Genomic DNA, 225,095 nt, shown 5'->3' with positions numbered 1-225,095 from the left:
TCACCGCCGCCCTTACCGTCCCGTGTCTCCTTGTCCGCCTTGGCATCCTGGTGGCCCGCTTGCTTTTTCTGCGGTGGGGCCCCCTTTCGGGAGGGCGCTGACCGGCCATCCTTCGATGCCCAGACCGATGGTTTAGCGGTTGCGGGATCATCCATTTCAGCGGCGCCAACGACTGTCGACGATAGAGCCAGGACCATACCCATGATGGGTATGATTGGACGCACGCAACTCCCAGTCATCAGGCAAGATCCTGCTTCGTCCCCCGACATGATGACTGGCGGACCCTCGTTATGACCTTAGACACGCCCGCGTTGATCCTGCCTGCTGCGAATGAGACACAGATCCAAGAAATGACGATACTGATGGATTAAGAACGCAGTTTCTTACGCGCAGGACGCCCGGAGGAGATCGCATCGGGAATTTAACGGATCCGCGTCTTCCGATCGGAACGGGCGCGGTGTGGGACGGTTTCCTCGACGCATCAGCCGGGAGATTGAACATGCGGATCATTGCGACAGCGTCGGCCCTCGCCCTCCTCACCTTCGGCAGCGTCGGAGCGGCCGAAGCCAAGGGCTGCATCAAGGGCGCGATCATCGGCGGAATCGCCGGCCACTACCTCGCCGAACGTGGGGTCGTCGGGGCGGTCGCGGGCTGCCTCGGCGGCCGATATCTGGCGAACCGTCAGGCGAAGCGGCAACGCGACATCGATTACGGTTCGCGCGTGGAGCCCCGCGGCGCGGGTTATGGGCCGTCCCAGGGACCGGCGCGCCGCAACTACAGCTACTGACACGAGGCCGGGGCCATCGAGCTCAGGGCCTGCTTCCCAGCGACGCGAACCGCAGCGGGGCAACGGGGCGCGTCGCCATCCAGAGAACGTGGCGCGGTCCGTCAGCCCCGCCGTTCGCGCGGATGCGGAATTCATCGACGGCAAAGCCATGCAGGCGTAGGCGCGCCTTGAAACGTCGGTCGGGTTTACCGGACCAGACCGCGAGGATGCCGTCGCTCCGCAGGGCGTAGTGTGCCCGCTTCAAACCCCAGGCATCGTACAGGCGGTCGTTCTCCCGTCGAGTCATGCCGGACGGACCGTTATCGACATCCAGCAGAATTGCATCGAAGCGCTCGGGTCCCGATTGGATCAGGCGATTGACGTCGGTCTCGACGATCTCGACTCGTGGGTCGTCGAGACTGTCACCGAAGAGATGGGCGAGGGGACCTCGTGCCCAGGCGACGACAGCCGGGATCAGTTCGGCGACCACGATCTTCGCGTCCGGTCCGAGGGCACTCAGGGCAGCGCGCAGGGTGAAGCCCATGCCGAGTCCGCCGATCAGGATGCGTGGCGCCGCGCGACCAGCGAGTCGTTCACAGGGGATGGTCGCGAGGGCCTGCTCCGAGCCGCGATCGAGGTTCGTCATGAGTTCCGCTTTCCCGACCTGGATCGAGTAGGCGTCTCCCTGGCGCAGGAGATTCAGCGGAGCGGAACTACCGGGAATGATGCTGGTGTCACAGAGGACCCAGGGGGGTGACGACATCGACGCTGGACTCCCTCCGCGACATCGTACGGACGCGGCTGCCACCGCCTCATCCGAAATCTCGCGAAGGTCAACCTCGGTAGCGACCCCGCGTTTCTCCATCGGAGACGGTTCGTACACCCCGAAGCGTTCGCTCAAGGGGACGGATCCAGCACGATCCTGAAACCCGGCTCGCGGATAGGTCTCCCCGGCGGCAGGATTCAGATCAGGGCGCCGGACTGCGCCGGTGCAGCGGCGCGGGTGGCCTCCGTGCCAGCATTCGGGGCCTCCGCAGCCTTGGCCGGGGAGAGCACGACACCGGCCCGTCGCTCCAAGGTGGCGACGGTGCGGAAGGCAAGGGCGATCCCGGCGAGACCGAACAGGACGGAGCCGAGGCCGACTCCGGCGATGACGCCTTTGGGACCGTAGAAATGCGCGCCGATGAGGGCTGGCGGTACGGTGCCCAGGGTGGCGCGTCCCCAGTTCAGAGCGGTGGAATAGAATGGGAACCCAAGATTGTTGAAGGAGGCGTTGGCCAGGAACAGCAGCCCGGTGAAGAACCAGACGCCACCACTAACGAGACAGAAGAACCCGAACAGGTCGGCCGCAACGCCCTCAAGCGCAAAGAGGCGTGTCAGAGGGTCGGCTCCCAGGATCAGGGCTGTCCAGACCACCAGAACGTAGACGGCGGTGACCAGCGTGCCATCGCGCAGAACGCCGCGCATGCGATCGAACCGGGCCGCACCCCAGTTCTGACCCAGGATCGGTCCAATCGAGCCAGACATGGCGAAGAGGCCGCCGAACGCCACCGGAGTCAGGCGGTCGACCACCACGTTGCCAGCCACCGCGACTGCGCCGAATTGCGCGAGCGCGTGGGCGATGAAGGCGCTCGCCACCGAGGGCGCGAGATTCGTCAATACCGCCGGCAGGGCGATCCGCATCACGACGGGCGCGTCCGCGATGACGTCGGCGAGCTTCGGTCGCGCGAGCATCCGGTGCTGACGCACACCCCACAGGCCGATGATCGCAAAGGTGGCGCGGGCAAAGCAGGTCGTGATGGCCGCCCCGTCGACGCCGAGGCCAGCACCGAAGATCAGCAGTGGGTCGAGTCCGGCAGTGACGATGGCGCCGCCAAGGGTCACGTACATGGCCTGACGCGCAGCCCCGACCGCTCGCAGCAGGCCGGAGAACATCATGCCAGGCCCCATCAGCAGGTTGGAGGGCAGCGTGATCCAGAGAAAGCGTGTCGCCACCGGAAGAGTCTCGGCGTCGGCACCGATCCAACCCAGGAGGGTAGGCAGGCATGGCAGCATCGCCACGACGAGGACGCCGGAGACGACAATTCCCTGGAGGGTCCCGGAGGTGGCGAGGCGCCGCGCGCCCTCCTCATCACCGGCCCCAATGGCTCGCGAAACGAGAGCACCAGCTGCAATCATCAGGCCGATATTGATGGCGATGGCGAAGAACTGGACGATGGTGGCAAAGCCCACCGCCGCCGTCAGCGTCGGCTCTCCGAGCTTGGAGACGTAGAGCAAGGACAGGAAGTCGACGACGAAGATCGCCATCAGCCCGATTGAACCAGTGGCGCTCATGGTCACCACGTGGCGCAGAATCGATCCCTCGACGAACCGCGCCGATCCGGATGTCACCTCAGGCATCCGTCCGGGATTCCTGCTGCCGACTTTGGAAGGCTTCATCGGTCTCGAGGGTGCGGGTCGCCGCCTCTCGCCTCTGGGATCCAATGATGTCGCGCGTCTCCGCATTGAGTGCACGGGAAGGCCGCTTCGGCTCCGTCAGCGGCTCCGGCTTGATCTCATTGAGGCCGCGGGCCCAGCTCATGGTGTCCGGCAGCGCGCCCGCCTGCTGAAGTACGAGGCGTGCGACGTCGCGCTTGCGCACGTCCTCGGCGGTGGCGGCGGCCGCCTCCGTGCTGAGACCGAGACCTTCCAGGGTCGCCCGACCGAAGGCGAGGGCGGAGTCGACCGTTTCGCGGAGCTGGAAGTCGACGTCCCGGTTCATCAGCTCGACGGCATGCATGCGATCGAAGGCCCGCACATAGGTTCGCACGCTCGCGAATTCCTCGTGGACGATATCGACGATCTTCAGGGCGGCCTCGCTGTCGTCGACGCAGATGCAGACGAGTTCGGCCCGGCCGATGCCGGCGGCGCGCAGCACATCGAGGCGGGTCCCGTCTCCGTAATAGATGCGGAATCCAAAACGGGCGGCACTGCGGATCTGCTCCACATCCTTGTCGATCACCGTGACGCTGATGCCCTCGGCGAGCAGCACCTGTGTGAGAATCTGTCCGAAGCGGCCGAAGCCGATGACGAGGACGCGGGCCTCGGTGCTCTCGATGGCTTCCGGCAACGCCTCGGGCCCTTCGGGACGTCGGGCAAGCAGGGCGTCCAGAGCCTTCGCCGCCACTGGACCGACCAGCATGGTCAGTGCCGCGAGTGCCACCGCAAAGCGTGTGCTCGCAGAATCCACGAGGCCGAGTTCGCCGCCCGCCGGCAACAGCACGAAGGCGAATTCTCCCGCCGGCGCCAGGATGGCTCCACCGCGCACCGCATCGAGCCAGGGCGAGCCGAACAGGCGGAACAGGCCCGCCACCACAGCGACCTTGAGCAGGATCGCACCGGCTGTTGCCCCCAGCAGGGTCGGCCATTCGGCCTTGAGCAAGCCGCCATCGATCGACATGCCCACGCTCATGAAGAACAGGCCGAGCAGCATGCCCCGGAACGGCTCGATGTCGGCCTCAAGCTGATGGCGGAAGTTGGACTCGGCCAGAAGCACGCCTGCCAGAAACGCGCCCATCGCCATCGACAGGCCGACATGCTCCATCAGCATTGCGGTGCCGAGCACCACGAGAAGGGCCGCGGCCGTCATGACCTCGCGGGCGCCACTGGCCGCCAAGAGGCCGAAGAACGGATTGAGGCCGTAGCGCCCGACCAGCACCACGGCAAGGATCGCCGCGCCCACCGTACCGGTGGATTGCAGGGCTGAAAGGAGCCATCCGTCGCCGCCGCCCGTGCCGGATGAGGCGACCAGCGGCATCAGCGCCAGGATGGCGACCACGGAGATGTCCTGAAACAGCAGCACCGCGAAGGCCCGCCCGCCATAGGGCGTCCCCATATCGCCGCGCTCTTCCAGCAGTTGAAGCGCGACGGCTGTGGCCGAGAGGGCGAGCGCGATGCCGATCACGAGGCTCGCCGAGGGCTTGGCCCCCATCAGGATTCCGACGCCTGCCAGAGCTGCCGAGCAGACGACGAGCTGGGCAGTGCCGAGGCCGAAGATGTCCCGTCGCATCGAGACGAGTCGCGAGATCTGGAGTTCGAGCCCGACGATGAAGAGCAGCAGCACAACGCCGAGTTCGGCGACGCTCGCCGCCGTCTCGGGCTCCGCGATCAGCGAGAAACCGAAGGGCCCGATGACCACACCGGCAACGAGGTAGCCGAGCACGGCGCTCTGGCCGATGAGGCGGAAGATCGGCACGCCGATCACCGCCGCCGACAGGAACGTCAGTACGGGAGGCAGGAAGCTGACGTGCGTCGTGGCGCTTGCCATGAAAATCCGAGGTTGGATGCGAATCCAAGACGGCGATGGCCGACCCCGTTCGGAACGATCCAAGCGTGCCAGGCGGCTCCGTCTTAACCAGCGGGAGCCCAGCCGTCACGTCAGGGGAAGGAGGAAGCTCCTCGCAAACAATCAGATGAGCATCCCACAGTGCGAATCGGCACCTTCCTGGATCCGGCGTCAGTCGCATCGCGTCGGCCATTGTCCGCGCGGAACGCGCCGGCCCGCCCGGCGCTCGTTTCGGCGGCCGATCAGGAAACTCGACGCATCGCCTTCAAGCGGCAGGATCTCGGAATCCAGTACGTCCTGGCGGCTGAGCCCGATGTCCCGGAGTTCGCGATCCGACATCACCGATAGCTGTCGGACGACCCGCCGATTGATCGCAGAGCGGGAAATTCCGGAAGCCGCAGCGGCGAATATGGCGCCCAACCGCGCCGTAGCCACCGCCATGACGGTCCGGGTCCTGCCAGCGGTGACAAGCCCAGCGATGGTCGTACGGAAGCCGTCCATGATGCGCGTCCTTTCTTCGAAGCGCGTGGCGATGCCGCGACTCTGCGTGGAAGAGGATGGGCACGACAGGGACAGTACAGTACGGTTGGGGTGAATTGTCCGGGACAAGGATCAGGACAGATGAAGACGCTCCCCTCGTCGAATCGCTCTTTGGTCGAGACGGTGGCGGGGGCGATCACGGATCGGATCGACAGCCGCCAGCTCATGCCCGGCGCACGCCTCCCCTCAGTCCGCGCCTTCGCTGAAGCCATGGGAGTCTCGAAGTCCACTGTCGTCGAGGCCTACGACCGGCTCGGGGCCGAGGGCGCGATCGTGGCGCGGCGCGGTTCGGGGTTCTACGTGGCGGGCAAGACCCGCCCGCTCTGCCTCAAGGCGGTGGGACCGCAACTCGACCGAGCGGTAGATCCGCTCTGGATCACCCGGCAATCCATGCAGGCCGGCCCGGACCTCGTGATGCCGGGCTCCGGCTGGCTGCCGTCGTCCTGGATGCCCGATGAGGCGATTCGGCGCGGCCTTCGTCAGCTCGCACGCGGTCCAGCAACCAACCTGGTCTCACACGATCAGCCCCTCGGCTTTCCACCCTTACGCGCTCAGATCGCCCGGCGGCTGGCGGAGAAGGGGGTCGAGGCCGGCGCCGATCAGGTGGTGCTGGTCGACTCGGCGACGCAGGCTCTCGACCTGCTCTGCCGATTCCTGCTCGAACCCGGCGATACCGTGCTGGTCGACGATCCTTGCTACTTCAACTATCACGGCCTCCTCCGGGCGCAGCGTGCCCGGGTCGTCGGCGTTTCGATGACCCCGAACGGTCCTGATCTCGCTGCCCTCGCCGCGCACCTCGCCGAGCATCGGCCGCGCTTCTACGTCATCAATTCTGCGCTTCAGAACCCGACCGGCTCCACCCTGGCGCCGACCATCACCCATCGCATCCTGAAGCTCGCCGAGGCGCACGATACGCTCATCATTGAGGATGATATCTTCGGGGATTTCGAGGGAAAGCCGTCTCTACGCCTCGCCGGTTTCGACGGGTTGGAGCGCGTCATTCAGATCGGCAGCTTCTCGAAGACGCTGTCGGCTGCCATCCGTTGCGGTTTCATCGCGCTGCGCGAGGACTGGGTGGAGCCTCTGATCGACCTCAAGCTGGCCATGAGTCTGGGGAACAGCCACCTGTCCGCGAGCCTGATGCACGCGCTCCTTACGGACGGCACGTACCGCCGGCACCTCGCCGAGGTCCGCGAGAAATTGGGACGGGCGATGGCGCCGGCTCTTCGGCGCCTCGAAGGATGCGGACTGACGGCGTGGCTGGAGCCGTCCGGGGGGTTCTTTCTGTGGATGCGTCTGCCGGATGGAATCGATTCGGCAGACGTTGCCCGGCGTGCCCTGGCACTCGGACTCGTGCTCGCACCGGGAGGCGCTTTCAGCCCCTCGTCGCTCGGCAACAGTTTCCTGCGCTTCAACGTCGCCCAGTGCACCGACCCACGTCTGATCCCCATGCTCGAGGCCGCCCTGAACGAGTGCGTGGCGGCGCGATCCGAGCCGGTGGGTTGACGAAAGTCTCGCGGAGAATTTTCCGGGTCCTGTGCGCCACGCGTACCCGCTTTCGCCGTACCGGAGGTGCCCGCAGGGGAGTTTTCCGTTATGACAGGTTGACAGGGGCGTCCCCGCCTCGCCACATCCCGGCTATCATGAGCGACGCGAATCTGACGACCTCCTCCGCCTCCGGTGACACGGGCAAGCCACCTCTGGAGATCCTGCTCTGTGCGCCGCGCGGTTTCTGCGCCGGTGTCGTGCGGGCGATAGACGTGGTGGAACGGGCACTCGCCATCTACGGACCTCCGGTCTACGTCCGTCATGAAATCGTCCACAACAAGTACGTGGTCGAGAGCCTGAAGCGGAAGGGCGCGGTGTTCGTCCGCGAGCTCGACGAGGTTCCCGACGGCTCTGCTCCGGTAATCTTCTCGGCTCACGGCGTCGCCAAGACGGTGCCGCACAACGCAGATTCCCGCGGCCTCACCACCATTGATGCCACTTGCCCGCTGGTGACCAAGGTCCATCGCGAGGCGGAGATCCATCACAAGCGCGGTCGCCACGTGCTACTCGTCGGCCATTCCGGTCATCCCGAGGTGGTCGGCACCATGGGCCAGTTACCCAAAGGCTCGATCACGCTGGTTGAGGACCTCGATCAGATCGCCGCCCTGGAGCCGGAAAACCGCGATAACCTCGCTTGGGTGACGCAGACGACCCTGTCGGTGGACGACACGCACCACATCGTCGAGGCGCTGAAGAAGAAGTTTCCGACGATCACCGGCCCGCACAAGGACGATATTTGCTACGCCACCACCAACCGCCAGGAGGCGGTGAAGCAGGTAGCGCCGCTCGTCGATGCGGTCATCGTGGTCGGTTCCTCAAACTCTTCGAACTCGCAGCGTCTGCGCGAGGTCGCCGAACGCGTCGGCTGCCCGATCACCCGCTTGGTGCTGCGGGCCGAGGAAATCGATTGGCCGGCCTTTGAGGGCATCCGAAAGCTCGGACTCACGGCTGGTGCCTCGGCACCGGAGGTGCTGGTGGAGGAGATCATCGACGCCTTCGCAGCGCGCTACACCGTGACGGTGGATACGGTTTCCACGGTGGTCGAGGACATGTCCTTCCCGTTGCCGCGCGAACTGCGCAGCGAAGCTGCCGAATAGGCAGACAGCGCTCCCAATAGACCTGGCTTCAGCAGGGGCGCCGTTCGGCGCCCCTGTCCATTTCGTCCCCGAAATTATCAAGCGAACGTGCCGTGGCAGTCTACACCGAGGTCTCCGACGCGGCGCTTACCGCCTTTCTCGCGGCCTACGACATCGGTACGCTGCTTTCCTACAAGGGCATCGCCGAGGGCGTGGAGAATACGAATTTCTATCTCCACACCACTGGCGGCTCGTTCATCCTGACTCTCTACGAGAAGCGCGTCCGAGCGGACGACCTGCCGTTCTTCCTCAACCTGATGGAGCACCTCGCCGCTCGCGGCCTCGCGTGCCCACAGCCGATCCGCGATCGCACCGGAGTTGCACTGGGTGAGCTCTGCGGTCGACCCGCAGTGATCGTGACCTTCCTCGACGGTGTCTCGGTGAAGCGACCCGGCGTCGATCACTGCCATGCCCTCGGTCGGGCGCTCGCCGGGTTGCACGCGGCAGGTGCCGATTTCGGGATGCGGCGCGTCAACAATCTCTCGGTCGATGCATGGGAACCGCTCTTCCGTCTTTCGGAGCCTCAAGCGGATACCGTTTCACACGGCTTGACCGAACGGGTTCTCGGCGACCTCGCCGTGCTCCAGGCGTCCTGGCCCTTGGGTCTTCCGTCCGGCGTGATCCACGCCGACCTCTTCACCGACAACGTGTTCTTCATCGGCGATGAACTGTCGGGGCTGATCGACTTCTATTTCGCCTGTACCGACGCCTTCGCTTACGATCTGGCCATCTGCCTCAACGCCTGGTGCTTCGAGGCGGACGGCAGCTTCCACCGCGACATGGGCGCGGCTCTGATCGCGGGCTACGAGGCGGTGCGCCCCTTGGTTTCGGCCGAGGTCACGGCCTTGCCGATCCTGTGCCGGGGCGCGGCCCTACGCTTCTTGCTGACCCGACTCGTCGACTGGCTCAATGTGCCGACCGGCGCCCTGGTCCAGCCGAAGGATCCCCTGGAATACGACCGCCGGCTGACCTTCCATCGCACTGCGACGGATGCGCGGGATTACGGTTGGGCCGGCCCGGGACCGTTAGCCTAAGGGCCTCCCCGGACGTCTCATCTTGCCGGCGGATCCATGGCATCCGCCGGCGCATGGGTCAGATCACTTTGAGAAGAGCCTCGGCACCCGACAACTCGGTCTTGGCCGGGGAGTCCTCGACGTTGAGAACACGTACGACACCGTCCTCGACGAGCATGGCGTAGCGCTTCGAACGGGTGCCGAGGCCGAACCCGGCACCGTCCATATCGAGCCCCATCGCCTTCGCGAACTCGGCATTGCCGTCAGCGAGAAACTCGAGGCCTTCGGCCCCACTCGCCTTCTGCCAGGCATCGAGCACGAACACGTCGTTGACCGAGGTGATCGCGATGGTGTCGATGCCCCGAGCCTTGATCTCGGCCTGCTTCTCCACGAAGCCGGGCAGGTGATTGCGGTGACAGCTCGGCGTGAAGGCACCGGGGACCCCGACGAGGACGACGCGGCGGCCCTTGAAGAGGTCGTCGGTGGTCTTGGCTTCCGGGCCGTCCGCCCCACTCACGCGGAACGTGACCTGGGGGAGGTGGTCGCCAACCTGAATGGTCATCCGTCGTCTCCTGAAGATCGCCGGGGCATCCGAACCTTCGGATCCCTGATCACTGTCGCAGCGTCGTACCCGGTCGACACACTGGGCCCGCCCGTGAAAAATCGTCTAGCTCGCAGGGGTTAGCCTGTCGAGTTTCCACTGCCGCCGATGTGGCGGATATCCATCGGCGGAACGTGCCGTGCCCTGGACAAAGGCGCCTGCCCGCGTAGCATGCGCCAATGCAGCGTTCACAGGCCCGCAAGGGCGATCCCGCCTATCTTGATGGTCAGTTTCTCGTCGCCATGCCGGGTCTGACGGATTCACGCTTCGCCCGGTCGGTCATTTATCTCTGCGCCCATTCGGCGGACGGAGCCATGGGGATCATTCTCAACAAGGCCGTCACTGACCTCAGTATGCCCGATCTGCTGATCCAGCTCGATATCGCGAGCGAGACCGATGCGATCCGGCTCCGCGAGCGCGTCGGGCACATGCCCGTGCTGATGGGCGGCCCGGTCGATGCCAAGCGCGGCTTCGTTCTCCACACTGACGATTTCCATATCGATCAGTCCACGCTGATCATCGATGATGGAATCTGCCTCACGGCGACAGTGGACATCCTACGGGCGATCGTGGCCGGAGACGGTCCGGCCAGTGCCGTCTTGGCCCTTGGCTATGCGGGATGGCAGGCGGGACAACTCGAGAACGAGATCCTGGCCAATGGCTGGCTGGTCTGCCCGGCCGACCCAGACATGATCTTCCACACGGCTCTCGAAGCCAAGTACGAGCGCACGTTGCGCAACAACGGCATCGATCTCGCGATGCTGTCGGTGAGCGCCGGCCATAGCTGAGGCTTCGCGCTACTGATCGGCGAACGGAGCGCCACCCGTATCCGGATTCATGCCCTCCACCGGCGGCTTGCGGCGCGGGCGTGGCGGGGATACCGAGGCGCTTGGTGACGCGGTGTTGGTGTTGACCCCGAGGCGGGTAGCGAGTGCCAAGGCCCGCGCTTCGGTGAAACGCAGGTTGCAGAAGCCATGCGCCCCTTCGCGAGCATAGGTTCGGCACATCTGCTCACGATCCGATGAGAAGGCCGCCTGTTCGGTGACCACGGGGCGAAGCTCGGGGCCGCGCAAGCGCTGGCTGATCAGCTTGTAATTCTCACGCACGGCCCGGTCGGCACCGCCGCGTGCTGCCTCGAACTCGCTCGCTCGTGCAACGAGCGTCGCGGCAGCCGGTCCCCACAGACCCGTTGGGGTCGTGGCGCAATCGGCCGCTGCGAAGGTGCAGACAGGACCGGACATCGATTGCACCAGGATGGCGCCATCGAGGACATCGAACCGAAGGGGACACTCGCCGCCGGTGACCTCGAAGCGGCCGACGCCTTCCGGGCGGCCCTCCGACGAGACCGCCAACGGCGCCCCCCCGTTCAACGGCACCTTGCAGGCTTCGACCGGCTGCGAAATCTTATTGCCCGGCAGGACGATGCGGGCCGTGGTGCCCGCTCCGGCCCGTTCCAGCTTCAGGCTGCCCGTGAGCCCGTTCAGCATCAACTCCTGGCCCATCAAGTTGTCCTCGGAGGGCGCTTTCAGGACGATGGGCTGACGGGGAACCGGGGGCGCCTTCGGCGCCTCGGTGGCGGATGGCGGAATTCCCTCGCCGGGGGCACCCGGCATCGGAGCCTGCGGAGCCGAGGGCACCCCCCGTGGAGGTACTGGCGGCTTGGCCGCCCGCCCAATCCCGAACAACTCCTCGAAGAACGACTGCGCACAGGCCGGGTGAGGAACCGATGCCAGCACCGGGAGAAGAAGAAGCACGCGGGTCAGACGCATCGAAACTTTCAGGCCTATATCCGTGGAAACGGCGTGATGCGCAGGCAAGCACGTTCAAGCCCCACTTACCATGCAACGATTTTCTTGCCACAGCAGCGATGCCGCTCCTTGCCGACGAGACATCGGGGACCGCGCTGGCGCCGTCGTTGCGAAGACCGCGGCTGGCGGTTCGTGAAGCTGTCGGTATTCCAAGTCGGTGAAGGGGGTAACGCGGTTCCGCGCAATCGGATGCACCTCCTCGCCGGGCTCTGCCTTGCGGCCTCGCGACACCCTTCTTATATCGGCCGAGACGCGGGATTAAGACCCGGCTCTGCACCGTTCCGGGGCGCGAACCGGTGTCCAAGCCCGTTCTCACACAGTCAGTTTTGCAAAGCCATGGGCCGAGCTGCTTCGGGGCTCGGCGGTCTGCTTGACCAAACGACAACAGAGGGATCCCACCATGGGTAAGGTAATCGGTATCGATCTCGGCACCACGAATTCCTGCGTGGCCGTCATGGAAGGCACGCAACCCAAGGTCGTCGAGAATTCGGAAGGTGCTCGCACCACGCCGTCTATCGTCGCATTCACCGACGAGGGCGAGCGGCTCGTGGGCCAGCCCGCCAAGCGTCAGGCGGTCACGAACCCAGAGCGCACCTTCTTCGCCATCAAGCGTCTCGTGGGTCGGACCTACGACGATCCGATGACGCAGAAGGACAAGGGCCTTGTCCCCTACAAGATCGTTCGCGGCGACAATGGCGATGCCTGGGTCGAGGCGGACGGCAAGAAGTACTCGCCCTCGCAGATTTCCGCCTTCACCCTGCAGAAGATGAAGGAGACGGCCGAGGCGCATCTCGGTCAACCGGTGACGCAGGCCGTCATCACGGTACCCGCCTACTTCAACGATGCCCAGCGTCAGGCCACCAAGGATGCTGGCAAGATCGCCGGTCTCGAGGTCTTGCGAATCATCAACGAGCCGACCGCGGCGGCCCTCGCCTACGGCCTCGACAAGAAGAAGGCCGGCACCATCGCAGTTTACGACCTCGGCGGTGGTACCTTCGACGTGTCGATCCTTGAGATTGGTGATGGCGTATTCGAGGTGAAGTCCACCAACGGCGACACCTTCCTGGGTGGCGAGGACTTCGACAACCGTGTGGTCGAGTATCTGACGAGCGAGTTCAAGCGCGAGCAGGGCATCGACCTCACGAAGGACAAGCTCGCCCTCCAGCGCCTGAAGGAAGCCGCTGAGAAGGCCAAGATCGAGCTGTCGTCAGCGACACAGACCGAGATCAACCTGCCCTACATCACGGCCGATGCTACGGGTCCAAAGCACCTCGCGCTCAAGCTCAGCCGAGCGAAATTCGAATCCCTCGTGGACGATCTCGTCCAGCGCACCATCGAACCCTGCCGCAAGGCGCTCAAGGATGCCGGTGTTTCGGCCTCCGAAATCGACGAGGTGGTGCTGGTCGGCGGCATGATCCGCATGCCGAAGATCCAGGAAGTCGTGAAGTCCTTCTTCGGCAAGGAGCCCCACAAGGGCGTCAACCCGGATGAAGTCGTGGCCATCGGCGCGGCGGTTCAGGCCGGTGTGCTCCAAGGCGACGTCAAGGACGTGCTGCTCCTCGACGTGACCCCGCTGTCGCTGGGCATCGAGACCCTGGGCGGCGTGTTCACTCGCCTGATCGACCGCAACACCACGATCCCGACGAAGAAGTCCCAGACCTTCTCGACGGCCGAGGACAACCAGAACGCGGTGACCATCCGGGTCTTCCAGGGCGAGCGCGAGATGGCGGCCGACAACAAGCTGCTCGGCCAGTTCGATCTGATGGGCATTCCTCCGGCCCCGCGCGGCATGCCGCAGATCGAGGTGACCTTCGACATCGACGCGAATGGCATCGTGAATGTCACGGCCAAGGACAAGGCGACGAACAAGGAACACCAGATCCGCATCCAGGCGTCGGGTGGCCTGTCGGACGCCGATATCGAGCGGATGGTTAAGGACGCCGAGGCGAATGCCGAGGCGGACAAGAAGCGCCGCGAACTCGTCGAGGTGAAGAACCAGGGCGAGAGCCTGATCCATGCCACCGAGAAGTCGGTGAAGGAGTACGGCGACAAGGTCACTGCGGACGACAAGGGCGCCATCGAGACGGCCATCACCGCGCTCCGCACCGCCCTCGAGGGGGACGATGTGGAGGTCATCAAGGCCCGCACCACCGACGTGATGCAGGCTTCGATGAAGCTCGGCGAGGCGATGTACGCCGCCAACCAAGCCGGTGAGGCGGGGGCCGAAGCCGGCACCGGTGAGGCGAAAAAGGACGACGTCATCGACGCCGACTTCCAGGAAGTCGATGACAAGGACCAGAAGAAGCGGGCATAACGCCTACATCTGAAGACGGGGCCGGAGCGATCCGGCCCCGAGCCATGTTCGGCTTGTCCCGATGAGCGGAACCAGCCGCGTTTCAGGCGCACCGGCGTTTAATGGGGACGGTGCGGTCCAGTCGGATCGAAGCGCCGGGGACTTTGAGGACGGGAATGTCGAAGCGGGACTATTACGAGATTCTGGGCGTCTCCAAGACCGCGACTGACGGCGAGATGAAGGTCGCCTTCCGTAAGCTCGCCATGAGCTATCACCCGGATCGCAATCCGGGGAATGCAGAGGCCGAGCTCAAGTTCAAGGAAATCAACGAGGCTTATCAGTGCCTGTCTGACGGTCAAAAGCGTGCCGCGTACGACCGCTTCGGCCACGCCGCATTCCAGCAGGGTGGCGGCGGCGGTCCCGGATTCGGAAACGAGTTCGGCGACTTCATGTCGGATATCTTCGACAACTTCTTCGGTGATGGCCGGGCCGGCGCTGGCGGCGGGCGTGGCGGCGCGCGCGGCGGCCCGGCACGCGAGCGTGGCGCCGATCTCCGCTACAATCTCGAGATCTCCCTCGAAGAGGCGTTCAGCGGAAAGGCCGAGACCATCAAGATGGCGACCTCGGTCACCTGCGAGGTCTGCTCCGGCTCCGGTGCCAAGGCCGGCTCGAAGCCGCGTCCCTGTCAGACCTGCGGTGGCTATGGCCGCGTGCGTGCGGCCCAGGGCTTCTTCGCCATCGAGCGCACCTGCCCGAACTGCCACGGCCGCGGCGAGGTGATCGACGATCCCTGTAGCGCCTGCAGCGGTGCAGGCCGCGTGACGCGCGAACGGACCCTCGCCATCAACGTACCGGCCGGCGTTGACGACGGCCTGCGGATCCGTTTGGCCGGCGAAGGCGAGACGGGCCTGCGCGGCGGACCGGCGGGTGACCTCTACGTCTTCCTCTCGATCAAGCCGCACGAGTTCTTCCAACGTGACGGCGCCGACCTGTTCTGCCGCGTGCCGATCTCCATGGTGACCGCGGCGCTCTCGGGCGAAATCACCGTGCCGGTGATCGATGGCTCGCAAACCCAGGTCCGTATCCCAGCTGGCACCCAGACGGCGAAGCAATTTCGTATCAAGGGCAAGGGCATGCCGGTGCTGCGATCGCGCGACGTCGGCGACCTCTACATCCAGGTTTTCGTCGAGACGCCGCAGAACCTGTCGAAGCGCCAGCGCGAATTGCTCCAAGAGTTCGATCAGTCGGCCTCTGACGAGAACCATCCGGAGAGCGCGGGCTTCTTCTCCAAGGTGAAGGATTTCTTCGATGGGCTCGGTGGGGTAGCCAGGACATAGACTTGCAATATCCTTCGGATCAAAACCGTTCGGCCATGGTTATCGCATGTGGCGGTCGAGCACCGCCTGCACGATCCTTGTGTGCGCCCCGGCGGGTTCGATGTTTGCAAGCTTGACTGCCGGAGAGCTTCGTCGTCTAGCCTTTCCCTCCCAACCCGTGATCTGAGGACATAGGGTCTTGCCGCCGCTACGCCGCTCCAGCGCAAAAGCCGACCTCGCTTCCGGTGCCAACCGTACACGGCGGGATCCGCTGGAGGACGAGGCGCGATTCCTGCGTTCCTGGTTCGAGCGTCCCCTCGTCACTGGCGCTGTGACGCCGTCTGGCAAGATGCTCGCCCGCACGATGGCCTCCTACGTCGATCCGCGCATCACCGGCCCTGTAATTGAACTCGGACCTGGGACGGGACCCGTCACCGAGGCCTTGATCCGGCGTGGCGTCGAGCAGGAGCGCCTGATCCTGGTCGAGTATAATCCGGATTTCTGCAAGCTGCTGCAGAAGCGCTTTCCCCGCGCGACGATCTTGCGCGGCGACGCCTACAACATTCGCGAAACATTCGGCACGATGCTGGCGGAGAAGGCGGCGGCGATGGTTTCAAGCCTTCCGCTCTTCACGAAGCCCTTGGAGCAACGTCTCGATCTCTTGAACGCCGCCCACGAAATGATGCATCCGAGTGCGCCGTTCGTGCAGTTCACGTACGCGGTGGTCCCGCCGATCCCGGCCCGGTGCGATGCCGGCACCTACACGGCCAGTCGTTCGAACCGAGTCTGGCTCAATCTTCCGCCGGCGCGTGTCTGGGTCTATCGCCGACCCTGAGGGCGATCGTTGGATTTCCGAACGCAGGCTGAAGAGCGGTCTCAGTTCGCGTTCAGTGCCAGAGCACTATCCCGGATGCCGAGGGCGAGACCCGCCTTGGCAATCGAGACAGGAGCTTCACGATGATCACCTTGCGCGCAGTTTCTTTGCGGGGAATGAGAACTCTGTTCGCCGTGATGAGCTTCGCCGGCGGCCTCGCACTCGCGACGAATGCGCAGGCTTTGCCCCTCGTGGCGCCGGTCTACGGCAATCCGCAAACCGCAATCACCCCGGTGCAGTACTGGGGCGGGCATGGTGATTGGGGCCATCATCGCCGCCATCACGAGGACCGCGGCTATGGTCACCAGCGCCGGCATTTTGGCTGGCGGCATCGCGATCACGGCTGGGATCATTACCGCGGTTGGGAAGGGCGTCGTCACCATCACCACGGTCGCGGACGTTACGACTACTGACCGCTCCGGCTTCCGGTGCTTCAACGCAGAGCCGGCGCCTGCCTATCCCGCGATCCGCTCCAGGACCGCAGGCGTTCGCTCCACGGGTGTCGGGTCGATGCGGTAGGCCGCCAGCAAAGCGGCTTCGGCTCGCTCGGCGGAGGCTGCATCGGCTGCATGGACCATCGCAAGCGGCTGGCCTTGCTCGATCCGAGCTCCGATACGGGGCAGCCCGGTGAAGCCGACACGTGGATCGATGTCGTCCTGCGGGCGGGTTCGACCACCACCGAGACCGATCACCGCAATGCCCAGATCTCGCGTCGCGATCGAGGCGACGTAGCCGTCCGTCTTCGCAGCGATCGCACGCGTGATCGGCGCCTTTGGCAGGTAGCGCCCGGTCCGCTCGACGAGGTCGACGGGCCCTCCGAGCGCAGTGACCATCCGGGCGAAGACTTCGAGCGCGCGGCCTGACGCTCTCGCGTTCTCCAGGCGGGCAGAGGCGTCCGCGACGTCAGAACTGAGGCCGCCGACCACCAGCATCTCGGCGGCAAGCGCCAGCGTCACGGCGTGGAAGGCCGGCTCGCACCAGCGCCCGGTGAGATAGTCGAGGGTATAGGCAACCTCCAGGGCGTTTCCGGCCGCCGAGGCGAGGGGCGAGTCCATGTCGGTGATCAGCGCCACCGAACGCAGGCCCGCACCACCCGCCACATCGACGATACTCCGCGCAAGACCCTCGGCTTCCGGGCGCTCGGCCATGAAGGCGCCCGAGCCCACCTTGACGTCCATCACCAAGCCGTCGAGACCGGCAGCGAGTTTCTTGGACAGGATGGAGGCGGTGATCAGGTCGAGGGACTCGACAGTGCCCGTCACGTCCCGAATCGCGTAGAGGCGCCGATCCGCGGGCGCGAGGTCTGCGGTCTGTCCGATGATGGCGCAGCCCACGTCGGCGGTCACACTCCGGAAGCGGTCGAGGCCCGGCATCGCGTCGTAGCCCGGGATGCTCGCGAGTTTATCGAGGGTGCCGCCGGTATGCCCGAGGCCGCGTCCCGAGATCATCGGGACGTAGCCGCCGCAGGCCGCGACCATCGGTGCGAGCGCGAGGCTGACCGCGTCCCCCACTCCGCCGGACGAATGCTTGTCCAGGACGGGTCCAGGTAGGTCCCACCGCAGGACGGTGCCGGACTGGGTCATCGCCCGGGTCAGCGCCACGCGCTCCGACCGCGACAGGCCGCGGAAAAACACCGCCATGGCGAAGGCAGCGGCCTGCCCCTCGGTCACCCGCCCGTCCGTCAGGCCCGCGACGAAGTCCGCGATGTCCTCGGCCGGGATCGCGCCGCCGTCCCGCTTGGTGCGGATGAGTTCCTGGGGCAGCCTCACCGGCCGGTCTCGGCGGAGGCCGCGACCAAGGCCGTGCGCAGGCTGCTGGCGCCGAGGCGAAATGTGCGGGGAGAAACCCAGGCCGGCCCCATGACGCGATCGGCGAGGGCGAGGTAAGTGCCCGCATCCCCGACGGTTTTCAGGCCCCCCGAGACCTTGAGACCGACGGGATGCCCCCCTGCGTAGTCCCGGATTGCGTGAAGCATCGCCTCAGCGGCCTCCGGGGTCGCCGAGACCGCGCTCTTGCCCGTGGAGGTCTTGAGGAAATCCGCCCTGGCCTCGATGGCGAGGCGGCTCGCGGCCGTGATGGCGTCCGGGGTCGCCAGGACGCCGCTCTCCAGGATGACCTTCAGCAGACGACCGCCGTCGCAGACGTCGCGGATCGCGGCGAGCATGGTGCGCGCCGTGCCGGTCTCGCCGGCGAGGACGCTGCGGTAGGGCAGGACGAGATCGATCTCGTGGGCGCCATCGGCCAGCGCTTCGGTCGTATCCTCCACCGCCCGCTCGATGTCGTCGCCGCCGGCGGGAAAGTTGATGACGGTGGCGACGCGCACCGGCGTGCCGGCGAGCAGCCGGGCGGCGCGGCTCACGTAGTGCGGCCAGACGCAGACGGCGGCGACGGCGCTCGCCCGGGCGTCGCGGCAGAGCGCGTCGATGGCGGTCTCCGAGCAGGTTTCGCTCAGATCGGTGAGGTCGAGGAGGGGCAGGGCCCGCCGGGCGATGGAGGCGTCGTCGGTCATCAGGGGGCACTCGCGGGCAGGCGGGCGACGAAGGCGGCGACCAGGCGGGCGAGGGCGTCGCCGGCCCGGGCGGCGACGGCCTTGGTCTCCGCGTGGTGGGGATCGCTGCCGTCGATCCCGGCGCCGAGGTTGGTTACGACGGACAGGGCGGCGACGGGCAGGCCGTAGAAACGAGCGAGGATGACCTCCGGCACCGTCGACATGCCGACGAGGTCGGCGCCGAGGAGGCCGGCCATGCGGACTTCCGCCGGGGTCTCGAAGCTCGGTCCGGCGAACCAGGCATAGACGCCCTGGTGCAGGGCGACGCCGGATTCTCGTGCCGCGGCAAGGAGATGGGCGCGCAGGGCCGCGTCGTAGGCGCCCACCATGGGCACGAAGCGGGCGTCGCTGGCCTCGCCGATCAGCGGGTTGAGGCCCGAGAGGTTGAGGTGGTCGGTGAGCGCCACGAGGCTGCCGGGGCCGACCTCCGGCCGCAGGGAGCCGGCGGCATTGGTGAGGAGAAGCGCTTGTGCTCCAAGGACTTGCGCGACGCCGAGCGGCACCCGCATCACGGCGGCGTCGCCGGTCTCGTAGGCGTGGGCGCGGCCCTCGAAGACGAGGACCCGGCGTCCGGCGAGGGTCCCGGCATGGAGGCGGCCGCCATGGCCGCTCACGCCCGGGGCCGGAAACCCCGGAATCTGCCCGTAGGATACCGAGAGGGTCGTGTCGAGGTCACGCACGATTCCGCCGAGTCCGGTGCCGGTGACGATCGCGCAGGCGAAGGGTCCGCCGAACCCCTGCGCACGCAGCAGACCGGCGGCGGCCTGGACCCCCGGCTCCGGTTCACGCAAGGATTCATCCCCCATCGGTCCCCCCGGGTGCGGCGCCCAGGTTGTCCGGGCCGAAGGAGTCGGGCAGCAGGGCCCCGACGGTGAAGGCGGCGCGGATCGCGACGGGGTCGGCGACGTGGACCCGGACCGCGGGACCGGCGAATTCGCGGATGCGCTGCCGGCAGGCGCCGCAGGGGGTGACGAGGCCGGGCCCCGGGCCGAGGACCAGCAGGGCGGCGATGCGCCGGCCGCCCGCGGCCACCATGGCGGCGATGGCGCCGGCCTCGGCGCAGGTCCCCACCGGATAGGCGGCGTTCTCGACGTTGCAGCCGGCATGGAGGGCGCCCGACTCGTCGAGGAGCGCCGCCCCGACGGGAAAGCGCGAGTAGGGGGCGTAGGCGCGCCCCTGCGCGGCCAGGGCGGCCGCGAACAGGCGGGACAGGTCCGGACTCATGACGTCCGAAATCTTGGCGTCCAAAGTCGTGGATTCCGGGGTCATCGGGGCGGGACACGGCACGGCATCGCGCGACTTAGGCACCAAGGGGCGGGGCTGTCGAGGGCGGGCGCGACGGATGCATCGACAGCGCGCCCCCGGGCTCCTAAGACGGGGCGAATGGGAGACGAGCCGGGAGGCGGGGGACCATGTTGGGACGTTTCGAGCGCGGCGCCTCCGGCGAGGCGGTGGTGGAGTACGGCGACGGCACCATGCGGGTGATCAAGCCCGGCAGCTTCGTGCGCTGCGCGGTGACCGGCGAGGCGATCCCCCTCGATGCCCTGCGCTACTGGAGCGCGACCCGGCAGGAGGCCTATGCCAGCCCCGAGGCGGCGATGCAGCGCCTCGCCGAGACGGGACGTCCGGATTAGGGGATTTTAGCGCAATTAGTAGGTCAGAGACCGGGTAGGTTCTGCACATACAAATCTGATGAAGGCTACGGCGGGTGCAGCCCTAACATCGGATTGCCTCGTACGACCGGCTTGGGCGGATTTTCGCTGGTCCGCTTACCGGCGGTTCAGGCATTAAAGTGGTCGTAGACGCCAAACAGATGGGTGATCCGTTGCAGAGGCCCTTCTTGGCAACGGTAGAGATCAAAAGCGTGCTGCGACACCGCCCATGATCGTGCGCGGCGTACCCGGTGTAGCGTAGCGGTTCTGGAAGGCGCGGTCGTAATAGTTCGTGTCGAGTAGGTTTTCGACATTGAGATAGACCCGCACCTGCGGAGTGAGCCAATAGTACGAGATCAGGCTTAAGATCGTGTAGTCCGGCAGGCGAAAGGTCGAGAGGGCGGTGCCAGCCTTGCGCTGACTGACATAAGTCACGCCACCACCAAGACCAAGCCCCCGTAATTCTGCCCCTTGGAACTCGTAGACGCTCTGCAGGGCGAGGGTGTCGGCAGGGATGTTGGCGATCCGCGTGCCCACGGGCAGCGTGTTGTCGCGGCTCACGGAGGCATCCGCATGGGTATAGGTGCCGATCACCCGCCAGCCGGGTGCCAGATATCCAGCAACGGTCAGGTCGAAGCCCCGGCTGCGCACCTCGCCCGCCGCCACGCTGAAGTTTGGATCGACGGCATCGGCCGTGAGGACGTTGGTGCGCCGGATGTCGAACAGAGCTGCCGTGGCGCTCAGTTGCCCGTCGAGCAGGCTGAGCTTGGCGCCGACCTCGTAGCCTTCGCCTTGCTGGAAAGCAAAGGGGCGTCCCGAGCGATCCGTGCCGGTATTCGGCAGGAAGGAACGGCCGTAGCTGCCGTAGACCGAGACCTCATCGGTAAGATCGTAGGTGAGGCCGAAGCGCGGGGTCGCGACCGTATCCTGCAGGCTCGTGGTGCGGCCGGTGCGGTAGTCGGTGGAAACGAGGCCTAGGTTCTCCACGCGCACGCCCAGAAGGGCATGAAGGCGTGGAGTGAGGTCTATCTGATCCTGAACGTAACCACCGAAGCTCTCGGTGTTCTGCAGGAAGTTGGTGATCGAAGTGAGTGGAGGGCGGGTGGATTGCCCGTAGCGGGGCGAGAGGAGGTCGAGGATGAAGGGGAAGAGGTTTGCGTTCGAGCGGTCGAAGATCTCGCGATAGCGGTACGTGTCGTACTCCAAGCCCATCAGCAGGGTATGGCGGAATGGGCCGGTCTCGAACTTGCCCGCGAGGTTGAGTTGCAAGTCGAGATCCGACCAACTCAAGTCGCGATGCTCGAAGGTTCGGCGTAGGGTACGCCCATCACTGAGGACATTCATGGCGCCTACGCCGTCGCCAAAGAGCTTCCCACCCAGCGCCTGGACGCCGGCAGTGACCACCCAGTCCTGATCGAGCTTGTGCTCGATGCGCAGCTGGCCAAGGGCGTTATCGTTGCGCACCGGCGGGATGCCGGGCTCGCCAATGAAGCGGTTGCGCGGCAGGGCGCGGATGTTACCGTTGATCGGCACGACGCCCCGGTCGAAGGTCGCCGTCGTGCTGGCGAACTCGCCCTCCAAAGTGATCGTGGTGTCAGCGGTGGGCTTCCAGGCGATGACGGGAGCGAGGTAGAAGCGGTCGCCGTGTACGAAGTCGCGGAAACTTCCGTTGTCCTCAACGGCGCCCGTAATGCGAGCGAGCACCCGGCCTTGCTCGTCGAGGGCGCCAGTCGCATCGAAGGTACTGCGCTTCTGGTTGAAGCTTCCGAACTGCGTGCCGATCGCAAGGGCTCGCTCGGCCAATGGCTGCTTAGTGACGATGTTGAAGGTCCCGCCGGGATCGCCGCGTCCGTATAGGAAGGCAGACGGACCCTTCAGCACCTCGATTCGCTCAATGGAGACCACGTCCGGCGAGGGCGGGTAGCCCCGATTGATTGGGAAGCCGTTGCGGTAGTACTCGCCCGTATTAAAGCCACGGATGGTGAACTCCGTCAGGCCAAGGCCCGCGAAATTGTTGGCCCGGCCGACGCCGGCAAGATCGAGGGCGGTGTCGACCCGCGTCGCGGCGGCGTCCTGCAGAACCCGATCCGGCACGACGACGACCGTCTGGGGCACCTCGCGTATCGGCGTGTCGGTGCGGGTTGCGCTGACACTGTCCCGTGCAAGGTAGCCATCGACCTTGCGTGCTGTTCCGCCCGCAGACGCTCCGGAGCCGGCCACCGAAAGTTCGTCGAGCTGAACCTCTTGCGAAGCATCTGCGGCGAGCTGAGCTACGGCCAAACTGGGCCCAAAGCTAACTAACGAACCCGATTGCGCCAGAAGCACGAAAGCAGCGGACGAGGCCAGCGTAGTGGTTCTCTTGGGCATTTTGCTCGACACGTCCACGCACGCAAACCAACTTGAATCAATTCGGTCCGTTACGGTCCAGAAACACTTGCGGTCAAGCTTGCGGGTTTCCGAGCACACACGTCTAGTTTCGAGGTATTCTTATATACCTTAGCCTTGGTCTAGAAGCGTTATAATCTGTCGCGTCTCGCAGGAGATGTGTTGCATACGCGTGACAGCGATCAAGGTCGTTCGGCGGGCCAGCAGTTCCATTTGTGTTGCATCCGGTTTGAGGCGGCATCCCGCCTGCGTACTTCTGACGAACAGCGCAACCGCTGGACGCCCTGACGGATTGCTGCTTTCAAGAAGTGCTCATAGTTGGCCGTATAATCGCCGGGGGTCGTCAGTGACCTGTCCGCTTCGAACTGCAGAACAAATTGGGCGTCAGGCGAGAAACTCTTTTAAAGATCCGACTTAATCTTTGCTATCGCCCAATCCCCACAACCAACCCCCGCAACTGCCCTAACAAACCCCCCTCATCGGCAAACGCCAAAGTAACAGGCAGCACCGCGACGCGGGCGGCGAAGGGGGCGGTGAGGCGGACGTGGTCCTTCTCGGTGGTGACGAGGTCGGCGCCGAGGCGGGTGGCTTCGGCCGCGAGGGTGGCTTCGTCGGCGGGGCCGTATGGGTGGTGGTCCGGGTAGGCGCGGGTCGCGACCAGGGTGGCGCCGGCCTCTTCGCAGGTTGCGAAGAACTTTTGGGGGCGGCCGATGCCCGCGAAGGCGAGGACGCGGCGGCCTGTCAGGTCGGCGCCGGGGACCAGGCGGGCGCGGTGGACCGGGAGGCCCCGGGCTTGCGCCGCCGCCGCCACGGCCTCGCCCCGGTCTCCGGTCCCGATCAGCACGAGGCCGTGGATGTGGGGCCATTGCCGGGCCAGGGGCACCCGCAGGGGGCCGGCCGGGAAGGGCCGCCCATTGCCGAGGCCGGCGCCGGCATCGACCACGGCGAGCGCCAGCGTCTTGGCCAGACTCGGGTTCTGCAGGCCGTCATCCATGACGATGACGTCGGCGCCGGCTCGGACGCAGAGGGCGGCCCCGGCCGGGCGGTCCCGCGACAGAATCGTCGGCGCGGCCCGGGCCAGGAGCCGGGGCTCGTCGCCGGTCTCTTCGGCCGTCTGGCTCGACGGATCGACCCGCACCGGCCCGGCGAGGCGCCCGCCATAGCCGCGGGTCAGGAAGGCCGGGTTCGCCCCGAGGGCGCGCAGGTGGGCGGCGAGCGCCAGGGCGGTGGGGGTCTTGCCGGCCCCGCCCAGGGTGAAGTTGCCGACGCAGAGGACGGGGCAGGGGGCTTTCGCGCCGGGCCGGTCCATGCGCGCGGCGGTGTGCCGGCCGTAGAGGGCGCTCAACGGCGCGAGCCACCGGGCGGCGGGATGGCCGGGGCCTGCGTCCCAGAAGGCGGGGGCGCGCATCAGCCGGCGCTCACGGGGCCGCCATCGCCCGGAGCGTCATCTGGGCGATGAAGGGATCGAGCACCGCCAGGGTGCGGGCGACGGCGCCCTCGAAGGGCTGGAGCGCGGCTTCCCCCGCCCGGCTCATCGCCGCGATGCGGGGGCCGTCGGCCAGGAGGGCGTCCAGGGTTTTCGCGAGGGCGTCGGCGTCGGTCACCGTCAGGGCGCCGCCGGCTTCGTCCAGGGCGGCATAGACCTGGGTGAAGTTGTGGATGTGCGGCCCGTGCAGCACGGCGGCCCGCAGGCGGGTCGGCTCGATCGGGTTCTGGCCGCCATGGGGCACCAGGGAGCCGCCGAGATAGACGATGCGGCCGAGGCGGTAGAACAGGCCGAGCTCGCCCAAGGTGTCGGCGACGTAGAGATCGACCCCGCCATGGGGGCGCCCGCCCTGCGAACGCCGGGCGCTGGTCAGGCCCTCGGCCCCCGCGCAGGCGGCGACGTCGCCGCCACGATGGGGATGGCGCGGCACCACGATGGTGAGGAGGCGCGGCCAGCGTTCCTTGAGGCGGGCATGGGCCCGGGCCGCCATGGCGTCCTCGCCCGGATGGGTGCTCGCCGCGACCCAGACCGGCCGGTCGCCGACGAGGTCGCGCAGGTGGGCGAGTTGCTGGCCGTCCGCCGGGGGCACCTCGGAATCGTATTTCAGGTTGCCGGCGATGCTGACCCGGGGGGCGCCGAGGCGGCGGAAGCGGTCGGCATCCGCGTCGGTCTGGGCAAGGCAGATCGCGATGCGGGCCAGCAGCGCCTCGGCGGTCCGGGGGGTGCGGGCCCAGCCCCGATACGAGCGCTCGGACATCCGTCCGTTGACCACGAGGAGGGGGATGCCGTGCCGGTGCAGGCCCAGCACCGTGTTCGGCCAGATCTCGGATTCGGCGACGAGGGCGAGGTCGGGCCGCCAATGGGCGAGGAATCGGTCCACCCAGCGCGGCGCGTCGAGGGGCATGTACTGGTGCACGGCCCCGGCGGGCAGGCGCCGCCCGATCAGGTCGGCGGCGCTGCGGGTGCCCGTCGTCACCAGCACCGAGAAGCCGCGGGCGATCATGCCGTCCACGAGGCCGACCAGGGACAGAGCCTCCCCGACGCTGGCCCCGTGCATCCAGACGAGGCGGCCCGTCGGCCGGGCCCGGCCCGGCAGGCCGCGCCGCTCGGCCAGGCGTCCGGCATCCTCCTTGCCCCGGCGGGCGCGCCAGCCGAGCAGCCCCACCAGCGCCGGCTCGCCGAGATAGAGACCGGTGCGGTAGGCCCGCAGGAGCGCCGTGAGGGGCGGGGCCTTCGCCATCGCCTTCACGCCGGTTCCCCGACCCGGCCGTCCGCCCCGACGCGGTCGGGATGGCCGACGCGGTCGTGGGGCCCGACCCGGTCGGGCCGGCCGACCAGGGTGTAGGCGCGGTCGTGGACGCGGTTCATCTCGGCCTCGAGCTGCCGGCGCAGGGCCTCCAGGGCCTCGGGCTCCACGTCCCGCGGCACGAAGACGGGCTCGCCGAACACCATCGCGCCCCGGCCGAAGGGCAGGCCGAGGCAGGCCCGGTCCCAGCTGTCGAAGCGCCAGTGCCGGCTCGTCACCACCGCCACGGGGATGATCGGCCGGCCGGAGAAGCGCGCCAGGGTGAGGATGCCGGCATCGGCCCGGCGCGAGACCTTCGGCACGTCGGCGCTGAAGGCCACGCTCTCGCCGTCCTTCAGGGCCCGCAGCATGGCGCGCAGGCCCTCGGCGCCGCCCTTGGCCCGGGCGTCCCGCAGGACGCGGCCGCGGGCGCCCGAGGCCCGGATCACCCGGACGCCCATGCGGGTGAGCGCGATGGTGTTGATGTTGCCGTCTGCCGACCGGGAGATGATCGTGGCGATCCGGTCGTGCGGCCGGCGCATGAACGAGATCATCGTGTGCTGGCCGTGCCACATGCCGGCGATGAAGGGGCTGTGCCCGTCGAGCCAGGCATCCGGCGCGGCCGGCTCCACCGTGAAGCGGTTGGTGCGCCGCACGAGGCGGAGGTAGCCGCCCGCGAGGATGCCGAGGACCTGCTGGACCGCCGGGGCGCGGCCGATGCGTTTGACGAGGCTCATCACGTCGCTTTCGCGTCGCCGACGGACCGGCGATGCCGTCGAGGAGGGGATGTCCGCGGAGCCGTCCCGCGCGGCGCGCCGGACGGGCAGGCGGCTGTCTAGCTCCGATCGCGCGGCCGGCGCAACGGCGCTGTGGCGGCCGAATCCGCCGTTTCGGGGGCGAAACCCGGCGCAGGGCGCTTGTTTGGAGTCGTTCCAAGCTATAGATTGGAATGAGTCCAAAGAGGAACGCGCTCCGAAGGGAGCCCATCAGGACAGGACGCGCGATGATGATGATCTCCCCCGCCCAGGGCGCCCCGGAGCCGATGGCCGCGATCGATGCCGCCGCGGCCGAGGCGCACCGCGCCTTCGTCCTGCGCTACGTCCAGCCGGGGCTCGCCGGGCTGATCGACGGCTCGGTCTCGACCCTGGCGCCGATCTTCGCCGCCGCCTTCGCCACCCACAGCAACGGCGCCACCTTCCTGGTGGGGCTCGCCGCCTCCATCGGCGCCGGGATCAGCATGGGCTTCACCGAGGCGCTCTCGGATGACGGGCAGATCACCGGGCGCGGAACACCCTGGATGCGCGGCCTCGTCTGCGGGGTGGTGACCACGGTGGGCGGCCTCGGCCACACGCTGCCCTACGCGATCCCCTCCACCTGGCCGAACGCCTTCGGCGTCGCGACGGCCCTGGCCATCCTGGTGGTGGTGGTGGAGCTGCTGGCGATCGCGGCGATCCGCACGCGCTACATGGCGACGCCGTTCTGGCGCGCGGCCCTGCAGGTCGTGCTCGGGGGCGCCCTGGTGCTCCTCGCCGGCATCGCCATCGGGAGCGCCTGAGGGACGGCGGGCGGATTCGGAAGGCGAGGGTTGACCCCCGGCCCCGGATGGGGCGATGCGGGGCGCGAAATCCCGATCATCGACCGCGCATTGGGGGATGATGTTCCGCCTCGCCCACCTGACCGACCCCCATGTGGGGCCGCTGACACGCCCGCGCCTGCGCCAGCTTCTGAGCAAGCGGGCCACCGGCTACGTGAACTGGCAGCGCGGCCGCAAGGACGCCCACGACATGGAGGTGCTGGCCGCCTTGGTGGCCGACCTCCAGGCGCAGGGGCACGACCACGTCGCCTGCACCGGCGACCTCTGCAACATCGGCCTGCCGAGCGAGTGGTCGACCGCGAAGGTCTTTCTGGAAGCCCTGGGGACGCCCGAGACCGTGAGCTTCGTGCCGGGCAACCACGACGCCTACGTGCGCGGCTCCCTCGAGGGCCTGCTCCTCGCCTGCGGCGCCTGGACGGCGGGCGACGACGGCACGCACGGGCATTTCCCGTACCTGCGCCGGCGCGGGCCGGTGGCCCTGATCGGCCTGTCCTCGGCGGTGCCGACGAAGCCCCTGATGGCGAGCGGCCGCCTCGGGCCGCAGCAGATCGCCGCCACCGAGGCCCTGCTGCGGACGCTGGGGGCCGAACCCGAGCCGCCCTTCCGCGTGGTGATGATCCACCACCCGTCGCATCCCGGCGGCACGTCGTCCGGGCGTGAACTGAAGGATTCGGGGGCGTTCACCGCCATGGTGGCTCATGCCGGGGCGGAGCTGATCCTGCACGGGCACAACCACGTCCGCAGCGTCGCGTTCGTGCCCGGGCCGGGGGGGACGTCGATTCCGGTGGTGGGGGCCGCCTCGGCCTCGGCCCGGGGCGATGCCCGGCATCACCGCGCGAGCTACCACCTTTACACGATCACGCGCCGCGCGACGGGCTACGCCGTCGCGGGCATCGAGCGGGGCCTGACCGAGTTCGGAACCATCGCGGATCTTGGCGCCCTTCCGCTGGCCCGCTCCTGAGGCGTCGCCGCCTCGGGATCTCAGGGCTCAGGCGTCCTCCAGCACCTTCGCCTGGGCGGCGAGGCTGGCCTCGTAGCGCTCCGCCTGCAGGCGGGTCAGGCCGCTGACGAGCACGGCCTCGCCCCGGTAGACCGTATAGGTGCCGTCATGCGTCGGCTTCACGCGAATCACGTTGGACATGGCTGTCACCCCGTCAAAAAAGGTTAGACGCGATATGATTTCGGCGGAGGGGAAACATTAACGGTCGGTTCAGACTACGCAAGTCCTCGGCGGCGCTAGACGCGACAAATCGATCCCGCGATGCAGCAAACATCTTGGTATATCAGTTCAGCGGACGAAATCCCCGAACCTTCTCAACGAATGGCTACGCTTGCGCCGCACCATGGTCTCCGGGGGAAGGCGGGGGCCCGCCGGGCTCGTTCCGGCCATCCTGGGCCGCCTCGGCCCCCACCGCGGGCGGACTCGACGCCGGACCTGATTCTTTTGAGGCGCGACGCCGCCGCCCGACCCTCAGGCGTCGCGCGACGGCCGGCCCGGGACTCGTCCGAGATTGGCCTGCAGGTAGTCGCTGATCTTGCGCAGGTAGGCTTCCAGGTCCTGGACCTCGCCCTCGGCGGAGCGGGCCCGCTCCCGCGCATCAAGGGCGGCCTGATCCGCATCTCGCCGCGCCATCTCGGCCTCGCGGACGCGCAGCTGGGCCTCGCGCATCCGGATCTCCAGTTCCATCGCCTGACGCCGCCAGGCGGACGCCTCGGCGCGGGCCCGATCCAGCTCGGCCTGCTGCTCGACCCGCTCCCGGTGGGTGAGGCGGATCAGGTCCCGCGCCTGGGCCGAGATCGTATCGACCCGCTCCTGCAGAGCCTGGATCGTCTCCATGCTGTGCTCGACCAGGCGCAGGGTCGTGGCGCCGAGTTCCGAGGTGGGCGTGATCGCCGGCACGGGCAACAGGGCAAGCGCCTGGCTGCCGCTCCGCACGGGGCTTTCCGTCTCGCGCGGGTCCGAGGCCTTGCCCCCGTGACGGACGGGCAGCCGGGCGATCGCGAGATCGATCACGGGCGACAGGACGGGGGAGGCGGCAGCGGACATAGGAGCGGCTGGGATGGGAGCGGCGGAGATGGGTGCAGCGGACATGGGGGCGGAGACCCGGACGGGAAAACGATCATGGTGACGGTCGTTGAACAGGGTCCCGGGCGGGCGGCGTGACCACGCGGGATGGATCCGCCACCGGCGCCCCGGCCCCTCACGGCGTTCCGACCTTGGCCGGGTTCGCCTCGTCCGCCGGCGCACGGCGGGTGAAGCCCTCCACCACGGCGTCGTGCAGGCGGGCCAGCCACTCCTCCGCCTCGTCCGCCCGGCGCTCGGCGAGGTCGGCGCGGGTCTGCGCGGCGGCGACCTGCGCCTCCAGGGCGGTGGCCCGCTCCAGGGCCCGCGCGACCGTGCGTTCCAGCTCCTGCTCCAGCTCCGCGGCCCGCTCCTCGCTGATGCGAATCGCGGCCGTGGCCTCGTGGATCAGATCGAGGGAGGCGGACCAGTCCCGCGTCCGGCCGGCATTGGCCGGAGCCGGAAGGGTCTCGTCCAGATGGGCCTGCTGAGCCGGCTCGGGCGCCCCCGGTCCGCGATGGGGGCTGGGCAGGCTGCGCATCAGCCAGGCTCCGGCGGAGGAGGTTTCTCGGTCGCGAAGCGCGGTCTCGGACATCTGGGCATCCCTGCGCGGGGTCTCCGCCGCGCCGTCTCTTGAAGGGGTGGAGGGGTCGGGTCGGCGAGGCTGGATCGGTCGGGTCGGGCGCTACTTCTCGGGCGGGGGCGAGAAGGGACGGACGTTGCTCGGCTCCGGCGGTGGCGCGGCCGGGGCCGGGGCCGGCTCGCTCCGCGCCCCCTCGTCCCCCGCGAAGCTGCGGGCCGAGCGACGCAGGGCCTCGTGCTGCTTCTGCAGGGCGACGCGGCTCTCGCGGGCGATGTCCAGGGCACCCTGCGCGAGCTTGCGCTCGGAACGCTCGTGCTGGAGCTCCTCGATCAGGCGGTGGTTCACGGTCTCGAAATCCGCACGCTCCACCTCCTGGCGGTGGACGAGGTGGTCGATGCGGTCGGACAGGCTGGAGACCCGGCCGAGGGCCTGTTCCAGGGCCGCATCCTTGGCCGCCATCGCCTTGGTCAGCATCTCGCAGCGGTGCTCGAATTCCGAGCGGGCCCGCTGCATCTCGAGGAAGCGCTCGTTCTGCCGGGCGAGGTCGACCTGGGCGCTCTCCAGCCGACGCTCCAGGGTGACGCGCTCGATGGAGGCCTCCTTGAGGCCGCGCTCGGCCGAGCGGCCGGCCTCGTCGCGCTCGCGGAGCTGCGTGCGGAGCTGGGCCAGCATCTGCTCGGTGTTGGCGAGCCGGCTCGTGGCGGCTTCCACCCGCATGGCGAGGCTCGCGCGCTCGGTGCGATGGTTCGCGACCTCGGCCTCGTACTGGGCCTCCGCCTTCTGGGCGGCGGCGATCTCCGCCGCCAGCTGCTGTTCGACGTTGTGCAGGGCGACGCGGCCGGACTCGGCCTGGCCCTCGAACTCCTGGGCGCGGGCGCTCAGTTCCGCGAGCTGGGCCGCCTGGGCCTCGCTCAGGTTCTGGAGCCGGAGGTTGTCACGGTCGAGGGCGTGCCGGCTCTCGCGCAGGTCCTGCAGCTCGCTGTCGGACCGGGCCAGCGCCTGGTCGAGGGCCTTGGCCTCCACCCGCAGCGCCTTGCTCTCGCCCTGCAGGGCCCGGCTCTGCTCGGTCTCGGCGAAGAGGCGCCGCTCCAGGTTCTCGGCCTGCAGGGTCTTGTCGCGCAGGGCGATCCGCACCTCCTCGGCCGCCGCGTCGCGGGCCTGGAGGCTGGTCTCGAGGTGGTGCAGCTGGATCTTGGCAGCCGCCACGTCGTTGGTCGCCGCGGCGAGGCGTCCGGTGGCGTCGGCGAGATCGCGCCGGAGGGTGGCCGCGTTGCCCTGCTCCATCGCCAGAAGGGTCTCGAGCTCCGCCGTCCGGACCTTGGCCCGCGGAAGCTCCTCGGTGATCGCCACGATCGGCACCAGGAGGGCGGAGAAATCCGCCTGGAGCGACTTCAGGTCGTCGAGGCGCTCGGACATTTCCGCCACGCGGAACCGCAGGCTCTCGTTGTGCTGCCCGAGGGAATCCAGCGAAAGGTCTTCACTGTCCAGTAGCGGCTCCGTCGTCTCCGCCTCATCGGCAATACGGATAAAAGGCACATCCTGTATTGGAGAACGAAGCAATGCATCGGTCTGCTGTGAAGACGGCGCCTTGCTTTCACTTGCGGTCAATTTGCGGAGCGAAAGCCAGCTCATTTCTGCGATCCAATCTCGTGGCGGACAACCCACGACCAGGATTCAACAAGGTTGCAATTTCCTGCCCCTGTCAATCACGCCAAACGCGTCCTGTTAGCAAATTCTTAACGTATGGCTTTTGTAGCGCAGCGGCGCCTGATCCGTCGCGTTGCTGGGCTCAGCTTGACAAGCGTGGCGGTCGACTTGCGGTTCGGACGGCCGATTGCAGCATTGCGGCGTGCAATCTCGTCCGTCATCCCTCCCGCAAGCGTGAAAACGCGCTGGGGATGGCGCTCCCCACCCGCGACGCGTCAATCCGGCCCGGCGTCGCGTGCCGTCCCGACATGATCGGGCGGCGTCCCGTCCCCGGCCTGGCGAAAGTCGCCCCAGGCGTCCCGGGCGCCGCGCCATGCCATCAGGTGGAGGAGCGGAAGCCGCACCTCGACGACGAGGTCATCGTCGAGCAGGCCGGGGACGATCTCCGAGGTGGCGTCCGGAAACCGGGCGAGGACCGCCGCCTGAATCCGTCGCAGGCGCGGCAGCTGGTCCGCCGTGGGCTCGACGAGGATGTGCTTGATGATCCGGATCATGCCCGCTCATCGCATGGCGCGGGCGCGGCCGTCAGCCGGACAGCTTGTCCTATCGCGGCCGGGCAAGGGCCCTGTCTCGTCCGACGCCCGGCGGCAGCGGAATGGCGCGCTCGATCCTCCGACGCTCCCGTTACTCCGAAGCTCCTGGCCGCGGTCCCCCCGGGATTCGCACCGCGTCCAGGCCGCGCCGGCGACGAGGACGGTTCGCAATGCCGCGGGATCGATCCGGAATTTCGCAGTGCTCGGGGGTGCCCAGTGTTTGCCCGTAGCCTTTTCACGCCGGACGAAATGTCCGGTTTTCGACATTTCCCAATACCCGATTGAAGACTTCACATTCGACCGCTAACATTTACAAAATTAAGATCTACGTAAGTGCTGTCATCGGCCGGAACGCGTGGGTGAAAACTGCATGACCCGGACGGACAATTCGCCCCCACGTTTGCCCAATCCCTTCACGCGAAAGCTCGAAAGCTTCGTGGAATTATCGGAGGCAGACCGGGCGATTCTGGAGCGGATCAGCGCGGAGCGGCGCAGCCTCGAAGCGCACACGCCCCTGGTGCGCGAGGGTGACAAGCCGGACGGTCTCTGGCTGATCCTGGACGGGATGGCGTGCCGCCAGAAGGCGCGGGCGAGCGGCCGCCGTCAGATCCTGGCGTTCCTGCTGCCCGGTGACCTCTGCGCGCTGGATGTCTCCCTCCTGGAGCGGATGGACCACAGCATCGTCACCCTGTCGCCCTGCAAGGCGGTTCACCTCGCAGCCGAGACCGTCGCGGAGATCCTGGACACCGTCCCGGCCTTGGCCTGCGCCCTGAGCCTCAGCACGCTCGTGGACGAGGCGACCCTGCGTGAGTGGATGGTCAATCTCGGCTGCCAGCCGGGCGTGAAGCGGATCGCCCACCTCTTCTGCGAACTCTATGTCCGCCAGCAGCGGGTGGGGCGGACGACCGGGACCAGCTGCGCGCTGCCCGTGACCCAGGCCGATCTCGCGGACGCGACCGGCCTCTCGAACGTCCACGTCAACCGGGTGCTGCAGGATCTGCGCGGCAACGGGCGCATCGGACTCCGGGACCGGCGCCTCACCATTCCCGACCTCGCCGCCCTGTCCGCCTTCGCCGAGTTCGACGCCGCCTACCTGCGCATGGACGCGGAGGCGGAGACGCGCGCCATCCGGCGGATTCCGGCCCATTGCCTCAACGCCATGGCCGCCCATGGCCTCGGCGCGCAGGCCCCGCATTCGAATTGACGGGAACCGACCGCGCGCGAAGGCTTGGGACAGCCGGCGTGTTTCGGAATGTCGAGGGGGAGTGCTTGGCGCGCCCACGGGGAATCGAACCCCGGTCTGATCCGTGAGAGGGATAGGACACAGTCTTTCTAAGAAATATGAGAACGCTATCCCGCTGTGGCACTGGCGTTATCTCGTCACCTCTCTCATAGTTCGTTCTGACCTCAGTGTGAGACGATCTGTGAGACGCGGTATGGCTCAGCCTTCGACGATCGACAGCGCCGCCAAGCGTGCGAAGCTGCTGCCGAACAAGAACCCCTATTGGCAGGGTGTGTCCGGTGGGCGCGGAGGCGTTTCCCTGGGATACCGACGGTCCGCGCGCGGGCCCGGATCCTGGGTCGCGAAGATCGTTCTGGACGGCAAGCGGGTAGAAGAACGTCTCGGAGCAGCCGACGATGCCGGTGCCGAAAGTGAATCAATCAGCTTCCCGGCTGCCGTTACGGCGTCCTTGGCTTGGGCCAGAGCACAGATCGCTCGAATCGGGAGCGAGGGCCAGGAGGCGGGAGCCGCCACCGCGCCGACGGTACGGACTGCGGTCGAAGCCTACATCGCAGATCGAGCGAAGCGGCAGTCGAAGGGCGACATCGGAACGGCTGGGCGTCTGCGAAAGCACGTGCTCGCCGATGAGCGATTCGCCGCCCTTGAGATGTCCAAGCTGACGGCCCGCGCGATCCAGGCTTGGCGGGAGCGTTTCACGAAGGACTATGCGCAGACGAGCGTGAACCGGCTGCTCAATGATCTGCGGGCAGCCCTGAACGCCGCGATCGATGCGAACCGGCAAGCGATCCCAGCCACTGTCGCGGCCGAGGTCAGATCCGGGACGAAGGCACTCTCGGCCGATGCAAACGCTCGCAAGCAGGTTCTACCGGACGCAGCGATTCGCAAGCTCATCGAAGCCGCCTTCGATATCGATTCGACCGGTGATTTCGGGCGGCTGATCCTGGTCATGGCTGCCACGGGGGCTCGGTTCTCGCAGGTCGAGCGCCTGACTGTATCGGACGTTCAGGCCGCTCGCTGCCGCATCATGGTCCCCCCGTCCCGGAAGGGTCGCGCTGCCAAGAAGCCGACGCCGATCGCGGTGCCGGTCGGCGCCGACGTCATCGATCGACTTCAACCCGTGATCTCAAACCGCCGCGGAGATGAGCCGCTGCTGCTGCGCTGGATCAGCAAGCAGGTCGGCCCCGTCGAATGGGAGCGCGTCGAGCGTCGGCCCTGGGGCTCATCGTTCGTGCCCGCCCGCCAATGGGCCAAGGCTCGCGATGTTGCGGGCCTGCCAGCTGACACGGTCATGCTGTGCCTGCGGCATAGCTCGATCGTCCGGGCGTTGAGCGTCAACGTTCCGGTGCGGCTGGTCGCGGCGCTGCATGATACCAGCGTGGGAATGATCGAGCAGCACTACTCGGCCTACATCGTCGACGCGACGGAAGAGCTCGCGCGCCGGGCCGTGACACCACTAGCACCGATCGAGGCGACCCCGCTGCGCCCGGTTTCCGGAGTTGCAGCATGACCTCGTCACCTCAATCGCCTGGCCCTCGAGAAAGGCGGCCGAAGCGAGTTATCAAACGCGAGCAGTTCGAGGGGTGGGTACTGCCAAAGATGGTTCAGCATCCGCAGACCGGTGAATGGATGCGTCCGTTCGGCCCCAAACGGCTGATCGTAAAGCCTAAGAAGGGGCGCCCAACACTACCTACAAATATAGCCATCTCGCGTCTCATCGGCGCGGAAGTCGCCAAACGAAAAATGGATCCCATGGCGAGATGCCCGAAAAGCGAGTTGGCTGCTCGTCTGGCGACGGAGCACGTTGCGAAACCGAAGCTCCGTCACGTCGAGAAGATTGCTCGATGGCTGCGTGCACCTACTCGCGGCCCTGAGCCCTGGTCATAAGTCGCGGATACGGAAAGCTTTTTTGGCCTGCATTTCCTGCCGCTTCATTTGCTGGCTGTTGTGTCTGTCGTGTCTGACAATGCCATCAGACAAATCAGACGGATGCCAGACATGCCTCGCCAGCAAGCAGCCAAAATTGAACGCCCATCCAAGCGCGCCGAGACGCTCGCATGGGACCGTCGACCGCACATGCAGATGGCTTTGGCCTCGGAGGTCAGCGGCGTATCCCCGGCGACGCTCTACAGCCTGGCCGCGGAGGGCAGGCTGCAACTGTTCAAGCTGGCGGGTCGGACGCTGGTCGACACCGAGAGCCTCAAGGCCCTCATCGCCAGCCGGCAGGTCTGGACGCCAGAGACCCATCGGGGCGCCGCTGCTCGAGCCAAGCGTTCCGAGGCTGCCCGCGCCGCGTTACGATGAGGGCGAGGTCAATGAACAAGCTCTGGCCCTACGCCCGCCCGGTCAACGGCCGACTGGAGAGAGGGTGGCATCCGGCCCCTGATCTCGCGGCCGGCAACGCACAATTCTTCGACCCCGACCCCGCCTGCGTGATCCAGCTTCGGCCGTTAATACGAGCCGAGGTGCCGGCCTTGAACTTGAGCAATCCGCCGAACGGGTTGCTCTACGCCCGGACCCAAGACGGCTCGGAGTTCGCTGCCTTCATCAGGCTACCGCAAGGGCAGCTCAAGAACGACCGCGCCAGCATCATGAACGCGATCGAGTGCGTTGGCCGGGTCGACCTAGCCTGTGCCATCTACCTGCGCGAGCTCGCGGCCCGGACGCGCTGGCCGCGGCCGGCAACACAATCGTGGACAGGCTGAACCCTCCACCACACCCGCCAAGATCGCCCCTGCCAGAGACCCGTCACAAAACGCGAAACGGCGGCTCGCCCGCACCACCGGGGAACCGCCGCTCTCGCAATTCGGAAACTCAAATCGAGCGCTTGTTCAGGGCCGCTCGGCAGGACAACGTCATGGACAGCCAGAATATAGATCCCCAGGGTCAGCCTGTACAGTTAGGCAATACGCCTCAACTGGATACGTCCGGTCTCATCGGCGCTCCGGCCGAACCCAAGCCTGCCATCAACCCGTTCGCGAGGCTGTGGGCCCTCGGCTATCGCCGCCTCGTCCCCATCGTCCCGCCTCTGGCCGAGCTCTCACCTACCTCATCTCTCGCCAAGCACCCAAAGTGCCGCGGTAAAGCCGTCGGCATCTGCAGTCCCGCGGGCAAATGGTTTGGATTTAATTGGCATCAGAACGAGACTGTCGAGGCCGACTGCGAGCGCTGGTGCGCCATGGGCGCCGGCGTCGGCATGAAGACGGGCCAGGGCCTCGTCGCCCTGGATATCGACACCCTGGATGAGACCTGGTCGTCTCGTGTCGAGGCCTTTGCGATCGAGATGCTCGGCGCAGGCCCGCGGCGCGTGGGCCGGGCCCCGAAGGTTCTCTTGCCACTCCGGATCGTCGAAGCCGATATCCAGAAGGTGGCCTACCGGGCCGTCCTGTTCAACGACAGCACCGACTTTCCGCCTGGTAAGGATCCGCGCGTCGAGCTTCTCTGCGCCGGTCGGCAGTTCGTCATGGGCGGCATCCACCCGGATACGATGGAGCCCTATCGCTGGCCGCTCGGCGTTCCGCACTACGATGCGCTCCCGGTCGTTACGGCTCAGCAAGTCGACGCGTTCTTCAAGGCCTTGGCGGCCATGCTGCCGGCGGCCAAGGCGCCGCGTTCTGGCAAGGTGGTAGATCGCACGGGCATCGACCAGTCGGCCCTGCGGAGCACGGAGGACGAGGTCGCGCGTCTCGTTGCTATGATCCCCAACCAGGAGCCGGACTACGAGAGCTACCGCAACATGGCGGCTGCGATCCGCGGAGCGCTCCAGGACGACATCGAAGCCGGCCTCGACATCTATCAGGACTGGTGCGGCCGCTGGACGCTCGGGCGTCCAAACCCTGACTTCGACGAGCGCGTGTTCCGCAGCCTGACGCCGCCGTTCGCGCTCGGGATCGATACACTTCGAGGTCTCGCAGCTTCGGCCACGGGGGAGAACCAGATGCCGGCCGAGCGCTTCTTCGAACCTGTGCCGGAGGGGTCTGTAGACACCTCAGCGTTCTCGGATCCTGGTGCTGCGCCAGAGAAGGAGCGAGCCGCCACCAACGACACCTTCGACCTGCTTGGCATCGATGGCCTCCTGCTGATGTCGGACCCGAAATACCTGATCGGCCGGCACCTGCCCGAGAACGCTCTTGGCTTCCTCTACGGCGACCCAGGCACCGGCAAGAGCTTCATCGCCCTGGATTGGGCGCTCCACATCGCGTTCGGATTAGAGACCTGGCACGGCGACTCGATCAACGCGCCACCCGATGCGCACGTCGTCTACATAGCGGGCGAAGGCGTGGCAGGCCTCAAGTCTCGTGTTCAGGCCTGGATGCACCGGCACGCTGTGGGGAATGCACGCGGGCGGTTCTCGCTGCTCGCCCACAGCGTCGACCTGATGAACCAAGATCAGCTTCAGAAGCTGGCGCGCACGATCCGTGCTGGGGCCCCGGGTACCGTCCTCGTCGTGGTCGACACGGTCTCGCGCTCGATGCCGGGAGCGGACGAGAACCAGCAGAAAGAGATGACGCGCTTCGTCCAGGCCTGCGACGTGATCCGTAGTGAGTTTCAGTGTGTCGTGCTCGGCGTCCACCACGCCGCGAGGCAGGGCGGCAACATGCGAGGCTCGACGGTCCTGGGCGCGGCCGGCGACTTCACCTTCAAGCTTGAACGGAAGCCCTCCGCGGTCGCTGGCAAGCTGACATGCGAGAAGCAGAAGGACGCTCCCGACGGCTGGAACGAGCCCTATCGCTTCGACACCGTGGCATATCCAGGCGGGACCAGCCTCGTTCCGACAAGATGTCTGACCGCCGACGGCGACGGCGCTCCCGTGCCGGCGGCGCAGGAGAAGCAGATCCTAGAAGCCATCGATGAGGCGTGGCGATCAGGCGAGCCGTGGGGCCAGGGCCCCCAATCTCGGGACCGATATGCTGCCACTCAGCTCGTGAAGGGCTTCGGCTTCGAGACGGGGCGTGCGCAGGAGCTGATCCGGACCCTGGAGGATCAAGGGCTGATCGCTGTCGAGATGGTCGACAAGAGGTACAAGAAAACCGGGTATCGGCGGCTCGCCTCAAGCTCCGCACCCGTTGCCAGCGGCAATGTCTTTGACTGAAATCTTGCGGAGCAGGATTTTCATTCCGCGGAGCAGTCCCGCTAAGTAATTGATATCATTGGGCGGAGCATGTTCTGCGGAGCTATTGCGGAGCTGCGGCGGAACTGCGGAGCAGTGCTTGTAAGTCATTGAAATTGTTGGCGGAGGTTGGCGGAGCAGAAACTGCGGAACTGCGGAGCAAGCCTTACTACGTATTCGGTGGCGTCGGCCGCTCCGCTCCGGCCTTCGGGCCGCCCGCCACCTCTCGTTCGTTTGTAGTTGGCGTTGCATGGTTACGAGTCAACAAGAAGATTTAATGACAAGTTGTCGGAGGGAACGCCGACGAACGGAGACGCCTGATACTTGCGAAAATGGGCCGGTCTATTAAGATACCTCACGATGTTTACGCTTTCTGAGGGGCCATGCCGCGCCACGCTTGCTCACACCCTGGCTGGAGTAAATCGCCTGAGTGGCGTGCCATCGCCCGGGAGGCGATCCTGAAGCACCATGAGACCCGGCATTTGCTGCCTCGGTGTGGTGCCAAGCGTAAATCGACGGGCGAGCCCTGTCAGTGCCTGCCCATGCGCGGTCGGACCCGTTGCCGACTGCACGGTGGGGCAACCCCAAAAGGGGCAGGCCCGACTGGCTGGCACACACCAGCCTTTCCAGGCGGAATGGCCACCGGCAAGCCGCGCAGCGACGCCTACAAGCAGCGTCGGCGCTGGAAGGCGATCGCCCGGATCGAGGACATGATGCCCGAGCAGCGCGCCCGCTACGACGCCTGGCAGGCCTCACACGCCCCCGGCAGCCCCGGAAAGCGCCAGCGCCGCCGCCAGGACCGCGACGCTGCCCAGTGGCTCCAGGCGCTCCTGCAGGAGCCAGCCGCGCCACCCGCGCCACCCGCGCCACCAAAGATCCGCAAGCCCAAGCCCCTCACTGCCGAGCGGGCGATCCGCGACCGCATCGGCGTCTTCGCGTAGGAGAACGACCATGGCGAGACCTAGACCCGCAGCAGTGAACTCGGACGTCCTGAAGCAGGTCCGCGGCCGGGCACGCACTGAAGGCCTCCCTGCGGCCTTAGAGGCGGTCCTACATACCTGCAGGAACGAGAAGGCTCGTCCTTCCGAGCGCATCGACGCCGCGAACCTGATCTGCCGCATGAGCGGCATCTTCGAGGGCGCTGGCGAGGACGATCGAGACGAGAAGCCGCTGTCGACCATGACGCGAGCGGAGCTCGTCGCCAGGGCCGAGCAGGCGCGGCGAGTGCTGGCCGACCTAGACGACGAGGTCGAGCAGGCCGATGGTGTTTTCGACTGAGGTGTTCCCCATTACCGACTGCTGAGCCGAATGCGTCAGGCGCATATCGTCAAGATGTCGGTGAAACGGTCGTTTTTCCTACAGGTTCGGTGCCCGTCCAAGCGCGGCTCAAATCCAGGCGCAATGCGTCGGGAAACCGTGTCGGGTTTTCATGTGGCCGGTAAACGGTCTTCCGAACCCTGACATGATCGGACATCTCGGCACGCTGGGAGCCGCCCAGTGAGGCGCTGTTCGGGCTTGAGATGATGCTAGCGCCAGCGCGAGGGCATCACGAGGTTCCCTAGCGCGTCGGCTTGGCCAAGTGGCGCAAAACTGCGGGCCCTCGATGCTTCAGCCACATGAGGCGGACACGTCGACGTTCTGGCGCATCTAGATCCTCGTTCGGGTTCGGCGGCTTGGTGCCCCGCTTCTTGCGCTTTCGCTTCTCCCACCGCGCGTAGGCGATCTCCGCCTCCTCGCGCTGCAGCTTGACGAAGTCGCGGTCCAGGATCAGCACGGGGCGCCCTGGGATGAAGGCGAGGCGGCCGGCGGCGCGCAGCTTCCGGATCTTGGCCACGGAGCATTTGAGCTCGGCAGCGACCTCTGCCTCTGTCCGGAGGTTTTCGCTGACGCTCATTTCGCCTCCAGCACCTTCTGAGGCTGCCGGGGTGCCTTCGCAAAGCGTTTCGGCGAGGCCAGCAGGTCGACGTTGAGCTTGAGCCAGTCGGCGTAGAACAAGACCGCGCCGCGCACATCGCTGCGCCCGGTGCTGGCGCGGGCGGATCGACGGTCTTTCACCCAATGGACATAGTAATTACCGTTGTCGTGACGTCTGAGTTTGGGGAGGATCATGGCGCACCTCAAAATGGGCGCACAAAAATCGAGCCAAAGCACAATAGATGTCAATATACTTATTTGTCTGATCTTTGTCTGATTTAAAAATGTCTATCAGACAAAAACGGGCGCCCTTCCGGGCGCCCTGATTAATAACGGAGCCTTGTATTGGCTCCAGTTGTACGGTTCGTTAGGCGGAAGCAGCCTGTTGGCCTGTTCCTGAGGTCCGAGGCTTGAAGGCGACGATATCAGCACCGCCGGCATTGAGATTGAGACGTAAGACAGGTTCCGGTCTCGGGTGTCGACGCTCACGGATGCGGGCGATACGTTCCGCCCGATCAGCAGCTAAGATCTTGTCACAGCGGGCTAGTACCGGCTCCGGAGCAATGCGGGCGTAGGCAGGGCCCTCTAGTTCCGACCGAGCCCAGCGGCGCTCCTGGACAGACGCCGAAACGGTCGGCTGGTGTGCCTGGTGGTATTCTGTGGCAGCCCTGAAGAACATGTGGAGAGCCTGCAACTCGTCGGGCAAAGCCCGATAGTAAGCCATGAACGCGGCTTTGCTGGTGCGTGCCATTGGTGAGGTTTCCTGGTGAGCCGTTTTCGAGGCGGCATGCGGTCCAGGGTTCGAAAACCGCACCAGACGGCCCTCACGTCTTTGGGCTTGCGCCTTGGACATGCACGTGAGGACCCTGGACCGTTGGTCGTTCTACAGCCTAACCGGGCGCTGCAGGAACGGCTGGTGATGCGGGCTTTCGAGACCCGACATCAAAGTAAGGTACAAGTTGTCGGAAGGTCAACCGGGCAAGCGCACTTGGGCCGCTTTTTCCGCAACCAGGGAATTTCCGGGGCTCATGTGGCTGGTTCGGATGGCCGTTTTGGGCAGTTGCGCCCACCGTGCGCCCAACCTTCGGCCTAAGTGTATGTGTTTGTTATCGTTAGATAGTCGTAAGAGGACTGTCCGGCCAGCTCGGGCACGATCGCACCCCCTCAGGCTCTGGAGAGGTGGCCCACCCCCGGGGTACGGGGCGGCGCCGCGCGCGGGAACGCCGACACCCTCGCGTAGGAAAATTCTGTCTTGAAATTCTTTGGTACAAGTTGTCGGAACGCCCTGCCTGCCAACAAGACTTGCCACGCCTCCAGGCAGGCGGGCGAAAAAGTCGTGTTTTTCTTCCTCCGAAAGTAGAAAGCCGTTGGCGATCGCATAAATTTGCGCTACAACCAGGCCTGCTCGATCGACGCGGCATTCGGGCTGCCGCATCCGTTCTCCGAGGCGAAGCCGCCTAGGAGTGTGAAGCTCAAACACTGAACCAGGCCCGCTTTACGCGGCCTGCGCGCCTGATGCGGCGCCAAGGTTCATGAGCCGCGGGATACCGATCGTGAGCACCAGCGCCAAACCTCTGATCCCGAACGGCCATGTGTTGTGGCACTTCCGGCACGCTGCCGCGTCCGGGGTATCGGCTGAGCAGCACGTCTGGCACCTCGAGCTCGGGATGAGCGGCCTGCTCGACCTGCCGCGCACTGAAGTAATCCCAGCGGATCAGCGCACCGCCTTCGATGCCGCCCTCGGCGATGCGCGCCGGTTCAGTGAACGCCTTCTCCCGTGCCGATATCCGGCCGAGCAGATCGCCACCGGCTACCGAGCTGCGCACGGCGTCGTCGCTCTTGCTGCCGCGCCGGCCCACGATCGACACCGGATGGACCCTGTTGGCGCATGCAGGAACGCTCTGACCTGCTTCCGCGCCGACCTCGGCAACATGCGCCGCTGGAACACCCTGGCCGAGCGGGCCCCCGGCGTGGCCCTCGACGTGCTGCTGCCCCCGCTGTCCGAGCCTTCGCCGAACGAGGCGTGCCAAGTCCTCCCCTTTCCGTATTCCAAGCTCTGAGGGGTCATCCATGCCTCACGACCCGCCCATTGCCGCCAGGATCCTCCGCGCATTCGAGCGCGCCGCCTCCGAGCCGGATCCGATTTTCCCGTTCTGCGAAGGCTTTGCTTTGATCCACCGCCACTACGGCGCTGGGGTACTCACGCCGGAGATGCGGCGCGAGATCACCGATGCCTTGTGGCAGGCCGAGATAGCCCTTCGACCGGAGCTTCCGGCGCTGTTCACAGAGGACCGGCTGCGAAAAGGGGTCGAGGCCTTCTACGTCCTCGCCTGCGCTTGGGCTGAGCCTATCGGTGCGCCCATGCGAGAGAGCGCCGAAGTCGAGCTCACCCGCCTGAGCGTACGCATCGTGGCGAACGACCTCGACAGCATCTGCGCAAGCATCGAGCTCATGCGCGGCAGCGCAACGCGCCCGCCAGTGCCCATGGCGGCGCAACCGTCAGCCAGCACCTTGTTGAACTGAGAGGCGACCGACATGAGCAAGAAGGACGGCGGCGCCAGCAAGGCGGCCAACCAGGCCAAGGCCGACGAGGCCGCGCGTCAGGCGACCGTTCGCCAGGGCACGCAAGCCGTCAACGACACCTTCAGCCAGTTCAACGATCCCTACTTCGAGAAGCAGCGGACGAACTACCTGAACTTCGCGCTGCCGCAGCTCGACGATCAGTACGGCAAGGCGCAGAAGACCCTGACCTACGCCCTCGCGCGGGACGGCAACCTCAACTCGTCGGCGCAGGCCTACCAGAACGCCGAGCTGCAGAAGACCTACGACACGCAGCGCCTGTCGATCGCCGACCAGGGCCAGAACTTCGCCAATCAGGCCCGGTCCAGCGTCGAGGATGCCCGCGGCAACCTGATCTCGACGCTGAACGCCACGGGCGATGCTACGCAGGCAGCGCAGTCTGCCGCGGCGCGCGCCGGCGCTCTCTCGGCCCCGCAGGGCTACAGCCCGATCGGCGACGCCTTCGGTGCGATCCTCAACGGTGTTGCGGTCAGCGCGCAGAACAGCCGGGCCCAAGCCCTACTGTCGGGCAAGCCGATCTCGAACGCCGGCCTCTTCGGCTCAACTGCCAACGCAGTAAAGACGACAGCATGACCACTTCTCATCCCGTTCTCAACATCAGCGCGATGGACGCGTACCGGTGCGCGGTCGACTTTTTTGGCGCCGTACCTGCCTCCCAGGAAGCTATCCTGCCGTTCGTGTCCGGCATGCGCGCGGTCTGCTTCGGTGTCGAAGCCGGAGCGCTGCCGGAAGACGAGGGAGCGTACCTTGCCGCCCTGATTGATGCCGCTCGGCCCGTCCTGATGCGCATCGCTAACGAACATGCCTCCGATGAGGCTCGGCAGGCCAGCCCGTACTTCTGGACCCTCTACCCTCGCGCTGTGCTCGCACATACGCAGCAGACTTTGGCCCTCGTGAAGGCCTGGGCCACTCCGCTCGACGCCCGTGGCACCTGGCACCCGGGATACCTTGATGGGCACTGCGCCTTCATGCGCCTCCAAGCCAATATGCTCGAAAACGTCGTGTGGTCGGAGCGCGCCTACTGCGGCGTCTTCAATCAACCCGAGCCGATCCGAGAGCAGGCCGAAGGCCTCGTAATCGACAACTGGAGCACGCCCGATGCCGCTGTACCGCACGCGCGCACCTGTCATTAATCTTGACGACGGTCTCTCGGCGATCGGCAAGGCCTTCGCGCCGCCGACGCCGCAAGAAGTCGCCGTCATGCAGCGGGGCCAGGAGGCGGCGCGCAAGGCGACGTCGATCGAGGCCATCCGCAACGGGTCTCGGAATATGGGAGACTTCTTCGGTTCGGATGTCGCTGACCCGGTCAGACAGTATGCGATCGCCGACCTGTATGGCCGGTCTCAAGCACCGGGTGCACGGCCGCAGGATCTGGACACGTCCAACTTTGCGATCCACGGCAATGCCGGCAACACCTTCGCCGGTTTGGACGTCAACAACCGAGCGTCGATGGCTCGGACGCAGGTCGAGCAGCAGGGCCAGACGATCCGAGAGCTCCTTAAGCCGGTTGGGAAGGGTGACAGCCGTTTCGTCCCGCCTACAGTCGCCAGCGCCTTCGGTACGGCGCCGATCCAGACGGGTGTCGTGCAACTCTCGCCAGGTGAGCAGGCGAACCTGCCGGACGGACGAGTGCTGTCCGGTGTGGAGAAGCCGATGACCAAGGCAGAGGTCGAAGGCGGCATCTTACAGCGCCAGCCTTCGGACGTTCAGGACGCAGCGGTGCTCAGCGGCATCCCTGTCGAGACCGTCATGACTTCGGAGGGAGCGAAGATCCTGTACCGGAACAACGCAGTCGGTAAGGCGCCAGCGCCCGACGCCGCGGCCAAGCCCGAGCTGCGTAACTACAAGGCCGGCGACCGCACCGGCACCGCCCGCTATGACGCGAGCCAGGGGTGGGTCGACGCGCAGACGGGCGAGAAGCTGCCGGCGAACATCACCACGTTCACGTCGCAGCTTTCCGGCACCGCCGACGAGACCGGGCTCGGCTCGACCGCCAAGAACAACGTCGAGCAGAGCCTGGTCGACGCCGCCAACGTCGAGAGCACCGCCAAGGCGCTCGGGGGGCTGATCGACGCGAACCCAGCGTCTCAGGGCATCATGGGGCTGGTGCGGGGTGCCGGGCAGGACATCGCTGCGGTCGCGCGCGAAGGCGGCAAGCTGTTCAGCCCGGCCTTCCAACAGATGCAGAAAGACATCGCTCAGGGCGTTGTCGATCCGGAGATCGCGGCGCAGATGCAGACCTACGACCCCAGCATTCCGCAGATCAGGCTCTACGAGATGCTCCTGGCGGGTCAGGTCGCGAAGATGATCGACCCCAATGGGCGGATCTCGAACGACCGCATGAAGCAGGTCACGGAGAGCCTCGGCGGCGCCGGCTGGCTTTCGAACGCGGATCGCACCAAGGCCTCGCTCGCCGCAGTCCAGAATATGGTCAAGAACCGTCGGGACATGCTGCGGGGCACCGCGCCGGAGGCCGCCGCCATCGGTCAGACTTCTCCGTCGCTGCCGCCCGCGGCAGCCGCAACGCCTCCTCCTCCTCCGTCCGGATCGGGCGAGGGCACGATCATCGAGAACGACGCCGGGCAGCGCATGGTCAAGCGTGGCGGCAAGTGGGAGCCCCTGTAATGGACGATCTGCCGCCCGGCTTCCGTGTCGTCCAGCAGTCCGGATCCGATGATCTGCCGCCTGGCTTTCGGGTGGTGCAGCCGGCCGCTCCGGCCGGGCCGTCGCTGATGGAGCGTGCTGGCGCGGCTGTGCAGGCCGTCGAGAACCGCCTGCTGCCGACGGCACAGCCGGAAACGCGTACGCCAGCATCAACGGCGTCAACCGAAGCCCCAGGCCTGATGAGCCGCATTATGGGCGGCGCACGCACGGCCATCGACACCAGCAACCAGGCGCTACGAGGGCTGGCCCGCGGAACCGCGAGCGTTGCCGGCCTGCCGGTCGATGCCATGACCTTCGCGCTGAACAACGATAGCGACGTCCAGAACATCCTCGGGCTGATCGGGCTCGGCGGTCGCAAAATCGAGAACCCGGTCTTCGGCTCGGACTACAACAAGCGCGCCGTCGACAGCGCCATGGACGCCGGCACCGCCACCGCCAACCTGACGGGCGCCGGCCTGCGTCCGCCGAGCGCCGGGCCGCAGAACCTGTTCGAGCGCGGGATCTCGCGCGTCGGCGAGGAAGTCGGCGCCATGGCGCTGCCCGTGGGCGGCGCGATCCGGGCCGGAGCCACCATGGCGCCCGAGGCCATCCAGGGCCTGCCGCGCATCGCCCGGGCCTTCGTCGAGCCGGCGTCGATCGACGCGGCCAAGTTTGCGCAACGCGAGGTCGGCACGGCCGTCGGCGCGGGCCTCGGCGCCTCGGGTGTGAACGAGGTGACGCGGGCCGGCGGCGTGAAGGAGGACAGCATCGGGCATGCCGTCGGCGACATCGCGGGCGCCCTCGGCGGGGCCGGCGCGGTCGGCGTCGCGCGCCACATCGGGCCGAAGATCGCCGACGTCTTCAACGCCCTGCGCGGCGACCCGAACTTCGCCAACCAGGTCTCGAAGGACGCCGCGGTCGAGCGGATCTCGGAGGCCTACGGCCTGCCGACGGCCCGGCTCGGTGAGAGCGGCCCGACCAACACCGCCCCCATCGTCGACGCGATCGAGAACGGTACGCGCATCAGCGACACCGTCCCGGGCTTCCGGGAGAGCCTCGCCGACCGCACGGGCAACTCCGGCATCGCCGGGCTCGAGTACAGCCGGCAGGCTTCGGGCAGCGGCGCTTTCGCCGAGCGCACCCGCACTAACATCAAGGCGGTCGACGACGCCATGCAGCGGGTCGCACCACAGGGTACGCCGGGCGCGTTCCGGGGCGCCCTGGAGGAGCGGCGCGCGGGCGTGCTGCAGGGCGCAGACGACGCCGCCACGACAGCACAGCAGCAATTCGAGGAGGCCGCCGGGCGCCTGCGCTCGAGCATGCACGCCGACGCCCGGGGTGCCGACATCCGCGCGCCGCTCGAAGATGCACTCGGAGCCGCCCGGAACGTCGAGCGTGAGGCCTGGCAGGGCATCGACGGGCAGCTCCCGGCTGCGCCCCTCGCGCAGCGCTTCGCCCGCGTCACCGATGGCATGACCGAGAGCGAGCGCCGGGTGGTCGGCGATCTCACGGGCGCCCTCGGCACCCCGGGCCGGCTCGCGCCGCGCGCCCCCGTGCCCGACGCCATGAGCGCCATCACGGGCCGGGCCCCGCCGGCCGCGGCCGCGGACGCCGCCGACCTGCGCGAGATCACCAGCTTGCGGAGCGAGCTGACCACGGCGCAGCGCCAGGCCGCGACGCAGGGCGACGGCAACAAGGCGCGCCTCGTCGGCAACTACATCGACCAGATCGACGCCCACCTCGTGGAGCACGCCCCCGGACAGCAGGCGGCAATCGACGCGGCCCGCACTGTCTCGCGCGACCTCAACGACCGGTTCACCCGGCCGCAGACCGCCATCGCGCAGACGCTGGACCGCCAGCAGGGCCTGCCGCGCGTGCCGGACAGCGGCGTGCCCGGCCGGTTCGTCCAGCCCGACAGCGGCCGCGTCGCCGACTTCGACGCGTTGATGCGCGAGGCCGGCACCGACCCGCGGGCGCAGGGCGCCATTCGCGACGAGATCCTGGCGCGCGTGGAGCGCCAGCGCACGCCCGAGCAGCTCGACCGCTTCGTGACGGAGCACAGCCGCGTCCTCGACCGGTTCCCGGACCTGCGCGAGGAGATCAACGGCATGCGCGACCTGCGCGCCGGGGCCGACACGGCGGCGAGCACGCAGAGCGAGCTGCGCTCCAGCCTCGGCGACGCCAGCACTCCAGGCACGTCGAGCGTCGGACGCTACCTGCGCTACGGCGACGAGCAGTCGACGACGGCGATGCGCGGCGTGATGAACGCCCCGAAGCCCGCCAAGGCTGCCGACGAGCTCCTCAACTTCGCTGGCAACGGCAAGGAGGCGGTCGAGGGCGCACGCCGCACCTTCTGGGACATCCTCGAGAGCCAGGGTCGGAGCAAGGGTGAGACCACCGCCAACATCGACGGCGTGCAGCCGTGGATGCCGCGGCGCGTCGCCCGCTTTCTGGAGGATCCTCGGAACAAGGCGGTGGCAGAGCGGCTCTACCGGGACGACCCGGAGCACCTACGCAACATCGGGAAGATCACCGACGCGCTCCAGAACGTCGACACGCGCCTCCGCGCCCGCGCCACGGGCTCGTCCGGCACGGCGCAGGGCGTCAGCCAGGTCTTATCGCCGGAGACCCTGCAGAGCCGGCTCTACGCCTACAAGCGCGGGCAGGTCTCGGGCACCTTCCTCATCACCAGCATCGCCGCCGTCGCCGGCCGGCGCGGCGTGGCGCGGGCGCAGACAGAGGCCATCGGCCGATTGGTCGACGAGGCCCTGACCAACCCTGACGCCGCGGCGACGCTCCTGCGCGAGAACAACCCGGCCAACCGGGCAATCCTGGCGCGCAAGGCCAAGGGCTGGATCGGCAACGAAGCCGGCACCGCCATCGACGCCCTCAACGACGCCGACGAGGATCCGACCATGTCGGCGGTCAAACGGAAGGCAGCCGCCCGATGAGCTACACGCTTCACCGCCTTGCGCCTGGCAGTTACGATCTTATCCTCTCTGGCGAGATCGTCGGCAGTGTGGTTCGCGAGCTCGGTAACGGCAACGACGCCCCCATCTGGCACGCCGAACTGCTCGGTGATCCGCCATCGGAGAGGCGCCCGCCTCCGTTCAGCAGAATTGACCACGTGTTTGGTACTCTCGATGCCGTTGTGCTGTGGCTGGACGGTGCATCGGTTTTGGACACCGTTGAGCAGCGCTAGGTCCCGCTCTAAGTTTAAAGCTCGGGACGTGTGAGAGCGTCCGGTTTCGACCCAACCAAGTCGTTCATCACAAGCACCGGGGTCCTTATAAGCGGACATTCGGCATATCGCTGAACAGAAGTCTGGTCGCGCTCTTGATCGAGCGTCTGTTTAAGATCGGATGCGTCTCGGGGAGGCGTCGTGAAGGCTAATGTCTTTGACGTGTCGGGACTCAAACCCGTCCTGTGGCTTCCGCGATCATCTCGACGATGCGATCGGGCTGTGAGATCAGGGCGAGATGACTGGCCTTCACCTCGATGGTCCTCGCGCTCATGCGTTTGGCCATGAAGCGCTGCAAGTCGGGGTTGATCGTCCGGTCCTCGGTCGAGATGGCGTAGTAGCTGGGCTTCGTCCGCCAAGCCGCGACGGTCGTCTTGCCAGCGAGCAAAGCCTTCTGGAAAGGCTGCTGAACAGCATACAGAACCCTGGCCCGAGCTTCCGGCAGGTCGCCGGCGAAGTCGCGCAGGAAGGCTTCCTCGCCAAGCCGTCCCTCGTCGCCATCATAGACGAGGCCGGCACTGGCCGGGGGCGTGGGATAGGTCCTGGCCAACGCGGCGTAGTCCTCACCGGCGTCGGGCGCCCGTGCGGCGACATAGACCAAGGCAGAGACTTTCGGATCGACGCCGAGCTCGGTGACGATCATGCCGGAGAACGAGTGGCCGACCAGCACGGTCGGGCCGTCCTGCCGTACGAGTACGCGCCTCGCGGACGTGACGGCGTCCTCAAGATTGGTGAGGGGGTTCTGAACAGCCGTGGCGTTAAGACCCAAAGCCTGCAGGCGTGCGATGACCTCGGTCCAGCATGACCCGTCAGTGAACAGGCCATGCACCAGCACCACGTTCTTGGCGACCGCGCGCGCCTGCGCGTGAGCTAAGTCGGGGGCGGCGGATGTCAGGGCCGCGGCGGCGAGCAGGGTCGAGAACTTCCGACGGTCCATCATGGCATAGCCTTCTAGATTTCAATGAGGAACGGCGACCGGCCCCGCAGCGAGGCCGGCCGGTACGATCCTAGACTCAAGCTACCGCTTTGCGGCGAAAGGTCAGGAGGAGTGCAGAAACGAGGAAATAGAAGGCGCCGAAGGCCGCGTAGGGCGCTAAATCCGCGATGCTGGGAACCCCCGAGCCCAATGCCCGGCTGACGAAGATCCCACCCGCGAGCGCCGACTGCGCCCCGCTGAGGATCATCGCCCACTGTGCGCCGGCCGTCTTCCAGCGGCGCACGCCGGTCGCGAGTTGGAGGAGCCCAGCGAGTGTCGCCCAGACGCCGAACACACCGAGCACCGTGTTCATGTTGCCGAGGGTGGCGGCCACGGCAACGGTCGTGACGCCGCTGACGACGACATTGACGAGTTGGGTCGGGTTGCGTGCAAACCCGCCGTTTCGTCTCGCGTCGATCAGATTGCCGATCGCGTCCCAGGCCGGGTAGGCGACAAGTAAGGCGGCAGCAATCGGTGGCACTGTTCTACCGACTGCAAAGGCGGCTGCGACCCAAAGCGCCGCAACGCCGGCGCGTAAATAGTAGTAATTCCTTAAGTCGGTTTGCGCCGGGATGGCCCTGTCGAGGGAGGGCGGCCGAGAAACGTTGCCAAGAACCTGGGATGTCATTTGATCCTCCACTTACCAACTAGTCGGTAAGCTCATTAGCCCGTTGATCGCGTGGCCGCAAGCCCTTACTTACTAGTCAGGAGGTGACAATGAAGGCAGCGATGACGACTTCGGACCGCATCCTTGGCGAGGCGCGGAACCTCATCATGGCTCGCGGCTACAACGGCTTCAGTTATGCGGACATCGCTGCGGTGATCGGCGTCAGCAAGGCGAACGTGCACCATCATTTCGCGGGCAAAAGCGACCTCGCAACTGCCGTCGTCGAGCAGTCGCGCTCCGGCATCCAGGCCCAGGTGCGGAGCCTGGAAGATTCGGACCTGGATGCCGCCGAGCAACTCCGTGCGTATGCCCGCTATTGGGAACGATGCATCTTCGACAACTCCGCACCCTTCTGCATCGGCGCGATGTTGGCGGCTGAACTGCCAAGCCTACCGGATGATGTCGCCACGGCAGTCAGAGCCTTCTTCGCCGAGCTGAGTGGATGGTTGACGAAGATCCTCGTCCTTGGACTTCGCCAGGGCAACGTCACGCTCGTTGGTACGCCGGAGGAGGAAGCTGACGCATTCCTGTCTGCTGTCTATGGCGCGATGCTTTCCGCCAGAGCCTTTGGCGACCCGCGCCGCTTCACCGTGATCGTCGAGACGCTGCTGTCGCGTGTTGTTCCGTTCCGGTAAGCCGGGAGCGGTTGCACCGACGCAATGCGTTTCGGCGTCGTGGTCGTCGCCCGCGGAATGGCATCGAACTGGGTTACGTCCAAAGGCGAGGCAGGGACGCGAGCTTACGCGAACTCGCGAATGCCCCGATCGCCCCATCCTCCAGGGGGGCAGACAATCGGTTGCTCGGCCGTCAGCGGAGGTTCGGCGAATGGCCGGCCGTAGCCGGAACATAGCGTAGCTTTGAAAACAAAACTCCCTTGAGTGTTCGCCGAATTAAGTTCGCGGAGGGCTGGCCGCTCCACGTGAGTAAGTCTGCTTAGCCCGCGTCCGGTCCATTTTCTTCGCGTGCTGTCGCGAAAGCGCCAGACGGCTCGACGTGCTCGCTGGCTGGCAGGACTAGGACCTTCGTGTTGACGGGTACGCGGCCGTAGAGATCAATGATGTCTTGGTTGAACATCCGGATGCAGCCGGACGAGACGTTCGTACCAATGGTATGCGGCTCCGTCGTGCCATGGATGCGGTAGAAAGTGTCCAGGTTGCCCTTGAACAGGTAGAGCGCGCGCGGGCCGAGCGGATTCGTTAGGCCTGGCGCCATGCCATTACGCCAAGGTCCGTTGCGCTCCGGTTCGCGCCGGATCATGTCCGCTGTCGGCGTCCAGCGCGGCCACTCCGCTTTGCGCTTGATTTCGGCTGTCCCGTTCCAGGCAAGACCAGCCTTGCCGACCCCAACACCGTACCGCAGGGCCCGACCGTTCTCGCGCACGAGGTAAAGGTACTTATTACCCGGATCGACGACCACGGTGCCCGGCAGTTCACCTCGCGGGTAGGCGACCTCCTGACGAAAGTAACGCGAATTGACCTCGGTGACGTCGGTTGCTGGCAGCGGGAAGCGCTCGGTAGGCTTCGCCGCATACATGGCAAGGAAGCTCGGGTGCACCGGCGCGACGCTCGCGATGACCTCTACCTCGCGATTGGTCGCCATGCAGCCTGCCGTCAGCAAAGTGAGCGACAGGACGGAAGCACCGCGCAACACTCGGGCACGGGAAAGAGCTGGGCCGTCGGGAAGACAATTTGTCATGGGTCTGCGGTAAGATCCAGTCATTGCGTCGGGGACACCGTATTTATGAGCGGGCACACAGCAAATTTCGGGCTATGGAGCCCGCTGTCGCGTAACCCCCCAGAATAACTCCAGGATCGATGCGCACGCCCCCACCGAATTCTTTGATCTTCCGGAAGTCGGTCCGGTGCGAACCACCTTTACAGCTTTCTCAGATTTCGTCCTGCCACCTGCGCAGATCAGTCTGATCATGATAGGCCATGCGATCAGGCGTGGTAATAAATTCCACCGTCGTGCCCCAGGGCATACGGCAATAGCAGACCTTGTTTCCCGGACCTTTCTCGGTTGCATAGGGAATCGGACGTGGCGCGGTGAGGGGAGTGCCTCCGGCCTTCTCGAAGCGCTCGACCGATGCTTCGATGTCGTCTGTATAAAGACCGAAGTGCGTGATACCGATATCGCTCGCTCGAACCGGTTGGGCCTGTTCGGGGCCGTGCATTTGAAAGAGTTCAATGTCGGGTCCGGTCCCGATCTTGACCATCGCCTGCGCACGGACGACAGTTCCAGGGGCTGCGCCAACAGCCCGCTCGAATTCGGGCCCATGCCTAGACGGGTCCTGCGGTCCGAAGGACTGATAGATTACCTGACCGCCTAAAGCTTCTACCAGGAACGACTTTGCAGCTTCGATATCGGGCACGGTGATGCCGATATGATTGATGCCGCGAATGTTAGGTGCTGTCATACTAGTTACCCTTTCTTATGAGATCGAGCACTTACAATCTGATTGGCCCACGACGGCACGACAGAAGATTCAGTTGTCTTTGAGGAAGTCGATCAAAGCTTTGGCGACTTCGCTCGGTCGCTCATCGGCAACATAGTGACTGCATTGCGCGATCGAGCCACCCCTAACATCATTGGCGAATTCTTCGAGCATAGGCACCATCTGCGCACCAAAACGCTGGTCCCCACCGAGAGCGAGCACTGGTATATCTAGCGGCTGCTTCTTATACTCGAGCGCAGCTGCATGGTCGGTGGCAAGGGCGCGATACCATTCCAAGCTCCCGCGGGTGCGGCCAGGAAGCGCCATCGCTTTTGCGTAGATCTCGATGTCCGCTAGATTAAAAGTGCTGTGATCGTAGAACCGCTCTGCCATAAATGTCGAAACATAGTCGTACTCACGGCCATGGATCAGACGCTCGGGCAAATCCCGGTTCATATGGAAGCTGAAATGCCAGAGACTCGCGGCAGTTGCCTCCCAACCGGTCCAGCCGGGAAGCGGAACATCTAGAACGGCAAGATGCGTAACAGCCTCTCGATGAAGTGCCGCTTGGGGCAACGCCACCATGCCGCCGATGTCGTGTCCGCACACGGCATAGCGTTCGTGCCCGAGGGCAACCATGATTCCGTGCGCATCGCGCGCCATCGTCGCCTTGTCATAGCCGTCGAGCGGGCAGTCGGAATAGCCGGCGCCCCGCATATCCATGGCCACCACGCTGAAATACTCGGCCAGCAGCGGCATCACATGGTGCCATTCCCACCATGTCTCCGGCCAGCCATGCAGCAGAAGAATCGGCGGCCCTGAGCCCCCCCTGACGGCGTTGATCTTGATGCCATTCACCGGCACCAGTTGCTGGGTAAACCCCTTCAAAGCTGCGATCATGATCGCTTTCCAGTCGAGATGGACGTTCGAACAAAGCTCACGGCCAGCGCTCAGCGCTGTTTGAAATCGGTGGCGATGGTGATGTCGCGCCAGGCGTCGATATCGCTGCGGAAGGAAGCCATCTTTCGCTCGGCGATTGAATGTGCGATCGGGCCGAGCGGCAAACGAAGCGGGGCGTCATCGGCATCAACTGCCCGCAGGATCACCGCGATCGCCCTGTCGGGATCGCCCGCTTGATTGCCGTTGTTGGTTTCGCGATAGTGCTTGCGCGAGCTCGCGGCGTATTCCGGCATCACGTTGGCCGCCATCCTGATCGAACGGCCGAGGAAATCGGTACGAAACGGACCAGGCTCGACGAGCAACACGCGAATGCCGAATGGCTTCAACTCGCCGGCGAGCGCTTCGGAAACTCCTTCCACAGCGAACTTGGCGGCGTTGTAATATCCGGCACCGCCGCTGCCGGCGATGCCAGCCCCGGACGACATATTGACGATCGTTCCGCTCGAACGTCGTAGCACGGGCAGGGCGGCTCGGGTGGTTTCGATCATACCGAAAACGTTCACCTCGAACATCGGCCGGTACTCCTCACGCGTACCTTCCTCAATCGCGCCGAACAGTCCGTAGCCGGCATTGTTCACGAGCACGTCAAACCCATCGAAGATCTCGACCGCCTTTGCGACCGCTGCCTTGGCCGCCGCCGCATCGGTCACGTCCAGCGGCAAGGTGATCATCCGGCCATCGAAAGGCTTTGCCATTTCCTCGATCGTCTTGACGTCGCGGGCCGTCGCGATGACTTGGTCCCCGCGCTGTGCCGCAGCGAGTGCGAGTCGGCGGCCAAAGCCGCTCGAGCAGCCTGTGATCAGCCAAGTTTTCATTCCGCAATCTCCGCACCTTTCTTTGGAAACATCAGATGGACACCGTCGTGGAACGTCGGATCGACCATTATCGGCCGATCCTTTTCTCAGCTCCTGCCGAGACAGCTTTGAAGCGGCGAAATCGTAAAACGACACCTCTCCAGGCGATGAAAGATATCTAGACGATCTAGTTTGTTCGTTAAGTGACATAAATGTATTCTTATTGTTCAGTTTTGTACGGGTGTCGCGATGGAATGGAATGACGTCAGAATCTTTCTAGCTATTGCGCGATCCGGCACGCTCGGGGGCGCCGCGCGGTCACTTCAAACAAGCCATCCGACCGTCGGCAGGCGTTTGCGTGCACTTGAGCAGGCGATCGGTCACACGCTCTTCCAGCGGACCGCTGACGGTCTTGTCCTGACCGAAGAGGGCCACGGGATCATCGCGCTGGCGGAGCAAATGGAGGAAGGCGCGCTGTCCATGGAGCGCCGGCTTGCGGGGCAGGAGCAGAATCTCAAAGGCAGTCTGCGGCTTTCATCGGCGGACTGGTTCGGCGCCTATGTCCTGCCTCCCATCCTGGCAGATTTCGCGAACGCCTACCCAAATGTCGATGTTGAGATACTGACCGGTACGCGCCTGTTCAGTCTCGCCCAGCGAGAGGCCGACGTCGCTTTTCGGATCGTTCCTTTCAACACTGCCGATGTCGTTCAGCGGCGGCTCTTCAGGCTCGACTACGGCGTTTACATCGCCGAGGCGGCGCCTGATCCCAAATATGGCGATGGGACTGGTTTCCGGCTGATCACCCATGACACATCCACGGGCCACTTCCCTGACATCGCGTGGCTGATCGAGAGTTTCCCCAACGCAAGACTCACCTTGCGCTCGAACAATCGCAACGTCCAAGGGCGCATGTGCAGGCAAGGCGTCGGCATCGCTGTCTTGCCATGCGTGGTCGGCAATCAGATCCCGGGCATCCGAAGACTGGAACTGCCGACGTCGCCGCCAGCGCGAGACATCTGGATGGGATACCACCGGGATCTACGACGTCTTCAGCGTCTTCGTGCGTTCATCTCGACCGTATCGGATCATCTTGTGAACGCGACCGCATGAAGTGCGACCAGGAGATGATCCAAGTTTGCCCGAAAAAATTCTGCGATCGACGCAGCTGTCTCGGCTGGTCAGTCATCATGGAGTCAGCGTCCGGTTGCCCGAGGTTCGATCATTGTTGCATGCGGCGGACGACGGCTGCCTTAATCAGCAAGGTACCCGAGTTCGGCAGGCGCGAGGTCGCGCGCATGGATAGCGCGACCACGAGGCCTCTAGAGCCTTTGCCGGTCATGTTGGGTCGAAGGCATCGTATCCAGCAGCGGCGACATAGTTTCGGCATTCGTACGGGCGGAAGGTCTTGAAGGCTTCTTGGATGGCAGCCCAGAGGTCTGGCACCGTGCGCGCGGCGGCCGTTCGCAGGAGCGCCTTCAGCTTGGCGAAGGCTTGCTCGATCGGGTTGAAGTCCGGGCTGTAGGCTGGGAGGTAGAGCAGACGCGCGCCGGCCGCCTCGATGGCCTTCCGCACGCCGGCCACCTTGTGGACGTTCAGGTTGTCGAGAATGACCGTGTCGCCGCGCTTCAGCACCGGGACCAGGGTATCGGTGACGTAAGCCAGGAAGCGCCCGCCGTTCGTCGCTCCGTCGAACAAGGTGGTGGCGACGAGGCCGCTGGTGCGCAGGGCGGCGGTGACGGTGGTAGTCTTGTAGTGCCTGTGCGGAGCGGAGATGCGGCAGCGCTCGCCCCGTGGGGATCGGCCATAGGGCCGCACCATGTTGGTGGCGGCAGCGGTCTCGTCGATGAAGAGGAGGCTGTCTGGATCGAGATCGAGTTGGCCGTCGAGCCAAGCGTCCCGGGCCGCCCTCACGTCCTCGCGCTGCTGCTCGTCTGCATGAAGAGCCCCTTTTTACGGGTGATGCCGTGGCGACCGAAGAACCGCCACAGCCCGCTCGTGCTGGTTCGGACACCCTGCTGGGCTAGCCTGTCGCGTAGCTCCCGCAGGAAAATCTGCGGATGCTCGCGGCAAATCTCCAGGATCGTCTCGGCATGAGCCTCGATGGCGGGCGGGGACCGGTCCCTGCCCGCGGGCTTGGGGGCGATCTCGCCCGCATCCCGGAAGCGCGCGTGCCACCGGATCGCGCTGGCCTTCCCGACACCGAAGCGCTCGGCCGCTTGCCGGCGCGACGATCCTGCTTCGACCGCTTCGATGACCCGTTCACGCAGATCGACTGACAGAGCTGATGGCATGGCGCTCTCCTTCGAAAGCGCGCCATCGAAGCAGACTGCGCCCCTCACCGCTACCCCCGACTCAAGCCAAATGGGAACGGCTCTAACCAGATTCGCCTGGCTCAGTCGGAGCCCGTCGACCGTGTCAGGTCTTCCTACCGGTCGATCTCGGCCGCCATGTCGGCGAGCTTGTCCCGGACGAGCTGCAGCGGAAGGTCGACCCCGTCGTGCCGCCCAAGGTGTTCGTCCGCTGGTAACGCAGAGATGCCGGGCGCCCTCAGCGGCGGGCCAGGAAGTCGGTGACGAGCGGATTGAGTGCGGTGGCACACTCTTCCGGAAGCCAGTGGCCGCAGCCGGGGAGTGACACGCCCGTCACGTCGCTTGCGTAGCGCCGTACCTGCTCGGCCTGGGCTTCACCGAAGCCGCCATGTCCGCCGCCGCCGATGGCCAGGATCGGCATCGCCAGCCTCGGTGACGCCAGCGGCTTGTTGCGCCGCGCGGTCTCGTTGAGGGCCCGGTAGTAGGCGAAGGCTGCATCGAACGCGCCGGGCTTTGAGTAGGAATGCGCATAGAGATCCAGCACCTCCGGCGTGAACACCACCGTGTTCGTCGCATGCACCTTGATGAAGTATTCGAGGAAGAACCGCTCCTTGCCGGCGATGAGGGTCCGGGCGAGGTCGTTGGCGGCTGTGAAGAAGCTGAAGTGCCAAACGAGCGACTCGCCCTGCGGCGTGAATGCCGGGTACGCGTACAGGCCATCATCGGGGATGGGCGCCTCCATGAAGACGACCCGACGCACGTCCTTGGGGTGGGCAGCTAGCATCGGATAGGTGTTCCAGATGCCGATGTCGTGGGCGACAAGATCGAACGGGGCGTCGGGGCTGAAGCCTTTGGCGAAGGTGTGAAGCAGCGGCGCGACATCCTGGCCCGCATAGGATTTCGCCGGTCCGGATTGCCCGAGGCCGGGAAGTTCCACCGCCACGACCGTATGGTCCTTGGCAAGTTCCGGCATGAGTCGGTGCCATTCGTACCAAGTTTGGCCAAAGCCGTGGACGAGGAGGACGAGCGGTCCCTGTCCGCCCTTCAGATAGTGCATGCTCACCCCGTTCACGGTCTGGAAGCCCGGCGTGAAACCGGCGGGTGCCGGGAACTCCTCCTGGGCCGCGGCGGGCACCGTTAGAAGGGCGAGAGCGAGGCAAGCGCGAGCGAGTTTAGCGAACATGGGAAGCTCCTACTTCAAAGGTGATCAGGCTGCGCCGCGGTGGCCGGGCTTGAAGCCATGGCGGTGAGCCGATGTGGCGATTGCGAGCGCGGTCGCGGCCAGAGCGAGGACCGCCCAGGGGAAGGCCTGGGCGCCCCAGTGGTCGAGGATCAGTCCGCCCAAGAGGCCTCCGGCGGCGATGGCGGCGTTCCAGACGGTCGTGACCATTGCGTTGGCGTAATCGACACCGTCGCCGGCCGCGTCCCCGATGGCGGTCTGGAGCTGCGTCGCCGCGCCCCCGAACGACAGCCCCCAGATCAACAAGCCTGCAATGAGGATGGAGGCGTCACCACCGAGGGTCCCGAGCATCAGGGCGGTCAGCGTGAAGGCGGCCAGGCTCGCCAGTACGAGGGTCCGCAGCATTCGGTCGACGAGCACGCCGGTCAGCCAGATCCCAGCAAGCGCCGCGAGGCCGAAGCCGAGGAGAAGCAGGTCCGTGCGCGCCTGCAAGCCCGATAGCGCCGCGAAGGGCGAAACGTAGGTGTAGAGGACGTTATGCGCCGTCATCCACGTGAGGATCGTCGCCAGGACTGGCCGCACGCCGGGCGTCTTGAAGACCTGGCGAATGGACGACGTCTCGCCAGCCGGCTGCCCGGCGTAGTCCGGGACCCGCCGGAGTACCCATACGATCAGGATCAGCGTGGTGGCGGACATGGCCAGGAACGCCGTCCGCCAGCCAACGGCGGCTCCGAGGAACGTGCCGGCCGGCACCCCCAGCGAGAGCGCAACCGGCGTCCCCACCATGGCGAGGGCAAGTGCCTTGCCCTGCAGGCGCTCCGCCACCATGCGCCTGGCGTAGCCCGCGAGGATGCCCCACCCGAGACCGGCGGCCATTCCGGCGAGGAACCGGGCTACGAGGGTGAGGCGGTAATCCGTCGAGAACGCCGTCAGGGTGTTGAAGATCAAGAAGCCGCCAATCGCGGCGAGCAGTGTCGTCCTCCGGCGCCAGCCCTGGGTCCATGCAACGAGCGGGATGGCGGCGACGAGCGAGCCGGCCGCGTAGCTCGTCACGAGCTGCCCCGCCAAGGCCTCCGAGACGCGCAGATCCGTCCCGATCTGCGGTAGCAGACCCGCCGGAAGCGTCTCCGTCAGGATCGCGGTGAAGCCGGTCATCGCCAAGGCGAGTAGGGCCGAGACCGGCAGATCCTCATCCCGAGGTTCGGCGAGGGCGGTAAGGGTCGCTTGCATCATCGGGCGCCTACTTATGGATCGTTTGATCCAGATATCGAAGGGCCGGGACGCTTGTCAATGACTTATAGATCGATTATTCCATAATAGTGACAGGAGATGAGCTATGGCGCGTACCGGGCGCCCACGCGGCTTCGACCGCGACGCCGCAATCGATGGTGCGATGCGCCTGTTCTGGCAGCACGGCTACGAAGGCACCTCGCTCGACCGCCTGCGCCGCGGCATGGGCGGGATCTCATCGGCAAGCTTCTACGCGGCCTTCGGCTCAAAGGCCGCGCTCTACCGCGAGGCGCTCGACCGCTACCTGAGTTCGCACGGTCGCGTCGTGGCCCCCCTGCACGACGAGAGCCTGCAACCGCGCGAACGGATATTCGAGACCTTGCAGCGCTCGGCGCGGATGCAGGCGGATCCCACGCACCCCACCGGCTGCCTCGTCACGTTGTCCGCCCTGCTCGACGGGGACGAAGACGACGTGGTGAGGGCACTCACGGCCAGGGAGCGGGCCTCCAATCGTAACCGGATACGACAATGCGTCGAGCAGGCGGTCACGGCGGGAGAGCTGAGTGGTCGGACGAATGTCGAGGGGCTTGCATCGCTGCTCGATGGCATCCTGCTCGGATTGTCCATCCAAGCACGTGACGGCGTCTCGTCCCAAATTTTGACGACTGCTATCGAGACTGCCGATGCGCTTTGGGATGCCAACCGCGCCGGATGACGCTCCGCAAGTCTCGTGTGTGCCTTTCATCGAACGTTCGCTGCCATCAGCGGTATTGTCCCGAAACGGTGGTGATCTGTCCCCGAGGCTATGTCCGCTTTGATGCATCTGCCGCCCGGAAGCGGACGGGCAGAAATCCACCCGTCCCGGTCATCAAGCAGAATCACGAGCGTCGACCCGATGTCGTCGCGCATCTCGAAAACGATTTATCCCATAAGCCGTCGTTGAGCAGCGCATGCTGGTTGGGTCGGGACGATGCGAGTCTTAGTGTCTGTCCGGAAACTTGCCTCTGAAATCATTGAGTTTTTCGGAACGCGCAGCCACCGTTCTTAAAATGCCCCTGTGCGGCTCCGCAACGCGCTCCGTCTGGAAACATTGATTCCGCCTACGAAATGTTTCCGGACAGACACTTACAAATCACCGCCCCTAGCTGCGGAATTGCTATGCCGCCTCCGCAATCCGTTCCTGGTGAACAATGGCGGTGCTGCCGCCATGCTGCTTGAGTGGCCGGTTGCCTGAGAGGCGGCGCAGCAGGACGTAGAACACCGGCGTCAGGAAGAGCCCGAAGGCGGTGACGCCGATCATGCCGGAGAACACGGCGACGCCCATGGCGCTGCGCATCTCCGAGCCGGCGCCGGTGGCCGTCACCAGGGGCAGGACGCCCATGATGAAGGCCATCGAGGTCATCAGGATCGGACGCAGCCGGAGGCGGCTCGCCTCGATCGCGGCCTGAACCGGGGTCCGGCCGGCGAATTCCAGCTCTCGGGCGAATTCGACGATCAGAATCGCGTTCTTGGCCGAGAGGCCGACCAGGACGATCAGGCCGATCTGGGTGAAGACGTTGTTGTCACCCGCGGAGAGCCAGACGCCGAACATCGCAGCCAGGAGGCCCATCGGCACGATCATCAGGATGGCTAGCGGCAGCGCCAGGCTCTCGTACTGGGCGGCGAGCACGAGGAAGACCAGGAGCAGGGCGAGCGGAAACACCCACATCCCGGAATTGCCCGCGATGAACTCCTGATAGGTCAGGTCAGTCCACTCGAAGGCAAAACCGCGCGGCAGGGTCTCGACCGCGATGCGGGCGGCCGCTGCTTGGGCTTGGCCTGATGAGTAGCCAAGTGCGGCGCCGGCGTTGATGTCGGCGGAGAGGAAGCCGTTGTAGCGCATGGCACGTTCCGGACCGGCCGTCTGTCGGACGTGCAGGAGAGCCGCGAGCGGCACCATCTCACCGGAGCCCGCCCGAACCTTCAGCGCCCCAATGTCGTCCGAACGGGCCCGGAAGGGCGCGTCGGCCTGGACGCGGACGGAGTAGGTGCGCCCGAACCGGTTGAAGTCGTTGACGTAGAGTGAGCCGAGATAGATCTGCAGCGAGTCGAACACGTCCGTCACGGGAATCCGAAGCTGGCGGGCCTTCGTCCTATCGATGTCGGCGAAGAGCTGCGGCACGTTCATCTGGAAGCTGGAGAACAGGCCGGCGAGTTCGGGCGCCTGCGCTGCCTTGGCCAGGAAGGCCTTGGTCGCGTCGTTCAGCGCCTCGTAGCCGAGACCGGCCCGGTCCTCGATCTGGAGCTTGAAGCCGCCGATGGTGCCGAGGCCGTTGACCGGCGGCGGCGGGAACATCGCGATGAACGCCTCGGGGATCGCTGCGAACTTCTTGTTCAGCGACTGCGCGATGGCGCCGCCGTTCAGGGACGGCGACTTGCGCTCCTCGAAGGGCTTCAGGGTCGAGAACACGATTCCTGAGTTCGAGCTGTTGGTGAAGCCGTTGATCGATAGGCCCGGGAAGGCGACGGCGCTCTCGACGCCGGGCTCCTTCAGGGCGATCTCGCTCATGCGGCGGATCACGTCCTCGGTCCGGTCGAGGGTGGCGCCGTCCGGCAGCTGCGCGAAGCCGACGAGGTACTGCTTGTCCTGGCCCGGCACGAAGCCGCCTGGGATCTGGCGGAACAGCATCACGGTCAGTCCGACGAGGACGATGTACAGCACCATCATCGTCGCCTTGCGCGAGACGACGAAGCCGACGCCGCGCCCGTACCCGTCCGATGCTCGCCCGAAGGCACGGTTGAAGCGCCGGAAGAACCACCCGAGCAGCCCATCGAGGATCCGGGTGAGGCGGTCCTTGGGGGCGTGGTGATCCTTGAGAAGGAGGGCGGAGAGGGCGGGCGAGAGGGTCAGCGAATTGATGGCCGAGATGACGGTCGAAATCGCAATGGTGAGGGCGAACTGCTTGTAGAACTGACCCGTCAGGCCACTGATGAAGGCGAGCGGTACGAACACCGCGACGAGCACCAAGGCGATGGCGATGATCGGGCCCGAGACCTCGCGCATGGCCTGGTAGCTGGCCTCGCGGGGCGACAGCCCGCGCTCGATGTTGCGTTCGACGTTCTCGACCACCACGATGGCGTCGTCGACGACGATGCCGATGGCGAGCACGAGGCCGAACAGGCTGAGCGCGTTGATGGAGAACCCGAAGGCGTGCATCACCGCGAAGGTGCCGACGATGGAGACCGGCACCGCCAGCAGTGGGATGATCGAGGCCCGCCACGTCTGCAGGAACAGGATCACCACGACGACGACGAGGGCAATCGCCTCCAGCAGGGTGTGGATCACGGCCTCGATGGAGGCACGCACGAACTGCGTCGGATCGTAGACGATCTCGTAGTCGACGCCCTCGGGCATGTTCCGCTTGATCTCCGCCATGGTCTGGCGGACAGCGTCGGAAATCTGGATCGCGTTGGAGCCGGGCGACTGTGAGATCGGGAGGGCAACGGCGGACTTGTTGTCGAGGAGCGAGCGCAGGGCGTAGTCGGAGGCGCCGAGCTCGATCCGGGCCACGTCGCGCAGGCGGGTGATCTCGCCGCCCTCGCCGGTCTTCACGACGATGTCGCCGAACTGCTCCTCGCTGGTCAGCCGCCCCTCGGCGTTGAGCGAGAGCTGCAGGTCGAGCCCCGGGATCGCCGGCGATGCGCCGATGACGCCGGCGGCCGCCTCGACGTTCTGCGCCTGGATCTCGCGCACCACGTCACCGGCCGAGAGGCCGTGTTCGGCCACCTTCTGTGGGTCGAGCCAGATGCGCATCGAATAGTCGCCGGAGCCGAAGAGCTGCACCTGGCCGACGCCGTCGAGGCGGGCGAGCCGGTCCTTGATGTTGAGGACCGCGTAGTTACGCAGATACGTCATGTCGTAGCGCCCGTTCGGCGAGACGAGGTGCACGACCATGGTCAGGTCCGGCGAGGACTTCACCGTGACGATGCCGAGCTGGCGCACGATGGCCGGTAGGCGCGGCTCGGCCTGCGACACGCGGTTCTGGACGAGCTGCTGGGCCTTGTCGGGATCGGTACCGAGGCGGAACGTGACGGTTAGCGTCATGATGCCGTCGGTCGTGGCCTGGCTCGACATGTAGAGCATGCCCTCGACGCCGTTTATCTGTTCCTCGATCGGCGTCGCCACGGTCTCGACGATGACCTTCGGGTTGGCGCCCGGGAATGTCGCGCGCACGACGACCGAGGGCGGCACGACGTCCGGGTACTCGGAGATCGGCATCGCGAAGAGCGAGATCAGGCCCATGATGAAGATGAGCACCGAGAGCACGCCCGCGAAGATCGGCCGGTCGATGAAGAATTTCGAGAAATTCATGCCGCTCTCCTGAGGGCGAGAGAAATCGCGCGGCGTGGGACTGCGCGCGGCTAGCAACGGCGGTCGCGAGGCGGCCGCCGTGAATGATCGTCGATAAGGATGCGTGCGGCGCCGGCCGTCAGCGCTGGGCGAGCTGGCGCGCGGCGGATGCGGCGTCCTGAGGCCGGGCGCCCATGGTGACGGGCTCGGGACGCAGGAGCATGCCGGGGCGAACCCGCTGCAAGCCGTTCACGATGACGCGCTCGCCGCCGGACAAGCCCGAGGTCACGACGCGGAGCCCGTCGACGGCCCGGCCGAGAGTGACGGCGCGGAACTCGGCGCGGTCGTCCGCACCGACCACGAGCACGAACTTCTTGTCCTGGTCCGTGCCGACCGCCCTCTCGTCCACGAGCAGCAGCGATTGCGGCGCGGCCTGGCCGAGGCGCATGCGCGCGAACTGGCCGGGGATGAGGTGACCGTCGCCGTTGGCGAAGCTGGCGCGGACCCGAATGGTGCCGCTGCGTGCGTCGACCTTGTTGTCGATGAACTGGAGATGCCCGCCCGCCCGGGCACCATCGGCGGTGACCATCTCGACCGGGATACGATCGAGTCGGCCGCGCTTGCCCGACGGTTCGGCGAGCGACGCCAGCGCCTTGAGGACGACGGTCTCGTCCGCGTCGAAGCTGGCATAGACGGGATCAACGGATACGAGGGTGGTCAGAACTGCAGCGCCGGCGCCGGTGGCGACGAGGTTGCCCGGCGTGATCTCGCGGCGTCCGACGCGGCCGCCGACCGCCGCGCGGACCTCGGTGTAGCCGAGGTTCAGTCGCGCCGCCTCCAACGTCGCCTTCGCCGCATCGAGGCTGGCCTTCGCTTCCTTGAAGGCGTTAGCCCGGACGTCGAGGTCGCGCGCCGTGACGATCTGTTGGCCCGACAGCCTCTGCCCGCGCTCCAGGTCGCTCGCGGTCAGGGCGACACGGGCCTCTGCGCCTGCGACCTGCGCCTCCAGTCGCTGAACCTCGGCGGCGTAGGGGGCCGGGTCGATGGTCACCAGCAGGTCGCCGGACCGGACCAGTTCGCCCTCGGCGAAATGTGTGGCCTGGATCGCACCGCCGACCCGCGCCCTGACGTCGACCCGGTCGACGGCCTCCAGGCGGCCGGAGAACTCGTCCCAGAGCACGACCGCCCTTGGCGCGACTGTGGCGACCGGGACTGGCATCGCCTGCTCGGCCGTCGCCGGGGCGGCGACCACCTCCGTCCCTCGCGGCGTCAGGGATGGCAGGATCTGGACGGAGGCGCCCGCCAGCAGGGCTAGGGCAACACCCGCAGCGAGGCTGCGCCGGACGCCGGAACGGGTAGGAGGAGAATGAGGCGAAGGGTTCACGACCGGCTCCGACATGTGTAAAGTTCGCTACACATGTCGGCATGGACGCTGGCCGTCAAGAGACTTATCTACCACTCGATACAAAAGCTGGAGCTAGCGGACAATGGTCATGGGGCGGCCCCGGGCCTTCGACACGGACAAGGCTCTCGACGAGGCGATGGAGGTCTTCTGGCGCCACGGCTATGACGGCGCCAGCCTCGCCATGCTGACGAAGGCGATGGGCATCAAGGCGCCGAGCCTCTACGCGGCCTTCGGCAGCAAGGAGGGCCTGCTCAAGGCCGCCCTCGACCGCTACGCGTTGCGGCGCTCCGCGCACATGCGCTACGTGCTGGCCGGTCTCACCGCGCGCGATGTGGCCGAACGCTTCCTGAGCAGCATCGCCGAGAGCCACACCGACCCGGCCAATCCCCCCGGCTGTCTCTTGGTCCAGGGCGGCCTTGCCTGTGGCGCTGGTTCAGAGAACATCCCGTTCGAGCTGGCGTCGCGTCGGGCGCAGACGGAGACGGAACTCCTCGGGCGCTTCGTCCAAGCCAAGAAGGACGGCGATCTCCCAACTGATGCCGACCCCGTGGCGCTGGCGCGGTTCCTGTCGACGGTCGCCTCCGGCATGGGGGTCATGGCGTCATCCGGTGCGAACCGGGACGCCTTGCGCGCGGTGGCGTCCGTCTCGCTAAATGCCTTTGCGAGGAGCGGATAGGCCTAGCCCATCGGAATATCAGGGTGGTGCTTGATGCCTGCCCCCAAGCCTGGGCCTGCGGGCCAGCTGATGCCTCGCGAATGCAGGCGATGTCTGCTTTCCGCTCTAGTATTTTCAAGATCTACCAATCTTCTTTCCACCCAAAACGGATGTCGAGTGAAAAGTCCGATTCTTACTAGAAGCCAATTACTGCCCTAATGGCCAAGCAAGCAGTCGGAGACGCTGACGTCCCGTCTGGCACGCTGAGCTGCTAGACGATCCACTACCAGCCCAGCGGCCATATCCTTTCAGCAAGGTCGACCATACCTTCGGCACGCTCGGTGCCGTTCTAGCGTGGCTCGGAGGAGCAGCCATAGCCAAAGACCCGCTGGCTGCTTAGCCGTTGAGGGTCTGAAAACTTCGCCGAGGCGATCTATCCGTTGAATGCACGTCAGGCATGTAATTGAGCAAAAATGACTGCCTTCGCTTGATTACTAATTTAAAATCATCGATATGCCCACTGCGGGGGCGCAAAAATCAAAGAGTATTATGACTGAGAACTTAGATACCCAATCGACTGATTTCCTTGATCTGGCAGGCGACATCGTCTCTGCCTACGTGTCGAACAACCCTGTTCGTCCTTCGGACCTGCCGGACCTGATCCGAAGCGTCCACGCGGCACTCAGCGGTCTTAGCAACGGGACTGCCCAGAGTGCGGCGGAACCCGAGGTCGAAAAGCCGACGGCGGCTCAGGTCCGGAAGTCTGTGACGCCTGAGGGCATCGTCAGCTTCCTGGACGGCAGGACCTACAAGACCCTGAAGCGCCACCTGACCGGCCATGGGCTTGATCCGCAGAGCTACCGGGCCCGCTTCGGCTTGTCTGCCGACTACCCGATGGTCGCCCCGGAATACGCTGCCCGTCGATCCGAACTTGCGAAGTCGATTGGCCTTGGCCGAACCGCTGATCGTGGCGAGGATGAGCAGTCGCCGGCGAAGGGCCGCGCGAAGGCTGCGTAACGCGGGCGAAGCTGTGACGACAGCCGTATGGGTTAAGTGCTGCAGACTTTGCTGAAGCGTCAGCTCCGGCCAAGTCGCTCGTACCAGTGGTGCGCCAGGGCAGGGGATCTCTCGAGCGTCAGCGCGGAGTGCTCGACATGGGTGTGGCGCCATTCGCGAGGCGCCACGCCGTAGTGGCTTCGAAAACTTCGGCTGAGATGGGCCAACGTCTTAAACCCGAGTTCGCTCGCCAAGCGCGTGATCGACCGGGTTTCAAGTGGATCCTCGAGCGCTGTCCGGATCGCGTCCAGCCGTTTCTCCCAGACGCGGTGCATGACCCCACCAGTTTGCTCGAACGCGCGATAGAGCGACGTCCGTGACGTTCCCAATCGTTCGGCAAGCCATTCGGGCGAGAGCTGCGACGAGGCCAGGTTCAGGTCGATCAGGCGCTCGGCCAGCTCCACGACGCTCGCGTCGAGCTCGTGACCTCGCAGGACGTCCGTGGCCGAGGAGCCATCGAGAAGACGACGGACGAACCCGGTCAGCTCGGCCGCAACCTCCTCGGCTCTCTCAACTCGTGTTGAGGGCAGATGCCGATAGAGCGCGTAAAGGCGTGCGAGTAGCAGCCTGTTGCGCTCCCGATCGAAGAACATCGGAATGCGCTCGATATCAACATCTGCCAGGAGCCGACGCGGCACTGTCAGCCCGATCGCACTGGAGCGCGCGCCCCGCGCATCGAGTTCCCGGCCCATGTCGGCGGCCATTACCCTGTTCCGTTGCTGCGTCACCGCGCAGCCTGCAATCTCGCCCGTCAGTCCTCCAGAGACGTAGAGCATGAAGGTCAGATGATCCGGCGTTACCGCTGCGTGACGGCGGTCTCGGATCATTCGCTGCGGTGTAAAAACCATCCGGCTAGCGAGTATGTCGCCGAGCATCGTGCAGGAGAGATTGCCGCGCGGCGGCGCGGCCCGCTCACTCTGCTCAACCCGAATGATTGGCGCCATCAGATCTCGCCATGCTGCAAAGGCATGGGCTGGATCGAGACCATCGGTGTTGAAGTGCAGAGTGGGAACGAAGGTCATCTGGCCTGCAAAGCCTAAGGATCGCCGAAGTGTTACAGCCCTACGAGGCTAGAGGCGAACAGTCACGCCTCAACCTTCATATCCCTCGGGTAAGAAGCAGCTCGCCGGCGTCAACAGCGCCACCCGCGCCCGGTGGCCGGCGCTGTGAAGACCACGGCGTGAAGGTTCAAGGATGGGTAACCTTCCCATGGCGGAAGGTTGCCCTAGGTCGCTGGGATGGCTCGAAGCGTCTCCTACCAAGTCATTGAAAAGCCAGATGGCCGGTTTGACATCGCGGTCACCCTTGCCGGCGGTCGCACCCATTACCGGGAAGGTTTGGCAACGGAAAGCGAAGTGACCGAAGCGCTGGATCTTCTCCGCGACCTGATGACCGCCTGCGGTGCGACCCTCATTGAAGAGCCGTTGCTGCGCGAGGCGGCCCAGTAGGTTGATGGATGCGGTGGGCGAGAAGCGTCCGTCGCGTTGGTAGCCGACACTAAGGTTCAACCCGGTAGCTATAGGCGCAGTCACGGGTTCCAGCGTCGCGCAAAAGCATCTGTGGCTCAGCCTGGACCCGCCCCCTGGGACCGTTCGGCCGAAGGCAGACCGTATTGATGCGGATCAGGTCCCAAGCAGTCTCGCATCCACAATCCTGCCAGCTATCCAGTTGGGCCGGCGGGCTCGGACGTTTTAGGGAGACGGTCACTTGGCCGATCACCGGAATGGATCGGATCAACCACGCAACCGTTCTTCTGACCTCGTCGTTCCTGGGGCGGACACTGACGGGCAGCCCGTCAGCACTAAGGAGCACAACATGCGCAAGTCACTTGCCTTCGGCTTCCTCGTCGCATCACTGGCTGGGTTCGCCGCGCCGGCGTCGGCCGAGGACACCACCGTCATCCGGCGCGACAGCGCCCCGGGCGTATCCGTTGAGCGCCGCGAAGGTGTGGTCGAGCGCCGTGAGGTCACCACCGGCAGTGTCGATTGCGGCTCGAAGACCGTCCATAAAGAGGACGGCATGGGCAACTCCAAGACCGTCCACAAGGAAGGCTGCAACTGAGCAGCCGGCCCACTGAGGCTTCAGGAGACTTCATCATGACCAACAAGCTTCTTCTCGCCCTCACGGCGGCCGGCATGCTCGCCCTTCCGATGGCGGCCCAGGCACAGGGCACGCTGCGCGGGGCTGCCGAGGGCGCCGAGCGCGGTGCCGACGCGGCTGGTCCCATCGGCGGCATCGTCGGTGGGGCGGTTGGCGCCGCCACCGGTACGGTCGGCGGCATCCTCGGCATCGATGAGCGGCCGCGCTTCCGCTCCTACGTGCGTGAGCGCGGCGTGCGCTCCTACAGCTGGGGCGGCCCGGTCCAGGTCGGCACCGTGCTGCCGGACGACGAGGTCACCTACTACGACGTGCCGAGCGAGTATCAGGCACGCCCGGGCTACCGCTACACTGTGGTGAACGAGCGTCCGGTGCTGGTGGACCGCAGCCGCCGCATCGTCGAGGTCATCGACTGAGGCCTGCGTCACCCCCGTAACGTCACGAAGTCCGCCCGGCACGCGCCGCGGCGGACTTTTATTTTTGCTGGACGCCTCAGGCCAAACTGCGGTCGTCCTCGACACCGAGCAGACCGGCAAGCAGCGTCCGGGCTCGGCTGACGCGGCTCTTCATGGTGCCGACCTGGCAGCCGATCAACTCGGCGGCGGCCTCGTAGGTCAGGCCCTGCGCTCCTACGAGCAACAGCGCCTCGCGCTGCGAGGCCGGGAGCTTGCCGAGGTACTGCCAGACCCGACGCAGGTCGCTGCTGGCCTCCTGCGCGGCTGGCGTGATGACCTTCCCGGCCTGGACGCCGTCCGCGTCCTCAACCTCGCGCCTGCGCTTGCGACACTCGGTGTAAAATTGGTTGCGCAGAATGGTACAGAGCCAGGCTTTGAGGTTGCTGCCGGGCTCGAAGCGATGCCGGTTGGCCCAAGCCTTCAGAAGCGTTTCCTGAACCAGGTCATCGGCAGTCGTCTGATTGATGGCGAGCGAGACCGCGAAGGCACGCAGGCCAGGTAGCGCGGCCAGCAGCTCGGCGCGGAACGTGCCTTCTGAGCTTGCGACGGCTTGGACGGGCCCTGTCTCTAGCTTCGCAATCAGGTCGAGAAGGGCATTGGGCTGCGGCTCCGCGAGGAAGGCGGCATAGAGCGCCTGAAGCTCCGACCCGAGATGCGCCCGAACGGTCTCGGGCATCCTGCTCACGGGGGCGTCCCTGAGCATCGTTTCGTGATCCGGATCCGGATGCCCAAACGTCGTGGTCTTGTGGGTGTCGCCAGCGGACATGCTCGTCTCGGACCTCCGTTAAACCCTGCATCCACCCAGGCAATTTTCGTAAAATGTCGGGAGGTTCTGGCAAACCAAGCCTGAACGGCGCCTAACGAATTCTTCATATGATTGAAGACCGAGCGCGTCGCTTCAGCTCCGCGGAAGGGGCGTTACGGTCGGTGCAGCGGGTCTCGATGCTCCCAGCGCTGCGGATTTAGCCGTGCGATCAAGCGGTTCCCGTGGGCCGTCGAATGGGCTGGGGGTTTGGTAACCCTGTTAGCCGAACCCGTAGCAGCGGCTGGGGACCGAAGGACGGAAGTTGCCATCCTTGTGCTTCGACACAGTCACTGAGGCTGAGGGTAAGCGTGATTGTGCTGCCCGGATGGCTCTTGGAACGCGCCGGCCCAGATGCCCTGACGCAGCGCCTTCGCCGTGAGCTCGGCTTTGGCGTAGTCCTCGGCGTCGGTCCGGCACTCGGCGACGACTCAGCCATGGTCTATCTGCTATCTCGAACCAGTATTTTCTGGCAACTGAATCGTGTCGCCGTACCCAGGCGGATTGCGGATCTTTGCGATCTGACTACTGGTGTCAGACATCGCATCGTCGAAGCGTTGCTGAGCTTCGCCTATTGCAGCCTCCGAATTTACGGCAAGAAGGCCCTGCAAGCCGCGGAGCACGTTTGCAAGTTGGAAAAAAATTACTCCGAATAGATATCCGAGCACCGCATTGCTAAGACGCGTGTCAAAAGACCAGCCCTTGTAAGTAAACACTTCGATCGGTTTGCACTCGACATTTGGAGCGCACGCAACTATCTGCTTCATTAAAACAACAAAGACGACTGCAATGAAGCTGACGATAACGAGTCCTGCCCAGAAGCGCATTTGTAAATCTAACGCACTTCGAAGCTGAAGAAGTCGTTTTATCGACATACCACTGCCGCGCAATGATGTGGCAGTAAGCGCCATAGCCGGCAGAACTGCTGCTATTACAAACCCAAAGAAATTGATCAACTCGCCGCTGACTGTAGCTATAAAATCAGGTGGCGCGAGCACAAACGCGACGGCAGCAACAGCACTTGCAAGTGCTACGACTTTCCATTTTCCCACCGCGTTGCGAAGTCCGAACACGACTAAACGTATCCCTCTCGGTTGAAATACCTAAATGCGTCCCAGAGCACGCCGCTGATGCTTTGCCTGTCGTAAAGTTCCCCAACCATTTCAACTTCAGCCGGAAAGGCCACTCGCCTGATTTGTCCAGATTTTTCGCGCCCACCCTGAGAGTATAGCGTAAGTTCCTTCTCAGGGACATCCCTGATTAGATCAGCGACGTCGTCTCGTGAAATCTCTCGACGAACGCCGTCCGATTTGAAGAAGACTTCAAGCTTTAGCTCGATATCAATGCCTTGCGATTCTAGCGCTGCAATCCGCTCGTCCGTAAAGTGAGCAGCTCGAAGGATCTCAAACACACTAGCGCCGCCCATCCGCTCGGTAGCTGCCCTTGTCTGGGTCACTGGAGCGTGCTGATCCGGTCGTGTAAACTCGGTAGCATCCGCTGCTTCTTTAGGGCGCAGCACCATTCGCTGAACTGAGGGAAGGCCTTGTATATCGACTTGCGGCGTGAACCGCACTGAGAGATCGGCGGTCGAGATGCCGGTCTTTCGAGCTAGCAGCCATTCCACGAAGGCCTCGTTTCGATTCATCGCGACCTCGCGACTGACGTATAGGAAATGGTCTCCGTAAACGAGTCCGTAGAGGAAGCCGCGGATGAGATCCGTTCCGCGAGGGGTATCGGTGTTCCGCAACTCGTATTCACTCCCACCTCCGCCTGTGCGGATTAAAGGTATGCGTGAGCCTGGCGCGAACCGAATAATTTCAACGAAAACTCCGCGCTGTAGCGGTTGAGCGTAATTCATCACGAGGCTTCCGTAATCGGGTGCTTCGTCGAACCGCCTATGACTTGCGTCTGTGCTAACTTCGACACCTCCAATTCTTCTGGATAAGGATGCCTTCAAAGCCTGCTCAAGATCTGGTGTATTGAGCTCACCTTTCCGGATATTTGCCTTTGAGTACAGTACGTTGATGCTACGCGCCACGTTCGGAATCCTGTCTCTATCTTTTCAGATAGAGACCACAGATTGCGCAAAGAGTCAGCGAACGTTCCACCTTTTCCAACGCAATCCCAAGCCTTTAAAGTCAATACTTCCAATCTCGTGCTGGCATTTTTCCGGATGCCGATCGTAACGCGGAGCCGGCTTCCTCGAAAATCAGAATGAGCACACGCCGGCCGGCGGCGTCGTGCACGTCAACGATCCAGGCCGACCAGTCGAGCCGGCCAGCGCAGCGACCCATGATCCCACGGGCAACCCGCATCGCTTCTGCTCGCAGATCGGACCGGGTCCGCAGGTAGCGCCCTGCGAGGTCGAGCACGGCATGGCGACCGTCGGTGCAGTGGAAGCGGTAAGTACCCGCTCGCATTCGGCTATCATCCCGTCATCCACAAGCGTGCACAGCGTCGACAGATTGTCCCTCAAACCGGCTTGAGCCGAAGGCCCTCACTATGTTTGTTCTTCTTTCGTTCTATCAGGAGAGAGGCACCGATGCACGTACGAACTGGCGATCGACCTCTCACCAAAGCCGCGGAAATTCGTTCGGACGATCCCGCGCGCGCGTCTGATGATCCGTGGGCCATCCTCGTCCAGGTCATTGCCGATGCTCACGCCGTTATGGACGAAGCCGAGCGCCAGTCTGCGCAGCAGCGCCGGATCATCTCCCGCGGCTATGTCCGCGATGGGGCGATCTACCCGAACGACGGCCGATGAAGCTCCTGCAAATTGCGGAGCTCCCGCCAGACAGCGTCGGCACGGTTCGCATTCCGATCCAGGGGGCTGCGCTCTGCGCCGGCTTCCCGTCGCCGGCCGACGACTTCCTCGAGGGCTCGCTCGAGCTTCCCCGGTGGCTTGCGCCCAACCCGCCCGCGACCTTCGCCTGGAACATCTCCGGCGACAGCATGCGCGGGGCCGGCATCTTCGATCGGGATCTGGCAGTAGCCGACCGCAGCCTCAAGCCCGGCAACGGCAGCGTCGTCGTGGCGATCGTCGACGGCACCATGAGCCTGAAGCGCCTCATCATCGAGGGCAACGTCGCGCGCCTCGCCTTCGACAATCCCGACCTGCCGGCCTTTGCCGTCGAGGACCTGATCGAGGGTGAGATCTGGGGCGTGGTGCGCTTCTCGATCCGCTGGCACGTGGCGCGCGCTGGGCTCGTGCGATGAGCAGGGCCATCGCGCTGATCGACGGCAACAGCTTCTACTGCTCGTGCGAGCGGATGTTCGACCCAAAGCTCGCCCGCGTGCCGGTCATCGTGCTCTCGAAAAATGACGGCTGCGCCATTGCCCGCACGGCCGAGGCCAAGGCGCTCAGCATCAAGATGGGGGACCCTTGGTTCAAGATCCGGCAGCAGTGCCAGCGCGAGGGCGTGCGCGTCTTCTCCTCGAACTACACCCTCTACGGCGACATGAGTGCCCGCACGAACGCGGTCTACCGTGACTTCTCGCCGGCGGTGGAGATCTACTCCATCGACGAGAGCTTCCTCGACCTCTCGGATGTGCGGGAGCGCGATCGGGTTGCGCTCGCCCGGGATCTGCGCTCGACGGTGCGGGCCTGGACCGGCATTCCGACCTGCGTCGGCATCGGGCCGACCAAGACGCTGGCCAAGCTCGCCAACCACATCGCCAAGACGATCCCGGACCTCGACGGGGTGTGCGATCTGACCGACCCGGTCGCCTATGATCACTGGCTCTGCCGGATCTCGGTGGCCGAGGTCTGGGGCATCGGCCGGGCCTCGCTCGCCAAGCTGATCGGCCTTGGGGTCGACACGGTGGCGGATCTGCGTGACCTCGATCCGCGCTCGGTGCGCAAGGCGATGACGGTGGTGGGCGAGCGCATCATCTACGAACTGCGAGGAATGGCCTACCTGCCGCTCAAGCTTATGCCGGCCCAGCGCAGTGAGCCGCTCGTTCTCTCGCCGCATCACGGAGCGCGAGACACTAATTGCGGCCTTCCTTTGGACCAAGCTCATTCTAACTAAACACGAACATTGAGGACTTTACAATATAGTCGAAAGCGCTAAATTCATTTAGGAAGATTATTTTCTTGAGGAAGCACCGATGTTGAGCGCTCCCGGATCGTACCTGTCGGTTTCTGTGGCAAGTCTCCTCGCACTTTCACCAAGTGAAATATTCGCATGTGAATCATGGAATATAGGGTGCGAAATTAGAGATAAAGTAACAAATCCTATAACGAAAACTGCAGACGAGGGGGCAAATACAGTCAAGCAAGTCGCAAATGAGGGAGTAAAGGTAATTGAAAATACAGCAAAGGGTGGAGATGCAGTTTTAAAAAAAGCAGCAAATGAGGCAAAAAAAGCGATAGATCAAACAGTCATTGCCGCAAACAAGGCGCTGGATGACACCAAGAATACTGCAACAAAGGGTTTATCAGATACCATAAAAGCTTACGTTAAGGCCGGCCGCGACGTCGTTGATGCTGGTAAGGCTTCAATTAGATACGTAAAATCTACATTAACAGCATACAAAGAAACGATAAATGATGCGGAGACTCGAATAAGGCAAGGCAAAATTGTTGATGCCTTCTGGCATGCGTCGACCGACCAATACAAGCACCAATCCGACTCCGCATTTACAGCCGCGCAGGAGAGTGAGATCATCAATCAAGGCATGGCAACTGCGGCTTCAGCTTATGGAGGGCCTGCTGGAGCGGCAGCTTACGCATCTTGGTATGCGTACAACCAGACAAAAAGCCTTGACGTAGCCCTTCGTGCAGGAGCGCTGGCCGGGATAACTAGCGCCGGATATGCAAGCGCGGCCGGTATGCCAAGCGGCACGGTAGGCGAAACTATAAAAAAGGCGGCTATGACTGGTGCCATTGGAGGAGCCGCCGTTGCTGCTAGCGGCGGAGATCAGGATGCAGTGAAGACTGCATTTCTCAAGTCTGGTGGAATGGTTATTGTACAGTCAGGACAAGCATACGTCGACAAAGAGTATGGAACCCCAACTCGTGCAAAAATCGACAGTTACTGTACGTCAGCTATTGGCACGAAATGCTCAGTTGTTCGAGAAAGAATTGAAAAAGAAAGCAATGGTTTGGTAAAATTCGACGCTATGGGCAGCCCAAAGGTTGATACTAATGTTGTTTTGCCAAATAGACAAGATATTAAGCTGTGGTCAAATCCTGCTGCAACAAATGTCGATCTAGAAAATAGTATAGTTGGTCAAAATAGTACATTTACTAAAGACGGTAAATGGATCCTAAGTTGGGACATGGAAGCCCTTGTCAGTAAACATAAAAGCGTCCCAGCAATAGCATTGACTTATATAGGAACTGGATCTTCGTTTGACGACAAATACCAGACACTAAAACGAATTGTTGATCCGAGCGCGCCTGTAGGAAGTACAATAAAATCTGATAAAGACGTTTTAATTGCCGGCGATAGTACTGAAATATCAATCGACTGGGTTCCCTATCACGCAATCGGAGACGAAAAACCATTCTTTCATAAAATATCCCCAAAGACACCGAATATTGATGCGCATGTTGGTGACATCATGGTGGCAAATTTTGATATAAAACGTAGATCAGCGCCAGCCAACTGGAAGCATGAACGCACTCTGGAAGATAAGTCGGTCGTACAAGTGGTAGATATCAGAAATGTAAATGACTCTAAAGGAAACCCCCAACTGTGGCTAAGAATTGATTTGCTAGAGGTCGCCGTATCGGCTAAGCCAGAGCCTAAGGAAGAGCGCCTGAATGTAAAAGTTTATCCTACGGCGGAGCCAAGTTCGCGTGCAATTTGGTGCATTGACAGTAAATTTAATTTTGCTTTCGAAGTCAAGACTAACGACGAAGTGGTGGGATTAACCGAGCCGTTCACAGGAACAGCAAAGCGGAAAAGCGATGGAAGTATCTCGCTAATAATTGATCAAGATACTTTTATTGCACCTGGAATTTGGCTCCCAATACAGGACCTTTCGAATGCAACAATAAAATCGAATGGAATATTGGTCCGTTCGATAAATGGTAACATTGTGCGGGCTGGTCGCTGTAACCGAGTTTTGTAAAATAAGCAATTCTATATCTTTGAAAGATTAACGGCAAAAACGACCTGAGCGGCATGACATCTGTCGGCTTTGGCGTGATTGGACTGGCGCATTGGCGGTGGTCGTGCACGGACGCGGTGGTCATCCCGCGGTTGCCTCAGGCCGCCACCGGCCGGGCTTCGATCCAGAGGAAGCGGTTGAGGTCGTAAGCGAAGTTGGCGAGCCCGATCTTGGTCCCGGCTCGGGCCAGACCGATGGTGCGCACGAACAGGCCGAAGCGGTGCTTGTGGCCGGCGAACACCGTCTCGACGGCCGATCGGACCTTGGAGCTGGCGCGGTTGGCCTTGCGCTGCGACGGCGTCAGATCGAGGCCGGGCTGCCGCCGGAAGTGGATCTTCGAGCGCCGGCCATGCTTGACCAGATGGGCTTCGTTGGTCTTCGGACGGTAGGCGGTATCAGCCCAGACGTCGCTCGCCGTGTTGGCCGGATCGGGGACGTTGTCCAGTTGCGCCTTGTCATGGGCGGCCGCGCTGGTCACGGTGAAGCGGCGGACGAACCCGTGCTTGCGGTCGATCGAGACATGCGTCTTGTAGCCGAACATCGGGATGGCGATCTCGACCCTAGCCTTCGTGCCGTCCGCCTTCGCCGAGCGCGCCTTGGCCCGCTTCAGGGGCTAGCGGGCGTCGCGATCTTTCTGAGCGAGCTCCTTCGGCTTGGCCGCCCATGCCTCCGGGATCCGGCCCTCCTTCAGATCCGCCTTCTCCGCATCGGTGTTGCGCTGACGCGGGGCCGCGATGATCGAGGCGTCGATGATCTGGCCCGACATCGCGAGGTAACCCTTGCCCTTCAGCCAGGCGTCGAAGGCGGCAAACAGCTCCTTGATCGCGCCGGCCCAGGTCAGGTGCTCGCGGAACAGCCACACCGTCTTGGCGTCCGGCACCGCATCCTCGAAGCCGAGACCGAGGAAGCGCATGAACGAGAGCCTGTCCAGGATTTGGAACTCGGTGGCGTCAGCCGACAGCGTGTAGAGCGTCTGAAGGATCAGGATCTTGAACATGAGCACCCGGTCGTAGGGTGGGTGACCACCCTTCGATCCGTCGGACCGCTTCAGTGCGGTCGCCAACTTTGGCCGGAACGCCTCGTAGTCGATCAACGCCGCGAGCTTCACCAACGGATCGCCGTTCTCCGACAGGCGCTGATAGCGCTCATCCAGATCGAAGAACCCTGGCTGACCCATCCGAGCTTCTCCAGCACCGATAGCACCAGGGAATCACGACACTGCCCCGCACGGAAGGGGTATTTCGAGGTGTCCGCTCGGCCCGTGCTGGCCTGGGAGTGGACTTCAAACAGATCCAGCGTCGTCGACCTTAGCGCTGCAGCCTCATCGGTCCACCGGTCGAAGAAGTCGACACCCTTGGCATGGATGGCGATCCAGTTTGCGCCGGTCAAGCTCGGGCAGGGCGACACACTGGGCTGAAGATCAAGGAAGCACTTGCGCCAGACCTGCGGGTCGGCGGCGACAATCTTAAGGGACGGTTAGGCTGACATCGGGTCGGGCAGCTTGGGCGGGCCGGACGGGATAGGGGAGGGGACGACGGAAGCCTATGCCTGCTTCGCAACATGTGAGGTGAAGCTGGCGAGACCGCCTCACACGACACCTCAAGCTCCGCATCTTCAACCTGCATTATGCCGTTCTCGAACCGCTGTGTGAGCCAGCAGTGTGAGACAAGAAACAGTGTCGAGCTAAGTAGCTGAAATTAATGGCGCGCCCACGGGGAATCGAACCCCGGTCTGATCCGTGAGAGGGACCTGTCCTAACCGCTAGACGATGGGCGCGGACCGGAGGGAGGCACTCGGTGATCGCTGCGGCGATCCGTGCTTCCCGGCCGATGGGCGATCGTATAGCGAGGGTCGCGCGGCACGACAAGGGCTGAAATCGCCCGGTCGGCCCGCACGCGACATTTTTAAATCGAAGGATGGCCCCTTGCCGGGACTCGAAGACCGCCGCGCGACGCTTCCCGAGGACGCCGCGACGGAGCGCCTGGACCGGGCCCTGGCCCGGGCCTTTCCCGATGTCTCGCGCTCGCGCCTGCAGGATCTCATCCGCGCCGGGCAGGTGTGCCGGGACGGCGCCGTCAGCCGCGACCCCTCCGCGAAGGTCGGCCCCGGGGCCGAGCTCGCCGTGGTGATCCCGGCGGCGGTGGCGCCGGAACCCGTGGCGCAGGCCCTCGACCTCGCCATCGTATACGAGGACGACGACCTCATCGTCATCGACAAGCCGGCCGGCCTCGTCGTCCACCCGGCGCCGGGCCACGAATCGGGGACCCTGGTGAACGGCCTCATCGCCCATTGCGGCGAGAGCCTGTCGGGGATCGGCGGCGTGCGCCGGCCGGGCATCGTCCACCGCATCGACAAGGACACCAGCGGCCTGCTGGTGGTGGCCAAGAACGATCTGGCCCATGCGGGTCTCACGGCGCAGTTCGCCGACCACGGCCGCACCGGCCCGCTGGAGCGGGCCTACCTCGCCCTGGCCTGGGGCGTGCCCGAGCCCCGGGCCGGGACCATCGCGGCGAACCTCGCCCGCAGCGTGCGCAACCGGGAGAAGATCGCGGTGGTGCGCGGGGAGGGCGGCCGGCACGCCATCACGCATTACCGGGTCGAGGCGGTGCTGGGGGCCGAGGCGCCGGTGGCGCTGGTGCGCTGCTCGCTGGAGACGGGGCGCACGCATCAGATCCGCGTGCATCTCAGCCATCGCGGCCACCCCCTGCTGGGCGACGCGGTCTATGGCGGGGCCTTCAAGACCAAGGCGGGCCGGCTCGGCCCGGCGGCGCGCGCCGCCCTCGGCACCCTGGGCCGGCAGGCGCTGCACGCCAGCGTCCTGGGCTTTGCCCATCCGCGCACGGGAGACACCCTGCATTTCGAGAGCCCGCTGCCCGCGGACCTCCAGGCCCTCGTCACCGCGCTGCGGGCCGGGGCGTAGCGCCGCAGACACAGTCAAGACTGCGCGAGACCGCGCGGGCGTGCGCCAGGACACGGCGGGCTGCGGCCATTCGTGTCATCAGAGACCCAAGCGGGATCCCGTGCGTTGATGCCGGACGCGTCCTACGCGCCGCCTTTCCGTTCCCGCCGGTTTCCCGCTAGACTTGGGGAATCGAACGGTCGGCTCAAGGGAGCGGCGGTTCGCTTCGGACCGCCCTCAGGGGGTCCTTTCAAGGAGGTAAGATCATGGCCGGCGCATTGCCAGTGCTCGCCACCGAAGGTGGCCTCTCACGCTACCTCGACGAGATCCGCAAGTTCCCGATGCTCGAGCCGAACGAGGAGTTCACGCTCGCCAAGGACTGGCGCGAGAAGGGCGACCGCAACGCCGCCCATCGGCTCGTCACGTCCCATCTGCGTCTCGTCGCCAAGATCGCCATGGGCTATCGCGGCTACGGCCTGCCCATCGGCGAGGTCGTGTCCGAGGGCAATGTCGGCCTGATGCAGGCGGTCAAGCGCTTCGAGCCGGACAAGGGCTTCCGGCTGGCCACCTACGCCATGTGGTGGATCAAGGCGGCGATCCAGGAATACATCCTGCGCTCGTGGTCGCTCGTGAAGATGGGCACCACCGCCAACCAGAAGAAGCTGTTCTTCAACCTGCGCAAGGCCAAGGGCCGGATCTCGGCCCTCGACGAGGGCGACCTCAAGCCGGACCAGGTCGCCCAGATCGCCACCAAGCTCGGCGTGCCCGAGCAGGAGGTGGTCGACATGAACCGCCGCCTCTCGGGCGACACCTCCCTCAACGCGCCCCTGCGCGAGGAGGGCGAGGGCGAGTGGCAGGACTGGCTGGTGGACAACAGCCCGAGCCAGGAGACCGTGCTCGCCCGCGAGGAAGAGGGGCAGAACCGCCTCTCGGCCCTGCGCGACGCGCTCTCGGTGCTCAATCCGCGCGAGCGGCGCATCTTCGAGGCGCGCCGCCTCGCCGACGACCCCATCACCCTGGAGGATCTCTCCGGCGAGTTCGGGGTCTCGCGCGAGCGCGTCCGTCAGATCGAGGTCCGCGCCTTCGAGAAGATCCAGGAGGCGGTCAAGCGCAACCTCGCCACCCGCGAGGCCCCGCGCGTCGAGGCTCACGCCTGAGTTCTCGAGACCGCCTTCGCCGACAGGAGAACGGCCCCCCGGCCATCGTGCCGGGGGGCCGTTTTGCGTTCCGGGCCCGATGCGCGGTCGCTGACGAGAGCTTCCGCGCGCGTGACCCGCGGCGCGAAACGCCCTAGCGCCACTGATCGAAGGCGCCTTGCAGGACCTGGGTTCCGGCGGTGCCCTTCTCGAAGGCGATGATCCCGCGGGGGCCGGCGGCGAACTTCAGCGTGATGTCGAACCAGTTCTTGTGCAGCAGGATGTCGGTGTTGCGCTCGATGTCGTTCGGCAGCGACGAGAGCCCGATGAGGAACAGGTTTTCGCGGACCCGCACCGGCAGGCCGGCCACGGGGGAGCCGCGGGCGCCTTCGTCGTCCTTGCCCTGGAGCAGGCCGATATCCTGGACGTTGTGGCGGACGGCCGTGGGGCCGCTCGGCGTGAAGGCGAGCTCGATGGTGTGAGAGGCCGGGAGGGTCGCGTCGAGGTTGCGGCGCACGGTCATCGCGAGGGTCAGCCCGGCCTCCGGGAAGTCGGCCGTGGCCCGTACGACGGTCTCCAGCTGCTGGCCCTGCTCGCCCGGGACGGTGTCGAGGCGCCAGACCACCCGGCCCTGGGTGGTGGTGGGCGTGGCGTTGGCGCCGCCGCCCATGTTCTCCTCGTAGAGCACCGCGCGCTGGGTGACCGCGAGGTCCGGCTGGGCCTGGGTCGGGGCGGCGGGCGTCGGGGACGGCGTCGGCGCGGGCGTGGCACGCCGGGCCGGCGCGGCGCGCTCGGCCGGCGCGGCGTCGCCGCCAACCCGGTCGGCGAACTTCGAATCGGCGCCCTCCGGGACCGCGTCCTGCTGCTCGGTGGCGATCGGTTGAAGGTCGGCCGGCCTGTCGCGCAGGAGGAAGGCGGCCACCGCGATCAGCCCGATCACCGCGATCAGGATGCTGCCGACGAGCACGTTGCGCAGGAGGCGCGAGCGCCCGTGACGCGGCCCGACCACCTCGATGCGCGGACGCTGGCGCTGGCCGCCATCCGGGGGCGGCACGTCGCTGCCGTCCTCCTCCGGGGGCGGGGTCGGCGCGGACGCCTCGTCCGCCCCCTCGGCGGCCATGAAGGGCGGGCTCTTCGCCTTGCGGGCCTGGATGCGGACCGGCGGCGTGATCGTGTCGGCGCCGCTTTCGGCCGACGGACCGGCGCCGTCGCGCGGCGTCGGCGGCGAAACGGCGATCGGCTGCACCGGCTCAGGCGCCGGCGGAACGGGCGCCGGCGGACTCGGCTCGGGCTGGGCCGACACGGGCGGTCCGGCGGCCGGCACGCCGAGATTCGGCGGCGGCGCGGGCGGCAGGGTCGCCTCCGGCGGAACCGGCTCGGACCCAGACGGCTCGGGCGGGAGCGGCTCGGGCAGATCGGTGAGATCGTTGGCCGGGGGAGGCGGCCGGAGGGGGTCCGGCTCGGGGGCGGGCGGCTCGGGCGCCGGCGCCGGCTCGGGCGGCGACGGGGCGACGCCCCCGTGGTCGCGCTCCAGGCGCAGGATGGCGGCCTCGAGGGCGTTGCGCTCGAGGTCGATGTCGTCCTCGGACAGGGGCGGATCGAGGGAGCGGAGCTGACCGATCAGCGCACCCCGCGCGCGCTCGTAGACGGCCTGGCGCAGGGCCGGGGAGCGGTCGGGCATCGCGTCGAGCGCCCGTGCCAGCAGGGGATAATAGTCGGCCATCGTGCCTCAGATCCGCCTTCTCACCGGCGACCGACCCGCCGCCTCGTCCCGCCGTCCCGCGGACGGGCGGAGCCGGCCAACCACCGCGGGTCCGTCAGGGGCATCATCCCCGCGCGGCCGCGCGCCCATCAAGCGGAAACCGCCCTAGTCCTCAAAGGGGTTGTGCATGAGAATGGTGTCGTTGCGCTCCGGGGAGGTCGAGAGCAACGCCACCGGTGCGCCGATCAACTCCTCGATCCGGCGCACGTACTTGATCGCCTGGGCCGGCAGGTCGGCCCAGGAGCGGGCCCCGGCCGTGGTGCCTGACCAGCCCTCGATGGTCTCGTAGATCGGCTCCACTTTGGCCTGCGCCGCCTGATTGGCGGGGAGGTGGTCCACCACCTGTCCGTCGAGGCGGTAGCCGGTGCAGACCTTGATCGACTCGAAGCCGTCGAGGATGTCGAGCTTGGTCAGGGCGATGCCGTCGATGCCCGAGGTGCGGACGGTCTGGCGCACCAGCACGGCGTCGAACCAGCCGCAGCGGCGCTTGCGCCCGGTGTTGACGCCGAACTCGCGGCCCTTGGCGCCGATGGTTTCGCCGATCTCGTCGAACAGCTCGGTGGGGAACGGACCCTCGCCGACCCGGGTGGTGTAGGCCTTGGCGATGCCGAGCACGTAGCCGATGGCCGAGGGGCCCATGCCGGAGCCGGTGGCGGCCTGCGCGGCCACGATGTTCGAGGAGGTCACGAACGGATAGGTGCCGTGGTCGACGTCGAGCAGCGCGCCCTGCGCGCCCTCGAACAGGATGCGCTTGCCGGCGCGGCGCTCGTCGTCGAGGAGCTTCCAGACCGTATCGGCGTAGGGCAGGATCGTCGGGGCGATCGCCTTCAGCTCGGAGAGCAGGGCGCCCGCGTCCACCTCGGCGATGCCGAGGCCCCGGCGCAGGGCGTTGTGATGGGTGAGCACCCGCTCGATCTTCGCCTCGAGAGTCGACTCGTCGGCGAGGTCGACGACTCGGATGGCCCGGCGGCCGACCTTGTCCTCGTAGGCCGGGCCGATGCCGCGCTTCGTCGTGCCGATCTTGAGCCCGGCGTTCGACGTCTCGCGAAAGTGGTCGAGCTCGCGGTGCAGCGGGAGGATCAGGGTCGCGTTGTCGGCGATGCGCAGGGTCCGGGGCGAGATCTCGACGCCCTGGGCCTGAAGCCGGGCGATCTCGTCCACGAGGTGCCACGGATCGACCACGACGCCGTTGCCGATCACCGACAGCTTGCCGCCCCGCACCACGCCCGACGGCAGCAGCGCGAGCTTGTACGTCACCCCGTCGATCACGAGCGTGTGGCCGGCATTGTGGCCGCCCTGGAAGCGGACCACGACGTCGGCCTGCTCGGAGAGCCAGTCGACGATCTTGCCCTTGCCTTCGTCACCCCACTGGGCGCCTACGACGACGACGTTTGCCATTCACTGAAGACCTGTGCCGTAACCCGCGCGAAAGCGGTCCGACCTGACGGTCGGACCGCTTTCGCTGTCCTCGGGTCTTTCCGCGATCCGTGCGCGGAAATCAAGCAAGGGGCCGGTTCGCCGCCCGATGAGCAGGTATGTCGCCCAGTCGGCCTCCCCGCCGAGCGGGAGGTCTAGCGGGCCTCGGTCCCGGGCTGGCGGCCGGGCAGGTCGCCGGGCTTGATCACCGGCATCGAGCCGGGGTTCGGGTCGGGCGGGGTCACCACCATGCCGGGGGCCGCATTGCCCGGCGGCTTGATGACGCCATCGCTCTTCTCGAGCCTGTCGCTCAGCGTGCCCTTGTCGGCGGAGGTGCCCTGGTCGGCCGTTCCCTCGGAGGGACGGATCTTGTCGGGAATGGTCTGGTTCGGCGGCGGCAGGGCCGGATCGGTGTCCCGGCCCTTCAGGGGCGCGTCGGGGGACTGCGCGAAGGCCGTGCCGGCGATCAGGCCGAAGCCGACCGCGAGGGTGAGGATCGAGCGCATAGGGTCTCCCTGTCTCGGATGCGGGGTTTCAGGGAGAACAGGCCGGGCGCCGAAGCGTTCCTGCCCCATCGGTCCCGTGATGGGACGATGGTCCTGGGATGGCTTCGAGCGAGGGCTTCGGGAAGGGGCTTCGGGAAGGGGCTTGTGCCGCGGATTTCTCCCTCGCCCCTCTGCGGGGGAGGGTGGTCTTGCAGCGACCGGGAGAGGGGCGCGCCGCATCCGAAGAGGTCTCCCCCTCTTCTGACCCGCTTCGCGGGCCACTTTCTCCCGCACAGGCGAGAGGAAGATACTCGGTCGGTCTTCGTTTTAGTCCGCAGCCCTCTGCTTTCGCCCGGATCGACCGGACAGGTCTCACGCGCTTTCGCACATCCTGTCCGTGCGCCTCAAACGCTCTCGCGCGCCATCCCGATGTAGAGTTCGCGCAGGCGCCGGGTGTGCGGGCCGGGGCGGCCCTCGCCAACGGCGTGGCCGTCGATGAAGACCACCGGCATCACGAAGGCCGAGGCGCTGGTGTAGAAGGCCTCGGACGCCGCCAGGGCCTCGGCGACGCTGAACAGGCGCTCCTCGAGGGCGAGGCCGGACTCCTCGGCGAGGCGCAGCACTGCCTTGCGGGTGATGCCGGGCAGGAGCGCCGTGGAGAGCGGCCGCGTGACGAGTGCGCCGCCTTTCGTGACGATGAACGCGGTCGAGGACGACCCCTCGGTGACCGCGTCGTCCTCGACCATCCAGGCCTCGGCGACGCCGGCGGCGGCGGCCTGCTGCTTGGCCAGCACCTGGGCCAGGAGGGCCACCGACTTGATGTCCCGGCGCTTCCAGCGCAGGTCCGGCACGGTGATGATCTTGGCGCCGGTCTCGGCGAGCGGATTGGCCGCCACGGTCTTGGCCTGGGTGAACATCATCACCGTGGGCGCGGTGCCGGCGGGGGGATAGGCGAAATCGCGCTCGTACACGCCGCGCGTGACCTGCATGTAGACCAGTCCCTCGGTCAGCCCGTTGCGGGCGATGAGCGCGGTCTGCAGGCCGATCCACTCGGCCAGGCTGTGCGGGTTGGCGATGTCGATCTCGCCCAGCGAGCGGTCGAGGCGGGCCAGATGCGCCTCGTTGTCCACGAGGCGACCGTCGAGCACCGCCGAGACCTCGTAGATCCCGTCGGCGAAGAGGAAGCCCCGGTCCATGATCGGCACGCGCGCCTCGGCGAAGGGCAGGAAGTCGCCGTTCAGGTAGACGATGCGGGCCTGGGACACGGGGTTACCTCTTCGGTCCGGGTGGGGCGGGTCGGGGCAAGCAGGATTCGTGCGGAGCTCAGCTTGCGCCGAACACCCGGGCGAAGATCGTGTCCACGTGCTTGAAGTGGTAGCCGAGATCGAAGCACTCCTCGATCTGCTCCGGGCTCAGAGCCGCGGTGACGTCGGCATCGGCCTTGAGGAGCGTGAGGAAGTCGCCCTCGCCGCGCCAGACCGGCATCGCGTTGCGCTGGACCAGGCGGTAGGCGTCCTCGCGGGAGACGCCGGCTTGGGTCAGGGCCAGCAGCACCCGCTGCGAGTGGACGAGGCCGCCGAGCTTGTCGAGATTGCGCTGCATGGTCTCGGGGTAGATCAGCAGCTTGTCGATGACGCCGGTGAGACGCGCCAGCGCGAAGTCGAGGGTGACGGTGGCGTCCGGCCCGATCATGCGCTCCACCGAGGAATGCGAGATGTCGCGCTCGTGCCAGAGGGCGACGTTCTCCATGGCGGGCAGGGCGTAGGCGCGCACCATGCGGGCGAGACCCGTGAGGTTCTCGGTGAGCACGGGGTTGCGCTTGTGCGGCATGGCCGAGGAGCCCTTCTGCCCTTCCGAGAAGAACTCCTCCGCTTCCAGCACCTCCGTGCGCTGCAGGTGGCGGACCTCGATGGAGAGGCGCTCCACCGAGGAGGCGACCACGCCCAGGATGGCGAAGAACATCGCGTGGCGGTCGCGCGGGATGACCTGGGTCGAGACCGGCTCCGGCGTCAGGCCCATGGCCTCGGCGACGTAGGCCTCAACGCGCGGATCGATGTTGGCGAAGGTGCCGACGGCGCCCGAGATGGCGCAGGTGGCGATTTCCTCCCGCGCGGCGACGAGGCGGGCGCGGTTGCGTTCGAACTCCGCGTAGGCTTGCGCCAGCTTCAGGCCGAAGGTGACCGGCTCGGCGTGGATGCCGTGCGAGCGGCCGATGGTCGGCGTCATCCTGTGCTCGAAGGCCCGGCGCTTGAGGGCGGCGAGCAGGGCGTCGACATCCTTGATCAGCAGGTCGGCGGCGCGCACGAGCTGGACGTTGAGGCAGGTGTCGAGCACGTCCGACGAGGTCATGCCCTGGTGGACGAAGCGCGCCTCGGGGCCGACGATCTCGGCCAGGTGCGTCAGGAACGCGATGACGTCGTGCTTCGTCACCGCCTCGATGGCGTCGATGCGGGCCACGTCGAAGACCGCGTCGCGGCCCTTCTCCCAGATCGCATCGGCGGCCTGCTTCGGGACGACGCCGATCTCGGCCAGCGCGGTCGTCGCGTGGGCCTCGATCTCGAACCAGATCCGGAAACGCGATTCGGGCGACCAGATCGCGGTCATCTCGGGGCGGCTGTAGCGGGGGATCATGCGGGCGCCTCGGTCAACGCGTCGGAAAAAGGGGCAACGGGATCAGGCGCGCCTAGCATGGGCGGCGATCGCGCTCAACGCGGGCCCCCGGCCGCCGCCGACGCCGTCCCGCGCGAAGCGCAGCGAATCGGAGCGTCACGGCCGCCGCAGACACGAGCCACGGCCCGGCGACGCTGGCTCAGAACCCTGCCGATGCTCCCGATCCGGTCGCGGCACGCGTCCGACGCCCCTTAAGACCGTGGCAGAAAAGGGACAGCCCTGTCGGATCAGCCGTTTTCGGAGTCGTTCCAAGTTTGCGAACCGCGCAGGGATTGCGCAGTGCGAAGAGGATGTTGCCGCTTTGTTTCCAGGGGTTCTAAGAACGATTGAAAAAGATGAAGCCCTAAACGAGCGCCGTCGCCTCTTGCTTGAAAAATAGGCTCGCCCCAAGGGACAAAGACGCCCTGCAACTGCTTAACGGGCGAACTCTCAAGCACAGATGAACTACAGGCGGGCGATAAACCGATGAGCACGACAGCAGGATTACGACTGATCGCACCCCTCCTGTGCGGAACGGCCCTCACGGCCATCGCCCAGGCCCAGCCGGTCGGGCCGCGCGACGGAACGACCGTCACCCTGGATCAGCTCAGCGTCGAGGGCCTGCCGGGCAACACGGTCGGCTACGTCACCCGCGCCACCCGCAGCGCAACCAAGACCGACACGCCGCTCCTCGACACCCCGCAATCGATCACGGTGGTAAGCCGCCAGCAGATCCGGGACCAGAACGTCCAGAACCTTACCGAGCAGCTGCGCTACGTGCCGGGCGTGATTCCGGCCCAGGGCGAGAACAACCGCGACGAGGTTGTCATCCGCGGCCAGAAGACCAACGCGGACTTCTTCGTCAACGGCGTGCGCGACGACGTCCAGTACTTCCGCGACCTGTACAACATCGAGCGGATCGAGGTGCTCAAGGGCCCGGATTCGCTGATCTTCGGGCGCGGCGGCGGCGGCGGCGTGATCAACCGCGTCCTCAAGGAGGCCGACGGCCTGCGGGTGCGCGAGATCGTGGCCGGCGGCGGTCAGTTCAACCAGAAGCGCGTGGCGCTCGATGTCGGCGACCGCATCAGCGACAGCGTGTTCTTCCGCCTCAACGGCGTGTTCGAGGACAGCGAGACCTACCGGCAATTCGGGAAGCTGCAGCGCTACGGCATCAATCCGACGATGACTTTCCTGCTCGGCCCGGCCACCACCCTGAAGCTCTCCTACGAGTTCTTCCACGACGACCGCTTCCCGGATCGCGGCATCCCCTCGCAGAACGGCCGGCCGTACAACTACCGCAACAACACCCGCACCTTCTTCGGCAACCCGACCGTGAACCGGACGGCGGTCGATGCCAACATCGCCACGGCGACCCTCGATCACACGTTCGAGTCCGGCGTGCAGATGCGCAACCAGCTGCGCTTCGCCGACTACAACCGCTTCTACTCGAATTCCCTGCCGGCCGCGCCGGTCAACGCCGCCGGCACGCAGGTGCCGATCACGATCTACCGCAGCGAGACCAACCGGACCAACTACTTCAGCCAGAACGACTTCACCTACAAGTTCCTCACCGGCGACGTGAAGCACACGCTGCTCGCCGGTTTCGAGCTCGGCTACCAGGAAGGCCTCGCCTTCCGGGAGACGGGCTTCTCCCGGGTGGGCGACAGCCTCGTCACCAGCGTGGTCGTGAACCCGATGTCGCCGATCTCCCGGGCACCGGTGACCTTCCGCAACAACGGCACCACGGATGCCAACGTCCGCTACGACCTCGGCCTGGCCGCGGCCTATGCCCAGGACCAGATCGACCTCAACGAGTACGTCCAGATCGTCGGCGGCCTGCGCTACGACTATTTCGACTTCTCCGCGCGGGGCCGGGCCACGGGCCTGACCAACGAGCGCGTCGACAACCTCGTCTCGCCCCGCGCCGGCCTCGTGATCAAGCCGCTGGCGAACCTCGCCTTCTACGGCAGCTACAGCGTGTCCTACCTGCCGTCCTCGGGCGACCAGATCGGCGCGTTCACGCCCGGCCTCGTCATCGCCAGGCCGGAGGGCTTCCAGAACCTTGAAGTGGGCGTGAAATACGACGTGACGCCGACCTTCCAGGTCACCGGCGCCCTGTACAATCTCGACCGCACCAACCAGCGGCTGCCCGACCCGAACAATGCGGGCTTCTTCCTCCTGTCGGGCAGGACCAACACGCAAGGCGCCGAGATCGGCGCCAACGGCTACCTCACCGACTGGTGGCAGATCGCCGGCGGCTACGCCATCACCGATGCCCGCATCGAAAGTGCCGTCTCGTCCACGATCGTGAAGGGCAACACCGTCGGGCTGGTGCCGTTCAACAGCGTCTCCCTCTGGAACAAATTCGACCTCACGCCCGAATTCGGCATCGGCATCGGGGTGATCCACCAGACCCACACCTTCGCCACCTCGGACGATACCGTGCGTCTGCCGAGCTACACGCGCTTCGATTTGGGGCTGTTCTACCAGGTTAGCGAGTCGGTCCGGGCCCAGGTGAACATCGAGAACCTGTTCGACCGGCGCTACATCTACACCGCCGACAACAACCAGAACCTCACGCCGGGCGCGCCGCGCACGATCCGCGCGCAGATCATCGCCAAGTTCTGAGGGTCACGCGCGGCGGGTGGCGCTACTCCACCCGCTGCCAGCCGGGGCCCATCAGGCGCTCCTGCGGCGTGAAGCGGGCCTTGTAGTCCATCTTGCGCGAGCCCTCGACCCAGTAGCCGAGATAGAGGTAGGGCAGGCCGAGATCGGCGGCGCGGCGGATGTGGTCGAGGATCATGTAGGTGCCGAGCGAGCGGTGCGCCTCGGCCGGATCGTAGAACGAGTAGACCATCGACAGGCCGTCCGCGAGAACGTCGGTCAGGCAGAGGGCGACGGTGGGTCCGGTGCCGCGCCCGTTGATCGCGGTGTCGGGCCCGCGCCGGCGATAGTTCACCAGGTGGGTGTCGACGTGGCTGTCCTCGATCATCATGGCGTAGTCGAGCACGGTCATGTCGACCATGCCGCCGTCGCCGTGGCGGGCATCGAGGTAGCGCCGGAACAGGGCGTACTGCTCCGAAGCGGGACGGTTGGGCTCGGGATTGCCCACGAGGTCGGCACTGCGCTGGAGGATGCGGCGCTGGCTGGCCGAGGGACGAAAATCGGAGACCACCACCCGCACCGAGATGCAGGCCCGGCAGGATTCGCAGGCCGGCCGGTAGGCGATGGTCTGCGAGCGGCGGAAGCCCCCCTGCGTCAGGATCTCGTTGAGGTCTCGGGCGCGGCGCCCCACCAGGTGGGTGAAGACCTTCCGCTCCTCCTGGCCCGGCAGGTAGGGGCACGGGGAGGGCGCCGTCAGGTAGAATTGCGGGGTGTCCCGGGAATGGCTCGTCACGCTTGTCTGTCGCTCGCCGCGTGCCGGGTGCGCACCGCGCACCCCGAGACTTGAGTGTATCCGCAACGCGGGCCGGCTCAACTCCCTGAGAGGGTTCCGCGACGATTTCGTGCGAAACCGGGATCGTGCTGTCAGGCCGAGAGCGGCCGCGTGGTCGAAGACGGGCGTCGACGCGACGCCGGAGGCGATTGCGTCAGCCGGCCCGCACCACCGCGAGGCCGAGGATCAGGTCGTGACCGAGGCGGCGATCGGCCCGCACCAGGCCGATGCCGACATCCAGCACCCAGAGCAGGAAGGCCGAGGCCACGGCCACGTAGAACAGCAGCGCGTGGATCGCGGCGGTGAGGTAGTCCACGCGCGCGCCGCTCTCCGGCGCGACGACGCGCAGGCCCATCATCCGCATGCCCCAGGTGCTCTGGGCCGGGCCGCCGACCGTGATCGCGCTGTAGAGGATGCCGCTCGCCGGCAGGATCGCGAACAGGGTCCAGCCCAGCCCGAAGGTAAGGACGCCGATCACCGTGATCAGCAGGGTGAGGAGGGCGGTGAATCCGAAGATGAACAGGATGTCGAGGAGATAAGCGAGGAAGCGCGCGCCCAGGCTGCCCCGGACATAGGGCACCGGGACCTGGGGGGCGTAGCCGGTCTGAAAGCGATCGGCGTAGGGGCTTTGCGTCTCGCGCATGGGGCGCTCCTGAATCGCGCTCGCGGACTGAGCGGCGGCGTTCTGAGGCGAGAGATGGGCGTGCGCCCCAGGAGACTCAAGGATAGGAGACTCAAGGACAGGAGACTCAAGGACATGAAACTCACGGACGAGAGACGCTAGGACGAAACTCGGGCATGCGCCGCGAGATCACCGCGGCCCCGCGGTCTCACGGGGGCGGGCGGCCGGCCGGCACCGGCTGGCCGCCCGGGTCCGCGTCTGCGGCCTCGGGGGTCTCGAGATAGTAGTGGCGCAACAGGAACAGGCGCGCCCCGTTGACCGGTCCGGCCTCGGTAGCGAGGCCGAGGAGTTCCGCACCGGGACCGAAACGGCAGGTGACCCAGCGCTGACGCGCGGCCTGGCCGGGCCGCCCCGCCACCGCGTAGTCGACCCGGAGCTCGTCCGGCGTCGCGCCCGCGCCGATGCGCAGGAGCTTCACCGCGGTCTCGGGGGGCGCGAGCGCGGGCACGACCCGCCGGCAGATCATGGCGCGCTGACGATCGACCGAACTGACGCAGCCGGCGAGGCCGAGGAGGGCGACGCCGGCGGCGAGCGCGATGCGGAGCCCGCGCGCGGCCGGTCCGGGGCTCACGCGCCGGCGCGCAGCCGCTCGGCGACCCGCAGGGCATAGTAGGTGAGCACGCCGTCGGCGCCCGCGCGCTTGAAGGCCAGCAGGCTCTCGACCATGGCGCGCTCGCCGTCGAGCCAGCCGTTGCGGGCGGCGGCCTCGATCATCGCGTACTCGCCCGAGACCTGATAGGCGAAGGTCGGCACGGCGAATTCGTCCTTCACCCGGCGGATGATGTCGAGATAGGGCAGGCCGGGCTTCACCATCACCGAATCGGCGCCCTCCGCGATGTCGAGGGCGACCTCCCGGATGGCCTCGTCGGAATTGCCCGGGTCCATCTGGTAGGTGCGCTTGTCGCCGACCAGGGCCGCCTGGGTGCCGATGGCGTCCCGGAACGGGCCGTAGAAGGCGCTGGCGTACTTGGCCGCGTAGGCCATGATTTGAACGTCGCGAAACCCGGCCCGGTCGAGGCCGGCCCGGATCGCGCCGACGCGCCCATCCATCATGTCGGAGGGCGCGATGATGTCGGTGCCGGCTTCGGCCTGGATCAGACTCTGCTCGACCAGGAGAGCCACGGTCTCGTCGTTGAGGATGGCGCCGTCCTCCAGCAGGCCGTCATGGCCGTGGCTGGTATAGGGATCGAGGGCGACGTCGGTCATGATCCCGAGCTCGGGCACCGCCCGCTTCACCGCCCGCACCGCCCGGCAGACGAGGTTGTCGGGGTTGAGCGATTCCGAACCGGTGGGATCGCGCAGGCTGGGCTCGGTGTAGGGAAAGAACGAGATCGCCGGGATGCCCGCGCGGGCGGCCTTCTCGGCGTCCCGCACGATCTCGTCGACGCTGAGGCGCTCGACGCCCGGCATCGACGCGATGGGCTCGCGCCGGCCCGACCCCTCGATCACGAAGAGCGGCCAGATCAGGTCATCGACCGTGAGGGTATTCTCGCGCACTAGGCGGCGCGACCATTCGGCCTTGCGGTTTCGGCGCGGGCGCTGGGTGATGCCGAGCGAGGCCGGGCGAGCGGCCTCCTGGGCCGTCTCGACCGCCAGGGGACGCGGGGTCGCTGGTTCGTTGGTCATCGTGGGCGAACTCGATGGTTTTCGCCCCGGGCCGTGACCGGGAGCGGCCTTGGCCGGGGCGGGCGAGCACGGGCCTAACACATCCGGAAAAGCCTCCGAAACCCGTGATGCCGACGCAGGGATGGCTGGTCTTCGTCCACGGCAGGCCTGCGCCACGCGCACAGCGCAAGGGCCTCCGGAAACGTCCCTCCGATTGACGCCAAGCGCCAAAACCTCGTCTAAGCAGGCGATCCAGGCGGGAGGACCCATCCCTGGCGGGAGGACCCATGGCGGAAACGGGCGAAGCGGAGATCCTGTTCGAGCGGCGCGGGGCGGTGGGCCTCGTGACGTTGAACCGGCCGCGCGCCCTGAACGCCCTGTCCCTGGCGATGCTCGGGGCGATGCAGGCGCAGCTGGACATCTGGGCCGGCGACGCGGCGGTGACGCGGGTGGTGCTGCGCGGCCGGGGCGGGCGCGCCTTCTGCGCCGGCGGGGACATCCGCCAGATCTACGCCCTCGCCAAGGCCGGCGCGCACGCGTCGGTCGATGCCTTCTGGCGCGCCGAGTACGGCCTCGACGCCACCGTGAAGCGGTTCGCCAAACCTGTGGTCAGCCTGATCGAGGGCCTGGTCATGGGCGGCGGCAACGGCCTCTCCGTCCATGGCAGCCATCGGGTCTCGTCGGAAAGCTACAGCTTCGCCATGCCGGAAGTCGGGATCGGCCTGTTTCCCGATGTCGGCATGACCTTCGTGCTGCCGCGCCTGCCGGGATCTACGGGAACCTACCTCGCCCTGACCGGCGCCCGCATCGGACCGGGCGACGCCCACGCGGTGGGTCTGGCCACCCACCACGCCGCGGCGGGGGATTTCGACGGGATCGTCGACGATCTGGCCTCCGGCGCGCCGATCGCGGCGGTGCTCGGCGCCCATGCGCGGCCGGTGCCCGAGCCCGGGCCCCTGGTCGCGGCACGGGCCTGCATCGACGCGTGCTTCTGCGCCGACACCGTCGCGGAGATCCTGGCGCGCCTCGATGCGGACGGCGCACCCTTCGCCACCGAGGCCGCCGCCCTGATGCGCACGCGCTCGCCCACCAGCCTGGTTCTGGTGCGCGAGCAGATGCGCCGCGGCGCGGGCCTGAGCTTTCCCGAGGCGATGCTCACGGAATACCGGATGGTCAGCGCCCTGATGCGCGGCCACGACTTCTTCGAGGGCGTGCGCGCGGCCGTCATCGACAAGGACGGCGCGCCCGCCTGGGATCCCGCTACCCTGGACGCCGTCGACCCCGCGACGATCGCCGCGGCCTTCGCAGCCACGGGCGGGCCGGAGCCGTCCTTCACCGGATCGTCCGAGTCATGAGAAGAGGTCCGGCGTGCGCGGATTGACCAAGGTCCCCGGCTCCCGCGAAATCCGCGGACGCAATCAGGACGGGGGTGCCGACCGGATCGAGCGTGCGCCCCAGGTGCCGCAGACCGGCTGGGACGTGGTGCTGGTCTGGTTCATGCGCCTCACCGCCCTGTTCTGGCTCGCGAAGGCCGTCGCCACCTGGGCCGGCATCCTCGACATCCTGCCCGGCGGACGCCCCTTCGAATCGGAGACGCTTGGGCGCCAGAGCGTGATCGTCTACTTCGCGGTGATCGATCCGATGGCCGCGGTGGGCCTCTGGCTCACCAGCGCCTGGGGCGGTGTCGTCTGGCTGCTGGCCGCCACCAGCGCGCTCACCCTGGCGGTCCTGACCCCGCAGCTCCTGCCAATAGTGCCCGTCTACCTGGCAATACAGGCCGGGATTATTGCGTTGTATTTTATCTTGTCTTTCCTGGCGGCGCGGGAAATCCGGTAAACGTCGGGTTACGACGTTCGCTTCATCTCGCATTTACCCAGAGAGGTAAATCGCAAATTCATCCTATCGCTTAAACCGTCTTTCATCTGCGACTCCTAGGTTGGCTTCATGAGCGGTGGCGAAGAACACCGGCCCTGAAGCACAGAGATCTGAAGAGGCCCACGATGAAGTCCCAGGCTGCCAAGGTTAGCAAGACCGAAACCGCTCCCGAGACCGTCCCGGCCCACGGCTCGTATCTTGAGGCTCTGCACCTCGTCGAGCGCCTGCACCGCCGCCTCCTCGACGTGATCAAGGACGAGTTCGAGCGTCGCGACCGCGAGGACGTCAACAGCGTCCAGGCGCTGCTGCTTTACAATATCGGCGACAAGGAACTCACCGCGAGCGAGCTGCGCACCAAGGGCTACTATCTGGGCTCGAACGTCTCCTACAACGTCAAGAAGCTCGTCGAGGCCGGCTACCTGCACCACGCCCGGTCGAAGACCGACCGCCGCTCGGTCCGCATCAGCCTCACCGACAAGGGCCGTCAGGTCCACGACATCATCCAGAGCCTCTACGACAAGCACGCCCGCACCATCCAGCCGATCGGCGGCATCTCGGACGACGATTTCGGCCGCCTCAACACGGCGCTCAGCCGCCTGGAGCGCTTCTGGACCGACCAGATCCGCTACCGCCTCTAGGACCGGATCGCGGGCGATCGCGGCACCGCGCAAGCCCGGCTCGCCGGGCTTGTTCGCGTTCCGGGGCCCCGGTGACGGCGTCCCGCTCCGTCAGGAACCCGCCTGCTCGGCCGATTCCTCGCCCGCCGGCTTGCCGTCGTCCCGGGCGCGGTGGAGCATGAAGATGGCGAACACCATCGTGAGGATCAGGCCGGCGAGAACGCCGAGCTCGATCATCGAGGCCTGGAACAGCGCCTGCTTCTCCGGCGACCAGTCCTTGGCGTGGGTGATCTCCGACGACTGCAGGGTGATGACGAGGACCCGTCGGATCGAGGCGATGAGGCCGACGATGAGGAAGGGCTCGCAGGTCAGCTTGCCCGAGCGCATCGACACCCGCACCGTGTGCAGGATCTCGATCAGCATCAGCAGGAACAGCAGCCGATCGACCACCTCCAGGATCTGATCGGCCCCGCCCAGGTGGCGCACGGCTTCCCAGGTCAGCGCGGTGGCGTCGATCAGGGCGACGAGGGCGGTCAGGGCGAGGAGGATTCCGAGCGCCGCGTAGATCGCGTGCTCGGTGTGAAGGAAGACGAAGCTCGCCGCACGCGTGAGCCGGCCCTGATCGTCCCGGTCGTCGGACATGACGCGCTCCTCCTCTGTCGGGTCGATCAGACAGGATCGGCGGGCGGGCGTCCAGGGCGGCCACGCTTCGAGAGCGTGCCGGCCGGAGCGCCCGGGTCGGGCGACGCGATCACGACCGCGTCAGCCCCGGACGAGGATCGGCCGAAGGGGCCCGCGATCGGTCACAGCATGTCCTCGACCCGGATCGGCAGGGACCGGATCCGGCGGCCCGTGGCGTGGAACACCGCGTTGGCGATCGCGGCGTTGACGCCGATGATCCCGAGCTCCCCGAGGCCCTTGAGGCCCTTGAGGCCGAGGGGATTCACGCCGTCGTCCGGGTCCGGCACGAGCAGGGCCTCGACCTCCGGCGCGTCCGCGGCGGTGACGACGAGGTACTCGGCCAAATCCGCGTTGCGGTAATGGCCGCGGTCGAGGATCGTCTCCTCCAAAAGCGCCGAGCCGAGCCCCCAGATCATCCCGCCGGTGAGCTGACTCCGGGCGGTCAACGGGTTGAGGACGCGGCCGGCCGCGAAGGCGCCGAGGAGGCGCGGCACCCGGATCTCGCCGGTCTCGTCGTGGACCAGCACCCGCGCGAACTGGGCGCCGAAGGCCCAGGACACGGCCTTGCCGCCGGCGCCGGTCCCGAGGGCCATCCGGCCCGATCCGATCGCCTCCAGGGCTTCCGGCCCCGACCCCTCGGGGGTGAAGGCCGCCACCGTCTCGATTCCGTTCGGGTCGAGGCCCGCGACGAGCGCCGCCAGCGGACAGGTCCGCCCGTCCGGGGCGACGAGATCGCCCGCATGCGGGCGCAGCGTGGCGGGATCGGCTCCGGCCAGGGGACCGGATCCGATCGCGGCCTGCGCCAGGCGGGCCCGGAGGGTCTCGCAGCCCTGTGCCAGGGTGTGGAGCAGGCTGGTCGTGGTGGCGGAGCCGCCCGAGAGCCCGGCCGCCGGCAGCGCCGTATCGCCCAGGGAGACCGTGACGGCCTCGGGCGTGGTCCCGAGCCACTCGGCGGCCCCGAGGGCGAGCAGCGTCGTGATCCCGTTGCCGATCTCGTGATGGGCGGTGGCGACGGTGGCGCGGCCATCGGCCCCGAGGTGGATCCGCATCGTGGCGGGGGAAATCTTCACCGGCCGGGCCGAGGCGGCGCAGCCGAGCCCGATCCGCCAGGGGCCGTCGCGCATCCGCCCCGGTTCCGGATCGCGCGTCGCCCAGCCGAAGGCCTCGAAGCAGGCCATCAGCGGGCGCGAGGAGAACGGCTTCCCGGAGATCGGGTCGGCGGCCGTGTCGTTGCGACGGCGCAGGGCGATCGGGTCGATCCCGAGGGCGACCGCCATCTCGTCGACGGCGCTCTCCAGGGCGAAGAGGTAGGGCACCTCGGGCGGCGCCCGCATCGGCCCGGGGGTGTTGCGGTCGACCCGCACGGCGCGCTCGTCGGTGCGGACGGCCGGGCAGGCATAGAGGCTCGCGGTGACGTCGGTGCCCTCCATGGCGAAGGGATCGAAGCGCGAGGCGATGACCGCCGCCTCGTGCACGAGGGCGGTGAAGCGCCCGTCGGCGCTCGCCCCGAGGCGGATATCGTGCCGGCTTTCCGGACGGTAGTTGGCGATGGTGAAGCCATCCCGGCGGCTCGCGACCAGGGATACCGGCCGCCCGAGGGCGCGGGCCGCCAGGGCGACCGGGGCCGTGTACTGCGCCAGGGCGAGCTTCGCACCGAAATGGCCGCCGATCAGGCCCGAGACCACCCGGATGTCAGCCGGATCGAGGCCGAGCTGCGCGGCGAGCCCGTGCCGGACCGCGCCGATGTAGCGCGACGGCTCGTGGACCGTGAGGCGCGGGCCGTCCCAGGTGCAGGTGGTGGTGAACAGTTCGATCGGGTTGTGGTGCTGGATCGGCGTCGCGTAGCGGGCGGACACGGCGACGTCGGCCCGCGCCAGGGCGTCGTCGGCGTCGCCGATCCGGGGGTCGTGGTGCTCCGGCTTCAGGTCGGCGAGGCACACGACCTCGGCCCCGGGCGTGTCGAATCCGTCGGCGAAGGCCTCGGCCGCGTAGTGCACCCGCGTGCGGGCTGCCGCCGCGCGGGCCGCCTCGACGGTCTCCGCCACCACCAGGGCGACGATCTGACCGGCATACGCGACCGCGTCCGATCCCAGCGGCAGGTGCCCGCTGTTGGCGCAGCCCCCGGCCATCAGGTGCTTCACCGGCCGGATCGCGCCAGCGAAATCCCGATGGGTGAAGATGCGCAGGCACCCCGGGACCGCCTGCGCGGCGGCGAGGTCGAAGCCGGTGATCCGTCCGCGCGGGATGGTGCTGGTGACCAGGGCGGCGTGGGCCAGACCCGGCAGGCGGGTGTCGGAGGCGTAGACCGCCGTACCCGTGACCTTGGCGCCGCCCTCGACGCGGGGATGCGGATACCCCAGCCAGGCGGGGGGATCGCGCAGATCGGTCGGTCTCGCCATCGGGCTCTCCTCGCCTCACGGCAGGGGTAACCGCCGTTCCGGGCCGGCCGATCCGGGCGCGACTGCGAGTCGCTCGGGAGTCCCCGTCGCGTCGCGAGGACAGGCCCTCAGCCCAGGAAGGGACGCAGGTGGTCCAGCACCAGGTCCGGTGCCTCCTCCTGCAGCAGGTGTCCGCAGGGGAGGGCGTGCCCCTCCACCCGGTCGGCCGTCTCGCGCCAGGTGGCGGCGACGTCGTAGAGTTCGCCGACCGTGCCCTGCGCGCCCCAGAGGGCGAGGAGCGGCGCGGTGACCCGGCGTCCGGCGGCGGCGTCGGCGGCATCGTGGTCGAGGTCGATCCCGGCCGCGGCGCGGTAATCCTCGCAGATCGCATGGAGGCTGCCGGGAGCGCGGTAGCAGCGCAGATATTCCCGGATCATCGCCTCGCTCGGGATCCCGGGCGTCCGGCTCTGGCCCGCGAGGTGATGGCGCAGATAGGCCTCCGGGTCGGCGCCGATCATCCGCTCGGGCAGGGGCGCCGGCTGGATCAGGAAGAACCACCAGAAGTACCGGGTCGCGAAGGCCCGGTCGGTGCGGGCGTACATCGTCAGCGTCGGGGCGATGTCGAGGACGGCGAGGCGGTCCACCGCGGCGGGGTGGTCGAGGGCCAGGCGATGCGCGACGCGGCCGCCCCGATCGTGCCCGACGACCGCGAAGCGCTCGTAGCCGCAGGCGTGCATCAGCGCGACGGCATCGGCCGCCATGGCCCGCTTGGCATAGGGGGCGTGATCGGCCGTCGAGTCCGGTCGATCCGAGTCGCCGTAGCCGCGCAGGTCGGGGGCGACCACCGGATGGCCGGCCTCCCGAAGCCGGGGCGCCACCGCGTGCCATGTGGCGTGGGTCTGCGGATGACCGTGCAGGAGCAGCACCGGCAGACGCGGCCCGCCCGGGGACAGGGCGACCCGGAGGCGCAGGTCGGGCAGCGTCGCGTCGGCGAGGTCGAAGCCCGACAGGAACGGACACGGCCCGCGGCTGAGGAGAGCGATCGGCGGCATGGTGTCCCCGGAAACGTCGCGGACAGGGTTCGACCGTCCCGGCGCCGCAGCTGTGCCGTCGGGGCCGGGCAGGGATTCGGCCCGGGGCGAGGATGGCACGGGCGGCGCGCGGCGGCGAGACTGCCGCGCCCGTGCCGGGCCGGCCATCGGGGGCGGCTGCGTCGGGGGGACCGCGCGTCTCAGCCCTTCCAGTTCTTCAAGGCCCCGAACGGGCTCAGCGCCGGGTCGGCCGCCGGCGGGTTCAGCACCGGCTCGACCTGCGCGATGGCGTCCGCCAGGGAGAAGGCCGAGCCGCTGGTCAGCTTGCCGCCGGCGGCATCCTTGTGGCCGCCGCCGCGAAAGCGCCGCGCGCCTTCCAGGGCGGTCTCGTTGTTGGAGCGGAAGGACATGGTTCCCGCCCGCTGCACGTTGAGCACGCGCTTGGCCCGGCCGCTCTCCATGATCAGGTCCGAGACCCGCTGGAAGGTGCCGGAATCGAGGCCGAAGGACATCAGCGTGCCGTCCGAGAGGGGATGGAACAGGTCCGAGCGGGCGAGCACCCGGGCGATGCGCATGCGGGTGGTGAGGGTGCGGTCGTCGCCTTCGTCCTCTGCGAGGTAGCCGTCGAGGATCGCCTTGCGCAGGGCCGGCACCTGGCCCTCGATCACGGCCGGGGAGGCGCCCTCGCCGAGGAGGCGGGCCGCGCCGAGGAGGAGGTCGCCGACGAACCGGTCGTGCCAGGGATGCCCGATGGGCACGAGGTTCGAGACGTTGTCCCAGAACATCTCGTCGAGGCTCAGGCCGTTGCGGAAGGCCGGCCGGTCCTTGCGCCACAGATCGACGGCATCGACCGCCGTCACCAGGGCGCCGAGGATCGGATCCGCGCCGGTCTCGCGGGTCGCGTAGAGGGCCCGGTGCTCGTAGGCCATGCGGGTGGCGCAGCAGGCCTCGTCGATGAGCACGACGATGTTCGGATCTTCCAGGTCGAAGCGCTGCAGACTCGGCACCGCGGGATCGGCCTGCGGTGCGAGGCCCTGCTCGCGCAGCTGGTCGACCGAGGAGGCGTGGTGATCGAGGACGACGAGGCGGTGGCGCGCGGTCGGATCGCGGCGGCGGTTCAGGGCGGCGAAGTTGCGGATGAAGGTCACGGCCACCGTCTCGAGGCCGAGGTCGGTCATCACGATCATTTCCGGGGCGGACGCCTTGCCGAGGCGCTTCAGCTCGGTCTCGACCACCGGCCCGACATCGGAATAGCGCGGCACGTGCACGATGCGGGCGACCTCGGCGAACTGGCCGACCACCGTGGAGGCGCCGTAGCCGTCGAGGTCGTGGTGGGTGATCTGGGTGATGTTCAAGAACCTGTCCTCGGGCGAATCGCCAAGCGCGGGCTTCGGCTGTCCTGGGCGCCCTTATGCGGCACGCCCCGGTCCACGGCGAGCCCCCGCGCGGTGAGCCGCGGCGAGGCTGCGTCGGTTCCGCGGTGGATCGAGACCCGTCAGGGCTTGATTCCCGTGCCCGGACCGGGATTCTGCGAACAGACCACGAACATCAGCGACAGAACGATCGGAGGAACGTCCGCGATGGACCCGGACGACGCGGGCGCGATCCGCAAGATCATCCATATCGACATGGACGCCTTCTACGCCTCGGTGGAGCAGCGCGACGACCCGGCGTTGCGGGGCCGCCCGGTCGCGGTGGGCGGATCGCGCGAGCGCGGCGTGGTGGCGGCGGCGAGCTACGAGGCGCGTGCCTTCGGCGTTCGCTCGGCCATGCCCTCCGTCACGGCGCGCCGGCTCTGCCCCGACCTGGTCTTCGTCAAGCCGCGCTTCGAGGTCTACCGGGGGATCTCGGATCAAATCCGGGCGGTCTTCGCCGAGCATACCGACCTGGTCGAGCCCGTCGCCCTCGACGAGGCCTATCTCGACGTGACGGAGAACCGGCAGCGTCTGCCGACCGCCACCGCGGTGGCCCGCGCGATCCGGGACTCGATCCGCGCGCAGACCGGCCTCGTGGCCTCGGCGGGCGTCTCCTACAACAAGTTCCTGGCCAAGGTGGCGTCCGACTTCCGCAAGCCCGACGCCCTGTTCGTGATCACCCCCGCCATGGGGCCGGCCTTCGTCGAGGACCTGCCGATCGGGCGCTTCCACGGGATCGGCCCCGTCACCGAAGCGCGGATGAAGGCGCTCGGCATCCTGACCGGACGCGACCTGCGCGCCCTCAGCCTGGAGACCCTGACGAAGCGGTTCGGCGCCTCGGCGCCCTACTATTATGGGGTGTCGCGGGGCATCGACGTCCGTCCGGTCCGGGCGAACCGGATCCGGAAATCCATCGGCGCCGAGAACACCTTCTCGGAGGACTCTGCCGATTACGGGGTGCTCGCGGGGCGCCTGGCGCCGATCCTCGACAAGGTCTGGGGCGCCGCCACCGCCAGGGAGGTCCGGGCCCGCACGGTGACGCTCAAGGTGAAGTTCGCGGATTTCGAGCAGATCACCCGGGCCCGCTCGCTGCCCGGCTTCGTCCCGGACCGCGCCGTCCTGGAGGAAACCGTTCTGGTCCTCCTGCGCGACCTGTTCCCCCTGCGGCGCAGCGTCCGCCTCCTCGGCGTCTCCCTCTCCGCCCTGGAACACGGCCCCGCGCCCGAGCCGCGCCAGCTCGGCCTCGGATTGTAGAGGCGCGCCCGGTTCCCCGGCGTCAGGGACACGCCGCCACGCCGGCGACGCGCCGGCTGCGCCGCAGAACGAGGAGGAAAGCGAGGCCGACCGCCGCCATCGCTGACCCCGCCACCGAGACCGCCGGATAGCCTCCGCCGAGGTCGATCACGAGGCCGCCGAGGGCCGCACCGATGGCGTTGCCGAGGTTGAACGCACCGATGTTCAGGGCCGAGGCGAGGTTGGGCGCCTCGCCGGCCTCCGCCATCACCCGCATCTGTAGGGGCGGCACCAGGGCGAAGCTCGCGACGCCCCAGAGTAGGATGAGCGGGGCGGCGACCCAGCGCGAGTCCATCCCGACGGCGAACACCCCGAGCAGCAGGACCAGGGCCACCAGGGAGGCGATGATCGTTCCGTCCACCGTGCGGTCGGCCAGGCGTCCGCCGGCCCAGTTCCCGAGGGTCAGGCCGACGCCGTAGACCACCAGCATGGCCGTGACGAAGGAGGCGTCCGCCCCCGTCTCGATGCGCAGGATCGGGACGATGTAGGTGAAGACCGTGAACATGGCGCTCGACCCGAGGACCATGAGCGCGAGGGCGCCGAGGACGGCCGGCCGCGCCACGACGCGCAGCTCCGCGCGGATGTCGGGGGCGCCGTCCACGGGCAGGGGCGGCAGGGCCAGCCGCAGCGACAGCATCGCGACGGCGCCGATGCCGGCGATGCCCCAGAAGGCCGCGCGCCAGCCCAGCGCCTCCCCCACCCAGGCGGCGAGGGGCACGCCGCCGATCGTCGCGATGGTCAGGCCGGAGAACATCGCGGCCACAGCGGCCGCACGCCGCTCGGGCCGTACGAGGCTGGCGGCCACCACCGATCCGATCCCGAAGAAGGCGCCGTGGTTGAAGGCCGTGACGATCCGTGCCGCGAGCAGCATCGCGTAACCGTCGGCGAGGGCCGAAATCACGCTGCCCACCGTGAAGATGCCCATCAGACCCTCGAGAAGCGCCCGGCGCGGCACCCGCGCGAAGGCGAGGGTCATTAGCGGGGCGCCGATCAGGACGCCGAGCGCATAGGCGCTGACCAGCAGGCCGGCGGCCGGGATCGAGACGCCGAGATCGTTCGCGATCAGCGGCAGCATGCCCATCGGCGAGAATTCGGTGACGCCGATCCCGAAGGCTCCGATGCTCAGCGCCAGCAGGGCAGGATGGATTGTCATGGGGGTTGCCTTTCGGTCATTGTTCCCGACAGGCACATGATGCAGCGCGACACCGGGCGGTAGCCCGATCTCCGGACCGACATCTGTGCGTCAGGAGCACGAATGCCGCGAGACCGAATCGACCGGACGGGGGAGATGGCGGCCTTCCTCGCCATTGCGCGAGACGGCAGCCTGTCCGCGGCGGCCCGCGGGCTGGGGCTGACCGCCTCCGCCGTCAGCCGCATCGTCGCCCGCCTGGAAGCACGCCTCGGCGTGCAGCTGATCGTGCGGACCACCCGGACGCTGCGCCTCACCGCCGAGGGCGAGAGCTATGCCCGTGCCGCGCGCCGCATCCTCGCCGATATCGCCGAGAGCGAGAGCGCGGTCGCCGATCAGGCCTCCCCCCGCGGTCGGGTCCGGATCAGCACCGCCTCCGCCCATGGGCGTCTGGTGATCGTGCCGTTGCTGGCGGAATTCGTGACGCGCCATCCCGGCATCAGCGTCGACATCGACCTCAGCGACCAGGTCGCCGACATCCTCGGCGGACGGGCCGATGTGGCGATCCGCTTCGGGACTTTACCGGACAGCCCGCTCACCGCGCGCCGCCTCGGCGACACGGGCCGGACGGTCGTGGCCTCGCCCGCCTATCTGGCGCGGGTCGGAACGCCGGAGATCCCCGCGGATCTCGCCCGACACAACTGCCTCGACTTCAACTTCCGCCGCGCCGAGCCCGGGTGGCCGTTCCGGGAGGAGGGACGCGATTACCTCCTGGCGGTCTCCGGCTCCATGTCCGCCAACAACGGCGAGACGCTGGTCCAACTCGCCCTCGGCGGCATGGGCATCACCCGTGTCGGGCGCTTCCACATCGCCGACGAACTGGCGAGCGGGCGCCTCGTGCCGCTGCTGGAGCGCTACAATCCGCAGGACCGCGAGGCCATCCATGCGGTCTTCGTCGGCGGCCCGTCGATGCCGGAGCGCGTCCGAGTGCTGATCGACTTCCTGGCAGAGGCGCTGCGGTCGCCGAGGGGATCACCGCCGCCCGACACTCTCAGCCCAAACGAAAGGGGCGCCACCCTTTCGGACAGCGCCCCCTCGGATCAGCCGGTCCCGAGAGCGGGACCCGCGATCGCCCTTAGTTGAAGGGATCGATCTCGGCGGACTCGTAGCTCGTCACTTCCATGCCGACGCAGACTTCCTGGACGATGGGGGCAGACCACTTCATGACATCTCTCCTGGTTGGTTTGGGGGTATGAAAGCCGAACCCGGATGGGTTCGATCCACTCTTCGACGAGAAACAGCCTCGAAAGGCCGCGCCTTAGTTGAAGGGATCGATCTCGGCGGACTCGTAGCTGGTGACTTCCATGCCGACGCAGACTTCCTGGACGACGGGGGCGGACCACTTCATGGGAAACTCCTTCGTGTTCGACGTCCCTGATATGCCGTTGTGTTGGGCACAATACAAGTGGACGCTACACTTATATTTCTCATAGGATCGCGGAAAAGTTCCCATCCTGCGCCCGAGCGTTGCCGCGCTTTCGGCCCGGCACTCCGGACACCGGAGATATGATGCCGACACCTCGCCCGTGCGAGGGGGTCTGCGATGGGTCGGACCCGGACCGGACGGCAGGGGCGCCACGGGTGCGGAGGAAAGATCCGGCCGAGGCCGGTTTCGGCTTGACGCCCCGGGGAGGGGAGGCGCACTGACGCGCCGCCGAACGGGCCTGCGCGGGGGTCACGACTCACCGCGCGGCGCGCGCTTCGGCTCCCTCTCGACGATTCCGATGCCCAGCGACAATCCAGACCGATCGCCCGCGCCGTGCGCGGCCGCCTCCGCTTCCTTCGCCTGACGCCCCGCTGACCGGGCCCGGGCGGCCCGGCGCGGGGCGGCCCCTCACGGCCGGATCGCGCGCCCTGCGAGGTGAGCCCATGAACGAGATCGCTTCCTTCCCGACCGGCATCGATCCGGCCGTGCTCGCCGCCCGCCTGTCGGACGAGCGCGCGCCCGACATCGTCGAGGCGCTCAACGACGAGGCGCCCGAGGTCGCCGCCGCCATCCTGCTGGGCCTGCCCGTGGAGCGGGCGATCGAGGTGCTCGATCAGCCCGAGCTCGACTGCGCCGCCGACATCATCGAGATGCTGCCGCGCGACCGGGTCGCCTCCTACCTGTCGGGCATGTCGGCCGACCGCATCACCGACCTCTTCCGCGAAATCGAGGAGCCCGGCCGCTCGGACCTGCGCGCCCGTCTCGACGCCGAGACCCGCGGGGCCGTCGACCGGCTGAGCACCTACGGCGAGGAGACCGTCGGCTCGCTGATGACGACGGAATTCGTCGCCGTGCCGGGCAACTGGACGGTGCAGCAGACCCTCGACCACGTCCGCCAGGTCGAGAAGACCCGCGAGACCATCTACGCGATCTTCGTCCTCGACCCGCGCACCCGGGCCCTGACCAAGGCGGTGCCCCTGCGTCGGCTGATCTCGGGCAATCCGGGCGACAACGTGCTCTCGGTGGCCCCGAACCGACGTCCGCTGGCGGTCTCGCCCACGGCCAGCCGCGAGGAGGCCGCCCGTCTGATCTCGCGCTACGACCTCCTGGCGCTCCCCGTCATCGACGCGGTCGGGCACGTCATCGGCATCGTCACGGTGGACGACATGATCGACGCGATGGTCGAGAAGCAGACCCAGGACGTGCAGCGCTTCGGCGGCATGGAAGCCCTGCCCGAGCCCTACATGGACATCGGCTTCGGCACGATGATCCGGAAGCGGGCGGGCTGGCTCTGCGCGCTCTTCCTCGGCGAGATGATGACGGCCACCGCCATGCAGGGCTTCGAGGGCGAGCTCGAAAAGGCCATCGTGCTGACCCTGTTCATCCCGCTGATCATGAGCTCGGGCGGCAATTCCGGCAGCCAGGCCACCTCGCTGCTCATCCGCGCCCTGGCCCTGCACGAGGTGCGCCTGCGCGACTGGTGGCGGGTGGCCCTGCGCGAGGTGCCCACCGGCCTCGTGCTCGGCACGATCCTCGGCGCGATCGGCATCGTCCGCATCGTGGTCTGGCAGAAGACCGGCCTCTACGACTACGGCGAGCACTGGATGCTGGTGGCAGCGACCGTGGGGGCGGCCCTTATCGGCATCGTCACCTTCGGCTCGCTCACCGGCTCGATGCTGCCGTTCCTGCTGCAGCGCCTCGGCTTCGATCCCGCCACCGCCTCGGCCCCCTTCGTCGCCACCCTCGTCGACGTCACGGGCCTCGTCATCTACTTCTCGGTGGCGATGCTGATCCTGCGCGGAACGCTGCTGTAGAGTTTGTCAGGGATACGTGGAAACCGGTCGTTCCGGAAAGACAAACGGACATGAAAGGGATCCGGAGCCTGTCTGGTTCCGGATGAACCTGACAGACTCGAAGGCCGCTTCAGGCCCGTGGCCGGAGGCTCAGGTCGCTGAGCACGGAGGTGGCGAGGCGGTCCGGCCCGATCTCGTGGGCGGAGTAGCCAACGAGGGCGGCGAGACTCTCGCGGGCCCGCCAGACGCGGCTCTTCACCGTGCCGATCTTGCAGCCCATCACCCTGGCGGCCTCGTCGTAGGTCATGTTGTCGATGGCCACCAGCGTCAGGGCCTGGCGCAGTGTCGTGGAGAGCCGCCCGATGGCAGCGTTGACGTCCTCAAGGTCGAGGACGGCGCCCTGCGCCGGCAGGGTCACCAGCTGCGCCGCGTAGCTGCCGTCGCTGTCCTCGACCTCGTGCACGCGCTTGCGCTGGCCGGAATAGAACGTGTTGCGCATGATGATGGTGAGCCAGCCGCACACGTTGGTGCCCGGCGTGAAGCTCTCGCGGTACATCCAGGCCCGCAGCATCGTGTCCTGGACCAGATCGTCGGCGCGCGCGGCGTCGCGGGTCAACGAGAGGGCGTATTTGCGCAGCCCCGGCGCATGGTCCCGGAGCCCCTGGCGGACCTCGGCCGTGAGAATCTCGCCGCGGGCGGCGAGCACCGCCTCGAGACGGGCGAGCAGCACCGCGAACCGGTCGGGCGGGTCGTCATCGAGGGAGGCATAGGCATCGCGCAGGTGCTGCCCGAGGGTTCGTCGGATCGACGGCGCCAGCGGGGGAGTGTTCTCGGGACGGAGGCGGGTCGACGCATCGGATCCAGATTGCGATGTCATCCAGTCACTTCTCATTCGGCCGGGAAGGGCATGAGCCCGATCCCCTCAGTCCGCCCGAGTGTGCAAAACGAGAGATTTATCCGCATCAACACAGGTTAATGGGAAGACCTTCAAAGATTTATGCGCGAAATCGTACGTTTACGTCTGGATCGAGAGACAACCCGGCAAAAGTCTTCTCGAGAAGATACATGATAGCAAGACGCAAAGAGCCCGCCACGGCCATTGCCGGGCGGGCCGAGTCCTGGGAGGCGTGTCCTGGGAGGCGAGTCCCGGGAGGAACGCGTGATGCGTCGTTCTTCAACCCTGCAGGAGAGCAAGTGTTCACTGCCGCACGTCCGCGACAGGGCGATGTCACGCGTCCATCGGCCGAAGCCGGACCTGGCCTGATCGACGGTGCAGGCGCCCCGGTGCGTCGCGGCATTCGACAGCCCCCCCCTCCGGGTCAGGCGCCCTCGATCAGGCGGAGATATTCGGCTTCGGGTACGCCGTAACTGCCCCCCGCCACGGCCAGCAGGCCGGTCCGGTCGAGAACCCCGATCCGCCCGCGACGTGCCTTGATCAGGCGGTTGCCCTCCAGGAGCTGCAGGGCGAGGGTCACCGTCGTGCGCTGGACGCCGAGCATGAAGGACAGGAAGTCATGGGTCACGGTGAGTTCGTCGCCGATGACCCGGTCGTGGCACATGAGCAGCCAGCGGGCGAGCCGGACCTCGATGTTGTAGCTCGCGTTGGCGAACGCGGTCTGCGCCGTTTGGACCAGGAGGGTCTGGACGAACCGCAGCAGCAGGTTGCGCAGCGTGAGGCTCTCCTCGGTGGCGGCCATCAGCACGGCGGCGTCGATGGCCAGCATCTCGCCCGCGTTCTGGACGAAGTGGTCGTAGGGCGTGCGGTCACTCCCCAGCAGCACCGGTGCGGCACCGACCACGCCCTCGGGCCCGATGATGCCCACCTCGACCCTGCTCGTCCCGGAGGTCGTGATCGACGCGTAGCCGGCCTCCGGGAAGTAGAGGTCCTGAATCGGTCGATGCGGATAAATCAGGCCTTGGCGCAGCTCCGTCGTCATCGCGCGCAGGTGCGGCTGAAGCAACCGATAGTCACCTGGCGAGAGACGTTTGAGCAAGCGGTTACGGACGGCAGATTGCTCTAGCAGCGACACGGGCCTGTCCCTTGGGGCAAGAGCACAAATAGTCTCTCACGGACCCATATTCAGGAATATATACAAGCGATTTTGCGACTATCTGTACGATGCGAGACAAAGGCAAGCCCGCCAGGAGATCTGTCGGGTAGACGACATTCCTCCAATGTCGGGCACAACACCAAAGGCGTCGTGCCCTGTCCGACATGCTTCCTTGGGATTTATGAACGCTGCGGTTCGGGGAATATCGCAACAAACCGAGGGTCCTGGCCGTAGTGACGCAAGGGTTCGGCCGTTCTCGGCCGATGATCCTGCGAGCACGGCTCGGTTGGTCCACGCGCAGGCGGAGCAGCCCGGACTCGGTCGGGGGAGGGGTACGACACCGTGACGGGTTGGGTGAACGCGAGAGGGTGCGATCGCGCGCGGCGACAGGCACCGGAGCGGTGTCGATGACGGCGTCGCACTCCGATCCGGATTTGCCGCATCACCTAACCCTGCACGATGACGACGATGTGATGATTCCGCTGATCCGGAAGCTGGAGCGGTTCGGGCCGGTATCGACCGAAGATCGCGCGATCCTGACGCGGCTCTGTGGAGCCATCACGCTCGTCGGACCGCGCATGGAGATCGTGCGGGAGGGTGAGCGTCCCGACGGCGTCCATGTGCTCCTCGAAGGCATGGCCTGCCGGCGCAAGCTGCGGGCCAACGGAACCCGGCAGATCCTCGCCTATCTGGTCCCGGGCGATTTCTGCGACCTCGATACCGGCCTGCTCGACCGCCGGGACCACGCGATCACGAGCCTTTCGGCCTGCCGCTTCACGCGCATGGGTTTCGCGCCCCTCGGGAACCTCGTCCGGGAGCAGGCCACGCTGGTCACGACCCTGCGTCGGGCGAACCTCGTGGACGACGCGATCCTGCGCGAGTGGATCGTGAATCTCGGCTCCCGCTCGGCCATCGAGCGGATCGCACATCTGTTTCTCGAATTGCTGATGCGCCTGCGGGCCGTCGGACTGGTGCGGGGCGACGGCTACGATCTTCCGGTGTCCCAGCTCGATCTGGCGGATGCGACCGGCCTCGCGAGCGTGCACGTCAATCGCACGCTCCAGGATCTGAAGCGCCAGGGGTTGATCGAGCTGCGTTCGCGCATCCTGACGATCCGGAACGTCCAGCGGCTGACGAGCCTGGCCGGCTTCGATCCCCGTTACCTGTCGCTGGATCCCATGGCGTCCCGCTAGGGCGCATCCCGGTCGGCGACCCGAGTCAAGGATCTCTCGCCAAACGGGCCCCGAAACGCCTTACGCGATCGGACGGGCGACCGGGTGAGCCGCGCGGATCTCCTCGGGAAGCGCCTGAAAGTCGATGTAACCGGCTTCGCGCGCCATCGCATCGAGAGCGGACACTTCGTCGAGCGCGCTGCCGGTCCAGAGGACGGCGCCATTCGACTGCTGACGGACCTCGAAGATGCTCATGGTTCGTTAACCCTCGACCGGAAAAGGTCTATGATTGTCCTAACGTGACGGCTGGCAAAATGTTGCCGATCCTCGCACCGAGCGGGGTCGATGTCCCGGCGACCCGGACATCGCCCGAGAGGTGTGCCATGAATTTGCCGGTCTCGCCCCGCAAGCCCGTACTTCCCACCCGCGTCGAGTGCCCTGCCATGCGCCCCCCTCGGCCCGTGCCGTTCGGACACCGGTTTCGTTTCGCCCTCGCGGTGCTGGCCGGCGCCGCGTCGCTCGCCCCCGTCGCCCGCGCCGCGGAGCCGGCGGCGGTTCCCGATCCGGCCGCCGTCGCACCCGCCGTGACGGTGGCATCGGCCGTCGCCCGCGAGATCGTGGAGTTCGCTGTCGTGACCGGCACGCTGGTGCCCCGCGACGAGATCCTGGTGGCGCCCGAGATCGAGGGCCTTCGCATCACCGACCTGCTGGTGGAGGAGGGCGCCGGAGTCGCCCGGGGCCAGCCCCTGGCGCGGCTCTCCCTCGAGATGATCGTGACCCAGGAGGCGGCCAACGCCGCCGGCATCGCCAAGGCTCAGGCCGCGATCATCCAGGCCCGGAGCCAGATCGTGCAGGCCGAGGCGGCCCAGGTCGAGGCGAACCTTGCCCTCGAGCGCACGCGCAGCCTGATCCGCACCGGCAATGCCACGGCCGTGACCCTGGAGCAGCGCGTCTCCGCCGCCCAGGGCAACGAGGGCCGGCTCGCGGCCGCCCGGGGCGGACTTCAGCTGGCCGAGGCCGATCTGGCCACCGCGCGGGCCCAGAGCGCCGAGATTGCGTTGCGGCGTGCCCGAACCGAGATCCGCGCCCCCGAGGCCGGGATCGTCAGCCGACGCACCGCCCGGGTGGGGGCCACCGCGACCGCCGCCGGGGAGCCGATGTTCCGCCTGATCGCCCGGGGCGAGATCGAACTCGAAGGCGAGGTGCCGGAGGTATGGATGCCGCGGCTCCACGTCGGTGATCCGGCCCGCCTGGACTGGGACGAGGGGCGGACCCTGAAGGGGCGGGTGCGGCGCATCGATCCGGAGATCGATCGTACGACGCGCCTCGGACGCATCCGCATCGGCCTCGATCCCGATGCGAGCCTGCGCATCGGCGCCTTCGCCCGCGGCAAGGTCGAGGTCGCACGCCGCACCGGCGTCGCGGTGCCGCTCTCGGCGGTGCTCTACGGCGCCGATGGCGGCGCGAGCGTCTTCATCGTCGCCGGCGACCGCGTCGAGGCCCGCCGGATCGTGCCCGGCCTCGCCGCCGACGGCGTTCTGGAGGTTCGCTCCGGCGTGAAGGCGGGCGAGGTGGTGGTGGCCCGTGCCAGCAGCTTCCTGCGCGACGGCGATCGCGTCCGGCCCGTGGTTCCACCCATCAAGGCGGCCGAGGCCGCGACGCCTCCGGCGGCCGATGCCGCCTCCCGCTGATCGGACGATCCCATGCGCCTGAACATCTCGGCCTGGGCGATCCGCAAGCCGATCCCCTCCCTCGTCCTCTTCCTGGTGCTGGTGGTCCTCGGACTGGTCAGCTTCCGCGCGCTGCCGATCACGCGCTTTCCGAACATCGACATCCCCATCGTCTCCGTCCAGGTGCTGCAATCCGGGGCCGCGCCCTCGGAGCTGCAGACCCAGGTGACCAAGGTCGTCGAGGATGCGGTGGCGGGGGTGAAGGGCGTCAAGCACGTCATCTCGACGATCTCCGAGGGCGTCTCCAGCACCACGATCGAATTTCGCCTGGAGGTGAACAGCGACCGGGCGGTCAACGACGTCAAGGATGCCATCTCGAAAGTGCGGGTGAACCTGCCCCGCACCATCGAGGAGCCGATCATCAACCGCGTCGAGATCGCGGGCCTGCCGATCATGATCTACGGCGCCTCGGCGCCCGCGATGACGCCGGAGGACCTGTCCTGGCTCATCGACGACGTCATCGCGCGCCAGGTGCAGAGCGTGAAGGGCGTGGGCGGCGTCGAGCGTCTGGGCGGCGTCGCCCGCGAGGTCCGCGTGACGCTGAAGCCCGACCGCCTGCTGGCGCTCGGGATCACGGCCGCCGACGTCAACCGGCAGCTGCGGCTGACCGCCGCCGACATGGCCGGCGGCCGCGGCGAGCTCGGCGGGCAGGAGCAGTCCATCCGCACCCTGGCCGGCGCCGCGAGCCTCGACACCCTGGCCGAGACCTCGATCGTCGTGCCCGGCGGGCGCAAGGTCCGTCTCGACGAACTCGCCACCCTGGTCGACGGCTCGGAGGAGCCGCGCACCTTCGCGCGCTTCAACGGCGAGCCCGTGGTGGCCTTCGCGATCTCGCGCTCCACCGGTGCCAGCGACGCGGAGGTCGCCGTCGGCGTCGCCAAGCGCATCGCCGAACTCGGCACCCGCCATCCCGGTGTGCGCTTCGACCTGATCGACACCTCGGTCACCAACACGGTGGGCAATTACCACTCGGCGATGCTGTCCCTCGTGGAGGGGGCCGCCCTGGCGGTCATCGTGGTCTTCCTGTTCCTGCGGGACTGGCGTGCCACCCTGATCGCTTCGATCGCCCTGCCGCTCTCGGTGCTGCCGACCTTCTGGGTGATGAGCAGCCTCGGCTTCTCCCTGAACGCCGTCAGCCTGCTCGCCATCACGCTGGTCACCGGCATCCTCGTCGACGACGCCATCGTGGAGATCGAGAACATCGTCCGGCACATGCGCATGGGGAAATCCCCCTACCGCGCCGCCCTGGAGGCCGCCGACGAGATCGGCCTCGCCGTCATCGCCATCACGGCGACGATCATGGCGATCTTCGCCCCCGTCTCCTTCATGAGCGGCATCGCCGGGCAGTACTTCAAGCAGTTCGGGCTCACCATCGCGGCGGCGGTGTTCATGTCGCTCCTGGTGGCCCGCCTGATCACGCCCCTGCTCGCCGCCTATTTCCTGCGCGATCACGGCCCCGATCACACCCGCGAGGGCCCGGTGATGCGAGGCTACACCCGCGTGGTCGCCTGGTCGGTGCGCCACAAGTTCATCACCCTGGTGCTCGGGCTCGCCTGCTTCGCCGGGTCGATCCTGTCCACCGGGCTGCTGCCGGCGGGCTTTCTCCCCGCGGAGGACGCCGCCCGCACCATCTTCGTGGTGGAACTGCCGCCGGGGGCTCGCCTCGCCGACACCACGCAGGTGACGGACGCCCTCGTGGAGCGCGTCCGCGCCCTGCCGGAGGTGCGCAGCGTCTTCGTCGACGGCGGCCGGCAGCTGCCCGGGAAGAAGGAAGTCCGGCTCGCGACCTTCACCATCAATCTCACGCCGAAGAACACCCGCCATCGCACCCAGAAGCAGGTGGACATCGCCATCCGGGCGATCCTGCACGACGTGCCCGACATCCGGTTCTGGGCCCTGCGCGAGGGCGGCCAGCGCGACGTAACCCTGATCGTGTCCGGCCCCGACAAGGGGGGGGTGGCGGAGACGGCGGCCAAGCTCCAGCGAGAGGCCGCGGGCGTACCCCACCTGGTCAACGTGCTCTCGACGGCCCCCCTGGACCGCACCGAGATCCGCATCCGCCCGAAGGCCGGGGTCGCGGCCGATCTCGGCGTCACGACCGACCTCATCGCCGAGACCGTGCGGGTCGGCACGATCGGCGACATCGGCGCGAATCTGGCCAAGTTCAACACCATCGACCGCCAGGTGCCGATCCGGGTGCAGCTGCCGGAGCGCCTGCGCGGCGACCTCTCGCAGCTCGAAACCCTGAAGGTCCCGGTCAAGGGCGGCGCGGCCGTGCCGCTCTCCACCGTGGCCGATCTCAGCCTCGGGCGCGGCCCCACAGCCATCGACCGCTACGACCGGGCCATCCGGGTCGCCCTGGAGGCCGACATGGAGGGATCGGACGCCCTCGGCACCCTGATCGGCGCCGTCCTCGCCCTGCCCACCGCCAAGGACCTCCCGCCCGGCGTGACCATTCGCCAGACGGGCGACGCCGAGGTGATGGGCGAGGTCTTCGAGGGCTTCGCCCTCGCCATGGGCGCCGGCCTGATGATGGTGTTCGGCGTGCTGGTGCTGCTGTTCGGGAACTTTCTGCAGCCGCTGACCATCCTGTTCTCGCTGCCGCTCTCCATCGGCGGCGCGATCCTCGGCCTCCTGATCTTCAACAAGCCGATCTCGATGCCGGTGGTGATCGGCATCCTGATGCTGATGGGCGTCGTGACCAAGAACGCCATCATGCTGGTGGACTTCGCCGTCGAGGAGATGGCCCGCGGCGTCGACCGTGCCACCGCGATCATCGATGCCGGCCGCAAGCGCGCCCGGCCGATCGTGATGACCACCATCGCCATGGCGGCCGGCATGGTGCCCTCCGCCATGGCGCTGGGCATCGGCGGCGAGTTCCGCGCGCCCATGGCGATCGCGGTCATCGGCGGCCTGATCGTCTCCACGGGCCTTTCGCTGGTCTTCGTGCCGGCGATCTTCGTCCTGGTGGACGACCTGTCGCGCCTCTTCGTGCGGGTCTTCGGCCGCTTCGTCGGACGCGTGGACGAGCCGACGGAGGGCGCGTTCGCGCGGCCGCCGACCCATTCGGCCAACGACCCGAAGCCGATCCTGCCGCCGCGCATCGCGGCCGAATAAGCCGGCAGCAGGGGGGCGAAACGAAAAGGCCCGGACCTTTCGGTCCGGGCCTTTTCGTCGGCGGTCCTGGGCTCGCGCGCGCTCAGCCCTCGCTGCGGGCGGCCAGGCGGCTCGCGGCGAAACAGAGGCCGCCGGCGACGATGAAGAGCACCACGAAGGTCTTCACGGTGGCGTAGAACAGCGCCGGCTCGATGCCCGCATCCGTGTAGAGCACGGCGCAGATGGCGGTGATCGGCAGGAGCAGGAGGATCAGGAGGGGGGTCAGCGGGCTGTTCATGGGCGGGTCTCTCAACCTCTGTCGGACCCGGTTCACCGGTCCCTGTGGCGTTTGCTGCGCCTCTCATAGCATCGCCCCGCACCCGGCGCCAAGCTGGATCGGCCACGCTTTCCTGCGGTCGATGAGCCCGGATCAGGCCGGGATCCGCACCGTGGCGCGCAGGCCCCCGAGCGGGCTGTCGTGCAGGCTGACGTCGCCGCCATGGGCCCGGGCGATGTCGCGGGCGATGGAGAGCCCGAGGCCGGAGCCGCCCGCATCCTGGCGCGCATCGTCGAGGCGCACGAAGGGCTTGAACACCTCCTCGCGCTGATCGGGCGGGATGCCCGGGCCGTCGTCGTCGATGGAGACCAGGAAGGCCCTCGCCTCGCGCCGCCCCGTGATCGCGACGGTCTCGCCGTAGCGGGCCGCGTTGGCCGCGAGGTTGAACAGGCAGCGCCGCATGGCATCCGGCCGCAGGGTCAGCCGCGGATGGTCCTCGAGGTCCACCGCCTCCACATGGGCGCCGAGGCGCTCGACGTCGGTGCGCAGGTCCTCCAGGAGCGCGCGCATGTCGGTGGGCACCGCCACCTCGCCCGAATCGCCCCGGGCGAAGGCGAGGTAGGCCTCCAGCATGCGGCTCATCTCGTCGACGTCGCGCTGCAGGTCCTCGACCTCGGGGGTCTGCTCGACCAGGGCGAGGGAGAGCTTGAACCGCGTGATAATGGTGCGCAGGTCGTGGCTGACCCCGTTGAGCATCGTCGTGCGCTGCTCCATCGCCCGCTCGATGCGCCGCTTCATCTCGATGAAGGCGTGGCCGGCCTGGCGCACCTCGCGGGCCCCGCGGGGCCGGAACTCGATCTCACGGCCCTTGCCGAAGCTCTCGGCGACGGCGGCCAGCCGCAGGATCGGCTTGATCTGGTTGCGCAGGAACAGGATCGCGACGCCGAGCAGCACCAGGGACGAGCCGCTCATCCACAGGAGGAAGATGTGCGAATTCGAGGCGTAGGCCATGCTGCGCCGGGCGGTGACGCGCATCACGCCGTCGGGAATCGCGACCCGGATCTCGATGAGGCTGGAGCGGCCCACGGTGTCGATCCAGTAGGGCCGGCGGATCTGGCGCCGGATCTCCTCGGACAGGGCCTCGTCCAGGATCGAGAAGAAGGGCCGCGGCCCCGCCGGGGGGAGCTTGGCCCCCTTCAGGATGTCAACGTCGAGGTTGAGCCGGTCGTTGGCGATCCGGGTGAGGGTCTCGGAATCCTTGTCCTGCGGGTAGCTCTCGTAGATGTCGATCAGCGCGGCGACGTCGGCGGTGACGGCGGAGGAAAGGCGGCGCGTCACGAGCTGCCAGTGGCGCTCCATGAAGGTGTAGGCGATCACCGACTGGAGCAGCACCACCGGCGCGATGATGATGATGAGCGATCGGGCATAGAGGCCCTTGGGCAGCAGGTCACCGATGGCGCGGCTGACGATCCGCCACATCCGCCGTGGCCGGGGCAGGGCAGCGAGGCGGGTCGCCGTGCGCTGGAGCAGGCCGGTGCCGGCCATGGGCTCAGTCGACCGCGAGGCGGTAACCGACGCCCCGCACCGTCTGCAGGAACAGGGGATTGGCCGGATCGACCTCGGTCTTCCGGCGCAGGCGGTTGATCTGCACGTCGATGCTGCGCTCGGCGGCGAGGCCGCCGCTTCCGGCCAGGGCCTCCCGTTCCACGTTGCCGCCGGCGGCCTGGGCCAGGAGGGTGAGGATCTCGCGCTCGCGCTCGGTGATCCGGATCAGCTCGTCCGCGCGGCGCAATTCGCCCCGGTCGATCCGGTAGGCGAAGGGTCCGAAGGTCACGGTGTCGTGGCTCTGGGCACGGCCGCCGGCCTCGTTGCGCCGCTTGATGATGTTCGACAGGCGCAGGATCAGCTCGCGCGGCTCGAAGGGCTTGGGCAGATAGTCGTCGGCGCCGATCTCCAGGCCCATGACCCGGTCGTTGGGATTCGAGCGCGCGGTCAGCATCAGGATCGGCACGCGCGAGGTCTGGCGGACTTCCCGGGCATAATCGAAACCGCTCTCGCCGGGCATCATCACATCGAGCACCAGAGCATCGAAGACGAAGCACTGCGCCTTGGTGCGGGCCTCGGGCACGTTCCCGGCCGCGGTGACGCGGAAGCCCTGCTCGTAGAGGAAACGCGACAGCAGTTCCCGTACCCGGCGATCGTCGTCGACCACCAGGACGTGCGGCGCATGGTCGGGAAGATCGGCGGTCGGGCGCGCCCCGGGCGTGGCCATCAGGCGGCCTTGCCGGCGCGCCGGGACATCAGGCGCTGCACGGCCGCGCGCGCGTCGGGTTCGATCATGCCGAAGAGGAAGCTCTCGGCGGAGAGGGGAGCCTCGCCGCCGCGCTCCGATGCCGCGAGGGCGCGCGCCACCCGCCGGCTCTGGACCCGCATGAGGTCGCCGGCGAGGTCCGCCCCGGCCGCGGTGCAGAACAGCAGCCGCTGGCGCCGGTCGCTGGTACCGGTCTTCTGCGCGATGTAGCCCTGCTCGATCAAATCCTTCAGCACCCGATTCAGGCTCTGCTTGGTGATGCGCAGGATATCCAGGAGTTCGGCGATCGTAAGACCCGGATAGCGGTCGACGAAGTGCAGCACCCGGTGATGGGCCCGGCCGAAGCCGTACTGGGCCAGGATGCGGTCGGGGTCGCCGACGAAATCCCGGTAGGCGAAGAACAGAAGCTCGATGAGATCATCGCCGGAACCGGAGGACGGCAGCGGCGCGTCGGCGTCGGCATCTCGCATCGCGTGGGCAGTCACGTCTCGGGCGACCTCGATGTACGTCAGCGTTGTTGACATGTTCCAGCCCGGACGCGACCCGTCAAGCCTGGGATCAGAGGACGCATGACGGCACGCCGAGTCCCGTTCCCCCAATGAGAACAGCCGATCGCGAGAACCGCCTACGTATCCGAACCGCGCGAACCCGTGAGACAGATGACCACGGGACGACAGGCCTTATCGGGCGCAGGCGCAGGAACCCGCCGTTGAGCCTCGCGTTCACTAGAACATTTCGTGAACCAGAGGATCCGAACATGGCCAGCACCCAGGCGAACAAGACCCAGGCATCCAAGTCCGACCCATCGAAGTCCGACTCATCGAAGTCCGACACGTCCAAGTCTGACGCTTCGAAAGCTCACGAGAACCCCAAGACCGATCCGAAGGATGTCTCGAACCAGATCAAGGATCCGAGCGAGTGGACCACCGGCGGCGAGCCGATGACCGGCGCGCAAGCGTCCTACCTCAAGACCTTGTCCGAAGAGGCGAAGGACCCGGACGCGTTCGACCCCGATCTCGACAAGGCCGAGGCATCCCAGCGGATCGATGCCCTGCGCAAGGAATCCGGCAAGGCCTGACCGTCGCCGCGGGGCCGGCCGGCTCGATCCGATGGCCTGGACGGGTCGGGCAAGCGTGAAAGACGGACCGGGGGCTGACGCGCCCGGCCCGTCGCATCGGCTCCCGTCCGGACTTCGACGATCCGTTTAAGTCCTCCGCAAGGAAGGTCGCGTAACGTTTCCCACGATCGACGTCCGCGAAAGATTCCCTGGGGCCATGACCGAACTGGATTGCGAACAGGCCAGGGGTCGGCGGAGATTTCCGGCGCGGCACGATCTGCAGATCCTGGCCCGCCGCTTCCTCGAAGACAGGTCCGGATCGACGGCCCTCGAGTACGGCCTGATCATGGCCATGGTCTTTCTGGCGATCGTGACCGCGATGCGGTACTTCGCCGACCAGACGACCGCGATGTACAACTATATCGGCGCTGCCCTCAACCGATCATCCTGAGTCCGAGCCTGTTTCGTCGCCGTGCATCCGCGTGACCATTCGGCGGATGTGACCCAGTCTCGGACGCGTTCGGTCCGCGAGCGCTCCGCAGTCCGAACGATCCCCGGCGCTGCATCGACGTAGAACACCGGGCCGGAAGCCGGCGGTCCCCGGGACGCCGTCCGCCCCCGCTTCGCGAAACAGGACGGCGGACGCGCGCCGCGACGCCGCCCACGCTTCGGCTGAACGGCGAGCCCCACCGGGCCCGTTTCGTCGCGGCGGCAATGACGACCTTTCGCTCCTTCCCGGCGCCGACGCAGCGACCGGCCCTCGCGCATCGATCGCGCAAACGGGTGGCACCCCGGCGCCATTGTCATGGTCAGCCTTCGGACGTCGATTGCGGTCACCGTCGCGCCGGATGATCGTTCACGTTCACGTCAATGATCCGGATATACCAGATATTCGCCAGGCTTCATCGGAACTCGCCGTCACGGAGGCCGGTTACGGCGGGACTTGATTTGAGCGGATGGGAGTCCCGGTGACACTCGGCGTCGACAGGCATGAACTCCAGCAGATCGTGGCCGGACTGAGCGAGGGCGTGATCCTGGTCGAGCCCGACCAGACCATCGCCTACGCCAATGCGGCGGCGCTGGCCATGCATGGGGCCGAGAGCCTGGAGGAACTCGGCGGAACGGTGGATGCCTACCGCGAGCGCTTCGCCCTGCGCTACCGCAACAACCATGCCCTCAACCAGTATCCGATGGAGCGCGTCGTCTCGGGCGAGCGCTTCCACGACGTCATCGTCGAGGTCACGCGCACCGATCGACCCGATGCCGACTTCGTCCACTCGCTGCGCAGCCTGGTTGCGACCGACCGCGAGGGCCAGCCGAGCTGCCTCGCCCTTATCCTCAAGGACGTCTCCGACCAGTTCGAGGCCGAGGCGCGCTTCGAGGCGACCTTCAACGCCAACCCCGCACCCGCCGTGATCTGCCGACTCGCGGACCTGCGCTTCGTCAAGGTCAACCTCGGCTTCCTGGAGATGACCGGCTTCACCCGCGAGGCCGTCATCGGCCGCAGCGTCTACGAGGTCGACGTCCTGGCCAATGCCCGCAACCTGGACCTGGCGATCGATCGTCTCAACAGCGGCGGCACCATACCGCAGATGGAAGCCTGCCTCGACCTGCCCGACGGCGGCACCCGCTTCGTCATCGTGGCCGGGCAACCGATGGAACTCGGCGAAGAGCGCTGCATGCTCTTCACCTTCGCCGACCTCGAACTGCGGCGCAAGGCCGAGACCGCCCTGCGCCAGAGCGAGGAGCGCTTCGCCAAGGCGTTCCGCCTCACCCCCGTGCCAACCCTGCTGGCCCGCGCTGAAGGTCTGGCGATCACCGGCGTGAACGAGGCCTTCAGCCGCGTCTTCGGCTTCGGTTCTGAGACGGTCACCGGCCGCACGCCGGCCGATCTCGACCTTTGGGTCTCAGAGCCGCAGCGCGACCGTTTCGAGACGGCCCTGGCGCGCACCGGCTGCGTGATGGAACTGGAGGTCTGCCTGCGTCATGAGGACGGGAGTAACCTCGATTGCCTGGTCTCGGCCGAGCGGGTCGAGATCGGCGCGGAGGCCTTCGTCCTCCTGGTGCTGCAGGACATCACTGAGCGCAAGCGGAGCGAGCGTGAGCTGTTCGAGGCGATCGAGGCGGTGATGGCCGACACCTCTTGGTTCAGCCGCGGACTGATCGAGAAGCTGGCCCACCTGCGCCAGCCCGGCGCGGGCCATCAGGATGCGGTCTCGCCCAACATGACGGTGCGCGAGCGCCAGATCCTGGACCTGATCTGCGCCGGGCTCTCGGACGAGGTCATCGCCAAACGACTGAACCTGTCCAAGAACACCGTGCGCAACCACGCGGCGGCCCTCTACCGGAAGCTCGACGTGCACAAGCGTACCGAGGCCATAGTCTGGGGCCGCAACAACGGCTTCCCGACAGCGTCGTCCGGGTAAAAAATCCTGGATTACCGGTACATTTTCACTATTGAAGCAGCGGTCCGAGGGGCCATCTCACGAACCAGGGACGACGGGCCGAGGGTTCCACCGCCGAACTTCACCCTCCGCCGGATCGGTGCCCATCCAGCCGGGAGCTTCGACTTGACCGCTCTCAGATCGCCAGCCTGCGCTCTGCCGGAGCCCGACGTCCACCGGGGCTGGGTCAAGGCGACAGGCGGCGAACGGATCGGCGAACGGCAGGTCGGGACGGGGAACCCCACCCGGGCCGACACCAGGCCGGGATCGGCCCGGCGTTAGCCTCCGCGAGACCGGCGACGGCGTTCTTCGCCGCTCTCACCGGCAACACACCCACAACTCCGCGCCACGAAGCGCGCGCAGCAAGGACAACCATCATGGTCGACACGGATCGCATCACGGGCGCCGCCAAGGAGCTCGGCGGCAAGGTTCAGGGAACGGTRGGCGATCTCACCGGCTCGAAGCGGGACTCGCTCGAGGGCCGTGCCCGCGAGGCGCAAGGCGCCGCCGAGACCCTCTACGGCCAGGCCAAGGACACCGTCCGCGACGCCGCCGAGCACGTGGCCGACACCGCTCGCGAGATCGGCGGCAGGGGTCGCGACACGGTCGGCAACCTGATCGACTCCGACNGGCGATCTCACCGGCTCGAAGCGGGACTCGCTCGAGGGCCGTGCCCGCGAGGCGCAAGGCGCCGCCGAGACCCTCTACGGCCAGGCCAAGGACACCGTCCGCGACGCCGCCGAGCACGTGGCCGACACCGCTCGCGAGATCGGCGGCAGGGTTCGCGACACGGTCGGCAACCTGATCGACTCCGACGACGTCGAGGACCGCGCGCGCCGCGCCCAGGGGGCAGCCGGCGACACATACGACCGCGCCGAGCGGTCCGTGCGCCGGGCCGGCCGCGAGGCCTACGACCGGGCCGAGGACGCCTACGAGACCGGCGGCMGCTCTCTGCGCCAGGGCGGGCGCGAGGTGAGCCACCAAGTCGCCGAGCATCCCGTGGCCGCCCTGCTGGTGGCCGGCCTYCTCGGCTACGGCCTCGGCCTSCTCATYCACGGCCGCGACTGATCCGCAGAGCCGCGACAGATCGATCCCACCGCGCCGGGACTGCGCGGTGGGATCGGCGAACACCCCCGACTGACCCCTCGAACGACCGAACGTCTCGGACGACCGACCACCCGGAGTAMCTATCCCGTGTCCAMTTCCCCCCTTCTCGCGACCCCGGCCGTCTCGGCCGACACCCGTACCGTCCTGCTGAACCAGGTCTCCTGGGGCGCCATCTTCGCCGGCGCCGTCACCGCSCTGGTGACCCAGGTCATCCTCAACATGGTCGGGGTGGGCGTCGGCCTGTCCAGCGTCGGACCCGTGGCCGCCGACAACCCGGCCGCCTCGACGCTCTCGATGGGCGCCGGCCTCTGGTTCGTGGGCTCGGGCGTGGTCGCTTCCCTGGCGGGCGGCCTCATCGCCGCTGGTGACCCAGGTCATCCTCAACATGGTCGGGGTGGGCGTCGGCCTGTCCAGCGTCGGACCCGTGGCCGCCGACAACCCGGCCGCCTCGACGCTCTCGCTGAGCGCCGGCCTCTGGTTCGTGGGCTCGGGCGTGGTCGCTTCCCTGGCCGGCGGCCTCATCGCCGGGCGCCTCTCGGGCAAGCCCGTCACGGGCGCGGCCGGCCTGCACGGGCTGGTCTCCTGGGCGGTGACCACCCTGGTGGTGCTCTACCTCCTGACCTCGGCCGCCGGCGGCCTCATCGGGGGCGCCTTCTCGGGCGTGACCAGCACGCTGGGCGGGGCCGGCTCGCTGGTGGGCGGCACGGTGCAGACCGCCGCGCAGGCCGCGGCTCCGTCGCTGTCGAAGATCTCCAACCCCCTGGACGGCATCGAGCAGTCGGTGCGCAACCAGGCGGCCGGCCAGGACCCGCAGGCGGCCAAGGACGCCGCCGTGGCCGCCATCCGGGCGCTGTTCACCGGTGACCCGGCCCAGAAGGCCCAGGCCGAGACCCGCGCGGCCGACGCCCTGGCCAAGGCCCAGGGCATCCCGGTCGACCAGGCCAAGGCCCAGATCCAGGACTACCGCGCTCGCCGGCTTCCTCGGCGGACGCCTCGGCGCTCCCAAGCGCCACACCCTCGCCGACAGCGTCGACGCCCGCCGCGTCTGAACGGACGGGGCTGACCGACGCCGGCCAGCCCCGCCCCCCTCCGATCGGGCGTCCCCGTCAGGCACGCACCGTGCCTCGGGGTCTCCTGCCGCCGACGTGTCCTTGCCTCCGCGACAGGCCACCGTTGCCGCCTAAGCCGCTGGCCCGCGATAGCCTGTTCGCTGCACTTCGAGATGCCGGATCGGAGGCGCCGGGCGGCACGGTGGACATCGGCCGCCGGTCTGTTCGCCGGGCGAGGCCCCGCCAACGCAAGTGGTACGGTACGGATGCCTCGCCAGCCGGATTCGAGAGCAAGGATCGGGATGCGGCTCCGGGGATTTCAGGGCAGGACAGGCTGCGACGCGGCCGCGACAAGCGGGGGCCGCCCCTCGACGACGGAGGACGTTTCCCCATGCGGCGCGCTGACACCCATCCGGAGTGGGACGACCCGAGCGCCCCCGATGACGCGGACGCGCAGCGATGGGCCGCGCTCATTGCCCGCGACGCGCGGGCCGACGGCACCTTCGTCTACGCCGTTCGCACCACCGGCGTGTATTGTCGCCCCAGTTGCCCCTCCCGCGCGGCCAACCCGGAGAACGTGAGCTTCCACGCCACCTGCGACGCAGCCGAGGCCGCGGGCTTCCGCCCGTGCCGGCGCTGTCGGCCCAACGACGTGACCCTGGCCGAACGGCACGCCGCGGCCATCGTCCGGGCCTGCCGCCTGATCGAGGCGGCCGAGACCATGCCGACACTCGAAGGCCTCGCCGCGGAAGCGGGCCTGAGCGCCTTCCACTTCCACCGCGTCTTCCGAAGGGTCACCGGCATCACGCCGAAGGCTTACGCGACGGCCAAGCGGGCCGAGCGCGTGGCGCAGCGCCTGCCCGAGGCCGGGACGGTGACCGAAGCGGTCTTCGCGGCCGGCTTCAACGCGTCGAGCCGCTTCTACGCTGAAGGCCCGGATCGGCTCGGGATGCGCCCATCGGCCTATCGCACGGGAGGCGCCGGGACGGCGATCCGCTTCGCGGTGGCCGCGTGCTCCCTCGGCGCGCTCCTGGTGGCGGCGACCCCCAAGGGCCTCTGCGCGATTCTCCTGGGCGACGATCCCGACGCCCTGGTCCGCGATCTCCAGGACCGCTTCCCCAGGGCCGACCTGGCGCCCGGCGATCCAGCCTTCGACGGGTGGGTGGCGACAGTCGTCGGTTTCGTCGAGGCGCCGGGCCGCGGCCTCGACCTGCCCCTCGACATCGGCGGCACCATCTTCCAGCAGCGGGTTTGGGCCGCCCTTCGCGCCGTCCCGATCGGCACCACGACGACCTACGGCGCGATCGCCCAGGCCATCGGCGCCCCGACATCCATGCGGGCCGTGGCCCAGGCCTGCGGCGCCAACCGGCTGGCGGTCGCCATCCCGTGCCACCGGGTGGTCCGCGCGGACGGGTCGCTCTCCGGTTATCGCTGGGGCGTCGCGCGCAAGCGCCAGCTCCTCGACCGCGAGGCGGATGCGCGCTGAGGGTCTCGCCCACGCCTGACGGTTTGAGAGAGCAGGTTCGCCGTGTCGGGTTCGACGTGGCATGGGAGCCACAGGTCACGACCACAGGGTGTCCGACCCGTCGCGCCCCCTCGGTCCACGGGGTAGAAGCGACCTCGGCATTCCCGGACGCGCGATGCGCATGAATGGACGTCGCGGTTCGCGTCCGGCCCGACCGGCCTCCCTCCCTACGGCGTGACCCGCCCCCGCTCCCGTGGTCGAAACCGGCATGGCCGCTGTTCACCGTTCTCCGCGTTCCCAGGCCGTTGCGCCCCGAACTTCGGCCCCGCGAACCGGAGCCGTCCGGCTTGCCCTCGTCGCCGTCCTTCTCTCCGCGTCGGAGGTGCGCGCCGAGGAGGCGGGCGGGATCGTGCTGGAGGAGCTCTCGATCACGGCCGAGGGTCGCCCGGCACCGGCCGGGGTACCGTTCGGTGTCTCGGCGCCCCCCGGTTCCAGCCCGAACGTGATCGAACAGCCCCTGGGCGCCACCGCCACGCGCGTCAGCCGAACCGACACGATCGAGAACCGGCCCGCCACAAGCCTCGGATCGGTGCTGGTGAACAGTCCCGGCGTCACCGTGCGCCCGGGCAATGGCGGGCGCGACGTGGTGATCTCCATCCGGGGCAACAATGCCCGTTCCACCGGCGTCATCCGGAACATGGTGGTGCTGGAGGACGGCTTCCTCCTGACCCAGCCGGACGGCGCCTCGCGCTTCGACCTCGTCGATCCGCGCGCCTACAGCCGCATCGACGTGTTCCGCGGTCCGCAATCGGCTCTGTTCGGCAACTACGCCACCGGCGGCGCGCTCGCCTTCCGCACCCGGACGGGCCGCGAGATCGACGGCTTCGAGATCGGCACCGATGCGGGGAGCTTCGGCTATCTGAGCAACTATTTCACGGTCGGCGGCGTCAGCGGTCCCGTCGAGATCAGCCTGTTCGCCAGCGACGTCCGCGCCGGCGGCTACCAGGATCACAGCGCCTACGACACGCAGACGATCAACCTGCTGGCCAGCTACACGCCGACGCCGGACAACCGCTTCACCCTCAAGGTGATCAACAACCAGCTGCAGGCGGACCTGCCGGCGCGCGCCTCCCTCGACCAGTATCGAATCAACCCCGAGCAGCGCGGCTGTGCCAAGGCGGCGACGGCCGCGCCGGGCTGCACCCTGACGAACCTGTTCGCCAACGGCGCGTTCGGCCGGACGGTGGGCGTGACCGCCACGGAGGGCGGGTTCGGACGGGACGACCGGCGCACCGTCGTGGCCCTGCGCTGGGAGCACGACCTCGACGCACAGACGACCTGGCGCACCCAGCTCGGCTTCGACGAGCGCAACTTCGACCAGCCGTTCTACACCTCCGCCGTCCGGGGCAGTTACCCGTCCCTGACCCTCCTCACGGACCTGACCCGACGCTACGACCTGATGGGCCTGCCGGCCGTGGGCTACGTGGCCTTCACCTCCGAGATCCTCGACAACCACGTGACCACGTTCAACCGGGCGCCGGGGGCGGGACGACCGGCCCTGGGCGCCCTGATCGGAGACCTGCGCGGCGACCAGACCAATCTCGGCGGGCGCGCCCGCACGGAGGTGGCACTTTCCGACCAGTGGAGCGGGCTCCTCGGACTCAGCGCGACGAACACCACGATCACCGGACGCAACAGCGCCTATACCTATTCGGAAGCCGGACGGACGGCCTCGGTGGTCGATGCCACGCGCAGCTTCCTCAACGTCGCGCCGGAACTGGCCGTGGTCTATCGGCCCCGGGACGCCTGGAGCGTCCGCGGGCGCGTCGCCACCGGCTACGCCACGCCGACGGGCAGCAACCTGTTCGTCACCAGCGCGGGGCTGCCGGGCAACAACACGCAGCTTCAGGCACAGACGAACCTCGGCTTCGACCTCGGCGTCGACTGGACGCCGGTGGACTCCCTGCGGATCAGCCTCACGGGATTCTACGAGTTCTTCCGCAACGAACTCCTGTCGCAATCACCGGGTGGGGGCCGGCTGAGCTACTTCATCAACGCCCCGGCCTCGGAGCATCGCGGCGTCGAACTCGGCGGCGACTGGGCCTTCGCGCCGGGCTGGCGCGGAACGCTGGCCTACAGCTTCGACGACCAGATCTACACGCGGTTCACCGAGCTGCTGAGCGCCGGTGCCGTCACCGCCCGTTTGGACCGGGCGGGCAAGTCCATTCCCGGCGTCCCCGCGCACCAGCTCCTGGCGCGGGTCGGCTACGAACAGGTCGGCGGCCCCCTGGACGGGCTCGGCGCCTTCGTGGAGACCGTGGTTCAGGACGGCGTCCTCATCGACAACGGAAACCGCCTGAGGACCCCCGGCTACGCCATCCTCAACGCGAACGTCCACTACGCCACGGAGCTCACCGGGGGCTACGCCAAGCGCCTCAGCCTGTACCTGGAAGTCCGCAACCTGCTCGACACGACCTTCATCGCCTCCGCCCTGAACCTGACGAGCACCCTCAGCCGGACCACCGGCCTGGAGAACGGAGCAGCCACCCTGGCGGGCACGGCCGGATCGATCCTCGCGGGCGCGCCGCGCAACGTCGTCGGAGGGCTGAAGCTCGCGTTCTGAGATCCTGCGGCTCGCGAGTCTGCGGCTCCGGCGGGCAGAGCGCGGGATTGCCTATATTTTAGGCGTGTGATGGGAGGTTTCTGGAGAGCGGCAAGGTCTCTGCGTGTCTTTGAGGCAATGCCTGGCCGCGTACCCGGCGACCCGGACAGCATCGTGGTGTCCTCGGCCGGTGCAGCACAGAATCGGGATCGTGGACGGCAAGACATGATCAGGCGGCGTGTTCGTCTCGGGCGACCGGGAGCGGCGCGAGGGGTTGGCCGATGGATTGCATTCACGGTTCCGTCACGCCGTCTCCAGCCCATGGAAACCCGTCCGCGCATGTTTGCTTCCGTTTCCCGATGGTCGAAGTCCCGCCTTCTCGCCGCCGCCCTGCTGTCCGGGGTGCTGATGCCCACGGCCTTCGCGCAGGGCGTCCTCAAGATCGGTATGACGGCCTCCGACATCCCGCTCACCACGGGCCAAGCCGACAATGGCGGCGAGGGCATGCGGTTCACGGGCTACACGGTCTATGACGGCCTCATCAATTGGGACCTCTCCTCCGCCACCAAGCCCTCCGTGCTGGTGCCGGGCCTCGCCACGAGCTGGGCCGTCGATCCCGCCGACAACACCAAGTGGACCTTCAAGCTGCGCGAGGGCGTGACCTTCCACGACGGCTCGCCCTTCACCGCCGAGTCGGTGGTGTGGAACCTCGACAAGCTCCTGAAGACCGACGCGCCGCAATTCGACCCGCGCCAGTCGGCCCAGGGGCGCTCGCGCATCCCGGCGGTGGCGAGCTACCGCGCCATCGACCCGACCACCCTCGAAATCGTCACCAAGAACCCCGACGCGACGCTGCCCTACCAGATCGCGTGGATCATGATCTCGTCGCCGGCCCAGTGGGAGAAGGTCGGCAAGAGCTGGGACGCCTTCGCCAAGACCCCGGCCGGCACCGGCCCGTGGAAGCTCACCCTGTTCGCCCCGCGCGAGCGCGCCGAGATGGTGCCCAACAAGGAGTACTGGGACAAGGCCCGGGTGCCCAAGCTCGACAAGCTCGTGCTCGTGCCGCTGCCCGAGGCCAATGCCCGCGTGGCGGCCCTCCGTTCGGGTCAGGTCGACTGGATCGAGGCGCCCCCGCCGGATGCCGTCGCGTCCCTGAAGGCCGCCGGCTTCGGCATCGTCACCAACGCCTACCCGCACAACTGGACCTGGCACCTCTCCCGCGTCGAGGGCTCGCCCTGGAACGACATCCGCGTGCGCAAGGCCGCCAACCTCGCGGTGGACCGCGAGGGCATGAAGGAGCTGCTGAACGGGCTGATGATCCCGGCGCAGGGCTTCATGCCGCCGGGCTCGGCCTGGTTCGGCCACCCGACCTTCAAGCCGACCTACGACCCCGAAGCCGCCAAGAAGCTCCTGGCCGAGGCCGGCTACGGCCCGAACAAGCCCATCGTCACCAAGATCCTGATCGCGCCGTCGGGCTCGGGCCAGATGCAGCCCCTGCCGATGAACGAGTTTATCCAGCAGAACCTCGCGGATGTCGGCATCAAGGTCGAGTTCGAGGTGGTCGAGTGGAACACGCTCATCAACCTGTGGCGCGCGGGCGCCAAGTCCGACATGTCGCGCAAGGCGACGGGGATGAACTTCTCCTACTTCATCCAGGACCCCTTCACGGGCTTCATCCGCCACCTCCAGTGCAACCTCGCGGCGCCCAACGGCACCAACTGGGGCCATTACTGCGACCCCGAGATGGACAAGCTCTTCGACCAGGTCCGCACCACCTTCGACCCGGCCGAGCAGACCAAGGTCCTGGAAAAGGTGCACGAGAAGTACGTCGACGACGCCCTGTTCCTGATGGTGGCCCACGACACCAATCCGCGTGCCATGAGCCCCAAGGTGAAGGGCTTCGTGCAGGCGCAGAACTGGTTCCAGGACTTCTCGCCGATCTCGATGGGCAAGTGATCGGGCAAGTGGTTGAGCAAGTGACGATGAAGGTCGCGGTCATGAACCCTCCCCCGCTGCGGGGGGAGGGTGGTCGCGCAGGAACCGGGGGAGGGGCATGCCGCATCCGGCAAAGTCGCCTCCGCTCCCGCCTGCTCCGCAGGTACCCTCTTCCGCAGAGGAGAGAGGGCTGAGAACATGCTGAAGTTCATCCTCAAGCGCCTGCTCACCGTGACGCCGGTGGCGCTCGGCGTGAGCGTCGTCTGCTTCATGCTGGTCCACCTCGCCCCCGGCGATCCCTTGAGCGCGGTGCTCCCGGTGGACGCCACGCAGGAGACCATCGACGCCATGCGGGCGGCCTACGGCTACGACAAGCCGCTGCCCGTCCAGTACGTGATCTGGCTCTGGCACGTGCTTCAGGGCGATCTCGGCATCTCCATCGCCACCGGCCGCCCCGTGGTGCAGGAGGTCGGGAGGGCCGTGGTGAACAGCCTGATCCTGGCCTCCGTGGCGACGCTGATCGGCTTCACCTTCGGGTGCCTGTTCGGCTTCGTGGCCGGCTACTTCCGCAACTCGGTCCTGGACCGGCTCGCCTCGGCGGTCTCGGTCTTCGGGGTGAGCGTGCCGCATTACTGGCTCGGCATGGTGCTGGTCATCGTGTTCTCGGCCCAACTCGGCTGGCTGCCGCCCACCGGGGCCGGGCCCGACGGCTCGGGCAACTGGCGGCCCGATCTCGACCACCTGCGCTACATCATCCTGCCGGCACTCACGATGTCGGTGATTCCCATGGGCGTCATCGCCCGCACAATCCGGGCGCTGGTGGGCGACATCCTCGCGCAGGACTTCGTCGGTGCGCTCCGGGCCAAGGGCATGAGCGAGTTCGGCGTGTTCCGGCACGTCGTCAAGAACGCGGCCCCGACGGCGCTGGCCATCATGGGCCTGCAACTCGGCTACCTGCTGGGCGGCTCAATCCTGATCGAGACCGTGTTCGCCTGGCCCGGCACCGGCTTCCTCCTCAACGCCGCGATCTTCCAGCGCGACCTGCCCCTGCTGCAGGGCTCGATTCTCGTCCTGGCGATGTTCTTCGTCGCCCTCAACCTCATCGTCGACGTCGTCCAGACGGCGCTCGACCCGCGCATCGAGAGGGGCTGATGGCACGCGCGACACAGGCCGCCGCACCGATCCTCGACATCGCCGGCGGGGCCGCCCCGGCGCCGACGGCGCCGGACGCCTTCGTGCCCTCGCGGGGGTTCTGGGGGCAGGTCGGCCACAAGCTCCTGCGCGATCCCGTAGCGATGGCCGCCGCCGGCATCATCCTGGCGATCGTGGCGGTGGCGCTGCTCTCGCCCTGGATCACCCCGATGGACCCCTATCGCGGCTCGATGCTGCGGCGCCTGAAGCCCATCGGCGACGCCACCTACCTCCTGGGCTCGGACGAACTCGGCCGCGACATGCTGAGTCGCCTGATGATGGGCGGACGCCTGTCCCTGTTCATCGGGGTCACCCCCGTCATCCTCGCCTTCGTCATCGGGTCCGGCATCGGCATCCTGGCCGGCTACGTCGGCGGCTGGGTCAACACCGTGCTGATGCGCACGGTGGACGTGTTCTTCGCGTTCCCCTCGGTGCTGCTCGCCATCGCGCTCTCCGGCGCCCTGGGCGCGGGCATCTTCAACTCGATCGTGTCGCTGACCTGCGTGTTCGTGCCCCAGATCGCCCGCGTGGCCGAGAGCGTGACCACCCAGATCCGCGCCCGCGACTACGTCGACGCCGCCCGCCTCTCCGGCGCCTCGACCCTGACGATCCTGCGCGTGCAGGTGCTCGGCAACGTGCTGGGGCCGATCTTCGTCTACGCCACCAGCCTCATCAGCGTATCGATGATCCTCGCCTCCGGCCTCTCCTTCCTCGGCCTCGGCGTGAAGCCGCCGGAGCCCGAGTGGGGCCTGATGCTGAACACCCTGCGCACGGCGATCTACGTGAACCCGATGGTCGCGGCCCTGCCGGGGCTGGCCATCTTCATCGTCTCGATCTCGTTCAACCTGTTCTCCGACGGCCTGCGATCCGCCATGGAGGTGAAAGCATGAGCCAGCCCATCGGCCTCGCCACCGTCCCGATCGCCCGCGACCGGGGCGGCCCGGCTCAGCCCCTCCTCACCGTCGACCGACTTGTGAAGCACTTCCCCGTCAAGAAGGGCATCGGCGGCACCAAGGCGGTGGTGCGAGCGGTGGACGGCGTCGATTTCGAAATCCTGAAGGGCGAGACCCTCGGCGTGGTCGGCGAGTCGGGCTGCGGCAAGTCCACCACCGCCCGGCTCATCATGGGCCTGATCAGCCACGATTCCGGCGACCTGCTGTTCGACGGCGAGCGCATCGGCAGCCGGGCGCTGCCCCTGCGGGACTTCCGGGCCCAGGCTCAGATGGTGTTTCAGGACAGCTACTCCTCCCTGAATCCGCGCATGACCGTCGAGGGCTCCATCGCCTTCGGGCCGCAGGTGCACGGGATCCCGAAGCGCCAGGCCATCGAGCGCGCCCGCAGCCTGCTCGCCCGGGTGGGGCTGGAGCCGGCCCGCTTCGCGGCGCGCTACCCGCACGAGCTCTCAGGCGGCCAGCGCCAGCGGGTGAACATCGCCCGGGCGCTCGCCCTCGAACCCCGCCTCGTGGTGCTCGACGAGGCGGTCTCGGCCCTCGACAAGTCGGTGGAGGCGCAGGTGCTGAACCTGCTGATGGATCTGAAACAGGAGTTCAACCTCACCTACCTGTTCATCAGCCACGACCTCAACGTGGTGCGCTTCATCTGCGACCGGGTGGCGGTGATGTATCTCGGTCAGGTGGTGGAGATCGGCCCCGCCGACACGGTGCTGGCCGCTCCGGCCCATCCCTACACGGCCGCGCTCCTGTCCTCGATGCCCTCGATGGACCCGGATGCGCGGACCACGGTGGCGCCGCTTGCCGGCGACCCGCCGAACCCCATCGACCCGCCCGCCGGCTGCCGCTTCCACCCGCGCTGCGCCCTCGTCGAAGAGGTCTGCCGCGGCACGGTCCCGCCCCTCGACGGCCGCGATGTGCGCCACCGCGTCGCCTGCCTCGCCCGCCAGCCCGGCTCGGGCCATTCCCTGTCGCCCAGCCTGACGGTGGCCGCATGAGCGTATCGGCACCCGAGCCGGCCGTCGCGATCCGCGGCCTGACGGTGGTCTTCGGCGGCGTGGTCGAGGCCGTGGACGGGGTCGACCTCACCCTAGAGCGCGGCCAGGCCGTGGCGCTGATCGGCGAGTCCGGCTCCGGCAAGAGCGTCACCCTGCGGGCGATCATGCGTCTGAACCCGGAGCGCCGGACGCGGATCGGCGGCACGATCCGGGTTGGCGGCGCGGACGTGATGGCCCTGTCGCCCAAAGCCCTGCGGGCCCTGCGCGGCCGGGCCGTGGCGATGATCTTCCAGGAGCCGCTCCTGGCCCTCGATCCCGTCTACACGGTGGGCCAGCAGATCACCGAGGCGATCCGCCAGCACGAGCGGATCAGCGCCGGGGCGGCCCGCCAGCGCGCCCTGGCCCTGTTCGAGCGGGTCCGCATTCCGAGCCCGGAGCGGCGCCTCGACGCCTATCCGCACGAGATGTCGGGGGGCATGCGCCAACGCGCGATGATCGCTCTGGCGCTCGCCTGCCGGCCGCAGGTCCTGCTTGCCGACGAGCCGACCACGGCGCTCGACGCCACCGTTCAGATCCAGATCCTGCTGCTCCTGCGCGAATTGCAGGCGGCGCTCGGCCTCTCGACGATCTTCGTCACCCACGACCTCGGCGCCGCCGTGGAAGTCGCGGACCGGATCGCGGTGATGTATGCCGGCCGCATCGTCGAGGAGGGCTCCGCCCGGGATGTGGTGCTCGCCCCCCACCACCCCTACACGATCGGCCTCCTGCGCAGCCGCGCCGATGGGGCGCTCGCCAAGGGCACGCGCCTGAAGACGATCCCCGGCAGCCCGCCCGACCTGGCCAACCGGCCGCCGGGCTGCCCCTTCGCCCCGCGCTGCTTCCTCGCCGAGGCGCGCTGCCGGGTCGAGGTGCCATCTTACGTCAACGTGAAGCCGGACCACCGCGCCGCCTGTTGGCGTACGGAAGCGGCGCACGCAGCGTTCACGGAGGACAAGGCGCAGGTGCTGGAAGCGGCTGTGTAGCGTCGCGCGTCGGCTCCGACCTTCGGGGGCCGCTTTGACGTCGGCTCGGCTAGGCCGCCGCACGAGTCAAAAGCACGAAGAGATAGAAGGCTTGGCCGCCCGTCACGATGACGATCGCGGGGAGAAGGTCTCTGACGGCCCGTGCACCGTCGTGATCGTATCGGCGTGGGATCAGGATCGATGCCATCACGAAGCATCCGATCATGGGACCGAAGCTGAGCGCCATCCACTTCGGGGCGTACCATGTCGGGCGACCGTCGATCCCCCACTGCATCGGGAGGAAGCTCGCCTCACTGAATCGAACGCTCGCGACCCAAGACAGGCAAGTGAGAACAGCGACCGTCGCCGCGACGATCAGATAGGCACGCCTCATCGGTTGGTAAAACTCCAGGCTTCATCGACGACAGATGATAACCTGGAGGTGTTTCTTTCGAATGACCCAGGTGTGCGAGATTCGAAGGTTGTCCGAAATTGCCGGTCTGACGAAGCTCCCGGACTGACGTCACCCCAGCCGCAAGCCCGCCTTCGCCTTGCGCCGCTGCAGGTACAGGCTGGTCCCCAACGCCAGTCCGATCACCGCGAGCGACAGGCCGGTGGTGAGGGTGCCCAGCGCGTAGATCTCCGGCGTGGTGACGGTGGTGGTCAGGCCCTGCAGTTCCAGTGGCAGGGTGTTGCGGCCGCCGATGGCCTGGCTGGTGCGGGCGAGCTCGTCGAAGGACAGGGTGAAGCCGAACAACGCGACGCCGACCAGCGAGGGGCCGAGGATCGGCACCACCACGTGACGCAGGGTCTGAGACCCGGTGGCGCCGAGGTCGCGGGCGGCCTCCTCGTAGGCCGGGTCGAACCGGTTGAAGACCGCGAACATGATCAGGAGGCCGAAGGGCAGAGTCCAGGTGAGGTGGGCGCCCAGCGCCGAGGTGTAGAGCCCCATCAGGGTACCGTGCTCCTGCAGCCAGCCCCATCCGGTCTCGGCGGCGGCCCATTTCACCGCCTCGTCGAGAAGCCGGAATTCCAACCCGATGCCGAGCGAGACCACGATCGAGGGGACGATCAGGCTCGCGACCGCAAGGGTGAACAGCGCGCCCTCGCCGCGAAAGCGCTTGCGGAAGGCGAGGCCGGCGAAGAACGCGATGACGACGGTGAGCCCCATCACCACGAGGCCAAGTCGCAGGGAGCGCCAGAGGGCGCCCCAGATGTCGACGATCCCGAGCCCGGCCCAGAGCTTGCCGAACCAGTGCGTCGAGACCCCGTTCATCGGGAAGGTGAGGCCCCCCTGCGGCCCCTGGAAGCTGAGGACGAGGATGGTCAGCGTCGGCCCGTACAGGAAGGCCACGAAGAGGGCGAAGAACGCCGCCAGGGCGTAGAAGGCCGGGGAGCGGGGGCGGTCGCTCACGTCTAGAGTTCCTTCCGCAAGTCAATGAGCCGGGTCATGGCCACGATCATCAGCATCACGACGCCCAGCAGGACCACCGCGTTGGCCGCGGCCGCCGGCAGCTGCAGGGCCGACATCTGGACCTGGATGACCTTGCCGACCGAGGCGATCTGCTGGCCGCCCATGACGCCGACGGTGACGAAGTCGCCCATCACCAGGGTCACCACGAAGATCGACCCGATGGCGATGCCGGGCTTGGCCAGGGGCACCACCACGTTCCAGAGGGTCTGCCAGCCGGTGGCGCCGGAATCATAGGCCGCCTCGATCAGCGACCGGTCGATGCGCGCCATGCTGTTGAAGATCGGCACGATCATGAAGACCGTGTTGAGGTGCACGAAGGCGAGCACCACCGAGAAGTCGGAATAGAGCAGGCCCTCGATGGGCGTCCTGATCAGCCCCATCCCCATCAGGGTGTCGTTGACGAGGCCGTTGCGGCCCAGCAGCGGGATCCAGGAGATCATCCGGATCACGTTCGAGGTCCAGAACGGGATGGTGCAGACGAGGAACAAGGCCATCTGCAGGGTGCGCGACCGGACATGGAAGGCGACGAAGTAGGCCACCGTGAAGCCGATCCCCAGGGTGAAGGCCCAGGTCAGCGCGCAGAATTTCAGGGTCGAGAGGTAGGTCCGCACGGTGGTGCAGGCATCCGCCGTGTTGACGCAGCCCTCGAACACGTCGATGTAATTCTGCACCGTGAAGGCGGGAATGATCTCGTACTCGTTGTACTCCCAGAAGCTGACGATCAGGGTCAGGCCCAGGGGCACCACGAAGAACACCAGGAAGACGAGCGCCATCGGCGCGGCCTGGAGGTAGGCCAGCGCCTGCCGGCGGCGGGTCCTCGTCGTGAGGCTGGCGGCGGGGGCCTTGGCGGGCGGCGCCTCTGTCACGGCGGCGGGAAGGGCGATGTCGGTCATGGCGCAACCCTCGTGACAGGCGAAACCCTCCCCCCCTCTGCGGGGGAGGGCGTTCGCATCGTCGCCCCGCTTACGCGGCGATGAACTCGTTCCACTTGCGGACCATGTAGGTGTTCTCGTCCATCACGGCGTTCCAGCAGGCGACGCTGCCCATGCGGGTCTCGAAGGAGCCGCCGTCGCGGGTGGCGCCGGCCTTCTCCAGCACGCTGCCGTCCGGTCCCTTGATGTCCTTCTCGGCGGGCTTGCCCTCCATCCAGTACGCCCACTCGTAGGGCTCCATGTGCGCCTTGGCCGTCTCCAGCACGGCCGAGTAGTAGCCCTGTCGGTTGAGGTAGGCGCCGGCCCAGCCGGAGAGGAACCAGTTGATGAAGTCGTAGGCCGCATCCAGCTTGCGGCCCGTCAGGGTCTTGGGCACGCCGAAGCCGGTGGCCCAGGCCCGGTAGCCCTCCTTGAGGGGCTGGTAGGTGCAGGCCACGCCCTGGCTGCGGACCTTGGTGACGGCGGGCGACCACATCGACTGGATCACGGTCTCGCCCGATGCCATCAGGTTCACGGATTCGTTGAAGTCCTGCCAGAAGGCGCGGAACTGACCGGCGCGCTTGGCCTCGATCAGCAGCTTGATGGTGCGATCGATCTCGGCCTTCGTCATGTTGCCCTTGTCGGGATAGGTGTAGTCGCCCGTGGCCTCGATCACCATGGCGGCATCCATGATGCCGATGGAGGGGATGTTGAGGATCGAGGCCTTGCCCTTGAACTCGGGGTTCAGGAGTTCCTTCCAGCTCGCGATCGGGCGCTTGATCAGGTCCGGGCGGATGCCGAGGGTGTCGGCGTTGTAGGTGGTCGGGATCAGGGTGATCCACTCGGTGGGCGAACCCGCGAAGGTCTTCGCGTTTTGCCCCTCGAGATAGAAGACCTTCTTGGGCGCCGTGCCCTGGTCGCCGATCGTCTTGCCCCCGACCTGGCCCTTGGTGAAGACCGGGGTGATGTTGTCGGCCTGCTTGATCCGGCGGGCGTCCATGCCCTGGATGTTGCCCGAGGGGATAAGCTTCTTCAGACTGAAGAACTCGGTGTCGAGGAGGTCGAAGGAATTCGGCTGCGTCACCACGCGCTTGGTCACCTCGTCGGTGACGACGGGGATGTACTCGATGGTGATCCCGAGATCCTCCTTCACCTTGCGGGCGATGTCGCCGGACTGGTTCACGGCGGTGCCGAGGTAGCGCAGGGTCACGGGTTCGGCCGCGATCACGTTGGGAAAGCCGGTGATCGGACCGGCGCCGAGGGCCAGTCCGGTGGCACCCGCGCCTTGGAGCAGGGTGCGGCGGCTCAGCTTGATCGTGGTCGTCATGCAGGCTCCTCTGAGGAAACGCGGTCGGGTCAGGCGCTCAGGCGATGGGCGGCGTCGGCGTCCCAGCCCAGCGGCACGGTCTGGCCGAGGGCGAGGGGGGGGCCCGCATAGGCCGCGTCGTCGATCACCGCCGTCAGCGCGGTGGCGGGTCCTCCGCCGAGGCCGTCGGCCGCGAAGCCCACATGCACGCTGGTGCCCTGGTACTCCACCGAGACGACGCGGGCCGGCACCGCGTCCGGGCCGGCTTGCGCGCCGAGGCGCATCCGGTCGGCGCGCACCGCCACCTCGCTCGCGTCGGCCAGGCGGATGACGTTGTGGCCGCCGATGAAGCGGGCGACGAAGGCGGTGGCCGGGCGTTCGAACACGGTGCGGGGGGCGGCCGCCTGCTCGATGCGTCCACCATTCATCACCACCACGAGGTCGGAGAGCGCCATCGCCTCCTCCTGGCTGTGGGTGACGTGAATGAAGGTGATGCCGAGTTCGGCCTGGAGCCGCTTCAACTCGGTCCGCATCCGCACCCTCAGGAACGGATCGAGGGCCGAGAGCGGCTCGTCGAGGAGCAGGACCTTGGGTCCGGTGACCAGCGCGCGGGCAAGCGCCACGCGCTGCTGCTGACCACCGGAGAGTTGCGCCGGCAAGCGCTCCGCCAGATGGGCCATCTGAACGAGGTCGAGCATCGCCAGCGCCTTGGCGCGGCGCTCGGCCTTCGCGATGCCGCGCATCTTCAGGCTGAAGGCGACGTTGTCGCGGCAATTCAGGTGGGGAAACAGGGCGTAGCTCTGGAACATCATCGCCGTGCCGCGCTCGGCCGGCGTGGCATCTCCCATGGAGCGCGGGCCGATGACCACGTCGCCGCCGGACACGGTCTCGTGGCCGCCGATCATCCGAAGGGTGGTGGTCTTCCCGCAGCCCGAGGGGCCGAGCAGGCAGCAATAGGCGCCCGAGCGCACCTTCAGATCGATGCCGTCCACGGCGGTCGTGTGGCCGTAGCGCTTGGTCAGGCGGATCAGCTCGACGTCCATGCGTTGTCTCCCCGCCCGATCCCCAGCAAGGGACGGGCCAGACGATCCCCGTTTCGCCACCCAAACCGTCTCCGGTCGACCGCAACCGGGCTGGCGCGCGCCGCCCGGGGGCGGCCGGCCGGATCAGACGGCAGTCCCCGGCCCCGGCGTCCGGTCGAGGACCCGTCCGCGCCCGTGCGGCCCGGTCACCCGCCCATCCTCGGCGACGACCTCGCCCCGCGCGAGGGTCATCACCGGCCAGCCCATCACGGAAAACCCCTCCCAGGGGGTGTAGTCCGCCCCGTGGTGGAGGTTGGCCTGCCGGATCGTCTCGCGGCGGTTCGGGTCCCACAGCGTCAGGTCGGCGTCGAAGCCGATCCCGATCGAGCCCTTGCGCGGGTAGAGCCCATAGAGCTTGGCGTGGTTGGTGGCGGTGAGTTCCACGAAGCGATTGAGGGAGATGCGCCCCGCCGAGACGCCTTCCGAGAACAGGATGGGCAGACGGGTCTCGATGCCCGGGATGCCGTTGGGCACCCAGCGGAAGGAGGTCCGGCCCTTTGGGTTCAGCTTGCCGGCGGGATCGTCGTAGCGGAAGGGGCAATGATCGGAGGAGACCACGTCGAACAATCCGGTCTGGATCCCGCGCCAGATCGCGGCCTGGTTGGAGGCCTCCCGCGGCGGTGGCGAGCAGACGTATTTCGCCCCGGCCATCGGGTCGTCGGAGCCGAGGCCTTTCATGTGGTCGGCGGTCAGGGTCAGGTATTGCGGGCAGGTCTCGGCGTGGATCTTCAGGCCGCGCTCCCGGCCCCAGGCGATCTGCTCCATGGCCTGCTGGCCCGAGACGTGGACGATGACGATCGGCAGGTCGACGAGCTCGGCGTGGCTGATGGCCCGGTGCGCCGCCTCGCGCTCGACCACCTGCGGCCGGGACAGGGCATGGCCGAAGGGGCGGGTCTCGCCGGCCTTCTCCAGACGCTCGGTCATGTAGCGGATCGCGTCGTAGCCTTCCGCATGGACCATGACGCGCGCGCCCTCCCGCCGCGCCAGGTCGAACACGTCGAGGATCTGGCGGTCGTTCAGGACGAGGTCGTCGTAGGTCATGAAGACCTTGAACGAGGTGTAGCCCTCCGCGATCAGGGCCGGCAGCTCCTGCCCGAGCACCGCCGGCGTCGGGTCCGAGACGATGAGGTGGATGGCGACATCGATGTGGCACTGCCCCTCCGCCAGCGCCCGGTAGGCATGGGTCGCCACGCGGAGCGACGCGCCGCGAGGCTGGAGCGCGAAGGGCATCACGCAGGTGTTGCCACCGGCCGCCGCCGCGCGGGTCGCCGAGGCGAAGTCGTCCGCCATGACGATGCCGGGGCCGGACGCCTGCGCGATGTGGACGTGGCTGTCGATGCCCCCGGGCAGGACGAGGAGGCCGGAGGCGTCGATCGTGCGGGCCGCATCGGCGATCCGCTCGCCGATCGCCGCGATGCGACCACCGCGGATGCCGAGATCGGCGGCGAACGTGTCGGTGGCGGTGACCAGCGTACCGCCCCGGATGGCGAGGTCGAAGTCGGGCATGGCGTCAGTCCCTCACACGGGCGATGATCGCCACCGGGCCGCCGCCGTCCGGTCCCTGATGCTCGGCACCGCCCGAGACGAACAGATCGGTGCGCCCGATCGCGGCGGCGGCGACCCCGCCCACGAGGGCGCGGGCGTGCCGGGTGGCGTTGATGTCGCTGTCGTCGTTCATGATGTGGCGCCGGCCCCGGATCAGCCCGTCATGCGAGGGCTCAGCCTTGGCGAGCAGGGCGACCACGCGCTCCGACATCCCGGGAGCCAGCTGACCCGACGAGGAAAACCCGAGATCCGCCAGGACACCCTGGATCGCGCCGAAATCGATGCCGTCGCGCATGACGCGGTGGGCGATGGCGTGGGGGCCGGACCAGCCACGGGCATTGCCGAGGACGATGACCTCGTTGTGCATCAATTCGATGCCGGCGGACGCACTCGCCTGCCCGGAATAGAGGTCGCGCCGCGTGCCGATGGCCGCGTCCGAGAGATCTTCGCCCGAGACTTCGCCCAGGGCCAGGGCGATGCCCAGCGCGGAGGCGCCCCGCGACAGACCCATGGAGGCGTAGGTGTCGTGGGTGGCCACGCCCTGCCCGCGTTCGGCGGCCTCCTGGATGCGGGCGCTGGTGAGGAGCGGGCACTTCACCTGCACGAGGTGGACGTCTTCCGGATCGTCGAGCCCGGCCTGGGCCATGGCTTCGCCGACCGCCGTGGCCGTCGCCCGCACCTGTGCCATCCGGCCGATCGCCTCGGGCCGGAAATCGGCCGTGAAGGCGGTGCCGATCGCCAGCGCCGACGCACCTTCGGCCTCGGGACCATCGCGGCGCGCCAGCACGAGGAGGTGGGGAGAGAGCCCGCCCTCGGTGCCGCCCGACATGACCAGGGCGACCCGTGCGCCGACCGCCGCGGGCGTGCAGCCCATCGCGCCGGCGAGGGCGGTCTCCAGCGCCATCACGGCGAGCGGGCGGGTGAAGTCGTTGACGCAGCCGTTGCCCTCGGTCTTGCCGAAGATCGCCACGATCTCGTCCGCCGTCACGGCGCCGGCGGCGATGAGGTCCATCACCCCCGAGACGTCGGCGGGATGCCGGGTCGGCACGCGGAAGACGAGGCATTCGGGCATGGCGGGTTCGCGTCTGGATGAGAGGACGGGCCAAGCTAGGCCGCGCGTCCGGCCCGCGCGAGTGCTGGTTTGCGCACGCCGCGCTCCCGAACGGGCAACGGTCGGGATGGACCGAACGGTACGGCTCTTGCCGGGCCGGGGGCGACAGGGTGGTCGATGCCAGCGCGACCCGGTTTGGAGCTGCACGATTTGTGGCTTTCTGCCCCCGGGGGTGGCGCTCAATTGTCCGATCTGACCAAGCGGACGGCAATCGCGCCCTCGATCGACGGCGATGACCGATCTGTGGGTTTTGTTGGCATTGCTTTTGCCAAGCTGGGTTTCGCGAGGCCCTGACAGCGTCCGGCGGCGGACACGGCCTCCCGCCGGCAATCCTGAGGAGCACGAACGCATGACAGACCCGACGATCAGCCGGCGCGGCGCGCTCAAGCTCGGCACGGCCGCCGCGGCGGGCGCCCTCGCGACGCCGTTCCTGGCCCGCCACGGCCTCGCCGCCGAGGAACCGATCAAGCTCGGGAGCCTCCTCGACGGCAGCGGCGCCCTCGGCCTCGAGGGCAAGCGGATGATCGAGACCACCGAATACGCGGTGGAACTGATCAACAAGGCCGGCGGCCTCCTCGGACGGCCGATCAAGATCATCGCCTACGACACCCAGTCGAGCATGCAGCTCTACACGCAGTACGCCCAGCAACTCGCGCTGAAGGAGAAGGTCGACGTCATCCAGGGTGGCATCACATCGGCCTCGCGCGAGGCGATTCGGCCGATCTTCGGCCGTTCCAAGACCCTGTACTTCTACAACACCCAATACGAGGGCGGCGTCTGCGACCGCAACGTGTTCTGCACCGGCACGACGCCGGCCCAGACCGTGAATCACCTCGTCGACTATGCGCTGAAGACCTGGGGCAAGAAGGCCTACATCATCGCGGCCGACTACAATTACGGCCATATCACCGCGAGCTGGATGACGAAGTTCATGAAGGAGGGCGGCGGCTCGGTCGCCGGTACCGACTTCTTCCCCCTCGACGTGACGAATTTCTCCTCCGCGATCAGCCGAATCCAGCAGGCCCAGCCCGACCTCGTGCTCTCGGCCCTGGTGGGCGCCAACCATTCGGGCTTCTACCGCCAGTGGGACGCCGCCGGGATGAAGGGCCGGATTCCCGTGGCTTCCTCGGTCTTCGGGCTCGGCGACGAACTCACCACCATGGATGCTTCGACCACCACCGGCATCGTCACATGCTACGGCTGGTACAACGACCTGCCCGACGCCCGGAGCGTCGCGTTCGTCAAGGGGATGCAGGCCAAGTTCGGCGCCGACGTCACCGACCTCAGCGAACTCGACACCGCCACCTACGACGGCATCATGCTCTGGGCCGAGGGGGTTAAGAAGGCCGGCTCCCTCGACCGCGACAAGGTCATTGCCGCCCTGGAATCCGGCATCTCCTACGAGGGTCCGACCGGCAAGGTGACCATGGACGGGGCGACCCACCATACCATCCGCAACACCTACCTCGCCCGGCCCAAGGACAAGAAGTGGGAGATCCTCGCGAGCTTCCCGGAACAGTTCCCCGCCGACACGGCCGGCGCCTGCGACCTCCTGAAGAATCCGAAGACCAACAAGCAGTTCACCCCCGACCTGAAGGGTTGAGGGTGAGCATGGCGCCCGATCTCGTCGGCCTCCTCGCCTTCAACGTCCTGGCGGGCATCGCGACACTTGCGCTGATCACCCTCGGCCTCGGGGTGATCTACGGAATGATGCGGATCATCAACCTCGCCCATGGCGAGTTCATGATGCTCGGCGCCTACACGGCGGTGGCCGCCTCCGATGCCGGCCTCAACATCTGGGTCGCCATGCTGGTGCTGCCGCCCCTCGTGGTCGGCCTCATCGGCCTCGTCCTCGAGCGCACCGTCATCCGCTTCCTCTACGGGCGCATGATGGACACGATGCTGGCGACCTGGGGGATCAGCCTCGGGCTGATCGGCCTCGTCACGTCGATCTACGGCAACGTGGTCCGGGGCGTGTCCACGCCGGTCGGGAGCTTCGAGATCGGGCGCTACGGCGCGAGCCTCTACAGCCTGGTCATCGTGGCGGTGGCCTGCGCGGCCCTGGCCGGCCTCTACCTGCTCCTGCGCCTGACGAGGTTCGGGCTGATCCTGCGGGCGACGATGCAGAACCCGCGCATGGCGGCCTCCCTGGGGGTTTCGCCGGACCGGATCTACATGGCGACCTTCGCCCTCGGGGCCGGCCTGGCGGGTCTCGCCGGCGGCGTGCTCGCACCGATCTCCGGCATCTCGCCGGCCATGGGGGCGGCCTACATCTCGCGCGCCTTCATCACGGTGCTGGGCGGCGGCCCGGCGATCCTCACCGGCACGGGTCTCGCCTCGACCCTGTTCGGGGTCATCAACGAGCTCGTCTCGTTCAAGACCACCCCCGTCATCGGCGACGTGGCCCTTCTGGTCGCCGCAGTCCTGCTCATCCGCGTGCTGCCCCAGGGCATCACCGGCCGCTACCTGAGGCGCAGCCTATGACCCGTCCCCCGTCGCCGCTCCGAGCCCTGGTCCGTCCGGCGGCCCTGAGCTTCCTCGCCATGGTCGCCTCGGGCCTCGTCATGCTGTTCGGAGCCCCCCACCTCCTCGACACCTTCGGCCTCGTGCAGATGACGGGCTTCGTGGCCATGGCGATGTTCGCCCTCAGCCAGGGCTTCATCTGGGGCTATGGCGGCGTGATGTCGTTCGGGCAGGCCGCCTTCCTGGGCCTCGGCGGCTACGCCTACGCCGTCGCGGTCCTGAACCTCGGTGACTCGACCCTGCCGGTTCTGCTCGCCATCGTGGTGCCGATGCTGTTCGCGGGATTGCTCGGCTACTTCATGTTCTACGGCCGAATCTCGGACGCCTATATCGGGGTGATCACCCTGACGGTCTCGGTGATCCTGTTCCAGCTCGTGAACACCACCTCGGGCAGCCAGTACCGGATCGGCGAGGCCGAACTCGGCGGCTTCAACGGCATCCCGGCCATCCCGGCCCTCAACCTGCCGGGCGACGCCGGCAACCCGCTCGACCCCGAGGGGATCTGGTATGCCGCGATGGGGAGCCTCATCCTCGTCTACGTGGTCCTGCGCGCCATCCTGGCGAGCCGGTTCGGCCGCGTGGTCGTGGCGATCCGCGAGAACGAGACCCGGGCGCAGCTCATCGGCTACGATCCGCGCCTTTACAAGCTCCTGGCCTTCATGATCTCGGCCGGCATCGCCGGCCTCGGTGGCTGCCTGTTCGCGAATTGGGGCGGTTTCATCAGCCCCACGGTCTTCGGCCTCACCATGTCGGCCCAGGTGATCATCTTCGTTCTCGTCGGCGGACTCGGCACCCTGCTCGGCCCGATCCTCGGGGCGGTACTGATACAGTGGCTGACCATCGAGGCCGGCGCCCAGAGCCTCATCGATTCCAACCTCGGCCTCGGCGCGATCCTGGTCACCTTCGTGCTGCTGATCCCGCAGGGTCTGGTGCCGGTGGCCCGCAACCTCTTCCTGCGCCTCGGCACGGCGCTCATCGGCCGGCGGATGCGGGCCAAGCCCCTCGGGCCCGCCCCGGGCGCGGCCCTGGCCGGGGAGGTCCGTCGATGAGCGTGTCCCCCGCGGCGAAACCCCTCCGCCCCCTGCTGGAAGCCAAGGGCGCCACCATGCGCTTCGGCGGCGTCACCGCCGTCAACGCGGTCGACTTCGTCCTCGGGGAGGTGGAGCTGCGCTGTCTCATCGGTCCGAACGGCGCGGGAAAGAGCACCTTCTTCAAGATGCTCACCGGCCAGCTCACGGCGAGCGCCGGGCGCATCCACTTCCGCGACACCGACATCACGGCCGCGCACCCGCACGAGATCGCCCGCCTCGGGGTCGGCATCAAGACGCAGGTTCCCAACGTCTTCAACGGCCTGTCGGTGCGCGAGAACGTCTTCGTCGCGGCGGGCCGCAAGAAGTCGCTCGCCCGCACCCGCGCCATCGTCGAGGAGACGCTGACCCGCCTCAAGCTCACCGAGATCGCCACCCGCCTCGTCGGGCAGCTCGCCCACGGCCAGCGTCAATGGGTCGAGATCGCCACGGTCCTGGCCCAGGAGCCGGAGCTGATCCTCCTCGACGAGCCCGCCGCCGGGATGACGAAGGAGGAGGTCGAGCGCACCGCCGCCCTCATCCGCGAGATCAACCGCACCCATGCGGTCATCGTGGTGGAGCACGACATGCCGTTCATCCGGATGATCGCCAAGACCGTGACCGTGTTCAACCAGGGCCGCATCCTGATCGAGGGCGATGTCGACACGGTACTGTCCAACGCCCGCGTCCGCGACGTCTATCTGGGCAAGCAGGCCGCATGACCGCTCCCCTCCTCGCCGTCGACGACCTGCATTCCGGCTACGGCCGCATCCCGATCCTCGGCGGCGTGTCGCTGCAGGTGAATGAGGGCGCGTTCGTCGGCATCCTCGGCCATAACGGCATGGGCAAGTCGACCCTGCTGCGGACGCTCACCGGCAACCTGCCCGCCACGGCCGGATCGATCACCTTCGACGGGCGCGACATCACCCGGCTCTCCCCGACCGCCCGGGCCCGGGCCGGCATCGGCTACGTGCCGCAGGGGCGCGAGATCTTTCCGGCGCTCAGCGTCCACGAGAACCTGCGGATGGGCTGCCTTCTGTCGCGCGACAGGGAGGAGGCGGTGATCGCCGATATCCTCACCTTGTTCCCGCGCCTGAAGGCCTATCTCGACCGGCCGGGCGGTGCCCTCTCGGGGGGCGAACAGCAGCTGCTGGCCCTGGCCCGCTGCCTCTGCGGGGCCCCCCGCATCATCCTCCTCGACGAGCCCACCGAGGGCATCCAGCCCTCGATCATCGAGGAGATCATCGAGACGCTCCGGGCGATCGGCCGGCAACGGGGCCTCGCGGTGCTGCTGGTGGAGCAGAACCTGAACTTCATCGCGTCGCTCTCGCAGCGCGTGCTGATCCTGCAGAAGGGCCGCATCACCCGCGAGGTCCCGCCCGATGTCGCCCGCGACCGGGCGATGATCGACGAGTTCGTCGGCATGGCCTGAGGGCCACACCCCCGTTTTTTCTAGTCAGGAGACGTCCGGCATGGATGCCACGACACGCAGCCCCTTCGACGTGGTCGAGATGACCCTGGCCGATGCGGCCGACGCCTTTGCCAGCGGTGTGACCTCCGAGGCGCTGACGCAGGCCTTCCTCGATCGCATCGCGGCGCACAACCCGCACTACAACGCCCTCATCGTCATGAACCCGGACGCCCTGGCCGATGCCCGCGCCATCGATGTCCGGCGCGCGGCCGGCGAGGCCCTGGGGCCGCTGGCCGGCGTGCCCGTGGTGATCAAGGACCCGATGGACATGGCCGGGCTGCCGACCACCGCCGGCTGGCACTTCCTGAGCGCCCGGACCGGCGGCGTCGACCTCATCCCGGAGACCGACTCGCCCGTGGTGGCGCGGATGCGGGCCGCTGGCTGCGTCATGCTCGGCAAGACCAACGTGCCGGTGCTGAGCGCCACCGGCAGCCACGCCAACGACAGCTGGGCCGGCCCGACCCTGAACGCGGCCGCGCCCGAGAGCCTGCCCGGCGGCAGCAGCGCCGGGACGGCGACAGCCGTCGGTGCCAGCTTCGCGGTACTGGGCCTCGCCGAGGAGACGGGCGGCTCGATCCAGAATCCCGCCTCGGCGCAGGGGCTGGTCGGCATCAAGCCGACCTTCGCCCTGGTGCCCAATGCCGGCGTGGTGCCGCTCGCCGGCAGCACCCGCGACGTGGTCGGTCCCATCGCCCGCTGCATGCGCGACGCCGCGCTGACCCTCGACGTGCTGGCGGGCTACACCCCCGCGGATCCGAAGACCGTGGCGGGCATCGGCAAGCGCCCGCGGGGCGGCTACACCGCCCACCTCGACACCGGAGCGCTGAAGGGCAAGCGCCTCGGCCTGTTCGGCCCGGGCTGGCGCGACCTGCCGCTCTCCCCGGAGGCGGGCACGCTCTATGCCCGCGCACAGGACGAGATCGCCGCCCGCGGCGCCACGCTGGTGGCCGATCCCTTCGCCGGGACCGACTTCGCGGCGTTGGGCCGCCCCACGCCGGGCCTGAATCACTTCGATGCCCGCGGCATGGAATCGGTCCCCTACGACCTGCACCTCTATCTGCAGCGCCTCGGCCCGAGCGCCGCCATCCGCAGCGTCGAGGCCTTCGCCGCGGCCACCGAGGCCGAGGACGCCTTCGGCCCCATTGGCGTGCTGCGTTACCTGCACAGCATCCCGGCCTTCGCGCCGATCCTCGCCAACCCGACCGTGCCACCGGATCTCTCCGCCTTCCTCACCCTGCGGGAGGCCTACCTGGCGATCTTCGACGCGGTGATGGACGCGCGCGGCCTCGACGGCCTCGTCTTCCCGCAGATGCGGAACGAACTTCCGCCCCTTCACGGCGACGAGGCGATCAACGAGACCACGGTGTGCGAGATCAACATCGCCGGATTGCCCGGCGTGACGGTCCCGGCCGGATTCTACGCCTCGGGGTCGCCGTTCAACCTGATCTTCGTCGGCCGAATGTGGAGCGAGGCCGACCTCCTCGGCTTCGCCTACGACTACGAACAGGCGACGCGTCACCGCCGCGCTCCCGACCTGGTCGGCTGAGGCTCGGACGCGGGTATCCCGCGGGCAGGACTGCCCAAGGGATCGGCAAACGGCCCTGGCAATGAGCAGTAAAGCCACAGAAACCACAAAACACAGATTTCCCGATTGACCCACCTCGCCAGTCGCGGCGTAATCAAAACGCGGAACGTTTTCCTTGGGAATTCCGGCAGACATACGCGTCGGGCGACGTGCGGACCATGCCGGGGTGGGGGTTCGATTGCATCCGGCGATGCCGTAGGATTTCGGGAAACGACCTGTGTCTGTGGTTTTTGACCGACCGGTCACACGCGCCGACGGCGCAAGGCGAGATTCGATGCATCATTCCAGTTGCAGGACAACGCGAACGAGCATGGGATACCGGATGCCGCGTCCGCATTCCCGCGCGACCGCGGCCACGGATCACCGTTATCATCGGGTGAACGGTAGGACGGCCATCGAGCATGCTGACGGATCATCGCCACCAGGAAATCCTGTCCCGCCTCCATGGGACGGGCCGGGTCGGCGTCGCGGATGTGGCCCTCTTCCTGAAGGTGTCCGAAGAAACCATCCGCCGCGATCTGAAGATGCTGGAGGAACGCGGCCTGCTCCGGCGCATCCACGGCGGCGCGGTGCCGCCGCGCCTCGATCAGGAGCGCCCCCTGCAGGAGCGCGGCAAGCTCAACACCCGCGAGAAGGGGCGCGTGGCGGTTCTGGCCGAGACCCTGGTGCTGGACGGGATGTCGGTCTTCATCGACACGGGCACCACCACGCTTGCCCTCGCCCGGCGGCTCACCGGGCGCAACCTCACCATCACGACCAACTCGGTGGACGTGGCCCTGCATCTCGGCAGCGGCCCGGCCCGGGTCAACCTGACGCCCGGCACCCTGCGGAGCAACGACAACGCGCTGGTGGGCTACGAGACCGTGGCCTACGCCCGGCGCTACTTCTTCGACATCGCCTTCATGGGGATCGCCGCCTGCGATCTCGAGCACGGCTGGATGGATTACGAGGAGCACGAATCGGTGCTGCGCCGGACGCTGAAGGGTCAGTCGCGCAGGGCCGTCCTGCTCGCCGATTCCCGCAAGTTCGGCCGGCAGGCCAATCTCTGCACCTTCGGTCTCGGCGAGAAGCTCAGCATCGTCACCGACAAGCCGCCGCCGGAGGCGTTCCAGGACGCGTTCGCCCGGCATGAGATCGAGACCATCCATACCTGAGGCCGGCGAGGCGCGGGCCCTCGCGGACCTGCTCGACCGGTTCTCCGCCTGCGGCGCCACCCCCGGGGGCGGCGTGACCCGCCTCTGCGCAAGCCCCGCGGACGGCGCCGCCCGCGCCGTGTTCGCGGAGATGGTCCGGGCGGCCGGCGGCACCCTGCGGGTCGACGCGACGGGCAACCAGTTCGGCCTGTTTTCGCTGACGGATCAGGAAGATGCGCCCCTCGTCATGATGGGCTCGCACCTCGACAGCCAGAGCCGCGCCGGCCGCCTCGACGGTACCTACGGCGTCGCCGCCGCCCTACGGGTGGGTGCCGGCCTGATGGCGGCCCGGCGGGCCGGAGGGCGCTTCAACGCCGATTTCTGCGCCGTGAACTGGACCAACGAGGAGGGCGCCCGCTTCCGGCCGAGCCTCCTCGGCAGCGGTACCTATGTCGGCCGACACACGGTGGCGGAGGCGCTGGCCTGCCGCGACGACGACGGCATCCGCCTGGGGGCGGCGCTGGCGGCGATCGGCCAGGCGGGCGGCGACGCACCGCCGCCGCAGCCGGCCTGCTACCTCGAGATCCACGTGGAGCAGGGCACCGCGCTGGAGGAGGCCGGACGGACCATCGGCATCGTCACCCGCAACTGGGGGGCGACCAAGATCGAGGCGGCCTTCACCGGCGTCCAGGCCCATACGGGGCCCGGGCGGATGGAGCGCCGGCGCGACGCGCTGCTCGCCGCCGCCTATGCCATCGCGGACATCCGGGCGCTGGCCGATGCGTGGCCCGGCCTGCTGTATACCGCGGTGGGTCGTGTCGAGGTCGCGCCGAATTCCGCCAACGTGGTCGCCGCACACGTCGCGATCTCGGTGGAGCTCCGGTCCGCCGACGACGCCATCCTGGCCGAGGCCGGGCGCCGGGCCGACCGCCTCCTCGCCGGGGCCGCCGACCGGGCCGGCACCGGGCTGACGATCACGAGCCGGGGCGAGCGCCCGATCCGGGCGATGCCCGAGGCGGTCTGCGATCTCATCGCCGCCTGCGCCGCGGCGCAGGGCCTCGAATCCTTGCGGATGGACACGGTGGCGGGGCACGACGCCCTGAGCTTCCTCGGGATCTGCCCGACGGGACTCGTCTTCGTGCCAAGCATCGACGGCATCGCCCACAACGAGGCCGAGGCCACCGACCCGGCCGACCTCGCGGCGGGCCTCGCCCTGATGCGGGAGGCGGCCAGGCGCCTGTGCCGCCGGGGCGGCGACCCGGTGCGGGCCGCGCAACCGGAGCCGACAGGATGATGGCCCCCGAACCGAACTTCGCGACGCGCATCGCCGACGCCCTCGCGCGCCTCCCGGGTTGGGAGGCCGGGGCGGCGCAGATCGCCCTGGCGGCGGCGCCGGTCGCCTCCCCGACCCACCGGGCGGTGGCCTCGGACTGCGCCCGGGTCCGGCGCGACGGCGCCGATCCCGTCTTCGTCAAGCGGCGCCACGCCGACATGGCCGCCGACATCTGCCCCGCCATGGCGGAGGCGACGCGCCGGGCCGGGGCCCTCGGCCTCGGCCCGGCCCTGCTGGCCCAGGGCGAGGACGTGGTCGTGCTGGCCGACCTGCCCGAGCCCTGGCGCTACGCCCGGGTCGGCGACCTGCAGGAGGCGAACACGATGGCACAGGTCCTCGGCGCCCTGCGGCGGCTGCACGGGGCGGAGCCCCTCGGCCAGAGCTTCTGCCCGTTCGGGCGGATCGCCGCCCTCGCGGCGGAGGCCCGGGCCTGCGCCGCCCCGGTGCCCGACGATTTCGCGGTGCTCCTGGCGGAGGCCGAGCTGATCCGCGCGGCGATCGCGGCGGCAGGCTTCGACCGGCGGTTCTGCCGCAACGACGGCACCGCCTCGAACCTCATGCTGCGCTTCGACGGGGGCGGCCTCGCGCCCGACGGCGTCCGCCTCGTGGATTTCGACCTCGCGGGCGATTTCGACCCCTGGTTCGAGATCGGCGCGCTCCTCAACGAGGCCTATGTCTTCGAGCCCGAGCGCCGGCAGGCCATCGAGACCTATGCCGGGCGCTGCACCGACGCCCTGCTCGCCCGCTGCCGGCTCTACGGCGCGGTGGACGACCTGATGTGGGGCCTCTGGGGGATCATCCGGGCGGTGACCTCGCGCCGGCCCGGCCTCGAGTTCTTCAAGTATGGCCAGTGGCGGCTGCGGCACGCGCGCACCACGATGGCGGCGCCGGACTTCGAGCTCTGGCTGCGCCGGCTGTGACGGACCGGACGGCTGCGGGGAGGACGCGATGAGCTGGACACGGATGGGCGAGGGGCGGGGCGCCCCCGAGCAGGCCCTGGAGGCGATCCTCGCCCGGGTGCCGGCCTGGGCCGGCACGCCCCTGCGCTACCGCGCCGTCTCGGGCGGCATCAGCAACACCAACTGGCGGGTCCAGGCGGGGGAGGGGATCGACGTCTTCCTCAAGGTGCCCGGGCGCGGCACCGAGATGTTCATCGCGCGGGACGCCGCCCACGAGGCCAGCCGGCGGGCCGAGGCCTGCGGCTTCGGGGTGGCGGTGCTCGACTACCTGCCGGAGGACGGCGTCGAGATCTTCGCCTTCCTGGACGACTTCCGGGCGTCCTCGAACCTCGACTTCCTGCGCCCGGTCGTGCGCCAGAACGCGGTCCGGGCCCTGCGGGCCTTCAACGACGCGCCGGCCCTGACCCTGACCAAGACGATCTTCGACATGATCGAGGAGCATGTCGGGCAGGTGGAGGCCGTCGGCGGCCGGGTGCCGCAGGATGCGGCCTTCCTGATGCGGCGCTACGGCCAGGCCAAGGCCGCGCTCCTGGCCTCGGGCCTCGACCTCGTGCCCTGCATGAACGACACCCTGGCCGGCAACTTCATGCTCGACGGGCAGGACCAGGTCCGCCTCGTCGACTTCGAGTACGCCTCGAACAACGAGCGCGCCTACGAGCTCGCCCTGTGGTTCGACGAGATGGCGTTCCCGGCCGCGGTCGAGCGCGAGATGATCGAGGCCTATTGGGGCCGCTGGACCCCGCAGATCGACGCCCGCACCGCGGTGCTGAAGGCGCTGGGCGACCTCAAATGGGCGACCTGGGCGATGATCCAGGAGCGCGTCTCGACCCTCGACTTCGACTATTACAAGTACGGGACCTGGAAGCTCGCGCGGGCCCGGACCCTGTTCCACCATCCCGACTGGCCGCGCTGGCTGCACTCGCTGTGACCGCCGCCCTCCCGTTCCCGCGTTCCCCGTCGCCCAAGGCCGATCCCATGTTCCCGACCCTCGCCCCACCGGCGGGCTTCGACGCCACGCCCGACGGGCTGATGGCCTTCGCCCACCACCTCGCCAACAGCGTGCGCCCCCTGGCGCGCCGCCACTTCCGCACGCCGCTCGCCGTGGAGGCCAAGGCCGATGCGAGCCCCGTCACCGAGGCCGACCGCGGCATCGAGGCCCGCCTGCGGGCCGAGATCCGCCAGGCCTACCCGGCGCACGGCATCCTCGGCGAGGAGGAGGGCGGCGACTTCAGCCACGACCTGACCTGGGTGGTGGACCCCATCGACGGGACCCAGAGCTTCATCACCGGCATGCCGCTCTTCGGCACCCTGATCGCCCTGGTGCGGGGCGGGCGGCCGCTCCTCGGCCTGATCGACATGCCGGCCCTGGCCGAGCGCTGGCACGGCAACGGCAGCAGCGCCTGGTTCGGCGGCAAGCCGATCCGCACCAGCCGGCGCGCCCTCGCCGAGGCCCGGCTGTTCGCGACCTCCCCCGACCTGTTCCGGGGGGCCGACGCCGAGGCGTTCGCGGCCCTGAGCGCCGCCGTGGGCCTGCGCCGCTTCGGCGGCGACTGCTACGCCTACGGCCTCCTCGCCTCGGGCCATTGCGACCTCGTGGTCGAGGCCGGCCTCAAGGTCTACGACGTCATGGCCCTGGCCCCCGTGGTGGAGGGCGCCGGGGGCGTGATGACCGACTGGGCCGGTCGCCCGCTCACCCCGGATTTCGACGGCCGCGTCATCGCCGCCGCCAACCCGGAGCTGCACGCGGCGGCCCTGCGCCACCTGACGGGATTTGCCTGAGGCGCGGCGACCGGAAGGGCGGCGAATCCCGGGAGCGCCCCCTCCGCCTGGTCATCGGGGGGCCGGTTGCGACCCAAGCCGGTCGTTCACATCGTTGTCGGCGCTTCCTGTAAGCAGCCGTTCGTCGCCCTGAGGGCGACTTTGGTTCGAAGCGAAAAGCAGGCACCATAGCCCGGCGGAGGAGCAATCCCTCGGCGACCACTGAAGGCGCGTGTGTCATAAGGGGGCATGGCCCCTGAAATGTCCTCCGATAAGCCGAAGCGCGCGATCACGTCTTTCGGCGACTGCGAAAATTACGACCGCACGGTCTTCGACACGCTCGATGAGAGGTGTCACCGATCCAGCAAGAAGACGTCCGGGCGCAGCCATTGCCGCTTCGTACGGCGTCCGCTGGGCATGACACGGTGAGCGACGCGACAGCGTTCCTGGCTGGGGGCGGCGAGGCCGCGCGCCTCATCCGCGAGCGCGACTGGTCTGCCCATCCTCTCGGGCTACCCGAGACGTGGCCGCAAGCTTTCAAGACCGCGCTCTCGCTGGTCCTGAACTCGCCCGAGAGCATGATCCTGGCCTGGGGGCCGGACCTGCACTTCTTCTTCAACGACACCTATTCCCGCCTGCTTGGCCCCCGGGTGGCCTGGGCCACGGGCGAGCGTTTCGACAGAGTCTGGGCGGATGCCTGGGAACAGGCCAAGCCCATCATCGAAGACGCCTTCGCCGGGCGCAGCCACCGCTTCGAGGACCTTCCGTGGACGCTCGATACCGACCGGGGGGCGGCGGAGACGTGGTTCTCCTTCTCGTATTCACGGGTGCTCGACGCCGACGGCAGGATCGCGGGCCTGTTCATCTTCACCAACGAGACCACGCAGCGAGTGCTGGCCGACGCGGCGCTGAAGGACAGCCAAGAGAGCCTGGAACGGGCACTCGGCGAGGTGCGCAGCCTGAACGCGACCTTGGAGCGGCGCGTCGAGGAGCGCACGAACGAGCGAGACCTGATGTGGGACACCGCGCCCGACCTGATGCTCATCATCGACTTCGCGGGCGTCTTCCGGCGGGTCAACCCGGCATGGACCCGCCTTCTCGGCTACGAGCCGCACGAACTGGTCGGTCACCACGTCAACGAGTTCGTCCTGGCGGAGGACCACGTCGAGACGGTCGACGCCTATACCGAGGCGTCCGAGGGCGGGATGCCCCATATCGTCAACCGCTACCGGCACAAGGATGGCTCGACGCGCTGGATCTCATGGACCGCCGCCCCGGCCGGAACGCTGACCTACGCGACCGGACGTGACATCACCGAGGCCCGGGAAAGGCAGGCCGAGCTGGAGCAGGCCCAGGAGGCCCTCCGCCAATCCCAGAAGCTGGAAGCCGTCGGCCAGCTCACCGGCGGCGTCGCGCACGATTTCAACAACCTGCTGACGATCATCCGCTCGTCCGTGGACTTCCTTCGCCGACCGGACCTGCCAGAGGCGCGCAAGGATCGCTACCTGAACGCCGTCTCTGATACGGTTGAGCGCGCGGCCAAGCTGACCGGCCAGTTGCTCGCCTTCGCACGCCGGCAGGCCCTCAAGCCAGAGGTGTTCGACGTCGGCGAGAGGATGCGTGGGATCGCGGAAATGCTCGATACCGTGACGGGCGCACGCGTCCGCGTGGTCGCGGAGGTGCCCCACGCGCCATGCTTCGTCCGGGCGGATTTAAGTCAGTTCGAGACCGCACTCATCAACATGGCCGTCAACGCACGCGATGCCATGGACGCGGTAGGAACACTCACCCTGCGCCTCGGATGCCGGACAACCCTTCCCGTCATCCGCGGCCATGCCGGCTCGCGCAAAGCCTTCGCCGCGGTCTCCCTCGTCGACACGGGTTCAGGCATCCCCCCGGACCTGCTCAGCCGGATCTTCGAGCCGTTCTTCACCACCAAGGAGGTCGGCAAGGGCACCGGACTCGGCCTGTCGCAGGTATTCGGCTTTGCAAAGCAATCGGGCGGCGACATCGATGTGGCCAGCACGGTAGGGGAAGGCACAACCTTTACGCTCTACCTGCCGGAAGTCGAGCAAGAGGAGGTCCCGGCCCGTGTCCGCGGGCCCGACGGGGGCGTGACGCCTCATGGCACGGGGCAGCGCATCCTCGTTGTCGAGGACAACATCGGGGTCGGTCAGTTCGCGACCCAGATCCTTGAGGACCTGGGTTATCGTCCGACCTGGGCGGCCAACGCCGAGGAGGCGTTGGACCGATTGGGCGGCGACGGCGCCGGCTTCGACCTGGTGTTCACCGACGTGGTGATGCCAGGCATGGGTGGCGTAGAGCTCGCCAAGGCACTGCAGCGGCGGATACCGCACCTGCCGGTGGTCCTGGCATCCGGCTACAGCCACGTGCTGGTGCAGGAGGGCACGTACGGGTTCGAGCTACTGCAGAAACCGTATTCGGCGGTGCAACTGGGCGACGTCCTGCACCGGCTCCTCGGCTTCCGTGCGAGGGGTTCGGTCTAATCAGGCCCGGCCTCAGCTTGGTCGGTGCGTTCGAAACCCCACGATGTCCGCTTCGATGCACTTGCCGTCCGAAAGCAGACCGGCGGAAAGGCCATCCATTGCAGACGGCAGCCACAATGTTCCAATAGGTGTTGCTCGATGGAACGGATCCGCTTGAACACGGCCGCCGAAAACCTGTGATGGAAGTCCACTTTGGCACTTCCCTGATAAACCTTCGTTGAGTTTCGCATCGGACAATGACGGCGCCTGGAGTCATACGATGCCCTCAAACTGGAAGGTTTTCTGGTTTTATCCAATCGCCTTTGCATTTCAGATGCTCGTCAGGGCTTGCTATGGGCAAATCTACGCTGCAGGAACCGAATTCCTCTTGTTTTCGATAGGCTGGGTCCTGGTCTTCTTCACGTCCATCTGGCTCGATCGTCTTTTCGGGCGCGTTTCCACAGGCGAGACGGATCGGGAGAAGGACGTCATCCGCCGGTTTATCGAAGGCGACAGGGCCGGCACGCGCCGACGCGAGCTTTGAACGCGACGCATCAGGTCCGCACCCCCTCCTCAACGGCCGTTCACACGGTCACCCGCCGCAGCCGGATGCCGAGCACCGGCGCGTCACCCGTGATCGCCCAGTCCGCGATCCGCCGGCAGAGCGGACCACGCAGCCCGCGCCACCTGACGGGATTTGCCTGAAGCGCGCGGCGCAGCGGAAGGTCGGCGAAGGGTCGGCGGATTCCGGGAGCGCCCGCCTCCGCTGGACCATCGGGGGCAGGTTGCGACCTGGGGAAGCCGCAGAGACAGCCGCCGGCGCTTCCCGGACGCGGTCGTTCATGGGCTTTCGGCCAGTCCGGCGCGGGGCGGAAAGCGGACCCTCATGGAAGGGACGGGCGCGAGCCGAGGGCATCGAGAAGGCTGCGGAGGCCATCCAGTGCCGCAGCCGTGGAAGCTTCGCCGAACTGCGCGTTCACAGCCGCTCCGTCCAGGGCCAGAGTGGCGGCCCAGGCGATCTCGGCGCGACCCCTCGCGGTCGGGGGCAACAGCGCCGCAATCGCATCCCGCACCTCGTGCTTGTGCTGCGCCGCGATGCCGGCGAGTGGCAAGGCGGCCTCCCCCGCCTCCGCGACCGTGTTGGCGAAGGCGCACCCCCGGAAGTCGGCGAGGCCGAACCACGCTCGCGCGGCGTCGAGCACGGGCACCAGCGGTGCCTCCCTGCGCTCTGCCTCCGGCTGGGCGGCGCGGGCGGACGACAGCGCCGCGCGGAACCAAGCCATCCAGGTTACGTGCCGCCGCTCCAGATAAGCCCGGATCAAGACGTCCTTGGAGGGGAAGTGCCGATAGAAGGTCACCTTCGTCACCCCCGCCTCCGCGATGATCCGGTCGATGCCGGTGGCGCGGATGCCTTGTCTGTAGAACAGATCCTGTGCCGTCCGGAGGATGCGATCCCGGGCCGGGATGGGAGTGAATGCCGCGGTGCCTGGGTCTGATGTCATCCCGACCATGTAGATAGGCCGTCCTATGTGAGACAGTGTAGACAGACCTGTCTACATGAGGCCGCCGCGATGCCCGCACCCACTGCCGCTCTCCCCGCCCAAAAGCGGGATTCGGCCTCTGCCGTCTCCACCATCGGCCTCTTCGCCTTCGTGGTCCTGGCCTGGAGCCTCAACTGGGTCGTCATGAAGCTGGCTGTACGGGAGGTCACGCCGCTCTGGGCAGTCGCCATCCGCACTGCGCTGGCCGCTCTCGTCCTGTTCCCATCCCTGTTTGCGGCCCGACAGCTTGTCTTGCCGTCCCGGGCCGACCTGCCGGTCATCCTCGTGATCGCGCTCTTTCACATGGTCGCCTTCGCGAGCCTCATGACGGCGGGGCTCGTCTTCGTTCCGGCGAGCCGCGCCATCGTGCTGGGCTACACCACCCCGCTCTGGGTCGCGCCCGCCGCCTTCTTCTTCCTCGGCGAGCGCGTGTCCGCGCGGCAAGTCGCCGGCATCGCGGTCGGCATCGCCGGCCTGCTGGTGCTCTTCGAGCCGGGCAGCTTCGCGTGGGGGGACGCGGCGGTCCTTTTCGGGAACGGCTTGGTGATCGTGGCCGCGCTCTGCTGGTCGGTCAGCATCGTCTACACCCGGGCCCATCGCTGGGAGGCGACGCCGCTCCAGCTCATGCCCTGGCAATGCCTGCTCGCGACCATCGTCCTTGTGATCCTGGCGCTCACGGTCGAGGGTGCACCGCCGACGCGGATCGGGACGCCCGCGCTGCTGGCGCTCACCTACAACGGCGTCATCGGAACAGCGCTCGGGTTCTGGGCCATGACGGTCGTGAACCGGCGCGTGCCGGCGACCACCGCACCTCTCGGTGTTCTTGCGACGCCTGTCGTGGCGATCGGTCTGTCGGCTGTCATCCTGGCCGAAGGGCTGGATCCGCGGCTCGTCGTCGCGGCGCTCACCATCCTGGTCGGAATCGCGCTCGGTGCGAAAGGACGGGGATGAACCGGCGATTCCCGTTTTGGTGGGGGGACTCACTCAGCCGCCTGCGATGACACCGGCAACGCGGGCGACGGCGGCCGGATCGTTGCCGTCCGGGCAGTTACAGCCGGTTGCCACGCGCCGCGAGTTCGGGAGACGGCCGAACAGGCGTTGGACCCGGACGGGGCCCGCGGCAGCGATCTCGGCGGGCCGTCGCTCTCCGGTGTGGGAAGGGGTCGGGGTGAGGGGCGTGGCCCATCCGACGCGGTGCCGCACTTCACCCTGTCCCTCTCCCTCCCGGAGGGGACCCGCGCGTGCGAAGCGCCCGAGGAATCAACCGGCGAGGGTCATCACGCGGTGCCCTCGATCAGGCCGCGGATGCGGGTGGCGAGGGCTTCGAGCGCGAAGGGCTTGACCAGCACCTGCATGCCGGGGGCGAGGTGGCCGTGGTTGAGGGCGGCGTTCTCGGCGTAGCCGGTGATGAACAGAACCTTCAGGCCGGGCCGGGACACCAGGGCCGCCTCCGCCATCTGGCGGCCGTTCATGCCGCCGGGCAGGCCGACATCGGTGACGAGGAGGTCGATGCGCACATCGGATTGCAGCACCTTGAGGCCCGAGGCGCCGTCGGCCGCCTCGATGGCGGCGTAGCCGAGATCCTCCAGCACCTCGGTCACCAGCATCCGCACCGTGGGCTCGTCGTCCACCACCAGCACCGTCTCGCCGACCTTGGCCCGGGCCGCCTCCGACAGGTCCGGCACCGTCTCCACCCCCTCCGCCGCGCCGAGATGGCGCGGCAGGTAGATGCACACCATCGTGCCCGCGCCGGGCTCGGAGTAGATCCGCACCTGGCCGCCCGACTGCTTGGCGAAGCCGTAGATCATCGACAGGCCGAGGCCGGTGCCCTCGCCGAGGGGCTTCGTGGTGAAGAACGGATCGAAGGCCTTGGCGGCGACGTCGGGCGTCATGCCGGTCCCGTTGTCCGAGACGCAGAGGGCGACGTACTGGCCCGGCTCCAGGTCGCGCTCGCGCGCCGCGCGGGCATCGAGCCAGCGGTTGCCAGTCTCGACCACGATGCGGCCGCCGTCCGGCATGGCGTCACGGGCGTTGATGCAGAGGTTCAGGAGGGCGTTCTCGAGCTGGCTCGGGTCCACGAGGGTCGGCCACAGGCCGGCCGCGCCCACCACCTCGACCGACACCGCCGGTCCGACCGTGCGGCGCACCAGCTCCGCCATGCCCTCGACGAGGCGGTTCACGTCGGTGGGCTTCGGGGCCAGGGTCTGGCGGCGCGAGAAGGCGAGGAGGCGGTGCGTCAGGGCGGCGGCCCGGCGCGCCGCCCCCTGCGCGGCGCCGATGTAGCGCTCCAGGTCGCCGACCCGGCCCTGCAGCATGCGGGTCTGCATCAGCTCGAGGGACCCGACGATGCCCGCCAGCATGTTGTTGAAGTCGTGGGCGAGGCCGCCCGTGAGCTGGCCCACCGCCTCCATCTTCTGCGATTGGCGCAGGGCCTCCTCGGCCCGCATCAGCTCGGCCGTGCGCTCGGCGACCCGCTGCTCCAGGGTCTCGTTGAGGCTGCGCAGCTGCTCGGTGACCCGCGCCCGCTCGGCCTCGCCGGCCCGGCGCTCCTCCACGTCGATGAGCACGCCGGGAAAGCGCAGCGGGGTGCCGTCGGGGCCGTGGTCGACGCGGCCGTTCGCCTCGAGCCAGTAGTAGCGGCCGTCCACCCGCCGGGTGCGGTACTGGTGCGCGTAGGCGCCGCCCCGGGCGATGGCGGCCTGGATGGCCTCGGCGAGGCCGGCGCGGTCGTCCGGGTGCACGGTCTCCACCACCTGGGCGAGGCTCAGGCCCTCGCGCCCGGCGGCGGGATCGAGGCCGAAGCTGCGGGCGAAGGCCTCGTCGACGCTGAAGCGGTCGGTGGGCAGGTCCCAGAGCCAGGTGCCGATGATCGCCCCGGCGGCCAGGGCGAGCTGCACCCGCTCGATGTTCTCCCGGGCCAGGGCCTCGCTGGCGCGCAGGGCGTCCTCCGCCCGGCGGCGGGCCGAGATGTCCCGGAACAGCACCGAGACCTGGCGCCGGCTCGCCGGCTCGATCCGGGCGGCGGAGACCTCGATGTGACGGCCGGCCAGGGGAAAGGCGCGCTCGAACCGGATCGCGGTCCCGGTGCGCAGGACGCCGCCGTAGAGCTCGAGCCAGCCCTCGGCCTCCGCCGGCGCGAGGTCGCGCAGGGTGCGGCCGACGATGTCCGGGATGCCGGTGTGGCGCTCGTAGCCGGCATTGGCCTCGACGTGGACGTAGTCGCTCAAGGGGCCGTGCGGCCCGTCGAAGAACTCGATGATGCAGAAACCGTCGTCGACGGCCTCGAACAGGGCGCGGTAGCGCGCCTCGCTGGTGGCCAGGGCGTCGCGGGCGGAGCGCGCCTCGGTGACGTCCCGGGCGACGCCGGAGAACCGCAGCGGGCGCCCCGCGGCATCGCGCTCGATCTCGCCCCGGCGGGCGATCCAGCGGCGTTCGCCGGTGTCGGGCCGGCGAATGCGGTACTCGACGTCCCGGGGCGGCTCGCCCCGCCGGCGGCTCTCCGCCGTAGAGACGAGGTGCGAGTCGTCCGGGATGACCAGGCGCTCGAAGACCGAGGCCGGATAGGTCGCGGCCACGGGCAGCCCGTAGAGGCGGCAGAATTCCGGGGTCGGGTGCAGGATGCCGTCGTCGATGCCCACCGAGAACACGCCGATGCCGCCGGCCTCCTGGGCGCGGCGCAGGCGCATCTCCGCGTTCTGCAGGGCGTCCCCGGCCCGGTGCTCCGCGGTGCGGTCGCTCACGACCTTGACGTAGCCGATGTGCCGGCCGTCGCCGTCCCGCAGGGGCATCATCTCGCCCGAGGCCCAGAAGCGCGTGCCGTCGGCGCGCAGGTGCCAGCGCTCGTCCTCGGCGCGGCCCTGCTCCAGGGCGAGGCGCATCTCGATCCCGGGCCGGTCGATCGCGCGATCCTCGGGGGTGAACAGGCAGGCGATGCCGCGGCCGCGGATGGCGGCGGCGGGCCAGCCGAAGAGGCGGGCGGCGCCGGCATTCCAGTCGGTCACCACCCCGTCGCGATCCGTGCCCAGGATGGCGAAGCGCGTCGTGCTGTCGAGGATCGCCTGCCGGTGCGGGATCGGGTCGGCCTCCGGCCCGGCCTCATCCGGCCCGATGCCCGGCCCTTCGGCGGAGCGGCGGGCCTCGGCCCGCAGGCGCGCGGCCTCCCGCTCCAGCTCCGCGGCGCGGCGCAGGCGCGCGTCGGTCTCGGGCTGGCTCATGCCGGGACGTCCTCCTTCCGGGGTGTCGATCAGGGGCGACGGGTCTCGGCAAGGGCGGTAGAGGCGCCGCCCGCCCGGGTCAAACGGAGGCGGCGCGGCCCCGCGGCGCAGAACGGCGAGAGCCGGCCCCGCGGCAGCGGAACCGGCCCTCGATCCGGGCTTCGCGGTCCAGCCCGAATCGTAGGTGGGACCGCCGGTCAGACCTTGACGAAGTTGATGGCCGCGAGGGGGCCGAAGGGCAGTTCCGCCAGCGGGCCGCCGGTGTCGAGGGCGCCGAGGTCGACGGGGAAGAACCGCATGGCCTCAATCAGCGCGCGGATCTCGGCCTTCGCGGCCGCATCGTCGCCGGAATAGAACAGTACGCGCTGACCGCCGGAGAGTCGGGGCTGGGGCAGGGCGTTGACGTCGAGGTGATTGAAGGCCTTGACCACGCGTGCGCCGGGGACGAGGGCACGGATCAGGCTGCTCGACGCGCGGCCGCCGAGATCGACGGCCTTGATGCCGTAGGCGGCCAGCGGGTTGGCCGGATCGTTCGCGGCGGGCGAATTCGGGTCGAGGAACTCGACCGGGTTGGTGCCATCGACCACGATGCGGTTGTTCCAGGCCGGCAGGCGGCTCAGCACCGTCTCGGTGTCGGTCCAGCGCAGCGCGACGAAGACGATGTCGGCGCTGGCCGCCTCCGCGACGGTGCCCGCCGTGATCGAGGGACCGAGTTCCGCGACGAGGGCCGCCAGCGAGGCCGGCCCCCGACTGTTCGCCACCGTGGCGGCGATGCCGTTGCGAGCCAGTGCCCGCGCCAAGTTCGAGCCGAGGCCGCCGGAACCAAGGATACCGATGCTCATGGTGTCGCTCCTGTCATGAAGGGGGTTGCTGCCGGGGGCTTTGCGTCTTCGAGCCGTCCGCGCCCCGGTGGCGAACGATCCGCATTCAATGCCGGCCGCATCCGTCTTAAATGTTGCTATGTCGACGACGCGATTACACTTTAGGGTAAAAAACGATCACCAGGAGAGGGGGATCGTGAACTTGCCGAGGCGCGCCACCTCGGCGGCGATGTCGGCGATGGTGACGGTCGCCAACTCGTCCTCCAAGGCCTGCCGGGCCCGCCCGAGGATCGGGCTGAGGGCGGCCTGGATCTGTCCGCCTACCGCGCAGGCCTCGCAGGGCGGGGTCCGGTGCAGGGTGAACAGCGCCGTATCCTCCACCGCGCCGTAGACGTCGAGGAGGCGGATGCGTTCGGCCGGTCGGGCCAGCAACGCGCCGCCGCCCGCCCCCATCTGCGAACGGGTCAGCCCCGCCTCGCCGAGGCGGGACAGAAGCCCCCGGATCACCACCGCGCCCGTGTTGACGGAATAGGCGAGATCCTCGGACCGGAGCGGCTTGCCGCCGCTCACCGCCAGGGCGGCGAGGATGTGGACGGCGACGGCGAAGCGGGTGGTGGTGGGCATGATCGATTTCGCTTGTGTGTCGATGACAATACGACACATCTCGCGCCTGTCAACCGGGTTCCCGCGCATCGTCGCGCCGTCGCTGGCCGAGGCCCCTCGGAGCATCACACGGGTGAGGGGCGCCGGATCAAGCCGGGTCGGGCGGGCCCTCGCCCTTGCCCACGAAGGGGATGCCCTCGATCGGGCATTCCGGGGTGCCGACGCTCGGCCGAGTGATCGCCCGCACGGCCTCGCGGGTGGCATCGGGGTCCTCGATCCAGCGGCGGTAGAAGTCGTAGGGGCATTCCGACAGGCCGTGCCGGTTCTCCTTCGAGGCGATCATGCCGGTGTAGCCGCGATGCAGCAGCTTGAAGAGGTGGTTCTCCGATTGCCCGTGGGCGCGGGCATCGCGGATCAAGAACTTCGACAGGGCGGCGTACTGGATGCCCATCTCCTCCTCGCCGCACTCGCCCAGCGTCCGCCCGTCGAAGCCGATGATCGCCGAGTGGCCGAAGTAGCTGTAGACCCCGTCGAAGCCGGCGGCATTGGCCACCGCCACGTAGGTGTTGTTGGCGAACGCCATCGCCTTCGACATCAGGACCTGCTGCTCTTTCGCCGGATACATGTAGCCCTGGCAGCGGACGATGAGCTCGGCGCCCCGCATGGCGCAGTCGCGCCAGATCTCCGGGTAGTTGCCGTCGTCGCAGATGATGAGGCTGATCTTCAGGCCCTTGGGGCCGTCGGAGACGTAGGTCCGGTCGCCCGGATACCAGCCCTCAATCGGCGTCCAGGGCATGATCTTGCGATACTTCTGCACGATCTCGCCCTGGTCGTTCATCAGGATGAGGGTGTTGTAGGGCGCCTTGTTCGGGTGCTCCTCGTGGCGCTCGCCCGTGAGGGAGAACACGCCCCAGACCTTCGCCTTGCGGCAGGCGGCGGCGAAGATGTCGGTCTCCGGCCCCGGGACCGTGGTGGCGGTCTCGTACATCTCGGCCGCGTCGTACATGATCCCGTGGGTCGAGTATTCGGGGAAGATCACCAGGTCCATGCCGGGCAGGCCGGACTTCATGCCGACCACCATGTCGGCGATCTTGGACGCGTTCTCCAGGACCTCGTCCCGCGTGTGCAGGCGGGGCATCTTGTAGTTCACGACGGCGACGCCGACGCTGTCCTGGCTCGACGAAATGTCTCCGTGCATCATGGCGCGATCCTCCGGTTTCGAGACGTGGCGCGTGCCGCGGTGTTTGGCGGCACGCGTGGGGGGAGACGGGGTCCCCCGGGCCCCTAGCCCGGCGCGAGGCCGAGGAGGGTTCCGAGGGGAACCACGAGGGTGAAGCCGCCATAGACGCCGTCCTTCGGCCGCCGGGCGGTGTAGGGGTTCCAGAACGAGTTCGGATTGACGACGTACTGGACCACGGGCTCGAGGATCACGCCGGCCCCGACGTCGATGTGGGCGTTGGCCTCGAAGATGAACTTGTCCCGCGAGAACGGCGCGCCCGAGCCGCCCGAGATGAAGTTCGCATCCGCCAGGAAGTCGGCGTAGTTGGCGTTGATCCGCTGCCAGTTGGCCTTCAGACCGTAGGTGTCGTTGGGCCGGGACTGGTCGGGCGACTGCAGAAGGATTCCGGCGAAGGAATTGAACCGGATCGGGATCGTCGGGTCGAAGGCGTAGCCGGTGCCGGTATAGACCGAGACCGAGGCCGGGTGCGGGTTGGCGGCCTCCGCGCCCCCGTCGGCCCGCCAGACCGTCTGCGAGGCGGTCAGCACCACGCCGGAGGTGCCGGATTTCTGCAGGGCCGGATCGCCGGGGAACAGACCCTTGGAGCGGCCGAGCGCCGTCTTGAAGTTATCCTCGTGATCGGCGGTGTTGTAGAAGCCGGTGAGCGAGACGCGCCCCGGATAGGCCTCCTGGGAGAAGTCGGTCTTGCGGCCGATCTCGGTCATCACCACCGCGCCGGCCAGGCGCTCGTAGCCGAAATCATAGCCCGACAGCCCGTTGGTGTTGGGGTTCACGCTGAAGGCGCCGGCCTGGACGTAGGTGGTCGGCGAGAGCTTGTAGGCGACGTTGGCGCCCCAGACCCCGTAGAGCGGCGAGGTGAAGCCGGCGTTGAAGTAGAACATGTCCTGGAAGCAGGAATTGATCGAGTTGCACGGTGGAAGGCCGTAGTACCGGTCCGGATGGGTGCGGCCGACCTCGACCACGAGGCGGTCGTCGAGCAGCTTCTGCTGGTAGGTGAACAGCGACAGCCGGGCGAAGTTGGGGTTGAACGGCGGCTGGTAGCCCACCGTGGTGTCGCCGATGTCGGCGGCCATGTTGAGGTTGCGCACCAGGCCGAAGAAGGTCTGGGTGAAGTTGATCGTCCCGCCCGAGATGCCGGCGATCTTCTGCATGTCGGCCGTCATCGACAGGACGAAATAGGCCGAGTTCGACTGCTCGCCGGGCCGCAGACCCATGGTCGGGTTGGCCTGGTAGAAGTCGTAGACGTTGACGTCGAAGGTCAGGCCGCGGGCCGCCATCTCGGTGGCCCAGGGCGCGAGCGGGCCGACCCGGACAGGGTCCTTCGGCTTGTCGGCGATGGCCGGGTCGGTGCGCGGCTGCGTCTGGTCGTTGAACTGGCCCACCGGCGAGGCCGTCTGCGCCAGGGCCGGCCCGTCCACCAGGACGCCGGCGGACGCGACCGCCGCCGACAGGAGCGCGCCCCGGGCCGCCCCCCATCCCATCCGGCGCCTCGGCACCGGTCCCCGTTCGAATCTCTGGATCATCGTACCACCCCACGCTCCAGCATCGATCCCGCCTCGGACCCATCCCATCCACTTCAGCTGTGGAATTATATCTCGATAGGCCCAGACACTGTGCAGATCTGCTGTCGGGTAATACTTTGCAATTGCAGTGCCAGTGCTTAATTTAGTGGCTAATCATCCAGGGGCGCGCCGATGGAAAGCTTTTGGCGGCCGGCGTTGCTTGCGTTTTGGTCTTCGCCGACCCGCTGCAGCAGCCGCAGCCGGCGCCGTGCCCCGAAACCTTGCGGGGGGCATGACGGCTGCGCTCGTTGGTGGCGTGCGCCTTGCGCAATCCCGCATCCATGGAGGCGAGGTTCGGCGCGGTGAGGAAGGCGCGGCCGCAGGCGGTCCCGCAATCCGGGCAGTCGTGGGGATCGCGGAACTCGGCCATCGGGCGCAGCACCGTGAACGGGCCGCAGCCCTCGCAGGCGTAATCGTAGACGGGCATGGGGACCTCTCGGTGCTGTCTGCTGGGTGGAGCGCGGCGAGCGGAGTGCGACCCACGACTCTGGACGTTCGCGCGTTCGCATGCGGCCCGCCGCGTCATTCCGGGGCGCCGCAGGCGAGCCCGGAATCCGGACCCGCCGACGGCATGCAGTCTCGCACCACCTGTGCGTCTGGATCCCGGGCTCCGCTGCGCGGCCCCGGGATGACATGGTGCGACGGGAGACGTCTCGGCGCGCGAACCGGCATCTGCGGTCCCCCTGCCAGGAGGAGGGGAATGCGCGCCGGATCGGGCGCGACCCGATCCTCAAAGATCGGGCGACAGGGGCATCTGGATCGAGCCGTCGAGGAACTTCGTCGGTCCGTCGGCGCCGGGATTGATGTCGAAGTCGAAGATCTTCGTCGGAATCCACAGGGTGGCGCAGGCGTTCGGGATGTCGACGACGCCGGAGATGTGGCCCTGGACCGGCGCGGCGCCGAGGATCGAGTAGGCCTGGGCCCCCGAGTAGCCGAACTTCTTCAGGTATTCGATCGCGTTGAGGCAGGCCTGGCGGTAGGCCACCGTGACGTCGAGGTAGTGCTGCTTGCCGTACTCGTCGACGGAGACGCCCTCGAAGATGAGATGGTCGTCGAACTTCGGCGTGATCGGCGACGGCTTGAAGATCGGGTTCTTGATCCCGTACTTGGCCATGCCGTCCTTGATCAGGCTGACCTTGAGATGGACCCAACCTGCCATCTCGATGGCGCCGCAGAAGGTGATCTCGCCGTCGCCCTGGCTGAAATGCAGGTCGCCCATCGAGAGGCCGGCGCCGGGGACGTAGACGGGGAAGTAGATCTTCGAGCCCCGCGACAGGTCCTTGATGTCGCAATTGCCGCCGTGCTCGCGGCCCGGCACCGTGCGGGCGCCCGTCGCCGCCGCCTTGTCGCGTCCCTCGCCCTTGAGCCGGCCCATATGGGCGGTGGGGGCGAAGGGCAGGGTGGCCAGGGCCGGGACTCGGTTGGGGTCGGTGTCGAACAGCGCCTTCTCGCGGGTGTTCCAGGTCTCCAGCATCTTCGGATCGGGCAGGCAGCCGATCAGGCCGGGATGGATCAGGCCGGGGAAGCGCACGCCGGGAATGTGGCGCGACTTCGTGAACATGCCCTCGAAGTCCCAGATCGATTTCTGGGCCTGGGGGAAATGCTCGTCGAGGAAGCCGCCGCCATTCTTCTTCGAGAAGAAGCCGTTGAAGCCCCACTGGCTCTCGGGCTTGGCGCCGATGTCGAGGAGGTCGACCACGAGGAGGTCGCCGGGCTCGGCACCCTCGACGCCGATCGGGCCGGACAGAAAGTGCACGATCGACAAATCGATGTCGCGCACGTCGTCGGCCGAATCGTTGTTCTTGATGAAGCCGCCGGTCCAGTCGTAGGTCTCGACGATGAAGTCGTCGCCGGGCTTGACCATCGCCACCATGGGGATGTCGGGGTGCCAGCGGTTGTGCACCATGTCGTTGTCGTAGGCCGATTGGGTCAGATCGACCTTGATCAGGGTCTCGGGCATGTTGCGTCGGTGCTCCCTTCCCAGACAGGGGACATGCGTCCCCGTTAGCGCCGGCGGTGAGATCCGCCGGCGGGTGATGTGGCGGTGATCGTCGGGCCGGCGCGCGCCGGGCCCGGTCGCCGTCAGCGTGCGAGCAGCTCCTTCAGGGCCGCATCGAGTGTGGCGATGTCGTCGGGGCTCGTCCCCGGTCCGCCCGCAAAGTGGCCCCACCAGGTGTCGAGGACGCGCAGGTCCGCGTTCGGCATGGCCGCCGCCTCGATGGCGTTGTCCTCGGGGGGGAAGTAGAGGTCGGTGGAGGCCGGCATCAGGATCGCGTCGGCGCGGATCGCTCCGAGCGCGGCGTCGAGATCACCGTTGAAGCGGTCGTTGGCGCTGATGTCGCCGTTCTGCCAGGTCCACAGCATGGCAAGCAGGTCGTTGGCGTCGCGGGTGTAGAACAGCCCCTCCCAGAACCCGACGAGGAAGTCCTCCAGGGACGCGTAGCCCATGTGGGTCCGGTCCGCCTCGATCCGGTAGAAGGTCTGCGACAGGCCCCAGCCGGCATAGACCCGGCCGAAGGCGCGCAGGCCCCGGTTCGGCGGGCTCGTGTACCAGCCCTCCGCGTAGGCGGCGTCGGCCTGCAGCGCGGCCTTGGCGCCCTCCAGGAAGACGAAGTTGTGCCGCGAGCACTTGGCCGAGCCCTGAAACGGCAGGATGCGGGGCACCATGTCGGGGTAGAGCGCCCCCCAATGATAGGTCTGCAGCGCGCCCATGGACCACCCGGTCACCAACACCAGCGTCTCGATGCCGAAATGCTCGGTGACGAGGCGATGCTGCGCCGTGACGTTGTCGTAGGCGGTGACGTTGGGAAAGCGCGGCCCGTTCCAGGGGGGCGGCGTGTTGCTCGGGGAGGACGACAGCCCGTTGCCGAACAGGTTCGGGACGATGATGAAGTAGGTGTCGGGATCGAGCGCCTTGCCCGGCCCGATCAGCCACTCGTTCTCGGTGTGCTGGCCCGAGTACCAGGTCGGGTAGACGATGGCGTTGTCCCGGGCGGCATTGAGCGTGCCGAAGGTCTTGTAGGCGAGCCGGGCGTTGCGCAGCGTCTTGCCGCACTGGAGGACGAAGTCGCCGAGCTCGAAGATCTCGTAATCGACCATTCTGACCTCCATCAGACCGAAAGGAAGCGGGCGACCTGGGCCTCGTCGATGTCGGCGCGCAGACTCTCGTGCACGATCACGCCGTTCTCGATCACCAGCACCCGGTCGGCGACGTCGAGGGCGAAGCTCAGAACTTGCTCGGAGACCACGATGGAGAGGCCGCGCTCGTCACGGATCTTCTTCAGGGTGCGGCCCATCTCGCGGATGATCGAGGGCTGGATGCCCTCGGTGGGCTCGTCGAGGAGGAGGACCTTGGGCCGGCTCGCTAGGGCCCGGGCGATGGCGAGCTGCTGCTGCTGGCCGCCCGACAGGTTGCCGCCGCGCCGGCCCTTCATCTCGAGGAGGACCGGGAACATCGTGTAGAGGTCCTGGGGCACCCGGCGTTCGCCGGTGACGGTGAGCCCCGTCTCGATGTTCTCCTGCACGGTCATGGCCGAGAAGATCATGCGGCCCTGGGGCACGTAGGCGAGGCCCTTGGCCACGCGCTGGTGGCTCTTGAGGCCCTCGACCGCGGCCCCGTCGACCCGGATCGTGCCGGACTTCACCGGCACGATGCCCATCAGGGTCTTCATCAGCGTGGTCTTGCCCATGCCGTTGCGGCCCATCACGGCGACGATCTCGCCGGGCGCCACCGCGATGTCGAGGCCGTGCAGCACCTCGCTCTGGCCATAGGCCGCGTGAAGGTCGCCGATCGCCAGCATCGGCTGGAGCCCGGCCTGGATGGGCGGCACGGCGGCGGGAGAAGGCGTGGTCTGGAGCATGGCGCCGTTTCCCTGTCAGTGGCCGAGATAGACTTCGATGACCTTCGGGTCGTTCTTGACCCGCTCCATCGAGCCCTCGGACAGGACCTTGCCCTGGTGCAGCACGGTGACCCGGTGGGCGATGTCCTCGACGAACTTCATGTCGTGCTCGATCACCAGCACCGAGCGGCCCTTGATAATCTCGTTCAGGAGTTCGGCGGTCTTGATGCGCTCGCCGACGCTCATGCCGGCCACCGGCTCGTCGAGCATCAGCAGCTCCGGGTCCTGGATCAGGAGCATGCCGATCTCGAGCCACTGCTTCTGGCCGTGGCTGAGGAACTCGGCCCGCTCCAGGAGCTGGTCCTTGAGGAAGATCATGCTGGCGACCTCCTCGATGCGGTCGCGGACCTGGGCGTCGCGCTTGAAGGTGAGCGCCCCGAACACCGAGCGGCCGCGCGGATAGGAAATCTCCAGGTTCTCGAAGACGGTGAGGTCATCGTAGATCGACGGCGTCTGGAACTTGCGGCCGACACCTGCCAGCACGATGGCACTCTCGGACAGCCGGGTCAGCTCCTGGCCCTTGTACTTGATCGAGCCGGAGCTGGCCTTGGTGCGGCCGCAGATCAGGTCGAGCACCGTGGTCTTGCCGGCGCCGTTGGGGCCGATGATGACCCGGATCTCGTTGGGGTCGACGTAGAACGAGACGTCGTTGACCGCCTTGAAGCCGTCGAACGAGACGGTGAGGGATTCCACCGCCAGCAGGAAGTCCTTCTCGGCCGGATCGGCGCCGATGCGGTGCGAGGGCAGGAGGGCTGCGTTCATCGGAGGTCCTACTCGGCCGCGTGGGGCAGGGCGACGGCGGGCGCGGGCTCCAGGGCCTTCACGCGCCGGGTCAGGCGGGGCTCGACATGGGTGCGGTAGATGCCCGCCAGACCGTTGGGGAAGGCCAGCACCACCAGGATGAAGAGCCCCCCGAGGCCGAACAGCCAGAGCTCCGGAAAGCTCTCCGAGAAGCTGGTCTTGGCCCAGTTCACGAGGAGCGTGCCCCAGACCGCGCCGAACAGGGACAGGCGCCCGCCGACCGCGGCGTAGATCACCATCTCGATCGACGGCACGATGCCGACGAAGGAGGGCGACATGAACCCGACCTGGAGGGTGAACATCGCGCCCCCGATGGCGGCGAACACAGCCGCCAGGCAGAACGCGAAGGTCTTGAAGCTCGCCACCTGGTAGCCCGAGAACCGGACCCGGTCCTCCTTATCGCGCATGGCGAGCAGGATGCGCCCGAGCTTCGACTTCTTCACGGCCTGCGCGAACAGGATGCAGGCGACGAGCAGGCCGGCGTTGACGAAGTAGAGGATGTTGTGGGCGCTGTCGGTGCGGATGTCCCAGCCGTGCAGGGTGCGCAGGTCCGTGATGCCGTTGATGCCGCCGGTATAGCCCTGCTGCCCGACGATGAGGATCGTCAGGATGGCGGCGATGGCCTGGGTGATGATGGCGAAGTAGGTGCCGCCGACCCGGCGGCGGAACATCGCCGTGCCGATGACGAAGGCGAAGAGTGCCGGCACCACCAGCACCGCCAGGAGGGTGAAGGGCAGGCTCTCGAACGGCTTCCAGAACCAGGGCAGGGCGGTGATCTGGTTCCAGTCCATGAAGTCGGGGATGCCCGGCGTCGACTGGATCTTCGTGTTCTCGACGCTGGAGGCTTCGAGCTTGAGGTACATGGCCATCAGGTAGCCGCCGAGGCCGAAGAACACGCCCTGGCCGAGGGACAGGATGCCGCCGAAGCCCCAGCAGATGACGAGGCCGAGGGCCACGAAGGAATAGGTCAGGTACTTGCCGACGAGGTTGAGCCGGAAGGCGTCGAGCAGCATCGGCAGCAGGACGAAGATGACGCCGACGAGGAGCGCCAGGCTCACCCACTCCATCGGCTTCATGAAGGGGTTGTCGTTGACGACGGGGGTTTTGGAGCGGGTCATGACGTTCGGGCTCCTCAGCGCCGGACCTTGAGGGTGAAGAGGCCCTGGGGCCGCAGCATCAGGATGCCGACCACCGCCAGCAGCGTGAGCACCTTCGCGGTGGAGCCCGAGAGGAAGAACTCCAGGGTCGACTGCGTCTGCGAGATCGAGAAGGCCGACGCGATGGTGCCGAGGAGCGAGGCGGCGCCGCCGAAGACCACGATCAGGAAGGTGTCGACGATGTAGAGCTGGCCCGAGGTCGGCCCCGTGGAGCCCACCATGGTGAAGGCCGAGCCGGCGATGCCCGCGATGCCGCAGCCGAGGCCGAAGGTGAGGCGGTCCACCCGCTCGGTGTCGATGCCGACGGCGCCCGCCATGGCGCGGTTCTGCACCACGGCGCGGACCTGGGCGCCGAAGCGCGAGCGGTACATCAGGAGGGCGACGCCGACGGTGATCAGGGTGGTGACGCCCATGACGAACATGCCGTTGATCGGGATCTCGATGGTGTCGGTGACCTGCACCGAGCCGATGAGCCAGGACGGCAGCTCGACGCCGACCTCGCGGGCGCCGAAGATCGTGCGGTAGGCCTGCTGCAGGATCAGGGAGAGGCCCCAGGTGGCCAGCAGCGTGTCGAGCGGGCGCTTGTAGAGGTGGCGGATCAGGGCCCATTCCACCAGCATCCCGAGGGCCCCCGAGGCCAGGAAGGCCAGGGCCATCGCCACGAAGAAGTAGGCCGGGAACAGGGCCGGCAGCTGGGTCTGGAAGAAGCCCGAGCAGAGATAGGTCATGTAGGCGCCGAGGATCATGAACTCCCCGTGCGCCATGTTGATCACCCCCATCTGGCCGAAGATGATCGCCAGCCCCAGGGCCATCAGCACGTAGACCGAGAACAGGATCAGCCCGGCGAAGCCCTGCATGACGAAGATCGAGCTGAGATCCCCGAGCGAATAGTCACCGAACATGGGTCCGTTCTCCGAAGGATGCCGCGAAGGTCGTGCAAGCATCGGGCCGAGTTAGGCCTCAGATTTCCCCTCCCCCTTGTGGGGAGGGGGAGGGGTGGGGGTGGCGCCGCCAGCCTCCGCAGGTCGAGGGTCACAAACCACCCCCACCTCCAATTCCTCCCCACAAGGGGGAGGAGGTCACGTTGGAGTCCTACTGGTAGCCCTTCGGGAAGGGGTTCGGCTCGATCAGGTCGGGGCTCTCGTAGACCACCTCGAACTGGCCCGAGGGCAGGGCCCTGGCGACCCGGGTCTTCGACCAGAGGTGATGGTTCGGGTGGATCTTGACGTAGCCTTCCGGCGCCTCCTTGAACTCGAGGCCCGGCGAGGCGGCGACCACCTTGTCGACGTCGAAGGAGCCGGCCTTCTCGCAGGCCATCTTCCACAGGAACGGCCCGAGATAGGCGGCCTGGGTCACGTCGCCGATGACGGTCTTCTCGCCCCACATCTTGTGGAAGGCGGCGACGAACTTCTCGTTGTTCGGGTTCTTGAGCGACTGGAAGTACTTCATGCATGAATAGGCGCCGGCGATGTTGTCTCCGCCGATGCCGTCGACCTCGTCCTCGGTCACCGAGATCGTCAGCAGGGTCTGCTTCGCGAGGTCGATGCCGGCCGCCTTGAGCTGCTTGTAGAACGCCACGTTCGAGCCGCCGACCACGTCCGTGAAGATCACGTCCGGCTTGGTGAGCTTGAGCTTGTTGATCACCGAGTTGAACTGGGTGTGGCCCAGCGGGAAATATTCCTCTCCGACGACCTTGGTCTTGAGCACGTTCTCGATGTGCTTACGGGCGATCTTGTTCGAGGTGCGCGGCCAGATGTAGTCCGAACCGATGAAGAAGAACGTCTTGGCGTTCTTTTCCTTGGTGACCCAGTTCAGCGATTCGAGGATCTGCTGGGTGGCCTCCTGGCCGGTGTAGAAGACGTTCTTCGACTGCTCCAGGCCCTCGTAGAAGGTTGGGTAGTACAACAGGCCGTTATACTGCTCGAAGACCGGCAACGCGGCCTTGCGCGAGGCCGAGGTCCAGCAGCCCATCACGGCGGCGCAGTGGTCGTTGACGAGGAGCTTCTTGGCCTTCTCGGCGAAGGTCGGCCAGTCGGAGGCGCCGTCCTCCTGGATGATCTTGATCTTGCGGCCGAGCACGCCGCCCGCCTCGTTGATCTGGGAGATCGCGAGCTTCTCGGCCTGGATCGAGCCGGTCTCGGAGATCGCCATCGTGCCGGTGGCCGAGTGCAGGATGCCGACCGTGACCTCCGTGTCGGTCACGGCGAGGCCGGTGGTGTTCACCGCCGAGGTCGGCGGCGCCGCCGCGAAGCTCATGCGCGGCATCAAGGCGATCGCCGGAGCGCCGGCGAGCCCCATGAGAAGCCTGCGCCGGAGCGCCGATTGCAGGCCGTTGCCCTTGTCCTCTGCCATCGTGCCCAAAACCCCTGTCGGTCGTCGCACGGCGCATCGGACGGCCGCGGATCGACGGAGCGGAGGCTAGGCCGCGTTGTGCAGTGCGGCCTATACGCTGTTTTGCGTATGTCGGAGCCGGGCGGACAGGCCCATTCTGGCGAACTGCCCGCGAGTCCAGGGTCCCATCGCCGCTCCGGCCACTGGACGGGGTGCGCGCCCATGTGGAAACACGGGGTCGGGCACGGTCCTTGCTACGCCGGGGACGACGGAGCGCCACGGTTTCGGACAGGCCGGGATGCCGCGCCAGACCCCGCGCCGCATGATACCGTCCCCGCCGAACACGATGACCGAGCACCAGCGTATCCTGCCGATCCGGCGCGACTACAACCGCCTCGTCGCCGACGAGACGCTGGAGGACTATGCCCTGCGCTTCACCGCCAAGAAGGCGCGGCGCTGGTCCGGGTTCCGGGTCGCCCAGACCGCCCTCGGGTCGCTTTCCTTCCTGGCCCTGGAGGCGATCGGCGGCACCCTGGTGCTGACGGTCGGGTTCACCAACACCCTGGCGGCGCTCCTGGTGGTCAGCGCCATCATCTTCGCCACCGCGACGCCGATCAGCCTCTACGCCGCCCGCTACGGCGTCGACATCGACCTCCTCACCCGGGGCGCCGGCTTCGGCTATATCGGCTCGACCGTGACCTCGCTGATCTATGCGAGCTTCACCTTCCTGTTCCTCGCCATCGAGGCGGCGATCATGGCCCTGGCGCTGGAGCTGTGCTTCGGGCTGCCGCCGAGCCTCGGCTACCTCGTCAGCGCCCTCGCGGTGATCCCGCTGGTCGTCTACGGCTTCGCCATGATCAGCCGCTTCCAGCTCTGGACGCAGCCGATCTGGATCGTCCTGAACCTCGTGCCGCTCGCCTGCATCGCCTGGGCCGGGGACGCCCCGGTGGCGGCCTGGCTCGCCCATCCGGGGGCCGACGGACTCGGGGGCTTCGACTGGCCCCGCTTCGGGCTGGCTTCCGGCATCCTCCTGGCGCTGCTGGCCCAGGTCGGCGAGCAGGTCGATTTCCTGCGCTTCGTGCCGGCGCGCACGCCCGAGCGCGCCGGGCGCTGGTGGGCGGCGGTGCTGGGCGCAGGCGGCGGCTGGATCCTGCCCGGGATGCTCAAGATCCTGCTCGGGTCGTTCCTGGCCGTGCTCGCGATCGCGCACGGCGTTCCGGCCGAGCGTGCCGCCGAGCCGACCCAGATGTACGCGGTGGCCTTCGGCTACGTGGTGCCCTCGGGCATGGGCGCGGTCGCCCTGATGACCCTGTTCGTGGTGGTCTCGCAGCTCAAGATCAACGTCACCAACGCCTATGCGGGCTCCATCGCCTGGTCGAACTTCTTCTCGCGCCTGACGCACAGCCATCCGGGCCGCGTGGTCTGGCTCGTCTTCAACGTCGCCATCGCCCTGCTGCTGATGGAGCTCGGCATCGACAAGACCATCGTCAGCACCCTGTCGCTCTACGCCGTGGTGGTCTCGGCCTGGGTCGGCGCGCTGGCGGCGGACCTCGCCATCAACAAGCCCTTCGGCCTGTCGCCCCCCGGCATCGAGTTCAAGCGCGCCCATCTCTACGCCGTCAATCCGGTGGGCACAGGCGCCATGGCGCTGGCGATCCTCACGGGGTTCGTGGCCCATGCGGGCTGGCTCGGGACGCAGGCCGTGCCGTTCGCGCCGCTGCTGGCCCTGGTCGTCGCCGTCGCGGGCGCCCCCGCGATCGCCCTCGCCACCGGCGGGCGCTACTACCTCGCTCGTACCCCGCGCACGGACTGGCAGGGGGCGACCGAGATCACCTGCCGGGTCTGCGAGCACCCGTTCGAGCCCGAGGACATGGCCCAGTGCCCGGCCTATGCCGGGCCGATCTGCTCCCTGTGCTGCTCCCTCGACGCCCGCTGCGGCGATCTCTGCAAGCCGCACGGCCGCCTGGAAGCCCAGGCCCAGAGCGTGCTCGCCCGGGTCGCCCCGGCCCGCACCGCCGCCTGGATCGGCGCGCCGCTGGGGCGCTACCTCGCGCTGATGCTCACCCTGGTGGCGGCGATCGGGCTGATCCTCGGCATCGTGCATGCGGGGGCCAGCGCCGAGCATCCCGAGCACCGCGCGGTGCTCGGCGCGGCGCTGACCAGCGTGTTCCTGATCCTCATCGTGATCCTGGGCATCGTCGCCTGGCTGTTCGTGCTGGCCCAGGAGAGCCGCCGGGTCGCCCTGGAGGAGACCGCCCGCCAGACCGGGCTCTACCAGGCCGAGATCGAGGCCCACAAGGTCACGGACGCCAAGCTGCAGCAGGCCAAGGAGGTGGCGGAGGCCGCCAACCTCGCCAAGAGCCGCTACGTGGTCGGCATCAGCCACGAGCTGCGCACGCCCCTCAACGCGGTGCTGGGCTACGCGCAGCTCCTCGAGGGCGATCCCGCGATCCCGGCCCCGCGCCAGAACGGGATCCGGGTCATCCGGCGCTCGGCCCAGCACCTCTCGGGGCTGATCGACGGCCTGCTCGACATCTCCCGGATGGAGGCGGGCCGCCTCCAGATCCACCGCAACGAGGTCCGGCTCGCCGACTTCCTCGACCAGATCGTCGACATGATCCGGCTCCAGGCCCAGGGCGCCGCCCTGGCGTTCCGCTTCACCCGGCCCGAGACCCTGCCGGCGGTGGTCGCCACGGACGAGAAGCGCCTGCGCCAGATCCTGCTCAACCTCCTGTCGAACGCGATCAAGTTCACCCCCGCCGGCACGGTGACCCTCGACCTGACCTACCGCAGCCAGATCGCGGTGTTCACGATCAGCGACACCGGCCTCGGCATCCGCCCGGACGACCTGGAGCGCATCTTCGAGCCGTTCGAGCGCGGCTCGATGGCCGCCGCCCGCTCCACCCCCGGCACCGGCCTCGGGCTGACCATCGCGCACCTGCTCGCCCAGGTGATGGGGGGCGAGATCACGGTGGCGAGCGAGGTCGGGCGCGGCACGCGCTTTCGCCTCCGGCTGATGCTGGCCTCGGTGGCGCGGCCCAAACCCGTGCTGGCGGCGCAGGCGAGCGCCCCGCCGCGCATCTACGCGGGGGCCCGCCGCACGATCCTGGTGGCCGACGACGATGCCGCCCATCGCGGGCTGATGCGCGACATCCTCGAACCCCTCGGCCTGGTGGTCTGGGAGGCGGGCGACGGCCCGGCCTGCCTGGCGCTGGCCGAGACCCAGCCGCCGGACCTGTTCCTCCTCGACATCGCCATGCCGGGCATGAGCGGCTGGGGGCTGGCCAAGGCCCTGCGGGAGGCCGGCCACACGGCGCGCATCGCCATGATGTCGGCCAACGTGCACGAGATCAGCCCGGTGCGGGGCGACGACGCGCCTCACGACGCGATCATCGCCAAGCCCTTCGACCTGCGCGACTTCCTCGAATGCGTCACCGGGCTCCTCGGCCTCGACTGGACGGCGGGGGACGCGCCCGCGCCGCCCCCGCCCGAGGCCGCCGCGCCGGACCCGCGGCCGGAGCACCTCGCCGACCTCCTGCGCCTCGTGCGCATCGGGCACATCCGCGGCATCGAGGCGAAGCTCGCCGAGATGGACAGCGGCCCCGCGGCACCGACCGCCTTCATCGCGCAGATGCGGGGGCTCACCGCCGCCTTCGACCTGCGCCGCGCCCGGGCGGTGATCGAGGGTCTGCTGGAGCCCGCCGATGGCTGAGGCGCAGCGCGACACCGTCCTGGTGGTCGACGATTCCCCCGAGACCCTGAGCTTCCTCACCGAGGCGATCGAGCGCTCGGGCGCCACCGTGCTGGTGGCGGTGGCGGGCGACCTCGCCCTGGCCCTGGTCGACGAGATCACCCCCGACGTCATCCTGCTCGACGCGATGATGCCCGGCATGGACGGGTTCGAGACCTGCCGCCGCCTCAAGGCGAAGGGGCACCTCGCCCACGTGCCCGTCATCTTCATGACCGGCCTGTCGGAGACCGAGCACATCGTGAAGGGCCTGGAAGCGGGGGGCGTCGACTACGTCACGAAGCCCATCGCCCCCGACGAGATCCTGGCCCGCATCCGCGTGCATCTCGCCGGTGCCCGGGCGGCCCAGAGCGCGCGCGCCGCCCTCGACACCACCGGCCGCACCCTGTTCGCGGTGGACCGCGACGGCACGGTCCTGTGGGGCACGCCCCAGGCCGCCCGGCTGCTCGGCGGCTTCACCGAGCCCGGCGCTCCCTCGAGCCTGCCGCCGCAGGGGGCCGCCTGGCTCCGGGGCTGCCTCGCCGGCACGGGCGCGCCGGCCCTGACCCTCGGCGACCGCGCGGGCACCGCCTATACCTTCAGCTTCATCGGCGGCACCGGCGACGAGATCCTGCTGCGCCTGTCGCGCGACGGCACCGAGGCGGGCCTGGAACGCCTGCGCCTGCGCCTGCGGGTCACCGGACGGGAGGCGGAGGTGCTGCTCTGGCTCTCGCGCGGCAAGTCGAGCCGCGACATCGGCGAGATCCTGGGCTTGAGCCCCCGCACGGTGACGAAGCACCTAGAGGGCATCTACGAGAAGCTCGGCGTCGAGAACCGCACGGCCGCGTCCGTCATCGCCGCCCGCCACCTGCAGGACCTCGACTGACGGGCGGCGGAGCGGATATTTCCGGCCCACCCCCTCGCTTTGGCGGCGCGACACCCGATCTATCAGACAGGTCAGGCTGGGAGCTTCATGATGAACTGGATGACGTGGTTGGTCGGCCGCTGCGTGGACCTCACCGAGCGCGTCGTGCCCGGCCTCGAGCGGCGCGAACCCGGACGGCCGGGCGCGCCGCCGGCCCTGCGCGGCCGGGTGCGCGGCTCGGGCTCCGAGCCGGCGGTGATGCAGCCTGGTGCCGGCCCGCGCCCGGACTGATCCGGTACGACCGGCCCTCGCCCGCCCCTCAGGCCAGGGCGCGGGCTGCGGCGCCGGCCTTGCGCACCGAGGCGTCGACGTCGATCGTGGCGGCGGCGATCCCGTCCATGTTCTGGCGCACGACCTCGACGCTCCGGGCGGCGTTCTGCATGTTGATCGTCATGTCGCGGGTCACCGCGGCCTGCTCGGTCACGGCCGATGAGACGCTCAGCGAGATCTCGCTGAGATGGCCGATCGTCCGGGCGATGGCCTCGATCGCGGTCACGGCCTGGGTGGTGGAGCCCTGCACCGCCGCGATCTGCGTCCCGATCTCCTCCGTGGCCCGGGACGATTGGTTGGCCAGGGCCTTCACCTCGGAGGCGACCACGGCGAAGCCGCGGCCCGCCTCGCCGGCGCGGGCCGCCTCGATGGTGGCGTTGAGCGCCAGCAGGTTGGTCTGGTCGGCGATCGTGCGGATGACCGAGATCACCTCGCCGATCTTGTCGGCGGCCGAGGTCAGCCCGGCGATGATGCCGGAGGCCTCCTCGGCCCGGATCACCGCCTCCTCGGACGCGACCTTCGCCTCGGACGCGTGGCGGCTCAGCTCCTCGATGGAGGCCGAGAACTCCTCGGCGCCGGCCGCCACCGCCTGGACGTTGCCGGAGGTCTGAGCCGCCGCCTCCGCCGTGAGGGTCGCCTGATGGCTGACGTCGGAGATCGAGCCGGTGATGACCCCGAGATCCTTGTCGATCGCCTGCTGGCCCTCGTGCCGACGCAGCCGGTCGGCGACCTGGGCGGTGACGTCGCTGGCGAACTTCACCACGGAGACCACCCGGCCGTCGGGTCCGAAGACCGGATTGTAGGCGCCGTAGATCCACACCTCGCGGCCGCCCTTCGCCAGGCGACGGAACTCGCCGGCCTGGTAGGCGCCGCCCGCCAGCGCCGTCCAGAAGGCGGCGTAGGCCGGCGTGTCCCGGTCCGCCGGCGCCACGAACTGGCTGTGGTGCCGACCCTTGATCTCGTCGAGGGTGTATCCGAGCGCGGCGAGGAAGTTCGGGTTGGCGTCGGTGACGAGACCGTCCGGCGTGAAGTGGATCACCGCCTGCGACCGGTTGATCGCCGCGATCTGGCCCTCGAACGCGGCGTTGCGCGCCACCTGCGCGGTGATGTCCGTGGCGAACTTCACCACCTTCACCGGCTTGCCGCGGCGATCGAGGATCGGGTTGTAGCTCGCCCGGATCCAGATCCGGCGGCCGTCCTTGCCGATCCGGCAGAAATCGCGCGCCTGGTGCTCGCCCCGGCGCAGGCTGTCCCAGAAGGCCCGGTAGGCCGGGGTGTCCCGCTCCTCCGGAGGGACGAACAGGCTGTGCGGGCGGCCACGGACCTCTGCGAACGTATAGCCGATGAGATCGAGAAAGATCTGGTTCGCGCTCTGGACACTTCCATCCATCGCGAACTCGATTCGACCTTGCGATCGATCGAGCGCTTCGAGTGTTGCACGAAGACCGGCGCCCAACATCGTCAATTTCTTTCGCGGAAACGGTGACTGATACGCGACTAGACGGGTCGCATTTTGATGCTCGTAACTTTAATTACAATCCGTGAATTTGTCTTTAACGGTCGAAGATCCTGAAACGACTTTGCAAAAAACAACATATGAAAGCGTGCCGAGCGCCCTCGCATCCGGACGCGGGCCGGGTCCGTGCGACACCGGCCAACCGCGCAATCCGAGGCCGCCGCTCGGTCGCGCGGGAGAGGGGCGCCGCCGTTCACGAGTCGCGGGGCGGATGAACCTTGGCCGAGACTTCATGCGTTAGGTCGTCACGATCGCGCCGCACGGTGCGATCGGCGCGATGCCAGGGAATCCGATGCCAGGGATTCCATTTTCCAGGGTTCCGATGACGCACCATCAGTCCGACCGTCCGATCTTCGCCGCCCCGCCGCGCCTCTCGGCCCGCCCCCGGCGGCGGGGCCGGACGCGCGCCGCGGCCCTCCTGGGCGCCGTCCTCCTCCCGGGGGTCGTCTTCCTCCCCCGCACGGTCCTGGCGCAGGGCGCCGCCGCCGCCGCGCCGACGGCGACGCTCACGATGGTGGCGAGCTTCGACCACCAGGTGACAGGGGTCACCGTCTCCAAGGACGGGCGGATCTTCGTGAACTTCCCGCGCTGGACCGAGGACACCGCGGTGTCGGTGGCCGAATTGAAGGACGGCAAGCTGGTGCCGTTCCCGGATGCGGCCTGGAACTCCTGGCGCAACGCCAAGAAGGACGAGATCTCGGCCAAGGATCACTGGGTCTGCGTCCAGAGCGTGGTGGCGAGCCCGAACGGCAACCTCTGGGTCCTCGATCCGGCCGCCCCCGCCATGGCGGCTCTGGTGCCCAGCGGTCCCAAGCTCGTCGAGATCGACCTGAAGACCAACCAGCCCGCGCGCACCATCGCGTTCGACGAGAGCGTGGCGCCGCAGGGCTCCTACCTCAACGACGTGCGCTTCTCCCCCGACGGCAAGACCGCCTACCTCACCGATTCCGGCGCCCGGGGCGCCCTGGTGGTGGTCGACCTCGACAGCGGCCGGGCCCACCGGGTCCTCGACGGCGACCCGTCGACCCAACCCGACACGGGCGTCACCGTGACCTATGACGGCAAGCCCCTGCGCCGGCCGGACGGGCGCGGCGTCGAGTTCGCCGCCGACGGCATCGCCCTCTCCCCCGACGGCAAGACGCTGTACTGGCAGGCGATCAAGGGCAAGACGCTCTACAGCCTGCCCACCGAGACGCTCGCGGGGAGCATCACCACCGCGCTGATGCCGACCGCGCTGGCCGACAAGAGCGTGTCGGGCCGCATCGAGATCGTGGGCGAGAACGGCCCCGCCGACGGCCTGATCATCGCCCGCAAGGACGGCCGGATGTACGTGACCTCGCCGCAGGACGATGCGATCAAGGTGCGCGACCTCTCGGCGAAGGGGAACACCCTGAGCACCGTGGTGCAGGACGCGCGCCTGCGCTGGCCCGACACCTTCGCGGAAGGGCCCGACGGGACGCTCTACGTCACCACCTCGCGCATCCAGGACTCGGCCTTCTACAAGCCCGATGCGCCGGCGGCCCTGCCGACGGAGCTGTGGAGCTTCAAGCCGGGGACCTTGGACGCCACCGGCTCGACCGCCCCCGCGCCGGCCGCGCGCTGACCCGTCCCGCGCCGCCCCGGCCACGGGGCGGCGCGATCATCGCACCCGCAGCCCATCGAGGACCGATGCCGACGATACGACGACGCGCGCTGCTCGGCGGCGCGGGAGCGGCCCTCGCCCTGCGTGCCTGGCCGGCCGCAGCGGCCCCCATCGTCCGGGTCGACGATCCGCGGCTGAGCGAGGTTGTCGATCCCGGCGCGGTGCTGCGCACCCTCTATGCCGGCGGGCGCTGGTGCGAGGGCCTGTGCTACGCCCCGGGCCTCGGCGGCCTGATCGTCAGCGACGTCCGGGCCAACCGGATGATCCGGATCGCCGACGACGGCGGCACCGGCGTGTTTCGCGACCCCTCGAACAACGCCAACGGCAACACGCTCGACGCCGAGGGCCGCCTCGTCACCTGCGAGCATCGCGGGCGGCGGGTGGTGCGGCGGGAGCCGGACGGCCGCCTCACGGTGCTGGCCGACGCCTTCGCGGGCCGGCCGCTGAATTCTCCGAACGACGCCGCCCTGGCCCCGGACGGCGCGATCTGGTTCACCGACCCCGTCTTCGGCATCACCATGCCGGACGAGGGCCTGATGGCGCCGCCGGCGCAAGGGGCCCGGCGGGTCTACCGGATCGACCCGGCCGGCCGGGTCGAGGGCATGACCGACGCCGTCGGCCAGCCCAATGGCATCGCCTTCAGCCCGGACGGGACGCGCCTCTACGTCAGCGACACCAGCGTCGCCCTGAAGAATCCCGAGGGCGCGCGCACCATCCTGGCCTTCCCGGTGGTGGAGGGCCGGAGGCTCGGCGCGCCCGAACCCTTCGCCACCGTGGAGGCCGGCGTGCCGGACGGCCTCGCGGTGGATGCCGACGGCCGGGTCTATGCCGCCTGCTTCGACGGTGTGCGGATCTATGCGCCCGACGGCACGCCCCTCGGACGCATCGCCACCGCGACCGACGCCGCCAACGTGGCCTTCGGCGGCCCGGACGGCCGGCGCCTCTTCATCGGCGCGGGCGCGCACGTCCTCGCCATCGACCTCAAGGTGCGCGGCCCCGCCCGGGGCTGACCCGCCATGTCCCCCATCCTCGCTCGACCGGATCCCGCCATGACGCTCGCTCGCCGTGACCTCCTCGCCGCCGGCTTCGCCGGTGCCGGCATCGCCGGTACGGCAGCCCTCGCCCGACCCGGCGAGGCCGCGGCCGCGCCGTCCTCCGAGGTCGCCACCCACCGGGCGGCGGGCGGGCTCGAACTCGCGTTCACGGCGAACGCCCCCTCGACCCCCACCGGCCTCGCCATCTCGGCCGGCGGCCGGCGCTTCGTGATGATGCCCCGCTTCACCGCGACGGTGCCCTACACCCTGGGCGAGGTGCTGGCGGACGGGGAGGTCCGGCCCTACCCGGACCTGCCGACGAACCAGCCCGACCCGGAGCAGCCGCAGGCGCGCCTGTTCCACGTGCCCAACGGCGTCTTCGACCGCGACGACACCCTGTGGTGCCTCGATGCCGGCCTGCCGAACGGCTCCGGCCCGCCGGTGAAGGGCGGCGCGAAGCTCGTGCAGATCGATCTCGCCGACAACCGCATCCGCCGCGTGGTGCCCCTGGAGGCCGGCATCACCCCGACCTCGTCGCTCAACGACCTGCGGGTGGACATCCGCGACGGGTACGCCTGCGCCTACGTCACCGACCAGGGCCAGGACGGGGAGGGCGCCATCCTGGCCGTCGACCTCGCCAGCGGCCGGGTGGTGCGACGCCTCGCGGGCCACGCCAGCACCCGGTCGCAGAAGGGCCTCCTCAAGATCGTCGAGGACCGCCCGGTGGTGCAGCGGAAGGGGGAGGGGCCGCCGCGCCCGGTCCAGGGCGGCGCCAACGGCATCGCGCTCAGCCCCGACGGCCGGCGCCTCTACTACGCGCCCCTGATCGGGCGCCGCCTCTACGCCGTGGAGACCGCCGCGCTCCTCGATCCCGGGGCCAGCGACGGGGCCGTGGCGGCCGGCGTCACGGATCTCGGCGAGAAGGGCATGACCGGCGGCCTGACCACGGATTCCAAGGACCGGGTCTACCTCGCCCTGCAGGAGTTCAACGCGGTCGGCCGGCGCGACCCCGACGGCACCGTCACGATCATCGCCTCCGATCCGCGCCTGATCTGGGCCGACACGTTCTGGATCACCCCCGACCGCTGGCTCCACATCTCGTCCGCCCAGGTGAACCGACGCCCGGAATACAACGGCGGCAAGGACCTGCAGGCGCCGCCCTACGCCATCCTGCGGATGCGGATCGACGCCGATCCGGCGTGAGGCGCACGAGGCCTCGGCCCGGGGAACGGCCCAACCGTTCCCCGGCCCTACGTCCGGAGGTTGCAACACAACCTTAAGCCCCCCGCCCTACGATCGGTCGTGTAGGCCGCATCGGGGCGAGGCATGCCGCAGCGAAGAACGACGATCGACGCCATTCGCGGTCTGTGCCTGATCAACATCTTCGTGAACCACATCCAGGACGGCGCCGTCTCGGCCGTGTCGCCCTCCCGGCTCGGCTTCTCCGACAGCGCCGACATCTTCGTCCTGCTCAGCGGCATCTCCATCGCCCTCGCGGGGAGCCAGGCCTCGCGGCGCCGCCTGCCGGACATCGTCGCCCATCTGTGGCGGCGGGCGGCCCGGATCTACGCCTTCGAACTGGTCATCGTCTTCGCGACGCTCGGTCTCCTGGCGGCCATCCTCGCCCTTCGAGGCGTGACGGGCGTGCACGCGCAGGACACCGCCCTGCTGCGGGACCACGGCTTCCCGAACCTGCTGAGCCATGCCCTGACCCTCCGCCAGACGGTGGGATACTCGTCCGTCCTGCGCCTGTACGTGGCCCTGATGCTGATCGCCCCGATCCTGCTGCGCCTCGCCGGGTGGCGGTTCTGGGCGCCCCTGCCGCCGGCACTGCTGCTCTGGATCGCGGCCGGCCACTTCCATCTGGTGCTGAGCAACAGCCTCTCGGGCGCGCCCTTCGCGCTGACGATCCTGCCCTGGACCCTGATCTTCGCCCTGGGGATCACCATCGGGCAGGGCCTGGTCGACGGCGTCGCCCTGCCGCGTCCCAGGGGGCTGACCGGCCTCGCCCTGGGCTACCTCGTTGGCTACCTCGTCCTGGCGGTGGTCGTGGTTCGTCTCTGGCCGGCGGCCGCGGACTGGGCCGCGACGCGCAACGACGCCTTCTGGCTCGGCGCGAGCAAGACCTACCAGTCGCCCCTGCGGGTCCTGCACGTTCTCGCCCTGGCCTACCTGGTGATGGCCCTGCCGCGCGCCCCGCTCATCCGCCTGCTGCACCAGGTGCCGCGCGACCACCCGCTGACCCGCCTCGGCCGCCGGTCCTTGCCGGTCTTCACCGCCGGCGCGATCGGGGCCGTGCTTGCCAGCGAGGCGCTGGATCTGGCCGCCATTCCCCTGGACGCCGCCTGGCTTCCCCTGCTGCTTCTGGAGGCCGGCATGATCGCGCTGTTCGTCGGCATCGCCCTGCGCATCGCCGGGCGCCCGGACCGGGCGCGGCCCGCCCACCCCGCGCCGCCGGAGGTCCGGGTCGCAGGCCTGCGGGGGACCCCGGCGATCGCCTGACGCCCTATTCCGACCAGCGCAGGGCCGCGGCGGCGGCGAGCGTCCCGATCACGCCCGCGATCAGGCTGAGGGCGCACAGGATGGCCAGCGGCGTGGTGAACGGGACGGTGCCGCCGAGGGCCGATTCACTCGCCGAGACGCCGAAGATCAGCGTCGGGATCATCAGCGGCAGCACCACGACCGCCAGGATGAGGCCGCCCCGGCGGATCGAGGCGGTGAGGGCCGCGCCGACCGCGCCCACGAAGGTCAGGGCCGGGGTGCCCACCAGGAGGGTGAGGGCGGTCGCCGCCATCGCCCGGCCATCGAGGGCGACGAGGAGCCCGAAGAGGGGCGAGGCGAGGGCGAGGGGCAGGCCGGTAGTGAGCCAGTGGGCCAGCACCTTGGCGAGCACCACGCCCTCCAGGGGGGCCGGCGAGCCGGTCATCAGGTCGAGGGAGCCGTCCTCCTCGTCGGCCTGGAACAGGCGGTCGAGGCCGATCAGGGTCGAGAGCACGGCGGCGAGCCAGAGGATCGCCGGGCCGATCCGCGACAGCAGGTTCAGGTCCGGGCCGAGGGCGAACGGCACCAGGGCGACGATCATCAGGAAGAACACGAGGGAGAGCGCCCCCGAGCCGCCGACGCGGGCGGCGAGGGCGAGGTCGCGGGCGACGAGGGCCCTCAGGGCGCGCATCACCACCAGACCTCGTCGGCCGCGACCGTCGTCCGGGCCAGCGTCGGTGGGGCGGGTGCGGGCGCCTCGATCCGCAGTTCCTGGGCGTCGGCGAGGCCGAGGGCCTGGTGCGTCGCCGCGATGACGAGGCCGCCCGTCGCCCGGTGCCGCGCCATCATCCCGGCCAGGACCGCCTGCGAGGCGGCATCGAGGGCGGCCGTCGGCTCGTCGAGGAGCCAGAGCGGGCGCCGGCAGACCAGGAGGCGGGCCAGCGCCACCCGCCGGCGCTGGCCGGCGGAGAGATAGGCCACGGGAAGCCGCAGGGCGTGGCCGAGGCCGAGTTCCTCCAGGGCCGCCCGCGGGGTCGCGGTCGGCGCGCCGAGGAGGTCGCGGGCGAAGGCGAGGTTCTCTTCCGCCGTCAGCGGGCTCTTCAGCCCGTCGCGGTGGCCGACCACGTGCAGGCACTCGGACAGGGTCGCCTCGCCGACCTCGCTCGCCGCGACGGTCCCGGCCTCGGGCTTGAGCCGGCCGGCCAGCACCGCGAGCAGCGTCGACTTGCCGGCCCCGTTCCGCCCGGTGACCATCAGCGCCTCCCCCGGCCCGAGGGCGAAGGACAGGTTCGCGAAGATGCGGCGGCCGGAGCGGCGGACGGCGAGGTGTTGGGCGGTCAGCCGCACGGGGGGTCCTGAATCATGAGCCTCGTCGCGTCGGCTACCGGTACACGTCGCGGCGGTGCCCGACCTTGATTACCAGGATGCGCAGGGCGTCGTCCTCGATCGCGGCGATCAGGCGAAAGTCACCGATCCGGTATTTCCAGAAGTTGCCGAGCCGAGACCCCTTCAGGGCTTCGCCAATGGCACGCGGATCGTCCAGTGGCGAGACCCTGTCGCGCAGAAACCCGAGGATGCGCTTGGCGACCTCCCGATCGAGCCGGGCGAGTTCGCGTTCCGCGGAACGCTCGAATTCAATCCGCCACGCCATAGCGCGACAGTAGGTCGTCCAAGGGAACGGTGTCGCTCTCGCCACTGCGAACGGCCGCGAGGCGCCGCTCGGCGTCATCGAGATCCTCCAGGTTCTCGAGATGCTCGAGGATGGCGTCGCGGGCGTGGTCGGCCTTGCTCCGGCCGGTGCGCCGGGCCAGCGCCTCCAGGCGGTCTTCGATCTCGGGCGGCAGACGCAGGGCGAGCATCGGGATCTCCATCGTGCTTGGGGAGCCTAGCGCGCCGCCCCCCGCTGGCGAAGGTGCGACCGAACAGATTTCACGCGCTGTCAGGCGCCCGGTAGCGGCCAGTTTCGAAGTGTTCTATAACGCGCGCAGGCTGCGCCGCGCGAGTTTCAGGGCGTCCAAATCGCCCTTCGCGCAACATCCTATCCGGGCACCCCCGGGGCGGCGCGCGCTTCATAGCGCTCCCAGCCGAACACGTGTTTTCGTGGCGCAGGTTATGCCTGCGCGTGTTCGACCAACCGCTCGCGAGGAAACAGAACGCCGTGGCATCGCTCGACAGCTTCCAGTCCCGCCAGACCCTGACGGTCGGCGACAAGGCCTACACCTATTACTCGATCCCGCACGCCGAGAAGGCCGGCCTCGCCGACGCCACCGCGCTGCCCTTCTCCATGAAGGTGCTGCTCGAGAACCTGCTGCGCTTCGAGGACGACCGCTCGGTCAAGAAGGACGACATCTCCGCCACCGTCGCCTGGCTCGGCAACAAGGGCAAGACCGAGACCGAGATCGCCTTCCGGCCGTCGCGCGTGCTGATGCAGGACTTCACCGGCGTGCCCGCGGTGGTCGACCTCGCGGCGATGCGCGACGCCATGGTGGCCCTGGGCGGCGACCCGCAGAAGATCAACCCGCTGGTGCCGGTCGACCTCGTGATCGACCACTCGGTGATCGTCGACGAGTTCGGCACGCCGAAGGCGCTGGCCGACAACGTCGCGCTCGAATACTCGCGCAACGGCGAGCGCTACACCTTCCTCAAGTGGGGCCAGTCGGCCTTCGACAACTTCTCCGTGGTGCCGCCCGGCACCGGCATCTGCCACCAGGTGAACCTCGAGTTCCTGTCGCAGACCGTGTGGACGAAGCAGGATCCCGATGCTTCGGACGGCACCGAGCTCGCCTATCCGGACAGCCTCGTCGGCACCGATTCGCACACCACCATGGTCAACGGCCTGGCCGTGCTGGGCTGGGGCGTCGGCGGCATCGAAGCCGAGGCCGCGATGCTCGGCCAGCCGCTCTCCATGCTGATCCCCGAGGTCGTCGGCTTCAAGCTGTCGGGCAAGCTGCCCGAGGGCACCACGGCCACCGACCTCGTGCTCACCGTCACGCAGATGCTGCGCAAGAAGGGCGTGGTGGGCAAGTTCGTGGAGTTCTACGGCCCCGGCCTCGACGACATGGCGGTGGCCGACCGCGCCACGATCTCCAACATGGCCCCCGAATACGGCGCCACCTGCGGGTTCTTCCCGATCGATCAGAAGACCATCGACTTCCTCACCGTCACCGGCCGCGCCGACGACCGAATCGCGCTCGTCGAGGCCTACGCCAAGGCGCAGGGCATGTGGCGCGACGCGGCCACGCCGGACCCGGTCTTCACCGACACGCTCGAACTCGACATGGGCGACGTTCGCCCGTCCCTGGCCGGCCCCAAGCGTCCGCAGGACCGGGTGCTCCTCGACGGCGCCAAGCCGGGCTTCGCGCAATCCATGGAGACCGAGTTCAAGAAGGCGGCCGACCTCGCCAGTCGCTACCCGGTGGAGGGCGCCAACTTCGACATCGGTCACGGCGACGTGGTGATCGCCGCCATCACGAGCTGCACCAACACCTCGAATCCGAGCGTGATGATCGGCGCCGGGCTCCTCGCCCGCAACGCGGTCGCCAGGGGCCTGCGCTCGAAGCCCTGGGTGAAGACCTCCCTGGCGCCCGGCTCCCAGGTGGTGGCCGAGTATCTCGAGAGCGCCGGTCTGCAGACGCCCCTCGACGCGCTCGGCTTCAACCTCGTCGGGTTCGGCTGCACCACCTGCATCGGCAACAGCGGACCGCTGCCGGCCGCGATCTCGAAGGCGATCAACGACAACGACGTCGTCGCCGCCGCGGTACTCTCGGGCAACCGCAACTTCGAGGGCCGCGTGAACCCGGATGTCCGGGCGAACTACCTGGCCTCGCCGCCGCTGGTGGTCGCCTACGCGCTGGCCGGCTCGATGCAGATCGACATCACCACCGAGCCCCTGGGCACGGGCTCCGATGGCCAGCCCGTCTACTTGAGGGACATCTGGCCCTCGAGCGCCGAGGTCCAAGAGTTCATCGAGGCCAACATCACCTCGACCCTGTTCAAGTCCCGCTACGCCGACGTGTTCGGCGGCGACGATTACTGGAAGGCCGTCGAGGTCACCGAGGCCGAGACCTTCCAGTGGGATTCGACCTCCACCTACGTGCAGAACCCGCCCTATTTCGAGGGCATGCAGAAGACCCCGGCCCCGGTGGAGGACGTGGTCGACGCCCGCATTCTCGGCCTGTTCCTCGACTCGATCACCACCGACCACATCTCGCCGGCGGGCAACATCCGGGCGAACTCCCCGGCGGGCGCCTACCTGCAGGAACACCAGGTCCGGGTGCAGGACTTCAACCAGTACGGCACCCGGCGCGGCAACCACGAAGTCATGATGCGCGGCACCTTCGCCAACATCCGCATCAAGAACCAGATGGTCCGCGACGAGTCCGGCAACGTGGTCGAGGGCGGCTGGACCCTGTTCCAGCCCTCGGGCGAGCGGATGTTCATCTACGACGCCGCGCAGAAGTACCAGGCGCAAGGGACCCCGCTCGTCGTCTTCGCCGGCAAGGAGTACGGCACCGGCTCCTCGCGCGACTGGGCGGCCAAGGGCACCAAGCTCCTGGGCATCCGCGCCGTGGTGGCCGAGAGCTTCGAGCGCATCCACCGCTCGAACCTCGTGGGCATGGGCATCGTGCCCCTGGTCTTCCAGGGCGACACGTCCTGGGCCTCCCTGGGCCTCAAGGGCGACGAGACGGTCTCGATCCGGGGCCTGTCCGGCGATCTGAAGCCGCGCCAGACCATGATCGCCGAGATCACCTCCGCGGACGGCACGAAGCGGGAGGTGCCCCTGACCTGCCGCATCGATACCCTCGACGAGCTCGAGTACTTCCGCAACGGCGGCATCCTGCCCTACGTGTTGCGCTCGCTGGCCGCGTAAGACTTCGCCGCCTCCGCGAACCGCGATCCCGAGGCCTCGCCCGAAAGGGCGGGGCCTTTTTCATGCCCAGAAGCCTTGTAAAACTTCTCTCAGGTTAACAAATTACAAATAATCAAACCTAGAGTTTGATTATTTGGCGGAGGCCGGTCGCGGCCGCCGTGAACCGAGGAGCGAAGCGATGTCGGCAATGTCCTACCCCTGCTACAAGATGAAGAAGGATGCGAAGGGACAGTGGTACTGGGTCTACTACGCCAAGAACGGCGAGGAGATCTCCAGGAGCAGCGAGAGCTACGCGGCGAAGGCGGATTGCCTGCACGGCCTGAAGCTCAACAAGGCCTCGGGCAACGATCCGATCTACGAGGTCTGAGACGACGCGCCGGAGCGCAGTCAGGGCACGCCGCCGCGGTCGGGATCGGCGTGCCCGCCGCATCCCGCTTGACGCCACGGCGCGCCCGGTCGAAACCGCGACGCATGACGATGCGTCCCATCCTCCTGACCAACGCCACATTGTGCGATCCGGCCACGGGCCGGCAGGCGCCCGGGCATGTCCTCGTGCGCGACGGCCTGATCCAGGATGTCGGCTGGGGGCCAGTCGCCGGGGTGCCGGACGACACCGAGACGGTCGATTGCGGTGGCCACGTCCTCAGCCCCGGCCTCATCGACCTGCGCGCCTTCGTGGGCGAGCCCGGCGCCGAGCACCGCGAGACCTTGGCCAGCGCCAGCGCGGCGGCCGCCGCCGGCGGCGTCACCACCCTGGTCTGCATGCCGGACACCAACCCGGTCATCGACGGGCCGGCCATCGTCGACTTCGTGCTGCGCCGTGCCCGCGACACGGCCAGCGTCCACGTCCTGCCGGCCGCGGCCATCACCAAGGGCCTCGCCGGCCAGGAGATGACCGAGTTCGGCCTCCTGCAGGAGGCCGGGGCCGTGGCCTTCACCGACGGCCTCAAGGCGGTGGCGAACGCTCAGGTCATGCGGCGCGCGCTGACCTATGCCCGCGACTTCGGCGCCCTGCTGATGCAGCACGTGGAGGAGCCGGACCTCGTCGGCGACGGCGTGATGAACGAGGGCGAGATGGCCTCCCGCCTCGGGCTCCTCGGCATCCCGCGCGAGGCTGAGACGGTGATGCTGGAGCGCGACATCCGCCTCGTGCGCCTCACCGGCGCCCGCTACCACGCGGCGATGATCTCCTGCGCGGATTCGATTGAGATCGTGCGCCGGGCCAAGGCGGACGGGCTGCCGGTCACCTGCGGCGCCTCGGTGAACAACCTCGTCCTCAACGAGGGCGACATCGGCCATTACCGCACCTTCTGCCGACTCTCGCCGCCGCTGCGCCACGAGACGGACCGGCTCGCCCTGGTGGCGGGCCTCAACGACGGCGTGATCGACGTCGTTGTCTCCGACCACAACCCGCAGGACGTCGAGACCAAGCGCCTGCCCTTCGCCGAAGCGGCCGACGGGGCGCTGGGCATCGAGACCCTGCTGGGCGCGGCCCTGCGGCTGGTCCATACCGGCGACGTTGCCCTGCCGCGCCTGCTGGCGGCCCTGACGGCGAACCCGGCGGCCCTTCTCGGGCGCGCCGCCGGCCGCCTCGCGACCGGGGCGCCGGCCGACCTGGTGCTGATCGATCCGGACCTGCCCTACGTCCTCGACAAGCGCACCTTGAAGTCCCGCTCCAAGAACTCGCCCTTCGACGAGGCGCGCCTCCAGGGAGCCGCCGTGCTGACGATGGTGGCGGGCCGCATCGTCTTCCGGGCCCCCGCCGAGACCGAGGCCGCCGCGTGATCGCTCTCAACATGCTCCCGTGGCCCGTCCTGCTGGCGGCGCTGGCGGGGGGCTACCTCCTCGGCTCGATCCCGTTCGGGCTGATCCTGACCCGCTATGCCGGGCTCGGCGACGTGCGGGCGATCGGCTCGGGCAACATCGGCGCCACCAACGTCCTGCGCACCGGGCGTAAAGGGCTGGCAGCCGCCACCCTGCTGGGCGATGCGCTGAAGGGCACCCTCGCGGTGCTTCTCGCCGGTCGCTTCGGACTGGAGGCGGCCCTGGTGGCGGGCTTCGGCGCCTTCCTGGGGCACCTGTTCCCGGTCTGGCTCGGGTTCAAGGGCGGCAAGGGCGTCGCGACCTTCCTGGGCGTCCTGCTGGCCCTGAGCCCGCTGGGCCTCCTGGCCTTCGCGGCGATCTGGCTGGGCCTCGCCTTCACGCTGAAATACTCCTCCCTCGCGGCGCTGGCGGCCTCGGCCCTGACGCCCCTCGTCCTGTGGGCCCTGGGACAGCCTGCGGTTGCATGCCTGTTCCTCCTGCTCGCCATCCTGCTATGGTGGAAGCACGCGCCCAACATCCGCCGGCTTATCGACGGGACCGAGGGGCGCATCGGGCAGAAGGGCTGAGGCTCGCCGCCCGCTCCGGGAGGGGAGGGCGATGCAGCTCACCGATGCCCAGCGTCTCGACTGGCTGCGCCTCATCCGCAGCGAGGGGATCGGCCCGCGCAGCTTCCGCACCCTGGTCAACCGCTTCGGCGGCGCCGGGCCGGCCTTGGACGCCCTGCCGAACCTCACCGGCCGCAGCGGCCGGCGCATCACGCCGCCGAGCCGGGAAGAAGCCGAGGTCGAGCTCCGCGCAGCCGGTCGCCTCGGCGCCCGCCTCGTCGCCCTCGGAGAGGCGGATTACCCGAAGCTGCTGCAGGCCGCCGATTCGGCGCCGCCGCTGATCGCGATCCGGGGTGAGGCCGCGATCCTGAACCGCCCGGCTATCGCCCTGGTCGGCTCGCGCAACGCCTCCGCCGCCGGCCTCGCCTTCACCGAGCGCCTCGCGCGCGGGCTCGGCGAGGCCGGGCTCGTCGTGGTCTCGGGGCTGGCGCGGGGCATCGATGCCCGCGCCCACCGGGCCGCCCTGGCGCCAGGTACGGTGGCAGTGCTGGCGGGAGGACAGGACCGGATCTACCCGGCCAACCATGCGGCCCTGGTGGAGGCGATCCTGGAGGCGGGCGGGGCGGTGCTGGCCGAGATGCCGATGGGGTGGGAGCCGCGCGGGCGCGACTTTCCCCGGCGCAACCGCATCATCTCCGGCCTTGCCTACGGCACCGTCGTGGTGGAGGCCGCCCGCCGCTCGGGCTCGCTGATCACGGCCCGCTTCGCCCTGGAGCAGGGCCGGGAGGTCTTCGCCGTGCCGGGCTCTCCCCTGGATCCGCGGGCGGAAGGCACCAACGACCTGATCCGCCAGGGCGCGACCCTGGTCTCCGACGCCGCCCACGTCACCGACGTCATCGCCCCGCTGCTGGCGGGGGGCAGCGCGGCGCGCAGGGTGGAAGCCCTGGCCGTCGACCGGCCGGACCTCGCCGACGCGCCGATCTTCTGGGACGAACTCGACGTGGACGGCATCGTCCTGCCGCTCCCCGCCGAGGATTTCGCGGCGCCGGAGCCCGTGGACGACCGCGCCCGCCTCATCGCCTATCTGAGCCCGACCCCGATCGGAACCGACGAACTGGCGCGCACCGCCGGCCTCAGCGTCCGGGTCGTCCAGACCACCCTGCTCGAGCTGGAGCTCGACGGGCGCATCGAGCGCCACGGCAGCGGGTCGGTGTCCCTGGTGGGCTGAGGGCCGTCACGCGTCGTCTTCGGGCGCCTCCTCGCCCAGGGCGCGGCGCATCTGGTCGAGGCAGCCCTGCAGGATGTAGGCGGCGGCCAGCATGTCGACGACCTCGCCGCGCTTGGCCCGCGAGGCATCCGCCGCGATGAGGGCGCGGGTGACGGCGGCGGTGGAGAGGCGCTCGTCGCAGTAGAGGACGGGCAGGGGCAGCAGCGGCTTCATGTTGCGCACGAAGGAGCGGGTCGACTGGACCCGCGGGCCCTCGCTGCCGTCCATGTTCAGGGGCAGGCCGATGACGAGGCCGCCGACGGCGTGCCGCTCGCACAGGGCCGCCAGATGCTTCACGTCGGGGGTGAACTTCACCCGCCGGATCGTCTCCAGGGGCGAGGCGATCTGGCGCCCGACATCCGAGAGGGCGAGCCCGATCGTCTTGGTGCCGAGGTCGATCCCGATGAGGCGGGGGCCGCCCTGCGACGCCTCCGCGAAGGCCCGCATCTCGGCCTCGTCCATGTCCGTCGCTCTCCCGTGCCGCCGCCCGTCCTGCGCGATCCGCTCCCGGCCGGCAAGGGGATCCTCGCGGATCAGTGCGGGCCGGCCGACCCTTCGGTGCCGTCGCCCACGAAGCTGGCGGGGAGGGGCTCGGCGCCCATGCCGAGGATGCCCCGCACGGCAGCCCCCTGGCTCCGCCGCATCAGGTCGACGAGGTCGGCCCCGCCGAAGCGCACCGATTCGAGGTCGGCGCCCAGGACCCAGATCTCGTACTCGTCGCGCCCCGGCACCACGTCCCAGAACAGGAACTCGCCGGCCTCCGACCGGCCGAAGAAGCCGGCCCGTTCGACGACGCTGGGATCGTCGCCCTCCACCTCGAACCGATGCTCGGGCCGGTCGCCGAGGACGGAGGCGATGCTGTGGGCGATCAGCTCGGACTGGGCGACGAGGTCCGTCTCGGGCGCCTCGCTCGGGACCGCCACGCGAAAGGAGCCGTTGGCGAGCCCGGCTCCGAGGGTCCGGCAGAAGGCGCGGTAGCTCTCGGGCAGGCCGTAGCCGAGCTCCGCCTCCGCCCGGTCGAGGGCCGCCTCGGTCGCCACCGGACCCGGCGCGCAGGGCGAGAACACCGTCTCCCACATGAATCTGATCTCCGGCTCGTCGTTAACCTTGAGAAAACGTTGTCATAGCCTTGCGGGGACCGGATCGGCCAGAGCATCGTTAATGAACCGTTAAGACGCTGGAAGCCGACCGCATGCCCCTGCCGCCCCACGCGACGACACCCGCACCACGCCGGATGCCCCTGCGGCACAAGTTGATGCTGGCCCTGGCCTGCGAGATCCTGCTCGTCGGGTTCCGTCAGGCGGATCGCGGGCCGGCGCGGGCCGGGATCCTCATCGAATCACCGGTACTGCCCCATCACGCGATCGCCTGAGGCGTCCGGGCCGCTCCGCCCGATCCGGCCCTCGCGCGGCCCCGCCGTTGCGAGCGCGGGAAGGCGGGTGCTATAGCCCGACCCGACGCCCCATCGCCCGCGGAACCCCGACGGGCTGCGGATGGGGGCCTGAGGATCTGAAGACAGCATGTCGGTCGACGCAACGACGGTGAGGCGCATCGCGCACCTGGCGCGCATCGCGGTGAGCGAGGACGAGGTCGCCCCCCTGCAGGGCGAACTGAACGCGATCCTGGCCTTCGTCGAGCAACTCGGCGCGGTCGACGTGACGGGGGTCGAGCCCATGACCTCGGTCACCCCCATGGCGATGAAGAAGCGCGCGGACGCGGTCACCGACGGGGCCAAGGCCGACGCCATCGTGGCCAACGCCCCCGAGACCGAGGACCACTACTTCCTCGTGCCGAAGGTCGTCGAGTAGGCGCACGCGCCGCCGACCTCAAAACCCGGCCGCCCCGAAGGACGGTCCGCCCGGCGCCCGAACGGCGACGGCGGCTGTGCCCCGGGACCCACCAGGACGAGCGCCCAGGACTCTCGCAACCCATGACCTCTCTGAACGAACTCACCCTGGCGGAGGCCCGCGACGGGCTCAAGGCCAAGGACTTCTCCGCCACCGACCTGACCCGGGCGCATCTCGACGCCATGGAGAAGGCGCGGGCGCTGAACGCCTACCTCGTCGAGACGCCGGACCGGGCCCTGGCCATGGCGGAGGCGGCCGACACGCGGATCGCCTCCGGTGAGGCCCGTCCGCTGGAGGGCATCCCCCTCGGGATCAAGGACCTGTTCTGTACCGAGGGCGTGGCGACCACCGCCGGCTCGAAGATCCTCGAGGGCTTCACGCCGGCCTACGAATCGGCCGTGACCGCCAATCTCTGGCGCGACGGCGCGGTGATGCTCGGCAAGCTGAACCTCGACGAGTTCGCCATGGGCTCGTCCAACGAGACCTCCGCCTATGGCGACGTGGTCTCGCCCTGGCGCCGGGCCGGATCGGACGCCAAGCTGGTGCCGGGCGGCTCGTCGGGTGGCTCGGCGGCGGCGGTGGCCGCCCATCTCTGCCTGGGCGCCACCGCGACCGATACCGGCGGCTCGATCCGCCAGCCCGCCGCCTTCACCGGCACCGTCGGCATCAAGCCCACCTACGGGCGCTGCTCGCGCTGGGGCACGGTGGCCTACGCCTCCTCCCTCGACCAGGCGGGCCCGATCGCCCGGACGGTGCGCGACTGCGCCATCCTGCTCGGCTCGATGGCCGGCGCGGACGCGCGCGACACCACCTGCGCCGACCTGCCCGTGCCCGACTTCGAGGCGGCGGTGGCCCGCGGCGTGAAGGGCCTGACCATCGGCATCCCGAAGGAATACCGGGTCGCGGGCATGTCGGCCGAGATCCAGGCGCTGTGGGACCGGGGCGCCGCGATGCTGAAGGATGCCGGCGCCACGGTGCGGGAGATCTCGCTCCCGCACACCCCCTACGCCCTGCCGGCCTACTACATCGTCGCCCCGGCCGAGGCCTCCTCGAACCTCGCCCGCTACGACGGCGTGCGCTACGGCCTGCGCGTGCCCGGCAAGGACATCGCCGGGATGTACGAGAACACCCGCGCCGCCGGCTTCGGCCGCGAGGTAAAGCGCCGGATCATGATCGGCACCTACGTGCTCTCGGCCGGCTACTACGATGCCTACTACGTGCGGGCCCAGAAGATCCGCACCCTGATCAAGCGCGACTTCGAGCAGGCCTACGCCGCCGGTGTCGACGCGATCCTGACGCCCGCGACCCCGTCGGCCGCCTTCGGCATCGGCGAGAAGGGCTCGGGCGATCCGGTCGAGATGTACCTGCAGGACGTCTTCACAATCACGGTGAACATGGCGGGCCTGCCCGGCATCTCGGTGCCGGCCGGCCTCGACGCGCAGGGGCTGCCCCTCGGGCTCCAGCTCATTGGCCGGCCCTTCGACGAGGAGACGCTGTTCGCCGCCGCCCAGGTGATCGAGGACGCCACCGGACGGACCAGGCTGCCGGCGGCGTGGTGGGCATGAGGCGCACGCGATGACGGTCCCGGTCTATCCCTTCGACGTCTGGATCTGGGCCGCCTTCGATCCGGTGCTGATCGCCATCGCCCTGGTGATGGGCTGGAAGTCGGACCAGTTCGTCAAGGTTATCCTCGTCTCGCTGATGGCCTTCGCCGTCTCGGTGCTGGTGTCCTGGGGCGTCACCGCGATCGGCATCCCGTGGCCGGCGCCGGTGAGCCACGACGGGCCGACCTTCTTCCCCGTGCGCTGGATCGCCGCCTTCCTGTGGGGCGCCCTCGGTTTCCTGGCGCACCAGCTCTACCGCCTGCGCGCTTGACCGGGCGGGCCGACACTTCCACCTTTCCGGCGCGTACCCGCGCCCCGCAACGCTGAATCCGGGCCATCATGACCGCTGCCGTGAACCCCAAGAAGCTCATCAAGGGCGGCCTGCACGACTGGGAGGTCGTGATCGGCATGGAAATCCACGCCCAGGTCACGAGCCGCTCCAAGCTGTTCTCCGGCGCCTCCACCGAGTTCGGCGGCGAGCCGAACGACCACGTCTCGCTGGTGGACGCGGCGATGCCCGGCATGCTGCCCGTCATCAACGAAGCGTGCGTGGCCCAGGCCGTGCGCACCGGCCTCGGCCTCAAGGCGCAGATCAACCATCGCTCGGTGTTCGACCGGAAGAACTACTTCTACCCGGACCTGCCGCAGGGCTACCAGATCAGCCAGTTTAAGGACCCGATCGTCGGCGAGGGCGAGGTGCTGGTCGATCTGCCCGACGGCGAGTCGATCACCGTCGGCATCGAGCGCCTGCACCTGGAGCAGGATGCCGGCAAGTCCCTGCACGACCAGAACCCGACCCAGAGCTTCGTCGACCTCAACCGCTCCGGCGTCGCCCTGATGGAGATCGTCTCCCGGCCAGACCTGCGCTCGTCGGAGGAGGCGCGCGCCTACGTGACCAAGCTGCGCACCATCCTGCGCTACCTCGGCACCTGCGACGGCGACATGGAGAAGGGCTCGCTTCGCGCCGACGTCAACGTCTCGGTGCGCCGAGTCGGCGACCCGCTCGGCACCCGCTGCGAGATCAAGAACGTCAACTCGATCCGCTTCATCGGCCAGGCCATCGAGACCGAGGCCCGCCGCCAGATCGCGATCATCGAGGATGGCGGCACGATCAGCCAGGAGACCCGCCTGTTCGATCCGGGCAAGGGCGAGACCCGCTCCATGCGCTCGAAGGAAGAGGCGCACGACTATCGCTACTTCCCGGACCCGGACCTGCTGCCGCTGGAATTCGACCAGGCCTATGTCGACGCCCTGGCCGCCGGCCTGCCCGAGTTGCCCGACGCCAAGAAGGCGCGCTTCATCGCGTCCTACGGCCTGTCGCCCTACGATGCGGGCGTGCTCATCGCCGAGCGCGCCTCGGCCGACTACTTCGAGGCGGTGGCCAAGGGCCGCGACGGCAAGGCCGCGGCGAACTGGGTCATCAACGAGCTGTTCGGGCGCCTGAACAAGGAAGGCCACAGCATCGAGACCAGCCCGGTCTCGGCCGACCAGCTCGGCGCCATCGTCGACCTCATCGGCGAGGGCGTGATCTCGGGCAAGATCGCCAAGGACCTGTTCGAGATCGTCTGGTCCGAGGGCGGCGACCCGCGCCAGATCGTCGATGCGCGCGGCCTGAAGCAGGTCACCGACACCGGCGCCATCGAGGCGGCCGTGGACGAGATCATCGCCGGGAACCCCGACAAGGTCGCTCAGGCCCGCGAGAAGCCGACCCTGCTCGGCTGGTTCGTCGGCCAGACCATGAAGGCCACCGGCGGCAAGGCCAATCCGGCAGCGGTGAACGCCCTGCTGAAGGCGAAGCTGGGGATCGAGTAGAAGCGGGCCTGCGTCACGCGCCGCGGACATGCACGGTCGGTGCCGGGTCGGACACGACGTCGTGCGGCCGGGCGAGGAGCTCCCTGGTTAGCTGAGAGAGGCGGCCGCCTTCGGGGGAGCTTCCCCCCGTGGCAGAGGCGAGCGTCGCGGCGGCGCGCGAACTCTTCTACGTCCGCTCATGGGTCGAGCCGCTCGCGCGGGAGCGCGGCGGCGACGCCTTGAGACGAAGATATCGAGATCATTCGGCGCGAAGCACGCCGGCTCATCTAAATAGATCGGCGGCGGAAGCGGCCGAGGTGGGGCCTGGTGCATGTCTGAAGTCGTGCCGTGCTGGCCGCTTCTGCGCCCCGGAGACCGCTTCCGTCCCGTAATTCGCGTGTGCGCTGCTCAACGTCCAGGTCGAATCAGCCCTGGATGATCGCCGCAGCTTCCTGCTGGGGTGGAGTCATTCCCACATCTCCTGCGTCAGGTCGGTCGTGATCGTTATCCGATCAAGGCCTCCTCGTTGCTTGAGCTGTGCTTTGCCGTCGAAGCACCACATCAAGGTGCGACCGGATCGCGAATGCGTCAAGAGCCTATTTGCGTGATTTCGCGACTGTATTCGTTCCCAGAGACTCGACCCTAAAATGTCCTGTCGCCGCAGTCGCTTGGGCGCGACTGCCACCGCACGCCCCGTCGCTACAACCTACGGGGTGGGCACCGCGGCCCCACTGAAGTGGCTCCGCAGGCCCGCGAGCCAGTCCCGCCGATGGGCGCCGGGCGCGCCCACCGAGACGGTGGCGGTCATGCCGGCGACAAGGGTGACGCCGTCCGGCACGACGTCGATGCGGATGCGCACCGGCACCCGCTGGGCGAGGCGGACCCAGGTGTAGACGGGGTCGACGTTCGGCAGGCCCTGGGTGCTCGCGGTGGCGTTGGCGGTGCTGATGCCCAGGGTGATGCTCTCCACGGTGCCGCGGATCAGCAGATCGTAGCCGAGGAGCTCGGCCGAGACCGGATCGCCCACGTGGATCCGGGCCATCTTGGTCTCCTCGAAATAGCCGTCGATCCAGAACGAATCGGTGTCGATGACGGCGATGTTGACCGTGCCGGTGGTGGCGTAGTCGCCGGGGCGCAGCAGGAGGTTCGTCACCCGGCCGCTCACCGGCGAGCGCACCTCGGTGCGCTGGAGATTGATCTTGGCCTGGGACAGCTGCGCCTTGGCCGAGGCCACCGCCGCCTCGGCGATCTTGGCGGTGCCGGCATATTGCTGCTTCTCCTCGATGGAGGTCGAGAGGGTGGTCAGCGCCTCGCGCCGGGCGGCCTGGGTCCGCTTGACCTGGAGGTCCGCCTCCCGGTTGTCGAGTTCGGCCTGGGCCGAGGTCACCGAGACCTGGAAGTCGAACGGATCGATGACGTAGAGGATGTCGCCCTTCTTCACGGTCTGGTTGTCGGCGACGCGCAGCTCCGTGATCTGGCCCGAGACCTGGGGGGCCACGCTGGCGACCTGCACGCGCACCCGCCCATCGCGGGTCCAGGGGGCGGTCACGTAGAACTGCCAGACGAGGGCCGCCGCGACGAAGGCGCAGGCCAGGATGAGACCGGTGATCAGCAGACGCAGCACCCGGCGCCCCCGGCCGGGCGCGCGGGGGCGGGTATCCGGGGCGAAACCGCGGGAGCGGCCGTCGGGCCCTGCGGCGGCGGTCTCGGCGGGCGGGTCTTGAGCCATGGTCACAGGAACACAATCAGGAGAGCGAGGATGCACACGTAGAGGCCAGCCTCCGCCAGGGGCGGGTTGGCCACGTAGCGGGCGATGCGCAGGCGCGAGAAGAGCAGGCGCAGAGCTAGGAGGATCGCCAGCGCGCCGGCGGCGTAGGCCACGAAGGGCGAGAGCAGCACGCCGCCGAGATCGAGGTCGCTGCGCATCAGGCGCCCCGGATGCCGAGGCGGCGCAGGAAGCGGCTCTGACCCTCGGCGACGTGGGCGGCCGTGGCGAGGTCGCTCACCGCCCGGGCGAGGTGCAGGCGCGTGGCCGGATCGGCCGGCCCGCCCGCGGCGAGAAGGGCCGCGGCGGCCTCCCGCATCCGGCCGGCATCGACGCTCGCAAGGGCCGCGCGGGCCCGGCCCGCGACCGCAGCCAGGGCACCGTCCCGGGCGAGGCCGCGCAGCTGCGCCTGGGCGCGCGCGGCCGCCGACTCCATCCGGGCGAGCTCGAAGGCGCGGTCGAGGCTCGCCCGGCGCACGGCCGCGCTGCCCGAACTCCAGCGGGCGAATTGCAGCAGGCGGTCGCTGTTGAGGCTCGTCCGGGTCGTGGCGTCGCCGCCCCGGCCCGCCAAGGCCTCGACCAGGGCGCGCCGGGCCGAATCGAGGGCGAAGGCACGGTGGCGGGCGTTGGAGATGGGCAGGATGATCCGGACGGTGAAGAACAGGATCAGCGCCGCGAAGATCACCAGGAAGGCGTTGGTGAGGAAGCCCTGCGGGTCGTAGCTCTGGGGGTTGGCGGGCGAGAGCAGCACGGGGAAGAACACCAGCAGGATGAACCCGATGCCGAAAGTCGGCGGGTTGAGGCTGAGGAAGCAGGCGGCGAAGACCACCGGCGCCATGGCGATCGCCAGCAGGGGGAAGCCCTGGACGCCGGCGAGCGCGCCGAACAGCACGAGACCGGCGCAGAGGGCGGCCAGCGGCATGCCGATGAGCACGCCCTTGGCGAAGACCCGTGGGTCGGGAGTGATCGCGGAGAGCGAGCAGGTCGCCGCCACCTGGACCAGGGCGAAGGAGGTGGCCGGCCATCCCGTGGCGACGAGGAGGAGGGCCGTGAGGCCGAAGGCGATCACCACCCGCAGGGCGCCCCGCACGGCCTCGGGCACGTCGCGGTGGGTCGGGAGCGGGACGTCGCGCAAGGAGCGCCCCCCATGGGAGAGGACGCGGGAGCCATCGGCCGCGAAGGCGGCCGCCCGAGCGAAATCGAGGGCGCGCTGCAGGGCGAGGATCGCGTCGAGGGGCTGGTCGCCCGCCCGCACGGCCTCCGCGACGAGGTCCGACAGGCGTGCCACCGCCAGGGCCGGGTCGGCCTCCGGCTCCGTCAGCCCGAGGCAGAGGGCGCGCGCCTCCGCGACGGCGGGCGACGGGGCGGGCAGGCGGGCCAGGGCCGCCCGGACATGGCGGGCGGCCGCTGCCATGACGTAGAGCGCCGCGATGGCGCTGCGCGCCCCCGCGGCCCGGTCCGGCCCGTCGTCGCGTTCGCCCGCGATCGCGCTGGCGTCGCCCCGGAGGGCGGCGATCTTGCGGATCAGCGCGGCGGTCCGCTCGGAGCCGGGATCGCCCCGGGTCAGGGTCTCGCGGGCGAAGGCCCGGGTTTCCGCGAGGGCGTCGCCCAGGGCGTCGCGCACCGTCCGCCAGATGCTGGGCGAGCCGAGGGCGTCGTTGATGACGGTGATCGCCACGATGCCGAGGGTGATCGCCGCCACCCGGTCCACGGCCGCGTCGAAGGTGCTCTGCGGCGTGTCGATATGGGCGATGGCGATGATCGCCACGGTGTAGCCCGACAGCATGGCCCCGTAGGCCCGGGTGTCCTGCAGAAAGTGGGCGGTGAAGACGCACAGGCCGAGCCAGGTGGCGAAGGCGACGAGGAGCACCACCCGGTCCTGCGCGAACAAGGCCATCAGGACGATGGCCACGGCCGCCCCTACGAGGGTGCCGAGGAAGCGGTAGAGCGCCTTCGACAGGGCCTGCCCGCGCTTAGGCTGGGCCAAGATCGCCACGCAGACGGCCGCCGAGGAGGCGCTTGACAGCTGCAGCCAGAAGGCCGCGTAGAGGGCCAGGATCATGGCGAGCCAGATCCGCACGGCGAAGGCCCAGGCGGCGGGCTTCGGAACCACGCGCTCGATTGCGGCGAGGATCCGGTCCGGCATGCGGGGCGGGCTGTCGGCGAGGGCGCTCACCCGATGACCCCGCCGGGCATCGCGTCGGCGGCACGCGCCGCGACCCGGGCCTGCCACAGGCAGAGCAGCGGGCTGACGAGGAGTTCGACGGCCAGGGCGGCCAGCATCAGGAACGACGGCAATCCGGTCAGCGCCCAGCCGAGGAGGCGGGCGAGGCCGCCCAGTGCCACCACCAGGGTGAGGAAGCGGAACAGGGTGGTCTTGGTCTCGATGCCGGGCACGCAGGTCCAGAACAGGATGCCGATGCCCATGTGCAGGCCGGAGAGGTAGCGGAAGTGGCTGTCGGCGGAGACGTCGACGAGGCCGCCGCGTCCGATCCCGTTCAGCCCGAACAGCACGCCGTAGAGGCCGGAGGCCACCGGGACCAGGGCCATCACCGCCACCGCGCGCTGCAGCGCCTGCCGTTCCCGCATCGTCGCGTCCGTCCGGAATCCGCCTGTCAGGATCGGCAACCGGGACGGCCAGGCTTACGTTCCTTGGCGGTCCGCGAAAGGGGCCGCCTGGCCCCGCACACGATGTCGGCCGCCCGCGGACGCCCGCGCTCGGCCGGATCCCCTCAGGCCTTCATCTGCTTCAGGCGCTTGACGCACTTGCTGTAGTATTGCGGCCATTTCGGTCCCTGCGCGGCCTTGTCGGCGACCGAGAGGGCGCGCCACTCGGCGCCGCATTTCTTCTGGCGCTCGCGCGCGGCACTCTGGCCGACGCTGAGCTCCTTGGCGGGCTTCGTCGCCGCGGCCTGTGCGAGCGCACCGCCCGCGACGAACGGGCTTGTCAGAAGGAGGGGACTTGCCAGAAGCAGCAAGCCCGCGAACAAAGCACGGGTGTGACGCGAACGGAACGACAGCATGACGACCCCCGGGGACGCTTGGGCGCCGCCGTGTGGCGGGCCGGGTGCATCACAGCCACAACCCCGGGCGAGGGCAAGTGCCATCTGTACGGGTGTCGACGCGATCCACCGCTCGTGTCACGTGTTGTGGCGGTGGCACGGAGTCTGCAACCATCCGCTCGCGTTCCCGATTGTTTCGGCGGGTCGGGCGAGCCTGAACAGGGTCGGAAACATCAGCATGGCACACGCGCCGGGAAAACCCATCGACGTGCACACCTGGAGCACGCCGAATGGCTGGAAGATCCCGATCATGCTGGAGGAGTGCGGACTGCCCTATCGGGTGGTGCCGGTGAATATCGGCCGCGGCGACCAGATGGCGCCCGACTTCCTGAAGATCTCGCCGAACAACAAGATTCCCGCCATCGTCGACCCGGACGGCCCGGGGGGCGAACCCATCACGGTGTTCGAGTCCGGTGCGATCCTGCAATATCTCGGGCGCAAGACCGGCTGCCTCTACCCGGCCGACGAGCGCGCCCGGGTGGCGGTGGACGAGTGGCTGTTCTGGCAGGTCGGCGGCTTCGGGCCCATGCTCGGCCAGGTCCACCATTTCCGCATCTACGCGCAAGAGAAGATCCCCTACGCCATCGACCGGTTTACCGCGGAGGCCCAGCGCCTCTACGGCGTCCTCGACCGGCACCTCGCGGACCGCGATTTCGTGGCGGGCGACTTCTCCATCGCCGACATCGCGATCCTGCCCTGGGCCAAGTACCACGAGAAGCAGAGCATCGAGCTGGCCAGCGTGCCCCACGTGCGGGCCTGGCTCGACCGCGTCATGGCGCGGCCGGCCGTTCAGCGGGGATTCGCGGCAGTCTGAGCGGAGGCGTCACCCGATACGCGTCACGCCGCTGGCGTCACTCGGCCGGCGCCGCGAGCGCCTTCGCGGGGGCGGCCTTGGCGGCCTTCGGCGCGGGCCGGAGCGCGGGCGCCGACTCGGGCGCGGCGGCGGAGGCCTGCTGGTTCACGTCGGGCACCCGGGTCCAGGTCTGCGAGCCGCACAGGACCTTGAGGAGGCAGCCTGAGACCGACAGCTCGGAGCTGCTCTCGCGCTCCAGGCTGACCTGATACATCTTGCCCTCGTCGGCGTTGTAGATCTCGCCGGAGAACTTCGCCTCCTCGGGCTTCAGGTTGTCGAGGAGGGTCAGGCCGAGCACGGGGCGGCCGCGCTTCTTCGGATCGGGATTCTTGATGTCCGTGCGCGGGGTCCCGTCCTCGTTGGTCGCGGTCTTGGCCCAGACCACCTTCCCGCAGATGTTGGCGGCACCCGGGCCGCAGCGGTCGATGCGGACCTTGGCGCGGCCGTCCCCGGTGAGCCAGGTCCCCGAGGGGTCCTGGGCCGGGGCGGCGGAGGCGGGGGCGAGGCCGGTGAGGATGAGGGCGGCGGTGAGGGCGACGCGCATGTCCAGGTCTCCGTGTGGCGTGGCTGCGGCGGGAGGCCGGCGGCCAGAGAGTCGGCAAGGGGATCGGCAAGCGACCCGGCGCGGGGGCAGGGCCGTGTTCGTCTGGCCACAGGAGGCGTCCGCATTCGGGCGAATTTCCGGCGCTGTTGCGCCAAAGCCATGGCAGCGGGAAAACCCGCGGCCGCGCTCAGGTTATCCCCCGCGTTCGCGCCTCGGGTTGAGGGCCGGGGGCCTGGCGGCTATAAGCCCGGCGCCGAAGCCATTTTCGGCTGAGCGATCACAACCGGACGGACCATGGCCACCGAGCGCACCTTCTCCATTCTCAAGCCCGACGCCACGAAGCGGAACCTGACCGGCGCGGTCAACGCCGTGATCGAGAAGGCGGGCCTGCGCATCGTCGGCCAGCGCCGCATCCAGATGAGCCGCGCCCAGGCCGAGACGTTCTACGAGATCCACAAGGCGCGCCCCTTCTTCGGCGAGCTCGTGGAGTTCATGACCTCCGGGCCGGTCGTCGTGCAGGTGCTCGAGGGCGAGAACGCCGTCGCCAAGTACCGCGAAGTGATGGGCGCCACCAACCCGGCCAACGCCGACGCGGGCACCATCCGCAAGACCTTCTCCGAGTCGGTCGGCGAGAACACCGTCCACGGCTCCGACAGCCTCGAGAACGCCAAGGCGGAAATCGCCCAGTTCTTCCAGGATTCCGACATCGTCGGCTGAATCCTTCGGGGTTCGGACACGGTCGACCGAACCGGCGCGCCGAAGCTTCCCGGAAGCTTCGGCGTTTGCCGTCCCAGTGTGGCCCCGGCGCCCTTGCGCGGCGGGGGCCCGGACGTGAAACCGGTTCGTTCCCGAATCGCTTTCACGGACCCATCATTCCATGCGCTCCATCGCCCCGCGCACCGGCCGGCTCCTGCTCGCCGCCGGCCTGCTCTCGCTCGTCGCCGCCTGCAACGCCAACAAGTCCGGCCCGACCGCGTCGCTCGAAGGCTACACTCCCGATCCGGCGCTGAAGACGGCCTCCACCAGCAACCTGACCGGCCGCGTGCGTCACGCCTGCACCGTCACCCAGGCCCGTCTGCAGAACGTCTCCGAGGTCTCCCTCGCCCGCCCCTGCGGCTGCTACGCGAACCAGACGTTGGCAAGCCTCGACAAGAGCGAGCTCGATGGCTACCGCAGCACCGGCTACTTCAACGATTCCGCCCGCGCCAAGGCGCTGAACGCTCTCGACAGCTGCAAGCTGCCGCGTCCGGCGTAAGGCTCCGTCCGTCCCGGACTGCCCCGGGAGGCGACGCGTCGGTGCCGGTTCAGTGCGGCGACGCGCTGTCGGGGGTCGGTGGGTCGCCGCGCTCGCCTGCGGCGGTCCGTGCGGCCCAGAGGAGATCCTCGGCGAGGCTCGGATCGTCCACCGCCCGTGCCAGCACGACGGCGCCCACGAGGGTCGACAACTTGGCGAGCGCGCGCTGGCGGCGGCGCTCCTTCGCACCCTGGGGCGAGAGCTCGGACAGCAGGCCCACGAGGTGTCGGACCCCATGGGTGAAGCGTCCCCGCAGGGGACTCCCCGCCGGCTCGCGGGCGACGTCGTTGGCCAGGGCGGCGAGGGGGCAGCCCATGCCGGGCGACTGGACGTGGCCGACGGACAAGTAGTTGGCGATGAGCATGTCCAGCGCGCCCCGCCGGTCCTCCCCGAGGGCCGCGTCGAACGCCTCGACCGCCAGCGCATCCTTGCTGGCGAACTGGCCGTAGAAGCCGCCATGCGTCAGGCCGGCCGAGGCCATGATGTCGGCCACCCCCACCCCGTGCAGGCCACGTTCCCGGAACAGGGCGGCGGCGACCGCGACGACCCTTTGGCGGTTGAGCTTGGCCTGCTCCTGCGAAACTCTCGGCATCTCCGGCTCTCCCGCTGCCTTCCCGGTCGTATATAGATGCGGGCCGTCATCGATACAGGTCCGCATCGGCCGGCCCGCCGAGGGGAACAGGGTACGGATCGGCCGACGGCCCGCGCGGTCTCGGGCAAGCCCGGCGCGATACGCTTATACCACCGCTGCCGGGATCTCGCCCCGCGCCTGCGTCAGGTTCCGGCCCCCTGCGGCGCCGTCTCGGTGGCGCCCCGCGCGTCGCGCGGCTGGCGCGCCACCCGGAACCAGAGGGCGTAGAGGGCGGGCAGGAACAGGAGGGTCAGCAGGGTGCCGACCCCGACGCCGCCGATGAGGACGTAGGCCAGCGCCCCCCAGAACACCGAGTGGGTGAGCGGGATGAAGGCCAGCATCGCCGCCGCCGCCGTGAGGATGACGGGACGGGCGCGCCGCACCGTGGATTCCACGATCGCGTCGTAATCCCCCAGGCCCGCCGCCTGGTCGTGGTGGATCTGGTCCACCAAAATCAGGGTGTTGCGCATCAGGATTCCCGACAGGGCGATCAGCCCGAGGATCGCGTTGAAGCCGAAGGGCTGGTGGAAGAGCAGCAGGGTCGGTGCTGCGCCCACCAGGCCCAGCGGGGCGGTGGCGAAGACCATGAACATGGTGGCGAACGAGCGGACCTGGATCATGATGACGGTGAGCGTCACGATCAGCATGATCGGGAACACCGCCACCAGGGACATCATCGCCTTCTCGCTCTCCTCCACGGCACCCGCGGTATCGATGCGGTAGCCCGGCGGGAGATTGGCCTTGATCGGCGCCAGGAGGGGAAAGACCTGGGCGTGGATGTCCGGCGGCTGCTTGCCGTCGAGCACGTCGCCCTGGACGCGGATGTAGGTCTCGCGGTTGTAGCGCTTGAGCACCGCGTCCTCGGTCCGGCTCTCCAGGCGCGCCACCTGCGAGACCGGCACCTGACGACCGTCCTTGGTCGTCAGCGTCAGGTCTCCGATCTCACCCAGGGAGCGCCGCTCGGGGCCGGGGCTGCGCAGGACGACGTCGACGGAACGCAGGTTCTCGCGCACCTGGGTGGCGGGCGTGCCGTTGAGGTAGCTCTGCAGCTGCTGGCCGGCCTCCTTCGGGGTCAGGCCGATGAGGCGCAGACGTTCCTGGTCGAAGGCGAGGCGCAGGCTCGGGGTCTTGTCGCCCCAGTCGAGATGGACGAGGCGCATGTTGGCATTGGCCGCCATGACCTCCCGAACCTCGGCGGCGATGCCGCGGATAACGTCGAGGTCGGGCCCCACCACCCGGAAGGCGACGGGAAAGCGGATGGGTGGGCCGAACACGATCTGGAGCACCCGCACGCGGGCTTCCGGAAAGCGGCCGTCCTCCACGAGTCGGCGCAGCTTGCCCCTGAGGACGTCGCGCGCCTGCGCGTCGGCCGTCTGAACCACGATCTGCGCGAAGGCCGGATCGGGCAGCTCGGGATCGAAGGAGAGCACGAAGCGCGGCATACCCTGGCCAATGTAGCTCGTCATCGCGCCAGCTTCCGGCAGATCGCGCACCGCGGCCTCGATCCGTTTGACGCTGGCCTCGGTGGTGGCGAAGGCCGAGCCCGCCGGCAGCGTGACCTCGACGATGAGCTCGGGGCGTTCGGAATTCGGGAAGAACTGCTGTTCGACCTTGCCCATCGCCGCCACGGCGAGGGCGAACAGCCCCACGGTGATGCCGGCGGCGAGCCATTTGTGGTCGACCGACATCCGCACGACGCGGCGCAGGCGCGCGTAGGTCTTCGTGGCGTAGATCGCCTCGTGTCCCCCCACGACGCGCTGGATGTTCGGCAGGAGCTTCACGCCGAGATAGGGCGTGAAGGTCACGGCCACGATCCAGGAGAGGATCAGCGAGAAGGCCACCACCCAGAAGATGTTGCCGGCGTACTCACCTGCCGTGGAAGCGGCGAAGCCCACGGGCAGGAAGCCCGCGATGGTCACCAGAGTGCCGGTGAGCATCGGCGCGGCCGTGGCGCTCCAGGCATGGGTCGCCGCCGCGATGCGGTCGGCGCCCTCCTCCATGCGCACCACCATCATCTCGATGGCGATGATGGCGTCGTCGACGAGGAGGCCGAGCGAGATGATGAGGGCGCCCAGCGTGATGCGGTCGAAATCGCGGCCCGTGACCATCATCACGACGAACACCGCCGAGAGGGTGAGCGGCACGGCCAGCGCGACCACGATGCCGACCCGGAAGCCGAGTGCCACCAGGGAGACGAGGATCACCACGCCGAGGGCAGTGAAGAACTTGACCATGAACTCGTGGATGGCGTCGTCGATGACCTTGGCCTGATCGGTGCTCTTGGTGAAGGCGATGCCCACCGGCGTCTCGTGGTGGATCGCCACCTCCTCGGCGTTGAGCGCCGCGCCGAGCGTGAGCCCGTTGAAGCCGGGCTTCATCACGAGGCCGAGCATCAGGGCCGGGTCGCCGTCGTTGCGGATCGCGAAGGTCCGGGGATCCTCGTAGCCGCGCCTGACCTCGGCGATGTCGCCGAGCTTGAGGCTGCGGTCGCCGGCGGCCACGGGAAGATTCCGGATGGCGTCGAGGCCGTCGATGGCCCCGTCGAGACGCAGGTACACCCGCGGTCCCGCCGCCTCGACAAAGCCGGCCGGGGTGACGTCGTTCTGGTTAGCCAGCGCGGCCAGCAGCTGCTGGCCGGTGATGCCGAGGGTGGCGAGGCGCTGGTAGGAGATCTCCACGAAGATCTTCTGGGCCTGCTCACCCAGGATGTTGATCTTCTCCACGCCCGGCACCCGCAGCAGGCGCTGGCGCAGGTCCTCGGCGCGCAGCACGAGTTGGCGGTGTGGCAGACCCTTGGCCTGTACGGCGTAGAGGGCGAAGTAGATGTCCGAGAACTCGTCGTTGAAGAGCGGCCCCAGCACTCCACGCGGCAGGCTGGAGGCCTGGTCGGAGAGCTTCTTCCGGGCCTGGTAGAACTCCGACTGGAGCTTGGCCGGAGGCATCGCATCCTTGAAGATGACCTTCGTCACCATCAGGCCGGGGCGCACCGTGGTCTCCGCCCGGTCGTAGTAGACGAGCTCCTGCAGGCGCTTCTCGAGGGGGTCGGCGACCTGGCGCTGCATCTCTTCCGCCGTGGCGCCGGGCCAGGCGGCCGAGACCGTCATGACCTTGACGGTGAAGGCCGGGTCCTCCGCCCGCCCGAGCTTCTGGAAGGCGAAGAAGCCCGCCCCCGTCAGCGCGATCAGCAGGAACAGGGTGACGGCCCGCTCGCGGACGGCGAGCGCGGAGAGGTTGAGGCCGCTCATCGCACCACCCCGGTCCTGCTGGCGGGCGTCGGGCGCACCCGCTGGTCGGCCGTGAGGAGATGGGCACCGAGCGCCACGATCCGGTCGCCGGGGTTCAGACCGTCGACGATCTCGGCGCGCTCCTCGCCCAGGCGAGCGACCTGCACGATCTGCGGACGCACGGTCTCGGTGGCGGCATCGTAGCGCCAGACCGCTATGCCGTGCCCCTGGTCGAACAGGGCCGCGAGGGGCACCTCGACGCGCGGTACGCGGGCCGCCGCGGCATCAATGAGCTGAAGGGTGACGGTGGCGCCCAGTGGGGCGGCCTCGCCCCCGCCCGAGAGGATATAGCGCGCCCGGTAGGTCCGCGTCGCCGGATCGGCGGTGGCGGAGAGTTCGCGCAGGCGCGCCGGGTACGTCGCCGCGCCCTCGGCGTAGAGGGTGGCGGAGGCCTCTCCCTCGGCAGCGCGCCGGCTGCCCTCGGGCAGGAACACCTCCGCCTCGCGCGCCCCGTCGCGGGCGAGCTTGACCACGGTCTGGCCGGCCGCGACCACCTGGCCGGGCTCAGAGGGCACCTCCATGACGACGCCGTCGGCATCGGCCTGGAGTTCGGCATAGCCCGCCTGGTTCTGGGTCTGACTGGCCTGGGCCTCGGCAAGGGCGAGCTGGGCGATGGCGGCGTCGGCCGCGCCCTTGTTCTGGTCGTAGGTCTGCCGGGAGGTCCAGCCGTCGGCCACCAGCCTGCGGCTGCGCTCCTCGTCCGCCTTGGCCTTGATCATTTGGGCCCGGGCCGCCTCGGCAGAGGCGCGGGCGGCGTCGAGGGCGAGGGTGAAGTCGGTGCGGTCGAGGCGCATCAGGGGCTGCCCGCGACGCACCCGTTCGCCCGGGTCGACGAGGCGCTCGAAGATCTTGCCGCCGACCCGGAAGCCCAGGTTGCTCTCGGTCCGGGCCCGGATCACCCCGGTGTAGCGCGCGACCGCGCCGGGACCGCGGACGACCTCGGCCACCTGAACGAGGGGCGGTTCCGGGCTCACCGCCGTCTCCGCCGGCGAGCAGGCGCCGAGGGCGAGGGACGCGAGACCGGGTGCGAACCACTTCTGCATGACGCATCCTCCGCAGCCGGACCATCCGCCGCTCTAAGATTATGCTTATAATCTATTTTAGCGGATGGAACAGGTCAACGCTGCCGTGGCGCCCCCGCGTGCCGGGGGACACCCAGGGAGGTCGACACCGGTAGAAGTGGGCACCGGACGAGAACCTTGGGGCGACCGGATCGGCCGACGTGCCGCCCGTACCCCTAGCGCCTGGTTGCCGGCTCCGAACCGGACCGCACGACCAGCGAGGCCAGCAGCACCGCCATGAAGAAGAGGAAGTACTGGTTCACCGACAATTCCTCGAACATCATCGAGGGCACAAGGAACAGGGCCGTGTAGGCGACGAAGGGACCGGCGGCGGCGGGTGCGCGGGCGATGCGCACGAGGGCGGCGAGGAGGAGCAGCGCCGTCGCGATGCCGCTCTGGAGCGCCAGGGAGATGAAGCCGTTATGCGGCGTCACCAGCCCGGTGAGGGCGCGGAGTTCTTCGCGCCGCATGGTCTCGCCGACACCGAACGGGTATTCCGCCACGAGTTGCAGGGCGGTGAAGCCGGAAATGAAGCGCTCGTCGGCATTGCCCGAGACGTTGCCGTCGCCCGCAAAGCGCGTCTCGATGGACTGCGCCAACTTCTGGGGCAGGGGGATCTCGCCGGTCATCGAGAAGCCGACGAGCAGGATCCCGAGCACCCCGAGGACGGGCAGCACCACCTGCAGCCGGATGCTCCGGCGCATCAGCACCAGCAGGATCAGCACCGGCATGAACAGCCCGGAGCGGTTGTTGGTCAGGGGAAAGCTCGCCAGCAGAGCCGCGAAATAGGCAAGGTAGATCAGGTTCAAGCGGTAGCGCAGGCTCAGCAGCAGGGCCGCCGCCCCGCCGAGGGCGAAGACGTGGCCGGTCTCGTTGCCGGAAGCCCAGAGGCCGCCCTGCTTGTCCTCGACGAAGAGCTTGAGTTCCTCGTCCAGGCCATCGGTCGGGACGCCGAGGCCGAAGCGGTCCAGCGGCAAACCGGAGGACGAGAGCAGCAGGACGACCAGCGAGCCGCCAAGGCCCGCGAGAAGGCCCCAGCAGAAGGCGTTCTCCAGGCTCCGGTCGCGGAACATCACGAGCAGGATCATCGCCAGGACGAAGTAGAGCAGCAGGACGAGGGTCAGGTAGACGTCGCCGGCCTGGATCTCGGCCTTCAGCACCAGCGAGAGGGCGATCAGGATTCCGACGGCCCCCATCGGGACAGCCTGGCGCAGCCCCTCGGCGATCACGGCGCGGCGCAGGCCGAACCAGGGGATCAGCAGGAAGGGCAGGAGGTCCGACAGGCGCTGGAAGGGAAGCCCGAAGCTCGAGGTCAGGACGTTGAGCTGCAGGGCGACCCCGAGCAGGAACACGGCCGCACGGTCGGCCATGATCGGCACCGCCCGCGTCCGCCGCATCCCGGCCGCCATCGGCCCCGCTGGTCCCGTCATCGCTCCGGACCCTCCGAAAAGACGCCGTGTGCCCGGCCCGGGCATGCCTCCGCCCGCGCGTGCACTCTGGCGCGCAAAGGTTTGCGAAGCGTGCAGGTGCCGGGAGGCGGGTGGCTCAGCCGCCGCGGCGGACGAAGAACCCGAGCGCCGCGCGGACGGTGGGACGCAGGAAGACAAGGGCGAGGGCGCCATAGGCCATCATGCCCAGGGTCACGCAGGCGACGAGGCCGAGGCGGTCGCCGAGGGCCGCGTTGATAGCCTCCTGCACCAGCAAGACCAGGGCCGCCATGGCGCCGGCGCAGGCCGTGGCGGGCAGCAGCACCCCGACGAGGCCCCCGTTGCTCACCGACACGAAACGCCCGGCCTGCGCGACGATCAGGGGCGAGAACAGGTAGGCCCGGACCACGTGGCCGATGACGAGGGCCGACAGGCCGAACGGTCCGGTGAGGATCGCCGTCACGGCCCCGATCCCGAACTGGGCGCCGGCGAGCTTCAGGGCGGTGCCGCTGCGGCCCAGCGCCGTGAAGATCATCCACAGCATGGAGGTCACGACGAATTCCGGCGCGAGCAGCGCCAGGATGCGCAGGACCGGGGCCGCGTCGTGCCACTGTTCGCCGAACAGGAACGGGATCACCGTCGGGGCCACCGCCGCCATACCGAAGAAGGCCGGCAGCGCCAGGAAGGCGGAGGTCCGGGTGAAGTCGTGGAAGGCGGCGGCGAGGTCGGCCGGGCGGTCCTGCAGGCGGGCATAGGTGGTCAGCGCGACCGCCGAGAACGGGATCACCGCGACCTGGCTCACGAGGTCGATGCAGCGCCAGGCGAGGCGCAGGTGGCCGACATCGGCGGTGGACAGGAAATAGGCGGCGATCACCTCCTGGCTGCGGATCGAGAAGACCAGCAGCAGGTTCGTGGAGAAGACCCGGGAGCCGAAGGCGATCTGGCGCCGGGCCGCCGCGAGATCCAGGCGCCGGGCCGGGACCCAGGGCATCGCCGCCCAGGTCAGGAGCGTGGTCGCGCCGGTGGCGACGAGGCGCTGGACCACGAGGCTCCAGACCCCGTAATCCGCGAGCGCCAGGGCCAGAGCGGCGGCGCCCCCGAGGAGGTTCGCGCCGAGCGCCCGGAGGGCAAGCTTGCGGAAGCCGAAGCTGCGCTGGAGCCGCGCCTCGTGGATCGCGCCCAGGGCCGAGATCACGAAGCAGGCGGAGAGCGCGCAGAGGGCGGGCCGCAGCTCGGGCAGGTCGAGCAGCCAGGCGATCGGCCAGGACAGGGCGACGAGGGCCGCAGCGTAGACGACGCTGGAGGCCAGGGTGACCCAGAAGGCGGTAGCGGCGAAGGCCTCCTCGAGATCGGCCCGCTGGACCACCGCGTCGGGCAGGCCGCCGCGGGCGACGATCTGCAGGATGTCGATGAACACGGCGGCGACGGCGACGAGCCCGAACTGGGCGGGCTCGATCAGCCGGGCCAGGACCAGGAACACCCCGAAGCTGAGGACGACGTTGCCGACGGAGGCCAGCGCCACCCAGCGGGCCGCCGCGAAGGAGCGGCCGGAGACGTCCGGCTCGTCGGTGACCCCGAGGGCGGCCGGGGCGGTGGCGGCCTGCCCCGGAAGCAGTGCGGTGGCGCTCACGCGCGATCGGCCCGGCGCTCGTCCACAAGCTCGGCGTAGAGATCGAGATACTTCTCCGCCACGCGCTCGGAGGTCGATTCCCGGATGACGTGCTGGAAGCTGCGCTCGTCCGGCAGACCGACGCGGCCGCGGGCGATCACGGCCCGGATTCGGTCGGCGAGCTCGGCGTCGTTGCCCGGCGTGAACAGCCATTCGGCGTTGTCCTCGCCGATCAGCTCGGGGATGCCGCCCGAGGCCGCGCCGATCACCGGCACGCCCATGACGTAGGCCTCGTAGATCGTCCGCGGCGAGGGCTCGGCCCAGAACGAGGGCACGATGAGCACGTCGATCTCGCCGAGGAAGTCGGCGGGCTTGGCCCAGCCCACGAACTCGATCGGCAGCCCCTCGGCCTGCGCCGTGAAGCGGTCGATCGAGTCGTCCATCGCCTGGCCGGCCACGAGGCAGCGCCAGTCGCCGGGGCCCACCGCGCGAAATGCGTCGACGAGGGTGCCGACGCCCTTCTCGACGTTGATGCGGCCGAGATAGCCGAAGGTCATCGGCCGACCGGTGCGGTCGATCCGCCGCCGCGCCTCTGGGTCGCCGTCCGGCACCGTGCAGGAATAGTAGATGACCCGGCGGCGCTCCGGCGCGAGGTGGCGGAACAGGCCGTGCGTCACGTGGGTCTTCAGGATTTCGGTCCCGACGCTGACCACGGCGCCCACCGCCCGGTTGGTGATCTGCTTGGTGGCGTTCACCACCTTGCAGCCGAAGTGCCAGTGCGTACAGGGCTTACCGTGCCGGAACATCGCGGCATTGCCGCAGATCAGGTCGTACTCGCAGACCGTGTGGACGATCGGAATGCCGCGCTTGGCCGCCTCCCGCCAGACCAGGGTGGAGACGTCGAGAAGCGAGTGGGTGTTGACGATGTCGGGCCGGAAATCATCGAGGACGCGGCCGAACTCCGCGGCGATGGCGAAGTTCCACTGCTGCTTCAGCTTGGCCCAGGTGCGGCCGACCCGCGTCGCCTTCGGCCAGTCCTCCAGCCAGAAATCGTTGTTGTGGGCCATGCGGTAGACGGTGACGCCGTTGCGCACGGTCTTGGGCTCGGCCTCACGGGCGATGCAGGCCGCCGCCACCGTGTGGCCGGCCGTCACCAGCTCCTCGGCGAGATGCTCCACCGACCGCTCGGCGCCGCCGACGATGTAGGGCGGGTAGAGCGCGCTGAGATGCAGGATGCGCAGCGGCCCGGTGGCGGCGATCCGTGCGGCACTCTCCGCGCCGCGCACCGCGAGCGCCGGGGCGGCGGACGGGGCCAGCTGGGCGCGGGCGAGGCCCAGGGCCGTCATCGCGGCGGTGGCCATCTCGGAAGCGGTCATCATGGAAGCGGTCATGGGCGACACTCGTCGAGACGCGGGGGCTCGGAGAAGGCCACCGGCGGGAGAGGATGGGGGGAGGTCGCGACGCCAGCGCGAATGGCGGCGTAGAGCTCGAGATAGGCGCCGGCGACGACGTCGGGGTCGGTGCCCGAGCGAACGGCTTCGGCGCGGGACAGGCCCTCGGGAAGGCGCTCCGGCGCCGCCACGACCCGCGCCATCGCGGTGGCCAGGGCGGACGCATCGCCGGGAGGGACGAGCCAGGGGCCGGCGCCGACCTGCTCGCCGATCCCGCCCACGGCGGTTCCGATCACCGGCACGGCGCGACCATAGGCTTCCGCCACCGTCCGGCCGAACGCCTCCGGCCAGACCGGCGGGACGACGAGACAGTCGATGGTGTCGAGGAAGGCATCCTTCTCGGCATACCCGACAAACGTTACCGGCAACCCCTCGGCCAGGGCGCGGTATCGCGCGAGCCCATCCGCAGCCCGGCCGGCGACGACGAGGCGCCACCCCTCGGGCGGCAGGTGGCGGCAGGCCGCCAGCAACACGTCGGTACCCTTCGAGGCCTCGATGCGGCCGAGGGAGCCGAAGACGACCGGATCGCCGGGCCTGCGCGGCGGACGACCGGAGGGGCCACCGGGGGCGATCGGGTTCCAGATCACTCGGCGAAGCGAGTCGGGAATCTCCGCGAAGAACCCGGCCGCCAGATGCCGGTCCAGGATGTCGGTGCCGACCGCCGCGACGGCGGAGACCGCGCGCTGGCAGCGGCGGTGCGGCTCGGCGTAGAGCCGACACTTCAAGTGCTGGCCGGCGCAGGCGCGTCCGTGCTTCGCCATCGCACCGTTGGTGCACAGGCTGGTGAAGTCGTGAAGCGTGTGGACAACCGGAATATCGAGGCGCCGGAGCATCGGCCAGACGGCCGGGGTGATCTCCGAGATCGAGTGGGTGTTGACGACATCGGGGGCGAAGGCGCGGACCGCCGCCTCCATCCGGATCACCGTCTTCCGGTTCCACTGCGTGGCGAGCTTGTAGCGGAGGCGGTCGAGGCGTCCGTGCTGCGGCCAGTCGAGGCTGTGGAAGGGCGTGCCATGGCCGGTCCGGTAGACGGTGACCCCGTCCTGGAGGGTCGGCGCCTCCACCCGGCGCGAGGCGCAGGCCACCGCCACGGCATGGCCGAGGCCGGCCTGGGTCCGGGCCAGGGTCTCCACCATCAGTTCGGCGCCGCCGACCTGCTCGGGGGCGTAGAGGGAGCTAAGGTGCAGGATGCGCATCCGAGGCCTCCTCGGCGGGCATTGGGCGGGCGGCGTCCCGCAAGGCCTCGAGCAGCACGCCCTCGTAGCGCCGGGCGGTCTCGGCCCAGTCGTAGCGGCGGGCATTGGCGTGGCCGCGCGCAACCAGGTCGGCGCGCAGGCCGGGCTCGTGCAGGAGGCGGCGCAGGGCCGCGGCGAGCGCAGCGGGATCGGCGGGATCGAAGGTGAGCGCACCATTCCCGGCGATCTCGGGCGTCGCCGAGCGGTCCGAGCACAGCACCGGGCAGCCCAGGGTCTGCGCCTCCAGCACCGGCAGGCAGAATCCTTCGGCAAAGGAGGGTACGCACAGGCACAGGGCGTCCCGGTAGAGAGCGGCGAGGCGATCCTCGCCGATGCGCGACAGGCGCGTCAGCCGCACCGGCGCCCCCGCCAGGGCCGCCGCGATGGTCTCCTGCGCATCCTCGCCGACATGGACGATGGCGAGGTCGGGCTCGGTGGGGGAGAGCGCCGCGGCCGCCCGCGCCAGGGTGGCGAAGTTCTTGTTGTGGGTGGCATTGCCCACCGCCAGGATGTAGGCGCCCCGACCGGCCTCGGGCGCGACACGCGTCGCCGACGCATGGAGCATGGCCGCCGAGGGCACGGTCCGGACGCGCGCGCGCAGGCCGGGGTAGAACCGGCCGAGGCTGTCCCGGGTGGTCTCTGAGACCGCGATCACCCGAGCGCTGTTGCCGAGGACCAGCCGGAAGATCAGGTCCGTCGTCAGCGACTCGCGCCAACCGGTGCAGTCCGGGATGGTGCGGAAGTAGAGGTCGTGCACGACGCTGACGCGGGCCCTGCCGCCGAAGGCCGCACCGTAGGGATCGGCATTCAGGACCACGTCGATGCCTTCCGCCCGGCACAGGGCCGGAACGGCGACGGCCTGGCGCAGGACGTCGAGGATCATCAGGCGCGGCCGCGCCACGGTGACGACCGTGACCCGGTCGCGGATCGTCTCGGGCAGTTGCGCCCGGGTCCAGGGCGAGCGCAGGACGACAGCCACGTTGCCCCGGTCGAGCAATCCGGCGATCACCCGGAAGGCGACCAGCGCCACACCGGACGGTCGGCCGCCATGCTGGCTCGGCATGTTGACGAGGACGCGGGTCATCGTGGCTCGCTCCGGGAGTGGGGATTGCCCGCCCGCGTCACGCGCGGGCGGCGGCCTGACGGATCAGGACGGCGAGGTCGTCCTGCATCCGGGCGGCACCGTAGCGGGCGAGGGCCCGCTCACGGGCCAGGCGGGTGCGCTCGGCGAAGGCCTCCGGGTGCGTCAGGATCTCTGCAAGGGCGGCGGCGATGCGATCGGGCCGACGGGGTGGCACGAGGGTGCCCACGGCACCGCCGTCGAGGATCTCGCTGGAAGCGCCGGCATCGGTGGCGACCACTGGCACGCCGGCCAGCATCGCCTCGACGAGGGTCCGGCCGAACGGCTCGGGGTCCACGGAGGGATGAACCACCGCATCGACGGCCTGCATCAGGCGAGGCACGTCGCTGCGCTGGCCCAGGAACAGGACCCGGTCGGCGACGCCGCGGGCCGCCGCGAGGTCGCGCAGGCCCGCCGCGTAGCCATCCTCGCCGAACAGGGCCGAGCCCACCACCAGACAGCGCAGGCCCGGCATCTCAGCCAGCGCCTCGATCACGACGTCCTGCCCTTTCCAGGGTGCGAGACGGCTGAACACGCCGACGAGGGGCCCGGCGGGCAGGCCGAGCTCCGTGCGCAGTTCGGCCAGGGGGCGCGGGTCGAGGATCAGGTCGAGGCCATTCGGCACCACCGTCACACGGTCCCGGCGTCCGCCCGCCTGCACGAACGCCTCAGCCGCGGCCCGCGAGGGGACGATGACGCACGCCGCGCAGGCATTGGCGAGCCGGGCCTGCACGATCCGCTGCGCCGGGCCGAAATGGGCGCCGTCGAGGATGTCGTGCAGGTGCCAGACCAGAGGGCGGCCGACGAGACGGGCCGGCAGGGCCGCGAGCAGGAAGGCCTTCTGCGAATTGGCATAGACCACGTCGCAGCCGCGCGCGGCCCGGGCGAGGTCCCGCGCCAAACGGGCGAGGCGGCCGAGCACCGGAAGGGCGCGCCAGGGGGAGACGTCCCGGCGCAGGCCGGAGAGGTCGGCGCCCGGCGCTGCGAGCCGGATCGTCAGGCCGGCCTCCCGCAGGGCGTCGGCGAGGGGGCCGCCCTCGAACAGGAAGGCCTGGGAGCCGGGCCAGGCCCGCACGACGTCCCGCAGGACGAGCTCGGCGCCGGACATGGTGCCCGTGTGGCTGACGAACAGCACCCGGGGCTGGGCCGCCCGCGCCCCCACCGGACGCGCGGTGCGCGCCCGCTCGGAACCGTTCGCGGTCGAGAGCGTCCCGGCCATCAGGCGGCTCCCGTACGATGCGGCAAGGACAGGGGCATGGCCTCGTAGGCCGGCTGGCCGCCGGGCTTGACCATCGTCATGGCGATGCCGAGGACGGCGCCGCCGGCCTGACGCAGGCTCGTCACGGTCTCGATCGTATCGGACAGCTGCGAGCGGCCCGCACGGGTGCAGCAGAGCACGCCGTCCACGTGGCGGGCGAGCATGCAGGCATCCATCAGTAGGCTGGTCGGCGGACTGTCGAGGAGCACCAGGTCGTAGCGCCGGCTCCAACGCAGGAGGTTCGCCATGCGGTGGTTCATCAGAAGCTCGGTCGAGTCCGGCGTCGGAACGCCGGCCGGGATGACGTCGAATCCGTCCTTGGCGATGACGGCCGCCGCCGCGTCGATCTCGCCGCGCAGGATGCCGGCGAGGCCGGGACTGCGGCCCAGACCGAGGGAGGCCTCGAAGTTGGGCCGGCGCAGGTCGCACTCGATCACCAGGACACGGCGACCGCTCGCGGCACTGAGGCCGGCAATGGCGAAGGTCGTGAAGGACTTGCCCTCGCGCGGCTTGCCCGAGGTCACCAGCACCGTGCGCGAGCCGTCGCCGCCCGCCAGGAACAGGTGGGCGTGGAGGGTCCGCAGGACGTTCCGCATGCCGGGATCCGCCTGCGCCCGCTGCAGGGCCTCGGCCAGCGGCAGTTCGCGGCGCCGGTCGGAAAGGCGGCCCATCAGGCCGCCGGCAGCCAGGCAGGGCAGCTGGGCGAAGACCGGGGCGCCGGTGCCGGCCACCAGCTGGGCGGGCGTGCGGACCCGGCGGTCGGCGAGATCGCGCAGGAGGGCGGCGCCGGCGGCGAGCACGGCCGCCAGTACGACGGCCCCGGCCAGGAACGGGACGGGCTTGGGCGAGAACGCCTCCTGGGGCACTTCGGCGAGGCTGACCAAGCGAGTGCTGCCGGTGAGGATGCGGCGCTCAGTCTCCAGCTCGCTCGCCCGCTTCACGAGGTCGGCATAGCGGGCGCGCTTGATCTCCGCGTTGCGGACCATGCCCTCGATCGAGGCCTCGTCGTCCATGGCAGCGGCCGCCTCGGACTTGGCGGCGTCCATCTGGGCGCGGAGGGAGCGGGCCAGGCTGTTCGAGGCCTCGTAGGTCTTGCGCAGGCCGTCGGCGACGTTGGCGAGTTCCCGGTCGATCCGGGCGCGCAGGCTGGCCTGCTCGGTCTGCAGGGCGCGAACGGTCGGGTGGTTCGGGCCGAGCAGAGTGCTCTGGTTGGCGAGCTGCGCACTGACGCCGCTGATCTGCTGCTTGAGGTCGCCTACGGCGCGGCTGGCGAGGACCGCCGGGGCGCTGTCGGAGCCGCGCCGACGGTCGGCCTCGATCTCCTTGAGGCGTGCGGCGGCATCCGCCTTGGCGGCCTCGGCGGCCGCGAGCTGCTGGCTGATCCCGGTGAGGCGCTCGGCGCTGATCGGACCGGTCGCACCCTTCACGAGGCCTTTGCGGCGGCGGAAGGCCTGGATGCGCGCCTCGTCGTCGCGGATCGAGGCGTCGAGCTGCTTGATCTCGGTGAACAGCCAGTCGGTGGCCGCCTTGCGGCTCGAGGCCTGCGCGTTGCGCTGGTCTTCCAGAAAGGCGTTGATGAGCGCGTTGGTCATCGTCTGCGCCACCTCGGGCAGCGGCGACTTGTAGCCGATGGCGATGACGCGGGAGCGGCCGGCGCTGCCGACCATGTAGCGCTTCTGCAGATACTCCACGAGCGCGTCGCGGTCCGCGCCGAGCTTGGCGCAGACGGCATCCTTCTTCTCCGTGATCCGGTCGGGATGCCCACGGGTGACGGTCTCACGGCATTCGGACATCACCGCCTCGGCGAGGCCGCTCTCGGCGGCGAGACGCATGAGGCGGGGCGAGCGGATCACCAGGATCTGGCTCTCCAGATCGGCCGGATCGCCGAGCTTCTGAATCCAGGCCATCGAGGCGTTGCTGGCGCCCGGCTCCGGCTCGGCCACGATGACGGACCCGGTCGCCACGTACTGGGCGGGCGTGCGCAACAGGATGGCCACCGCGAGCCCGAGGACGGCGACGAAGACGGTCGCGAACAGGACGCGGCGGCGCCAGATCTTGAGGAGGGGCGCCATGAGCGCGCCGCCGCGCTCGCGGTCCTGCTCGGGTACGCGCCCGGCGGCCGGCGCGCGGTCGGGCATGTCGAGGGTGAGGAGGGACATACGCGCCGCTCCTCAGGACACGGCTTCGAAGCGGGGAACGGCCTCGAGCCGGGAGAGGGTGCGCAGGCGTGGCTCGCAGGCGGCGCGATGCATCGTGAGCTGTTCGTCGACGAAGCGCGAGAAGCGGATGCGGAACAGATCGGAGGAGAACGGCTCCGCCTGGTTCCGGCAGGCCTCGCGGGTGAAGCTGTCCTCCTGGCGGATGAAGTCGCAGACGCAGGACGCGATGGCATCGGGCTCGGGCGTGTCGAAGAACAGGCCCGTGCGGTTCGGCCCACGGACCTGCACGGTCTCGCGAGCGCCGCCGCGCCCGAGGGCGAGGACGGGCGTGCCCTCCGATTGGGCCTCCACCACAATGATCCCGAAATCCTCCTCCGCCGCGAAGACGAAGGCGCGGGCCGTGGCCATGAGACGGCGCAGCTCCTCGTCGGATACGAACCCCGCGAAGGTGACGTTCGGGGTCGCGATCGCCCTCAGCCGCTCGGCCTCCGGACCGGTGCCGGCGACCACGAGGTCGAGGCCGGGCAGCTGCGCGAAGGCACGCACCACGGCTTCGACGTTCTTGTAGGGCACGAGGCGGCTCGCCACCAGGAAGTGGTTCCCGCGCGGTCCGTCGTAGCGCTGGCTGGACAGGGTGACGGGCGGAGGGATCACCTCGGCGCCGCGGCCGTAGACCTTGTGGATCCGCCGCGCCACGAAACCGGAATTGGCGATGATCGCGTTCGGCCCGGGGGCGGTGCGGTAGTCCCACAGGCGCATCCGGTGGAGGATGAGCCGAGCGAGCAGGCCCTTGAGGCCGCTCGCGCAGCCGCTCTCCCGCAGATAGGTGTGCTGCAGATCCCAGGCGTAGCGCATGGGGGAGTGGACGTAGGACACGTGAAGCTGGTCCGGTCCGGTGAGTACGCCCTTGGCCACGGCGTAACTGCTCGAGATGACGAGGTCGTAGCTCGACAGGTCGAACTGCTCGATGGCGAGCGGCATCAGCGGCAGGTAGTGCCGGTGCCGCGTGCGCGCGAGGGGAAGGCGCTGGATGAAGCTCGTGCGCGCCTGCGTGTAGCCGAGATAGGCCCGCGCGGACTCGGGCAGGAAGTCGAACAGGGTATAGATATGGGCCTGCGGATAGATCTTCAGCAGCTGGCGCAGCACCTGCTCGGCGCCTCCGACCACGTATAACCAGTCGTGAACGATCGCGATACGCATCCGAACCATCCTCGCCGGCCTGCCGGACACCGAGAGAACCTCCGCAGACGGACGGCATGACACCGACCCCTGAGAGCATTCTCTCTTCGAACTAAACTACTATGATAAACCCACGTGCTAAAGTCATCTTACGCACGATCAGTACTTAGAGATAACAGTCTGCGGACGCTTTTATCGAAAATCAGCCTGCCCGTATTAGGTTTTTAGGAAGGTTCAAGACAGACGGTGGTTTCGCATCGCGGCGTCCGTTCGTTCAGGAAGGAACCGCGCCGGGCAGCGGTCCAGGGCCCGGGCTCCGGTCGCACAACCGCCGCAGGGCGGCCCCGATGGGCCTTTCCACGCAGCGGAACAGCCATTCCCCGAGGAGCACGGAAGCGCTGAAGGCCAGGACGAAGACCAGGACGACGCGCAGGGGACCGGGAACCACCAGAACGGCCGCCACCTTGGCGCCGGCATGCAACATCAGATTGTGGATCAGGTAGAACGCGTAGCTGGCGTTCCCCTGGGAGAACAGCCACCTCGAGCGCAGGACGATGCCGCCCCGCTCCAGCAGAAGCAGCGCGCCGACGGCGAGCGCCGCGGCGCTCCCCCAGACGAGAGGGCGCAGGAACCCCGTCATCTCCAAATCGGCGCCGAGGGCGCCCGCCACCGCCTGCCCACCGAGGATGAGGGCGCCCGCGACCGCGAGCGCGCCGACGGCCGCCCGCCGGACCGGGAAGCCGGGCGAGGGCGCCCCGCAGCGGAGATAGGCGTAGCCCAGAGCCGCACCGGTCACGAATTCGAGCACGATCGGCTTCGTATAATAGGCCCAGTAGAGGCCCGGTACCGGCGCCAGGCCGAGCAGGACCAGCGCACCGAAGGCGGCGGCCAGGCCGATCAACCGCGCGCGCAAGTCCGACACGAGCAGCAAGGCGGCGAAGCCGGCATAGAAGAACATCTCGTAGTTGAGCGTCCAGCCCACCGAATTGAGGGGCTCGACGTAGCCGCCCCGCGAGAACGGCAGGAACAGCAGTGACTGCACCACGTAATCCGGCCGCAGCTCGACGATGCCGATGGGTTTCAGTCCGGCAAGCGCGATCAGCGCCAGCCCGAGGGTGACGAGCCAGTAGAGGGGTACCACGCGAATCGCCCGACGGAGCAGGAACGAACCGGGGGTCTCGCTTCGCCCGGCCGTGCTCACGAACATGATGAAGCCGGACAGGACGAAGAACACGTCCACGCCCGCCGCTCCGAACGCCATCGCGTCGGGCCTCGGCAGGATGGGTCCCGCGTACAGTCCGAAATGCGTCAGGAAGACCGAATAGGCCGCCAGGGCGCGCAGGATCTGCAGGTTGTAGATCATCTCTCGCCGAAGGATCGTGTGCGTCCGCTGAACGGGAGCGGACCCGGTCAACGCCTGATCGTCAAACCTGAGCGCGCGCCGGCCCGCAAAGTCACGTCATTCCAGGCATTATCCTGAATCGTTCCGCCTTTTGTCAATTATTGCGAGACTTTGTTTACCACGCTATCAGGTGTTGTCCCTGACGCTGCGAATACCGGTGAATTTTCGAGCCGGAGGACCTTGGGGAAAGCGCCTGTAAAGTCGCCTTCCTCTAGAATTGACACGAAGATCGATCAGAAGACCGGCGCGTTGGGTGAGCATCGGAGCGTCGGCCGTCGACAAACCCGATCGCGCACAACAGAGCCCGGTATTTACCATCGTGGCCCTTGTTGTTTGACAATTCAAATTGCCAGCCAATACATGTGCTATTGCTTAGAAAGGAGCCGTACCTTGGTCACCTCCCAGGACATCCGCGAGATCCTCGCGACCAATGAGGTGCTCGCGCCGGTCGCCGAACAGATCGGCGACGACGACAGCCTGTTTGATCGAGGCCTCGACTCGTTCGGTTCGGTCCAGCTGATGCTGGCCCTCGAGGAGCGGTTCGGCATCGAGTTCCCGGACGAGTTCCTGACCCGCAAGTCCTTCGCGTCGATCGCTGCGATCCGCGAGACTGTGGCCACCGTCCTCCATCCGCAGGCCGCATGAGCACCCTGGCCCAGCGCGCGCAGCGGGCAGCGACGATCGCGGCGCTCCATGCCGACGCCGTCGACCGAGACGGCCGCTTCCCCCTGGAAGCGGTCACGGCCCTCAAGGCGGAGCGCCTGTTGGGCCTGCAGATCCCGAGACAGTTTGGTGGCGAAGGGGCCGGGCTGAGAGAGATCGCGGACCTGTGCTGCATGCTTGGGCAAGCGTGCAGCAGTGCCGCGATGGTGTTCGCGATGCACCACATCAAGGTCGCGAGCCTCGTGGCCCACGGCCTGGACAGCGCGTGGCATTGTCACCTGATGGAGCAGATCGCCCAGGAGCAGCTCCTCGTAGCCTCCTCGACCACGGAGGCCGGGATCGGCGGCGACCTGCGCACCAGCTTCTGCGCCGTCGAGACCACCGGCGGCGTCTTCGCCCTCGGCAAAGACGCCTCCGTGATCTCCTACGGGACGCAGGCCGACCTGATCCTCGCCACTGCCCGGCGCCACCCGGAGGCCGCGGGCTCCGACCAAGTGCTGGTGGCCCTGTTCGCCGACCAGGTCTCCCTGGAGCGCAAGAGCGTGTGGGACACTCTCGGCATGCGTGGCACCTGCAGCGACGGCTTCCGCCTGGAGGCCCGGGACATTCCCGTCGAGCAGATCCTGCCCAAGCCCTTCGCGGAGATCGCAGCCCAGTCGATGCTGGCCTCCTCGCACCTCCTGTGGAGCAGCGTCTGGTTCGGCATCGCCAATTCCGCTGTAGACCGCGCCCGCACCTTCGTGCAGGCCGAGGCCCGGCGCCAGCCGGGGCAGGTGCCGCCGACGGCCCTGCGCCTCGCGGAAGTCTCGAACGCCCTCCAGGCGATGCGGGCCGCCATCGTGTCGGCGCTCCGCCGCTACGAGGACGCGCAGGGAGACGTCGACACCATCGGGTCGATCGGCTTCTCCGTCATGCTGAACAACTTGAAGACGACCGCCTCCGAGATGGCCGTCGACATTGTGCAGCGCGCCCTCTCGATCGTCGGCCTCGCCGGCTACAAGAACGGCACGCCCTTCAGCCTCGGCCGGCCACTGCGCGACGTCCTGTCGGCGCCGCTGATGATCGGAAACGACCGCATCCTCGCCAACACCGCCAAGCTTCTGCTCGTGCAGAAGGGCGGCGGCCAGCTCATGAGCGCGTGATGGACTCGACCTTCTCTCCCCGGGCAGATTCCCGCGCCGCCGAAATCTTCGACGAGGCCCCGGATGGCGTCCCGAGCTTCCTCGACCGCCTGTTCGACCAGGGCCTCCTGGTGCGCACCGGCGTCGACGGCCTCTACGGCCGCAGCGGCGCTTTCGAGAGCGTCGTCGATGCCCTCGAGCGCCTGATCAGCCGCCTCGGCGCGGCGGACGGGGCGGAGGTGATGCGCTTTCCCCCCGGCATGAG

At 68.3% G+C, this 225,095-nt stretch carries 202 protein-coding genes, 1 tRNA gene and 7 pseudogenes (1 of these 210 only partly in view); 102 read left to right on the top strand and 108 right to left on the bottom strand.

What is annotated here, in order from left to right; genetic code table 11:
• Nucleotides 1-499 precede the first annotated feature (499 nt).
• A complete protein-coding gene (locus ASF41_RS19050; protein WP_056213765.1) occupies nt 500-787 on the top strand; it encodes a hypothetical protein in 288 nt (95 codons plus the stop codon).
• Between the two features lie 22 nt (nt 788-809).
• Here ASF41_RS19050 and ASF41_RS19045 read toward each other — a convergent pair whose 3' ends face one another.
• The 4 genes from ASF41_RS19045 to ASF41_RS19030 form a co-directional block, all read right to left on the bottom strand.
• A complete protein-coding gene (locus ASF41_RS19045) occupies nt 810-1,529 on the bottom strand; it encodes a spermidine synthase (RefSeq protein ID WP_056495938.1) in 720 nt (239 codons plus the stop codon).
• Nucleotides 1,530-1,729: 200 nt separating this feature from the next.
• Nucleotides 1,730-3,166, bottom strand: a complete 1,437-nt coding sequence (locus ASF41_RS19040) for an MATE family efflux transporter (RefSeq protein ID WP_156653376.1) — start codon at nt 3,164-3,166, stop codon at nt 1,730-1,732.
• Nucleotides 3,159-5,072 (bottom strand): monovalent cation:proton antiporter-2 (CPA2) family protein, encoded by a 1,914-nt coding sequence (locus ASF41_RS19035; protein WP_056274601.1) that lies wholly within the window; start codon nt 5,070-5,072, stop codon nt 3,159-3,161. Before ASF41_RS19035 ends, ASF41_RS19040 begins: the two co-directional genes overlap by 8 nt.
• A gap of 189 nt (nt 5,073-5,261) precedes the next feature.
• Nucleotides 5,262-5,591, bottom strand: coding sequence for a DUF1127 domain-containing protein (locus ASF41_RS19030; RefSeq protein ID WP_056495931.1), 330 nt, complete (start codon nt 5,589-5,591; stop codon nt 5,262-5,264).
• 120 nt (nt 5,592-5,711) lie between these two features.
• Between ASF41_RS19030 and ASF41_RS19025 the strand changes: the two genes are divergently transcribed.
• From ASF41_RS19025 to ASF41_RS19015, 3 genes are all read left to right on the top strand, one after another.
• Entirely contained in the window at nt 5,712-7,136 is a 1,425-nt protein-coding gene (locus ASF41_RS19025; RefSeq protein WP_056495928.1) for a PLP-dependent aminotransferase family protein, read from the top strand.
• Nucleotides 7,137-7,273: 137 nt separating this feature from the next.
• Nucleotides 7,274-8,275, top strand: coding sequence for a 4-hydroxy-3-methylbut-2-enyl diphosphate reductase (gene ispH, locus ASF41_RS19020; RefSeq protein WP_056213754.1), 1,002 nt, complete (start codon nt 7,274-7,276; stop codon nt 8,273-8,275).
• A gap of 92 nt (nt 8,276-8,367) precedes the next feature.
• Entirely contained in the window at nt 8,368-9,348 is a 981-nt protein-coding gene (locus tag ASF41_RS19015) for a homoserine kinase (RefSeq protein ID WP_056495925.1), read from the top strand.
• Between the two features lie 58 nt (nt 9,349-9,406).
• Here ASF41_RS19015 and ASF41_RS19010 read toward each other — a convergent pair whose 3' ends face one another.
• Complete coding sequence (locus tag ASF41_RS19010; protein ID WP_056351505.1) at nt 9,407-9,889, bottom strand: peroxiredoxin; 483 nt, start codon at nt 9,887-9,889, stop codon at nt 9,407-9,409.
• A 218-nt stretch (nt 9,890-10,107) separates the two neighbouring features.
• Between ASF41_RS19010 and ASF41_RS19005 the strand changes: the two genes are divergently transcribed.
• Nucleotides 10,108-10,716 (top strand): YqgE/AlgH family protein, encoded by a 609-nt coding sequence (locus tag ASF41_RS19005; protein ID WP_056495922.1) that lies wholly within the window; start codon nt 10,108-10,110, stop codon nt 10,714-10,716.
• 9 nt (nt 10,717-10,725) lie between these two features.
• On the opposite strand, the gene ASF41_RS19000 is transcribed toward ASF41_RS19005, so the two are convergent.
• Nucleotides 10,726-11,697: a hypothetical protein gene (locus ASF41_RS19000; protein ID WP_056351508.1), complete on the bottom strand. Its 972-nt coding sequence runs from the start codon at nt 11,695-11,697 to the stop codon at nt 10,726-10,728.
• Nucleotides 11,698-12,136: 439 nt separating this feature from the next.
• Between ASF41_RS19000 and dnaK the strand changes: the two genes are divergently transcribed.
• The 4 genes from dnaK to ASF41_RS24215 all read left to right on the top strand — a co-directional run bounded on the left by dnaK (nt 12,137) and on the right by ASF41_RS24215 (nt 16,632).
• On the top strand, nt 12,137-14,050 hold the full coding sequence (dnaK, locus tag ASF41_RS18995) for a molecular chaperone DnaK (RefSeq protein WP_056213744.1): 1,914 nt from the start codon (nt 12,137-12,139) through the stop codon (nt 14,048-14,050).
• A gap of 155 nt (nt 14,051-14,205) precedes the next feature.
• Nucleotides 14,206-15,366: a molecular chaperone DnaJ gene (gene dnaJ, locus ASF41_RS18990; RefSeq protein ID WP_056213741.1), complete on the top strand. Its 1,161-nt coding sequence runs from the start codon at nt 14,206-14,208 to the stop codon at nt 15,364-15,366.
• Nucleotides 15,367-15,544: 178 nt separating this feature from the next.
• Entirely contained in the window at nt 15,545-16,180 is a 636-nt protein-coding gene (locus ASF41_RS18985) for a class I SAM-dependent methyltransferase (RefSeq protein ID WP_056213738.1), read from the top strand.
• A 122-nt stretch (nt 16,181-16,302) separates the two neighbouring features.
• On the top strand, nt 16,303-16,632 hold the full coding sequence (locus tag ASF41_RS24215) for a hypothetical protein (RefSeq protein WP_156653375.1): 330 nt from the start codon (nt 16,303-16,305) through the stop codon (nt 16,630-16,632).
• Between the two features lie 42 nt (nt 16,633-16,674).
• Here the strand turns inward: ASF41_RS24215 and deoA are convergent, their stop codons facing one another.
• Genes deoA through ASF41_RS18960 form a run of 4 tightly spaced genes read right to left on the bottom strand, consistent with a single transcriptional unit; the run spans nt 16,675 to nt 19,991 of the window.
• The gene (gene deoA / locus ASF41_RS18975) at nt 16,675-17,988 is read right to left on the bottom strand and encodes a thymidine phosphorylase (RefSeq protein WP_056495916.1); all 1,314 of its coding nucleotides are present in this window, start codon (nt 17,986-17,988) and stop codon (nt 16,675-16,677) included.
• Complete coding sequence (gene deoC, locus ASF41_RS18970) at nt 17,985-18,728, bottom strand: deoxyribose-phosphate aldolase (protein WP_056495912.1); 744 nt, start codon at nt 18,726-18,728, stop codon at nt 17,985-17,987. The genes deoA and deoC overlap by 4 nt, the downstream gene beginning before the upstream one ends.
• Entirely contained in the window at nt 18,728-19,558 is an 831-nt protein-coding gene (locus tag ASF41_RS18965) for a purine-nucleoside phosphorylase (protein ID WP_244479708.1), read from the bottom strand. The genes deoC and ASF41_RS18965 overlap by 1 nt, the downstream gene beginning before the upstream one ends.
• Nucleotides 19,559-19,562: 4 nt before the next feature.
• Nucleotides 19,563-19,991 (bottom strand): cytidine deaminase, encoded by a 429-nt coding sequence (locus tag ASF41_RS18960; protein ID WP_056496082.1) that lies wholly within the window; start codon nt 19,989-19,991, stop codon nt 19,563-19,565.
• A 188-nt stretch (nt 19,992-20,179) separates the two neighbouring features.
• Between ASF41_RS18960 and ASF41_RS18955 the strand changes: the two genes are divergently transcribed.
• Nucleotides 20,180-20,401: a DUF2093 domain-containing protein gene (locus tag ASF41_RS18955; RefSeq protein ID WP_056213726.1), complete on the top strand. Its 222-nt coding sequence runs from the start codon at nt 20,180-20,182 to the stop codon at nt 20,399-20,401.
• Between the two features lie 222 nt (nt 20,402-20,623).
• Here the strand turns inward: ASF41_RS18955 and ASF41_RS18950 are convergent, their stop codons facing one another.
• The 4 genes from ASF41_RS18950 to ASF41_RS18935 all read right to left on the bottom strand — a co-directional run bounded on the left by ASF41_RS18950 (nt 20,624) and on the right by ASF41_RS18935 (nt 26,312).
• Nucleotides 20,624-22,786, bottom strand: coding sequence for a TonB-dependent siderophore receptor (locus ASF41_RS18950; protein WP_200941295.1), 2,163 nt, complete (start codon nt 22,784-22,786; stop codon nt 20,624-20,626).
• A 442-nt stretch (nt 22,787-23,228) separates the two neighbouring features.
• Complete coding sequence (gene lpxK, locus ASF41_RS18945; protein ID WP_056495903.1) at nt 23,229-24,212, bottom strand: tetraacyldisaccharide 4'-kinase; 984 nt, start codon at nt 24,210-24,212, stop codon at nt 23,229-23,231.
• 10 nt (nt 24,213-24,222) lie between these two features.
• Nucleotides 24,223-25,530 (bottom strand): 3-deoxy-D-manno-octulosonic acid transferase, encoded by a 1,308-nt coding sequence (locus ASF41_RS18940; RefSeq protein WP_056351636.1) that lies wholly within the window; start codon nt 25,528-25,530, stop codon nt 24,223-24,225.
• Between the two features lie 5 nt (nt 25,531-25,535).
• Nucleotides 25,536-26,312, bottom strand: a complete 777-nt coding sequence (locus tag ASF41_RS18935) for a lysophospholipid acyltransferase family protein (protein WP_056495899.1) — start codon at nt 26,310-26,312, stop codon at nt 25,536-25,538.
• Between the two features lie 317 nt (nt 26,313-26,629).
• Here ASF41_RS18935 and ASF41_RS18930 point away from each other — a divergent pair.
• Both ASF41_RS18930 and ASF41_RS18925 read left to right on the top strand, forming a co-directional pair.
• Nucleotides 26,630-27,130, top strand: a pseudogene (locus tag ASF41_RS18930) (VIT1/CCC1 transporter family protein); the annotation flags it as partial.
• A 100-nt stretch (nt 27,131-27,230) separates the two neighbouring features.
• Complete coding sequence (locus ASF41_RS18925) at nt 27,231-28,130, top strand: metallophosphoesterase (protein ID WP_056496076.1); 900 nt, start codon at nt 27,231-27,233, stop codon at nt 28,128-28,130.
• A gap of 27 nt (nt 28,131-28,157) precedes the next feature.
• Here the strand turns inward: ASF41_RS18925 and ASF41_RS25725 are convergent, their stop codons facing one another.
• The 5 genes from ASF41_RS25725 to ASF41_RS18905 all read right to left on the bottom strand — a co-directional run bounded on the left by ASF41_RS25725 (nt 28,158) and on the right by ASF41_RS18905 (nt 32,015).
• Nucleotides 28,158-28,310 carry a hypothetical protein gene (locus ASF41_RS25725; protein WP_200917569.1) on the bottom strand — a complete coding sequence of 51 codons (153 nt, stop codon included), beginning with the start codon at nt 28,308-28,310 and terminating at the stop codon, nt 28,158-28,160.
• Nucleotides 28,311-28,640: 330 nt separating this feature from the next.
• Entirely contained in the window at nt 28,641-29,216 is a 576-nt protein-coding gene (locus ASF41_RS18920) for a hypothetical protein (protein WP_056495897.1), read from the bottom strand.
• A 154-nt stretch (nt 29,217-29,370) separates the two neighbouring features.
• A complete protein-coding gene (locus ASF41_RS18915; RefSeq protein ID WP_056213714.1) occupies nt 29,371-29,826 on the bottom strand; it encodes a hypothetical protein in 456 nt (151 codons plus the stop codon).
• Nucleotides 29,827-29,916: 90 nt separating this feature from the next.
• Nucleotides 29,917-31,446 (bottom strand): chromosome partitioning protein ParA, encoded by a 1,530-nt coding sequence (locus tag ASF41_RS18910; protein ID WP_280138152.1) that lies wholly within the window; start codon nt 31,444-31,446, stop codon nt 29,917-29,919.
• A gap of 290 nt (nt 31,447-31,736) precedes the next feature.
• A complete protein-coding gene (locus ASF41_RS18905) occupies nt 31,737-32,015 on the bottom strand; it encodes a hypothetical protein (RefSeq protein WP_056495891.1) in 279 nt (92 codons plus the stop codon).
• A 409-nt stretch (nt 32,016-32,424) separates the two neighbouring features.
• Here ASF41_RS18905 and ASF41_RS18900 point away from each other — a divergent pair, with 409 nt between their 5' ends.
• The 8 genes and pseudogenes from ASF41_RS18900 (at nt 32,425) to ASF41_RS25200 (ending at nt 39,682) form a co-directional block, all read left to right on the top strand.
• Complete coding sequence (locus ASF41_RS18900; protein ID WP_082487404.1) at nt 32,425-33,258, top strand: Crp/Fnr family transcriptional regulator; 834 nt, start codon at nt 32,425-32,427, stop codon at nt 33,256-33,258.
• 232 nt (nt 33,259-33,490) lie between these two features.
• On the top strand, nt 33,491-34,804 hold the full coding sequence (locus ASF41_RS18895; RefSeq protein ID WP_056495888.1) for a site-specific integrase: 1,314 nt from the start codon (nt 33,491-33,493) through the stop codon (nt 34,802-34,804).
• Nucleotides 34,805-35,370: 566 nt separating this feature from the next.
• Nucleotides 35,371-35,598, top strand: a complete 228-nt coding sequence (locus ASF41_RS18890) for a DNA-binding protein (protein ID WP_056495885.1) — start codon at nt 35,371-35,373, stop codon at nt 35,596-35,598.
• Between the two features lie 11 nt (nt 35,599-35,609).
• The gene (locus tag ASF41_RS18885; protein ID WP_056495884.1) at nt 35,610-35,999 is read left to right on the top strand and encodes a hypothetical protein; all 390 of its coding nucleotides are present in this window, start codon (nt 35,610-35,612) and stop codon (nt 35,997-35,999) included.
• A 152-nt stretch (nt 36,000-36,151) separates the two neighbouring features.
• Nucleotides 36,152-38,386, top strand: a complete 2,235-nt coding sequence (locus ASF41_RS18880) for an AAA family ATPase (RefSeq protein WP_156653373.1) — start codon at nt 36,152-36,154, stop codon at nt 38,384-38,386.
• A gap of 401 nt (nt 38,387-38,787) precedes the next feature.
• Nucleotides 38,788-38,976: pseudogene (locus tag ASF41_RS26710) on the top strand (hypothetical protein); the annotation flags it as partial.
• Nucleotides 38,977-39,039: 63 nt separating this feature from the next.
• Nucleotides 39,040-39,345, top strand: a complete 306-nt coding sequence (locus ASF41_RS18875) for a hypothetical protein (RefSeq protein ID WP_056495871.1) — start codon at nt 39,040-39,042, stop codon at nt 39,343-39,345.
• A gap of 178 nt (nt 39,346-39,523) precedes the next feature.
• The gene (locus ASF41_RS25200; RefSeq protein WP_156653372.1) at nt 39,524-39,682 is read left to right on the top strand and encodes a hypothetical protein; all 159 of its coding nucleotides are present in this window, start codon (nt 39,524-39,526) and stop codon (nt 39,680-39,682) included.
• A gap of 280 nt (nt 39,683-39,962) precedes the next feature.
• On the opposite strand, the gene ASF41_RS18865 is transcribed toward ASF41_RS25200, so the two are convergent.
• Nucleotides 39,963-40,238 (bottom strand): hypothetical protein, encoded by a 276-nt coding sequence (locus ASF41_RS18865; RefSeq protein ID WP_210166995.1) that lies wholly within the window; start codon nt 40,236-40,238, stop codon nt 39,963-39,965.
• 56 nt (nt 40,239-40,294) lie between these two features.
• A complete protein-coding gene (locus tag ASF41_RS25195) occupies nt 40,295-40,513 on the bottom strand; it encodes a hypothetical protein (RefSeq protein ID WP_156653371.1) in 219 nt (72 codons plus the stop codon).
• Between the two features lie 1,358 nt (nt 40,514-41,871).
• Between ASF41_RS25195 and ASF41_RS18860 the strand changes: the two genes are divergently transcribed.
• The 7 genes from ASF41_RS18860 (at nt 41,872) to ASF41_RS18830 (ending at nt 48,743) form a co-directional block, all read left to right on the top strand.
• Nucleotides 41,872-42,378 (top strand): hypothetical protein, encoded by a 507-nt coding sequence (locus ASF41_RS18860; protein ID WP_156653370.1) that lies wholly within the window; start codon nt 41,872-41,874, stop codon nt 42,376-42,378.
• 10 nt (nt 42,379-42,388) lie between these two features.
• The gene (locus ASF41_RS18855; protein ID WP_056495859.1) at nt 42,389-42,841 is read left to right on the top strand and encodes a hypothetical protein; all 453 of its coding nucleotides are present in this window, start codon (nt 42,389-42,391) and stop codon (nt 42,839-42,841) included.
• Between the two features lie 12 nt (nt 42,842-42,853).
• Entirely contained in the window at nt 42,854-43,471 is a 618-nt protein-coding gene (locus tag ASF41_RS18850) for a hypothetical protein (RefSeq protein ID WP_056495856.1), read from the top strand.
• The gene (locus ASF41_RS18845) at nt 43,468-44,031 is read left to right on the top strand and encodes a hypothetical protein (protein WP_056495853.1); all 564 of its coding nucleotides are present in this window, start codon (nt 43,468-43,470) and stop codon (nt 44,029-44,031) included. Before ASF41_RS18850 ends, ASF41_RS18845 begins: the two co-directional genes overlap by 4 nt.
• Complete coding sequence (locus ASF41_RS18840; protein ID WP_056495850.1) at nt 43,997-45,523, top strand: hypothetical protein; 1,527 nt, start codon at nt 43,997-43,999, stop codon at nt 45,521-45,523. Before ASF41_RS18845 ends, ASF41_RS18840 begins: the two co-directional genes overlap by 35 nt.
• A gap of 218 nt (nt 45,524-45,741) precedes the next feature.
• The gene (locus tag ASF41_RS18835; RefSeq protein WP_156653369.1) at nt 45,742-48,492 is read left to right on the top strand and encodes a hypothetical protein; all 2,751 of its coding nucleotides are present in this window, start codon (nt 45,742-45,744) and stop codon (nt 48,490-48,492) included.
• On the top strand, nt 48,489-48,743 hold the full coding sequence (locus ASF41_RS18830) for a hypothetical protein (RefSeq protein WP_056495844.1): 255 nt from the start codon (nt 48,489-48,491) through the stop codon (nt 48,741-48,743). Before ASF41_RS18835 ends, ASF41_RS18830 begins: the two co-directional genes overlap by 4 nt.
• A gap of 211 nt (nt 48,744-48,954) precedes the next feature.
• On the opposite strand, the gene ASF41_RS18825 is transcribed toward ASF41_RS18830, so the two are convergent.
• The gene (locus tag ASF41_RS18825; RefSeq protein ID WP_056495841.1) at nt 48,955-49,722 is read right to left on the bottom strand and encodes an alpha/beta fold hydrolase; all 768 of its coding nucleotides are present in this window, start codon (nt 49,720-49,722) and stop codon (nt 48,955-48,957) included.
• Nucleotides 49,723-49,795: 73 nt separating this feature from the next.
• Nucleotides 49,796-50,386: a DUF308 domain-containing protein gene (locus tag ASF41_RS18820; protein ID WP_244479707.1), complete on the bottom strand. Its 591-nt coding sequence runs from the start codon at nt 50,384-50,386 to the stop codon at nt 49,796-49,798.
• A gap of 89 nt (nt 50,387-50,475) precedes the next feature.
• On the opposite strand from ASF41_RS18820, the gene ASF41_RS18815 reads away from it, so the two are divergent.
• Nucleotides 50,476-51,060, top strand: a complete 585-nt coding sequence (locus ASF41_RS18815) for a TetR/AcrR family transcriptional regulator (protein ID WP_056495840.1) — start codon at nt 50,476-50,478, stop codon at nt 51,058-51,060.
• A gap of 298 nt (nt 51,061-51,358) precedes the next feature.
• Here ASF41_RS18815 and ASF41_RS18810 read toward each other — a convergent pair whose 3' ends face one another.
• The 4 genes from ASF41_RS18810 to ASF41_RS18800 form a co-directional block, all read right to left on the bottom strand.
• Nucleotides 51,359-52,024 (bottom strand): L,D-transpeptidase, encoded by a 666-nt coding sequence (locus tag ASF41_RS18810; RefSeq protein ID WP_244479706.1) that lies wholly within the window; start codon nt 52,022-52,024, stop codon nt 51,359-51,361.
• Nucleotides 52,025-52,310: 286 nt separating this feature from the next.
• On the bottom strand, nt 52,311-52,841 hold the full coding sequence (locus tag ASF41_RS24210) for a VOC family protein (protein WP_082504670.1): 531 nt from the start codon (nt 52,839-52,841) through the stop codon (nt 52,311-52,313).
• A gap of 69 nt (nt 52,842-52,910) precedes the next feature.
• Nucleotides 52,911-53,759 carry an alpha/beta fold hydrolase gene (locus ASF41_RS18805; protein ID WP_056495834.1) on the bottom strand — a complete coding sequence of 283 codons (849 nt, stop codon included), beginning with the start codon at nt 53,757-53,759 and terminating at the stop codon, nt 52,911-52,913.
• Nucleotides 53,760-53,809: 50 nt separating this feature from the next.
• Nucleotides 53,810-54,634 (bottom strand): oxidoreductase, encoded by an 825-nt coding sequence (locus tag ASF41_RS18800; protein ID WP_056495832.1) that lies wholly within the window; start codon nt 54,632-54,634, stop codon nt 53,810-53,812.
• 228 nt (nt 54,635-54,862) lie between these two features.
• Between ASF41_RS18800 and ASF41_RS18795 the strand changes: the two genes are divergently transcribed.
• Complete coding sequence (locus ASF41_RS18795) at nt 54,863-55,723, top strand: LysR family transcriptional regulator (RefSeq protein WP_056495830.1); 861 nt, start codon at nt 54,863-54,865, stop codon at nt 55,721-55,723.
• Between the two features lie 225 nt (nt 55,724-55,948).
• On the opposite strand, the gene ASF41_RS24205 is transcribed toward ASF41_RS18795, so the two are convergent.
• The 3 genes from ASF41_RS24205 to ASF41_RS18775 all read right to left on the bottom strand — a co-directional run bounded on the left by ASF41_RS24205 (nt 55,949) and on the right by ASF41_RS18775 (nt 59,335).
• Nucleotides 55,949-56,904, bottom strand: a protein-coding gene (locus ASF41_RS24205) for an IS630 family transposase (RefSeq protein ID WP_156653368.1) whose coding sequence is annotated in 2 segments (ribosomal slippage) — nt 55,949-56,559 and nt 56,559-56,904 — 957 coding nt in all. Because the reading frame shifts where the segments join, the coding sequence is not laid out codon by codon here.
• Nucleotides 56,905-57,160: 256 nt separating this feature from the next.
• The gene (locus ASF41_RS18780; protein WP_056495822.1) at nt 57,161-58,105 is read right to left on the bottom strand and encodes an alpha/beta fold hydrolase; all 945 of its coding nucleotides are present in this window, start codon (nt 58,103-58,105) and stop codon (nt 57,161-57,163) included.
• A gap of 24 nt (nt 58,106-58,129) precedes the next feature.
• Entirely contained in the window at nt 58,130-59,335 is a 1,206-nt protein-coding gene (locus ASF41_RS18775; protein WP_244479705.1) for an MFS transporter, read from the bottom strand.
• 103 nt (nt 59,336-59,438) lie between these two features.
• Between ASF41_RS18775 and ASF41_RS18770 the strand changes: the two genes are divergently transcribed.
• Nucleotides 59,439-60,047 (top strand): TetR/AcrR family transcriptional regulator, encoded by a 609-nt coding sequence (locus ASF41_RS18770; RefSeq protein ID WP_056495819.1) that lies wholly within the window; start codon nt 59,439-59,441, stop codon nt 60,045-60,047.
• A gap of 441 nt (nt 60,048-60,488) precedes the next feature.
• Here ASF41_RS18770 and ASF41_RS18765 read toward each other — a convergent pair whose 3' ends face one another.
• Both ASF41_RS18765 and ASF41_RS18760 read right to left on the bottom strand, forming a co-directional pair.
• Nucleotides 60,489-63,683: an efflux RND transporter permease subunit gene (locus ASF41_RS18765; RefSeq protein ID WP_056495816.1), complete on the bottom strand. Its 3,195-nt coding sequence runs from the start codon at nt 63,681-63,683 to the stop codon at nt 60,489-60,491.
• A gap of 118 nt (nt 63,684-63,801) precedes the next feature.
• The gene (locus ASF41_RS18760; protein ID WP_056495813.1) at nt 63,802-65,061 is read right to left on the bottom strand and encodes an efflux RND transporter periplasmic adaptor subunit; all 1,260 of its coding nucleotides are present in this window, start codon (nt 65,059-65,061) and stop codon (nt 63,802-63,804) included.
• 88 nt (nt 65,062-65,149) lie between these two features.
• Between ASF41_RS18760 and ASF41_RS18755 the strand changes: the two genes are divergently transcribed.
• Together ASF41_RS18755 and ASF41_RS18750 are read left to right on the top strand one after the other, a co-directional pair.
• A complete protein-coding gene (locus ASF41_RS18755; protein ID WP_056495810.1) occupies nt 65,150-65,743 on the top strand; it encodes a TetR/AcrR family transcriptional regulator in 594 nt (197 codons plus the stop codon).
• Nucleotides 65,744-66,271: 528 nt separating this feature from the next.
• Nucleotides 66,272-66,739, top strand: a complete 468-nt coding sequence (locus tag ASF41_RS18750; RefSeq protein WP_056495807.1) for a MucR family transcriptional regulator — start codon at nt 66,272-66,274, stop codon at nt 66,737-66,739.
• Nucleotides 66,740-66,798: 59 nt separating this feature from the next.
• On the opposite strand, the gene ASF41_RS18745 is transcribed toward ASF41_RS18750, so the two are convergent.
• Nucleotides 66,799-67,800 carry a helix-turn-helix domain-containing protein gene (locus ASF41_RS18745; RefSeq protein WP_056495803.1) on the bottom strand — a complete coding sequence of 334 codons (1,002 nt, stop codon included), beginning with the start codon at nt 67,798-67,800 and terminating at the stop codon, nt 66,799-66,801.
• Nucleotides 67,801-68,016: 216 nt separating this feature from the next.
• On the opposite strand from ASF41_RS18745, the gene ASF41_RS18740 reads away from it, so the two are divergent.
• The 3 genes from ASF41_RS18740 (at nt 68,017) to ASF41_RS18730 (ending at nt 69,291) form a co-directional block, all read left to right on the top strand.
• Entirely contained in the window at nt 68,017-68,226 is a 210-nt protein-coding gene (locus ASF41_RS18740; RefSeq protein ID WP_056275840.1) for a hypothetical protein, read from the top strand.
• Nucleotides 68,227-68,593: 367 nt separating this feature from the next.
• Nucleotides 68,594-68,839 (top strand): hypothetical protein, encoded by a 246-nt coding sequence (locus tag ASF41_RS18735; protein ID WP_056275843.1) that lies wholly within the window; start codon nt 68,594-68,596, stop codon nt 68,837-68,839.
• Between the two features lie 35 nt (nt 68,840-68,874).
• Nucleotides 68,875-69,291 carry a DUF1236 domain-containing protein gene (locus tag ASF41_RS18730; RefSeq protein WP_056275846.1) on the top strand — a complete coding sequence of 139 codons (417 nt, stop codon included), beginning with the start codon at nt 68,875-68,877 and terminating at the stop codon, nt 69,289-69,291.
• A gap of 76 nt (nt 69,292-69,367) precedes the next feature.
• On the opposite strand, the gene ASF41_RS18725 is transcribed toward ASF41_RS18730, so the two are convergent.
• The 4 genes from ASF41_RS18725 to ASF41_RS26705 all read right to left on the bottom strand — a co-directional run bounded on the left by ASF41_RS18725 (nt 69,368) and on the right by ASF41_RS26705 (nt 72,552).
• Nucleotides 69,368-70,033: a sigma-70 family RNA polymerase sigma factor gene (locus tag ASF41_RS18725; RefSeq protein ID WP_056496066.1), complete on the bottom strand. Its 666-nt coding sequence runs from the start codon at nt 70,031-70,033 to the stop codon at nt 69,368-69,370.
• A 548-nt stretch (nt 70,034-70,581) separates the two neighbouring features.
• Nucleotides 70,582-71,205, bottom strand: a complete 624-nt coding sequence (locus ASF41_RS25190) for a hypothetical protein (protein WP_156653367.1) — start codon at nt 71,203-71,205, stop codon at nt 70,582-70,584.
• 2 nt (nt 71,206-71,207) lie between these two features.
• Nucleotides 71,208-72,170, bottom strand: coding sequence for a hypothetical protein (locus ASF41_RS25185; protein ID WP_156653366.1), 963 nt, complete (start codon nt 72,168-72,170; stop codon nt 71,208-71,210).
• A 100-nt stretch (nt 72,171-72,270) separates the two neighbouring features.
• Nucleotides 72,271-72,552: a DUF6894 family protein gene (locus ASF41_RS26705; protein WP_082504669.1), complete on the bottom strand. Its 282-nt coding sequence runs from the start codon at nt 72,550-72,552 to the stop codon at nt 72,271-72,273.
• Between the two features lie 122 nt (nt 72,553-72,674).
• On the opposite strand from ASF41_RS26705, the gene ASF41_RS25180 reads away from it, so the two are divergent.
• From ASF41_RS25180 to ASF41_RS25175, 4 genes and pseudogenes are all read left to right on the top strand, one after another.
• Nucleotides 72,675-72,896 carry a hypothetical protein gene (locus tag ASF41_RS25180; protein ID WP_156653365.1) on the top strand — a complete coding sequence of 74 codons (222 nt, stop codon included), beginning with the start codon at nt 72,675-72,677 and terminating at the stop codon, nt 72,894-72,896.
• Entirely contained in the window at nt 72,893-73,348 is a 456-nt protein-coding gene (locus ASF41_RS18720; protein ID WP_056495800.1) for a LexA family transcriptional regulator, read from the top strand. The genes ASF41_RS25180 and ASF41_RS18720 overlap by 4 nt, the downstream gene beginning before the upstream one ends.
• A pseudogene (locus tag ASF41_RS18715) lies at nt 73,345-74,125 on the top strand (Y-family DNA polymerase); the annotation flags it as partial. The gene ASF41_RS18720 and the pseudogene ASF41_RS18715, both read left to right, overlap by 4 nt.
• A 117-nt stretch (nt 74,126-74,242) precedes the next feature.
• The gene (locus ASF41_RS25175; protein ID WP_156653364.1) at nt 74,243-76,213 is read left to right on the top strand and encodes a hypothetical protein; all 1,971 of its coding nucleotides are present in this window, start codon (nt 74,243-74,245) and stop codon (nt 76,211-76,213) included.
• A gap of 136 nt (nt 76,214-76,349) precedes the next feature.
• Here ASF41_RS25175 and ASF41_RS24195 read toward each other — a convergent pair.
• Both ASF41_RS24195 and ASF41_RS18700 read right to left on the bottom strand, forming a co-directional pair.
• Nucleotides 76,350-77,429, bottom strand: a pseudogene (locus ASF41_RS24195) (IS5 family transposase).
• Between the two features lie 524 nt (nt 77,430-77,953).
• Nucleotides 77,954-78,028: transfer RNA gene (locus ASF41_RS18700), tRNA-Glu, on the bottom strand.
• Between the two features lie 148 nt (nt 78,029-78,176).
• Between ASF41_RS18700 and ASF41_RS18695 the strand changes: the two genes are divergently transcribed.
• Both ASF41_RS18695 and rpoH read left to right on the top strand, forming a co-directional pair.
• On the top strand, nt 78,177-79,172 hold the full coding sequence (locus ASF41_RS18695) for an RluA family pseudouridine synthase (protein ID WP_056380458.1): 996 nt from the start codon (nt 78,177-78,179) through the stop codon (nt 79,170-79,172).
• Between the two features lie 245 nt (nt 79,173-79,417).
• Complete coding sequence (rpoH, locus tag ASF41_RS18690; RefSeq protein WP_056213706.1) at nt 79,418-80,308, top strand: RNA polymerase sigma factor RpoH; 891 nt, start codon at nt 79,418-79,420, stop codon at nt 80,306-80,308.
• A gap of 133 nt (nt 80,309-80,441) precedes the next feature.
• On the opposite strand, the gene ASF41_RS18685 is transcribed toward rpoH, so the two are convergent.
• The 5 genes from ASF41_RS18685 to purB form a co-directional block, all read right to left on the bottom strand.
• On the bottom strand, nt 80,442-82,010 hold the full coding sequence (locus ASF41_RS18685) for a hypothetical protein (RefSeq protein ID WP_056495792.1): 1,569 nt from the start codon (nt 82,008-82,010) through the stop codon (nt 80,442-80,444).
• A 144-nt stretch (nt 82,011-82,154) separates the two neighbouring features.
• The gene (locus tag ASF41_RS18680) at nt 82,155-83,447 is read right to left on the bottom strand and encodes an adenylosuccinate synthase (RefSeq protein WP_056213701.1); all 1,293 of its coding nucleotides are present in this window, start codon (nt 83,445-83,447) and stop codon (nt 82,155-82,157) included.
• Between the two features lie 173 nt (nt 83,448-83,620).
• The gene (locus tag ASF41_RS18675; protein ID WP_056213699.1) at nt 83,621-83,971 is read right to left on the bottom strand and encodes a hypothetical protein; all 351 of its coding nucleotides are present in this window, start codon (nt 83,969-83,971) and stop codon (nt 83,621-83,623) included.
• Nucleotides 83,972-84,354: 383 nt separating this feature from the next.
• The gene (locus ASF41_RS18670) at nt 84,355-85,215 is read right to left on the bottom strand and encodes a D-amino-acid transaminase (protein ID WP_056495789.1); all 861 of its coding nucleotides are present in this window, start codon (nt 85,213-85,215) and stop codon (nt 84,355-84,357) included.
• A gap of 58 nt (nt 85,216-85,273) precedes the next feature.
• A complete protein-coding gene (purB, locus tag ASF41_RS18665) occupies nt 85,274-86,581 on the bottom strand; it encodes an adenylosuccinate lyase (protein WP_056351559.1) in 1,308 nt (435 codons plus the stop codon).
• A gap of 504 nt (nt 86,582-87,085) precedes the next feature.
• Here purB and ASF41_RS18660 point away from each other — a divergent pair.
• The gene (locus ASF41_RS18660; RefSeq protein ID WP_056495785.1) at nt 87,086-89,227 is read left to right on the top strand and encodes a TonB-dependent siderophore receptor; all 2,142 of its coding nucleotides are present in this window, start codon (nt 87,086-87,088) and stop codon (nt 89,225-89,227) included.
• 22 nt (nt 89,228-89,249) lie between these two features.
• Here ASF41_RS18660 and ASF41_RS18655 read toward each other — a convergent pair whose 3' ends face one another.
• The 4 genes from ASF41_RS18655 to hemB all read right to left on the bottom strand — a co-directional run bounded on the left by ASF41_RS18655 (nt 89,250) and on the right by hemB (nt 92,343).
• Nucleotides 89,250-89,996, bottom strand: a complete 747-nt coding sequence (locus ASF41_RS18655) for an arginyltransferase (protein ID WP_056213690.1) — start codon at nt 89,994-89,996, stop codon at nt 89,250-89,252.
• A 193-nt stretch (nt 89,997-90,189) separates the two neighbouring features.
• On the bottom strand, nt 90,190-90,678 hold the full coding sequence (locus tag ASF41_RS18650; RefSeq protein ID WP_056274637.1) for an RDD family protein: 489 nt from the start codon (nt 90,676-90,678) through the stop codon (nt 90,190-90,192).
• A gap of 187 nt (nt 90,679-90,865) precedes the next feature.
• Nucleotides 90,866-91,288 carry a hypothetical protein gene (locus ASF41_RS18645; protein WP_056351571.1) on the bottom strand — a complete coding sequence of 141 codons (423 nt, stop codon included), beginning with the start codon at nt 91,286-91,288 and terminating at the stop codon, nt 90,866-90,868.
• Nucleotides 91,285-92,343, bottom strand: coding sequence for a porphobilinogen synthase (hemB, locus tag ASF41_RS18640; protein ID WP_056351576.1), 1,059 nt, complete (start codon nt 92,341-92,343; stop codon nt 91,285-91,287). Before hemB ends, ASF41_RS18645 begins: the two co-directional genes overlap by 4 nt.
• A 266-nt stretch (nt 92,344-92,609) precedes the next feature.
• Here hemB and ASF41_RS18635 point away from each other — a divergent pair, with 266 nt between their 5' ends.
• From ASF41_RS18635 to ldtR, 3 genes are all read left to right on the top strand, one after another.
• Nucleotides 92,610-93,677: an enoyl-CoA hydratase/isomerase family protein gene (locus tag ASF41_RS18635; RefSeq protein ID WP_056213680.1), complete on the top strand. Its 1,068-nt coding sequence runs from the start codon at nt 92,610-92,612 to the stop codon at nt 93,675-93,677.
• A gap of 13 nt (nt 93,678-93,690) precedes the next feature.
• Nucleotides 93,691-94,158 (top strand): DUF6163 family protein, encoded by a 468-nt coding sequence (locus ASF41_RS18630; protein WP_056274644.1) that lies wholly within the window; start codon nt 93,691-93,693, stop codon nt 94,156-94,158.
• A gap of 164 nt (nt 94,159-94,322) precedes the next feature.
• Nucleotides 94,323-94,835, top strand: a complete 513-nt coding sequence (gene ldtR / locus ASF41_RS18625) for a transcriptional regulator LdtR (RefSeq protein ID WP_056213676.1) — start codon at nt 94,323-94,325, stop codon at nt 94,833-94,835.
• Between the two features lie 90 nt (nt 94,836-94,925).
• Here ldtR and ASF41_RS18620 read toward each other — a convergent pair whose 3' ends face one another.
• The 4 genes from ASF41_RS18620 to ASF41_RS18605 all read right to left on the bottom strand — a co-directional run bounded on the left by ASF41_RS18620 (nt 94,926) and on the right by ASF41_RS18605 (nt 100,259).
• On the bottom strand, nt 94,926-95,456 hold the full coding sequence (locus ASF41_RS18620; protein ID WP_056495782.1) for a phosphate-starvation-inducible PsiE family protein: 531 nt from the start codon (nt 95,454-95,456) through the stop codon (nt 94,926-94,928).
• A gap of 161 nt (nt 95,457-95,617) precedes the next feature.
• Nucleotides 95,618-97,894, bottom strand: a complete 2,277-nt coding sequence (locus ASF41_RS18615; protein WP_056495779.1) for a xanthine dehydrogenase family protein molybdopterin-binding subunit — start codon at nt 97,892-97,894, stop codon at nt 95,618-95,620.
• A 107-nt stretch (nt 97,895-98,001) separates the two neighbouring features.
• Nucleotides 98,002-98,925 carry an alpha/beta fold hydrolase gene (locus tag ASF41_RS18610; RefSeq protein ID WP_056495776.1) on the bottom strand — a complete coding sequence of 308 codons (924 nt, stop codon included), beginning with the start codon at nt 98,923-98,925 and terminating at the stop codon, nt 98,002-98,004.
• Nucleotides 98,926-99,104: 179 nt separating this feature from the next.
• Entirely contained in the window at nt 99,105-100,259 is a 1,155-nt protein-coding gene (locus ASF41_RS18605) for a hypothetical protein (protein ID WP_056495773.1), read from the bottom strand.
• A 225-nt stretch (nt 100,260-100,484) separates the two neighbouring features.
• Here ASF41_RS18605 and dinB point away from each other — a divergent pair, with 225 nt between their 5' ends.
• The gene (gene dinB / locus ASF41_RS18600) at nt 100,485-101,573 is read left to right on the top strand and encodes a DNA polymerase IV (RefSeq protein ID WP_056495770.1); all 1,089 of its coding nucleotides are present in this window, start codon (nt 100,485-100,487) and stop codon (nt 101,571-101,573) included.
• Nucleotides 101,574-101,595: 22 nt separating this feature from the next.
• Here the strand turns inward: dinB and ASF41_RS18595 are convergent, their stop codons facing one another.
• Nucleotides 101,596-102,765, bottom strand: a complete 1,170-nt coding sequence (locus ASF41_RS18595; RefSeq protein WP_056495767.1) for an MFS transporter — start codon at nt 102,763-102,765, stop codon at nt 101,596-101,598.
• 102 nt (nt 102,766-102,867) lie between these two features.
• On the opposite strand from ASF41_RS18595, the gene ASF41_RS18590 reads away from it, so the two are divergent.
• Nucleotides 102,868-103,884 carry a LysR family transcriptional regulator gene (locus tag ASF41_RS18590; RefSeq protein WP_082504667.1) on the top strand — a complete coding sequence of 339 codons (1,017 nt, stop codon included), beginning with the start codon at nt 102,868-102,870 and terminating at the stop codon, nt 103,882-103,884.
• On the opposite strand, the gene pqqA (ASF41_RS18585) is transcribed toward ASF41_RS18590, so the two are convergent.
• Together pqqA (ASF41_RS18585) and pqqA (ASF41_RS18580) are read right to left on the bottom strand one after the other, a co-directional pair.
• A complete protein-coding gene (gene pqqA / locus ASF41_RS18585) occupies nt 103,877-103,966 on the bottom strand; it encodes a pyrroloquinoline quinone precursor peptide PqqA (RefSeq protein WP_056213663.1) in 90 nt (29 codons plus the stop codon). The genes ASF41_RS18590 and pqqA (ASF41_RS18585) overlap by 8 nt on opposite strands.
• A 93-nt stretch (nt 103,967-104,059) precedes the next feature.
• Nucleotides 104,060-104,149, bottom strand: coding sequence for a pyrroloquinoline quinone precursor peptide PqqA (pqqA, locus tag ASF41_RS18580; protein WP_019902976.1), 90 nt, complete (start codon nt 104,147-104,149; stop codon nt 104,060-104,062).
• Between the two features lie 521 nt (nt 104,150-104,670).
• Here pqqA (ASF41_RS18580) and mgtE point away from each other — a divergent pair.
• Complete coding sequence (gene mgtE, locus ASF41_RS18575; RefSeq protein WP_056274654.1) at nt 104,671-106,041, top strand: magnesium transporter; 1,371 nt, start codon at nt 104,671-104,673, stop codon at nt 106,039-106,041.
• 109 nt (nt 106,042-106,150) lie between these two features.
• On the opposite strand, the gene ASF41_RS18570 is transcribed toward mgtE, so the two are convergent.
• Nucleotides 106,151-106,897, bottom strand: coding sequence for a sigma-70 family RNA polymerase sigma factor (locus tag ASF41_RS18570; RefSeq protein WP_056495764.1), 747 nt, complete (start codon nt 106,895-106,897; stop codon nt 106,151-106,153).
• Between the two features lie 442 nt (nt 106,898-107,339).
• Entirely contained in the window at nt 107,340-108,050 is a 711-nt protein-coding gene (locus tag ASF41_RS18565; RefSeq protein WP_056274658.1) for a Crp/Fnr family transcriptional regulator, read from the bottom strand.
• Nucleotides 108,051-108,334: 284 nt separating this feature from the next.
• Between ASF41_RS18565 and ASF41_RS18560 the strand changes: the two genes are divergently transcribed.
• The gene (locus ASF41_RS18560; RefSeq protein WP_244479704.1) at nt 108,335-109,264 is read left to right on the top strand and encodes a Crp/Fnr family transcriptional regulator; all 930 of its coding nucleotides are present in this window, start codon (nt 108,335-108,337) and stop codon (nt 109,262-109,264) included.
• Nucleotides 109,265-109,324: 60 nt separating this feature from the next.
• On the opposite strand, the gene ASF41_RS25720 is transcribed toward ASF41_RS18560, so the two are convergent.
• A complete protein-coding gene (locus ASF41_RS25720) occupies nt 109,325-109,498 on the bottom strand; it encodes a hypothetical protein (RefSeq protein WP_181259671.1) in 174 nt (57 codons plus the stop codon).
• A 188-nt stretch (nt 109,499-109,686) separates the two neighbouring features.
• Here ASF41_RS25720 and ASF41_RS18555 point away from each other — a divergent pair, with 188 nt between their 5' ends.
• Together ASF41_RS18555 and ASF41_RS18550 are read left to right on the top strand one after the other, a co-directional pair.
• Complete coding sequence (locus ASF41_RS18555; protein ID WP_056495761.1) at nt 109,687-110,934, top strand: efflux RND transporter periplasmic adaptor subunit; 1,248 nt, start codon at nt 109,687-109,689, stop codon at nt 110,932-110,934.
• Between the two features lie 12 nt (nt 110,935-110,946).
• A complete protein-coding gene (locus ASF41_RS18550; RefSeq protein WP_056495758.1) occupies nt 110,947-114,090 on the top strand; it encodes an efflux RND transporter permease subunit in 3,144 nt (1,047 codons plus the stop codon).
• A gap of 82 nt (nt 114,091-114,172) precedes the next feature.
• On the opposite strand, the gene ASF41_RS18545 is transcribed toward ASF41_RS18550, so the two are convergent.
• The 4 genes from ASF41_RS18545 to ASF41_RS18530 all read right to left on the bottom strand — a co-directional run bounded on the left by ASF41_RS18545 (nt 114,173) and on the right by ASF41_RS18530 (nt 117,127).
• Nucleotides 114,173-114,367 (bottom strand): hypothetical protein, encoded by a 195-nt coding sequence (locus ASF41_RS18545; protein WP_056213650.1) that lies wholly within the window; start codon nt 114,365-114,367, stop codon nt 114,173-114,175.
• Nucleotides 114,368-114,499: 132 nt separating this feature from the next.
• Entirely contained in the window at nt 114,500-115,891 is a 1,392-nt protein-coding gene (locus ASF41_RS18540) for an ATP-binding protein (RefSeq protein WP_056274663.1), read from the bottom strand.
• Nucleotides 115,892-115,895: 4 nt separating this feature from the next.
• Nucleotides 115,896-116,618 carry a response regulator gene (locus tag ASF41_RS18535; protein ID WP_056213646.1) on the bottom strand — a complete coding sequence of 241 codons (723 nt, stop codon included), beginning with the start codon at nt 116,616-116,618 and terminating at the stop codon, nt 115,896-115,898.
• On the bottom strand, nt 116,618-117,127 hold the full coding sequence (locus tag ASF41_RS18530) for a MarR family winged helix-turn-helix transcriptional regulator (RefSeq protein ID WP_056213644.1): 510 nt from the start codon (nt 117,125-117,127) through the stop codon (nt 116,618-116,620). Before ASF41_RS18530 ends, ASF41_RS18535 begins: the two co-directional genes overlap by 1 nt.
• Nucleotides 117,128-117,414: 287 nt before the next feature.
• On the opposite strand from ASF41_RS18530, the gene ASF41_RS18525 reads away from it, so the two are divergent.
• The 14 genes and pseudogenes from ASF41_RS18525 to ASF41_RS18465 all read left to right on the top strand — a co-directional run bounded on the left by ASF41_RS18525 (nt 117,415) and on the right by ASF41_RS18465 (nt 132,477).
• A complete protein-coding gene (locus ASF41_RS18525; protein WP_056495756.1) occupies nt 117,415-117,735 on the top strand; it encodes a DUF3072 domain-containing protein in 321 nt (106 codons plus the stop codon).
• A 196-nt stretch (nt 117,736-117,931) separates the two neighbouring features.
• Nucleotides 117,932-118,165: a Flp family type IVb pilin gene (locus tag ASF41_RS18520; RefSeq protein WP_056274668.1), complete on the top strand. Its 234-nt coding sequence runs from the start codon at nt 117,932-117,934 to the stop codon at nt 118,163-118,165.
• A gap of 517 nt (nt 118,166-118,682) precedes the next feature.
• On the top strand, nt 118,683-120,140 hold the full coding sequence (locus ASF41_RS18515; protein WP_056496061.1) for a helix-turn-helix transcriptional regulator: 1,458 nt from the start codon (nt 118,683-118,685) through the stop codon (nt 120,138-120,140).
• Between the two features lie 395 nt (nt 120,141-120,535).
• Nucleotides 120,536-120,787: pseudogene (locus ASF41_RS25170) on the top strand (CsbD family protein); the annotation flags it as partial.
• Between the two features lies 1 nt (nt 120,788).
• On the top strand, nt 120,789-121,226 hold a 438-nt coding region (locus ASF41_RS25165), incomplete at its 5' end, for a CsbD family protein (protein WP_244479703.1).
• Nucleotides 121,227-121,352: 126 nt separating this feature from the next.
• Nucleotides 121,353-121,457 (top strand): annotated as a pseudogene (locus tag ASF41_RS26700) (PhnA-like protein); the annotation flags it as partial.
• Between the two features lie 165 nt (nt 121,458-121,622).
• Nucleotides 121,623-122,314: pseudogene (locus ASF41_RS18500) on the top strand (PhnA-like protein); the annotation flags it as partial.
• A 391-nt stretch (nt 122,315-122,705) separates the two neighbouring features.
• On the top strand, nt 122,706-123,800 hold the full coding sequence (gene ada, locus ASF41_RS18495; protein WP_056495746.1) for a bifunctional DNA-binding transcriptional regulator/O6-methylguanine-DNA methyltransferase Ada: 1,095 nt from the start codon (nt 122,706-122,708) through the stop codon (nt 123,798-123,800).
• A 247-nt stretch (nt 123,801-124,047) separates the two neighbouring features.
• On the top strand, nt 124,048-126,402 hold the full coding sequence (locus ASF41_RS18490) for a TonB-dependent receptor domain-containing protein (RefSeq protein WP_056495743.1): 2,355 nt from the start codon (nt 124,048-124,050) through the stop codon (nt 126,400-126,402).
• 387 nt (nt 126,403-126,789) lie between these two features.
• A complete protein-coding gene (locus ASF41_RS18485) occupies nt 126,790-128,337 on the top strand; it encodes an ABC transporter substrate-binding protein (RefSeq protein ID WP_244479716.1) in 1,548 nt (515 codons plus the stop codon).
• A gap of 177 nt (nt 128,338-128,514) precedes the next feature.
• On the top strand, nt 128,515-129,468 hold the full coding sequence (locus ASF41_RS18480; RefSeq protein WP_056221348.1) for an ABC transporter permease: 954 nt from the start codon (nt 128,515-128,517) through the stop codon (nt 129,466-129,468).
• Nucleotides 129,468-130,397, top strand: a complete 930-nt coding sequence (locus tag ASF41_RS18475; RefSeq protein WP_056221351.1) for an ABC transporter permease — start codon at nt 129,468-129,470, stop codon at nt 130,395-130,397. The genes ASF41_RS18480 and ASF41_RS18475 overlap by 1 nt, the downstream gene beginning before the upstream one ends.
• On the top strand, nt 130,394-131,455 hold the full coding sequence (locus ASF41_RS18470) for an ABC transporter ATP-binding protein (protein ID WP_056495740.1): 1,062 nt from the start codon (nt 130,394-130,396) through the stop codon (nt 131,453-131,455). Before ASF41_RS18475 ends, ASF41_RS18470 begins: the two co-directional genes overlap by 4 nt.
• On the top strand, nt 131,452-132,477 hold the full coding sequence (locus ASF41_RS18465) for an ABC transporter ATP-binding protein (RefSeq protein WP_056495737.1): 1,026 nt from the start codon (nt 131,452-131,454) through the stop codon (nt 132,475-132,477). Before ASF41_RS18470 ends, ASF41_RS18465 begins: the two co-directional genes overlap by 4 nt.
• Before the next feature lie 49 nt (nt 132,478-132,526).
• On the opposite strand, the gene ASF41_RS18460 is transcribed toward ASF41_RS18465, so the two are convergent.
• The 7 genes from ASF41_RS18460 to ASF41_RS18430 form a co-directional block, all read right to left on the bottom strand.
• On the bottom strand, nt 132,527-132,850 hold the full coding sequence (locus ASF41_RS18460) for a hypothetical protein (protein WP_056274305.1): 324 nt from the start codon (nt 132,848-132,850) through the stop codon (nt 132,527-132,529).
• A gap of 129 nt (nt 132,851-132,979) precedes the next feature.
• Entirely contained in the window at nt 132,980-133,870 is an 891-nt protein-coding gene (locus ASF41_RS18455; RefSeq protein ID WP_056274308.1) for an ABC transporter permease, read from the bottom strand.
• A gap of 2 nt (nt 133,871-133,872) precedes the next feature.
• Nucleotides 133,873-134,823, bottom strand: a complete 951-nt coding sequence (locus ASF41_RS18450; RefSeq protein WP_056495734.1) for an ABC transporter permease — start codon at nt 134,821-134,823, stop codon at nt 133,873-133,875.
• A gap of 70 nt (nt 134,824-134,893) precedes the next feature.
• Nucleotides 134,894-136,168, bottom strand: a complete 1,275-nt coding sequence (locus ASF41_RS18445; protein ID WP_056495730.1) for a PotD/PotF family extracellular solute-binding protein — start codon at nt 136,166-136,168, stop codon at nt 134,894-134,896.
• A gap of 29 nt (nt 136,169-136,197) precedes the next feature.
• On the bottom strand, nt 136,198-137,190 hold the full coding sequence (locus ASF41_RS18440; RefSeq protein WP_056495728.1) for an ABC transporter ATP-binding protein: 993 nt from the start codon (nt 137,188-137,190) through the stop codon (nt 136,198-136,200).
• 123 nt (nt 137,191-137,313) lie between these two features.
• Nucleotides 137,314-138,735: a dihydropyrimidinase gene (gene hydA, locus ASF41_RS18435; protein WP_056495725.1), complete on the bottom strand. Its 1,422-nt coding sequence runs from the start codon at nt 138,733-138,735 to the stop codon at nt 137,314-137,316.
• A gap of 4 nt (nt 138,736-138,739) precedes the next feature.
• Nucleotides 138,740-139,846 carry a ring-opening amidohydrolase gene (locus ASF41_RS18430; protein WP_056495722.1) on the bottom strand — a complete coding sequence of 369 codons (1,107 nt, stop codon included), beginning with the start codon at nt 139,844-139,846 and terminating at the stop codon, nt 138,740-138,742.
• Nucleotides 139,847-140,234: 388 nt separating this feature from the next.
• On the opposite strand from ASF41_RS18430, the gene ASF41_RS18425 reads away from it, so the two are divergent.
• From ASF41_RS18425 to ASF41_RS18365, 13 genes are all read left to right on the top strand, one after another.
• On the top strand, nt 140,235-141,488 hold the full coding sequence (locus ASF41_RS18425; RefSeq protein WP_056495715.1) for an ABC transporter substrate-binding protein: 1,254 nt from the start codon (nt 140,235-140,237) through the stop codon (nt 141,486-141,488).
• An 8-nt stretch (nt 141,489-141,496) separates the two neighbouring features.
• Nucleotides 141,497-142,369 carry a branched-chain amino acid ABC transporter permease gene (locus tag ASF41_RS18420; protein WP_056221764.1) on the top strand — a complete coding sequence of 291 codons (873 nt, stop codon included), beginning with the start codon at nt 141,497-141,499 and terminating at the stop codon, nt 142,367-142,369.
• Nucleotides 142,366-143,457 (top strand): ABC transporter permease subunit, encoded by a 1,092-nt coding sequence (locus ASF41_RS18415; protein WP_056495713.1) that lies wholly within the window; start codon nt 142,366-142,368, stop codon nt 143,455-143,457. The genes ASF41_RS18420 and ASF41_RS18415 overlap by 4 nt, the downstream gene beginning before the upstream one ends.
• Entirely contained in the window at nt 143,454-144,197 is a 744-nt protein-coding gene (locus ASF41_RS18410) for an ATP-binding cassette domain-containing protein (RefSeq protein WP_056495711.1), read from the top strand. Before ASF41_RS18415 ends, ASF41_RS18410 begins: the two co-directional genes overlap by 4 nt.
• On the top strand, nt 144,194-144,907 hold the full coding sequence (locus ASF41_RS18405) for an ABC transporter ATP-binding protein (protein WP_056274330.1): 714 nt from the start codon (nt 144,194-144,196) through the stop codon (nt 144,905-144,907). The genes ASF41_RS18410 and ASF41_RS18405 overlap by 4 nt, the downstream gene beginning before the upstream one ends.
• 40 nt (nt 144,908-144,947) lie before the next feature.
• Entirely contained in the window at nt 144,948-146,492 is a 1,545-nt protein-coding gene (locus ASF41_RS18400) for an amidase (RefSeq protein WP_056495709.1), read from the top strand.
• Nucleotides 146,493-146,932: 440 nt separating this feature from the next.
• Nucleotides 146,933-147,685 (top strand): DeoR/GlpR family DNA-binding transcription regulator, encoded by a 753-nt coding sequence (locus tag ASF41_RS18395; RefSeq protein ID WP_056274336.1) that lies wholly within the window; start codon nt 146,933-146,935, stop codon nt 147,683-147,685.
• Nucleotides 147,660-148,958: a Zn-dependent hydrolase gene (locus ASF41_RS18390; protein ID WP_056495707.1), complete on the top strand. Its 1,299-nt coding sequence runs from the start codon at nt 147,660-147,662 to the stop codon at nt 148,956-148,958. The genes ASF41_RS18395 and ASF41_RS18390 overlap by 26 nt, the downstream gene beginning before the upstream one ends.
• A complete protein-coding gene (locus ASF41_RS18385) occupies nt 148,955-149,917 on the top strand; it encodes a phosphotransferase family protein (RefSeq protein ID WP_056495704.1) in 963 nt (320 codons plus the stop codon). The genes ASF41_RS18390 and ASF41_RS18385 overlap by 4 nt, the downstream gene beginning before the upstream one ends.
• 28 nt (nt 149,918-149,945) lie before the next feature.
• Nucleotides 149,946-150,884: a phosphotransferase gene (locus ASF41_RS18380; RefSeq protein ID WP_082487139.1), complete on the top strand. Its 939-nt coding sequence runs from the start codon at nt 149,946-149,948 to the stop codon at nt 150,882-150,884.
• Between the two features lie 47 nt (nt 150,885-150,931).
• Nucleotides 150,932-151,735 carry an inositol monophosphatase family protein gene (locus ASF41_RS18375; RefSeq protein WP_056221413.1) on the top strand — a complete coding sequence of 268 codons (804 nt, stop codon included), beginning with the start codon at nt 150,932-150,934 and terminating at the stop codon, nt 151,733-151,735.
• A 557-nt stretch (nt 151,736-152,292) separates the two neighbouring features.
• On the top strand, nt 152,293-154,221 hold the full coding sequence (locus ASF41_RS18370; RefSeq protein ID WP_156653383.1) for a PAS domain-containing sensor histidine kinase: 1,929 nt from the start codon (nt 152,293-152,295) through the stop codon (nt 154,219-154,221).
• Between the two features lie 259 nt (nt 154,222-154,480).
• Nucleotides 154,481-154,744, top strand: coding sequence for a hypothetical protein (locus ASF41_RS18365; RefSeq protein ID WP_056495699.1), 264 nt, complete (start codon nt 154,481-154,483; stop codon nt 154,742-154,744).
• Between the two features lie 340 nt (nt 154,745-155,084).
• On the opposite strand, the gene ASF41_RS18360 is transcribed toward ASF41_RS18365, so the two are convergent.
• A complete protein-coding gene (locus tag ASF41_RS18360) occupies nt 155,085-155,711 on the bottom strand; it encodes a TetR/AcrR family transcriptional regulator (protein WP_200941290.1) in 627 nt (208 codons plus the stop codon).
• 60 nt (nt 155,712-155,771) lie between these two features.
• On the opposite strand from ASF41_RS18360, the gene ASF41_RS18355 reads away from it, so the two are divergent.
• Nucleotides 155,772-156,692, top strand: a complete 921-nt coding sequence (locus ASF41_RS18355; RefSeq protein WP_056495694.1) for a DMT family transporter — start codon at nt 155,772-155,774, stop codon at nt 156,690-156,692.
• A gap of 326 nt (nt 156,693-157,018) precedes the next feature.
• Here the strand turns inward: ASF41_RS18355 and ASF41_RS18350 are convergent, their stop codons facing one another.
• From ASF41_RS18350 to urtA, 13 genes are all read right to left on the bottom strand, one after another.
• Nucleotides 157,019-159,955 (bottom strand): PAS domain S-box protein, encoded by a 2,937-nt coding sequence (locus tag ASF41_RS18350; RefSeq protein ID WP_082504666.1) that lies wholly within the window; start codon nt 159,953-159,955, stop codon nt 157,019-157,021.
• Nucleotides 159,956-160,152: 197 nt separating this feature from the next.
• Nucleotides 160,153-160,797 (bottom strand): NADPH-dependent F420 reductase, encoded by a 645-nt coding sequence (locus ASF41_RS18345; protein WP_056495691.1) that lies wholly within the window; start codon nt 160,795-160,797, stop codon nt 160,153-160,155.
• Between the two features lie 156 nt (nt 160,798-160,953).
• Nucleotides 160,954-161,400 (bottom strand): Rrf2 family transcriptional regulator, encoded by a 447-nt coding sequence (locus ASF41_RS18340; RefSeq protein WP_056274360.1) that lies wholly within the window; start codon nt 161,398-161,400, stop codon nt 160,954-160,956.
• A 127-nt stretch (nt 161,401-161,527) separates the two neighbouring features.
• Entirely contained in the window at nt 161,528-162,580 is a 1,053-nt protein-coding gene (locus ASF41_RS18335; RefSeq protein ID WP_056350156.1) for an aliphatic amidase, read from the bottom strand.
• Nucleotides 162,581-162,663: 83 nt separating this feature from the next.
• Nucleotides 162,664-164,100: a carbohydrate porin gene (locus ASF41_RS18330; RefSeq protein ID WP_156648047.1), complete on the bottom strand. Its 1,437-nt coding sequence runs from the start codon at nt 164,098-164,100 to the stop codon at nt 162,664-162,666.
• Between the two features lie 184 nt (nt 164,101-164,284).
• Nucleotides 164,285-164,608: an FmdB family zinc ribbon protein gene (locus ASF41_RS18325; RefSeq protein ID WP_056221483.1), complete on the bottom strand. Its 324-nt coding sequence runs from the start codon at nt 164,606-164,608 to the stop codon at nt 164,285-164,287.
• A 303-nt stretch (nt 164,609-164,911) separates the two neighbouring features.
• Nucleotides 164,912-166,141 carry a formamidase gene (fmdA, locus tag ASF41_RS18320; RefSeq protein WP_056495688.1) on the bottom strand — a complete coding sequence of 410 codons (1,230 nt, stop codon included), beginning with the start codon at nt 166,139-166,141 and terminating at the stop codon, nt 164,912-164,914.
• A 122-nt stretch (nt 166,142-166,263) separates the two neighbouring features.
• Nucleotides 166,264-167,280 (bottom strand): alpha/beta fold hydrolase, encoded by a 1,017-nt coding sequence (locus tag ASF41_RS18315; RefSeq protein ID WP_056495685.1) that lies wholly within the window; start codon nt 167,278-167,280, stop codon nt 166,264-166,266.
• Between the two features lie 11 nt (nt 167,281-167,291).
• Entirely contained in the window at nt 167,292-167,981 is a 690-nt protein-coding gene (urtE, locus tag ASF41_RS18310) for an urea ABC transporter ATP-binding subunit UrtE (RefSeq protein ID WP_056221777.1), read from the bottom strand.
• 75 nt (nt 167,982-168,056) lie between these two features.
• Nucleotides 168,057-168,842, bottom strand: coding sequence for an urea ABC transporter ATP-binding protein UrtD (urtD, locus tag ASF41_RS18305; protein WP_056495682.1), 786 nt, complete (start codon nt 168,840-168,842; stop codon nt 168,057-168,059).
• An 8-nt stretch (nt 168,843-168,850) separates the two neighbouring features.
• Nucleotides 168,851-169,999 (bottom strand): urea ABC transporter permease subunit UrtC, encoded by a 1,149-nt coding sequence (gene urtC, locus ASF41_RS18300; RefSeq protein ID WP_056495679.1) that lies wholly within the window; start codon nt 169,997-169,999, stop codon nt 168,851-168,853.
• 14 nt (nt 170,000-170,013) lie between these two features.
• Nucleotides 170,014-170,940, bottom strand: a complete 927-nt coding sequence (gene urtB / locus ASF41_RS18295; RefSeq protein ID WP_056221498.1) for an urea ABC transporter permease subunit UrtB — start codon at nt 170,938-170,940, stop codon at nt 170,014-170,016.
• A 190-nt stretch (nt 170,941-171,130) separates the two neighbouring features.
• Nucleotides 171,131-172,390: an urea ABC transporter substrate-binding protein gene (gene urtA / locus ASF41_RS18290; RefSeq protein WP_056221501.1), complete on the bottom strand. Its 1,260-nt coding sequence runs from the start codon at nt 172,388-172,390 to the stop codon at nt 171,131-171,133.
• A gap of 325 nt (nt 172,391-172,715) precedes the next feature.
• On the opposite strand from urtA, the gene ASF41_RS18285 reads away from it, so the two are divergent.
• The 3 genes from ASF41_RS18285 to ASF41_RS18275 all read left to right on the top strand — a co-directional run bounded on the left by ASF41_RS18285 (nt 172,716) and on the right by ASF41_RS18275 (nt 177,252).
• Nucleotides 172,716-176,081, top strand: a complete 3,366-nt coding sequence (locus ASF41_RS18285; RefSeq protein WP_056495676.1) for an ATP-binding protein — start codon at nt 172,716-172,718, stop codon at nt 176,079-176,081.
• Nucleotides 176,074-176,982 (top strand): response regulator transcription factor, encoded by a 909-nt coding sequence (locus ASF41_RS18280; RefSeq protein WP_056221505.1) that lies wholly within the window; start codon nt 176,074-176,076, stop codon nt 176,980-176,982. The genes ASF41_RS18285 and ASF41_RS18280 overlap by 8 nt, the downstream gene beginning before the upstream one ends.
• A gap of 99 nt (nt 176,983-177,081) precedes the next feature.
• Complete coding sequence (locus ASF41_RS18275; protein ID WP_156653363.1) at nt 177,082-177,252, top strand: hypothetical protein; 171 nt, start codon at nt 177,082-177,084, stop codon at nt 177,250-177,252.
• A gap of 28 nt (nt 177,253-177,280) precedes the next feature.
• On the opposite strand, the gene ASF41_RS18270 is transcribed toward ASF41_RS18275, so the two are convergent.
• Nucleotides 177,281-178,750: a PAS domain-containing protein gene (locus tag ASF41_RS18270; protein ID WP_056495670.1), complete on the bottom strand. Its 1,470-nt coding sequence runs from the start codon at nt 178,748-178,750 to the stop codon at nt 177,281-177,283.
• Between the two features lie 379 nt (nt 178,751-179,129).
• On the opposite strand from ASF41_RS18270, the gene ASF41_RS18265 reads away from it, so the two are divergent.
• The 4 genes from ASF41_RS18265 (at nt 179,130) to opgC (ending at nt 183,985) form a co-directional block, all read left to right on the top strand.
• The gene (locus ASF41_RS18265; protein ID WP_082504665.1) at nt 179,130-180,410 is read left to right on the top strand and encodes an SMP-30/gluconolactonase/LRE family protein; all 1,281 of its coding nucleotides are present in this window, start codon (nt 179,130-179,132) and stop codon (nt 180,408-180,410) included.
• A gap of 65 nt (nt 180,411-180,475) precedes the next feature.
• Nucleotides 180,476-181,459 (top strand): SMP-30/gluconolactonase/LRE family protein, encoded by a 984-nt coding sequence (locus ASF41_RS18260; protein WP_244479701.1) that lies wholly within the window; start codon nt 180,476-180,478, stop codon nt 181,457-181,459.
• Nucleotides 181,460-181,498: 39 nt separating this feature from the next.
• Nucleotides 181,499-182,686 carry an SMP-30/gluconolactonase/LRE family protein gene (locus ASF41_RS18255; protein ID WP_056495666.1) on the top strand — a complete coding sequence of 396 codons (1,188 nt, stop codon included), beginning with the start codon at nt 181,499-181,501 and terminating at the stop codon, nt 182,684-182,686.
• Between the two features lie 123 nt (nt 182,687-182,809).
• On the top strand, nt 182,810-183,985 hold the full coding sequence (opgC, locus tag ASF41_RS18250; protein ID WP_056495663.1) for an OpgC domain-containing protein: 1,176 nt from the start codon (nt 182,810-182,812) through the stop codon (nt 183,983-183,985).
• A gap of 4 nt (nt 183,986-183,989) precedes the next feature.
• On the opposite strand, the gene ccmB is transcribed toward opgC, so the two are convergent.
• The 4 genes from ccmB to ASF41_RS18230 are packed head-to-tail and all read right to left on the bottom strand — an operon-like array spanning nt 183,990 to nt 185,823.
• A complete protein-coding gene (gene ccmB / locus ASF41_RS18245; protein ID WP_200941289.1) occupies nt 183,990-184,655 on the bottom strand; it encodes a heme exporter protein CcmB in 666 nt (221 codons plus the stop codon).
• A complete protein-coding gene (gene ccmA, locus ASF41_RS18240; protein WP_056221523.1) occupies nt 184,655-185,311 on the bottom strand; it encodes a heme ABC exporter ATP-binding protein CcmA in 657 nt (218 codons plus the stop codon). The genes ccmB and ccmA overlap by 1 nt, the downstream gene beginning before the upstream one ends.
• A 34-nt stretch (nt 185,312-185,345) precedes the next feature.
• The gene (locus tag ASF41_RS18235) at nt 185,346-185,615 is read right to left on the bottom strand and encodes a type II toxin-antitoxin system RelE/ParE family toxin (RefSeq protein WP_056495660.1); all 270 of its coding nucleotides are present in this window, start codon (nt 185,613-185,615) and stop codon (nt 185,346-185,348) included.
• Entirely contained in the window at nt 185,599-185,823 is a 225-nt protein-coding gene (locus tag ASF41_RS18230; protein ID WP_056495657.1) for a TraY domain-containing protein, read from the bottom strand. Before ASF41_RS18230 ends, ASF41_RS18235 begins: the two co-directional genes overlap by 17 nt.
• A 299-nt stretch (nt 185,824-186,122) precedes the next feature.
• On the opposite strand from ASF41_RS18230, the gene acnA reads away from it, so the two are divergent.
• The 5 genes from acnA to dprA all read left to right on the top strand — a co-directional run bounded on the left by acnA (nt 186,123) and on the right by dprA (nt 192,431).
• Nucleotides 186,123-188,834: an aconitate hydratase AcnA gene (gene acnA, locus ASF41_RS18225; RefSeq protein ID WP_056495655.1), complete on the top strand. Its 2,712-nt coding sequence runs from the start codon at nt 186,123-186,125 to the stop codon at nt 188,832-188,834.
• A gap of 178 nt (nt 188,835-189,012) precedes the next feature.
• Nucleotides 189,013-189,201: a DUF1508 domain-containing protein gene (locus tag ASF41_RS18220; protein WP_056350174.1), complete on the top strand. Its 189-nt coding sequence runs from the start codon at nt 189,013-189,015 to the stop codon at nt 189,199-189,201.
• 110 nt (nt 189,202-189,311) lie between these two features.
• Nucleotides 189,312-190,619 (top strand): dihydroorotase, encoded by a 1,308-nt coding sequence (locus ASF41_RS18215; protein ID WP_056496042.1) that lies wholly within the window; start codon nt 189,312-189,314, stop codon nt 190,617-190,619.
• 11 nt (nt 190,620-190,630) lie between these two features.
• Complete coding sequence (gene plsY / locus ASF41_RS18210; RefSeq protein WP_056221792.1) at nt 190,631-191,224, top strand: glycerol-3-phosphate 1-O-acyltransferase PlsY; 594 nt, start codon at nt 190,631-190,633, stop codon at nt 191,222-191,224.
• A gap of 31 nt (nt 191,225-191,255) precedes the next feature.
• Entirely contained in the window at nt 191,256-192,431 is a 1,176-nt protein-coding gene (dprA, locus tag ASF41_RS18205) for a DNA-processing protein DprA (RefSeq protein WP_056495653.1), read from the top strand.
• A 6-nt stretch (nt 192,432-192,437) separates the two neighbouring features.
• On the opposite strand, the gene ruvX is transcribed toward dprA, so the two are convergent.
• Nucleotides 192,438-192,932, bottom strand: a complete 495-nt coding sequence (ruvX, locus tag ASF41_RS18200) for a Holliday junction resolvase RuvX (RefSeq protein WP_056350177.1) — start codon at nt 192,930-192,932, stop codon at nt 192,438-192,440.
• Between the two features lie 71 nt (nt 192,933-193,003).
• Nucleotides 193,004-193,549, bottom strand: coding sequence for an SMI1/KNR4 family protein (locus ASF41_RS18195; RefSeq protein WP_056495649.1), 546 nt, complete (start codon nt 193,547-193,549; stop codon nt 193,004-193,006).
• 113 nt (nt 193,550-193,662) lie between these two features.
• Here ASF41_RS18195 and ASF41_RS25160 point away from each other — a divergent pair, with 113 nt between their 5' ends.
• The 5 genes from ASF41_RS25160 (at nt 193,663) to gatB (ending at nt 197,733) form a co-directional block, all read left to right on the top strand.
• Nucleotides 193,663-193,842, top strand: coding sequence for a hypothetical protein (locus ASF41_RS25160; RefSeq protein WP_156653362.1), 180 nt, complete (start codon nt 193,663-193,665; stop codon nt 193,840-193,842).
• Nucleotides 193,843-193,990: 148 nt separating this feature from the next.
• Nucleotides 193,991-194,278, top strand: a complete 288-nt coding sequence (gene gatC, locus ASF41_RS18190) for an Asp-tRNA(Asn)/Glu-tRNA(Gln) amidotransferase subunit GatC (RefSeq protein WP_056221539.1) — start codon at nt 193,991-193,993, stop codon at nt 194,276-194,278.
• A gap of 122 nt (nt 194,279-194,400) precedes the next feature.
• Nucleotides 194,401-195,882: an Asp-tRNA(Asn)/Glu-tRNA(Gln) amidotransferase subunit GatA gene (gene gatA, locus ASF41_RS18185; protein ID WP_056380345.1), complete on the top strand. Its 1,482-nt coding sequence runs from the start codon at nt 194,401-194,403 to the stop codon at nt 195,880-195,882.
• A gap of 10 nt (nt 195,883-195,892) precedes the next feature.
• Nucleotides 195,893-196,192 (top strand): hypothetical protein, encoded by a 300-nt coding sequence (locus ASF41_RS18180; RefSeq protein ID WP_056221545.1) that lies wholly within the window; start codon nt 195,893-195,895, stop codon nt 196,190-196,192.
• A gap of 68 nt (nt 196,193-196,260) precedes the next feature.
• On the top strand, nt 196,261-197,733 hold the full coding sequence (gene gatB, locus ASF41_RS18175; protein ID WP_056495646.1) for an Asp-tRNA(Asn)/Glu-tRNA(Gln) amidotransferase subunit GatB: 1,473 nt from the start codon (nt 196,261-196,263) through the stop codon (nt 197,731-197,733).
• Between the two features lie 685 nt (nt 197,734-198,418).
• Here gatB and ASF41_RS18170 read toward each other — a convergent pair.
• The 5 genes from ASF41_RS18170 to ASF41_RS18150 all read right to left on the bottom strand — a co-directional run bounded on the left by ASF41_RS18170 (nt 198,419) and on the right by ASF41_RS18150 (nt 202,500).
• A complete protein-coding gene (locus ASF41_RS18170; protein WP_056495644.1) occupies nt 198,419-199,441 on the bottom strand; it encodes an efflux RND transporter periplasmic adaptor subunit in 1,023 nt (340 codons plus the stop codon).
• A gap of 2 nt (nt 199,442-199,443) precedes the next feature.
• Complete coding sequence (locus ASF41_RS18165) at nt 199,444-199,638, bottom strand: DUF1656 domain-containing protein (RefSeq protein ID WP_056495641.1); 195 nt, start codon at nt 199,636-199,638, stop codon at nt 199,444-199,446.
• Nucleotides 199,638-201,623 carry an FUSC family protein gene (locus ASF41_RS18160; protein WP_056496039.1) on the bottom strand — a complete coding sequence of 662 codons (1,986 nt, stop codon included), beginning with the start codon at nt 201,621-201,623 and terminating at the stop codon, nt 199,638-199,640. Before ASF41_RS18160 ends, ASF41_RS18165 begins: the two co-directional genes overlap by 1 nt.
• 26 nt (nt 201,624-201,649) lie before the next feature.
• A complete protein-coding gene (locus tag ASF41_RS18155) occupies nt 201,650-202,066 on the bottom strand; it encodes a DUF4345 domain-containing protein (RefSeq protein ID WP_056350275.1) in 417 nt (138 codons plus the stop codon).
• A 143-nt stretch (nt 202,067-202,209) separates the two neighbouring features.
• Nucleotides 202,210-202,500, bottom strand: a complete 291-nt coding sequence (locus ASF41_RS18150; protein WP_407067301.1) for a hypothetical protein — start codon at nt 202,498-202,500, stop codon at nt 202,210-202,212.
• A 217-nt stretch (nt 202,501-202,717) separates the two neighbouring features.
• Between ASF41_RS18150 and ASF41_RS18145 the strand changes: the two genes are divergently transcribed.
• The gene (locus ASF41_RS18145) at nt 202,718-203,353 is read left to right on the top strand and encodes a glutathione S-transferase family protein (protein WP_056495638.1); all 636 of its coding nucleotides are present in this window, start codon (nt 202,718-202,720) and stop codon (nt 203,351-203,353) included.
• 37 nt (nt 203,354-203,390) lie between these two features.
• On the opposite strand, the gene ASF41_RS18140 is transcribed toward ASF41_RS18145, so the two are convergent.
• Nucleotides 203,391-203,936 carry a DUF2147 domain-containing protein gene (locus ASF41_RS18140; RefSeq protein WP_056495627.1) on the bottom strand — a complete coding sequence of 182 codons (546 nt, stop codon included), beginning with the start codon at nt 203,934-203,936 and terminating at the stop codon, nt 203,391-203,393.
• 294 nt (nt 203,937-204,230) lie between these two features.
• On the opposite strand from ASF41_RS18140, the gene ndk reads away from it, so the two are divergent.
• Nucleotides 204,231-204,653: a nucleoside-diphosphate kinase gene (ndk, locus tag ASF41_RS18135; protein ID WP_056495623.1), complete on the top strand. Its 423-nt coding sequence runs from the start codon at nt 204,231-204,233 to the stop codon at nt 204,651-204,653.
• A 160-nt stretch (nt 204,654-204,813) separates the two neighbouring features.
• Entirely contained in the window at nt 204,814-205,191 is a 378-nt protein-coding gene (locus tag ASF41_RS18130) for a hypothetical protein (RefSeq protein ID WP_056221571.1), read from the top strand.
• A 49-nt stretch (nt 205,192-205,240) separates the two neighbouring features.
• Here the strand turns inward: ASF41_RS18130 and ASF41_RS18125 are convergent, their stop codons facing one another.
• The 12 genes from ASF41_RS18125 to ASF41_RS18070 all read right to left on the bottom strand — a co-directional run bounded on the left by ASF41_RS18125 (nt 205,241) and on the right by ASF41_RS18070 (nt 223,007).
• Nucleotides 205,241-205,822, bottom strand: a complete 582-nt coding sequence (locus ASF41_RS18125; RefSeq protein WP_056495620.1) for a TetR/AcrR family transcriptional regulator — start codon at nt 205,820-205,822, stop codon at nt 205,241-205,243.
• Between the two features lie 182 nt (nt 205,823-206,004).
• A complete protein-coding gene (locus ASF41_RS18120) occupies nt 206,005-209,106 on the bottom strand; it encodes an efflux RND transporter permease subunit (RefSeq protein WP_056495617.1) in 3,102 nt (1,033 codons plus the stop codon).
• Nucleotides 209,103-210,188 (bottom strand): efflux RND transporter periplasmic adaptor subunit, encoded by a 1,086-nt coding sequence (locus ASF41_RS18115; RefSeq protein WP_056495614.1) that lies wholly within the window; start codon nt 210,186-210,188, stop codon nt 209,103-209,105. Before ASF41_RS18115 ends, ASF41_RS18120 begins: the two co-directional genes overlap by 4 nt.
• Nucleotides 210,189-210,382: 194 nt before the next feature.
• The gene (locus ASF41_RS18110) at nt 210,383-211,636 is read right to left on the bottom strand and encodes an O-antigen ligase family protein (RefSeq protein ID WP_056495612.1); all 1,254 of its coding nucleotides are present in this window, start codon (nt 211,634-211,636) and stop codon (nt 210,383-210,385) included.
• Between the two features lie 115 nt (nt 211,637-211,751).
• Nucleotides 211,752-213,263: a lipopolysaccharide biosynthesis protein gene (locus tag ASF41_RS18105; protein ID WP_056495600.1), complete on the bottom strand. Its 1,512-nt coding sequence runs from the start codon at nt 213,261-213,263 to the stop codon at nt 211,752-211,754.
• On the bottom strand, nt 213,260-214,633 hold the full coding sequence (locus tag ASF41_RS18100; protein WP_244479700.1) for a glycosyltransferase family 4 protein: 1,374 nt from the start codon (nt 214,631-214,633) through the stop codon (nt 213,260-213,262). The genes ASF41_RS18105 and ASF41_RS18100 overlap by 4 nt, the downstream gene beginning before the upstream one ends.
• Nucleotides 214,630-215,889: a glycosyltransferase family 4 protein gene (locus ASF41_RS18095; protein WP_056495597.1), complete on the bottom strand. Its 1,260-nt coding sequence runs from the start codon at nt 215,887-215,889 to the stop codon at nt 214,630-214,632. The genes ASF41_RS18100 and ASF41_RS18095 overlap by 4 nt, the downstream gene beginning before the upstream one ends.
• Nucleotides 215,870-217,012, bottom strand: coding sequence for a glycosyltransferase family 1 protein (locus ASF41_RS18090; protein WP_056495593.1), 1,143 nt, complete (start codon nt 217,010-217,012; stop codon nt 215,870-215,872). Before ASF41_RS18090 ends, ASF41_RS18095 begins: the two co-directional genes overlap by 20 nt.
• Before the next feature lie 37 nt (nt 217,013-217,049).
• Nucleotides 217,050-218,267, bottom strand: a complete 1,218-nt coding sequence (locus ASF41_RS18085; RefSeq protein ID WP_082504664.1) for a glycosyltransferase — start codon at nt 218,265-218,267, stop codon at nt 217,050-217,052.
• On the bottom strand, nt 218,267-220,465 hold the full coding sequence (locus ASF41_RS18080) for a polysaccharide biosynthesis tyrosine autokinase (protein WP_056495590.1): 2,199 nt from the start codon (nt 220,463-220,465) through the stop codon (nt 218,267-218,269). The genes ASF41_RS18085 and ASF41_RS18080 overlap by 1 nt, the downstream gene beginning before the upstream one ends.
• 12 nt (nt 220,466-220,477) lie before the next feature.
• The gene (locus tag ASF41_RS18075) at nt 220,478-221,665 is read right to left on the bottom strand and encodes a glycosyltransferase (RefSeq protein ID WP_056221601.1); all 1,188 of its coding nucleotides are present in this window, start codon (nt 221,663-221,665) and stop codon (nt 220,478-220,480) included.
• Nucleotides 221,666-221,918: 253 nt separating this feature from the next.
• Complete coding sequence (locus tag ASF41_RS18070) at nt 221,919-223,007, bottom strand: acyltransferase (protein ID WP_056495587.1); 1,089 nt, start codon at nt 223,005-223,007, stop codon at nt 221,919-221,921.
• Nucleotides 223,008-223,436: 429 nt separating this feature from the next.
• Between ASF41_RS18070 and ASF41_RS18065 the strand changes: the two genes are divergently transcribed.
• The 3 genes in view from ASF41_RS18065 to ASF41_RS18055 are tightly spaced (each overlapping or abutting the next) and all read left to right on the top strand, a layout consistent with a single transcriptional unit that may run on beyond the window.
• The gene (locus ASF41_RS18065) at nt 223,437-223,691 is read left to right on the top strand and encodes an acyl carrier protein (protein ID WP_244472596.1); all 255 of its coding nucleotides are present in this window, start codon (nt 223,437-223,439) and stop codon (nt 223,689-223,691) included.
• Entirely contained in the window at nt 223,688-224,851 is a 1,164-nt protein-coding gene (locus ASF41_RS18060; protein WP_056495586.1) for an acyl-CoA dehydrogenase family protein, read from the top strand. The genes ASF41_RS18065 and ASF41_RS18060 overlap by 4 nt, the downstream gene beginning before the upstream one ends.
• Nucleotides 224,851-225,095, top strand: the start of a protein-coding gene (locus ASF41_RS18055; protein ID WP_082504663.1) for an amino acid--[acyl-carrier-protein] ligase. 724 nt of this gene lie beyond the right edge of the window; only the first 245 of its 969 coding nucleotides appear in the window; the start codon lies at nt 224,851-224,853; the stop codon falls past the right edge of the window. The genes ASF41_RS18060 and ASF41_RS18055 overlap by 1 nt, the downstream gene beginning before the upstream one ends.

The organism is Methylobacterium sp. Leaf111 (genome assembly GCF_001423285.1).
GTDB lineage: Bacteria > Pseudomonadota > Alphaproteobacteria > Rhizobiales > Beijerinckiaceae > Methylobacterium.
The sequence above is the reverse complement of the archived record's forward strand: the minus strand, read 5'-3'. Positions and strand labels throughout refer to the sequence as shown.

Excerpts from the sequence above, each read along its gene's own strand:
- gatA (WP_056380345.1), top strand. The coding sequence starts at position 194,401 with ATGACCTCTCTGAACGAACTCACCCTGGCGGAGGCCCGCGACGGGCTC.
- ASF41_RS25200 (WP_156653372.1), top strand. The coding sequence starts at position 39,524 with ATGAGCGGCATCTTCGAGGGCGCTGGCGAGGACGATCGAGACGAGAAG.
- ASF41_RS18530 (WP_056213644.1), bottom strand. The coding sequence starts at position 117,127 with ATGCGAGATGCCGACGCCGACGCGCCGCTGCCGTCCTCCGGTTCCGGC.
- ASF41_RS18170 (WP_056495644.1), bottom strand. The coding sequence starts at position 199,441 with ATGGCTCAAGACCCGCCCGCCGAGACCGCCGCCGCAGGGCCCGACGGC.
- ASF41_RS18215 (WP_056496042.1), top strand. The coding sequence starts at position 189,312 with ATGCGTCCCATCCTCCTGACCAACGCCACATTGTGCGATCCGGCCACG.
- ASF41_RS18470 (WP_056495740.1), top strand. The coding sequence starts at position 130,394 with ATGAGCCAGCCCATCGGCCTCGCCACCGTCCCGATCGCCCGCGACCGG.
- hydA (WP_056495725.1), bottom strand. The coding sequence starts at position 138,735 with ATGCCCGACTTCGACCTCGCCATCCGGGGCGGTACGCTGGTCACCGCC.
- urtC (WP_056495679.1), bottom strand. The coding sequence starts at position 169,999 with ATGACCCGCTCCAAAACCCCCGTCGTCAACGACAACCCCTTCATGAAG.
- ASF41_RS18885 (WP_056495884.1), top strand. The coding sequence starts at position 35,610 with ATGAACAAGCTCTGGCCCTACGCCCGCCCGGTCAACGGCCGACTGGAG.
- ASF41_RS24210 (WP_082504670.1), bottom strand. The coding sequence starts at position 52,841 with ATGACAGCACCTAACATTCGCGGCATCAATCATATCGGCATCACCGTG.
- ASF41_RS18765 (WP_056495816.1), bottom strand. The coding sequence starts at position 63,683 with ATGAATTTCTCGAAATTCTTCATCGACCGGCCGATCTTCGCGGGCGTG.
- ASF41_RS18370 (WP_156653383.1), top strand. The coding sequence starts at position 152,293 with ATGATCCTGGCCTGGGGGCCGGACCTGCACTTCTTCTTCAACGACACC.
- ASF41_RS18880 (WP_156653373.1), top strand. The coding sequence starts at position 36,152 with ATGGACAGCCAGAATATAGATCCCCAGGGTCAGCCTGTACAGTTAGGC.
- ASF41_RS18540 (WP_056274663.1), bottom strand. The coding sequence starts at position 115,891 with ATGGCCGGCACCGGCCTGCTCCAGCGCACGGCGACCCGCCTCGCTGCC.
- ASF41_RS18525 (WP_056495756.1), top strand. The coding sequence starts at position 117,415 with ATGGCCAGCACCCAGGCGAACAAGACCCAGGCATCCAAGTCCGACCCA.
- ASF41_RS18520 (WP_056274668.1), top strand. The coding sequence starts at position 117,932 with ATGACCGAACTGGATTGCGAACAGGCCAGGGGTCGGCGGAGATTTCCG.
- pqqA (WP_056213663.1), bottom strand. The coding sequence starts at position 103,966 with ATGAAGTGGTCTGCCCCCATCGTCCAGGAAGTCTGCGTCGGCATGGAA.
- ASF41_RS18255 (WP_056495666.1), top strand. The coding sequence starts at position 181,499 with ATGACGCTCGCTCGCCGTGACCTCCTCGCCGCCGGCTTCGCCGGTGCC.
- ASF41_RS19030 (WP_056495931.1), bottom strand. The coding sequence starts at position 5,591 with ATGGACGGCTTCCGTACGACCATCGCTGGGCTTGTCACCGCTGGCAGG.
- ASF41_RS18420 (WP_056221764.1), top strand. The coding sequence starts at position 141,497 with ATGGCGCCCGATCTCGTCGGCCTCCTCGCCTTCAACGTCCTGGCGGGC.
- ASF41_RS18125 (WP_056495620.1), bottom strand. The coding sequence starts at position 205,822 with ATGCCGAGAGTTTCGCAGGAGCAGGCCAAGCTCAACCGCCAAAGGGTC.
- ASF41_RS18095 (WP_056495597.1), bottom strand. The coding sequence starts at position 215,889 with ATGCGCATCCTGCACCTTAGCTCCCTCTACGCCCCCGAGCAGGTCGGC.
- rpoH (WP_056213706.1), top strand. The coding sequence starts at position 79,418 with ATGGCCGGCGCATTGCCAGTGCTCGCCACCGAAGGTGGCCTCTCACGC.
- ASF41_RS25180 (WP_156653365.1), top strand. The coding sequence starts at position 72,675 with ATGCACGTACGAACTGGCGATCGACCTCTCACCAAAGCCGCGGAAATT.
- ASF41_RS18440 (WP_056495728.1), bottom strand. The coding sequence starts at position 137,190 with ATGGACGTCGAGCTGATCCGCCTGACCAAGCGCTACGGCCACACGACC.
- ASF41_RS18825 (WP_056495841.1), bottom strand. The coding sequence starts at position 49,722 with ATGATGGACCGTCGGAAGTTCTCGACCCTGCTCGCCGCCGCGGCCCTG.
- ASF41_RS18950 (WP_200941295.1), bottom strand. The coding sequence starts at position 22,786 with ATGCCCAAGAGAACCACTACGCTGGCCTCGTCCGCTGCTTTCGTGCTT.
- ASF41_RS18770 (WP_056495819.1), top strand. The coding sequence starts at position 59,439 with ATGGCGCGTACCGGGCGCCCACGCGGCTTCGACCGCGACGCCGCAATC.
- ASF41_RS18660 (WP_056495785.1), top strand. The coding sequence starts at position 87,086 with ATGAGCACGACAGCAGGATTACGACTGATCGCACCCCTCCTGTGCGGA.
- ASF41_RS18740 (WP_056275840.1), top strand. The coding sequence starts at position 68,017 with ATGGCTCGAAGCGTCTCCTACCAAGTCATTGAAAAGCCAGATGGCCGG.
- ASF41_RS18725 (WP_056496066.1), bottom strand. The coding sequence starts at position 70,033 with ATGCTCAGGGACGCCCCCGTGAGCAGGATGCCCGAGACCGTTCGGGCG.
- ASF41_RS18535 (WP_056213646.1), bottom strand. The coding sequence starts at position 116,618 with ATGGCCACGCCCGGGGCGCGCCCGACCGCCGATCTTCCCGACCATGCG.
- ASF41_RS18165 (WP_056495641.1), bottom strand. The coding sequence starts at position 199,638 with ATGCGCAGCGACCTCGATCTCGGCGGCGTGCTGCTCTCGCCCTTCGTG.
- ASF41_RS18160 (WP_056496039.1), bottom strand. The coding sequence starts at position 201,623 with ATGCCGGACCGGATCCTCGCCGCAATCGAGCGCGTGGTTCCGAAGCCC.
- ASF41_RS18360 (WP_200941290.1), bottom strand. The coding sequence starts at position 155,711 with ATGGTCGGGATGACATCAGACCCAGGCACCGCGGCATTCACTCCCATC.
- ASF41_RS18920 (WP_056495897.1), bottom strand. The coding sequence starts at position 29,216 with ATGTCCGCTGCCGCCTCCCCCGTCCTGTCGCCCGTGATCGATCTCGCG.
- ASF41_RS25175 (WP_156653364.1), top strand. The coding sequence starts at position 74,243 with ATGTTGAGCGCTCCCGGATCGTACCTGTCGGTTTCTGTGGCAAGTCTC.
- ASF41_RS18325 (WP_056221483.1), bottom strand. The coding sequence starts at position 164,608 with ATGCCCGTCTACGATTACGCCTGCGAGGGCTGCGGCCCGTTCACGGTG.
- ASF41_RS18180 (WP_056221545.1), top strand. The coding sequence starts at position 195,893 with ATGACGGTCCCGGTCTATCCCTTCGACGTCTGGATCTGGGCCGCCTTC.
- ASF41_RS18485 (WP_244479716.1), top strand. The coding sequence starts at position 126,790 with ATGCCCACGGCCTTCGCGCAGGGCGTCCTCAAGATCGGTATGACGGCC.
- ASF41_RS18140 (WP_056495627.1), bottom strand. The coding sequence starts at position 203,936 with ATGCGCGTCGCCCTCACCGCCGCCCTCATCCTCACCGGCCTCGCCCCC.
- ASF41_RS18680 (WP_056213701.1), bottom strand. The coding sequence starts at position 83,447 with ATGGCAAACGTCGTCGTCGTAGGCGCCCAGTGGGGTGACGAAGGCAAG.
- ASF41_RS18425 (WP_056495715.1), top strand. The coding sequence starts at position 140,235 with ATGACAGACCCGACGATCAGCCGGCGCGGCGCGCTCAAGCTCGGCACG.
- ASF41_RS19010 (WP_056351505.1), bottom strand. The coding sequence starts at position 9,889 with ATGACCATTCAGGTTGGCGACCACCTCCCCCAGGTCACGTTCCGCGTG.
- ASF41_RS18745 (WP_056495803.1), bottom strand. The coding sequence starts at position 67,800 with ATGACCTTCGTTCCCACTCTGCACTTCAACACCGATGGTCTCGATCCA.
- ASF41_RS18270 (WP_056495670.1), bottom strand. The coding sequence starts at position 178,750 with ATGTTGGGCGCCGGTCTTCGTGCAACACTCGAAGCGCTCGATCGATCG.
- hemB (WP_056351576.1), bottom strand. The coding sequence starts at position 92,343 with ATGACCAACGAACCAGCGACCCCGCGTCCCCTGGCGGTCGAGACGGCC.
- ccmB (WP_200941289.1), bottom strand. The coding sequence starts at position 184,655 with ATGCGCGCCCTGAGGGCCCTCGTCGCCCGCGACCTCGCCCTCGCCGCC.
- ASF41_RS18265 (WP_082504665.1), top strand. The coding sequence starts at position 179,130 with ATGACGCACCATCAGTCCGACCGTCCGATCTTCGCCGCCCCGCCGCGC.
- ASF41_RS25725 (WP_200917569.1), bottom strand. The coding sequence starts at position 28,310 with ATGTCCAACGTGATTCGCGTGAAGCCGACGCATGACGGCACCTATACG.
- gatB (WP_056495646.1), top strand. The coding sequence starts at position 196,261 with ATGACCGCTGCCGTGAACCCCAAGAAGCTCATCAAGGGCGGCCTGCAC.
- ASF41_RS18590 (WP_082504667.1), top strand. The coding sequence starts at position 102,868 with ATGCCGCGAGACCGAATCGACCGGACGGGGGAGATGGCGGCCTTCCTC.
- ASF41_RS18400 (WP_056495709.1), top strand. The coding sequence starts at position 144,948 with ATGGATGCCACGACACGCAGCCCCTTCGACGTGGTCGAGATGACCCTG.
- ASF41_RS18915 (WP_056213714.1), bottom strand. The coding sequence starts at position 29,826 with ATGTCCGAGACCGCGCTTCGCGACCGAGAAACCTCCTCCGCCGGAGCC.
- ldtR (WP_056213676.1), top strand. The coding sequence starts at position 94,323 with ATGAAGTCCCAGGCTGCCAAGGTTAGCAAGACCGAAACCGCTCCCGAG.
- ndk (WP_056495623.1), top strand. The coding sequence starts at position 204,231 with ATGGCCACCGAGCGCACCTTCTCCATTCTCAAGCCCGACGCCACGAAG.
- ASF41_RS26705 (WP_082504669.1), bottom strand. The coding sequence starts at position 72,552 with ATGCGAGCGGGTACTTACCGCTTCCACTGCACCGACGGTCGCCATGCC.
- dnaK (WP_056213744.1), top strand. The coding sequence starts at position 12,137 with ATGGGTAAGGTAATCGGTATCGATCTCGGCACCACGAATTCCTGCGTG.
- ASF41_RS18555 (WP_056495761.1), top strand. The coding sequence starts at position 109,687 with ATGCGCCCCCCTCGGCCCGTGCCGTTCGGACACCGGTTTCGTTTCGCC.
- pqqA (WP_019902976.1), bottom strand. The coding sequence starts at position 104,149 with ATGAAGTGGTCCGCCCCCGTCGTCCAGGAAGTCTGCGTCGGCATGGAA.
- ASF41_RS18890 (WP_056495885.1), top strand. The coding sequence starts at position 35,371 with ATGCAGATGGCTTTGGCCTCGGAGGTCAGCGGCGTATCCCCGGCGACG.
- ASF41_RS18650 (WP_056274637.1), bottom strand. The coding sequence starts at position 90,678 with ATGCGCGAGACGCAAAGCCCCTACGCCGATCGCTTTCAGACCGGCTAC.
- ASF41_RS18230 (WP_056495657.1), bottom strand. The coding sequence starts at position 185,823 with ATGCTCGCCCTGCGTCTGCCGCCCGAGATCGAAGACCGCCTGGAGGCG.
- ASF41_RS19050 (WP_056213765.1), top strand. The coding sequence starts at position 500 with ATGCGGATCATTGCGACAGCGTCGGCCCTCGCCCTCCTCACCTTCGGC.
- ruvX (WP_056350177.1), bottom strand. The coding sequence starts at position 192,932 with ATGGACGAGGCCGAGATGCGGGCCTTCGCGGAGGCGTCGCAGGGCGGC.
- ASF41_RS18110 (WP_056495612.1), bottom strand. The coding sequence starts at position 211,636 with ATGACGGGACCAGCGGGGCCGATGGCGGCCGGGATGCGGCGGACGCGG.
- ASF41_RS18560 (WP_244479704.1), top strand. The coding sequence starts at position 108,335 with ATGATCCTGCGAGCACGGCTCGGTTGGTCCACGCGCAGGCGGAGCAGC.
- ASF41_RS18775 (WP_244479705.1), bottom strand. The coding sequence starts at position 59,335 with ATGATGCAAGCGACCCTTACCGCCCTCGCCGAACCTCGGGATGAGGAT.
- ASF41_RS18460 (WP_056274305.1), bottom strand. The coding sequence starts at position 132,850 with ATGAGGCGTGCCTATCTGATCGTCGCGGCGACGGTCGCTGTTCTCACT.
- ASF41_RS18810 (WP_244479706.1), bottom strand. The coding sequence starts at position 52,024 with ATGGCGACCAATCGCGAGGTAGAGGTCATCGCGAGCGTCGCGCCGGTG.
- ASF41_RS18080 (WP_056495590.1), bottom strand. The coding sequence starts at position 220,465 with ATGTCCCTCCTCACCCTCGACATGCCCGACCGCGCGCCGGCCGCCGGG.
- ASF41_RS25160 (WP_156653362.1), top strand. The coding sequence starts at position 193,663 with ATGCCCCTGCCGCCCCACGCGACGACACCCGCACCACGCCGGATGCCC.
- ASF41_RS18875 (WP_056495871.1), top strand. The coding sequence starts at position 39,040 with ATGGCCACCGGCAAGCCGCGCAGCGACGCCTACAAGCAGCGTCGGCGC.
- ASF41_RS18720 (WP_056495800.1), top strand. The coding sequence starts at position 72,893 with ATGAAGCTCCTGCAAATTGCGGAGCTCCCGCCAGACAGCGTCGGCACG.
- ASF41_RS18365 (WP_056495699.1), top strand. The coding sequence starts at position 154,481 with ATGCCCTCAAACTGGAAGGTTTTCTGGTTTTATCCAATCGCCTTTGCA.
- ASF41_RS18285 (WP_056495676.1), top strand. The coding sequence starts at position 172,716 with ATGACCGAGCACCAGCGTATCCTGCCGATCCGGCGCGACTACAACCGC.
- ada (WP_056495746.1), top strand. The coding sequence starts at position 122,706 with ATGCGGCGCGCTGACACCCATCCGGAGTGGGACGACCCGAGCGCCCCC.
- ASF41_RS18835 (WP_156653369.1), top strand. The coding sequence starts at position 45,742 with ATGAGCCGCATTATGGGCGGCGCACGCACGGCCATCGACACCAGCAAC.
- ASF41_RS18345 (WP_056495691.1), bottom strand. The coding sequence starts at position 160,797 with ATGAGCATCGGTATCCTTGGTTCCGGCGGCCTCGGCTCGAACTTGGCG.
- ASF41_RS18900 (WP_082487404.1), top strand. The coding sequence starts at position 32,425 with ATGACCCGGACGGACAATTCGCCCCCACGTTTGCCCAATCCCTTCACG.
- ASF41_RS18375 (WP_056221413.1), top strand. The coding sequence starts at position 150,932 with ATGTTCCCGACCCTCGCCCCACCGGCGGGCTTCGACGCCACGCCCGAC.
- ASF41_RS18395 (WP_056274336.1), top strand. The coding sequence starts at position 146,933 with ATGCTGACGGATCATCGCCACCAGGAAATCCTGTCCCGCCTCCATGGG.
- ASF41_RS18280 (WP_056221505.1), top strand. The coding sequence starts at position 176,074 with ATGGCTGAGGCGCAGCGCGACACCGTCCTGGTGGTCGACGATTCCCCC.
- urtA (WP_056221501.1), bottom strand. The coding sequence starts at position 172,390 with ATGGCAGAGGACAAGGGCAACGGCCTGCAATCGGCGCTCCGGCGCAGG.
- ASF41_RS18840 (WP_056495850.1), top strand. The coding sequence starts at position 43,997 with ATGCCGCTGTACCGCACGCGCGCACCTGTCATTAATCTTGACGACGGT.
- ASF41_RS18800 (WP_056495832.1), bottom strand. The coding sequence starts at position 54,634 with ATGAAAACTTGGCTGATCACAGGCTGCTCGAGCGGCTTTGGCCGCCGA.
- ASF41_RS18735 (WP_056275843.1), top strand. The coding sequence starts at position 68,594 with ATGCGCAAGTCACTTGCCTTCGGCTTCCTCGTCGCATCACTGGCTGGG.
- ASF41_RS18085 (WP_082504664.1), bottom strand. The coding sequence starts at position 218,267 with ATGGCCGGGACGCTCTCGACCGCGAACGGTTCCGAGCGGGCGCGCACC.
- ASF41_RS18220 (WP_056350174.1), top strand. The coding sequence starts at position 189,013 with ATGTCGGCAATGTCCTACCCCTGCTACAAGATGAAGAAGGATGCGAAG.
- ASF41_RS18755 (WP_056495810.1), top strand. The coding sequence starts at position 65,150 with ATGGTCATGGGGCGGCCCCGGGCCTTCGACACGGACAAGGCTCTCGAC.
- dprA (WP_056495653.1), top strand. The coding sequence starts at position 191,256 with ATGCAGCTCACCGATGCCCAGCGTCTCGACTGGCTGCGCCTCATCCGC.
- ASF41_RS18850 (WP_056495856.1), top strand. The coding sequence starts at position 42,854 with ATGAGCAAGAAGGACGGCGGCGCCAGCAAGGCGGCCAACCAGGCCAAG.
- ASF41_RS19005 (WP_056495922.1), top strand. The coding sequence starts at position 10,108 with ATGCAGCGTTCACAGGCCCGCAAGGGCGATCCCGCCTATCTTGATGGT.
- ASF41_RS18635 (WP_056213680.1), top strand. The coding sequence starts at position 92,610 with ATGGCGGAAACGGGCGAAGCGGAGATCCTGTTCGAGCGGCGCGGGGCG.
- ASF41_RS18380 (WP_082487139.1), top strand. The coding sequence starts at position 149,946 with ATGAGCTGGACACGGATGGGCGAGGGGCGGGGCGCCCCCGAGCAGGCC.
- ASF41_RS18955 (WP_056213726.1), top strand. The coding sequence starts at position 20,180 with ATGTTGGGACGTTTCGAGCGCGGCGCCTCCGGCGAGGCGGTGGTGGAG.
- ASF41_RS18405 (WP_056274330.1), top strand. The coding sequence starts at position 144,194 with ATGACCGCTCCCCTCCTCGCCGTCGACGACCTGCATTCCGGCTACGGC.
- ASF41_RS18935 (WP_056495899.1), bottom strand. The coding sequence starts at position 26,312 with ATGAGCCTCGTCAAACGCATCGGCCGCGCCCCGGCGGTCCAGCAGGTC.
- ASF41_RS18730 (WP_056275846.1), top strand. The coding sequence starts at position 68,875 with ATGACCAACAAGCTTCTTCTCGCCCTCACGGCGGCCGGCATGCTCGCC.
- ASF41_RS18145 (WP_056495638.1), top strand. The coding sequence starts at position 202,718 with ATGGCACACGCGCCGGGAAAACCCATCGACGTGCACACCTGGAGCACG.
- ASF41_RS18760 (WP_056495813.1), bottom strand. The coding sequence starts at position 65,061 with ATGTCGGAGCCGGTCGTGAACCCTTCGCCTCATTCTCCTCCTACCCGT.
- ASF41_RS18115 (WP_056495614.1), bottom strand. The coding sequence starts at position 210,188 with ATGCAGAAGTGGTTCGCACCCGGTCTCGCGTCCCTCGCCCTCGGCGCC.
- ASF41_RS18355 (WP_056495694.1), top strand. The coding sequence starts at position 155,772 with ATGCCCGCACCCACTGCCGCTCTCCCCGCCCAAAAGCGGGATTCGGCC.
- ASF41_RS18260 (WP_244479701.1), top strand. The coding sequence starts at position 180,476 with ATGCCGACGATACGACGACGCGCGCTGCTCGGCGGCGCGGGAGCGGCC.
- ASF41_RS18845 (WP_056495853.1), top strand. The coding sequence starts at position 43,468 with ATGACCACTTCTCATCCCGTTCTCAACATCAGCGCGATGGACGCGTAC.
- ASF41_RS18750 (WP_056495807.1), top strand. The coding sequence starts at position 66,272 with ATGACTGAGAACTTAGATACCCAATCGACTGATTTCCTTGATCTGGCA.
- gatC (WP_056221539.1), top strand. The coding sequence starts at position 193,991 with ATGTCGGTCGACGCAACGACGGTGAGGCGCATCGCGCACCTGGCGCGC.
- ASF41_RS18615 (WP_056495779.1), bottom strand. The coding sequence starts at position 97,894 with ATGGCGAGACCGACCGATCTGCGCGATCCCCCCGCCTGGCTGGGGTAT.
- ASF41_RS18430 (WP_056495722.1), bottom strand. The coding sequence starts at position 139,846 with ATGCCCGAATGCCTCGTCTTCCGCGTGCCGACCCGGCATCCCGCCGAC.
- ASF41_RS18570 (WP_056495764.1), bottom strand. The coding sequence starts at position 106,897 with ATGACATCGCAATCTGGATCCGATGCGTCGACCCGCCTCCGTCCCGAG.
- ASF41_RS18910 (WP_280138152.1), bottom strand. The coding sequence starts at position 31,446 with ATGAGCTGGCTTTCGCTCCGCAAATTGACCGCAAGTGAAAGCAAGGCG.
- urtB (WP_056221498.1), bottom strand. The coding sequence starts at position 170,940 with ATGTTCGGTGACTATTCGCTCGGGGATCTCAGCTCGATCTTCGTCATG.
- deoC (WP_056495912.1), bottom strand. The coding sequence starts at position 18,728 with ATGACCGACGACGCCTCCATCGCCCGGCGGGCCCTGCCCCTCCTCGAC.
- ASF41_RS18815 (WP_056495840.1), top strand. The coding sequence starts at position 50,476 with ATGAAGGCAGCGATGACGACTTCGGACCGCATCCTTGGCGAGGCGCGG.
- mgtE (WP_056274654.1), top strand. The coding sequence starts at position 104,671 with ATGAACGAGATCGCTTCCTTCCCGACCGGCATCGATCCGGCCGTGCTC.
- ASF41_RS19000 (WP_056351508.1), bottom strand. The coding sequence starts at position 11,697 with ATGCGTCTGACCCGCGTGCTTCTTCTTCTCCCGGTGCTGGCATCGGTT.
- ASF41_RS25720 (WP_181259671.1), bottom strand. The coding sequence starts at position 109,498 with ATGAGCATCTTCGAGGTCCGTCAGCAGTCGAATGGCGCCGTCCTCTGG.
- ASF41_RS18780 (WP_056495822.1), bottom strand. The coding sequence starts at position 58,105 with ATGTTCGCTAAACTCGCTCGCGCTTGCCTCGCTCTCGCCCTTCTAACG.
- ASF41_RS18445 (WP_056495730.1), bottom strand. The coding sequence starts at position 136,168 with ATGACGACCACGATCAAGCTGAGCCGCCGCACCCTGCTCCAAGGCGCG.
- ASF41_RS18595 (WP_056495767.1), bottom strand. The coding sequence starts at position 102,765 with ATGACAATCCATCCTGCCCTGCTGGCGCTGAGCATCGGAGCCTTCGGG.
- ASF41_RS19040 (WP_156653376.1), bottom strand. The coding sequence starts at position 3,166 with ATGCCTGAGGTGACATCCGGATCGGCGCGGTTCGTCGAGGGATCGATT.
- ASF41_RS18830 (WP_056495844.1), top strand. The coding sequence starts at position 48,489 with ATGAGCTACACGCTTCACCGCCTTGCGCCTGGCAGTTACGATCTTATC.
- ASF41_RS18550 (WP_056495758.1), top strand. The coding sequence starts at position 110,947 with ATGCGCCTGAACATCTCGGCCTGGGCGATCCGCAAGCCGATCCCCTCC.
- dinB (WP_056495770.1), top strand. The coding sequence starts at position 100,485 with ATGGACCCGGACGACGCGGGCGCGATCCGCAAGATCATCCATATCGAC.
- ASF41_RS18060 (WP_056495586.1), top strand. The coding sequence starts at position 223,688 with ATGAGCACCCTGGCCCAGCGCGCGCAGCGGGCAGCGACGATCGCGGCG.
- ASF41_RS24215 (WP_156653375.1), top strand. The coding sequence starts at position 16,303 with ATGATCACCTTGCGCGCAGTTTCTTTGCGGGGAATGAGAACTCTGTTC.
- ASF41_RS18475 (WP_056221351.1), top strand. The coding sequence starts at position 129,468 with ATGGCACGCGCGACACAGGCCGCCGCACCGATCCTCGACATCGCCGGC.
- lpxK (WP_056495903.1), bottom strand. The coding sequence starts at position 24,212 with ATGCGCGCCCCCGCCTTCTGGGACGCAGGCCCCGGCCATCCCGCCGCC.
- ASF41_RS18545 (WP_056213650.1), bottom strand. The coding sequence starts at position 114,367 with ATGAACAGCCCGCTGACCCCCCTCCTGATCCTCCTGCTCCTGCCGATC.
- ASF41_RS18390 (WP_056495707.1), top strand. The coding sequence starts at position 147,660 with ATGAGATCGAGACCATCCATACCTGAGGCCGGCGAGGCGCGGGCCCTC.
- ASF41_RS18335 (WP_056350156.1), bottom strand. The coding sequence starts at position 162,580 with ATGATGCACGGAGACATTTCGTCGAGCCAGGACAGCGTCGGCGTCGCC.
- ASF41_RS18130 (WP_056221571.1), top strand. The coding sequence starts at position 204,814 with ATGCGCTCCATCGCCCCGCGCACCGGCCGGCTCCTGCTCGCCGCCGGC.
- urtD (WP_056495682.1), bottom strand. The coding sequence starts at position 168,842 with ATGAACGCAGCCCTCCTGCCCTCGCACCGCATCGGCGCCGATCCGGCC.
- ASF41_RS18350 (WP_082504666.1), bottom strand. The coding sequence starts at position 159,955 with ATGAGCCAGCCCGAGACCGACGCGCGCCTGCGCCGCGCCGCGGAGCTG.
- ASF41_RS18960 (WP_056496082.1), bottom strand. The coding sequence starts at position 19,991 with ATGAGTCCGGACCTGTCCCGCCTGTTCGCGGCCGCCCTGGCCGCGCAG.
- ASF41_RS18235 (WP_056495660.1), bottom strand. The coding sequence starts at position 185,615 with ATGGCGTGGCGGATTGAATTCGAGCGTTCCGCGGAACGCGAACTCGCC.
- dnaJ (WP_056213741.1), top strand. The coding sequence starts at position 14,206 with ATGTCGAAGCGGGACTATTACGAGATTCTGGGCGTCTCCAAGACCGCG.
- urtE (WP_056221777.1), bottom strand. The coding sequence starts at position 167,981 with ATGCTGGCGATCGGCGACCTTCACGCGGCCTATGGCCAGAGCGAGGTG.
- ispH (WP_056213754.1), top strand. The coding sequence starts at position 7,274 with ATGAGCGACGCGAATCTGACGACCTCCTCCGCCTCCGGTGACACGGGC.
- ASF41_RS25195 (WP_156653371.1), bottom strand. The coding sequence starts at position 40,513 with ATGATCCTCCCCAAACTCAGACGTCACGACAACGGTAATTACTATGTC.
- ASF41_RS18450 (WP_056495734.1), bottom strand. The coding sequence starts at position 134,823 with ATGACCGACATCGCCCTTCCCGCCGCCGTGACAGAGGCGCCGCCCGCC.
- ASF41_RS18855 (WP_056495859.1), top strand. The coding sequence starts at position 42,389 with ATGCCTCACGACCCGCCCATTGCCGCCAGGATCCTCCGCGCATTCGAG.
- ASF41_RS18490 (WP_056495743.1), top strand. The coding sequence starts at position 124,048 with ATGGCCGCTGTTCACCGTTCTCCGCGTTCCCAGGCCGTTGCGCCCCGA.
- ASF41_RS18675 (WP_056213699.1), bottom strand. The coding sequence starts at position 83,971 with ATGCGCTCGATCCTCACCCTCGCGGTCGGCTTCGGCCTGATCGCCGGC.
- ASF41_RS18150 (WP_407067301.1), bottom strand. The coding sequence starts at position 202,500 with ATGCTGTCGTTCCGTTCGCGTCACACCCGTGCTTTGTTCGCGGGCTTG.
- ASF41_RS18330 (WP_156648047.1), bottom strand. The coding sequence starts at position 164,100 with ATGGGATGGGGGGCGGCCCGGGGCGCGCTCCTGTCGGCGGCGGTCGCG.
- fmdA (WP_056495688.1), bottom strand. The coding sequence starts at position 166,141 with ATGCCCGAGACCCTGATCAAGGTCGATCTGACCCAATCGGCCTACGAC.
- ASF41_RS18805 (WP_056495834.1), bottom strand. The coding sequence starts at position 53,759 with ATGATCGCAGCTTTGAAGGGGTTTACCCAGCAACTGGTGCCGGTGAAT.
- ASF41_RS18610 (WP_056495776.1), bottom strand. The coding sequence starts at position 98,925 with ATGCCGCCGATCGCTCTCCTCAGCCGCGGGCCGTGTCCGTTCCTGTCG.
- ASF41_RS18410 (WP_056495711.1), top strand. The coding sequence starts at position 143,454 with ATGAGCGTGTCCCCCGCGGCGAAACCCCTCCGCCCCCTGCTGGAAGCC.
- ASF41_RS18100 (WP_244479700.1), bottom strand. The coding sequence starts at position 214,633 with ATGACCGCTTCCATGATGACCGCTTCCGAGATGGCCACCGCCGCGATG.
- ASF41_RS18090 (WP_056495593.1), bottom strand. The coding sequence starts at position 217,012 with ATGACCCGCGTCCTCGTCAACATGCCGAGCCAGCATGGCGGCCGACCG.
- ASF41_RS19045 (WP_056495938.1), bottom strand. The coding sequence starts at position 1,529 with ATGTCGTCACCCCCCTGGGTCCTCTGTGACACCAGCATCATTCCCGGT.
- ASF41_RS18940 (WP_056351636.1), bottom strand. The coding sequence starts at position 25,530 with ATGGCGAAGGCCCCGCCCCTCACGGCGCTCCTGCGGGCCTACCGCACC.
- plsY (WP_056221792.1), top strand. The coding sequence starts at position 190,631 with ATGCTCCCGTGGCCCGTCCTGCTGGCGGCGCTGGCGGGGGGCTACCTC.
- ASF41_RS18195 (WP_056495649.1), bottom strand. The coding sequence starts at position 193,549 with ATGTGGGAGACGGTGTTCTCGCCCTGCGCGCCGGGTCCGGTGGCGACC.
- purB (WP_056351559.1), bottom strand. The coding sequence starts at position 86,581 with ATGATCCCCCGCTACAGCCGCCCCGAGATGACCGCGATCTGGTCGCCC.
- ASF41_RS18820 (WP_244479707.1), bottom strand. The coding sequence starts at position 50,386 with ATGACATCCCAGGTTCTTGGCAACGTTTCTCGGCCGCCCTCCCTCGAC.
- ASF41_RS18905 (WP_056495891.1), bottom strand. The coding sequence starts at position 32,015 with ATGATCCGGATCATCAAGCACATCCTCGTCGAGCCCACGGCGGACCAG.
- ASF41_RS18385 (WP_056495704.1), top strand. The coding sequence starts at position 148,955 with ATGATGGCCCCCGAACCGAACTTCGCGACGCGCATCGCCGACGCCCTC.
- ASF41_RS18925 (WP_056496076.1), top strand. The coding sequence starts at position 27,231 with ATGTTCCGCCTCGCCCACCTGACCGACCCCCATGTGGGGCCGCTGACA.
- ASF41_RS18075 (WP_056221601.1), bottom strand. The coding sequence starts at position 221,665 with ATGCGTATCGCGATCGTTCACGACTGGTTATACGTGGTCGGAGGCGCC.
- ASF41_RS18480 (WP_056221348.1), top strand. The coding sequence starts at position 128,515 with ATGCTGAAGTTCATCCTCAAGCGCCTGCTCACCGTGACGCCGGTGGCG.
- ASF41_RS18275 (WP_156653363.1), top strand. The coding sequence starts at position 177,082 with ATGACGTGGTTGGTCGGCCGCTGCGTGGACCTCACCGAGCGCGTCGTG.
- ASF41_RS18415 (WP_056495713.1), top strand. The coding sequence starts at position 142,366 with ATGACCCGTCCCCCGTCGCCGCTCCGAGCCCTGGTCCGTCCGGCGGCC.
- ASF41_RS18315 (WP_056495685.1), bottom strand. The coding sequence starts at position 167,280 with ATGGTCGATTACGAGATCTTCGAGCTCGGCGACTTCGTCCTCCAGTGC.
- ASF41_RS18155 (WP_056350275.1), bottom strand. The coding sequence starts at position 202,066 with ATGCGGGAACGGCAGGCGCTGCAGCGCGCGGTGGCGGTGATGGCCCTG.
- ASF41_RS19035 (WP_056274601.1), bottom strand. The coding sequence starts at position 5,072 with ATGGCAAGCGCCACGACGCACGTCAGCTTCCTGCCTCCCGTACTGACG.
- ASF41_RS18795 (WP_056495830.1), top strand. The coding sequence starts at position 54,863 with ATGGAATGGAATGACGTCAGAATCTTTCTAGCTATTGCGCGATCCGGC.
- ASF41_RS18340 (WP_056274360.1), bottom strand. The coding sequence starts at position 161,400 with ATGCCCACCACCACCCGCTTCGCCGTCGCCGTCCACATCCTCGCCGCC.
- ASF41_RS18895 (WP_056495888.1), top strand. The coding sequence starts at position 33,491 with ATGGCTCAGCCTTCGACGATCGACAGCGCCGCCAAGCGTGCGAAGCTG.
- opgC (WP_056495663.1), top strand. The coding sequence starts at position 182,810 with ATGCCGCAGCGAAGAACGACGATCGACGCCATTCGCGGTCTGTGCCTG.
- ASF41_RS18465 (WP_056495737.1), top strand. The coding sequence starts at position 131,452 with ATGAGCGTATCGGCACCCGAGCCGGCCGTCGCGATCCGCGGCCTGACG.
- ASF41_RS18120 (WP_056495617.1), bottom strand. The coding sequence starts at position 209,106 with ATGAGCGGCCTCAACCTCTCCGCGCTCGCCGTCCGCGAGCGGGCCGTC.
- ASF41_RS19025 (WP_056495928.1), top strand. The coding sequence starts at position 5,712 with ATGAAGACGCTCCCCTCGTCGAATCGCTCTTTGGTCGAGACGGTGGCG.
- ASF41_RS18620 (WP_056495782.1), bottom strand. The coding sequence starts at position 95,456 with ATGTCCGACGACCGGGACGATCAGGGCCGGCTCACGCGTGCGGCGAGC.
- ASF41_RS18685 (WP_056495792.1), bottom strand. The coding sequence starts at position 82,010 with ATGGCCGACTATTATCCCCTGCTGGCACGGGCGCTCGACGCGATGCCC.
- ASF41_RS18070 (WP_056495587.1), bottom strand. The coding sequence starts at position 223,007 with ATGATCTACAACCTGCAGATCCTGCGCGCCCTGGCGGCCTATTCGGTC.